204 protein-coding genes and 3 tRNA genes (2 of these 207 only partly in view) are annotated in these 225,815 nt (G+C 65.7%); 128 read left to right on the top strand and 79 right to left on the bottom strand.

What is annotated here, in order from left to right:
- From AB3147_RS05590 to AB3147_RS05615, 6 genes are all read right to left on the bottom strand, one after another.
- A protein-coding gene (locus AB3147_RS05590) for an ABC transporter ATP-binding protein (RefSeq protein WP_175184148.1) crosses the window boundary here: on the bottom strand, nt 1-483 show its beginning. It extends 516 nt beyond the left edge of the window; only the first 483 of its 999 coding nucleotides appear in the window; its start codon is at nt 481-483; its stop codon lies off the left edge, out of view.
- Nucleotides 480-1,487 carry an ABC transporter ATP-binding protein gene (locus tag AB3147_RS05595; protein WP_367351535.1) on the bottom strand — a complete coding sequence of 336 codons (1,008 nt, stop codon included), beginning with the start codon at nt 1,485-1,487 and terminating at the stop codon, nt 480-482. The genes AB3147_RS05590 and AB3147_RS05595 overlap by 4 nt, the downstream gene beginning before the upstream one ends.
- A gap of 2 nt (nt 1,488-1,489) precedes the next feature.
- Nucleotides 1,490-2,359, bottom strand: a complete 870-nt coding sequence (locus AB3147_RS05600) for an ABC transporter permease (protein WP_056568629.1) — start codon at nt 2,357-2,359, stop codon at nt 1,490-1,492.
- A 9-nt stretch (nt 2,360-2,368) separates the two neighbouring features.
- Nucleotides 2,369-3,310 carry an ABC transporter permease gene (locus AB3147_RS05605; protein WP_218344884.1) on the bottom strand — a complete coding sequence of 314 codons (942 nt, stop codon included), beginning with the start codon at nt 3,308-3,310 and terminating at the stop codon, nt 2,369-2,371.
- A gap of 90 nt (nt 3,311-3,400) precedes the next feature.
- Complete coding sequence (locus AB3147_RS05610) at nt 3,401-4,960, bottom strand: ABC transporter substrate-binding protein (RefSeq protein WP_218344883.1); 1,560 nt, start codon at nt 4,958-4,960, stop codon at nt 3,401-3,403.
- Between the two features lie 111 nt (nt 4,961-5,071).
- On the bottom strand, nt 5,072-6,340 hold the full coding sequence (locus AB3147_RS05615; protein ID WP_367351536.1) for an amino acid deaminase: 1,269 nt from the start codon (nt 6,338-6,340) through the stop codon (nt 5,072-5,074).
- A 177-nt stretch (nt 6,341-6,517) separates the two neighbouring features.
- Between AB3147_RS05615 and AB3147_RS05620 the strand changes: the two genes are divergently transcribed.
- The 4 genes from AB3147_RS05620 to AB3147_RS05635 all read left to right on the top strand — a co-directional run bounded on the left by AB3147_RS05620 (nt 6,518) and on the right by AB3147_RS05635 (nt 10,631).
- Complete coding sequence (locus tag AB3147_RS05620; protein ID WP_218344882.1) at nt 6,518-7,309, top strand: deaminated glutathione amidase; 792 nt, start codon at nt 6,518-6,520, stop codon at nt 7,307-7,309.
- Between the two features lie 107 nt (nt 7,310-7,416).
- The gene (locus tag AB3147_RS05625; protein ID WP_056568621.1) at nt 7,417-8,757 is read left to right on the top strand and encodes a replication-associated recombination protein A; all 1,341 of its coding nucleotides are present in this window, start codon (nt 7,417-7,419) and stop codon (nt 8,755-8,757) included.
- Nucleotides 8,758-8,802: 45 nt separating this feature from the next.
- Nucleotides 8,803-10,149: a serine--tRNA ligase gene (gene serS / locus AB3147_RS05630; RefSeq protein ID WP_175137226.1), complete on the top strand. Its 1,347-nt coding sequence runs from the start codon at nt 8,803-8,805 to the stop codon at nt 10,147-10,149.
- Between the two features lie 233 nt (nt 10,150-10,382).
- On the top strand, nt 10,383-10,631 hold the full coding sequence (locus AB3147_RS05635) for a hypothetical protein (protein ID WP_175123125.1): 249 nt from the start codon (nt 10,383-10,385) through the stop codon (nt 10,629-10,631).
- A gap of 231 nt (nt 10,632-10,862) precedes the next feature.
- On the opposite strand, the gene AB3147_RS05640 is transcribed toward AB3147_RS05635, so the two are convergent.
- The gene (locus AB3147_RS05640) at nt 10,863-11,195 is read right to left on the bottom strand and encodes a virulence factor (RefSeq protein ID WP_218344881.1); all 333 of its coding nucleotides are present in this window, start codon (nt 11,193-11,195) and stop codon (nt 10,863-10,865) included.
- 295 nt (nt 11,196-11,490) lie between these two features.
- Nucleotides 11,491-12,003, bottom strand: a complete 513-nt coding sequence (locus AB3147_RS05645) for an ASCH domain-containing protein (protein ID WP_175123123.1) — start codon at nt 12,001-12,003, stop codon at nt 11,491-11,493.
- A 196-nt stretch (nt 12,004-12,199) separates the two neighbouring features.
- Here AB3147_RS05645 and AB3147_RS05650 point away from each other — a divergent pair, with 196 nt between their 5' ends.
- Nucleotides 12,200-12,397 (top strand): hypothetical protein, encoded by a 198-nt coding sequence (locus tag AB3147_RS05650; RefSeq protein WP_056568607.1) that lies wholly within the window; start codon nt 12,200-12,202, stop codon nt 12,395-12,397.
- A gap of 1 nt (nt 12,398) precedes the next feature.
- Nucleotides 12,399-13,589, top strand: a complete 1,191-nt coding sequence (locus AB3147_RS05655) for an amidohydrolase family protein (protein ID WP_367351537.1) — start codon at nt 12,399-12,401, stop codon at nt 13,587-13,589.
- Here AB3147_RS05655 and AB3147_RS05660 read toward each other — a convergent pair.
- A complete protein-coding gene (locus AB3147_RS05660) occupies nt 13,586-14,488 on the bottom strand; it encodes a LysR family transcriptional regulator (RefSeq protein WP_367351538.1) in 903 nt (300 codons plus the stop codon). The genes AB3147_RS05655 and AB3147_RS05660 overlap by 4 nt on opposite strands.
- Nucleotides 14,489-14,648: 160 nt before the next feature.
- On the opposite strand from AB3147_RS05660, the gene AB3147_RS05665 reads away from it, so the two are divergent.
- Nucleotides 14,649-15,776 carry a mandelate racemase/muconate lactonizing enzyme family protein gene (locus tag AB3147_RS05665; protein ID WP_105237620.1) on the top strand — a complete coding sequence of 376 codons (1,128 nt, stop codon included), beginning with the start codon at nt 14,649-14,651 and terminating at the stop codon, nt 15,774-15,776.
- Between the two features lie 214 nt (nt 15,777-15,990).
- The gene (locus tag AB3147_RS05670) at nt 15,991-16,971 is read left to right on the top strand and encodes a Bug family tripartite tricarboxylate transporter substrate binding protein (protein ID WP_175137231.1); all 981 of its coding nucleotides are present in this window, start codon (nt 15,991-15,993) and stop codon (nt 16,969-16,971) included.
- Nucleotides 16,972-16,974: 3 nt separating this feature from the next.
- Here AB3147_RS05670 and AB3147_RS05675 read toward each other — a convergent pair whose 3' ends face one another.
- The gene (locus tag AB3147_RS05675; RefSeq protein ID WP_218344878.1) at nt 16,975-17,823 is read right to left on the bottom strand and encodes an IclR family transcriptional regulator; all 849 of its coding nucleotides are present in this window, start codon (nt 17,821-17,823) and stop codon (nt 16,975-16,977) included.
- Between the two features lie 161 nt (nt 17,824-17,984).
- Here AB3147_RS05675 and AB3147_RS05680 point away from each other — a divergent pair, with 161 nt between their 5' ends.
- The 4 genes from AB3147_RS05680 to AB3147_RS05695 all read left to right on the top strand — a co-directional run bounded on the left by AB3147_RS05680 (nt 17,985) and on the right by AB3147_RS05695 (nt 23,242).
- Nucleotides 17,985-19,637 (top strand): MFS transporter, encoded by a 1,653-nt coding sequence (locus AB3147_RS05680; RefSeq protein ID WP_191577666.1) that lies wholly within the window; start codon nt 17,985-17,987, stop codon nt 19,635-19,637.
- A 33-nt stretch (nt 19,638-19,670) separates the two neighbouring features.
- On the top strand, nt 19,671-20,633 hold the full coding sequence (locus AB3147_RS05685) for a carbon-nitrogen hydrolase family protein (RefSeq protein ID WP_367351539.1): 963 nt from the start codon (nt 19,671-19,673) through the stop codon (nt 20,631-20,633).
- 3 nt (nt 20,634-20,636) lie between these two features.
- Complete coding sequence (locus AB3147_RS05690) at nt 20,637-21,254, top strand: flavin reductase family protein (RefSeq protein ID WP_175123116.1); 618 nt, start codon at nt 20,637-20,639, stop codon at nt 21,252-21,254.
- Nucleotides 21,255-21,625: 371 nt separating this feature from the next.
- Nucleotides 21,626-23,242, top strand: a complete 1,617-nt coding sequence (locus tag AB3147_RS05695) for a methyl-accepting chemotaxis protein (RefSeq protein ID WP_281359591.1) — start codon at nt 21,626-21,628, stop codon at nt 23,240-23,242.
- Nucleotides 23,243-23,317: 75 nt separating this feature from the next.
- Here AB3147_RS05695 and AB3147_RS05700 read toward each other — a convergent pair.
- Nucleotides 23,318-23,408 (bottom strand) — tRNA-Ser (locus AB3147_RS05700).
- A gap of 235 nt (nt 23,409-23,643) precedes the next feature.
- On the opposite strand from AB3147_RS05700, the gene AB3147_RS05705 reads away from it, so the two are divergent.
- The 3 genes from AB3147_RS05705 (at nt 23,644) to yaaA (ending at nt 26,550) form a co-directional block, all read left to right on the top strand.
- On the top strand, nt 23,644-24,879 hold the full coding sequence (locus AB3147_RS05705; RefSeq protein WP_367351540.1) for a cation:proton antiporter domain-containing protein: 1,236 nt from the start codon (nt 23,644-23,646) through the stop codon (nt 24,877-24,879).
- A gap of 99 nt (nt 24,880-24,978) precedes the next feature.
- A complete protein-coding gene (locus AB3147_RS05710; protein ID WP_367351541.1) occupies nt 24,979-25,761 on the top strand; it encodes a 3-hydroxybutyrate dehydrogenase in 783 nt (260 codons plus the stop codon).
- A gap of 15 nt (nt 25,762-25,776) precedes the next feature.
- Nucleotides 25,777-26,550, top strand: a complete 774-nt coding sequence (gene yaaA, locus AB3147_RS05715) for a peroxide stress protein YaaA (protein WP_367351542.1) — start codon at nt 25,777-25,779, stop codon at nt 26,548-26,550.
- Between the two features lie 126 nt (nt 26,551-26,676).
- Here yaaA and AB3147_RS05720 read toward each other — a convergent pair whose 3' ends face one another.
- A complete protein-coding gene (locus tag AB3147_RS05720; RefSeq protein ID WP_175123111.1) occupies nt 26,677-28,902 on the bottom strand; it encodes an FUSC family protein in 2,226 nt (741 codons plus the stop codon).
- A 417-nt stretch (nt 28,903-29,319) separates the two neighbouring features.
- Here AB3147_RS05720 and AB3147_RS05725 point away from each other — a divergent pair, with 417 nt between their 5' ends.
- From AB3147_RS05725 to pssA, 4 genes are all read left to right on the top strand, one after another.
- The gene (locus AB3147_RS05725) at nt 29,320-31,089 is read left to right on the top strand and encodes an acetolactate synthase 3 catalytic subunit (RefSeq protein ID WP_279971975.1); all 1,770 of its coding nucleotides are present in this window, start codon (nt 29,320-29,322) and stop codon (nt 31,087-31,089) included.
- 12 nt (nt 31,090-31,101) lie between these two features.
- Nucleotides 31,102-31,593 carry an acetolactate synthase small subunit gene (ilvN, locus tag AB3147_RS05730; RefSeq protein WP_006223608.1) on the top strand — a complete coding sequence of 164 codons (492 nt, stop codon included), beginning with the start codon at nt 31,102-31,104 and terminating at the stop codon, nt 31,591-31,593.
- Between the two features lie 73 nt (nt 31,594-31,666).
- The gene (ilvC, locus tag AB3147_RS05735) at nt 31,667-32,683 is read left to right on the top strand and encodes a ketol-acid reductoisomerase (RefSeq protein ID WP_056568560.1); all 1,017 of its coding nucleotides are present in this window, start codon (nt 31,667-31,669) and stop codon (nt 32,681-32,683) included.
- A 208-nt stretch (nt 32,684-32,891) separates the two neighbouring features.
- Nucleotides 32,892-33,665, top strand: a complete 774-nt coding sequence (gene pssA / locus AB3147_RS05740) for a CDP-diacylglycerol--serine O-phosphatidyltransferase (protein WP_105237630.1) — start codon at nt 32,892-32,894, stop codon at nt 33,663-33,665.
- Between the two features lie 67 nt (nt 33,666-33,732).
- Here pssA and AB3147_RS05745 read toward each other — a convergent pair whose 3' ends face one another.
- Nucleotides 33,733-34,251, bottom strand: a complete 519-nt coding sequence (locus tag AB3147_RS05745) for a hypothetical protein (RefSeq protein ID WP_175123109.1) — start codon at nt 34,249-34,251, stop codon at nt 33,733-33,735.
- Nucleotides 34,252-34,565: 314 nt separating this feature from the next.
- Here AB3147_RS05745 and rpsO point away from each other — a divergent pair, with 314 nt between their 5' ends.
- From rpsO to AB3147_RS05775, 6 genes are all read left to right on the top strand, one after another.
- Nucleotides 34,566-34,835, top strand: coding sequence for a 30S ribosomal protein S15 (rpsO, locus tag AB3147_RS05750; RefSeq protein ID WP_006223612.1), 270 nt, complete (start codon nt 34,566-34,568; stop codon nt 34,833-34,835).
- A 90-nt stretch (nt 34,836-34,925) separates the two neighbouring features.
- Nucleotides 34,926-37,088 (top strand): polyribonucleotide nucleotidyltransferase, encoded by a 2,163-nt coding sequence (gene pnp, locus AB3147_RS05755; protein ID WP_279971930.1) that lies wholly within the window; start codon nt 34,926-34,928, stop codon nt 37,086-37,088.
- Nucleotides 37,089-37,286: 198 nt separating this feature from the next.
- Nucleotides 37,287-38,012 carry a hypothetical protein gene (locus tag AB3147_RS05760; RefSeq protein WP_175123107.1) on the top strand — a complete coding sequence of 242 codons (726 nt, stop codon included), beginning with the start codon at nt 37,287-37,289 and terminating at the stop codon, nt 38,010-38,012.
- A gap of 13 nt (nt 38,013-38,025) precedes the next feature.
- Complete coding sequence (locus AB3147_RS05765; protein ID WP_218344865.1) at nt 38,026-39,243, top strand: threonine ammonia-lyase; 1,218 nt, start codon at nt 38,026-38,028, stop codon at nt 39,241-39,243.
- A gap of 559 nt (nt 39,244-39,802) precedes the next feature.
- The gene (locus AB3147_RS05770; RefSeq protein ID WP_175184167.1) at nt 39,803-40,225 is read left to right on the top strand and encodes a tripartite tricarboxylate transporter TctB family protein; all 423 of its coding nucleotides are present in this window, start codon (nt 39,803-39,805) and stop codon (nt 40,223-40,225) included.
- Between the two features lie 10 nt (nt 40,226-40,235).
- Nucleotides 40,236-41,741 (top strand): tripartite tricarboxylate transporter permease, encoded by a 1,506-nt coding sequence (locus AB3147_RS05775; RefSeq protein WP_175137244.1) that lies wholly within the window; start codon nt 40,236-40,238, stop codon nt 41,739-41,741.
- A 128-nt stretch (nt 41,742-41,869) separates the two neighbouring features.
- Here AB3147_RS05775 and AB3147_RS05780 read toward each other — a convergent pair whose 3' ends face one another.
- Both AB3147_RS05780 and AB3147_RS05785 read right to left on the bottom strand, forming a co-directional pair.
- Nucleotides 41,870-42,412 (bottom strand): PIN domain-containing protein, encoded by a 543-nt coding sequence (locus AB3147_RS05780; protein ID WP_239216225.1) that lies wholly within the window; start codon nt 42,410-42,412, stop codon nt 41,870-41,872.
- A 175-nt stretch (nt 42,413-42,587) separates the two neighbouring features.
- Entirely contained in the window at nt 42,588-43,328 is a 741-nt protein-coding gene (locus AB3147_RS05785; RefSeq protein ID WP_367351543.1) for an SOS response-associated peptidase, read from the bottom strand.
- A gap of 580 nt (nt 43,329-43,908) precedes the next feature.
- Between AB3147_RS05785 and AB3147_RS05790 the strand changes: the two genes are divergently transcribed.
- From AB3147_RS05790 to AB3147_RS05805, 4 genes are all read left to right on the top strand, one after another.
- Complete coding sequence (locus tag AB3147_RS05790) at nt 43,909-44,823, top strand: LysR family transcriptional regulator (RefSeq protein ID WP_175137245.1); 915 nt, start codon at nt 43,909-43,911, stop codon at nt 44,821-44,823.
- Between the two features lie 171 nt (nt 44,824-44,994).
- Nucleotides 44,995-46,203 carry a CaiB/BaiF CoA transferase family protein gene (locus tag AB3147_RS05795; protein ID WP_175123099.1) on the top strand — a complete coding sequence of 403 codons (1,209 nt, stop codon included), beginning with the start codon at nt 44,995-44,997 and terminating at the stop codon, nt 46,201-46,203.
- A 75-nt stretch (nt 46,204-46,278) separates the two neighbouring features.
- Nucleotides 46,279-47,238, top strand: coding sequence for a Bug family tripartite tricarboxylate transporter substrate binding protein (locus AB3147_RS05800; RefSeq protein ID WP_175184172.1), 960 nt, complete (start codon nt 46,279-46,281; stop codon nt 47,236-47,238).
- A 15-nt stretch (nt 47,239-47,253) separates the two neighbouring features.
- On the top strand, nt 47,254-48,174 hold the full coding sequence (locus AB3147_RS05805) for a hydroxymethylglutaryl-CoA lyase (protein ID WP_367351544.1): 921 nt from the start codon (nt 47,254-47,256) through the stop codon (nt 48,172-48,174).
- A gap of 1 nt (nt 48,175) precedes the next feature.
- Here AB3147_RS05805 and AB3147_RS05810 read toward each other — a convergent pair whose 3' ends face one another.
- Nucleotides 48,176-48,613, bottom strand: a complete 438-nt coding sequence (locus AB3147_RS05810) for a universal stress protein (RefSeq protein WP_175123096.1) — start codon at nt 48,611-48,613, stop codon at nt 48,176-48,178.
- A 118-nt stretch (nt 48,614-48,731) separates the two neighbouring features.
- Nucleotides 48,732-48,819 (bottom strand) — tRNA-Ser (locus tag AB3147_RS05815).
- 155 nt (nt 48,820-48,974) lie between these two features.
- Between AB3147_RS05815 and AB3147_RS05820 the strand changes: the two genes are divergently transcribed.
- The 7 genes from AB3147_RS05820 (at nt 48,975) to AB3147_RS05850 (ending at nt 55,244) form a co-directional block, all read left to right on the top strand.
- The gene (locus AB3147_RS05820) at nt 48,975-49,952 is read left to right on the top strand and encodes an NAD(P)H-quinone oxidoreductase (protein ID WP_175123095.1); all 978 of its coding nucleotides are present in this window, start codon (nt 48,975-48,977) and stop codon (nt 49,950-49,952) included.
- 159 nt (nt 49,953-50,111) lie between these two features.
- Nucleotides 50,112-50,858 (top strand): triose-phosphate isomerase, encoded by a 747-nt coding sequence (tpiA, locus tag AB3147_RS05825; RefSeq protein ID WP_056321524.1) that lies wholly within the window; start codon nt 50,112-50,114, stop codon nt 50,856-50,858.
- 21 nt (nt 50,859-50,879) lie between these two features.
- Complete coding sequence (secG, locus tag AB3147_RS05830; RefSeq protein WP_175123094.1) at nt 50,880-51,362, top strand: preprotein translocase subunit SecG; 483 nt, start codon at nt 50,880-50,882, stop codon at nt 51,360-51,362.
- A 78-nt stretch (nt 51,363-51,440) separates the two neighbouring features.
- A complete protein-coding gene (locus AB3147_RS05835; RefSeq protein ID WP_175123093.1) occupies nt 51,441-52,382 on the top strand; it encodes a LysR substrate-binding domain-containing protein in 942 nt (313 codons plus the stop codon).
- Nucleotides 52,383-52,463: 81 nt separating this feature from the next.
- Nucleotides 52,464-53,852: a 2-oxoadipate dioxygenase/decarboxylase HglS gene (gene hglS / locus AB3147_RS05840; protein ID WP_367351545.1), complete on the top strand. Its 1,389-nt coding sequence runs from the start codon at nt 52,464-52,466 to the stop codon at nt 53,850-53,852.
- A gap of 127 nt (nt 53,853-53,979) precedes the next feature.
- Nucleotides 53,980-54,064: transfer RNA gene (locus AB3147_RS05845), tRNA-Leu, on the top strand.
- A 433-nt stretch (nt 54,065-54,497) separates the two neighbouring features.
- On the top strand, nt 54,498-55,244 hold the full coding sequence (locus AB3147_RS05850) for a YrbL family protein (RefSeq protein ID WP_246282848.1): 747 nt from the start codon (nt 54,498-54,500) through the stop codon (nt 55,242-55,244).
- 13 nt (nt 55,245-55,257) lie between these two features.
- Here the strand turns inward: AB3147_RS05850 and AB3147_RS05855 are convergent, their stop codons facing one another.
- The 12 genes from AB3147_RS05855 to AB3147_RS05910 all read right to left on the bottom strand — a co-directional run bounded on the left by AB3147_RS05855 (nt 55,258) and on the right by AB3147_RS05910 (nt 67,793).
- On the bottom strand, nt 55,258-55,887 hold the full coding sequence (locus AB3147_RS05855; RefSeq protein WP_191576859.1) for a helix-turn-helix domain-containing protein: 630 nt from the start codon (nt 55,885-55,887) through the stop codon (nt 55,258-55,260).
- 85 nt (nt 55,888-55,972) lie between these two features.
- Nucleotides 55,973-56,899, bottom strand: coding sequence for an N-carbamoyl-D-amino-acid hydrolase (locus tag AB3147_RS05860; RefSeq protein ID WP_343736639.1), 927 nt, complete (start codon nt 56,897-56,899; stop codon nt 55,973-55,975).
- Entirely contained in the window at nt 56,896-58,392 is a 1,497-nt protein-coding gene (locus AB3147_RS05865; RefSeq protein ID WP_367351546.1) for an N-acyl-D-amino-acid deacylase family protein, read from the bottom strand. The genes AB3147_RS05860 and AB3147_RS05865 overlap by 4 nt, the downstream gene beginning before the upstream one ends.
- A gap of 54 nt (nt 58,393-58,446) precedes the next feature.
- A complete protein-coding gene (locus AB3147_RS05870) occupies nt 58,447-59,445 on the bottom strand; it encodes an ABC transporter ATP-binding protein (protein ID WP_367351547.1) in 999 nt (332 codons plus the stop codon).
- Nucleotides 59,446-59,462: 17 nt separating this feature from the next.
- Entirely contained in the window at nt 59,463-60,470 is a 1,008-nt protein-coding gene (locus AB3147_RS05875) for an ABC transporter ATP-binding protein (RefSeq protein ID WP_239213123.1), read from the bottom strand.
- Nucleotides 60,471-60,478: 8 nt separating this feature from the next.
- Complete coding sequence (locus tag AB3147_RS05880; protein WP_218344850.1) at nt 60,479-61,354, bottom strand: ABC transporter permease; 876 nt, start codon at nt 61,352-61,354, stop codon at nt 60,479-60,481.
- A 13-nt stretch (nt 61,355-61,367) separates the two neighbouring features.
- The gene (locus AB3147_RS05885; RefSeq protein ID WP_239213122.1) at nt 61,368-62,303 is read right to left on the bottom strand and encodes an ABC transporter permease; all 936 of its coding nucleotides are present in this window, start codon (nt 62,301-62,303) and stop codon (nt 61,368-61,370) included.
- A gap of 52 nt (nt 62,304-62,355) precedes the next feature.
- Nucleotides 62,356-63,927 (bottom strand): ABC transporter substrate-binding protein, encoded by a 1,572-nt coding sequence (locus AB3147_RS05890; RefSeq protein ID WP_239213121.1) that lies wholly within the window; start codon nt 63,925-63,927, stop codon nt 62,356-62,358.
- Nucleotides 63,928-63,996: 69 nt separating this feature from the next.
- Nucleotides 63,997-65,442: a M81 family metallopeptidase gene (locus tag AB3147_RS05895; protein ID WP_218344848.1), complete on the bottom strand. Its 1,446-nt coding sequence runs from the start codon at nt 65,440-65,442 to the stop codon at nt 63,997-63,999.
- Between the two features lie 118 nt (nt 65,443-65,560).
- Nucleotides 65,561-65,959, bottom strand: a complete 399-nt coding sequence (locus AB3147_RS05900; RefSeq protein ID WP_175123074.1) for a RidA family protein — start codon at nt 65,957-65,959, stop codon at nt 65,561-65,563.
- A 28-nt stretch (nt 65,960-65,987) separates the two neighbouring features.
- On the bottom strand, nt 65,988-67,124 hold the full coding sequence (locus AB3147_RS05905) for an NAD(P)/FAD-dependent oxidoreductase (RefSeq protein WP_175123073.1): 1,137 nt from the start codon (nt 67,122-67,124) through the stop codon (nt 65,988-65,990).
- Between the two features lie 177 nt (nt 67,125-67,301).
- Nucleotides 67,302-67,793 (bottom strand): MarR family winged helix-turn-helix transcriptional regulator, encoded by a 492-nt coding sequence (locus AB3147_RS05910; protein ID WP_367351548.1) that lies wholly within the window; start codon nt 67,791-67,793, stop codon nt 67,302-67,304.
- Between the two features lie 135 nt (nt 67,794-67,928).
- Here AB3147_RS05910 and AB3147_RS05915 point away from each other — a divergent pair, with 135 nt between their 5' ends.
- From AB3147_RS05915 to AB3147_RS05960, 10 genes are all read left to right on the top strand, one after another.
- Nucleotides 67,929-69,194, top strand: a complete 1,266-nt coding sequence (locus tag AB3147_RS05915; protein WP_367351549.1) for a flavin-dependent oxidoreductase — start codon at nt 67,929-67,931, stop codon at nt 69,192-69,194.
- Nucleotides 69,191-69,676, top strand: coding sequence for a DUF3237 domain-containing protein (locus AB3147_RS05920; protein WP_239213116.1), 486 nt, complete (start codon nt 69,191-69,193; stop codon nt 69,674-69,676). Before AB3147_RS05915 ends, AB3147_RS05920 begins: the two co-directional genes overlap by 4 nt.
- 44 nt (nt 69,677-69,720) lie before the next feature.
- Complete coding sequence (locus AB3147_RS05925) at nt 69,721-70,686, top strand: Bug family tripartite tricarboxylate transporter substrate binding protein (protein WP_175184184.1); 966 nt, start codon at nt 69,721-69,723, stop codon at nt 70,684-70,686.
- 110 nt (nt 70,687-70,796) lie between these two features.
- Nucleotides 70,797-71,315: a hypothetical protein gene (locus AB3147_RS05930; protein WP_367351550.1), complete on the top strand. Its 519-nt coding sequence runs from the start codon at nt 70,797-70,799 to the stop codon at nt 71,313-71,315.
- 195 nt (nt 71,316-71,510) lie between these two features.
- Nucleotides 71,511-72,110, top strand: coding sequence for a nitroreductase family protein (locus tag AB3147_RS05935; protein WP_175123067.1), 600 nt, complete (start codon nt 71,511-71,513; stop codon nt 72,108-72,110).
- Between the two features lie 210 nt (nt 72,111-72,320).
- Complete coding sequence (locus tag AB3147_RS05940) at nt 72,321-72,749, top strand: VOC family protein (RefSeq protein WP_175184186.1); 429 nt, start codon at nt 72,321-72,323, stop codon at nt 72,747-72,749.
- Nucleotides 72,750-72,762: 13 nt separating this feature from the next.
- Complete coding sequence (locus tag AB3147_RS05945) at nt 72,763-73,689, top strand: LysR substrate-binding domain-containing protein (protein ID WP_239213110.1); 927 nt, start codon at nt 72,763-72,765, stop codon at nt 73,687-73,689.
- A gap of 132 nt (nt 73,690-73,821) precedes the next feature.
- Entirely contained in the window at nt 73,822-75,906 is a 2,085-nt protein-coding gene (locus AB3147_RS05950; RefSeq protein WP_367351551.1) for a DUF4387 family protein, read from the top strand.
- A gap of 127 nt (nt 75,907-76,033) precedes the next feature.
- Nucleotides 76,034-76,861: a lysozyme inhibitor LprI family protein gene (locus tag AB3147_RS05955; protein WP_367351552.1), complete on the top strand. Its 828-nt coding sequence runs from the start codon at nt 76,034-76,036 to the stop codon at nt 76,859-76,861.
- A gap of 362 nt (nt 76,862-77,223) precedes the next feature.
- Entirely contained in the window at nt 77,224-77,952 is a 729-nt protein-coding gene (locus AB3147_RS05960) for a DUF4377 domain-containing protein (protein ID WP_367353518.1), read from the top strand.
- Between the two features lie 91 nt (nt 77,953-78,043).
- Here the strand turns inward: AB3147_RS05960 and AB3147_RS05965 are convergent, their stop codons facing one another.
- Nucleotides 78,044-78,487: a CopD family copper resistance protein gene (locus AB3147_RS05965; RefSeq protein WP_239213104.1), complete on the bottom strand. Its 444-nt coding sequence runs from the start codon at nt 78,485-78,487 to the stop codon at nt 78,044-78,046.
- Between the two features lie 170 nt (nt 78,488-78,657).
- Nucleotides 78,658-81,120, bottom strand: a complete 2,463-nt coding sequence (locus tag AB3147_RS05970) for a penicillin acylase family protein (protein ID WP_367351553.1) — start codon at nt 81,118-81,120, stop codon at nt 78,658-78,660.
- Nucleotides 81,121-81,448: 328 nt separating this feature from the next.
- On the opposite strand from AB3147_RS05970, the gene AB3147_RS05975 reads away from it, so the two are divergent.
- Nucleotides 81,449-82,498, top strand: coding sequence for a hypothetical protein (locus AB3147_RS05975; RefSeq protein WP_367351554.1), 1,050 nt, complete (start codon nt 81,449-81,451; stop codon nt 82,496-82,498).
- Between the two features lie 12 nt (nt 82,499-82,510).
- On the opposite strand, the gene AB3147_RS05980 is transcribed toward AB3147_RS05975, so the two are convergent.
- The 6 genes from AB3147_RS05980 to AB3147_RS06005 all read right to left on the bottom strand — a co-directional run bounded on the left by AB3147_RS05980 (nt 82,511) and on the right by AB3147_RS06005 (nt 88,822).
- The gene (locus AB3147_RS05980; protein ID WP_367351555.1) at nt 82,511-83,344 is read right to left on the bottom strand and encodes a hypothetical protein; all 834 of its coding nucleotides are present in this window, start codon (nt 83,342-83,344) and stop codon (nt 82,511-82,513) included.
- 45 nt (nt 83,345-83,389) lie between these two features.
- Nucleotides 83,390-83,941, bottom strand: coding sequence for an NADAR family protein (locus tag AB3147_RS05985; protein ID WP_367351556.1), 552 nt, complete (start codon nt 83,939-83,941; stop codon nt 83,390-83,392).
- 162 nt (nt 83,942-84,103) lie between these two features.
- Entirely contained in the window at nt 84,104-84,436 is a 333-nt protein-coding gene (locus AB3147_RS05990; protein ID WP_343738693.1) for a DUF4148 domain-containing protein, read from the bottom strand.
- 284 nt (nt 84,437-84,720) lie between these two features.
- Nucleotides 84,721-85,806, bottom strand: coding sequence for a LuxR family transcriptional regulator (locus AB3147_RS05995; RefSeq protein ID WP_279971863.1), 1,086 nt, complete (start codon nt 85,804-85,806; stop codon nt 84,721-84,723).
- A gap of 296 nt (nt 85,807-86,102) precedes the next feature.
- The gene (locus AB3147_RS06000) at nt 86,103-87,791 is read right to left on the bottom strand and encodes a DUF6138 family protein (RefSeq protein ID WP_367351557.1); all 1,689 of its coding nucleotides are present in this window, start codon (nt 87,789-87,791) and stop codon (nt 86,103-86,105) included.
- Between the two features lie 62 nt (nt 87,792-87,853).
- The gene (locus AB3147_RS06005; RefSeq protein ID WP_343738695.1) at nt 87,854-88,822 is read right to left on the bottom strand and encodes an AraC family transcriptional regulator; all 969 of its coding nucleotides are present in this window, start codon (nt 88,820-88,822) and stop codon (nt 87,854-87,856) included.
- A gap of 165 nt (nt 88,823-88,987) precedes the next feature.
- Here AB3147_RS06005 and AB3147_RS06010 point away from each other — a divergent pair, with 165 nt between their 5' ends.
- Entirely contained in the window at nt 88,988-89,731 is a 744-nt protein-coding gene (locus AB3147_RS06010; protein ID WP_367351558.1) for an SDR family oxidoreductase, read from the top strand.
- A gap of 25 nt (nt 89,732-89,756) precedes the next feature.
- Nucleotides 89,757-90,533 carry an SDR family NAD(P)-dependent oxidoreductase gene (locus AB3147_RS06015; RefSeq protein WP_367351559.1) on the top strand — a complete coding sequence of 259 codons (777 nt, stop codon included), beginning with the start codon at nt 89,757-89,759 and terminating at the stop codon, nt 90,531-90,533.
- A 19-nt stretch (nt 90,534-90,552) separates the two neighbouring features.
- Here AB3147_RS06015 and AB3147_RS06020 read toward each other — a convergent pair whose 3' ends face one another.
- Genes AB3147_RS06020 through AB3147_RS06030 form a run of 3 tightly spaced genes read right to left on the bottom strand, consistent with a single transcriptional unit; the run spans nt 90,553 to nt 93,774 of the window.
- Nucleotides 90,553-91,623: an ABC transporter substrate-binding protein gene (locus AB3147_RS06020; RefSeq protein ID WP_367351560.1), complete on the bottom strand. Its 1,071-nt coding sequence runs from the start codon at nt 91,621-91,623 to the stop codon at nt 90,553-90,555.
- On the bottom strand, nt 91,616-93,055 hold the full coding sequence (locus AB3147_RS06025; protein WP_367351561.1) for a sensor histidine kinase: 1,440 nt from the start codon (nt 93,053-93,055) through the stop codon (nt 91,616-91,618). The genes AB3147_RS06020 and AB3147_RS06025 overlap by 8 nt, the downstream gene beginning before the upstream one ends.
- Nucleotides 93,056-93,069: 14 nt before the next feature.
- On the bottom strand, nt 93,070-93,774 hold the full coding sequence (locus tag AB3147_RS06030; RefSeq protein ID WP_367351562.1) for a response regulator transcription factor: 705 nt from the start codon (nt 93,772-93,774) through the stop codon (nt 93,070-93,072).
- 243 nt (nt 93,775-94,017) lie between these two features.
- Between AB3147_RS06030 and AB3147_RS06035 the strand changes: the two genes are divergently transcribed.
- From AB3147_RS06035 to AB3147_RS06045, 3 genes are all read left to right on the top strand, one after another.
- Entirely contained in the window at nt 94,018-95,358 is a 1,341-nt protein-coding gene (locus AB3147_RS06035; RefSeq protein ID WP_175123048.1) for a CitMHS family transporter, read from the top strand.
- 41 nt (nt 95,359-95,399) lie between these two features.
- Nucleotides 95,400-96,140: an SDR family oxidoreductase gene (locus tag AB3147_RS06040; RefSeq protein WP_175123047.1), complete on the top strand. Its 741-nt coding sequence runs from the start codon at nt 95,400-95,402 to the stop codon at nt 96,138-96,140.
- A gap of 137 nt (nt 96,141-96,277) precedes the next feature.
- A complete protein-coding gene (locus AB3147_RS06045) occupies nt 96,278-96,631 on the top strand; it encodes a hypothetical protein (RefSeq protein ID WP_343737586.1) in 354 nt (117 codons plus the stop codon).
- 82 nt (nt 96,632-96,713) lie between these two features.
- Here AB3147_RS06045 and AB3147_RS06050 read toward each other — a convergent pair whose 3' ends face one another.
- Nucleotides 96,714-98,000, bottom strand: a complete 1,287-nt coding sequence (locus tag AB3147_RS06050; RefSeq protein WP_367351563.1) for a serine/threonine-protein kinase — start codon at nt 97,998-98,000, stop codon at nt 96,714-96,716.
- A 281-nt stretch (nt 98,001-98,281) separates the two neighbouring features.
- Here AB3147_RS06050 and AB3147_RS06055 point away from each other — a divergent pair, with 281 nt between their 5' ends.
- Together AB3147_RS06055 and AB3147_RS06060 are read left to right on the top strand one after the other, a co-directional pair.
- Nucleotides 98,282-98,485 (top strand): cold-shock protein, encoded by a 204-nt coding sequence (locus AB3147_RS06055; RefSeq protein WP_367351564.1) that lies wholly within the window; start codon nt 98,282-98,284, stop codon nt 98,483-98,485.
- Nucleotides 98,486-98,526: 41 nt separating this feature from the next.
- A complete protein-coding gene (locus tag AB3147_RS06060; RefSeq protein ID WP_279971847.1) occupies nt 98,527-98,784 on the top strand; it encodes a hypothetical protein in 258 nt (85 codons plus the stop codon).
- A 200-nt stretch (nt 98,785-98,984) separates the two neighbouring features.
- On the opposite strand, the gene norR is transcribed toward AB3147_RS06060, so the two are convergent.
- Nucleotides 98,985-100,514 (bottom strand): nitric oxide reductase transcriptional regulator NorR, encoded by a 1,530-nt coding sequence (gene norR / locus AB3147_RS06065; protein WP_367351565.1) that lies wholly within the window; start codon nt 100,512-100,514, stop codon nt 98,985-98,987.
- Between the two features lie 152 nt (nt 100,515-100,666).
- Here norR and ytfE point away from each other — a divergent pair, with 152 nt between their 5' ends.
- The 3 genes from ytfE (at nt 100,667) to AB3147_RS06080 (ending at nt 102,840) form a co-directional block, all read left to right on the top strand.
- Nucleotides 100,667-101,338, top strand: a complete 672-nt coding sequence (gene ytfE / locus AB3147_RS06070; protein ID WP_367351566.1) for an iron-sulfur cluster repair protein YtfE — start codon at nt 100,667-100,669, stop codon at nt 101,336-101,338.
- Nucleotides 101,339-101,398: 60 nt separating this feature from the next.
- Nucleotides 101,399-101,809, top strand: coding sequence for a hemerythrin domain-containing protein (locus tag AB3147_RS06075; RefSeq protein WP_175123037.1), 411 nt, complete (start codon nt 101,399-101,401; stop codon nt 101,807-101,809).
- A gap of 113 nt (nt 101,810-101,922) precedes the next feature.
- Nucleotides 101,923-102,840: a DUF808 domain-containing protein gene (locus tag AB3147_RS06080; RefSeq protein ID WP_367351567.1), complete on the top strand. Its 918-nt coding sequence runs from the start codon at nt 101,923-101,925 to the stop codon at nt 102,838-102,840.
- 112 nt (nt 102,841-102,952) lie between these two features.
- Here the strand turns inward: AB3147_RS06080 and AB3147_RS06085 are convergent, their stop codons facing one another.
- Genes AB3147_RS06085 through AB3147_RS06095 form a run of 3 tightly spaced genes read right to left on the bottom strand, consistent with a single transcriptional unit; the run spans nt 102,953 to nt 108,689 of the window.
- Nucleotides 102,953-104,413, bottom strand: a complete 1,461-nt coding sequence (locus AB3147_RS06085) for an efflux transporter outer membrane subunit (protein WP_175137291.1) — start codon at nt 104,411-104,413, stop codon at nt 102,953-102,955.
- Between the two features lie 2 nt (nt 104,414-104,415).
- Nucleotides 104,416-107,601: an efflux RND transporter permease subunit gene (locus AB3147_RS06090; protein WP_367351568.1), complete on the bottom strand. Its 3,186-nt coding sequence runs from the start codon at nt 107,599-107,601 to the stop codon at nt 104,416-104,418.
- Nucleotides 107,598-108,689 carry an efflux RND transporter periplasmic adaptor subunit gene (locus AB3147_RS06095; protein ID WP_175137293.1) on the bottom strand — a complete coding sequence of 364 codons (1,092 nt, stop codon included), beginning with the start codon at nt 108,687-108,689 and terminating at the stop codon, nt 107,598-107,600. The genes AB3147_RS06090 and AB3147_RS06095 overlap by 4 nt, the downstream gene beginning before the upstream one ends.
- A gap of 232 nt (nt 108,690-108,921) precedes the next feature.
- Between AB3147_RS06095 and AB3147_RS06100 the strand changes: the two genes are divergently transcribed.
- From AB3147_RS06100 to AB3147_RS06155, 12 genes are all read left to right on the top strand, one after another.
- Complete coding sequence (locus AB3147_RS06100; RefSeq protein ID WP_175137294.1) at nt 108,922-109,545, top strand: TetR/AcrR family transcriptional regulator; 624 nt, start codon at nt 108,922-108,924, stop codon at nt 109,543-109,545.
- A gap of 149 nt (nt 109,546-109,694) precedes the next feature.
- On the top strand, nt 109,695-111,668 hold the full coding sequence (locus AB3147_RS06105; RefSeq protein ID WP_367351569.1) for a BCCT family transporter: 1,974 nt from the start codon (nt 109,695-109,697) through the stop codon (nt 111,666-111,668).
- Between the two features lie 176 nt (nt 111,669-111,844).
- The gene (locus tag AB3147_RS06110) at nt 111,845-112,975 is read left to right on the top strand and encodes an efflux RND transporter periplasmic adaptor subunit (RefSeq protein WP_367351570.1); all 1,131 of its coding nucleotides are present in this window, start codon (nt 111,845-111,847) and stop codon (nt 112,973-112,975) included.
- 15 nt (nt 112,976-112,990) lie between these two features.
- The gene (locus AB3147_RS06115) at nt 112,991-116,092 is read left to right on the top strand and encodes a MexW/MexI family multidrug efflux RND transporter permease subunit (RefSeq protein ID WP_367351571.1); all 3,102 of its coding nucleotides are present in this window, start codon (nt 112,991-112,993) and stop codon (nt 116,090-116,092) included.
- A gap of 10 nt (nt 116,093-116,102) precedes the next feature.
- Nucleotides 116,103-117,560 carry an efflux transporter outer membrane subunit gene (locus AB3147_RS06120; RefSeq protein WP_367351572.1) on the top strand — a complete coding sequence of 486 codons (1,458 nt, stop codon included), beginning with the start codon at nt 116,103-116,105 and terminating at the stop codon, nt 117,558-117,560.
- Between the two features lie 58 nt (nt 117,561-117,618).
- Complete coding sequence (locus tag AB3147_RS06125; RefSeq protein WP_175123027.1) at nt 117,619-118,278, top strand: helix-turn-helix transcriptional regulator; 660 nt, start codon at nt 117,619-117,621, stop codon at nt 118,276-118,278.
- Nucleotides 118,275-119,174 carry a LysR family transcriptional regulator gene (locus AB3147_RS06130; RefSeq protein ID WP_175123026.1) on the top strand — a complete coding sequence of 300 codons (900 nt, stop codon included), beginning with the start codon at nt 118,275-118,277 and terminating at the stop codon, nt 119,172-119,174. The genes AB3147_RS06125 and AB3147_RS06130 overlap by 4 nt, the downstream gene beginning before the upstream one ends.
- Before the next feature lie 224 nt (nt 119,175-119,398).
- Nucleotides 119,399-120,895, top strand: a complete 1,497-nt coding sequence (locus tag AB3147_RS06135) for an ABC transporter substrate-binding protein (RefSeq protein WP_367351573.1) — start codon at nt 119,399-119,401, stop codon at nt 120,893-120,895.
- 70 nt (nt 120,896-120,965) lie between these two features.
- Nucleotides 120,966-122,765, top strand: coding sequence for a gamma-glutamyltransferase family protein (locus AB3147_RS06140; protein ID WP_367351574.1), 1,800 nt, complete (start codon nt 120,966-120,968; stop codon nt 122,763-122,765).
- Nucleotides 122,766-122,846: 81 nt separating this feature from the next.
- Nucleotides 122,847-123,821 (top strand): diacylglycerol/lipid kinase family protein, encoded by a 975-nt coding sequence (locus AB3147_RS06145; RefSeq protein WP_175137301.1) that lies wholly within the window; start codon nt 122,847-122,849, stop codon nt 123,819-123,821.
- Nucleotides 123,818-124,609: a metallophosphoesterase family protein gene (locus AB3147_RS06150; protein WP_175123022.1), complete on the top strand. Its 792-nt coding sequence runs from the start codon at nt 123,818-123,820 to the stop codon at nt 124,607-124,609. Before AB3147_RS06145 ends, AB3147_RS06150 begins: the two co-directional genes overlap by 4 nt.
- Before the next feature lie 45 nt (nt 124,610-124,654).
- The gene (locus tag AB3147_RS06155; RefSeq protein WP_175137303.1) at nt 124,655-125,422 is read left to right on the top strand and encodes a phosphatase PAP2 family protein; all 768 of its coding nucleotides are present in this window, start codon (nt 124,655-124,657) and stop codon (nt 125,420-125,422) included.
- Here the strand turns inward: AB3147_RS06155 and AB3147_RS06160 are convergent.
- The 3 genes from AB3147_RS06160 to AB3147_RS06170 are packed head-to-tail and all read right to left on the bottom strand — an operon-like array spanning nt 125,393 to nt 126,878.
- Complete coding sequence (locus AB3147_RS06160; protein WP_175137304.1) at nt 125,393-125,827, bottom strand: NAD(P)-binding domain-containing protein; 435 nt, start codon at nt 125,825-125,827, stop codon at nt 125,393-125,395. The genes AB3147_RS06155 and AB3147_RS06160 overlap by 30 nt on opposite strands.
- Nucleotides 125,824-126,267 carry a PaaI family thioesterase gene (locus tag AB3147_RS06165; protein ID WP_175123019.1) on the bottom strand — a complete coding sequence of 148 codons (444 nt, stop codon included), beginning with the start codon at nt 126,265-126,267 and terminating at the stop codon, nt 125,824-125,826. The genes AB3147_RS06160 and AB3147_RS06165 overlap by 4 nt, the downstream gene beginning before the upstream one ends.
- Nucleotides 126,264-126,878: a TetR/AcrR family transcriptional regulator gene (locus tag AB3147_RS06170; protein ID WP_175137305.1), complete on the bottom strand. Its 615-nt coding sequence runs from the start codon at nt 126,876-126,878 to the stop codon at nt 126,264-126,266. The genes AB3147_RS06165 and AB3147_RS06170 overlap by 4 nt, the downstream gene beginning before the upstream one ends.
- A gap of 456 nt (nt 126,879-127,334) precedes the next feature.
- Here AB3147_RS06170 and AB3147_RS06175 point away from each other — a divergent pair, with 456 nt between their 5' ends.
- The 17 genes from AB3147_RS06175 to AB3147_RS06255 all read left to right on the top strand — a co-directional run bounded on the left by AB3147_RS06175 (nt 127,335) and on the right by AB3147_RS06255 (nt 146,344).
- Nucleotides 127,335-128,456, top strand: a complete 1,122-nt coding sequence (locus AB3147_RS06175) for a porin (RefSeq protein ID WP_175184214.1) — start codon at nt 127,335-127,337, stop codon at nt 128,454-128,456.
- Between the two features lie 293 nt (nt 128,457-128,749).
- A complete protein-coding gene (locus AB3147_RS06180) occupies nt 128,750-129,109 on the top strand; it encodes an NADH-quinone oxidoreductase subunit A (protein WP_006217959.1) in 360 nt (119 codons plus the stop codon).
- A gap of 39 nt (nt 129,110-129,148) precedes the next feature.
- Entirely contained in the window at nt 129,149-129,625 is a 477-nt protein-coding gene (locus AB3147_RS06185) for a NuoB/complex I 20 kDa subunit family protein (protein ID WP_006217960.1), read from the top strand.
- A gap of 79 nt (nt 129,626-129,704) precedes the next feature.
- On the top strand, nt 129,705-130,331 hold the full coding sequence (locus AB3147_RS06190) for an NADH-quinone oxidoreductase subunit C (protein ID WP_175123016.1): 627 nt from the start codon (nt 129,705-129,707) through the stop codon (nt 130,329-130,331).
- A gap of 3 nt (nt 130,332-130,334) precedes the next feature.
- Nucleotides 130,335-131,591 carry an NADH-quinone oxidoreductase subunit D gene (locus AB3147_RS06195; protein WP_175123015.1) on the top strand — a complete coding sequence of 419 codons (1,257 nt, stop codon included), beginning with the start codon at nt 130,335-130,337 and terminating at the stop codon, nt 131,589-131,591.
- A gap of 47 nt (nt 131,592-131,638) precedes the next feature.
- Nucleotides 131,639-132,133: an NADH-quinone oxidoreductase subunit NuoE gene (gene nuoE / locus AB3147_RS06200; RefSeq protein WP_056321718.1), complete on the top strand. Its 495-nt coding sequence runs from the start codon at nt 131,639-131,641 to the stop codon at nt 132,131-132,133.
- On the top strand, nt 132,130-133,497 hold the full coding sequence (nuoF, locus tag AB3147_RS06205; RefSeq protein WP_175123014.1) for an NADH-quinone oxidoreductase subunit NuoF: 1,368 nt from the start codon (nt 132,130-132,132) through the stop codon (nt 133,495-133,497). The genes nuoE and nuoF overlap by 4 nt, the downstream gene beginning before the upstream one ends.
- 15 nt (nt 133,498-133,512) lie before the next feature.
- The gene (gene nuoG, locus AB3147_RS06210) at nt 133,513-135,840 is read left to right on the top strand and encodes an NADH-quinone oxidoreductase subunit NuoG (RefSeq protein WP_367351575.1); all 2,328 of its coding nucleotides are present in this window, start codon (nt 133,513-133,515) and stop codon (nt 135,838-135,840) included.
- The gene (nuoH, locus tag AB3147_RS06215; protein ID WP_175123012.1) at nt 135,840-136,913 is read left to right on the top strand and encodes an NADH-quinone oxidoreductase subunit NuoH; all 1,074 of its coding nucleotides are present in this window, start codon (nt 135,840-135,842) and stop codon (nt 136,911-136,913) included. Before nuoG ends, nuoH begins: the two co-directional genes overlap by 1 nt.
- 20 nt (nt 136,914-136,933) lie before the next feature.
- Nucleotides 136,934-137,422: an NADH-quinone oxidoreductase subunit NuoI gene (gene nuoI, locus AB3147_RS06220; RefSeq protein ID WP_008161196.1), complete on the top strand. Its 489-nt coding sequence runs from the start codon at nt 136,934-136,936 to the stop codon at nt 137,420-137,422.
- A 17-nt stretch (nt 137,423-137,439) separates the two neighbouring features.
- Nucleotides 137,440-138,090: an NADH-quinone oxidoreductase subunit J gene (locus AB3147_RS06225; protein WP_175123011.1), complete on the top strand. Its 651-nt coding sequence runs from the start codon at nt 137,440-137,442 to the stop codon at nt 138,088-138,090.
- On the top strand, nt 138,087-138,395 hold the full coding sequence (gene nuoK, locus AB3147_RS06230; RefSeq protein WP_006217969.1) for an NADH-quinone oxidoreductase subunit NuoK: 309 nt from the start codon (nt 138,087-138,089) through the stop codon (nt 138,393-138,395). Before AB3147_RS06225 ends, nuoK begins: the two co-directional genes overlap by 4 nt.
- 17 nt (nt 138,396-138,412) lie before the next feature.
- Complete coding sequence (gene nuoL / locus AB3147_RS06235; protein WP_367351576.1) at nt 138,413-140,452, top strand: NADH-quinone oxidoreductase subunit L; 2,040 nt, start codon at nt 138,413-138,415, stop codon at nt 140,450-140,452.
- Nucleotides 140,449-141,951, top strand: coding sequence for an NADH-quinone oxidoreductase subunit M (locus AB3147_RS06240; RefSeq protein WP_062840514.1), 1,503 nt, complete (start codon nt 140,449-140,451; stop codon nt 141,949-141,951). The genes nuoL and AB3147_RS06240 overlap by 4 nt, the downstream gene beginning before the upstream one ends.
- Before the next feature lie 9 nt (nt 141,952-141,960).
- Nucleotides 141,961-143,445, top strand: coding sequence for an NADH-quinone oxidoreductase subunit NuoN (gene nuoN, locus AB3147_RS06245; RefSeq protein ID WP_175123008.1), 1,485 nt, complete (start codon nt 141,961-141,963; stop codon nt 143,443-143,445).
- 16 nt (nt 143,446-143,461) lie between these two features.
- Entirely contained in the window at nt 143,462-143,791 is a 330-nt protein-coding gene (locus tag AB3147_RS06250; RefSeq protein ID WP_105237731.1) for a DUF2818 family protein, read from the top strand.
- Between the two features lie 291 nt (nt 143,792-144,082).
- Entirely contained in the window at nt 144,083-146,344 is a 2,262-nt protein-coding gene (locus AB3147_RS06255; RefSeq protein WP_367351577.1) for a TonB-dependent receptor, read from the top strand.
- 110 nt (nt 146,345-146,454) lie between these two features.
- Here AB3147_RS06255 and serB read toward each other — a convergent pair whose 3' ends face one another.
- Both serB and mfd read right to left on the bottom strand, forming a co-directional pair.
- Entirely contained in the window at nt 146,455-147,312 is an 858-nt protein-coding gene (gene serB, locus AB3147_RS06260; protein WP_367351578.1) for a phosphoserine phosphatase SerB, read from the bottom strand.
- Nucleotides 147,313-147,337: 25 nt separating this feature from the next.
- Nucleotides 147,338-150,820: a transcription-repair coupling factor gene (gene mfd / locus AB3147_RS06265; protein WP_367351579.1), complete on the bottom strand. Its 3,483-nt coding sequence runs from the start codon at nt 150,818-150,820 to the stop codon at nt 147,338-147,340.
- Nucleotides 150,821-150,849: 29 nt separating this feature from the next.
- Between mfd and ispD the strand changes: the two genes are divergently transcribed.
- The 3 genes from ispD to AB3147_RS06280 all read left to right on the top strand — a co-directional run bounded on the left by ispD (nt 150,850) and on the right by AB3147_RS06280 (nt 154,328).
- The gene (gene ispD, locus AB3147_RS06270; protein ID WP_175123004.1) at nt 150,850-151,533 is read left to right on the top strand and encodes a 2-C-methyl-D-erythritol 4-phosphate cytidylyltransferase; all 684 of its coding nucleotides are present in this window, start codon (nt 150,850-150,852) and stop codon (nt 151,531-151,533) included.
- Nucleotides 151,530-152,021, top strand: a complete 492-nt coding sequence (gene ispF / locus AB3147_RS06275) for a 2-C-methyl-D-erythritol 2,4-cyclodiphosphate synthase (RefSeq protein ID WP_175137314.1) — start codon at nt 151,530-151,532, stop codon at nt 152,019-152,021. The genes ispD and ispF overlap by 4 nt, the downstream gene beginning before the upstream one ends.
- 177 nt (nt 152,022-152,198) lie before the next feature.
- Nucleotides 152,199-154,328, top strand: a complete 2,130-nt coding sequence (locus AB3147_RS06280; RefSeq protein WP_255809083.1) for a DUF4344 domain-containing metallopeptidase — start codon at nt 152,199-152,201, stop codon at nt 154,326-154,328.
- 139 nt (nt 154,329-154,467) lie between these two features.
- Here AB3147_RS06280 and AB3147_RS06285 read toward each other — a convergent pair whose 3' ends face one another.
- The 4 genes from AB3147_RS06285 to risA form a co-directional block, all read right to left on the bottom strand.
- Complete coding sequence (locus AB3147_RS06285) at nt 154,468-154,986, bottom strand: carboxymuconolactone decarboxylase family protein (RefSeq protein WP_013392160.1); 519 nt, start codon at nt 154,984-154,986, stop codon at nt 154,468-154,470.
- A gap of 76 nt (nt 154,987-155,062) precedes the next feature.
- Nucleotides 155,063-155,611 (bottom strand): peroxiredoxin, encoded by a 549-nt coding sequence (locus AB3147_RS06290; RefSeq protein ID WP_006217982.1) that lies wholly within the window; start codon nt 155,609-155,611, stop codon nt 155,063-155,065.
- Nucleotides 155,612-155,671: 60 nt separating this feature from the next.
- Entirely contained in the window at nt 155,672-157,069 is a 1,398-nt protein-coding gene (gene risS / locus AB3147_RS06295) for a sensor histidine kinase RisS (RefSeq protein WP_437340380.1), read from the bottom strand.
- A 34-nt stretch (nt 157,070-157,103) separates the two neighbouring features.
- Nucleotides 157,104-157,838 (bottom strand): response regulator transcription factor RisA, encoded by a 735-nt coding sequence (risA, locus tag AB3147_RS06300; protein ID WP_003813882.1) that lies wholly within the window; start codon nt 157,836-157,838, stop codon nt 157,104-157,106.
- Nucleotides 157,839-157,969: 131 nt separating this feature from the next.
- On the opposite strand from risA, the gene tsaB reads away from it, so the two are divergent.
- Together tsaB and AB3147_RS06310 are read left to right on the top strand one after the other, a co-directional pair.
- Nucleotides 157,970-159,226 (top strand): tRNA (adenosine(37)-N6)-threonylcarbamoyltransferase complex dimerization subunit type 1 TsaB, encoded by a 1,257-nt coding sequence (gene tsaB, locus AB3147_RS06305; protein ID WP_367351580.1) that lies wholly within the window; start codon nt 157,970-157,972, stop codon nt 159,224-159,226.
- Complete coding sequence (locus AB3147_RS06310) at nt 159,223-160,242, top strand: uracil-DNA glycosylase (protein WP_367351581.1); 1,020 nt, start codon at nt 159,223-159,225, stop codon at nt 160,240-160,242. Before tsaB ends, AB3147_RS06310 begins: the two co-directional genes overlap by 4 nt.
- Nucleotides 160,243-160,316: 74 nt before the next feature.
- Here AB3147_RS06310 and lplT read toward each other — a convergent pair whose 3' ends face one another.
- On the bottom strand, nt 160,317-161,630 hold the full coding sequence (gene lplT, locus AB3147_RS06315; protein WP_175137318.1) for a lysophospholipid transporter LplT: 1,314 nt from the start codon (nt 161,628-161,630) through the stop codon (nt 160,317-160,319).
- Nucleotides 161,631-161,894: 264 nt separating this feature from the next.
- Here lplT and smc point away from each other — a divergent pair, with 264 nt between their 5' ends.
- From smc to ligA, 3 genes are read left to right on the top strand one after another with little or no spacing between them, the layout of a single operon-like run.
- Nucleotides 161,895-165,428, top strand: coding sequence for a chromosome segregation protein SMC (gene smc, locus AB3147_RS06320; RefSeq protein WP_367351582.1), 3,534 nt, complete (start codon nt 161,895-161,897; stop codon nt 165,426-165,428).
- A 46-nt stretch (nt 165,429-165,474) separates the two neighbouring features.
- Nucleotides 165,475-166,548 (top strand): cell division protein ZipA C-terminal FtsZ-binding domain-containing protein, encoded by a 1,074-nt coding sequence (locus tag AB3147_RS06325; protein WP_343737162.1) that lies wholly within the window; start codon nt 165,475-165,477, stop codon nt 166,546-166,548.
- Nucleotides 166,548-168,647, top strand: a complete 2,100-nt coding sequence (ligA, locus tag AB3147_RS06330) for an NAD-dependent DNA ligase LigA (protein WP_175122996.1) — start codon at nt 166,548-166,550, stop codon at nt 168,645-168,647. The genes AB3147_RS06325 and ligA overlap by 1 nt, the downstream gene beginning before the upstream one ends.
- A gap of 293 nt (nt 168,648-168,940) precedes the next feature.
- Here ligA and AB3147_RS06335 read toward each other — a convergent pair whose 3' ends face one another.
- From AB3147_RS06335 to msrB, 4 genes are read right to left on the bottom strand one after another with little or no spacing between them, the layout of a single operon-like run.
- Nucleotides 168,941-169,717 (bottom strand): peptidylprolyl isomerase, encoded by a 777-nt coding sequence (locus tag AB3147_RS06335; protein WP_175122995.1) that lies wholly within the window; start codon nt 169,715-169,717, stop codon nt 168,941-168,943.
- Between the two features lie 17 nt (nt 169,718-169,734).
- Nucleotides 169,735-170,004, bottom strand: a complete 270-nt coding sequence (locus AB3147_RS06340; protein ID WP_218345250.1) for a BolA family protein — start codon at nt 170,002-170,004, stop codon at nt 169,735-169,737.
- Between the two features lie 4 nt (nt 170,005-170,008).
- Nucleotides 170,009-170,593 (bottom strand): septation protein A, encoded by a 585-nt coding sequence (locus AB3147_RS06345; protein WP_175122993.1) that lies wholly within the window; start codon nt 170,591-170,593, stop codon nt 170,009-170,011.
- Nucleotides 170,593-170,991 carry a peptide-methionine (R)-S-oxide reductase MsrB gene (gene msrB, locus AB3147_RS06350; RefSeq protein WP_056568221.1) on the bottom strand — a complete coding sequence of 133 codons (399 nt, stop codon included), beginning with the start codon at nt 170,989-170,991 and terminating at the stop codon, nt 170,593-170,595. The genes AB3147_RS06345 and msrB overlap by 1 nt, the downstream gene beginning before the upstream one ends.
- A gap of 52 nt (nt 170,992-171,043) precedes the next feature.
- Here msrB and AB3147_RS06355 point away from each other — a divergent pair, with 52 nt between their 5' ends.
- From AB3147_RS06355 to AB3147_RS06385, 7 genes are all read left to right on the top strand, one after another.
- The gene (locus tag AB3147_RS06355) at nt 171,044-171,721 is read left to right on the top strand and encodes an energy-coupling factor ABC transporter ATP-binding protein (RefSeq protein WP_312430469.1); all 678 of its coding nucleotides are present in this window, start codon (nt 171,044-171,046) and stop codon (nt 171,719-171,721) included.
- Entirely contained in the window at nt 171,718-172,314 is a 597-nt protein-coding gene (locus tag AB3147_RS06360) for an energy-coupling factor transporter transmembrane component T family protein (RefSeq protein WP_343737165.1), read from the top strand. The genes AB3147_RS06355 and AB3147_RS06360 overlap by 4 nt, the downstream gene beginning before the upstream one ends.
- Nucleotides 172,315-172,351: 37 nt before the next feature.
- Entirely contained in the window at nt 172,352-172,909 is a 558-nt protein-coding gene (locus AB3147_RS06365; RefSeq protein WP_175122990.1) for a biotin transporter BioY, read from the top strand.
- Nucleotides 172,910-173,180: 271 nt separating this feature from the next.
- Nucleotides 173,181-174,344 (top strand): ABC transporter substrate-binding protein, encoded by a 1,164-nt coding sequence (locus AB3147_RS06370; protein ID WP_175122989.1) that lies wholly within the window; start codon nt 173,181-173,183, stop codon nt 174,342-174,344.
- Between the two features lie 177 nt (nt 174,345-174,521).
- Nucleotides 174,522-175,559, top strand: a complete 1,038-nt coding sequence (locus tag AB3147_RS06375; RefSeq protein WP_367351583.1) for a branched-chain amino acid ABC transporter permease — start codon at nt 174,522-174,524, stop codon at nt 175,557-175,559.
- Nucleotides 175,560-175,562: 3 nt separating this feature from the next.
- Entirely contained in the window at nt 175,563-177,398 is a 1,836-nt protein-coding gene (locus AB3147_RS06380) for a branched-chain amino acid ABC transporter ATP-binding protein/permease (RefSeq protein ID WP_175122988.1), read from the top strand.
- Nucleotides 177,398-178,159 carry an ABC transporter ATP-binding protein gene (locus AB3147_RS06385; RefSeq protein WP_175122987.1) on the top strand — a complete coding sequence of 254 codons (762 nt, stop codon included), beginning with the start codon at nt 177,398-177,400 and terminating at the stop codon, nt 178,157-178,159. Before AB3147_RS06380 ends, AB3147_RS06385 begins: the two co-directional genes overlap by 1 nt.
- 99 nt (nt 178,160-178,258) lie before the next feature.
- Here the strand turns inward: AB3147_RS06385 and AB3147_RS06390 are convergent, their stop codons facing one another.
- From AB3147_RS06390 to fdxA, 12 genes are all read right to left on the bottom strand, one after another.
- Nucleotides 178,259-179,101, bottom strand: a complete 843-nt coding sequence (locus tag AB3147_RS06390; RefSeq protein WP_175122986.1) for a branched-chain amino acid aminotransferase — start codon at nt 179,099-179,101, stop codon at nt 178,259-178,261.
- An 88-nt stretch (nt 179,102-179,189) separates the two neighbouring features.
- Nucleotides 179,190-180,212, bottom strand: a complete 1,023-nt coding sequence (locus AB3147_RS06395; RefSeq protein WP_367351584.1) for an ABC transporter substrate-binding protein — start codon at nt 180,210-180,212, stop codon at nt 179,190-179,192.
- Between the two features lie 112 nt (nt 180,213-180,324).
- Entirely contained in the window at nt 180,325-181,308 is a 984-nt protein-coding gene (locus tag AB3147_RS06400) for a branched-chain amino acid ABC transporter permease (protein WP_175122984.1), read from the bottom strand.
- Nucleotides 181,305-182,192: a branched-chain amino acid ABC transporter permease gene (locus AB3147_RS06405; protein ID WP_175122983.1), complete on the bottom strand. Its 888-nt coding sequence runs from the start codon at nt 182,190-182,192 to the stop codon at nt 181,305-181,307. Before AB3147_RS06405 ends, AB3147_RS06400 begins: the two co-directional genes overlap by 4 nt.
- Before the next feature lie 99 nt (nt 182,193-182,291).
- A complete protein-coding gene (locus AB3147_RS06410; protein WP_056568137.1) occupies nt 182,292-183,506 on the bottom strand; it encodes an ABC transporter substrate-binding protein in 1,215 nt (404 codons plus the stop codon).
- A 64-nt stretch (nt 183,507-183,570) separates the two neighbouring features.
- On the bottom strand, nt 183,571-184,281 hold the full coding sequence (locus AB3147_RS06415; protein WP_062840538.1) for an ABC transporter ATP-binding protein: 711 nt from the start codon (nt 184,279-184,281) through the stop codon (nt 183,571-183,573).
- Nucleotides 184,278-185,051: an ABC transporter ATP-binding protein gene (locus tag AB3147_RS06420; RefSeq protein ID WP_175122982.1), complete on the bottom strand. Its 774-nt coding sequence runs from the start codon at nt 185,049-185,051 to the stop codon at nt 184,278-184,280. The genes AB3147_RS06415 and AB3147_RS06420 overlap by 4 nt, the downstream gene beginning before the upstream one ends.
- A gap of 352 nt (nt 185,052-185,403) precedes the next feature.
- Nucleotides 185,404-186,039: an endonuclease III gene (gene nth, locus AB3147_RS06425; protein ID WP_286894286.1), complete on the bottom strand. Its 636-nt coding sequence runs from the start codon at nt 186,037-186,039 to the stop codon at nt 185,404-185,406.
- Entirely contained in the window at nt 186,036-186,695 is a 660-nt protein-coding gene (gene rsxB, locus AB3147_RS06430) for an electron transport complex subunit RsxB (RefSeq protein WP_367351585.1), read from the bottom strand. The genes nth and rsxB overlap by 4 nt, the downstream gene beginning before the upstream one ends.
- A gap of 78 nt (nt 186,696-186,773) precedes the next feature.
- On the bottom strand, nt 186,774-188,000 hold the full coding sequence (locus AB3147_RS06435) for a polyhydroxyalkanoate depolymerase (protein WP_191576767.1): 1,227 nt from the start codon (nt 187,998-188,000) through the stop codon (nt 186,774-186,776).
- Nucleotides 188,001-188,212: 212 nt separating this feature from the next.
- On the bottom strand, nt 188,213-189,013 hold the full coding sequence (locus AB3147_RS06440; RefSeq protein WP_367351586.1) for a ferredoxin--NADP reductase: 801 nt from the start codon (nt 189,011-189,013) through the stop codon (nt 188,213-188,215).
- Nucleotides 189,014-189,056: 43 nt separating this feature from the next.
- Nucleotides 189,057-189,380 (bottom strand): ferredoxin FdxA, encoded by a 324-nt coding sequence (gene fdxA, locus AB3147_RS06445; protein ID WP_006218015.1) that lies wholly within the window; start codon nt 189,378-189,380, stop codon nt 189,057-189,059.
- A gap of 157 nt (nt 189,381-189,537) precedes the next feature.
- Between fdxA and pncB the strand changes: the two genes are divergently transcribed.
- Nucleotides 189,538-190,713 (top strand): nicotinate phosphoribosyltransferase, encoded by a 1,176-nt coding sequence (gene pncB, locus AB3147_RS06450; protein WP_175122977.1) that lies wholly within the window; start codon nt 189,538-189,540, stop codon nt 190,711-190,713.
- 72 nt (nt 190,714-190,785) lie between these two features.
- The gene (locus AB3147_RS06455) at nt 190,786-191,136 is read left to right on the top strand and encodes a RidA family protein (protein ID WP_056321843.1); all 351 of its coding nucleotides are present in this window, start codon (nt 190,786-190,788) and stop codon (nt 191,134-191,136) included.
- A gap of 106 nt (nt 191,137-191,242) precedes the next feature.
- Here AB3147_RS06455 and AB3147_RS06460 read toward each other — a convergent pair whose 3' ends face one another.
- A complete protein-coding gene (locus AB3147_RS06460; RefSeq protein WP_367351587.1) occupies nt 191,243-191,752 on the bottom strand; it encodes an NAD(P)H-dependent oxidoreductase in 510 nt (169 codons plus the stop codon).
- Nucleotides 191,749-192,582, bottom strand: a complete 834-nt coding sequence (locus AB3147_RS06465) for a M90 family metallopeptidase (protein WP_343737036.1) — start codon at nt 192,580-192,582, stop codon at nt 191,749-191,751. Before AB3147_RS06465 ends, AB3147_RS06460 begins: the two co-directional genes overlap by 4 nt.
- Nucleotides 192,583-192,690: 108 nt before the next feature.
- Here AB3147_RS06465 and AB3147_RS06470 point away from each other — a divergent pair, with 108 nt between their 5' ends.
- On the top strand, nt 192,691-194,970 hold the full coding sequence (locus tag AB3147_RS06470; protein ID WP_218345239.1) for a RelA/SpoT family protein: 2,280 nt from the start codon (nt 192,691-192,693) through the stop codon (nt 194,968-194,970).
- A gap of 96 nt (nt 194,971-195,066) precedes the next feature.
- On the opposite strand, the gene AB3147_RS06475 is transcribed toward AB3147_RS06470, so the two are convergent.
- On the bottom strand, nt 195,067-196,380 hold the full coding sequence (locus tag AB3147_RS06475) for an MFS transporter (RefSeq protein ID WP_175122973.1): 1,314 nt from the start codon (nt 196,378-196,380) through the stop codon (nt 195,067-195,069).
- 190 nt (nt 196,381-196,570) lie between these two features.
- Between AB3147_RS06475 and argE the strand changes: the two genes are divergently transcribed.
- The 7 genes from argE to AB3147_RS06510 all read left to right on the top strand — a co-directional run bounded on the left by argE (nt 196,571) and on the right by AB3147_RS06510 (nt 204,577).
- Nucleotides 196,571-197,722: an acetylornithine deacetylase gene (gene argE, locus AB3147_RS06480; protein ID WP_175122972.1), complete on the top strand. Its 1,152-nt coding sequence runs from the start codon at nt 196,571-196,573 to the stop codon at nt 197,720-197,722.
- Between the two features lie 120 nt (nt 197,723-197,842).
- Nucleotides 197,843-199,042, top strand: a complete 1,200-nt coding sequence (gene trpB, locus AB3147_RS06485) for a tryptophan synthase subunit beta (protein ID WP_175122971.1) — start codon at nt 197,843-197,845, stop codon at nt 199,040-199,042.
- Between the two features lie 2 nt (nt 199,043-199,044).
- Entirely contained in the window at nt 199,045-199,908 is an 864-nt protein-coding gene (gene trpA / locus AB3147_RS06490; protein ID WP_367351588.1) for a tryptophan synthase subunit alpha, read from the top strand.
- 37 nt (nt 199,909-199,945) lie between these two features.
- Nucleotides 199,946-200,821, top strand: coding sequence for an acetyl-CoA carboxylase, carboxyltransferase subunit beta (gene accD / locus AB3147_RS06495; RefSeq protein WP_175122969.1), 876 nt, complete (start codon nt 199,946-199,948; stop codon nt 200,819-200,821).
- Between the two features lie 287 nt (nt 200,822-201,108).
- Nucleotides 201,109-201,657, top strand: a complete 549-nt coding sequence (locus tag AB3147_RS06500; RefSeq protein ID WP_063956455.1) for an acyloxyacyl hydrolase — start codon at nt 201,109-201,111, stop codon at nt 201,655-201,657.
- Nucleotides 201,658-201,959: 302 nt separating this feature from the next.
- Nucleotides 201,960-202,967, top strand: a complete 1,008-nt coding sequence (locus AB3147_RS06505; RefSeq protein ID WP_367351589.1) for a Bug family tripartite tricarboxylate transporter substrate binding protein — start codon at nt 201,960-201,962, stop codon at nt 202,965-202,967.
- Nucleotides 202,968-203,029: 62 nt separating this feature from the next.
- Nucleotides 203,030-204,577 carry a UxaA family hydrolase gene (locus tag AB3147_RS06510; RefSeq protein ID WP_367351590.1) on the top strand — a complete coding sequence of 516 codons (1,548 nt, stop codon included), beginning with the start codon at nt 203,030-203,032 and terminating at the stop codon, nt 204,575-204,577.
- Between the two features lie 67 nt (nt 204,578-204,644).
- Here AB3147_RS06510 and AB3147_RS06515 read toward each other — a convergent pair whose 3' ends face one another.
- The gene (locus tag AB3147_RS06515) at nt 204,645-205,580 is read right to left on the bottom strand and encodes a dihydrodipicolinate synthase family protein (protein ID WP_367351591.1); all 936 of its coding nucleotides are present in this window, start codon (nt 205,578-205,580) and stop codon (nt 204,645-204,647) included.
- Nucleotides 205,581-205,751: 171 nt separating this feature from the next.
- On the opposite strand from AB3147_RS06515, the gene AB3147_RS06520 reads away from it, so the two are divergent.
- The gene (locus AB3147_RS06520; protein ID WP_175184242.1) at nt 205,752-206,648 is read left to right on the top strand and encodes a LysR family transcriptional regulator; all 897 of its coding nucleotides are present in this window, start codon (nt 205,752-205,754) and stop codon (nt 206,646-206,648) included.
- A 118-nt stretch (nt 206,649-206,766) separates the two neighbouring features.
- On the opposite strand, the gene AB3147_RS06525 is transcribed toward AB3147_RS06520, so the two are convergent.
- Nucleotides 206,767-209,865: an Rne/Rng family ribonuclease gene (locus AB3147_RS06525; protein ID WP_218345233.1), complete on the bottom strand. Its 3,099-nt coding sequence runs from the start codon at nt 209,863-209,865 to the stop codon at nt 206,767-206,769.
- 524 nt (nt 209,866-210,389) lie between these two features.
- Between AB3147_RS06525 and AB3147_RS06530 the strand changes: the two genes are divergently transcribed.
- The 4 genes from AB3147_RS06530 (at nt 210,390) to msrQ (ending at nt 213,805) form a co-directional block, all read left to right on the top strand.
- Nucleotides 210,390-211,352 (top strand): RluA family pseudouridine synthase, encoded by a 963-nt coding sequence (locus tag AB3147_RS06530; RefSeq protein ID WP_438860966.1) that lies wholly within the window; start codon nt 210,390-210,392, stop codon nt 211,350-211,352.
- Between the two features lies 1 nt (nt 211,353).
- Nucleotides 211,354-212,016: an HAD family hydrolase gene (locus AB3147_RS06535; RefSeq protein ID WP_367351593.1), complete on the top strand. Its 663-nt coding sequence runs from the start codon at nt 211,354-211,356 to the stop codon at nt 212,014-212,016.
- A gap of 167 nt (nt 212,017-212,183) precedes the next feature.
- Nucleotides 212,184-213,146, top strand: a complete 963-nt coding sequence (gene msrP, locus AB3147_RS06540) for a protein-methionine-sulfoxide reductase catalytic subunit MsrP (protein ID WP_175122961.1) — start codon at nt 212,184-212,186, stop codon at nt 213,144-213,146.
- Between the two features lie 11 nt (nt 213,147-213,157).
- Nucleotides 213,158-213,805 (top strand): protein-methionine-sulfoxide reductase heme-binding subunit MsrQ, encoded by a 648-nt coding sequence (gene msrQ, locus AB3147_RS06545; protein WP_367351594.1) that lies wholly within the window; start codon nt 213,158-213,160, stop codon nt 213,803-213,805.
- A 24-nt stretch (nt 213,806-213,829) separates the two neighbouring features.
- On the opposite strand, the gene AB3147_RS06550 is transcribed toward msrQ, so the two are convergent.
- Genes AB3147_RS06550 through AB3147_RS06560 form a run of 3 tightly spaced genes read right to left on the bottom strand, consistent with a single transcriptional unit; the run spans nt 213,830 to nt 215,927 of the window.
- Nucleotides 213,830-214,615 (bottom strand): N-acetylmuramoyl-L-alanine amidase, encoded by a 786-nt coding sequence (locus AB3147_RS06550; protein WP_367351595.1) that lies wholly within the window; start codon nt 214,613-214,615, stop codon nt 213,830-213,832.
- Between the two features lie 2 nt (nt 214,616-214,617).
- Complete coding sequence (locus tag AB3147_RS06555) at nt 214,618-215,328, bottom strand: SAM-dependent methyltransferase (RefSeq protein ID WP_218345229.1); 711 nt, start codon at nt 215,326-215,328, stop codon at nt 214,618-214,620.
- Nucleotides 215,325-215,927: a Maf-like protein gene (locus AB3147_RS06560; protein ID WP_367351596.1), complete on the bottom strand. Its 603-nt coding sequence runs from the start codon at nt 215,925-215,927 to the stop codon at nt 215,325-215,327. The genes AB3147_RS06555 and AB3147_RS06560 overlap by 4 nt, the downstream gene beginning before the upstream one ends.
- Before the next feature lie 72 nt (nt 215,928-215,999).
- Between AB3147_RS06560 and AB3147_RS06565 the strand changes: the two genes are divergently transcribed.
- From AB3147_RS06565 to AB3147_RS06620, 12 genes are all read left to right on the top strand, one after another.
- A complete protein-coding gene (locus AB3147_RS06565; RefSeq protein WP_367353520.1) occupies nt 216,000-216,674 on the top strand; it encodes a YceD family protein in 675 nt (224 codons plus the stop codon).
- Between the two features lie 52 nt (nt 216,675-216,726).
- Nucleotides 216,727-216,909, top strand: coding sequence for a 50S ribosomal protein L32 (gene rpmF, locus AB3147_RS06570; protein WP_006218037.1), 183 nt, complete (start codon nt 216,727-216,729; stop codon nt 216,907-216,909).
- A 59-nt stretch (nt 216,910-216,968) separates the two neighbouring features.
- A complete protein-coding gene (plsX, locus tag AB3147_RS06575; RefSeq protein WP_175137337.1) occupies nt 216,969-218,036 on the top strand; it encodes a phosphate acyltransferase PlsX in 1,068 nt (355 codons plus the stop codon).
- Nucleotides 218,036-219,022 (top strand): beta-ketoacyl-ACP synthase III, encoded by a 987-nt coding sequence (locus tag AB3147_RS06580; RefSeq protein ID WP_175122955.1) that lies wholly within the window; start codon nt 218,036-218,038, stop codon nt 219,020-219,022. The genes plsX and AB3147_RS06580 overlap by 1 nt, the downstream gene beginning before the upstream one ends.
- Nucleotides 219,023-219,118: 96 nt before the next feature.
- Nucleotides 219,119-220,054: an ACP S-malonyltransferase gene (gene fabD / locus AB3147_RS06585; protein ID WP_367351597.1), complete on the top strand. Its 936-nt coding sequence runs from the start codon at nt 219,119-219,121 to the stop codon at nt 220,052-220,054.
- Nucleotides 220,055-220,057: 3 nt separating this feature from the next.
- Complete coding sequence (fabG, locus tag AB3147_RS06590; protein ID WP_175122953.1) at nt 220,058-220,810, top strand: 3-oxoacyl-ACP reductase FabG; 753 nt, start codon at nt 220,058-220,060, stop codon at nt 220,808-220,810.
- Nucleotides 220,811-221,001: 191 nt separating this feature from the next.
- Nucleotides 221,002-221,241 carry an acyl carrier protein gene (gene acpP / locus AB3147_RS06595; RefSeq protein ID WP_003813816.1) on the top strand — a complete coding sequence of 80 codons (240 nt, stop codon included), beginning with the start codon at nt 221,002-221,004 and terminating at the stop codon, nt 221,239-221,241.
- A gap of 183 nt (nt 221,242-221,424) precedes the next feature.
- Nucleotides 221,425-222,654 carry a beta-ketoacyl-ACP synthase II gene (fabF, locus tag AB3147_RS06600; protein ID WP_175122952.1) on the top strand — a complete coding sequence of 410 codons (1,230 nt, stop codon included), beginning with the start codon at nt 221,425-221,427 and terminating at the stop codon, nt 222,652-222,654.
- A gap of 492 nt (nt 222,655-223,146) precedes the next feature.
- Complete coding sequence (rpoE, locus tag AB3147_RS06605; RefSeq protein ID WP_008161984.1) at nt 223,147-223,746, top strand: RNA polymerase sigma factor RpoE; 600 nt, start codon at nt 223,147-223,149, stop codon at nt 223,744-223,746.
- A 12-nt stretch (nt 223,747-223,758) separates the two neighbouring features.
- Complete coding sequence (locus AB3147_RS06610; protein WP_105237797.1) at nt 223,759-224,265, top strand: sigma-E factor negative regulatory protein; 507 nt, start codon at nt 223,759-223,761, stop codon at nt 224,263-224,265.
- The gene (locus tag AB3147_RS06615) at nt 224,265-225,353 is read left to right on the top strand and encodes a MucB/RseB C-terminal domain-containing protein (protein WP_367351598.1); all 1,089 of its coding nucleotides are present in this window, start codon (nt 224,265-224,267) and stop codon (nt 225,351-225,353) included. The genes AB3147_RS06610 and AB3147_RS06615 overlap by 1 nt, the downstream gene beginning before the upstream one ends.
- A gap of 38 nt (nt 225,354-225,391) precedes the next feature.
- A protein-coding gene (locus AB3147_RS06620; protein ID WP_175122950.1) for a DegQ family serine endoprotease crosses the window boundary here: on the top strand, nt 225,392-225,815 show its 5' end (the start). Its footprint extends 1,061 nt past the window's final position; only the first 424 of its 1,485 coding nucleotides appear in the window; the start codon lies at nt 225,392-225,394; its stop codon lies off the right edge, out of view.

Raw genomic sequence — 225,815 nt, forward strand, 5'->3', positions numbered from 1 at the left:
GGAAAATTCGTGCGGATAGCGGCGGCTGTGGTCCGCATTCAGGCCCACGCGTTCCAGCAGTTCGCCGATCCGCTCGGCGCGGCGGTTCTGCGCCAGCTTGTGCGTGTCCAGCGCCTCTCCCAGGATCTCGGCCACCGTCATGCGCGGATTCAGGCTGGCGTACGGGTCCTGGAACACGATCTGCATGCGGCGGCGCCACGGCAGCATCTGCTTTTCGTTCAGCGTGGTGATGTCCTGTCCGTCGAACACGATGCGTCCGGCAGTGGGGGCAAACAGGCGCAGCAACGCGCGGCCGGTGGTGGTCTTGCCGGAGCCGGATTCGCCGACGAGGCCGACGATGGTGTTGCGCGGCACGTCGAAGCTCACGCCGTCCACGGCGCGCACGACGGGGGCGTTGCGCGCCTGCGAGGTCGGAAAATGGACCTTCAGGTCGTCGATGCGCACCAGCGGCTCGGCGGCGCGGGGAGTCGGAATGCTCGTCATATCGGGTTCACCTTGATGCAGCGGGCGCGGTGTTCGGCCTGCACCGTCACCAGGTCGGGAACGCCCGCGCGGCAGTCGTCCGCGGCCAGCGGGCAACGCGGCGCGAACGTGCAGCCTGCCGGCAGCGACAGCACGCTGGGCACGTTGCCCGGAATGGCGCGAAGACGTTCGCCCGACGCCAGCAGCGCGGCGGTCGGCAGACAGGACAGCAGGCCGCGGGTGTAGGGATGCGTGGGCTTTTCGAACAGGTCGTAGACGCCGGCGTCTTCCACCACGCGACCGGCGTACATGACGGCCACGCGATGCGCGATCTCGGCCACCACGCCCAGGTTGTGCGTGATGAAGAGGATGCTCATGTTCATCTCGGCCTGCAGGCGGCGCAGCAGGTCCAGGATCTGCGCTTGCACCGTCACGTCCAGCGCCGTGGTGGGCTCGTCGGCGATCAGCACCGCGGGATTGCACGCCAGGGCCAGCGCAATCATCACGCGCTGGCGCATGCCGCCCGACATCTGGTGCGGGTATTCGTTTACGCGGCGGTCGGCCGCCGGAATCTCGACGCGCTCCAGCATCTCGCGGGCGCGCTTCAATGCCGCGGCGCGCGAGCCGCCTTCGTGCTGCAGCACCGCTTCGGCAATCTGGTCGCCCACGGTGTACAGCGGGTTCAGGCTGGTCATGGGCTCCTGGAAGATCATCGCGATCTCGGCGCCGCGGATGCGTTGCAGCGTGGCCGGCGTGGCGTGCGCCAGGTCGAGCTGGACGCCCTGGCGGTCGCGGAACAGGATCCTGCCGGCCTCGATGCGGCCGGCCGGTTTGGGCAAGAGGCCCATGATGGACAGGCTGGTCACGGATTTGCCGGAACCGGATTCGCCGACGATGGCCAGCGTTTCGCCGCGGGCCAGGTCAAAGGTGACGCCGTCCACCGACTTGGCGATGCCGTCGCGGCTGTGGAACCAGGTCTTCAGACCTTCCACCGACAGCACGATGTCTCGGGTGCTTGCGGTCATGTTTACAGCTCCTTGCGCAGGCGCGGATCGAGAACGTCGCGCAGGCCGTCGCCCACCAGTTGCAGCGACAGCACGGACAGCACGATGGCGATGCCGGGAAAGATCATGATCCAGTCCGCTGAGCCCATGTACTGCTGGCCGGCGTTGATCATGGTGCCCCAGGTCGGAATGTCGGGCGACACGCCCACGCCCAGGAACGACAGGCCCGCCTCGGCCAGGATCGCGTACGCGAAGATGAAGGTGCCCTGCACCAGGATGGGAGACACCAGGTTGCGCAGCACGTGGACGGTGACGATGCGCCACGTGGGCACGCCCAGCGCGCGGGCCGCTTCCACGAAGGGCAGCTCGCGGATCACCAGCGTCGAGGCCCGCACGATGCGCGCCAGGCGCGGCGTGTACACGATGCCCAGCGCGATCACCACGTTGACCAGCGACGGCCCCAGCGCGGCCACCAGCGAGATCGCCAGCAGGATGTCCGGGAACGCCATCATCGCGTCGATCAGCCGCGACACGAACTTGTCGGCGGTGCGGAAGAACCCGGCGATCAGCCCCAGCGCAATGCCCAGCACGCTGGACAGGATGACAACGGAAAAGCCGACCATCAGCGACAGCCGTCCGCCGTGGATGACGCGGCTGAACACGTCGCGGCCGAAGTCGTCGGTGCCGAACCAGTGCGCGGCGCCCGGCGCCTTCAGGCGGTTCATGATGGACAGCTTGAACGGATCGTAGGGGCTGATCCACGGCGCCAGCAGCGCGGCGGCCGCCAGCACCACGATCACGATGAGGCTGATCAGCACCGTCTTGCGCGACACCAGCAGGCGCAGGACCTGCCAGCGGTCCGAGCCGGGATTCATGGAAGTTGCAGTCGTCATGTCGATGGCTCAGTAACGCACGCGGGGGTCGACCACCAGATACAGCAGGTCGATGAACAGATTGATCAGCACATAGATGGCCGCGATGATCAGCAGCGCGCCCTGGATGACGGGGTAATCCCGCCGCAGCACGGCCGACACCACCAGGCTGCCCACGCCGGGCAGGCCGAACACGGTCTCGGTCACCACCGCGCCGCTGATGAGCAGCGCCGTGGTCAGGCCCAGCACCGTCAGGATCGGGATCAGCGCGTTGCGCACCGCGTGCTTCAGGATGACCTTGCGTTCCGGCAGGCCCTTGGCGCGCGCCGTGCGCACGTAGTCGTCGCGCAGCACGTCCAGCATGCTGGCGCGGATGAAGCGGGTAATCAGCGCAGAATTCACCAGTCCCAGCACGACCGCAGGCAGGATCAGGTGCGACAGGCGCGTGGCCAGCGAGGCGTCCGGTCCGCCATAGCCGGCCACCGGCAGCCAGCCCAGCTTCACGGAGAACACCTGCATCAGCAGCAGCCCCAGCCAGAAGCTGGGCACGCTGGACGTGAACATCGAGAACGACAGCACCGATTGGTCCAGCGTGGTGCCGCGCTTGACCGCCGACAGAATGCCGACCGGCAGCGCGATGGCGCTGGCGATCAATAGCGACATCAGCGTCAGCAGAATCGTCGGTTCGGCGCGGTCGGCCAGCGCCGACAGCACCGGCTTGTTCATGAAGATTGACTGGCCCAGGTCGCCCTGGAGCAACTTGCCCAGCCACGACACGTACTGCATCGCCACGGGCTGGTCCAGCCCCAGCTGCGCGCGCAGGGCGGCGATGTCCTGCTGGCTGGCCTGGGGGCCGAGCATCACGGCGGCCGGGTCGCCAGGCGTGAGGCGGATGATGACGAACACGATGGTCGCGACGATGAACATCACGGCCACCAGCCCGACCAGCCGATTCAAGAGATAACGCAACACGGTGAAGTCCTGGAAATCATTCTCGTGGGCGCGAGCGGATCGCGCGGTCTGCGGTGGCGGGCGGCTGCGGCCGCCCGCCGGGGCAGGGGCTTACTTGGCCGCCTTCCAGGCGTTCCAGAAGTACGGCCACGGCACCGCCTGCGTGCCTTGCAGCGATGGCGAGCGCGCGGCTTGCGCGTTGAAGTCGCCCACCTTGATGAACGGCACTTCGTCGTACACGGCCTGCTGCACGTCGGCCCAGCGCTTGACGCGCTCTTCCTGCGACCCGGCCTGGTTGAAGGCGTCCAGCACCTGATTGCGGCGCGGCGTGTCCCACCAGCCTGGCGCGTCCTTGGACGGGAAGTCGATCAGCGCGGGCTCAGGCAGGAAGGGGCTGTGGGTAATGAAGATGTCCCACACGGCGGGGTCCTGACGGCGTTGCGTCAGCGTGGCCCAATCCACGACCTGCATGTCCACCGTGAAGCCGGCGGCCTTCAGGTATTCGGCAGCGACCAGCGCCATCTTGTAATGGAACTCGTACTGCTGGCTGGTCAGAATGCGGATCTTGCGGTCCTGCACGTTGGCGCTGTCGACAAGCTTCTTGGCCGCCGCGGCGTCGCCCTTGTTGTAGACCTTGCCGCCCAGCGACGTGGCCCACGGGAAGCCTTCCGGATACAGGTCGCCGTTGAGCTTGTAGAAGTTCTTGTCGCCGAACGCGGCGAACAGCATGTCTTCTTCGTTCAGGGCCAGCTGCACCGCCTGGCGCACGGCCTGGTTCGACATGATGCCCTGCTTGGTGTTGAGCACCAGGCGAGGCCAGCCGAAGGGCTTGAGCATGACCGGATCGGAGCGGCCATTCTTCAGCTTGGGCAGCGACTCCACGGGCAGCGAGTCCACGTAGTCGAACTGGCCTGCCACCGCGCTTTCCACGCGGGTATTGGCGTTGCTGACCGGCACGAAGCGGATCTCGTCCAGGTATTGCTTGCGCGCGCCGCCGTAGCCGTTGGGCTCGCCTTCGCGCTGCTTGTAGCCGTCAAAGCGCACCAGCTGCACGTACTGGTCGGGCACGCGGGCCTTGAGCTGATAGGGGCCGGTGCCGACGAATTCGGTCAGGGACGGCGCGATCTTGCCCTTGGGCATGACGACCGCGGCGCTGTTGTTCATGGCCAGCAGCGCGGTCAGCGGCGCGTACGGCTGCTTGAGGGTGATGCGGATCGTGTTGGCGTCCGGCGCCTCGATGCCGCTGATGATCTTGGCGGCCATCTTGCCGCGCGTGGCGGTCTCGGTCCAGCGCTTTAGCGACGCCAGCACGTCCGACGAATCCATCTTCGAACCGTCATGGAACGTGATGCCCTGACGCAGCGGGATCGTATAGACCAGCCCGTCGGCCGACACTTCCGGCATCTTGTCGGCCAGCAGCGGCGTCAGGTTCCACTTGGCGTCAAAGGTGTACAGCGTCTCGAAGAAGTGCTGGGTCAGGATGCCAACCAGGTCGGCCGTGCTGGTCATCGGGTCCAGCGTCGGCGGCTCGCCGATGGTGGCGACAGAGATCGTGCCTCCCTTGACCGGCGTGGCACAGAGGGCGGGGGTCGACAAAGCGGTCAAGCCAATTGCGCCGGCCGCGAGCAGGCTCTTCAGCCCACCGCCTCGCCGGGAGGTACGGAAGTTCATGATTCTCTCTCCAGAGGAACAGAAACAGGTTGTCGCGTGAAATCGGATGCGCGCCGGTGCCCGGATGCTGCGGTCCCCTTGGGGCCTGGCGCGGTGCCGCGGGCAGGGGGACTAGAAGAAGGTTTCGGCTACGCCGGTGACGCCGTAGTGCTCATTCACCAGCAGCACCTGGCGCCACTTGTCGAACGTCAGGCAGGGATGCGAAATGTCGAAGGCGATCATGTCGCCGACCTGGATGTCGTCGCCGTCGCCCACCTGCATGAAGGCGTGCTGGTCCATCATCGCGGACAGCTTCCAGTGCGACGGCGCGGCGCCGGGCTGCACTGAGCCGGGCCGGTACAGCAGGGCGGGAGTGGGCAGGCCCGCGTCGAAGGCGGCGTCGCGCTTGCCCATCGCGATGATGGCGCGGCCGGGTTCGGGCAGCGACTGCACGTAGGCCCAGACCTGCAAGGCGGGCTGCAAGCCGGGCTCCATCTTGCGCGCCACCGGGTTCTGCGCATTGATGCGCTCGGCGGCGGTGCGGTAGATGCCCACGTCGTGCGACAGGTAGCAACCCGGACGCAGCACCACTTCCAGGGCGCCGCCGATGTCCAGTTGCGAAAATTCCTCGGCGACCACATCGAACCAGGCCGAACCGGCGCCGGAGATGATGGCCGGACCGTTCTTGCGCAGCCGGCCCGCGGCGGCCAGGCCGCGCAGCGCATCGGTGGCGCGGCGCAGAAACGCGCGGATGGCGCCTTCTTCCTGCAGTACGCCTTCGTAGACTTCGATGCCGGCCAGCGCCAGGCCGGGCCAGCGGGCGATCTCGTCGGCCACGGCCTGCAACTGTGCGTCATCGCGCACGCCGGTGCGTCCGCCGGCCGGACCCAGTTCGATCAGCACGGACAGCACCTTGCCCTCGTCGCCGAAGAACTTGCCCAGTTGCGCGGCGTTGGCGACCGAATCCACGATGCAGAAGAACGTAAAGGCGGGATCCTGCAGCAAGCGCGCAATGATGGCCATGTTTGCGCGGCCCACGAGCTGGTTGGCCATCAGCACCCGGCGCACGCCGTGCTGGTAGGCCGCCAGCACCTGCGGCGCGGTGGCCAGGGTGATGCCCCAGGCGCCGTTGTCGATCTGGCGCTTGAACAGCGCCGGGCTCATCGTCGTCTTGCCGTGCGGCGCCAGCTTGACGTGATAGGCCTCCATGAATTGCTGCATCCACTGCAGGTTGTGGCGCACGCGCGCTTCGTACAGCACGGCCACCGGCAGGCTCACGTCTTCGTTTAGCAGATTCCAGTTCAGCGCCGCCACGTCGGCGGTGGTACAGGACTCGGGAAACGCGCCCAGGCCTTTGCCGTTCACGTCCAGCGGCGCTGCGGGGGAGGAGGAGTTGGTCATGGCGGCGGTCCGGTATGGAAAATATTTACGTCAAAACTGGTTTTTTTCATTATCGTGAAAGAAATTTACAAGCGGGAGCTAGGAGTTTCCCGTAGCCCCGGCCGCGCCGACGGTGGGAAAATAGGTCCATGCTGCGCGCCCCACAGGGCGCGCCCGTGCTTCGACAAAGGAAAAGCCATGCTGAAAGTCGCCCTGGGCCAGTTCGCCGTCAGCCGCGTCTGGGAAGAAAACGCGCAGGTCTGCATCGACCTGATGGAACGCGCCCGCGCTGGCGGGGCGGGGCTGCTGGTTCTGCCCGAAGGCATCCTGGCCCGCGACATCACCGACCCGCAGATCGTGCTCAAGGCCGCGCAGCCGCTGGATGGCCCGTTCATCACGCGTCTGCTCGACGCCAGCCGCGGTTCGGACCTGGCCACGATGATGTGCGTCCACGTGCCGACGGGCGAGGGCCGCGTCTGGAACACGCTGGTCACCATCCGCGACGGCCAGATCCTGTCGCAGTACCGCAAGCTGCACCTGTACGACGCCTTCACCATGAAGGAGTCCACGAATGTCACCCCCGGCACCGACATCCCGCCGCTGCTGGACATCGCCGGGCTGCGCGTGGGCCTCATGACCTGCTACGACGTGCGCTTTCCCGAACTGGCTCGCCGGCTGGCGCTGGACGGCGCCGACCTGCTCGTGCTCCCGGCCGCCTGGGTGCGCGGTCCGCTCAAGGAAATGCACTGGGAGGTCCTGGTGACCGCGCGGGCGTTGGAAAACACCTGCTACGTCGCCGCTACTGGCGAATGCGGCGAACGCAATATCGGGTGCAGCATGGTCGTGGATCCGCTGGGGGTGGTCACGGCGCGGGCCGGCGAAGCGCCTGCGCTGGTCTTTGCGGACATTGACCCCGAACGGCTGGCCCATGCCCGCAAGGTCTTGCCCGTGCTGGCCAACCGACGGTTCGGTCCGCCCGAACTGGCGTAGGCCTGGCGTGCTGCCGCCGAGCGGGGCGGCTGGCAGGCAAGGGGGCCGAGCCGGACATGGTGTAATGCAGGCTTGAAATCCTTGCTGTATTCCTTCATCTGCTGCCAATGAGCAACGATCTCTTCGCGGCCGATCCTGCGCATCGGCCTTACGTTCCCCTGGCCGAACGCCTGCGTCCCCGCACCCTGGCCGACGTGGTCGGCCAGTCGCATCTGCTGGGACCCGACAAGCCGCTGCGCGTCGCCTTCGAATCCGGCCGTCCGCACTCCATGATCTTCTGGGGGCCACCGGGCGTGGGCAAGACCACGCTGGCGCGTCTGATGGCCGACGGCTTTGACGCGCAGTTCATCGCCATCTCGGCCGTGCTTGGCGGCGTGAAGGACATCCGCGACGCTGTGACGGTGGCGCAGATCGCGCAAGGCCAGGGCCGCCGCACGATCCTTTTCGTTGACGAGGTTCACCGCTTCAACAAGGCGCAGCAGGATGCTTTCCTGCCGTATGTCGAAAGCGGATTGTTCACGTTCATTGGCGCGACCACTGAAAACCCTTCGTTCGAAGTCAATTCGGCATTGCTGTCGCGGGCACGCGTCTACGTGCTGCAGTCGCTGACGGCCGAAGAGCTGCAGCAGCTGGTTGACCGCGCCGTGCAGGCGCTCAACGAAGGACAAGACGACGGCGCGGCGATCCGCATCGAACCCGACGCGCGCGAGCAACTGGCCGCCTGGGCCGATGGCGATGCGCGCCGGCTGATCAGCGCGGTGGAAGTCGTGGCCGAATCGGCGCAGTCCGCCGGACGCGACACGGTGGATGCGGCCTGGCTCGAAATTTCCCTGTCGCAGAATCTGCGCCGCTTCGACAAGGGTGGCGACGCCTTCTACGATCAGATCAGCGCGTTGCACAAGTCGGTCCGCGGCTCCAATCCGGACGCGGCGCTGTACTGGTTCTGCCGCATGATCGACGGCGGCGCCGATCCCAAGTACCTGTCGCGGCGCCTGGTGCGCATGGCGGTCGAAGACATCGGCCTGGCCGACCCCCGCGCCACGGACCTGGCGGTAAACGGCGCCGACATCTACGAGCGCCTCGGTTCCCCCGAAGGCGAGCTCGCGCTGGCGCAGGCCGTGGTCTACATGGCGTGTGCCGCCAAGTCCAACGCCGTCTACAACGCGTACAACCAGGCCCGCAAGTTCGCGGCGGAACACGGCAGCGCGCCGGTGCCCATCCACCTGCGCAACGCGCCGACCAAACTGATGAAACAGCTGGGCCACGGCAAGGCCTATCGCTACGCGCACGACGAGCCCCACGGCTACGCCGCGGGCGAGCAATATTTTCCTGACGGACTCAAGCCTTCCTTCTATCGGCCGACCGATCGCGGCCTGGAGGCTAAAATCCAGCAGAAGCTGGCATTCCTGCGCGAGCTGGACGCGCAGGAACGCGCCAAGAACCGGTGACGGGCAAAGTCCCGCCACCTTTTTTGCAACCTCACCGACCTCACCATGCTAGACCCGATACTGCTGCGTAAAGACCTGCAAACCGTCGTAGACCGCCTCAAGACCCGCGGCGTCGCCTTCGACACGGAACGGTTCAACGACCTGGAGTCTCGCCGCAAGGCCGTCCAGACCGAGACCGAGTCCCTGCAAGCCCGCCGCAATGCGCTGGCCAAGCAGATCGGCCAACTGAAGGCCAAGGGCGAGGACGCCAGCGCCGTCATGGCGGAATCGCAAGCCGTGCCCGAGCGCCTGAAGCAGCTCGAGGAAGAGCTGGCCGCCCTGCAGCAGCCGCTCAACGACCTGCTGATGTCGGTGCCGAACCTGCCGCACGCCAGCGTGCCGCTGGGCGAATCCGCCGACGACAACGTCGAGGTGCGCCGCTGGCTGCCTGGCGAAGCGGGCGCTGACGGCAACCCGCCTGCGCTGGCCTTCGAAGCGCGCGATCACGTGTCGCTGGGCGAACCGCTGGGCCTGGACTTCGACATGGCCGCCAAGCTGTCGGGCGCGCGCTTTTCGTTCATGCGCGGCCCCATCGCCCGCCTGCACCGCGCGCTGGCGCAGTTCATGCTGGACCTGCAAACCGGCACCCACGGCTATACCGAGTGCTACACCCCCTACATCGTCAATGCCTCGACGCTGTACGGCACGGGTCAGTTGCCCAAGTTCAAGGACGACATGTTCGCGGTCTCCAAGGGCGGCGGCGACGACGATCCCAAGGTCGACGACCAGGGCAAGCCGTATGTGCGTGAAGACCAATACCTGATCTCCACGTCGGAAATCACGCTGACCAGCGTGGCCAGCGGCGCGATCCAGGCAGCCGCCGATCTGCCGCTCAAGCTTACTGCCCACACGCCGTGCTTCCGCTCCGAAGCCGGCAGCGGCGGCCGCGACACCCGCGGCATGATCCGTCAGCACCAGTTCGACAAGGTTGAAATGGTGCAGATCACGCAGCCGGACCAGTCGTACGACGCGCTGGAAGAAATGGTCGGCCACGCCGAGCGCGTGCTGCAGTTGCTGAACCTGCCTTACCGCGTCGTGCTGCTGTGCACGGGCGACATGGGCTTTGGTTCGGCCAAGACCTATGACCTGGAAGTCTGGCTGCCGGCGCAAAACACGTGGCGCGAGATCTCTTCGGTGTCCAACTGCGAAACCTTCCAGGCCCGCCGCATGCAGGCGCGTTTCCGCAATGCCCAAGGCAAGCCGGAATACGTGCACACGCTGAACGGTTCGGGATTGGCGGTGGGGCGTGCGTTGGTCGCCGTGCTGGAAAATCACCAGCAGGCCGACGGCAGTGTGCTGATTCCGGAAGCGCTGCAGCCGTACATGGGTGGTATTTCGGTACTCAAGCCCTGATATTGCCGCACGTCCATCGGCCATATGGCTGATAAAAAGACGGAGCCTTCGGGCTCCGTTTTTTTTTATCATTGCCGACATATTCCTGTCGTTTTGGAACGCTATCGTGCTCGCGTGAGTGCTTGATTTTTGATGTGAGCAATTGTGTATTTGGCATAAAAGGGCCGGATAGTTACGGCACAATACACCGGCGTTCTACACGCTTCATTCACTTATATAACAAGGAGTTGTCCATGACTTCAAGAATGATTGGAGATTTTCGTGTGAGATGCTCTGTGGCAAAGGAAGACGAGCAGGGCTATCGGGTGCAAATATGGACCCGCCGAATTGGCGGTACCGCACCCGAAAAATGCTGGACCGTGCCGGGACAGCCGCCCTTCGCTGAATTGCACGAAGCAGAACAGGAAAGCCGTCATCTGTTTCAGGGCATCAATGGTGTGCGTTTCAACGGTGAACCGGAGTTTGCTCATGCGTCCGCATAATGGTTGGTGGCGGGCGTCCAGTGCGCCGCGCCGCTGGATTGATCTCGTTCAGGAATCGCCGCGTTGGGCCGATGAAAAGGCCAAACCGGTATTGCAACAACCGGCCTCGCTGGCCGCAAAACCCGTCCAGGCCCCCGCTGCCTGACAGGTCATCGCGCGGGGCACCGGACATTGCCCCGACGAAAAAAGGCCACTCGCAAGAGTGGCCTTTGCTTTTGCCGCCGGGCATATTCAGTGACGGTCGCGCCCATGTCCATGGCCGTGGCCGCGGTAATGGCCGTGGCGGGGTCCCGGGCCTCGCCATTCGCGGCGGTCGTAATAGCGGCCGCCACCGTAATACACCGGCCCCGGGTAAACGACGGGCGGCGCGACATAAACCGGTGCAGGACGGTAATACACCGGTGGGGGCGGTGCGACGTACACCGGCGCCGGGGCCACGTAGACGGGTGCGGGGTAGACGACGCCTGGAACGCCGATCGAGATACCAACGTCCACGCGGGCCAGGGCGACGCTGGAAATCAGCAGACCCGCGGCACCGACACCTGCAATAAGCCATTTTTTCATCTTGCACCTGCCTGCTGCGAGACGCAGCAAAGTTGAGTATTCGTTGGTGCTATTTTCGGCGGTTTGCGCAAGCTATTCGTAAGCATCCCGGCCGCAATGGCGACAATCCGCAACCGCCCCCGTTTTCAAGTGGGTGCGCCTGCTGCACTGCGGCAGCGGGCGCCCGCTCTGGCGAGTTCGCGATTGAAGTCGATTGAAATAGGATGGAATTAACTGAAGCGGAGGGCTGGTGTTACAGCTGGACACTAACTGCAGGCGTGCAGCCGTACCGGTGTTGTTGCGGCACACCAGCCGGCTAGTAGTCCGACTTGTTGTAAGGCGTCGTCTGGCGGTATTCGACCACCCATACCCAGGGATTGGCCGCCCACGCATGTGCGCCATAACGTTCGCACCACATCAGCGCGAACGCAGTCTGCAGAGGCACGCCCGGCAATAGCGCGGAACTCTGATAAAGCGACTGCGTGCCTTCGGCACGCGCGTCGGCCTCGGTCAGGTTCTGTAGCCGCTGAATGCGTACGCCCACGACGACGGCGCTGGCAAAAGGCGAGCCCGCTTCATCGGCCAGGATGATGGTTTCGCCTGATTTGCCATAGGGGCACCTGACCCAGCTCGAAGTCTTGCGCAATTCGGAAGGCTTATCCGGTGACGGTCCCATGGCCACCCATCTTCCGGAATCCGCGGCGTCCGCATACCAGACCGTGGTGAACTTGGACGGCTGCGGCTTGAGGATGCGCCGGCTTTGCACCTTGGCGCCATCCAGAATGGCTTGCTTGAGCGGTTCGCTGAATTGAAGTAACTGCCGTTTCATGTGCTAGCTGTATCCCTCGCGATGAACGCTTGCGCGCTTATTGCTGTTATGGCCGGGGCCGGCACGTGCCACCTGCTTGAGACTTGCTCAAGCTCCGCATGCGGAGTATGACGTGTCACGACTTACCTGTCAGGTAGGGCGCTTCATATGTGTTGTCTTTTTGAAAACGCCTGGGCGTTATTTGTATACTCGACCAATGACTACCGACCTCCACAATCTCAAGCCCGGTTACTACTGGTACACCATGGCCAACGACCCGCTGGCCGTCATCCATATTCATGAAGACGGCGGCGCCACGCTCATGGGCACGGACTATCGCATCGGCGCCGAAGGCGTCGCCGACATGGTCCGGCAAGGCGAACGCTTCTTCTGGATCGAGCCGCCTCAAGTCTGAGATGGCGGATCTGCTCCTCAAGAACGTCCGCACGGCACAAGGCGAGGGCGTTGACGTCCTGGTGCGCGGCGGCCGCATCCTGCGGATCGGACCGGGTCTCCATGCCGATCCCGGCGTAAACGTCGAAGACGGCGGGGGCGCCTTGCTGCTGCCCGCCCTCATCGAGGGCCACACCCATCTGGACAAGACCACCTGGGGTTCCGCCTGGTACGTGAACAAGGTCGGACCGTCCCTCACCGATCGCATCGACAACGAACGCAACTGGCGCGCCGCCACGGCACATGACGCCGCCAGCCACTCGCACGCATTGGCGCTCGCATTTCTGCGGGCGGGCACGACGCGGATCCGCACCCACGTTGACGTCGACACCGACGCCGGGTTGAAGCATCTGGAAGGCGTGCATGCCACGCGGCAGGCGCTGGCCGGCCGCGTCGAAATCCAGACAGTGGCCTTTCCGCAATCCGGTCTCTTGGCCCGTGCCGGCACGGCCGAGCTGCTGGACCAGGCACTTGCCGGCGGGGCGGACGTGCTGGGCGGACTGGACCCATCCGCCATCGACCGCGACCCCGTGAAATCCCTGGACGTGCTGTTCGGCCTGGCCGACAAGCATGGCAAACCGGTCGACATTCATCTGCACGAACCCGGCGAACTCGGCGCCTTCACGCTGGAGCTGATCCTCGACCGGGTGCAGGCGCTGGACATGAAAGGCAAGGTCGTGATCAGCCACGCGTTCTGTCTGGGCGCCCTCGACGCCGCTCGTTTGAACGGGCTGCTTCGGCGGCTGGCGTTGCTGGACGTGGCCCTGCTGACCACCGCGCCGGCATCGCGGCCGGTGCCCGCAGTGCGCGCCTGCCGCGAGGCGGCCGTGACGCTTTTTGGCGGCAACGACGGCATCCGGGACACCTGGACGCCGTACGGCAGCCCGGACATGCTGGAACGCGCCGCGCTGATCGGGCTGCGCAACGATCTGCGCCGCGACGACGAGATCGAGTGGGCGTTTGAATGCGTGACCCGCGCGGCAGCCCGCGCCTGCGGGTTTGCGGATTACGGCCTGGCCCCCGGCGCGCGTGCCGACCTGGTGTTGGCCGACGCCAGTTGCATTGCCCAAGCCGTGGTGCAGCGCACGCCCCGGCGCCTGGTGGTGTCCAGCGGCGTGGTCGTGGCGCGCAACGGCGAAGACGCCATCGCCTAGCGGGCGCGCTGCGCGGCCGCGGCGCCCAGGCCGAGTTGCGACTCGGCCAATTCCACAAACGCCCGCATCAATTCCGAACGCACGCCGGAGCGCAACCAGATCGCGCCCACCGTCCTGACCGGACAAGGTTCGGGCAGCGGCCAGCGTTTGACGTGCGCGGACGGCGTGCCCGTACTGGCCCAATCGGGCAGCAGCGCGACACCCAACCTTTCGGCGACCAGTTTGGCAATGGACTCGATGCCGTCCAGTTCAAAGCGGACGCGCGGACGCAGGCTGCGCGCGCGCAGGTAGTCGTCCGCCATCTTGCCGCCCACCACGCTGCGGTCGTAGCAGATATACGGCTCCCGGGCGATGACGGCCAAGGGGTCGTCGACCTTCATGTCGGCGGGGGTGACCAGCACCAGGGGCTCGTGCCGCAAGTCGCGCCACGCGCAGGTCTTGGGAATGGGAAACAGCGGGTGCACCAGCAGCGCGCCGTCCAGTTCGCCCGACAGCACCTTGCTGTACAGCAGCGTGGTCGGCGCCGGTTCTATGTAGATCTCGATGCCCGGATGCCGGGTCACCCACGTGCGCAGCACCGGCGGCATGATGCCGGTCAAGGCGGTGGGGGTGGCGCCCAGCCGCAAGGGGCCGGCCGGCAGGTCCGTGTCCGACGCGGCCGAGCGCAGGTCACGCACGTCGCGCAGGATGGCGCGCGCGCGTTCCAGGATGCGAACGCCGGCGGGCGTGGGTTTGACCGTGCGGCCCGAGCGCGCAATCAGTGCGCTGCCCACGTCCGCCTCCAGCGCACGCAACCGCTGCTGCACCGTGGCCGGTGTCAGCCCCTGATGCCGGGCGGCCTGGGCGATGGAGCCGAGTTCCACCACATGCACATAGGTCTGTAGAAAGCGCGAATCCAAAGCCGAGCGCCCTTTTCAGAAAATGGTTTTTCCATATTCTAAAGATGCGTGAAGATAATTGTTGTTTTCTTTGGTCCGGAGAAGAATACGTCCAGGCGATCAGGCAGCGCGCGGCGCGCCGATCGGTCCAGTCGATTTCACTGCTTTCAAGGAGCCACCCGTGCCCATCATTGAATCCATAGACGTATGCGCCGCGGCGGTGCCTCTGGATAAGGTCACCTCGTTTTCCAACCGCACCGTGTCCACCCGCCACTACGGCCTGGTCAAGGTGCGCTCCACCGATGGCGTGGAGGGCATCGGCTTCTGCTACGTCGGCAGCGCCGGCGGCGCGATCTTCGAGGCCGCCGTCCAGAGCCTCTTGGGCCCCGTGCTGCTCGGCAAGGATTCGCACGCGGTCGAAGGGTTGTGGCAATCCATGTATCAGGAAGCGCTGCTGCAAGGCCGCCAAGGCACGGTGATGCGCGCGTTGAGCGCGCTGGACATCGCACTGTGGGACCTGAACGCCAAGACCGCGGGCCTGCCCCTGCACAAGTTCCTGGGCGCGGTCGAACTGGAATCCGTGCCGGCCTACGCCAGCGGCGGCTACTACCTCGATGGCAAGACCCCGCAGCATCTCGGCGAGGAAATGGCCAGCTACGTGGCCAAGGGGTTTGGCGCCGTCAAGATGAAGACCGGCCGCCTGTCGCCGCGCGAGGAAGAAGCGCGCCTGAAGGCCGCGCGCGAAGCCGTGGGTCCGGACGTCGAGCTGATGATGGACTGCAACAACGCCTGGCAGGACGTGACGCAGGCCATGCAATACATCCGCCGCTTCGAACAATACGAGCCGTACTTCATCGAAGAACCGTTCAGTCCGGATGACATCGACAGCCACGCCAAGTTGGCGCGCCTGACGCATCTACCGATAGCCACCGCCGAGATCGGCTACGGCCGCTGGTATCACAAGGAACTGCTGGACAAGGGCGCGGCGGGCATCCTGCAGACGGATGCGGCGGTTTGCGGCGGCATCACCGAATGGAAGCGTATCGCCGCCACCGCAGCCAGCTACGGCGTGGTCGTGTGCCCGCACTGGTTCCACGACGTGCATGCGCCGCTGGTCGCGGCCACGCCCAATGCGCGCTATGTCGAATTCTTCTGGGACGATCAGGTCCTGAATTTCCGCAAGCTGGTCGACCGCCAACTGACCCACAAGCAGGGCCGCGTGATTCTGCATCAGGAGCCGGGTCTGGGGTTCGGCTTTGACGAGCGCATGGTCGAACGCTTCGGCAAGTGGACGCGCGTCGCCCGTTAGGCCCGTCTTCCATTAGGCCCGTCTTCCATCAGGCTCGTCGACCGGCGCCGCGCAAAGGTTGCATGCCGTGCACATGCGGCAGCGGCGCCGGTTCATGCAGGCGTAGTACCCGAAGGTCCGCATCCAGGCCGCGTCAGACGGCCGGATGCAACAGCGGCAGGCAGTTCCACATAACCAGTTGCCGGCCGTCGGACCGGCGCGCGAGGAGACAACGATGCAACGTAGGCAATTCATGACCAGCGCCGCGGCGCTGGGGGCGGCCCTTGTGCTGCCGTCGGCGGCGCGGGCGCAGGACATGCCCTCCGGGCCGGTGAAGATCGTGGTGGGGTTTCCCGCGGGCGGCGGCACGGACGTGCTGGCCCGGCTGCTGGGGCAGAAGCTCGGCGTGCTGTGGAATATGCCCGTCATCGTCGAAAACCGCGCGGGTGCGGCGGGCATCATTGCGGCCGAGCAGGTCGCCCGCCAGCCCGGCGACGGCAACACGCTGCTGATGGCGCACGTGAACAGCCATGGCATCGCGCCCGGCCTGCAGCCCAAGCTGGCGTATTCGGTGGACAAGGACTTCACGCCCATCGCGCTGGTCGGCAAGACGCCCACCATTTTGATCGGCGGCGCCAGCCAGCCGGCCAAGACGTTGCCCGAACTCGTCCAGCTATGCCGCGCGCAGCCCGGCAAGATCGTGTTCGGATCTGCGGGCAGCGGATCCGCGCAGCATCTGGCGCTGGAAATCTTCAAGGCGCGCGCCGGCATCGACGTGCTGCACGTGCCGTACAAGGGATCGGCGCCGCTGATGAACGACCTGCTGGGCGGCCACGTGCAATATTGCTTCGAGGGAATGACCACCGCCACGCCGCTGATCCAGTCCGGCAAGGTCATCGCGCTGGCCCAGACGCTGCAGAAGCGTTCCAAGAGCCAGCCCAATGTGCCGACGGTGGCCGAGCAGGGCTATCCGGGATTCGAGGCCAGCATCTGGTTCGGTATGGTCGGCCCGGGCGGTATGCCTGCCGCCATGGTCCAGCGCATGAACCGCGACATCGACCAGGTGCTGGCGATGCCGGACGTGCAGGAGAAACTGGCGCAGGTGGGCGCGGAAGACGGCGGCGGGGGCGTGCAGCGCTTTGCCGAATTCATGAAGAGCGAACAGCAGAAGTACGCGAAGACAATCCAGGACGCGAAGATCGTGGCGGAGGGGTAGCGCTTACCGCGCCTCAGGATCCACCCAGCCCGCCGTCGCCGAGATCGAGCGGGCTTTTTCGCTGAGCAGGCGCGCGGTTTCGGATTCCAGGTCGTCGTCCACCGCGCCGACCGGTCCCATCAGTGTGATGGCGGCCTTCATTTCGCCCAGCATGTCGAAGATGGGCGCGGACAACGACGTGAAATGCGGCAGCAGCGCGTGGCGGCAGCGGCTGATGTGGTGCTTCTGCACTTCGTCGCGAATGGCCTGCACGTCCGCCATCGTGTAGGCATTGCCGGCGGTGCCGCCGTGGCTTTCGGGCACGGATGAGGCCAGCTCCTGTTCCAGCAGCTCGCGGGTCAGCGCATCGGGCAGGTGCGCCAGGAAATTTCGGCCCAGCGCGGACGACAGCAGCGGCATCACCGTGCCCACGCGCAATTCGAGCAGCGGCCGGCTGCGGCTGCCTTCGACGCGGTAGACAATCGTGGGGCCCTTGTTGCCCCACACGCCCAGGAACACCGTGTGACCCGTGGCCGCGGCCACCTCGGCCATGATCGGGCGCGCCGTCGTGAACACGTCGAATTGCTCCAGCGCGGCCAGCCCCAGCCGCAACGCATACGGACCCAGGCCGTAGTGGCCGGTGTCGGCGTGCTGCTGCACCACGCCCACTTTCTGGAAGCTCACCAGGTAATAGTGGACGTTGGGCACCGTCAGCGCACAGGCGTCAGCGATTTCCTTGAGCGGCATCGGGCGGCCGGTCTTGCGGATGACGTCCAGGATCCGGAACCCCACCTCGATCGACTGGATGCCCCTGCGCGCCGTGGCCGGCGCCTGTTCCGAATTCTTTTCAATCTTGCCGGCGGGCCTTGCCATTGCTGCCTCCACAGTGTGCGTGGCGGCAGTGTAGCAGCGGCCTTTTCCCCGCTTTTCCAGTCCGCGCCGGGTTTCCCCTAGCTTTTTGCCGTCCGGGCTTAGCTTTGATAATAGTTAATGCGTACAGCACTATCAATCTAAAACGACAGGGGAAAGCAAGCATGGAAGCAAATGTCGCAATGCCCAGGCTCGACGCCGGGCCGACGCTGAGCCGCAAGGAAGAACGTCAGGTCGTGGTCGCCTCGACGCTGGGCACGCTGTTCGAGTGGTATGACTTTTTCATCTACGGAACGCTGGCTGTCTTCATGAGCCAGGTCCTCTTTCCGCAGGACAACCCCACCGTCGCGCTCTTGGCCGCCCTGGGCGCACTGGCCGTGGGCTTCATCATCCGGCCGCTGGGCGCGGTGATGTTCGGCTACCTGGGCGACAAGCTGGGCCGCAAATACACCTTCCTGATCACCGTCGTCATGATGGGCGGCGCCACCGTGCTGATCGGCTGCCTGCCGACCTATGAAACGGCGGGCCACCTGTCCTGGATCCTGCTGCTGACGCTGCGGGTCGTGCAGGGCCTGGCGGTGGGCGGCGAATACGGCGGCGCGGTGATCTACGTTGCCGAACACTGCGAACCGCGGCGCCGGGGGCTCCTGACCGGATGGATCCAGATCACCTCGTCGGCCGGCCTGATCCTGTCGCTGGTCGTCATCCTGCTCGTCCAGGCCTCGATGAGCGCCGAGGACTTCCGCCAGTGGGGCTGGCGTCTGCCGTTCATTCTGTCGATCGTGATGCTGGCCATTTCGATCTACGTGCGCGCCAAGCTGCACGAATCGCCCGTCTTCACGCGCATGAAGCAGCAGAACCGCCTGTCGAAGAACCCGGTCAAGGAAACGTTTGGCCAATGGCCCAGCCTGCGCCTCGTGCTGCTGGCGCTGATCGGCGTCACCGCCGGCCAGGGCGCCACCTATTTCACCGGGCAGTTCTACGTGATGATCTTCCTGCAGCAGGCCGTGCAGCTTGATCAGACCACTGTCTACCGGCTGATCCTGATCGGCTTCATCATCGGCGCGCCGACCTTTGTGCTGTTCGGCTGGCTGTCGGATAAGGTGGGCCGCAAGTGGATCATGATGGCCGGCCTGTTCATCGGCGCCGTGGGTTACCACGCGATGTTCAACGTGCTGCTCAATGCCGGCAATCCGGCGCTGGCGCAGGCCATGCAGACCACGCCGGTCCGCGTGCATGCCGACACCAGCGGCGGCGCGTGCGACTTCGGATTGCAGGCCGCCATGATCGGCAGCCATGCCGACCACAAGAAGGTGTGCGTGCAGGCCAAGAAATTCCTGGTCGGCAAGGGCATCAACTTTGAATATGCCGCGCCGATCCCGGGGCAGGAAATTGCGATGAGCGTGGGCGGCGCCACCGTCAACGGCTTTGACCGCGCGGCCTACGCCAAGGCGCTGACGGCGGCCGGCTATCCGGAGAAGGCGGATCCCGCGCGCATCGACCGCGCCACGATCATCCTGATCCTGGTGCTGATGACGGCCGTCGTCGCGATGGTCTATGGCCCGGTCGCGTCCTATCTGGTTGAATTGTTCCCGGCGCGCATCCGCTACACGGCGCTGTCGTTCCCGTATCACATCGGCGCGGGCATTTTTGGCGGTATCGTGCCCTTTACCGCCACGTACCTGGCGCAGGCCAGCGGCAATATCTTCGGCGGCCTGATGTACCCGGTGGCGGTGATGGTGGTCGTGGGCGTCATCGGCAGCCTGCTGCTGCCCAACACGCGTGCGAAGGCCATCGACGAAGATCCGGCCCACTGACAACAACGAGACAAAAAGGAAGCGAGCATAGATATGTCCATGCAAAAGACCTTCAAGGCCGCCGTCATCCAGGCGGCGTCCATTCCCACCGACAGCATGGCTTGCGCCGAAAAGGCCGCCGCGCTGATCCGGCAGGCAGCCGAGCAGGGCGCCCGGGTACAGGTGTTTCCCGAAGCCTTCCTGGGGGGATATCCCAAGGGCAATTCCTTCGGCGCTCCCATCGGGATGCGCAAGCCCGAAGGCCGCGACGCCTTTGCCGCCTATCATCAGCAGGCCATCCGCCTGGACGACGAGGAGGTCGCGCTGGTGGCGCAGGCCGCGGCCGACACCGACAGCTTCGTGGTGATGGGTTGCATCGAGGCCGACGGCGGCACGCTGTACTGCACCGTGCTGTATTTCAACGGCCAGGCCGGCCTGGCGGGCAAGCATCGCAAGCTGATGCCGACCGCTGGGGAACGCCTGATCTGGGGTTTCGGCGACGGGTCCACCATGCCCGTCATCGACACCCCCTACGGCAAGATCGGCGCGGTGATCTGCTGGGAAAACTACATGCCCATGCTGCGCATGTACATGTACAGCCAGGGCGTCGCGCTGTATTGCGCACCCACGGCGGACGATCGCGACACCTGGGTGCCCAGCATGCGCCACATTGCGCTGGAAGGGCGCTGCTACGTGCTGACCGCGTGCCAGCACCTGCGCCGCAGCGCCTACCCCGAGGACTTCGAATGCGCGTTGGGCGACGCGCCGGACACGGTCCTGATGCGCGGCGGCAGCGCCATCATCGGTCCGCTGGGCGAGGTGCTGGCCGGTCCGGATTTCTCGGAAGAGACCATCCTGTACGCCGACATCGAACCCAACCAGATCCTGCGCGGCAAGTACGACTTCGACGTGTCCGGGCACTACGCCCGCCCCGACGTCTTCCAGCTTCAGGTGGACACCCGTGAAAAGCGCGCGGTCTCGGCCACGGGCGCCGCCGCCGGGCAGCAGGAGGCATGATCGATGCATTTTGATTTCAACGCCTTGCCGGCGCAGACGGTCTACAACATCCTCACCTCGACCGTCACGCCGCGTCCGATCGCGTGGGTCACCACCGTGTCGGGCAAAGGCGTCGTCAACGCGGCGCCCTTCAGTTTCTTCAACGTGATGGGGCATCAGCCGCCGACGGTCGCGATCGGCCTGATGCGCCATGCTGGCGGGGAATTCAAGGACACCGGCGCCAACATCATCGAGAACGGTGAGTTCGTAGTGAATCTGGTGCCGGAATCCCTGGTCCGCGAGATGAACCAGACCTGCGCCGACTACCCTGCGGACGTGGACGAAATGGCCGCGGCCGGTTTGACCGCGCTGCCCGCCACCCATGTGCGACCGCCCCGCATCCAGGGCAGTCCGGTGTCGCTGGAGTGTGTCAGCCAGGCAACGGTCGTGACCGGTCCGCGACAGATTGTGGTTATCGGGCGCGTGCTGGGCGCGCATGTCGAAGACGCCTATGTGCGGGACGCCGAACGCGGGCATGTGGATACGCCGGCGCTGGGCCTTATTGCCCGCATGCACGGCGGCGGCTGGTACGCGCGCAGTACGGACACCTTCCAGCTTGCGCGGCCGACGTCGCCGACCTGAGTTTCCGCGGCCTTCGGGCCGTTTTTCTTGCCTGGGTTTTCCCGTTGATTTGGTCAGCAATAGCGGCTTTTTTACAACGCTGCCGACACCTTTCAGGCAATGCGAAGAGGTTGCGTCAATAACGCCTTCATTTCCCCCGATGCCGCCCAAATCCGGACTGCTAGCATCCGTTCGACCGTCGCGAGAACCCTCGAAAATCCGAACTCTCCGCCGGCAATTTCAGACACAACGGACACCATTATTGGGGGCGGATAACCAGGGGCTTGCGAGCATCTGGCTTGAATTGGCGGCGGCGCAATTCCGCCGCCAAGGCATCCGCCCGAGCACGCATTCACACCGCCCTGGAAGTCGCCGGAGGCAGTATGAAAAACATGAAGCTTGGAACCCGCCTTGCGGGTGGTTTCGCCATCTTGCTGGCCATGATCATGGTCATGTGCATTGTCGGGCTGGTCAGCCTGGCCAACATCAACGAATCGGTCGAAACGCTGACGCAGCGATCCCTCACAAAGGAACGCCTGATCAACGACTGGGCGCGCAACATCCAGTCGGGCGTCACCCGGACCACCGCCATCGCCAAGAGTGCTGACGCCAGCCTGGCAGGCTTCTTCGCCGAGGAAGCCGCGGCATCGACCCGCAACTCGTCGGCGTTGCAGCAGAAGATCGAGCCCTTGATCGAAAGCGACGAGGAAAAGGTGCTTTGGCAAGGCATTGGCAAGGCGCGCAGCGAATACCTGCGCACCCGCGACGGCATCTTCAAGGCCAAGCAGGAAGGCAACGTGGACGCCGCCAACAAGATCTTCACGCAGGAGTTCTTGCCCGCGACGCGCCAGTTCATTGACAACATCAATCGCCTGTCCGAATTGCAGCGCGCCGATATCGACGCGCGCGCCGCAGAAATCGAAGCGTCTTACGGCAACGCGAATCTGTGGATGATCGTGATCGGCTCCATTGCGGTGGTGTGTGGCCTGTTGATGTCCGTGCTGCTGACGCGCAGCATCACCCGTCCGCTGTCCGACGCCGTGCGCGTCGCGCGCACGGTTGCGGCAAACGACCTGACCAGCACCATCGTCGTGCGCTCGCGCGACGAGATCGGCCAGTTGATGGCGGCGCTGGAATCCATGAACGCCAACCTGGCCAGCACGGTCGCCCGGATCCGCACCGGCGTGGACAGCATCGCGTCCGCCTCCGGCGAGATCGCGGCAGGCAACACCGATCTGTCCTCGCGCACCGAGCAGCAGGCTGCGTCGCTGGAGGAAACCGCCGCGTCGATGGAGCAGCTGTCGTCTACCGTGAAGCAGAACGCCGACAGCGCCAAGCAGGCCAACCAACTCGCCGCGGCGGCCTCGGAAACCGCGTCGCGCGGCGGCGCCACCGTGTCCGAAGTCGTCAGCACCATGAACGCGATCTCCGCCAGCTCGGTGAAGATCTCGGACATCGTGTCGGTGATCGACGGCATCGCGTTCCAGACCAACATCCTGGCGCTCAACGCCGCGGTGGAAGCCGCGCGCGCCGGCGAGCAGGGCAAGGGCTTTGCGGTCGTGGCCGCCGAGGTGCGAACGCTCGCGCAGCGCAGCGCGCAGGCCGCCAAGGAGATCAAGGTCCTGATCGAAGACACCGTGCAGAAGATCGGTCAGGGCTCGGGCAGCGCCGAACGCGCCGGCGCGACGATGCAGGAGATCGTCAGTTCCGTGCAACGCGTGACCGACATCATGGGCGAAATCGCGGCGGCCTCGGCCGAGCAGGCGGATGGCATTGAACAAGTCAACCGTGCCGTGTCGCAGATGGACGAGGTGACCCAGCAGAACGCGGCGTTGGTGGAAGAGGCTGCGGCGGCTGCGGGCTCGATGCAGGATCAGTCGGCGGATCTGACGCGGGCGGTGAGCGCATTCAGGTTGCCGGGCGGTGCGGAGCGGGTGTTGGCGGTCGAGGCGGTGTCGTCCGTCCAGGCCGGCGGGTCGCAGGCGTCGTTGCGGTTGGCTGCTTATTGAGCATGCAGCACGGCGTGAATACGCCGTGCAAAGAAAAAAGCCCCTGATTTCTCAGGGGCTTCATTCTTCAATACTTGGCGGAGAGGGTGGGATTCGAACCCACGGTACGGGGATACCGTACGCCTGATTTCGAGTCAGGTACATTCGACCACTCTGCCACCTCTCCGTGGCTGGGTTCCGCATCGGTGAAGTTTCGGTTTAACAAGACTTCACTAAAAGATCCCTGGTCGGAAGGATCTTCGTTGTCGGAGCAGCGAAGCCCGCAATTCTACAGGATTTTTTTCTTTTGTGTAAAGGGGTGGAAAAAAGAACGGGTAAAAGGACCACAGCGGGTTTCATCCGGCTTTCAGTCGGCGCAATCTTTGGCCAGAATTCACCCCATTCCGCCCTCTGCGCATTCCATGGACCTCATCCTCATCCTTCTGCTCGCGGCCGTGCTTTGCGTGCCCATCACGCAAAGACTGGGGCTGGGCGCCATTCCGGGCTACCTGATCGCGGGCGTTCTCGTCGGACCGTCGTGCTTCAAGCTGGTCACGAACGTGGACACGATGATCGGCGTGTCGCAGTGGGGCGTCGTGATGATGCTGTTCATCATCGGGCTGGAACTGTCGCCCAAGCGCCTGTGGGCGATGCGCAACGAAGTCTTCATCCTGGGCACCCTGCAGATGCTGATCTGCGGCCTGCTGCTGGGGGTGGTGTTCGGCGCGGCGCTGCGGCATCTGGCGGGCATGGAGTGGCAGGCGGCGGTGTTGTGCGGTCTGTCGCTGGCGCTGTCGTCCACGGCGGTGGCGCTGCGGTTGCTGGACGAGCGTCAGTTGACCCGCACGCCGCTGGGCCGTTCGGCGCTGGGCGTGCTGCTGTTCCAGGACATGGCGGCGATTCCGATGCTGGTCGCGGCCGGATTGCTGGGGTCGGACGGGACCTCCGCGCCGTCCTTCAAAGAAGCGCTGGTGGCCGTGGCGGTCGTGGCGCTGGCCTACCGGCTGCGTCTGCTGGGCTGGGCGGCGAAGGCGGAATTGAACGAACTCTTTACCGCCGCGGCGCTGCTGATGGTGGTGGGCGCAGCTCAATTGTTCGACTACGCGGGCCTGTCGGCGGGCCTGGGCGGATTCCTGGTGGGCGTGTTGATGGCCGAGTCGCGCTACCGGCATGAGCTGGAAAAAGCGATCGACCCGTTCAAGGGTTTGCTGCTGGGCCTGTTCTTCGTGGCCATCGGCATGTCCATCAACCTCAAGGTCGTGGCCCATCACTGGATGTTCATCTGCGCGGGCGTCGCGGCGCTGCTGGCGGTGAAGGCCGTCATCCTTTATGGATTCGCGCGCTTTCTGGGGCTGCCGCGCTATCACCGGCTGCTGTTTGCGCTGGTGCTGGCCCAGGGCGGCGAGTTCAGCTTCGCCATCTTCAACGAAGCCTGGGACAACCATCTGGTGAACCTGGAGCAGCGCGACGTGCTGTCGGTGATCGTCGCGGTGTCGATGGGCGTGGTGCCGGTGCTGATCAAGGTGCTAGAGCGCGTGCCGGAGAAGTACGGCGGCATGGCGGGCCTGCCTGTGACGGACGCGGTGCCGGTCACGGACACTGCGCCGTCTGCCGACGCCGCGCCGTCGTCCTCCTCGGACAAGCCGCCCACCGCTTGACCCCGCAGCGGGTAAGGGCATGGCATGATTGGCGGCTTGCCGGGCAGCTACACTTGAAGCCCGTTTCGTTTCCCCACGCCAGCTCACAGGAGAAAGCTCATGCTCAAAGGAAAAGTAGCGCTTGTCACCGGTTCCACCAGCGGCATCGGCCTGGGTATCGTCACGGCCTTCGCCGAGCAGGGCGCCGATATCGTCCTGAACGGTTTTGGCGACGCGGCCGAAATCGAGAAGCTGCGCGCGGAGCTTGCCGCCAAGCATGGCGTGAAGGTCATCTACGACGGCGCGGATCTTTCCAAGGGCGCCGCCGTGCGCGAGCTGGTCGAAAACACCGTCAGCCAGCTTGGCCGCATCGACATCCTGGTCAACAACGCGGGCATCCAGCACACCGCGTTGATCGAAGACTTTCCGGCCGAAAAGTGGGATGCCATCCTGGCGCTGAATCTGTCCGCCGTGTTCCACGGCACCGCCGCCGCCTTGCCGCACATGAAGAAGCAGGGTTCGGGCCGCATCATCAACATCGCGTCCGCGCATGGCCTGGTGGCATCGGCCAGCAAGTCGGCCTACGTGGCCGCCAAACATGGCGTCGTGGGATTTACCAAGGTCACGGCGCTGGAAACGGCCGGGCAGGGCATCACCGCCAACGCCATCTGCCCGGGCTGGGTGCGCACCCCGCTCGTCGAAAAGCAGATCACCGCGCTGGCTGAAAAGAATGGCGTGGACCAGGAAACCGCTGCCCGCGACCTGCTCAGCGAAAAGCAGCCGTCGCTGCAATTCGTGACGCCGGAACAACTGGGCGGCACCGCCGTGTTCCTGGCCTCGGACGCCGCCGCGCAAATCACCGGCACGACCGTCTCCGTCGATGGCGGCTGGACGGCGCGCTAAACAAGGAAATTCTGAATGCTGTTGTTGCTTTCCCCCGCCAAGAAGCTGGACTACGACTCGCCGCTGCACGTCGAGACGCATAGCCAGCCGATGTTCGTGGATCAGGCCGCCGGCCTGATCAAGGTCCTGAAGACCAAGACCGCCGAGGACATCTCGGACCTGATGAGCCTGAGCCCGGCCCTGTCCGAGCTGAACGTCCAGCGCTACGCGCACTGGAAGCGCAGCTTCACGCAGGCCAACTCGCGCCAGGCCGTGCTGGCCTTCAATGGCGACGTCTACGAAGGCCTGGACGCCGCCACCCTGTCGGCCAAGCAGCTCGACTGGGCGCAGGAGCATGTCGCCATCCTGAGCGGCCTGTACGGCGTGCTTCGCCCGCTCGACCTGATGCAGCCATACCGCCTGGAAATGGGCACGCGGCTGGAGAACCCCAAGGGCAAGAACCTGTACGAGTACTGGGGCAGCACCATCGCGGACTACCTGAACGAGCGCCAGGCCGGCCAGAAGTCGCCGGTCGTCATCAACCTGGCCTCCGAGGAATACTTCAAGTCCGTCGATCAGAAGGTCCTGAAGGCGCGGGTGGTGCAATGCGTGTTCCAGGACTGGAAGAACGGCGCCTGGAAGATCATCAGTTTTCACGCCAAGCGCGCACGCGGCCTGATGGCGCGTTACGCCATCCAGCACAAGGTTGCCAAGCCGGAAGGGCTGCAGGGGTTTGATCTGGAAGGCTACGCGTACGACGCGTCGGCGTCGTCGGCGGACAAGCTGGTGTTTCGCCGCAAGCTGGACTGACGAAGTCGGCGGCGGGGGAAGGTGTCAGACACCTGGTTGGGACCTCGCCCTCTCACAAAAAATGCCAGCCTGGCATCTCCGCCAAGCTGGCATTTTTTTTTGCCCGTCGAATCGACGAACGGCGGCTTACGACGCCGCGGCCGCCACCGGCGGCGCATGCAGCGGATCGGCCAGCGCCTGCAGTTCCTGGCGGATCATGTGCGTGGCCTTGAGCATCTGCTTCACGGGGTAGACCAGCGCAGCCTGATCGCCCGCAGTGTCGAACTGCGTGGGCAGGTCCAGCGGCACGCGCGGGCTGTTTTCATCCAGCAGCACGGTCATGCCGTCCAGCGCTTGCCGGACCGGCTCGGGCGTGGCGGGCAGCGCCGCCAGAATCGGAATTGCCGCGGTAATTTGCGAGGCCAGCACGTGGTTCTGGATCAGCAGATTGTTCAGTTCCGGCACGTCCACTTGATGCGACTTGGGCTCGCTCATCATGCGGTAGAACGCCTCGGCGAAGTTGCTGAAGGCGATGTGCACGTTCTTGCGCGCCAGGCGCCAGGCCAGGTCGGCGTCGGTGACGGCGGGCGTGTCGGTGGCAGCTGCGCCCACGGGGGCGCCGTGCGCCTGCATGGCTTCGACGTAGCGCAGGCCGGCCAGCAGATACTCGCGGTTGGCGCGGGTCGCGGCCGAAGCCAGCGGCTTCAGGTAACGCGCCTCCCACCACGGCAGGATGTAGCTGCAGACCAGCGCCAGCGCGCAGCCCAGCAGCGTGTCGATGGCGCGTTCGCCGATCACCGACATGGACACGGTGCCCGGCGACACGAAATGGAACACCAGCACCACGAACAGCGTATTGAAAATGGCGCTGGCCATGTAGTTGAGCTGCACCATGCTGTTGCCCATGATGCAGGCGCCCAGCAGGACGGCGAACAGGACGCTGGGCTCGTCGGTCACGTTGAACAGCAGCAGCGCGGCGATGCAGCCGATCAGGGTGCCCATCAGCCGCCAGCCATTGCGCTGGCGCGTCAGCGCAAAGCCAGGCTTCATGATGATGACGATGGTCAGCATGATCCAGTAGTTGTGCGCCGAGAACTCGGGCGATAGCCAGCGGCTGGCCAGCGTCATGGCGATCGCGGCAGCGGCCGTCACGCGCAGCGCATAGCGGAAGTGCGGGGAATCCAGCCGCAGGTTGCTGGTCAAGAGGCCAAAGCGGAATTCCTGGCGCGAAATGAACCGCGTCAGCGACTTGTTGATGCGCAGCACGTCGGTGGGCTTGGCATCGGGCGAGGCCGCCGTGTGATCGGCCAGCCGGTCCACGATGCGCGCCGAATTGCGCAGGCGCCGCAGCACCTGCACGATCAGCGCCAGCATCTCCGGATCGCGTTCGCCCAGGCCTTGCTGCTTGAGTTGCTCGATCTCGTACTCGATGGCGCGCAGCTCCGCCTTGGCGCTGCTGCGGTATTGCACCTTGCGTCCGCGCGACACGTCCAGCGCGATGCGGTTCAGTTCCAGCGACATCTTCACCAGCGCGTCGCGCATGAACATCAGGCAGTCGTTGCCGGCCAGCGTGCGGCGCAGCGCGGCGTAGTCGGTGTGCGTGGCGACCAGCGTGTCCAACAACTGCAGCATGTCCACGAACATGTTCCAGATCATCACGCGCTGGCGGTCGCCCAGGCCTTTGCCGCGGGGCAGGGCGCGCAGCACCATGTCGCGGGCCGCCTGGTGCTTTTCGGTCATGACGGACTGGCGTTGGATCAGGTTTCGGTAGGCCTCGTCCAGATCGGCGGTTTCGTCGTAGAAGTTTGCGCGCGCGGCCACGTAGTCGGCGGTGGCAAACAGCGCGACGGACATGGCCTGTTGCTCTTCACGCAGCCAGAACAGGCGCGAAAACCCCAGGCTGAACGCCACATAGAACAGCGCGCCGCCCAGCGTGGCGGCGGCATGGGCCAGCACTTCTTGCGGCGCCAGCGGCGAGTGCATGGTCAGCGTCATCAGCAGAAGGCCCGCAAAGCCGATCAGGCCGCCGCGCTTGCCGAACACGGTGAACATCGAATAGACGAAGCACTGCGCAATGACGGCCAGCCAGATCAGCACCGGATGCGAGGATGCCAGCCCCGTGATGATGACGGTGATCGTGCCCAGCGCCGCGCCGCCCAGCATTTCGTTGGTGCGGTGCCGCTGCGGACCGCCCGGCTGGTCGATGATGGCCAGGCATTGCGCGCCGAAGGTCGCCACCAGCCCGGTCGTGTAATTGCCGAAGAGGCCGCCCAGCACCAGCACGGGCAACAGCATGCCGACCCCCTGGCGCACCCCTCCGAAGAAGTAGTGGCTATAGAGAAAGCGGCGAATGCTGGCAATGCGCAAATCCATGGGCGGCGGCTCGGTTCTGGACGACGCAACAAGTATAGAGAGGGCATCGCGCGTTTTGGGGCCGGATAGTGACCGAACCTTCCGCGCAACGGTCGGCAAAAGCCGATTTGCCACCTTTGACGCAACGCGGTAAATTGCTCCACTTGCTTCGGTCTGCCTATCCGATACCGGAGCGTTGATGCGAACGGCCAGGGTCACATCCCAGCCGTTGTGCAGCAAGTCTCACCTGCCGTTGGCCGCGCCACAAGCGTGTGTTGCCAAGGCTTCCATTTCGACCTCCAGCGTCCCCCAGGGGCGTTTGCACTGCGTTCTGTCGAGCGTGTGCCGGGTCGGCAAGGTGTCCGGGTGGCGTGGCTCCGTGAGCCGCTAAGCGCCGGATCATGTTGTCGTAACCGGTATGGGTTCAGTTGCCGCCGTATCCGGGCGCGCAGCAGTCAGGGTTGCAGGGCCGGTTTTGAAAGGAACTACAACATGGAAATGAATGGCGCCGATATCGTCGTGCGCTGCCTGGCCGATGAAGGCGTGGAACACGTTTTCGGCTACCCTGGCGGCGCGGTGCTCTACATCTACGACGCAATCTTCAAGCAAGACAAATTCCAGCATATCCTGGTTCGTCACGAGCAAGCTGCCGTGCACGCGGCCGATGCCTACTCGCGCTCGTCGCAAAAGGTCGGCGTCTGCATCGTGACCAGCGGTCCGGGCGTGACCAATGCCGTCACCGGCATTGCCACCGCCTACATGGACTCCATCCCGATGGTCATCATCAGCGGGCAGGTGCCCACTGCAGCCATTGGCGAAGACGCTTTCCAGGAATGCGACACCGTCGGCATCACGCGTCCCTGCGTCAAGCACAACTTCCTTGTGCGCGACGTGAAGGACCTGGCCGAAACCATGCGCCGCGCGTTCTACATTGCGCGCACGGGCCGTCCCGGTCCGGTGCTGGTGGATATCCCCAAGGACATCACCGTCGCGCAGTGCAAGTACGTGCCGCCCAAGGGCGAGATCTCGATGCGTTCCTACGCGCCCGTCAACAAGGGCCACCAGGGACAGATCAAGAAGGCCGTGCAGATGCTGCTGGCCGCCGAGCGCCCCATGATCTACACGGGCGGCGGCGTCATCCTGTCGAACGCCGCGCCTGAGCTCAACAAGCTCGTGACGCAGCTGGGCGCGCCCTGCACCAGCACCCTGATGGGTCTGGGCGGCTTCCCGGCCAGCAGCGGCCAGTTCGTGGGCATGCCCGGCATGCACGGCACGTACGAGGCCAACATGGCCATGCAGCACTGCGACGTGCTGCTTGCCATCGGCGCCCGCTTCGATGACCGCGTGATCGGCAATCCCAAGCACTTTGCGCAGAACGCCCGCAAGATCATCCACATCGACATCGATCCCTCGTCGATCTCCAAGCGCGTGCGCGTGGATGTCCCGATCGTGGGCAACGTCAAGGACGTTCTGGCCGATCTCAGCGCGCAGTTCGAGATCGCCGCCGCCGAGCACAAGCCGGCCTCGCTCGCCAAATGGTGGGACCAGGTCGAGACGTGGCGCGGCAAGGAATGCCTGAAGTTCGCCAACTCGGACGAAGTCATCAAGCCGCAGTACGTGGTGGAAAAGCTCTGGGAAGTGACCGGCGGCGACGCCTTCGTCACCTCGGACGTCGGCCAGCACCAGATGTGGGCCGCCCAGTACTACAAGTTCGACAAGCCGCGCCGCTGGATCAACTCCGGCGGCCTGGGCACCATGGGTGTGGGCCTGCCGTACGCCATGGGCGTGCAGATGGCCAATCCGGGCAAGGACATCGCCGTGATCACCGGCGAGGCCTCGATCCAGATGAACATCCAGGAACTGTCGACCTGCCACCAGTACCGCCTGACGCCCAAGATCGTCTGCCTGAACAACCGTTTCCTGGGCATGGTGCGCCAATGGCAGCAGATCGACTACGGCTCGCGCTATTCCGAGTCGTACATGGATTCGCTGCCCGATTTCGTCAAGGTCGCCGAAGCCTATGGCCACGTGGGCCTGCGCATCGAGCGTCCCGCCGACGTCGAACCGGCGCTGCGCGAAGCGTTCGGCAAGCACAAGGAGCGCCTGGTCTTCCTGGACTTCATCACCGACCGCACTGAAAACGTGTGGCCGATGGTCAAGGCCGGCCGCGGGCTGACTGAAATGCTGCTCGGCTCTGAAGACCTGTAAGGAGGCCCCGCAATGAAGCACGTGATTTCCGTCCTCCTCGAAAACGAACCCGGCGCGCTGTCGCGCGTGGTGGGCCTGTTTTCGGCGCGGGGCTACAACATCGAAACCCTGACCGTGGCGCCCACCGAGGATTCCACGCTGTCGCGCATGACCATCGTCACGACCGGTTCGGACGAGGTCATCGAACAGATCACCAAGCATTTGAACCGCCTGGTCGATGTCGTGAAGGTGGTGGACCTGACCGAAGGCGCCCACATCGAGCGCGAGCTGATGCTCGTGAAGGTGCGCGCCGTCGGCAAGGAACGCGAGGAAATGAAGCGCATGGCGGACATCTTCCGCGGCCGCATCATCGACGTCACCGACAAGTCCTACACCATCGAATTGACCGGGGTGCAGGAAAAAGTACAGGCCTTCCTCGAGGCCCTGGACCGCAGTGCCATCCTTGAAACCGTGCGCACCGGCGTGTCCGGCATCGGACGCGGTGAACGGATTTTGAAGATTTGACCGGCCTTCCAGGCCTGCCTCACCCTACATCTGAATCAAACGAATATCCAAATACTGGAATCTGGAGCACAACATGAAAGTTTTCTACGACAAAGACTGCGATCTGTCCCTCATCAAAGGCAAGACCGTTGCCATCATCGGCTACGGTTCGCAAGGTCACGCCCACGCGCTGAACCTGCATGAGTCGGGCGTGAAGGTCATCGTCGGCCTGCGCAAGGGCGGCGCCTCGTGGAACAAGGCCGCCAACGCCGGCCTGGAAGTCAAGGAAGTCGCGGAAGCCGTCAAGTCGGCCGACATCGTCATGATGCTGCTGCCCGACGAGAACATCGCCTCGGTCTACAACAACGAAGTCCACGGCAACATCAAGGCGGGCGCCGCCCTGGCGTTTGCCCACGGTTTCAACGTGCACTACGGCCAGGTCGTGCCGCGCGAAGACATCGACGTCATCATGATCGCCCCGAAGGCCCCCGGCCACACGGTGCGCAACACGTACAAGCAGGGTGGCGGCGTGCCCCACCTGGTGGCCGTGTACCAGGACAAGTCGGGCGCCGCGCGTGACGTGGCCCTGTCGTACGCCAGCGCCAACGGCGGCGGCCGTGCCGGCATCATCGAAACCAACTTCCGCGAAGAAACCGAAACCGACCTGTTCGGCGAACAGGCCGTGCTGTGCGGCGGTACCGTCGAACTGATCAAGGCCGGTTTCGACACGCTGGTGGAAGCCGGCTACGCGCCCGAAATGGCCTACTTCGAGTGCCTGCACGAACTGAAGCTGATCGTCGACCTGATCTACGAAGGCGGCATCGCCAACATGAACTACTCGATTTCGAACAACGCCGAATTCGGCGAGTACGAAACGGGCCCGAAGATCGTCACGGACGAAACCCGCAAGGCCATGCGCCAGTGCCTGACGGACATCCAGACCGGCGAATACGCCAAGAAGTTCATCCTGGAAAACGCCGCCGGCGCCCCGACCCTGACCTCGCGCCGCCGCATCAACGCGGAGTCGCAGATCGAGCAAGTGGGCGGCAAGCTGCGCGCCATGATGCCCTGGATCGCCGCCAACAAGCTGGTGGACAAGTCCAAGAACTGATCCCCACGGCAGGCGGGGCGTTGCCCCGCCGGTCAGGATCGAAGCGGCATGCCTTTCATGGGCATGCCGCTTTTTTCTTATTTTTTGGCCTTTTCGCAGCCATTTGGGCGCTTTGGCGCCAAATGGGGCCGGGCACGATCCTTGCTGTAGCCCGCAAGCAGGGCCAGATAGGTTAACCTTTCAAAGTCCGTCGTAAGTTATTGAGACCATGCCCAATTTTTCCATGCGCGATTCCGAGAACCGCCACCGGAGCATTTACCTGCTCCCCAACGCGTTCACCACCGCCGCTTTGTTCGCCGGGTTCTACGCCGTTGTGCAGGCCATGAACGACCGCTTCGAAGTCGCCGCCATCGCCATTTTTGTCGCCATGGTGCTGGACGGCATGGACGGCCGGGTGGCCCGTCTGACCAACACGCAGTCCGCATTCGGCGAGCAATACGACTCGCTGTCCGACATGACGTCGTTCGGTGTGGCGCCGGCGCTGGTCATGTATGAATGGATCCTGAACGACCTGGGCCGCTGGGGCTGGCTGGCGGCCTTCGTCTATGTGTCCGGCGCGGCATTGCGGCTGGCGCGTTTCAACACCAATATCGCCGTCGTGGACAAACGTTTCTTCCAGGGATTGCCCAGCCCGGCCGCGGCTGCGCTGGTGGCGGGTTTTGTCTGGCTGGCCGTGGACAACAAGCTGCCCATCCATGACAGCCTGATGGCCTGGGTGGCGTTCACGCTGACCATGTACGCCGGCATCACCATGGTGTCGAACGCGCCGTTCTTCAGCGGCAAGAGCTTCGCCCTGGGCCGCAGCGTGCCGTTCTGGGGCATCCTGCTTGTCGTTGCGGTGTTCGTGTTCGTGTCCAGCGATCCTCCCGTTGTCCTGTTTGGCCTGTTCGTGCTGTACGGCCTGTCGGGCTGGGTCACCTGGCTGTGGCGCTGGAACAAGGTGCGCCGCCTGCAGCAGGAGCGCCGCGGTCATTCGTCCTGACGTCCAGACGCCGCCAACAAAAAACCCGCCATCGCAAAGATTGGCGGGTTTTTTGTTCCGGGTGGTGCTACCAGAAGTTGAACCGGTCGTCGTCGTACATGGGGTCTGGTCCGGGGTGGAAGTGGGTGACCTTGCTGCCGTCGCGGCTCATGTACACGTACATCAGGGAATTCCAGACGCTGTTTTCCTTATAGCGATACGACCACACGACCTCGCGCTTTTCGCCCAGGCCAGCCTGTTCGATACGAGCTGGCGGGCCGAACTCGCAGCGCACCCGATCCGGCCCCCAATCTCCGGTCTCCAGCACTTTGAAGTGCGCGTCGGTCAGAAGCGGCATCACCCGGTCGACCCGGCCATCGGGGCCGACGTTCGCGCCCCAGGCGTACTGGCCCATGGGCTGCTGCGTCCAGATCACCCGGCGGCCGCCATTGGCCTGGGGACATTCGAAGTTGGGCGCGCCGAACTGCGCCTGGACTTGCGAAAGCGGGGTGCCGGGCGGCACCTCGGTCATGTTGGCGCAGGCGGCCAGTCCGGCCAGTGCGATCGAGGCTAGGGTCACGCGGGCCGTTCTGTATAAGCTGATCATGTCCATGCTCCTTCGGGTGCGCACTGCGGCTTGGCCGGCCCTCGCGGCGGGCCCGGTCTTCTTGCTGGGGTAATTCTAGCGAATCAGCTATAATCGCCGAGCTTTATCAAATGTATTGATTCTGCAAGATCCTTTGCGCCAGCCGCCGGCGGCTTGTCGCAGTACCCGCAACATGGCGCCAAGCCTCATGTGCCGGTCCTGCCCGATCCCGCCAATGGCAGCAGTGAGAAAGCGAATTCAAGCCTGGCTCGCGCAAAATTTTCCAAACCACGTCAGGGCGCCTCGGCCCTGTCGCATGTCCGAAGAGGTCATCAATGTCTGTAGCTGACATCAAGAAATCCGATATCGTTGCGCAATTCCAACGCGCTCAGGGCGATACCGGCTCCCCCGAAGTTCAGGTGGCTCTGCTCACCGCCCGTATCAACGAGCTGACCGGTCACTTCAAAGAACACATGAAGGATCATCACTCGCGCCGCGGTCTGCTGCGTATGGTCAGCCGTCGCCGCAAGCTGCTCGACTATCTCAAGGGCCGCAATCCCGATTCGTACCGCGCACTGATCGAAAAACTCGGTCTGCGCAAGTGATCGACGGGGCTGGCTCCCCATGACGCAACCGTGGTCGGTGCGACGCATGTCGCAGCGGCCACGGTTTTTCATTTGTAAGGAATAATCGTCATGTTCAACAAAGTGACTAAATCGTTCCAGTACGGCCAGCACACGGTCGTCCTGGAAACTGGCGAAATCGCTCGCCAGGCCTCCGGCGCCGTTGTGGTGTCGATCGAGGACACCGTCGTCCTGGCCACCGTCGTGGCTGCCAAGAAGGCAAAGCCGGGTCAGACGTTCTTCCCGCTGACCGTCGACTACATCGAAAAGACCTACGCCGCCGGCCGCATCCCGGGCGGGTTCTTCAAGCGCGAAGGCAAGCCCTCCGAAAAGGAAACGCTGACGTCGCGCCTGATCGACCGTCCGCTGCGTCCGCTGTTCCCCGAAGACTTCTACAACGAAGTCCAGGTGGTCCTGCACACGCTGTCGGTCAATCCTGAAATCGATCCCGACATCGCCGCCATGATCGGCGCCTCGGCCGCGCTGGCCATCTCGGGCATCCCGTTCAATGGCCCGATCGGCGCCGCGCGCGTGGGTTACATCGATGGTCAATACACCATCAACCCGACCGCATCGGAACTGAAGTCCTCCAAGCTGAACCTGGTTGTCGCCGGTACGGAAAACGCCGTGCTGATGGTCGAATCGGAAGCTGACCAACTGTCCGAAGAAGTCATGTTGGGCGGCGTGGTCTATGGCCACCAGCAAATGCAGACCGTCATCAACGCCATTCACGAACTCGTGAAGGATGCTGGCAAGCCCGATTGGGATTGGCAGGCTCCCGCCAAGGACGAGGCCCTGATCGCCGCGGTCACCGCCGCCGCCCAGGAAGGCCTGAACGCCGCCTACCAGATCCGCGAAAAGCAGGCCCGCACCGCCAAGCTGCGTGAAGTGTCGGCCGAGGTGTCGGCCAAGCTGGCTGCCGCCGCTGCCGAAAAGGGCGAATCGGCTCCCGACGCCGTCACGGTCGACAACATCATGTTCTCGCTGGAATCGGCCATCGTCCGCGGCCAGATCCTGAACGGCGAACCGCGCATCGACGGCCGCGACACCCGCACCGTCCGTCCGATCAGCGTGCGTCTGGGCGTGCTGCCCCGCGCGCACGGCAGCGCCCTGTTCACCCGTGGTGAAACCCAGGCGCTGGTCGTGGCCACGCTGGGCACCAAGCAAGACGAACAGATCATCGACGCGCTCATGGGCGAGTACCGTGACCGCTTCATGATGCACTACAACATGCCTCCGTTCGCCACCGGCGAAACCGGCCGCATCGGTGTGCCGAAGCGCCGCGAAATCGGCCACGGCCGTCTGGCCAAGCGCTCGCTAGTGCCGCTGCTGCCGGCCCCCGAAGACTTCCAGTACACGATCCGCCTCGTGTCGGAAATCACCGAATCCAACGGCTCCTCGTCGATGGCCTCGGTCTGCGGCGGCTCGCTCGCCATGATGGACGCTGGCGTGCCCATCAAGGATCACGTGGCCGGCGTGGCCATGGGCCTGATCCTGGACGGCGGCAAGTTCGCCGTGCTGACGGACATCCTGGGCGACGAAGATCACCTGGGCGACATGGACTTCAAGGTTGCGGGCACCGAAAACGGCGTCACCGCACTGCAGATGGACATCAAGATCCAGGGCATCACCAAGGAAATCATGCAGGTTGCGCTGGACCAGGCCCGCGAAGGCCGTCTGCACATCCTCGGCAAGATGAAGGACGCCCTGGACGGTTCGCGCGGCGAGCTGTCGGCGTTCGCGCCGCGCATGCTGACCATCAAGATCAACCCCGAGAAGATCCGTGACGTGATCGGCAAGGGCGGCGCCACCATCCGCGCGCTGACCGAAGAAACCGGCACGCAGATCGACATCTCCGACGACGGCACGATCGTGATCGCCAGCGTCGACGAAGCGCAGGCCAAAGAAGCCCAGCGCCGCATCGTCGAGCTGACCGCCGACGTCGAAGTGGGCCAGATCTACGAAGGTTCGGTCCTGCGTCTGCTGGACTTCGGCGCCATCGTGCAAGTGCTGCCGGGCCGCGACGGTCTGCTGCACATCTCCGAAATCGCCAACTACCGCATCGCGAACATCAACGATGTGCTGAAGGTCGGCCAGCAAGTCCGCGTCAAGGTCATCGAGGCCGACGACAAGGGCCGTCTGCGCCTGTCCATCAAGGCAATCGGTGGCATCGAGCAGCAGCAAGCCGCTGCCGCTCCCGAAGCTGCTCCCCAATCGGAACCGCAAGCTGAATAAGCCTGCAGCCTCCTGATTGAAAAGCGGCGCCTCATCCGAGGCGCCGTTTTTTTTGCCTGGCGCGGCTGAACGTGAGGGGGATGGGCCGCTGCTCCCCAGTTCGTCCGCCTTCCTGTAAAGTCTTGCGCGAGAGGCGCGCCGCCGGGTGCAATGGCGCGCTTCACGCTTGATCGAAGGGGGCATACGGATGAGCAAGGCATGACGGCGTGGCCGATAACCGCAGTCACCGCAGCGCTGTTGGCTGCGCTGTTGACCGGCTGCATGTCGCCCCCCGGGGCGGGCCAGCGTGGCCCCAAGGGCGAGGACATGACGGCGGACCAGTTCGCGCAGACGGACTTCAACCGGACGGTCACGCTCGAGGTACGCGACAACCTGACCAGCCTGTATTCGTTGCTGGACAAGCTGTACCGCCGCAATCCGCGGGAATGGCGCAAGACCGGTGCGCCGGACCTGGCCACGGCGGTGAACCGCGTCAAGCATTCCATCGAAGTCCGCGTGCCGCCGCGAGATCTGAGCGGGCTGCGCGACATCCAGATCCTGGCAGTCGCCCTGGATCCCAATTATCCGGGCGACCGGGTCGGCGCCTTCATCTACGGGCTTGCGGACACCATCATCGCGGCGCACAACGGCAAGACGCGCCTGTACGCGACAGACGCCCTGGACGGCCAGCGGGTCTACAATGCCGCACGGAATGTCGAGGCCGCGGCCTGGCTGCTGGCCACGCGCCGCAACAACCAGGGCGAATTGCTGTTGCTGGCCAACGAAATTTCCCCGACCGCCACGAATCTCAGCTTCGAGCGCGAGTTCGGCGCCATCATCGGCCGGCTGGACCTGATCGCCAACCTGCTCGGCGAGAACTCCCGGCGGATCGGCATCAACTACGCCCAGGGCCTTTTGCTGTTCAACTTCCTGCCTGTGCGTTAACCGGATTTCCATCGTGATCGATATCGCATCCATCCAGGCCGCCCGCGAAAAGCTGCGCGGCCAGGTCCTGAAGACCCCGTTCACCCTGTCCCGCACGCTGTCCGACATTTTCGGCGCCGAGATCTGGCTGAAATTCGAGAACCTGCAGTTCACCGCGTCCTTCAAGGAGCGCGGGGCGCTGAACCGCATGCTCACGCTGTCGGACGAGGAGCGCGCCAAGGGCGTGATCGCGGTGTCGGCGGGCAACCACGCGCAAGGCGTGGCCTACCATGCGCAGCGCATGGGCGTGCCGGCGGTGATCGTCATGCCGCGCTTCACGCCGACGGTGAAGGTCGCCAACACGCGGCGCTTCGGCGCCGAGGTCGTTCTGGCAGGCGACACCTTTGACGATGCCAAGGCGCGTGGCTACGAGCTGGCTCGCGAACGCGGCCTCATCATGATCCACCCCTACGACGACGAAGCCGTCATGGCGGGGCAGGGGACCGTCGCCCTGGAAATGCTGGAAGACCAGCCCAAGCTGGACACCCTGGTCATCGCCATCGGCGGCGGCGGGCTGATCTCCGGCATCTCCACCGCCGCCAAGGCCGTGAACCCCGGCATCGAGATCGTGGGCGTGCAGACCGAGCGCTTTCCGGCCATGTACGCGGCCGTCAAGGGCGTCACCATGCCGCCGGGGCAGTACACCATCGCCGAGGGCATCGCCGTCAAATCGCCCGGCGATCTGACGCTGGCCGTCGTGCAACGACTGGTCGACCGCATCGAACTGGTCAGCGAAGCGGACATCGAGCACGCCATCGTCGTGCTGCTGGAAATTGAAAAGACCGTCGTGGAAGGCGCAGGCGCCGCGGGCCTGGCCGCCTTGCTGCGCGCGCAGGAAGAGGGCAGCGACCGCTACAAGGGCAAGCGCATCGGGCTGGTGCTGACGGGCGGCAACATCGACCCGCTGATGCTGGGCGAGCTGATCGAGCGCGGCATGGTGCGGGCCGGGCGGCTGGCGCGGATCCGCGTCGACCTGCGTGACCTGCCCGGGGCGCTGGCCCATGCCACCAAACTGATTGCCGACGCGCAGGCCAACATTACAGAAGTGCACCACCAACGCGCGTTCACATCGCTGCCCGTGCGCAATGTCGAGGTGGATTTCGTGTTGCAGACGCGCGGTCCCGAGCACATCCAGGAAGTGATCGACATCCTGAACGCGGCCGGGTTTGCGGCCAGCAATCACGATCATTGACCGCCCGGGCGGCATCGCGATGCGGCCCCATTCTTTCAATCTGCTGTCATAAAACTGTCGCTCTGGCCGAACTTTCGGCCGGAGCGTTCTTGTATGGGCGGCGTGTTCGTGGCCGCCGCGTTGCAAGCATCAGGTGCGAGTCCCGGCAGGACCTCGCCGGTGACGGATTCCCCGCTCCAGAGCCTGCAAAAAATGCATCTGAATATTTCTACGCAGGCTTACAACCATTCTGTACGGAACTTTTCCTCTAATGGCTAACTCACCTGAAAAATCGGCTATTTAAGCCAATTTCGCGGATTTGTGACCCTTCCGGCAGGTGCCAGGATGCCGAATTGCGTCCATTCCACGGTCTAGGGATATCCCCCACAAAGTCATGGTTGATACCCATAGGAGATATGTCGTTCCACGATTTACCATCCCGCGTTCATGTCGTTGCCGCCCGTCAAAGCGGCTGCGTTGAAAGAGAAATGAGCGCGTCTGAAGTCAGGATTTCCGGGACGCGACGGATTAGGGAGAAAGCAGATTGATAAGAAACAGACAGGATTTCTGGTCTGGCGTCATGTTCATCGTGGTGGGGGGAGGCTTTGCGTTGCAGGCGACCCAATATTCCATGGGCAGCGCGGCGCGCATGGGCCCCGGTTACTTTCCGTTCTGGCTCGGCATCGTGCTGGCGCTGATGGGCGCGACGGTGCTGATGAGCGCCTTGTCCCCCCGCGCCGAGAAAACGACGATCGGCCGCTATGACTTCCGCATTCTTTTTCTCGTCGTCGGGTCCGTGTTCCTGTACGGCTTTTCCCTGCGTTATCTCGGCCTGTACCTCTCGGTGTTCCTGCTTGTCCTGATCAGCAGCGTCGCCAGCCACGAATTCAACTGGAAGGTTGCCGTCGCCAACGGCCTGTTCCTCGTGGCGTTCTCCTACCTCGCGTTCATTCGCGGGTTGGGCCTGATCTTTCCGCTGTGGCCCAGCGTGCTGACCAACTGAGGTACCGGATATGGAATTGCTTCAAAACCTGATGCTGGGTTTTTCGGTGGCCTTCACCCCCGAAAACCTGACTTACGCATTCATCGGCTGCCTGCTGGGCACGCTGGTCGGGGTGCTGCCGGGGCTGGGTCCCGTGCCGACCATCGCCATGCTGCTGCCCATCACCTACGTGCTGCCGCCTACCGCCGGCCTCATCATGCTGGCCGGCATCTACTACGGCACGCAGTACGGCGGGTCGACGACAGCCATCCTGGTGAACCTGCCGGGCGAGACCTCGGCGGTGGTGACCGTGCTGGACGGGCACCAGATGGCGAGAAACGGACGGGCGGGCGCCGCACTGTCGCTGGCGGCCATCGGCTCGTTCTTTGCGGGCAGCGTCGCCACCGTGCTGATCGCCGCCTTCGCGCCGCCGCTGGCCGAAGTGGCATTCGCGTTCGGCCCGGCCGAGTACTTTTCGCTGATGGCGCTGGGTCTGATCGGCGCCGTGGTGCTGGCGTCGGGCTCGCTGCCCAAGGCGATCTGCATGATCCTGCTTGGACTGCTGCTGGGCATGGTGGGCACCGACGTGAACTCGGGCGTGGCGCGCTATGACTTCAGCATCCCCGAACTGCAGGACGGCATCGACTTTGCCATCGTCGCCATGGGCGTCTTCGGTCTGTCGGAAATCATGAGCAACCTGGAACTCAAGGAGAACCGGGTCGAGATCACCGACAAGGTCGGTTCGCTGTATCCCAGCCGGCAGGAATTCCGCGAAGCCGCGCCCGCCATCGTGCGCGGCACGGCGCTGGGTTCGGCGCTGGGCATCCTGCCGGGTGGCGGTTCCGTGCTGTCGGCGTTTGCGTCCTACACGCTGGAAAAGAAGCTCTCGAAAGAGCCGCAGCGCTTCGGCAAGGGGCATCCCGCCGGGCTGGCCGGTCCCGAATCCGCCAACAACGCGGGCGCGCAGACCTCCTTCATTCCGCTGCTGACGCTGGGCATCCCGGGCAACGCGGTGATGGCGCTGATGGTGGGCGCGATGACCATCCACAATATCCAGCCGGGACCGCAGGTCATGTCCAGCCACCCCGAGCTGTTCTGGGGCCTGATCGCCTCGATGTGGATCGGCAACCTGATGCTGGTGGTGCTGAACCTGCCGCTGATCGGCATCTGGGTGAAGCTGCTGCGCGTGCCTTACCGCATGCTGTTCCCGGCGATCCTGGTCTTCTGCACGATCGGGGTGTATTCGTTGAACTACAACGCCTTCGACATCTTCATGTTCGCCATCTTCGGCATCATCGGCTACGTGTGGAGCAAGCTTGGCTGCGAAGGCGCCCCGCTGCTGCTCGGCCTGGTGCTGGGGCCCATGATGGAAGAGAACTTCCGCCGGGCGCTCCTTCTGTCGCGCGGCGAGTTCTCCACCTTCGTCACGCGCCCGCTGTCGGCCACGCTGCTGGCGCTTGCCGCGATCCTGCTGGTGCTGGTTGCGATGCCCGCGCTGCGCAAGAAGCGCGAAGAGGCTTTCGTCGAGGTCGATTGACGTAACGGTTACGGTTGGCTCCGGGTCTGGTTCGGCGAAAGCCGGCCAGGCCCCTTTTTTATTGGCGGCTTCTTATTGCCTGCCTTATTTCCGCCGGCTTATTGCCGCCGCTTTCATCGCCGAGCGGTCTATTGACGCGCCACCAGGTTCTTCAGACCGTACAGCCGTTCACGATGCAGCGTTGCAGTCAGCGGCTCCGGCTCGCGGCCCAGCGCGACGTAGTCGGCGGGAATCTGCGCAATCGCGTCCTGCATGTTTTCAGACCCCGCGTGCCACCACTGCACCAGCATCCGGTCCGGGTTGTAGACGTCCAGCCCCTGGCGTCGCAGCTCGGAACGATTGAAATCCTTCAGATTCCACGTCAGCACCTGCACGGTCGGCGTCTGAGGCAGCCCGCAGCGCGCGCGCCGCGCCAACCCGGCCGCGATCACGTGGAAATCCTTCGGATCGCTGTAGCGCAGCGACGCTTCATAGACCTGCGTGTCCGATTCCATGGCCGCCGGAAACCGCGCGTTCATGTCTGCCCAGAATTCCGCCATCACCTCCGGCGGAATGTCCCAGATGCGGCAGGCGTTGCGGCGCCATTCCTCGCCGATGCGCTCGGTCCATACGGGCTGGAACACGCCGGCCTCGGCCAGGCGCAGCAACAGGCGGCGCAGGATGCCGGACATGAGGACGCACGCGTCCAGGACGATGAACGGGGGAGAAGCGGGGAGGGAGGTCAAGATCGGTTCGGTCGCTGGCCCGGGCAACGCGCACGAATGGTGCGGCGATGGTCGCCGGGCGGGCGGGAAATATGAGGCGAGGCAGAAGAATAGTGGTTTTTTCTGTGGCCTGCCGAGCGGGTTATCTGTTCAGGAGGTCGTCCGGCACCTGAAGGTTTCGGTCGTCGGGACCCTGTTGGGTACCGCTGAGGACGGGTCGGGCCATGGGGGTGGCCGTCAGCATGTCTGCCGGAAACGGAACCAGCATCTCGCGGCTGTGGGCGGCCGATGCGGTCAGCCAATCGCCATAGGCGCCTTCCGGCAGGATGACCACCATGCGCTTTTCCGTGTTGGGCTGGTGATAGCGGCTGAACAGGGGATCGTGGTCGGCGTTGATAGTGAGCATGGTGTAGCTCTCCTGCCATTGCCCCGCCGCATCGCGATAGCGATCCCACAAGCCCGCGATGCCCAATGGCTTGCCGTCGGCGCGGGTGAACCGGGTGGCCACGGCCTTGCCGGACGTCCAGTCCGGCTCGAAGATCGCGTCGGCGGGAATGATGCAGTGCTGCGCGCGGCGCCAGGCGTTGCCGAACGTGTACGAGCCCGCGGCGGTCTCCGCGCGGGCATTGAAGGTGGAAAGCTTGCTGGCCCGTTCCAGGCCGCCTGAACGCGTCATGGCGCTGATCAGGCCCCAGCGGCCCGCCGCGGCCTCACGATCAGGAACGGCATCGTCGCCGGTGTCATGCTCAGGCGGACGCCGCACGAACACCCCTTCATAGCGGGGCCACATGTCGTACTTGCCGATGGCGGCGGGTCTGGTGCGCACGCCGAATTTCTGCAGCAGCAGTTCGGCGTCCTTGAGCGTCTGGTAGTGCGAACACATGCACGGGCTCCCGGAATGACGGGGAGGCGCGGTGTGGCGCCTCCGGGGTATCCAAGCTTGCCGTGTGGGCGTGCGATTTGTCCAGCGTGAGGGAATGCGAGGGGTGGTGCCCGAGACCGGAATCGAACCGGTACGGCCGCGAGGCCGAGGGATTTTCTTACCACTTCGGCTTTCGCCGCCAGCACAGGCTTGCTGTTCGTGGTCTGGAGCACGCCTTCACCATAGCCTTTTCGGCCTTAGGTGCCCGCCGTCTGCTCTCTACACCTTCCCCGATATGTCATCGGGGCTTGGCTCGGCGTTAGCGCGGAACGGGTCCAGGGCCTTCGCCGAGTTTGACGGGCTTCACCTTTGGAGTTTCCTCCAGAGGGCTCAAATTTGTTCAAGTCCCTTGTGTCTACCAATTTCACCACTCGGGCGATGCGCGTCCCGCGAGGGGCCGGCAGCGGGCGAGACTATACCACCTTGGCAGCGGGGATATTGGCGGCGCGCGCTGGTAATGGGTAATCGCGGCAGGAACCAGACCGGCGGGCGGGTAAACCCCGATCCCTGCGCGGCGGGACTACGGACGACACTTTGCGCCATGAAGCCCAGTCCGCCCGCCCCGCCGTCCCGCGACATCGACCCCGTTTCCCTGCGCCTGTTCCTGGCCGCGCTGGAGGAAGGCAGCCTTGCGCGCGCCGCCGCCCGCGAGAACATCGTGCCGTCGGCCGTCAGCAAGCGCATGTCGGAAATGGAAGACGCGTTCGGCGTGCCGCTGCTCGAGCGCGGCGTGAAGGGCGTGCAGCCGACGCCGGCCGGCGATGCGCTGGCCGCGCACGTGCGCCGCGTGCTGGAGGATATGGACCGCATGCACCGCGACATGGCGGGATTTGCAACCGGGGTGCGCGGGCATATCCGGCTGGCCGTCAGTTTTGCCGCCTTGTCGGGCGACCTGCCGGCGCAGATCCAGTCCTTCCGGCGCGCGAATCCGCAAATCGACATCTCGCTGGAAGAGGACACCACGCAGACGGCGTTCCGCGCCGTGCTGGAAGGGCGGGCGGACGTGGCGGCCGGTTCCGACTTCGGACACGAAGGCCTGCAGGTGTTCCCGTTTGGCCATTGCGAACTGGCGGCGGTGGTGCCGGGCCGGCATCTGCTGGCTGACCGCGAGAAGCTCGGTTATGCACAGTTGCTGCCGTTCGAGCAGATCGAGCTCAACCGCGATAACGGCATCAGCAGCGTATTCGATCAGGCGGCGCGCGAGGCGGGTATGACGCGCCGCATCAGCGCGCGTGTCAGTTCGCACGAGACCATTTGTCTGCTGGTGTCGCGCGGTATGGGCGTGGCGGTGGTGCCGCATTATCTGAAGCCGCGACTGGCGCACCTGGACATTCGCTTCATTCCGCTGGAAGGGCCGTGGTCAAGCACGCCGCTGTGCATTGCGGTGCGGGATCCGGAAGCGCTGTCGCCGGCTGCGCGCGCGCTGCTCGCGCATCTGGGCGTGCTGGGGGACTGACGCCCTCAGGGCTAACCCGGACGTTCCGAAACGAGAATGCCCCCGTGCTGAAAGACCGCTACCCGCCGGTGCCGCCCGCCCGCGATGATGCAGACATGCTGGCGCGGCGCGGACAAGTTTCCGAGGCTGAGGCCGCGCTCCCATCGAACAGGCTGGCAAGAGGAACCGCAGATGACAGCAGCACCGGCTTCACCCTTCATGGACAGCACCGAACTGCCGCTGCGCGGCATCAAGGTCCTGGAACTGTCTCACATGATCATGGGGCCGGCCGCCGGCCTGTCGCTGGCGGACCTGGGCGCGGACGTCATCAAGGTCGAACCGATCGACGGCGACCGCACGCGGCGCTTGAAGGGATCCGGCAGCGGCTACTTTCCGGTCTTCAACCGCAACAAGCAGAGTCTTGCGATCGACCTGAAGTCGCCGGAAGGCCAGGAGGTGGTGCGCAAGCTGGCGCTGCAGACCGACATGATCGTGGAGAACTTCCGTGATGGCAGCCTGGCGCAGTACGGACTCGATTACGAATCGCTGTCGGCCGAGAACCCGGGGCTGATCTATGTGTCGCTCAAGGGCTTTCTGTCCGGCCCTTACAAGCACCGCACCGCGCTGGACGAGGTGGTGCAGATGATGGGCGGGCTGGCGTACATCAATGGCGGGGCGGACACGCCGCAGCGGGTGGCGGCGTCGGTCAACGACATCCTGGGCGGCACGTTTGGCGTGGTGGGCGCGTTGGCCGCGCTGCACGACCGCCACGCCACCGGCCGCGGGCGCCATGTGCGGTCCGGCCTCTTTGAAAACAATCTGCTGCTGGTTGCACAGTTCATCGCGCAGTTCCAACTGACGGGCACGGCACCCAAGCCGATGGGTGCGGAGCGCAAGCCGCCATGGGGCGTGTATGACGTCTTCGAAACCGCCGATGGCCGCGTGTTCGTCGCAGTGGTGGGCGATGCGCAATGGCGCAACTTCGCGCAGAAATTCCTGCCGCCCGAATGGGCCGCGGATCCGCGCCTGGCGACCGCCATCGACCGCGAGGCCGCACGTTCGTGGCTGGTGCCTGGCGTCGGTGAAATCCTGAAAACCTGGAAGACCGACGAACTGTGCGCCGCGCTGGAGGAAGCCAATCTGTCGTATGGCCCGATCCGCCAGCCGCACGATTTGCTTGATGACGCGCATCTGAACGCGGGCGGCGCGCTGCTGCCGACCCGTCTGCCGGACGGCGGCGAAATCTCGGCCGCCGCGCTGCCCATCGAGTTCGATGGGCGCAAGGCGGGCAAGCGGTTCGATCCGCCCACCCAAGGCGCGCAGACGCACGCCATTCTTCAAGGCCTGGGCCTGGATGCCGCGCGCATCGACGCCTTGCGCACGGCGGGAGTGATTGCATGACGCCAGGGCGTTAGCGCCCGATTTCTGTCGAGGCGGCGTCAGACCGCCAAGACATCCATCAAAGAGGAGACACCCATGATCCGCAAACTCGTTGCGCTGGCTGCACTGGCCGTCGCATGTACCGCCACTGCGCAGGACTATCCGAACAAGCCCATCCGCATCATCATCCCGTCCACGCCGGGCGGCGGCACCGACTACATCGGCCGCCTGATGAGCACCAAGCTGCACGAGCTGAACGGCTGGGCGGTCGTGCCCGAGAACAAGCCCGGCGCCGGCACCGCGCTGGGGCTGGCCGAAGCGGCGCGCTCGCCCGCGCAGGGCTATGACCTGGTGATCGGCCAGTCCGACAACGTCACGCTGATTCCGCTGCTGATGAAAGTGGCCTACGACCCGGTCAAGGATCTGACGCCGGTAGCGCTGGTGGCCACGACGCCGATGGTGCTGCTGGTGGCGGAGGCCTCGCCCTACAAGACGCTGCCTCAGGTGATCGAAGCGGCCAAGAAGGAGCCCAACAAGATTTCGTACGGCACGTCGGGCACCGGCGGGGGCGTGCACATCGCAATGGAAATGCTGCAGCACGAAGCCGGCTTCAAGATGCAGCACGTGCCGTACAAGGGTTCCGCGCCGGCGCTGGCCGACCTGATGGGCGGGCATCTGCAGTTCGCGGGCTCGTCGATTTCGTCGGCGGCCACGCTGATCAAGTCGGGCAAGGTGCGCGCGCTGGCGGTGACCTCGCCCAAGCGCAACCCGGCCTTGCCGGACGTGCCGACCGTGGCGGAGCTGGGATACAAGGACTTCAGCGTGGTGACCTACTACGGCGTGCTGGCCCCGGCCAAGACGCCCGACGCCATCGTCACGCGGCTGAACAGCGACTTCAACAAGCTGCTGGCGCGCCAGGATGTGAAGGACGCGCTGGCGGCGCAGGGACTCGAGACCGACCCCGTATCCAGCGCACAGTTTGCCGCGCTGATCCAGTCGGACATCGGCAAGGCGCAGCAGACCATCAAGAGCGCCGGCATCGTCATTCAGCAATAAGACACGGGAACGCACATGAACCAGGAAGTCAGGCTTTGCGAGGTCGGGCCGCGCGATGGGTTGCAGATGGCCAAGGGCGTGATGCCGGGCGCCGACAAGCTGCGCTGGATCCGGCAACTGGCCGCTGCCGGGCTGCGCGAGATCGAAGTGGGCAGCTTCGTGTCGCCGCGACTCGTGCCGCAGATGGCGGACACGGGCGACATCCTGCCCGAAGTGCTGAAGATCGACGGGCTGACGGTGTGCGCGCTGGCGTGCAATCTGAAGGGCGCCATCGCCGCCTACGAGGCCGGTGCGCACGTGCTGGCGTTTCCCGTGTCGGTCAGCGACACGCACAGCCGCGCCAATGTGGGCAAGGGAACCGACGCGCAGGTCGACATGCTGGCCGCCATCGTCGACTGGGTGCGTTCGCAGGCGCGGCCGATGCGAATCGACGCCGCCGTCGCCACCGCGTTCGGGTGTTCGATGGAAGGCGAGGTGCCGGTGCGGCGGGTGGCCGAGGTCGCGGCCGCGGTGGCGCGCGTGGGCGCCGATGAAATTGCGCTGGCCGATACCGTGGGCTATGCGCATCCCGGGCGCGTGCGCGAGGCGGTGCGTGCCGCGCAGGACGCCGTGGGCGCGCGGCTGACCAAGCTGCATCTGCACGACACGATGGGATTGGGCCTGGCGAATGCGCTGGCCGGGTTGGACGAAGGCATCCGCGCCTTCGATTCCTGCCTGGGCGGGCTGGGCGGTTGCCCGTTTGCGCCGGGGGCGTCGGGCAACATCGTCACCGAGGACCTGGTGTTCATGCTGGAAAGCATGGGGTATCGCACGGGCGTTGATCTGTCCCGATTGCTGGCGGCGCGGCCCCTGCTGGCCAAATCATTGCCGCAGGAAACCCTGCGTAGCGGCGTGGCCGCCGCCGGCATTCCCGGGACCTTCGCGGCCACCGCTTAGGTCAGCGATACACCAGGACGGGCAGGGTGGTGTGCGCCAGCACCTTCTGCGTCTGGCTGCCCAGCAGCAGCGCGGCCATGCCCCCACGGCCGTGCGAAGACATGGCAATCAGGTCGCAGTTGCGCGTCATGGCCACGTCGACGATCACCTGATAAGGCGAGTCGCTCTCGCGCATTTCCGTGACGCAGGCCACGCCGGCGGTGCTGGCCTTGCCGGCGGCTTCGGACAGATACGAGCTGGCCAGCTCGCGCGCCTGGTTTTCGTAGATGCCGCGCATGCCTTCAAGCTGCACGGATTCCATGGAGGGCATCTCGAACGGGCTATATACGGTCAGGACCGTGACGCTGGCGTCCAACGCACGCGCAAGCGCAAGGGCTTGTTCCAGGCCGGAATTGGCCAGGCTGGATCCGTCGATGGGGATGAGTATGTGCTTGTACATGGCAACCTCCAGAGGGAATCTGCGTCCATGGTACGCCCGTTGGGGTCGGCCCGTTGGGGACGGCCCGTTTGGGACAGCCAATGGAGGACGGCCCATTTGGGACGGTTGCCTCTGAATCTGGCGGAAGCGGTGAGATTCGAACTCACGAACGGTTGCCCGTTGCCGGTTTTCAAGACCGGTGCAATCGACCACTCTGCCACGCTTCCGGGGTGTTGCCAGTACTGCCGGCGATTTTGCCTGCCGGATTGCCCGCAGTGCCGCCAGTCTATTGCGGCCGCCAGGCAAACATTCTGCCCGAACGGAATCACGACATGCCGCAAAGGGCGCAATAATAATCCATTTGCTGCAAAGGAGGCACGCGATGCACGCTGTTGAAATCACCCGCCCCGGTGGCCCCGAAGTCCTCGTCCCCGTGGAACGCCCCACGCCCGAGGCCGGCGCCGGCGAAGTTCTGATCAAAGTGACCGCTGCGGGCATCAACCGCCCCGACGTGTTCCAGCGCAAGGGCAACTACGCCCCGCCGCGCGGCGCATCCGACCTGCCGGGCCTGGAAGTGGCCGGTGAAATCGTCGGCGGCGACGTGGCCGGCAGCGGCTTTGCCGTGGGCGACAAGGTCTGCGCCCTGGTCGCGGGCGGCGGCTATGCCGAATACTGTGTCGCGCCCGTGGCCCAATGCCTGCCGATTCCCAAAGGCCTGTCCGACATCGAGGCCGCCGGCCTGCCGGAAACCTATTTCACCGTGTGGAGCAACGTGTTCGACCGCGGCCGCCTGTCCGAAGGCGAGGCGCTGCTGGTCCATGGCGGCGCCAGCGGCATCGGCACCACGGCCATCCAGCTGGCCCGTGCGATGGGTCACAAGGTCTACGCGACGGTCGGTAGCGACGATCGCGCCCGTGCCGTCGAGGCGCTGGGCGCCGACAAGGGGATCAACTACAAGACGCAGGACTTCGTGAAGGAAGTGCTGGACGCCACCGGCGGACGCGGCGTCGACGTGATCCTGGACATGGTGGCCGGCGATTACATCGCCCGCGACATGCAGTGCCTGGCCGATGACGGCCGTATCGTCATCATCGCGCAGCTTGGCGGCTCGCACGCCAATGTGGATACCGCCCAGGTCATGCGCCGTCGCCTGACCATCACCGGCTCCACCCTGCGTCCCCGTCCGGTCGCCTTCAAGGGCGCCATCGCCCGCGCTCTGCGCGAGCAGGCCTGGCCGCTGCTGGAAAAAGGGGCCATCAAGCCCATCGTCCACGCCACGTTCCCGCTGGCCGAGGCCTCCAAGGCGCACGCCATGATGGAAGGCGGGGAAAACATCGGCAAAATCATCCTGACTATGTAAGAAACGCGCGGCGTTCGGCGTATCGCCGCGCAACAGGATACAATCTCGGGTTTCGCCTGGAATTTTTTCCAGGCAGGCCCGTGGGCGGTTGCTGCACAAGTCCCCTGTATCAGGACCTGCAGGCTCACCCCTCACTCCCAATCGTCAGACAAATTCGCCATGACTTCAGTCGAAAACCGCGCCCGCCTCGTGCTGGGCAACTGGAAGATGCACGGCAACCTTGCCGAGAACGCCGCGTTGCTGACCGAGCTTCGTGCCGCGGATGCGGCGGGCCACTGCGAAATCGGCATCTGTGTTCCGTTTCCCTACCTGGCGCAGGCTGCTTCGGCCCTGACCGGCAGCAGCGTGTCCTGGGGCGCGCAAGACGTCAGCGCGCACGACAAGGGCGCGTACACGGGTGAAGTCTCCGGTTCGATGCTGAAGGAATTCGGTTGCCGCTGGGCGCTGGCCGGCCACTCCGAGCGCCGCGTCCTGCACGGCGAAACCGACGAGATCGTGGCCGCCAAGGCCCAGGCCGCGCTGGCCGCCGGCCTGACCCCCGTGGTCTGCGTCGGGGAATCCCTGGCCGACCGCGAAGCCGGCAACACGCTGGCCGTGATCGAACGGCAGCTCAAGCCCGTGCTGGCGTTGGGCGCCGATGCGGTTTCCCGCATGGTTCTCGCCTATGAGCCCGTCTGGGCCATCGGCACGGGCCGCACCGCCTCGCCGGAGCAAGCCCAGGAAGTCCACGGCGCCATCCGCGCCGCCCTGCGCGCGCTCGGCGCCGCGCAAGTTCAGGTGTTGTACGGCGGCAGCGTCAAAGCCGCCAACGCCTCCAGTTTGTTCGCCATGACTGATATCGACGGAGCCCTGGTCGGCGGCGCGTCGCTCGTGGCCGAAGAGTTTTTGCGAATTGCCGCCATCTAAGTTTCCGTTCCGGAGTCTGTAATGCCCCTGATGCTCAAAATTCTGCTGGCCGTCCAAGTGATCTCGGCGCTGGCTATCATCGTCCTGGTCCTGCTTCAGCAGGGCAAAGGCGCCGACATGGGCTCCGCTTTCGGTAGCGGCTCGTCGGGCAGCCTGTTCGGCGCCACCGGTGCGGCCAACTTCCTGTCGCGCGCCACCAAGTGGGCCGCGGTCGTGTTCTTTGCCTCCACCGCTGGTCTGGCCTACTTCAGCCACAAGGGCACCGCTGGCCCCGCTGTGGATTCCGGCGTGATGCAAAGCTTCCCGGCCGACCGTTCGGTCCCGCAAGCGCCGGGTTCCTCGGTGCCGGCCACGCCGGGCGCATCGTCCGTCCCGGGCGCATCGTCCGTGCCCGCCACGCCGGCGCCCGCCCAGCCCGACGCCTCCGTGCCGACGGCTCCGGCTGCCCCGGCCGCCCCGGCTGGCGACAAGCCGGCGGCCGCGCCCGCCGCCCCGGCAAAGTAAGGCACAGCAGCAGAAAGGCCGGCGTAAGCCGGCTTTTTTTATGCTTGCCGCATTGAAGCGACCCTGCCTGGAAAAGCCATGGAAAAGCGATTGATGCCGTCGATGATGGCGCTGCAGTGTTTCGAGGCGGTGGCGCGGCACATGAGCTTCACGCGCGCGGCCGAGGAACTGCACATGACGCAGAGCGCGATCAGCAAGCAGATCGCGCAACTGGAGGCCCTGCTGCGCAACCCGCTGTTCCTGCGCGTGCGCCGCCGGCTGCAACTGACGCCCGCGGGCGCGCTGTACCAGTCCGAGGTCAGGGCAATCCTGAATCAGATCGACGTGGCTTCGCGCGACATCCTGACCTATGGCAGCGAGACTCAGGTGCTCACCATCGGCACCCAGCCCACCTTCGGGTCGCGCTGGCTGATCCCGCGGCTGCAGCGCTTCATGGCTGCGCATCCGGAAATCCAGTTGAAGGTGCGCAGCGAAACCCATCCGTTCGATCTGATGCAGGCCAAGATCGACATATCGCTTTTCTTCGGCCATGGCGCGCTGCCCGGCGCGCAGTGCGTGGAACTCTTCGAGGCTGACGTCGTGCCGGTGTGCTCGCCCGCCATCCTGCACGGCGGCAAGCTGGCCAGCCTTGCCGACCTGAGCCGGCAGACGCTGATCCAGTGCGCCTCCCGTCCGGAGGCCTGGCACGACTACTTTTCCCATCAGCAATTCCAGTCCGACCGCAGCTATCTCGGACCGCGCTTTGACACCTTCTACATGTGCGTGCGCGCGGCCGAGGGGGGGTGCGGCATCGCGCTCACGCCGCGCCTTCTGGCTGAAGAAGAACTGCAGGCCGGCAAGCTGGTCGTTCCCTGGGATTACGTGCAGCCCAGCGATGGCGCGTACTTCGTGGCGTATTCCGAGCACTCGGCCGAGGTGCCGAAGATCAAGCAGTTCGTGGCATGGGTGCGGGACGAAGCCCGCCAGCCGGACGGCCGGGGCGCGCCGCGCGCCCGGTCCATGAAAAAACGGACTGATTAGGCCGAAATTTTTCATTTGATCGGCGCGGGGCGGCGTGATTACATGCGGGCCATCCTTTTCCACCGATGTGCCGAGCCCGTCATGAGTCAGAACTACGTCAATCCCGATCAGATCCGCGCTTGGTTTTCGCGCGCCATGTCCGACATGTACAAGCAGGAAGTCCCGCTGTACGACACGCTGCTGGACCTAGTGGCGCAGGTGAACGCCCGGACGATGGACGAGCAGCCGGAACTGGCCGCGCATCTGGCGCGCACCGGCGAGATCGAGCGCCTGGACATCGAGCGCCATGGCGCCATCCGCGTCGGTACGCCGGAAGAACTGGCCAACATGCGCCGGGTGTTTGCCGTGATGGGCATGCTGCCCGTCGGCTACTACGACCTGTCGCCCGCTGGCGTGCCGGTGCATTCGACGGCTTTCCGCGCCACGCATGAAGCGGCCCTGCAGGCCAGCCCATTCCGCGTCTTCACCTCGCTGCTGCGCCTGGAGCTGATCGACGACGTGGCCCTGCGCGAAAAGGCCGCCCGCATCCTGGCCGCCCGGCAGATCTTCACGGACCGCGTTCTGGCGCTGACCGCCAGCTGTGAGGCGCAAGGCGGCCTGAATGAGGCCGACGCCCGGCAATTCGTGGCCGAGGCGCTGCACACGTTCCGCTGGCACAGCGAGTCCACGGTCAGCCTGGCCGACTACCGCGAATTGCATGGCCAGCATCGCCTGATCGCCGACGTGGTGGCATTCAAGGGGCCGCACATCAACCACCTGACCCCGCGCACGCTGGACATCGACGAAGCGCAGGCCGAGATGCCGCGCCGCGGCGTGTCGGCTAAGGCCGTCATCGAAGGCCCGCCGCCGCGAAAGTGCCCGATCCTGCTGCGCCAGACCAGCTTCAAGGCGCTGGAGGAACCGGTGCGCTTCGCCGGCGCGGATGGCTCCAGCGCGGTGGGCAGCCACACCGCCCGCTTCGGCGAGATCGAGCAGCGCGGCGTGGCGCTGACCCGCAAGGGCCGCGCGCTGTACGACCAGCTGCTGGACCTGGCCCGCAGCCGCATCAGCGGCGCGCCCAACGAGGGCAATGCGGCGGCCTACATGCAGAACCTGCAGGATTGCTTTGCGGCGTTTCCGGACGATTACGCGGCGCTGCACGACCAGGGGCTGGCGTACTTCCGCTATTTCCTGACCGGCAAGCCGGGCACGCCGGAAACCTCGGATCTGTCCGCCCTGATCGATGCGGGCTACATCCAGTTTGAACCGCTGGTGTACGAAGACTTCCTGCCGGTCAGCGCAGCCGGCATCTTTCAGTCGAACCTGGGCGACAAGGCGCAGGCCGAATACGCGCAAAACGCCAGCCAGGCCGCGTTTGAAGCGGCGCTCGGCGCGCCGGTGATGGACGAACTGGCGCTGTACGACGCCACGCAGGCGCGATCGCTCGCGGCGTGCCTGCAGGCGCTGGGCGTGGAGGCGGTGGCGGCCTGAAGTTGTCCGGGCTGAATGGGCTGCAACCCGCCGCCTTGCAGATAAAGCGGGACGGCTTTCCCGCTTTCCAAATTACGTGATAGAATGCTCGACTTTCCAGCAGGGTTCGCCTTGTTGGGTTGGTCAAGCCGACGTGGTGAAATTGGTAGACACGCTATCTTGAGGGGGTAGTGGCGAAAGCTGTGCGAGTTCGAGTCTCGCCGTCGGCACCAAGAAATTCCTCGCAATGAACCCGCATTTCTCTTTTGGAGGATGCGGGTTTTTTGTTTGTCGGTCCCTTCGGTGGACGGTCCCTTCCATGGTGGATCCGTAAGCCAACTGTGGCTATTCGCCCGGATCCGCTGGAAAACAGATTTCCAGATACCGGAACAAAGGACGGATGGGCCTCGGATCCCCCGTGAACCGCGCGATCTCAGGGGAAACCCCATCCGGTCGCGTATCGCCGCTGCGCTTGTGCCGTCGCCGCCTCGCGACTAACATGTCGCAAGCCAACTATCAAGCCAACATTGCAATCTGTCGCTCGTGCCCCGAGATTGCGCAAAATTCTTCAATGCTTTCCTGCACCTTCGAATCCCCGAGCCGACATCGGCATGACCGACCGCATCCTCATGCCGGGGCTTTCCGGCATTTGCCGAGGCCGCGTCCGTGCTGAACGTGTCGGTCCGGCAAAAGACCGCCCATCCGAAGACGACACCCTGGAAGGGCCTGCAAGTCATTCCGCGGCGGGCGCTCGCCCCGTCGGAATCGGCCAGTCCGTTCGAAATCCTGGATTTGAAGCCGCTGAACATCGCCGCGGCGGGCAGCGAGCGGGACGTGTATCTGCATCCGGCCGACAACTCGCTGCTGATCAAGATCGTCAATGGCGTGCGCCGCAGCCAGGCCGACCGCAAACGTCCCTGGTACAAGCGTTTCCGGCGTGATGCCTCGCATCGCGTGTTCATCATGGAAGCCGTCGAATACATCGCCACCACGGCCCAGCAGGGCGCGCGGGGAGGCAATGTGCTGATGGCGCGCATCTTCGGTTTGGTGTTGACCTCGAAGGGCTTGGGCCAGGTGGTCGAGCGCATCGTCGATGCGCATGGCAACCTGGCGCCCACGCTGAAGGAAGTCGTGGCGCGGCACGGGTTCTCGCCGGAACTGCGCTACCGCGTGCACGAATTCATCATGGCGCTGATCGACGCGCATGTGGTGTTCAACGATGTCAGCGCCAGCAACATCGTCGTGGGTTTCAATGCCGAAGGGCGCGAAGGCCTTTATCTGGTGGACGGGTACGGCTCCAAGCAGCTCATTCCCGTCTATTCATGGAGCAAGTCGCTGAACGGCCGGCGCATTCTGCGCCGTTACGACACGATGACCAAGAAGCTCCTGGCCGCTAGCGAACGCCGGCGCTAGGCGTTCTCGACGCTCAGCCCTTCAACCGCTCCGGCACATCCTCCATATCGCTGCACACGGCCAGCACCTCGGCCGGCTTTCTGCTCAGCGACAGATAAACGTGGCCGATGCTGCTGTCGAAGTACGCCGATTCCAGCCGGTTCAGCACGACGCTGTCGCCGTTTTCGAACTGGATGCGAACCTTGCCCGACAGAACCACGACGAACTCCTGGCCCGGGTGGCGGATGTAGTCTTCAAACTCCACGACCTTGCGCGAATCGATCATGGCGACCATCGGCAGCATCTTCTTGCCAGGGTATTCGCCCATCAGCAGGCGGTAGTGGTAGTTCTCGGTGATGTAGTCGCGGGCGTCGCTGAGCCGGTTCTTGACGAAGGTGGGGGCGACCGCGGCCTGCGCGGCGTCGCGCAGCATGAACATGCGGGTCATGTCGATGTCGAGCGCGCGGGCCAGCGCGGCGAATTTTTCGTAACTGAGGGCGATCTGGCCGAGTTCGGCCTTCGATAGCGTCGACACCGCGATGCCGCTGGCCTTGGACAGCGCCTGCAAGGTCATCTTCCTGGCCTTGCGCTCGGCGCGCAGGCGGGCGCCCATTTCTTCCTTGCCCACGATTTCGGGCGGGGATGTGTTGCCGGTTGGGGCCATGTGTGGTCTGGCTTATAGGGTTGAGGGCAGGGGCAGGGCCCGCAAGCCCCGCCGCGTGTAGCCGGATTGTACGGGGTGGGCCGGGTCAGGCGGGGGGCTGGGCGCCTGTGCGTTCGACGATCATCCGGTAGTGCTCGGGCCGGCGGTGGGCGGCGAAGTTGAAGATGTTGGCGCGGTAGTGATCCGACACCGACAGGTCGCAGACGAAGTTGATGACTTCGTCCTCCTCGGAGAACGTGCGCACCATGATTTCGCCGGTGGGCGCGACGATGCAGGATCCGCCGATCATGGGGTTGCCTTCCTCGACGCCGGCCTTGGCGGCGGCGGCCACCCAGCAGGCGTTCTGGTAGGCGCCGGCCTGCAGCGACAGCAGGTGGTGGTGCATGCGCAGGTGGATCGGCTCGTTCCATTGCACGTACCCAGAGGGCGTGTTGTACCCGGCCATGACGACCTCCACGCCTTGCAGTCCCATGACGCGGAACGTCTCGGGCCAGCGTCGGTCGTTGCAGATGCACATGCCGATGGCGGCGTCCGGAGTCTGCCAGACGGGAAACCCCAGGTCGCCGACCGCGAAATACTTCTTCTCAAGATGCTGCAGGGGCGCGCCGTCGACGGCTTGCGCTTCGCCGGGGATATGAATTTTGCGGTACTTGCCCACGATCTGGCCGTCGCGACCGACCAGGATGCTGGTGTTGTATTGCACGCCGTCCGCCAGCTCGGCGTAGCCCAGATAGAAGCCGATGCCCTTGTCGCGGGCTGCGTCGAACAGGGGGCGGGTCAGGGGGCCCGGCATTTCGGTTTCGAAGAACGCCTGCACCTCGGCCGGATCGTCGATGGACCAGCGCGGAAAGAACGTGGTCAGCGCCAGCTCCGGAAACGTCACCCAGGCCGCGCCGCGGCTGTGGGCGTCTTCCAGCAGATCGATCAGCCGGCGAACGACCTGGACCCGGGTGTCGCTGCGCTGGACGGGGCCAAGCTGCGCGACGGAAAGGTGGAGCTTACGGGCGGTCATGCGGCGCTCCCGGCGTTGCCTGGCGCGGCGATCCCAACGGCGCTCCGCGCCAGGACGCGGCCGGCGTGCTGACCGGTGAAGGCCTGCTCCTCCCACACGGGCGCGCCGTTCACGTAGACCGAGTGAATGCCGGCCGCGCGTTCGGTGGGGCGTTCGAAGGTGGCGGCGTCGGCCACCGTGGCCGGATCGAAGACCACGAGGTCGGCAAAGTAGCCTGGCTGCACCTGCCCGCGTTCGGCCAGGCCGAACTTGGCGGCGGTCAGGCCGGTCATTTTCCAGACCGCGGTTTCCAACGGGAAGAGGCCCAGGTCGCGGGAGTAATGGCCCAGCACGCGCGGGAAGGTGCCCCACAGGCGCGGATGCGGACGCTCGTCGTGGGGCAGGCCGTCCGAGCCGATCATGGTGGGGCCGAACTTCAAAATGCGCTGCACGTCGGGCTCGTCCATCATGAAATAGATGGCGCCGGCCGGTTGCAGCTCGGGCACCACGTCGAATTTTGACTTGCCGCGTTCGGCGGCAATTTCGTCCAGGTTGCGGCCGCTGAGTTCGGGAAAGGGCTTGCACCAGGTGATGATGGTGCGGCCTGCCAGCAGCACGCGGTCCTGCTTGAGCATGGTGGAACCGGCCACATAGGGGTATGCGTCCAGCGAGACGTCCTGCTTGGCCATCGCGGCCTCGATCAGCGGCAGGGTCTCGGCGGAGCGGCCGAAGTTGGGCTGGCCCATGACCTTGTGATGCGAGATCACGACCGGCACGTCCAGTTCGCGGCCGATGCGGAAGGTCTCTTCCAGCGCTTGCACGATGTGTTCGCCCTCGTCGCGCATGTGGGTGGCGTAGATGCCGCCGTGCGTGTTGAGCGGGCGGCAGACTTCGATGATTTCCTCGGTGGTGGCCTGGGCGGCTGGCGGGTAGAACGTGCCGGTGGAGATGCCGATGGCGCCGCTGGCCAGCGCGTCGTCGGCCAGCGTCTGCATGGCCTGCACTTCATCCGGCGTGGCGGCGCGCTGCAGGTCGGGCATGACGGCCGCGCGCAGCGTGGAGTGGCCGACCATGCAGGCGGCGTTGACGGCGGCGGGCGTGGCGCGCAGTGCGTCCAGGTAATCGGAGAAACGTTCGAAGCGGTACGAACCGCCTTCGTCCAGCAGGTCCAGCGGCGCGGGCGGGCTGGCGTGGGCATGCGCCAGCGGCGCCAGGCTGATGCCGCAGTTGCCCGTGACGACGGTGGTGACGCCCTGCGAGATCTTGGGCGTCATGTCGCGGCGCTTGAGCAGGTAGTTGTCGTCGTGGGTGTGCGAGTCGATGAAGCCGGGCGCCACCACTTTGCCCGTCACGTCGATGCGGCGTTGCGCGGCGCTGCCGGACAGGTCGCCCACGGCGGCGATGCGGTCGCCGCGCACGCCCACGTCGGCGCGCTGGCCGGGGGCGTTGGTGCCGTCGATGACGGTGCCGCCGGCGAGGATGTAGTCAAACGGGGTGGCGTCAGGCTGGGACATGCGGTTCTCCGGCTGGATGGGATCAGGCAATGGGGCAATCAGGCAATGCGGGGATCAGGCAAAGTGGCAGGCGACCTGCTGTTCGGCGGCGACCTGGCGGGGCTGGGGCGTTTCTTCGGCGCAGCGCGGCTGCGCCATCGGACAGCGCGTGCGGAACGCGCAGCCGGATGGAGGCGACAGCGGGCTGGGGATTTCCCCCTTCAGGACCTCGACCGGATTGCGCTCTCCCTGGCGCGCGGACGGCACGGCGGCCAGCAGCGCGCGCGTGTACGGATGCGCCGGGCGGTCAAAGATCGCGTCGCGCGTGCCGATCTCGACGATCTTGCCCAGGTACATCACGGCCACGCGGTGGCTGATGTGGCGCACGACGCTCAAGTCGTGCGAGATGAACACGTAGGTCAGGCCCAGGTCGCGCTGCAGGTCCATCAGCAGGTTGATGACCTGCGCCTGCACAGACACGTCCAGCGCTGACACCGGCTCGTCGCACACGATGAGGCCCGGGTCCAGCGCCAGGGCGCGCGCGATCACGATGCGCTGGCGCTGGCCGCCCGAGAATTCGTGCGGATACTTGTCGGCCGCGTCGGGCCGCAGGCTGACGCGCACCAGCAGCTGCGCCACGCGCTCGCGGATGGCCTCGCGGCCGTGTCCGAAGTTGCGCAGCGGCTCGCCGATGATGTCGCGCACCCGCATGCGCGGGTTCATCGACGAAAACGGGTCCTGGAAAATGAACTGCATGCGGCGGCGCATGGCGCGCAACTGGCTGCTGTTCATCTTGGCCAGATCCTCGCCTTCCAGCAGGATGCGGCCTTCGGTCGGATCGGTCAGGCGGATAAGGCACTTGCCTGTCGTGGACTTGCCGCAGCCGGACTCGCCGACCAGGCTGAGCGTCTGGCCGCGCGGCACCGATAGCGAGATGCCATCGACGGCGCGCAGCACCTTGGCGCCGCGCCCGCTGTCCACAGGAAAGTGCTTTTTCAAGCCGATGACTTCCAGCATGGGCACCGCGGTGGCCGCGGGCGCGGAAGACGCGAGGGGAATGTCGTGCAGATTCATGGCGGGTCTCATGCGTCTCAGGCAGTCAGGGCGGCGGGCGCGGGGGCGTCCTGGCGCGCCCAGCACCAGACGCGGTGGCGCGCGCCGGCGTCGGTGGCGGACGGCGCTTCCTCGGTGCAGCGCGGCAGGGCCTCGGGGCAACGCGCCGCAAAGGCGCAGCCGCGCGACGCGGGCGTCCTGACCGGGACGATGCCGGGCAGCTCGGCAAGCCGGGCAGTGTGGTCCTGGCCGTCGACGAAGTCGGGCAGCGAACGGATCAGCGCCTGGGTGTACGGATGTTGCGGGCGGTCCAGCACGTCGTCCACGCTGCCTTCCTCGACCTTGCGGCCGGCATACATGACGATGACGCGTTGGCACATCTGCGCGACCACGCCCAGGTCGTGCGTGATCAGCACGATGGCCGTGCCAAGCCGCGCCTGGATGTCTCGCAACAGGTGCAGGATCTGCGCCTGGATGGTGACGTCCAGCGCCGTGGTGGGTTCGTCAGCGATCAGCACCTTCGGCTGACAGGCCAGCGCCATGGCGATCATGGCGCGCTGGCGCATGCCGCCCGAGAGCTGGTAGGGATACTCGCGCACCCGGCGCGCGGGGTCGGAGATCTGCACCAGGTCCAGCAACGCCTCGGCCTGCACCAGCGCCTCTTTGCGCGACAGGCCCTGGTGCAGCATGAGTGATTCACTGATCTGCTTGCCCACCGTGATGACGGGGTTCAGTGACGTCATGGGCTCCTGGAAGATCATCGAGATCTGGTTGCCGCGGATGGCGCGCATCGATTTTTCCGGTAGCGCCAGGAGGTCGCGGCCGTCGAATTCGATGCTGCCGCCCGCGACGCGGCCGGGGGCGCGCAAGAGCCGCATGATGGACAGGGACGTGACGCTCTTGCCGCAGCCCGATTCGCCGACCAGACCCAGCGTTTCGCCGGGCAGGAGGTCGAACGAGAGCTTGTCGACGGCCAGCACGGTGGTGTCGTCGCCGTCGAAACAGGTGGTGAGGTCTTGCACGCGCAGGACGGGTTGGGTTTGCATGTGCGCTCCTACAGCTTCTTGGCCAGACGGGGATCGAGCATGTCGCGCAGCCCGTCGCCGACCAGGTTGACGGCCAGCACGGCCACGCCCAGGAAGAGGCCCGGATACAGGATGATGTGGAACGCCACGGCCACGAAGTTGCGGCCTTCGGCCATGATGTTGCCCCAGCTCGGGATGTGCGGCGGGATGCCCACGCCCAGGAAGCTGAGCACCGCTTCGGTCAGGATGGCCGAGGCCGCGATGAACGTGGCCTGCACCATCAGCGGCGCGAAGAGGTTGGGCAGGATGTGGCGCAGCAGGATCGACGGCACGCGCGTGCCGACCGAGACGGCGGCCTCGATGTACGGCTGTTCGCGGATGGTCAGGACCAGCGCGCGCACCAGGCGCACGACGCGCGGCACTTCGGGCACGACGATGGCGATGATGACGGTACCCAGTCCCCCTTTTAGCGTGGCCATCAGCGCAATCGCCAGCAGCACGCCGGGAATGGCCATCAGGCCGTCCATGATGCGCATGATGACGGCGTCGATGCGGCGGAAGTAACCCGCCATCATGCCCAGCACCACGCCGGCCACGGTGGAGACGACCGCCACCACGATGCCGACCAGCAGCGAGATGCGCGCGCCCCAGACGGTGCGCGAATAGACGTCGCGGCCCAGCGCATCGGTGCCGAACAGATGCTCGGCCGATGGGGGCTTCATGCGCGCCATGGGATTGATCTCTTGCGGATCGACGGTGGCCAGCCACGGCGCGGCCAGCGCGATGGCGGCCAGCACCAGCAGGATGGCGCCGCCGGCATACAGCATGGGATGGCGGCGCACGGATCGGAAGGCGCGACGCAGTCGCGGGCGCGCGGCGGGAAGCGGCAGGGTGGTCGTGTTCATGCGTTGCCTCTTCTCAGTAGCGGATGCGCGGATCGAAGAGCCGGTAGCTCAGGTCGACCAGCAGGTTGATCAGCACGTAGATGCCCGAGGCCACCAGCAGCACGCCCTGGATGACCGGGTAGTCGTGGCGCAGCACGGCGTCGATGGTCAGGCGGCCCAGGCCGGGGATCGCAAACACGGTTTCCGTTACGACCACGCCGCCGATCAGGAGCGCCACGCCCACGCCGATGGTGGTGACGATGGGATTGGCGGCGTTCTTCAGCGCATGCCAGACGATGGGGCCGGACGACAGGCCCTTGGCGCGCGCGGTCCGGATGTAATCTTCGGACAGGGCTTCCAGCATGGTGGCGCGCGTCATCCGCGTGAGCAGGGCCATGTAGACCAGGCCCAGCGACAGACAGGGCAGCACCAGGTGGCGCAGGTAAGGCACAAGGCCATCGGCCAGCGGTTTGTAGCCCTGGACCGGCAGCCAGCCGAGCTTGATGGAAAAGCCGTACACCAGGCTGTAGCCGATCAGGAACACCGGCACCGAGAACGCACAGACCGCGCCCACCATGACCAGCCTGTCCAGCCACTTGCCGGCGTTCCACGCGGCCAGCACGCCCAGCGGAATCGCGGCCACCACGGCAAACAGCATCGTGAAGAGCGCGATCGAGATCGTGGGGCCCATGCGCTGCGCGATGAGCTGCGACACGGGCATCTGCGTGGACATCGAGGTGCCCAGGTCGCCCACGGCGATATGGCTGATCCAGATGACGAACTGCTGCAGGAGCGGCTTGTCCAGCCCCAGGTTCTGCCGGATTTTTTCGACGTCGTCGGCGGTAGCGTTGTCGCCTGCGATGACTGCCGCGGGATCGCCCGGCGACAGGTGTATCAGCAGGAACACCACGACGGCCACGACGGCCATGACGGGTATGACGGCCGCGATGCGGCGCAGGATGAATTTCACGCTGGATTCCCCCCGGCTTGCGGCCGGGCGCGCGCGGCGCCCGGCGTCTGCCTTACGGTTTCTCGATGTTCCACATCACCGGAATGCCGGACTTGATCAGATCGGTCTGCTTCAAGCCGCGCACCGCGAAGACAGGCTTGAACTCGCCCCACATCACGTAAGGCACGGTCTGGTAGGCGCGCGCCTGGATCTGCGCGGCAAGGTCCTTGCGCTTGGCGGCGTCGGTCTCGCGGATCCAGCTGGTGCGCAGGGTGTCCAGTTCCTTGTCGCACGGCCAGCCCGGCAGGCTGTTGCCGCAGGCGGCGGACAGCCACGGGTTGGTGACCGGCGTGCTGGCGTCGAAATAACCGCCCCAGGTCAGGAAGATGTTCCAGCCGCCTTGAGCGGGCGGATCCTTCTTCAGGCGGCGGCCGGCCAGCGAGGCCCAGTCCATCGACTGCAGGTCCACGTTCACGCCGGCCTTCTTCAGGTTCTGCGCCAGCACCATGACGGCCGGGGCGCTCAGGTGATCGGTGGGGTACAGCAGCACCACCTTCTCGCCCTTGTAGCCGGCTTCCTGCAGCAGTTGCTTGGCGCGTGCGGGATCAGTCTTGGCGTAGGGCGCGGCGCCCGCGTCCGTGGCCAGGGGCGAACCGCAGATGTACATGGTGGCGCAGTAGTCCACGCGGTACTTGTCCGGGTAGCCCATCGCGGTCAGCATTTCCTTCTGGCTGACCAGGTAGTACACCGCCTGGCGCGCGAGCGGGTTGTTGAACGGCGGATGCAGCGAATTCAGGATCACCATGCCTTGCGAGGCCACCGACGTGCTCAGCGTGATGTCCGGGTTGGATTCCAGCACCGGCAGGAAGTCGGGCGTGACCTGTTCGATCATGTCGACCTCGCCGTTCATCAGCGCGGCCGTCGAGGTGTTGCCGTCGGGGATGTAGACCCATTCCACGCGGTCCACCTTCACGTTCTTGCCGCCCGCCAGGCCGTCCGGCGCTTCGGAGCGCGGCACGTACGCCGGGTTCTTGACGTACACGACCTTGTTGCCGGGCACCCATTCATCGCGCTTGAAGAGGAACGGACCCGAGCCGACCATCTCGGTGACCTGGGTGTTCGGATCGGTGGCGGCCAGCCGCTTGGGCATGATGAAGGGCGGCATGCCCGAAGGCTTGGACAGCGCGTCCAGCACGAGGCCGAAGGGCTCTTTCAGCGTCAGCGTGAACGTGTTTTCGTTGGTGGCGGCAAATTCTGCGCCGGCCGCCATCATGGCCTGGCCCAGCGTGTCCTTCTTTGCCCAGCGCTGGATCGACGCAATGCAGTCCTCGGCCGTCACCGGCGTGCCGTCGTTGAACTTCAGACCGGGACGCAGGGTGAAGGTCCAGGTCTTGCCGTCTTCGGACGTGGTCCAGGTGTCCACCATCTGCGGCTTGACCTGGCCCTTGCTGTCCTGCGCGAACAGGGTGTCGAACACCATGTAGCCGTGGTTGCGCGTGATGTAGGCGGTGTTGAAGAGCGGGTCCAGCGTCTTCAGGTCGGCGTGCGGCACGAGGCGCAGCGTCTTGGTCTGAGCGAGTGCACCGGTCGCGGCGCTCATGGCCAGGAGCGCGGCGGCTCCCAGCAGGCTGAAACGTCTGATCATGGATTTCCCCTTGTTGGTTCTGGTCTGCCCGTCATGGGCGGCAATGGTGGTTGGTCCTCGGCCCCCGCCTCAGGCCTTGAAGGGCCATTTCGGCAGCTTGCGCTTCACGAACGGCAGCGTGTTGAGGTCATTCGTGATGGCGCCCGGCGTTTCGACGTAGATGACGTGGCGGCCGACCTTCGAATACGAGGCATAGAAATGCTGCGAAGACTTCACGATGATGAGTTTCATCGCGGCCAGGTCCACGCCGAACTGCGTGAAGAGGTCGGTGCCCATGGCCTGGGTGCGTGAGGTGGTCATGACGAGGGTCACGCCGCCGGTGCGCACGACGGCCACGTCGCCCAGCAGCGCGGGCGTGCCGGCCAGACCAGTCATGACGGCGTCGCGCTTGAGCGCCAGGATCTCGCAGTCCAGGTCCAGCGGCTGGCCGGACACCGGCGCCACCTTGCCGCCCACGCGCAGCTTGATCTGCGCGCCTTCGCCGGCCTCGAAGCACAGTTGCACGGCAACCGGATCCCAGAACGGGCCGGTGGCGACATCAGTGATGCCGCGCGCCAGCACGCGTTCCAGGATGAAGGTGGCATCGCTGGGCGCGCCGCCGCCGGCGTTGTCGGCCGAATCGGCCAGCACCACCGGGAATTCCTTGTGCGCCAGCGCCTGGTCCAGCGCTTCGTCCGCGCCGGGGTAGGGCGGCGCCAGCTGATCGCGGAAACCGATGATCTCCTCGCCCAGCGTGCGCGCCAGCGCCTCGGCCTGCGCGGCGTCGCCGTCGGTATAGACCAGCACCTTCGAACCCATGTCCGGCGTGTCGCCCCACGGGAAGCCGTGCGCGATGGACACGGACAGCACGCCTTCCTTGCCTTCCATCGCGAGCAGGCGGTCCACGAAGCTGCGCATCGGCTCGCGGCTGGTGTGCATGATGGAGATCATTTCGCAGTCGTAGACCGCACGCGTGGGGTTGATGCGGCCCTCGGCGCGCGCCACGCACAGGTCGACCAGGTCGAACGCACGTTCCAGGATGTCGGTGTGCGGGTATTCCTTGAAACAGACCAGGAAGTCGGCGCTCTCGACCATCGCGTCCGTCAGGTGGCAGTGCGGATCGAGTTCGGCGCCGATCACAGCGTCCGGGCCGACGATCTCCCGCGCGCGGCGCAGCAGGTCGCCTTCGCAGTCGTCGTAGCCGTCGGCGACCATCGCGCCATGCAGGCCGAAGAGTGCGATATCCACCTTGCCCGCGCGGCGCAGGTCGTCCAGCAGCTCATCGCGCAGCGTCTCGTAGGCGTGGCGGGTGGTGATGCCGGCCGGCGTCGCGCCTGCGGTCAAGCCTTCGATCAGCGTCCAGTCCTTGCCCGCGGCGCGCTGGCGCGCGGCCCACAGCGGACCCGAAAACATCTGCATGCGGTCCGGATGCTGGCCGGCGGGGAAGTAGCCGCGCGCCCGGTAGGAAGCCAGGCCGGTCGGAATGGGGGAGAAGGTGTTCGTCTCGGTCGCCAGGGACCCGGAAAAGATCTTCATGAATGACGCTCCGCGCTAGAGAGGGGCTTTGAGGGCGCGGGCATCGGGGCGCGCGCTGGGGGGTGTCGCCCCGCCAGGCGTGGGCCTGGCGGTGTCATGCAATCGAACGAATACGGCGTCAGGCGGCTGCGGGACCCTTGGGCTGGCTGTCGCCCAGCCAGGCCTGCACTTCGATCTCGACATCCACGTCCATGGCCAGCTTGGCCTCGACGGTGGAGCGCGTGGGGAAATCGGAAGAGAAATGGCTGCGGTAGGCCTCGTTGAACTGCGCGAACAGCGCCAGATCGGTCAACCACACGGTCACGCGAACCACGTCCTTCAGGCTGGCGCCGGCCAGTGCGAGCGTGTCCTTGATGCGCTCGATGGCGGCATTCGTCTGGGCGGTGATATCGCCACGCACGACCTGGCCGTCGGCATCCAGCGGGATCTGCCCGGACAGGAACAAAAAGCCGCCCGCCTGAGTGGCGCGCGAGAAGGGCAGGGGCAGGCTGCTGGGGTATCGGGTGATGGCGGTCATGTCGGGGTCTCGGTTAACGGTGACTGGATCAGCGCAAGCGCTCGGGCCGCACGGCGTCGGCATTGACGCCGTGCGCGTGCAGGTGATCGGGTAGGGGCTGGCGCGTCAGCAGCGCGGCGGCAAGCTCGGACGTGGCCGCGGCGGTCTGAATGCCGTAGCCGCCTTGCGCGGCCAGCCAGAAGAAGGCCGGCGTGGCCGCGTCCCAGCCCACCACGAAATCACCATCGCGCACGAACGAGCGCAGGCCGGCCCAGATGTGCTTCGGGCGGCGGATGGTCAGCGACGTGGCGGTTTCGATGCGGTAGATGCCGGTTGCGACATCCAGCTCTTCGGGCACGACGTCGTGCGCGTCGACCGGATCGGCATTGGCGGGCGAGCCCAGAAGTTGTCCGGCGTCCGGCTTGAAGTAATAGCTTTCGTCTACGCCGACCACGGCGGGCCAGTGCGAGAAATCGACGTCGTCCGGACCGCTGAAGGTGAAGGCGGTGCGGCGGCAGGGTTGCAGGCCGACGGGGGCGGCTCCGCACAGCGTTGCCGTGTGGTCGGCCCACGCGCCCGCGGCGTTGACGACGGCGCGCGCTCGAATCTGGCGCCCGTCGGCCAGGGTCAGCGTCCAGACATCGTTCTCGAACGCGGCGCCGGTCAATTCGGCATTGTTGTGCAGCACCGCGCCCTGGCGGCTCATGCCGCGCAGAAAGCCCTGATGCAGGGCATGCACGTCGATGTCGCGCGCGTCGGGTTCCTCGATCGCGCCGCAGAGCTGGTCTTCGCGCAGGCAGGACACGCGGGCCACCGCTTGCGCGGCGTCGATCAGCGTGACGTTGGGTGACTGGCGGTGGAAGTCTTCGAACACTTCCTGCAGCAGATCCTTCTGGTCCGGCGTTGCGATGTACAGCACGCCGCGCGGGCTAAGCAGCGGATGCTCGCAGAAGCCTTCGGGCGGATGTTCGTAGAACGCGCGGCTGGCGCGCGTAAGCGCCTTGATCTGCGTGGTGCCGTAGGTCTCCATGAACATGGCTGCGGAGCGGCCGGTGGAGTGATAACCGGGTTGGGACTCGCGTTCCAGCACTGCCACGGACGCCGAGGCGCTGAGGCGGTAGGCCACGGAGGCGCCGGCGATCCCGGCGCCGACCACGGCAAAGTCGTATAGGGTTTCAGCAGTCATTTTGTCGGAAGCGAGAATTCTCTTATTTGATAATTCTCGAATACGATAGTTTTTTGACGCGACTGGAGTAATAGGGGAATGCCCGCATGGGCCCAAAAGGCGGGACGATGCGGCGCAGCCCTGCGTGGAGTTGGGAGCCGCGCTGCCTGCCGGCGGGGCGCGCGATGGCGGGCCGCGCTACCCCAGCTTGCCCAGCAGCCCGATCAGTTTTCGCCGATCCGCCGCGCCCAGCTTGCCGCTGATGCGCGCGTCGTGCGCCTGCACGGCCTCGGTGATGGCGGCCAGCGCGGTGTGGCCGGCCGGCGTCATGGCCAGCGCGTAGGCGCGCCGGTCGCGTTCGGCTTCCTGGCGCTCCACGTAGCCCAGGTCCTGCAACTGGTTGACGATCTGCACCGCGCCCGAGCGCGCAATGCCCAGGATGCGCGCCAGGTCGGTGAGCTTGAGGTTTTCATTGGCGGCGATCAGCGTCAGTGCCGAATAACGCTGCGGCGTGATGTCCCACGGCGCCAGCGCGGCCAGGAAGTCCTCGTAGATCAGGATCTGCGCGCGGCGGATGGCGTAGCCGACCAGGTCGTCCAGCGCGCCGTACTGAATGCCGGGCACATGCGGATCGAAGTGTTCGCCGCGGGCAGCAGGGCGGCGAGGGCGTGGGACGGAGGCTCTGGACATCGGGGGCAGATCGTGAAACGGGGCCTCAACACTAATGCACGCGTCGCCGCCGCGCCACCGGATTGCGGGAAATCCCTCGTGCGAAACGCGGGGCGATTTTGTTATGTTGCATAACAAATAAGACCAGGAGTAGACATGCAAATCGTCATTGCCGGGGCCGGGATCGGCGGGCTGACCCTTGCGCTGATGCTGCATCGGCGCGGCATCGGCTGCCGCATCTATGAAAGCGCGCAGGAATTGCGGCCATTGGGCGTCGGCATCAATCTGCTGCCCCATGCGGTCAGCGAGATCGAACAATTGGGCCTCATGCCCCAGTTGGCCGAACGCGCCATCGAGACCTCGCAGCTTCACTACTACAGCAAGCTCGGCCAGCCGATCTGGCGCGAGCCGCGCGGCCTCGAGGCCGGTTATCCGCTGCCGCAGTTTTCGGTGCATCGCGGCGAATTCCAGATGCTGCTCGCGCAGGCCGTGCGCGACCGGCTCGGCCCGGACGCCATCGTGCCGGGCATGGTGCTGGAATCGGCCAGCCAGGATGCGGCGGGCGTGCATGCGCAGTTCCGCCGCCGCGCGGACAACGCGCTGCAGACCGTGCACGGCGACATCCTGGTGGGCGCCGATGGCATCCACTCGGCACTGCGCCGTCAGCTTCATCCCGTCGGGGACGAGCCCCGTTTTTCCGGGCGCATGCTGTGGCGCGCCGTGACCGAGGCGCCGCCATATCTGGACGGGCGCAGCATGTTCATGGCGGGTCACCGGGACCAGAAATTCGTCTGCTATCCGATCTCCGAACCGCTGCGCAAACAAGGCCGTTCGCTCATCAACTGGATCGCCGAGCTGTCGATCCCCGGCGCGGAACTGCCCGCCACCGACTGGAACCGCAAGGTCGACAAGTCCGTCTTCGCGGACCGCTTTGCCGATTGGCGCTGGGACTGGATCGACATCCCTGCCATCATCGATGGCGCCGAAGCAATCTACGAATTCCCGCTGGTGGACCGCGATCCCTTGCCGCGCTGGACGCGCGGGCGCTATACGCTGCTGGGCGACGCGGCGCATCCGATGTATCCGATCGGCTCGAACGGATCGGCCCAGGCGATCCTGGACGCGCGCTCCCTGGCCGACTGGCTGGATCAGGCGGTGCAGGGCAAGGCGCGTTCAGCAGAGATCGCGCTGCTGGAGTACGAAGCCGAACGCCTGCCGCGCACCGCCGGCATCGTGCTGCGCAATCGTTTGAACGGCCCCGAGCAGGTGATGCAGTTGGCCGAAGAGCGCGCGCCGCAAGGCTTTGCGAACATCAACGACGTCATATCGGGCGAGGAGCTGGCGGCGGTATCGCTGCGCTACAAGCAGCTGGCGGGCTTTGACCCCGCCGCGCTGCGCCTTGCCCGCGGAGAAAAGCCATGAGCGGCGCCGATGCCATCAACGAACCCCACGCGCCCCGGCTGGAACACGTGACCACCGTGGTGGTGGACGTGGGCGCGCCGCAGGAAGTGGGCGATACGCCGCAGGGCCGGCGCCGCGTGATCCCGATCACGGGCGGCACGGTCGACGGTCCGCGCCTGTCCGGCAAGGTGCTGCCCGGCGGCGCGGACTTCCAGATCATCCGCTCGGCCACATTCACGGACATCCACGCACGCTATGTGATCGAGACGCCCGCAGGCGAGCGCGTGTATGTCGAGAACACTGGCATCCGCACGGGCAGCGCCGAGGACATCGCGCGGCTGGCGCGCGGCGAAGCCGTCGATCCGGCGCGCATCTACTTTCGCAGCTATCCCCGCTTTGAAACGTCGTCGCCCGCGCTCGGCTGGATGAACGAAAGCCTGTTCATCGGCACCGGCGCGCGCTACCCCGACCGCGTCGAATTGCGTTTCTATCGCATTTGCTGAACCCGCGGCAGCCGCCGCGGCATTAAAAAAACCAGGAGACAACCATGCAAACGATGCTGCGCCGCCTGCTGGGCGGCTTCATGCTGTGCCTGCCGCTTGCGGCAGCCGCCCAGTTCCCCAATGGGCCGGTGCGCCTGAACGTGGGCTTTCCGCCCGGCACGGGGCCGGACATCGTGGCCCGCACGTTGTCCCAGCACATGGGACCGCTGCTGGGCGAAAGCGTGGTGGTGGAGAACAAGGTCGGTGCGGGCGGGCAGATTGCCGCCCAGAACGTCGCGCGCAGTCCGGCGGACGGCCAGACGCTGCTGCTGGGCGAGGTCGGCTCGATCAGCATTTCGCCTGCCACGTACCGCAACCTGAACTACGATCCGCCGCGCGACTTCGCACCGATCTCCGAGGTGGTGCGTGCCGACTTCGTGCTGGTGGTGCCGGCCAGCTCGCCGTACAAGGACCTGCCGGCGTTTATCGACGCCGCGAAGAAGGCGCCGGACCGCGTGAACTTCGCCACCTTCGGCGCGGGTACGCCCGGCCATTTCGGCGCGGAGCTTTTCGCGCGCGAAGCGGGCCTGAAGATCGAAGCCATCCATTACCGGTCGACAGGCGACGCCGTGTCGGGACTGGTGTCCGGCGGCGTGCAGGCAGCCTTCGTGACGACGGCCCTGGCCGCGCCCCAGGTGCAGGGCGGCAAGCTGCGCGCGCTGGCCACCACCGGCGCGAAGCGCTCGTCCGCGTTGGCTGACGTGCCGACCTTCGCGGAGGGCGGCCTGCCGGCGGTCAACTTCGGCGCCTGGTTCGCGTTGTTCGCGCCGGCCGGCACGCCGGAGGCCGTGCTGACTCGCTTGCAGGCTGACAGCGCCGCCGCGCTGCGCCAGCCTGCCGCCGTGAAGACGCTTGGCGAAGCGGGATTTGTCGTCGTGGGCTCGGACCGGCAGGCGCTGCAGGCCTTGCTGACCGCGGAGTCCAAGCGCTGGGCCGACGTGGTGAAGGCGACGGGGTTCCGCGCCGACTGAAGCACCGGGGGATCTGGCCGGCCATACGTCGCCGGCCATACGTCGCCGGCCACAGCGATTGCTATAGTCTCGCGCTCATCAATCTTCGCGCTTCACTGGAGACCCGCTGCATGTCCGATCCCACGTTCGATCACGTTCTGTCCCACCCGCCACGCTGTCTGGATGGCGTGCGCGTGACGCCCGCGCCCTTGATCGTGGAAGACCGTGGCGAGGTTGCGGTCGCATTCCGCCTGCTGGGCGCCGGCGGCGCGCAGACGGGCGAAATCCTGGGCTTTGACCTGCGCGACTACAACGAACACGTCCAGGACTACGAATTCGTGTCGCCGCTGGCCGTGAAATGGGACGACGCATCGGAGGGTGTCGTGGTGTTCGACAGCGACATCCACGGCTATCACGGCGAGCTGGATTGCTCGGCCAAGATCCGCGGCGAGGGGGCGGCGCAGGCCTTTGCCTGCCCCGCCTGCCAGGGCACGCGGTTCAGCGTCTTCGCCCAGTTCGACTACGACGGCACGGACGAACTCTGGGACGAAGATCCGGACACCGTGCAGAACTTCTTCAGCAATCTCATCGTGGCGGGCCAATGCACGTCCTGCGACACGGTGACGCGCGTCCTGGACATGGACCTCTGACCAAATCAAACGTTTGAACGCGGCCGTCTGGAGGCGGCCGATTGCTCGCGCGGATCGCACAGTTCGGCCCCTTTGGCACCATCAGTGGAACAGTATGTTCCAGCCAAAGTGCGTTTGAACGGGTATTCGCGTCATGGTCGAGCCGGTAGAATGCCTCCCATCGTCATCTCTATCTACTGGTCGAAAGGTCAAATAATGAGCAACGCATATCTCGAAGCGCTCAAGCAGCGCCGCACGCAGTATTCGCTGGGCCGCAACCTGTCGGCCTCCAAGGAAGAACTGACCACGCTGATCCAGGAAGCGATCAAGCACAGCCCGTCCTCCTTCAACTCGCAAAGCTCGCGCGCCGTGATCCTGTTTGGCGCCGAAAGCGACAAGCTCTGGAACCTGGCTACGGAAGAAGTGCGCAAGGTTGCGCCCGCCGAAGGTTTCGACAAGACCGAAGCCAAGCTCAAGAGCTTTGCCGCCGGCGTGGGCACCATCCTGTTCTTTGAAGACCAGGACGTCGTGCGCAGCCTGCAGGAAAAGTTTGCGCTGTACGCCGACAACTTCCCGGTCTGGTCCGAGCAATCGGGCGGCATGGCCCAGTTGTCCGTGTGGACCGCGCTGGCCAACGCCGGTGTCGGCGCCAGCCTGCAGCACTACAACCCGCTGATCGACGCCGCCGTCGCGCGCGAATGGAACGTTCCCGCCTACTGGAAGCTGCGCGCGCAGATGCCGTTTGGCTCGAACGAAGCCGGTTTCGGCGACAAGGCTTTCATGGACGACGCCGAGCGCTTCCGCGTGTTTGGCTGATCGAATCCGGGGGCGTGCCGCGCACGCCCCGCATGACCGCGGTATTCAGGCCCGCATTGCCCCACACGGCAATGCGGGCCTTGTCATTGGCGGGCGGGCTGAATGGGCAAGCCGGCAATGCATCCCGGTGGTATCCGTTTGACCGAGCCCCCATATCGCCTGCAGCGGATGGCGCTATAGTCGACCGATCCCCACCAGTAAGGAGATGTCATGCAGACCAACGAGATCCATCGCGGCCGTCTGATCGATCACATCCAGCTTGTCGTGCGCGATCTGCCGGCCAGTCAGCGCTTCTACCAGGCGGTGTTCGATGCCCTGGAGGTGCCGATGGGCGGCACGGCCGACGACTACTTCTGGGCGGACGAGCTCTTTGTCTCGTCGGCGGACAGCCAGGCCGCGCTGGGCCAGTTGACGGGACGCCACCATCTGGCGTTCCAGGCGCGAGATCAGGCGATGGTCGACGCGTTTTACAAAGCGGCGCTGGCTCACGGCGGCAAGGACAACGGCGCGCCGGGATTCCGCGAATACCATCCCGGCTACTACGGCGCCTTCGTGCTGGATCCGGACGGCAACAACATCGAAGCCGTGTTCCATGGCGAGGCCCAGCGCAGCGCGCCGTCAGTCAAGGTGACGTTCTGACCGGAGCGTTTCCGTGCAACTGCGCCATCTCCGGTACTTCGTGAAGATCGTCGAGGCGGGCAGTTTTTCCCGCGCGGCGGCGCTCATTCCGGTGGCGCAGCCGGCGCTCAGCCAGCAGATCGCGGCGCTGGAAGAAGAGCTGGGTGTGACGCTGCTGCATCGCAGCGCGCGGGGCGCGCGTCCCACGGCCGCGGGCGCCGCGCTCTACACGGAAGCCGCGTCCATCCTGAGCCGCATGGAGCGCATTCCGCAGATCGTGCGCTCGCTCAGCGGCGACATCCAGGGCGTCGTGCGCATCGGCATGTCGTCGACGCTGGCGTCGTTTCTGGCGGGCGAACTGATGGAAAAATGCCGGGCGGCGCTGCCCAAGATCAGCCTGCGTTTCAGCAGCGATGCCAGCGGCCAGCTGGGCGCCCGCATCCGCGACAGCTCGCTGGATCTGGCGCTGGTGTTCGAGGACGAACCGACCACGGGTTTTGCGCGCCAAGCGCTGTTCCGGCAACGGCTTTTCGTGATCAGCCCGCGCAAGCCCGGGCGTCGGCCGTCCGCCATGCGCTTCGAGCAACTGGCGGACATGCCGCTCATTCTGCCCGCGCATCCCAACATGACACGCAATCTGCTTGACCGGCTGTTTTCCGAGGCCGGCATCGCGCCGCAGGTGGTGGCGGAAACCGAGGTCTTTTCCGGCATGCTGTCGGCGGTGCAGGCGGGCATCGGCCACACCATCCTGCCGCTGGGCGATTTCTCGGGGCAGCCGGGAAACGCGATGGTGTCCGCCGTGCTGATCGAGCCGCCCGTCTATCTGACGGCGGCAGTCATCGCGTCCAGCGACGTGCCGCTGGCGCCGCCCGCCGAGGCGGTGCGCACGCTGCTCAGCGAGTTCGTGATGCAGCAGGTGCAGGAAAAAGGACTGGCCGGCGCGGAGCCGCTGCCTTCCTGACGCGCCGCTAAAGGCCATATCCGCGGCCGATACCCGCATATCGACATAGTATTTTTCCAGCTTCGCCGGCAGGCGCAATCTTCACGCTCATGCAGCAACCGCAATGTCTGCGGCCTGCAGAACTGGAGAGTGATGATGGCAAAGCTGGTTTATCGCGTGGTGTCCGCGTGCGGCGCGTTGGGATATGGATTTCCTCGTGAATCGCTGCAAAAGGCGCTGGAAGGGCGGATCGACGCCGTGATCTCGGATGCGGGATCGATGGACGCCGGCCCCTATTACCTGGGCACGGGAACCGAATACTTCGAACGCGAGGCCGTGAAGGCGGACTTTCGCCACATGGTCGAGGCGGGCGAACGCATCGAGGGTCCGGTCATCCTGGGAAGCTGCGGCATGGCGGGCGGCAACCGCAACCTGGACTGGATGATCGACGTCGCCAAGGAAGTGTTTGACGAGCTGGGCGTGAAGGACCGCGCCGTGGCCGTCATCCGGTCCGAGCTGGACCCGGCCAGCGTGATCCGCGAATTCCGCGCGGGTGCGCTTCGGCCCACGGGCGCCGGGCCGGAGCTGGATGCAGCGGCGCTCGAAGAGAGCACCATCGTGGGTCAGATGGGCGTGCATCCGCTCATCACTGCGCTGGAAAGCGGCGCGAAGTACGTGCTGGCAGGCCGCTCGTGCGACATTGCACTGTTCGCGTCCGACATGATCCGCCGCGGTATCGATCCGGGTCTGGCGTACCACGTGGGCCACGTGCTGGAATGCGGCGCGCTGGCCTGCGACCCGGGCTCGCCGTCGGATTGCCTGATCGCCGAAATCTACGACGACGGCACGGCGCTTTTCGTGGCGCCGGACTCTGGACGGCGCTGCACGCCGTATTCGATTGCGGCGCATTCGCTGTACGAGGAAAGCCATCCGCAACTGCAGTTCTATCCCGAAGGCATCCTGGCGATGGAACACACGGAATTCTTCGCGCGCGACGCCCGCACCGCCGGTATCCGCAACAGCCAATTCGTGCATGCGGGCAAGCCATGGCCGTGGAGCATCAAGCTGGAAGGCGCGCGGCGGCTGGGCAAGCGCAAGGTGTCGCTGGTTCATCTGGATCCTGCGGACCTGCCGCGTGTGCCTGGCGACGTGCTGGTCTATGGCCGCAACGGGGTCCAGGCCGTGCCGCTGCGCGAGGGCGAAAAGGAGCTGGGTCTGATCGTGGAAACGTGCGCGGCGACGCCGCAGGCAGCCGAAACGCTGGCCAGTCTGCTGACCCACTATCTGATTCATTACGGTTACGCGGGGCGCAAGGCCACCGCCGGCAACATTGCCTATCCGCTGTCGCCCAATCTGGTGAGCTTCCGGCGTGAAGACGGGCAATACGGCGCGGTGGTTCCCAGCGGCACGCGCGATCCGGTGTTCCAGGCGAATTACCCGATGATCAGGGACGCGGTCATCACGCTGGTTCAGGCGGAATTTCCGGACGCGCTGCGCGCCGCTACCTGGAAAATCCATGAGGCCGACGCGAGCCATCCGGTCGCGCTCGTGCGCACCATCGACCGCGATCCCCGTGTGCTCGCCGACCGCCATCACGCCGAGCTGCAACGCCTGCTGTCGCTGGCCGCCGCGCGCGACGGCTCGCGGATGGACATGGATGCCGGCGATGCCTACGAATGGACGCTGTACCACCTGCTGCAGAACGAAGACATCATCAAGAACCGCATGTTCCCGATCACCTACTTCCGCGCCAACGGCAAGGCGTGGACGGAAAGCGGATCCGGCCGGCCGCGGTACTACGACATCGGCATCACGGACTACCAGGGCAATCTGGACGACCGCACGCTGTCCCTGATCGCCGACGTGCCGCCCGATGGCACGCCCCAGCGCGAACAACCGCTGCTCGACATGGCCGTGGTGGTCCGCAGCAAGGACGCGGGCATCAACCGGCTGACGTTCGACATCGTCTTCAACTCGGCCGCCGACTACGAGGCCGCGTTGCGCTCGAATGTGTTCTGCCCGGCCAATGTGGCGCAGGTGCTGGGCGTGGCGCCCGAGCGCGTGGTCGGCACATTCTTCGTGGATAGCTGCAACGCCATCAAGCTGACCATCGACCGTCCGAACATTTCTGCTTCGCCGGATGAGCGCGACGTGTTCGGGGCGCAGCAGCAGGCCGTCATCGAGCGTCTGTCGATACCGCATTACGCGGAGCGGCTGGCGATGGCCTCGGCGCTGTAGCGCGTGTTGAGGCCGCCGCCGATCGCGAACGGGAAGGGCGATCGGCGGCGTGCGTCCGTGGGGTCGTCCCCGGTTTCGTGCCAGAATTGCGGGCTGTCCAACCGCCATCGAACCCGAGAAGAATCCGATGAAACCTGGAATTCCCGCCCTACGGTTGTTGTCCCTGGCTGGCTTGTTCGCCTTGTCCGCGCCCGCGCTTGCCATCGATTGCAAGAAGGCATCCACCGGCGTCGAGAAGCTGATCTGCGCCGACCGCGGCGCCGTGTCCGCCGACGCGGAATTGAATCGCAGCTACAGCGCACTGTTGAAAGCCGCGCCCGATGCCGAGATCCGCACCATGCTGATCGACGGCCAGAAGCGTTGGCTGGCGGCGCGCGACAACGCACTGGAAAGATTGATCGAGTCGCCGGACCTCCTGCCCGACGGCAAGACCCGCGCGCAGGCCGCGCGCAGCCTGATCCAGGCGCGCAGCGCCCAGTTCAAGGAAAAGGCCAAGGGGTCTGATACGCCGGTCCTGATCGCGCGGGCGCTGGATCAGCGCAAATTCCGGGCGCAGTTCACCGGCGGTCCGTTTGCCGGGTTTGCGTCGTCGTGCGACGTGCTGCCGCCCGACTACAACAACTACTCCTGCTTCGCGACCCGCCATTACCAGCACAATGACCGCGTCTGCTCGGTGGACGAGTATTGGGCCTCCGGCGGCGTCTACACAAAGCGGTACGTGGCCGACGTGGTGAACGGCAAGCCCAAGGTCATCGCGTCGTGCTCGTTCAGCAGCGCCGACGAGGCGTGCGATGACGGCAATGGCAAGACCCACTGGAACCGGTCGCCGGTAGCGCCCGATTTCAGTTATGCCGACAAGCCCCTGCCGAAGATCGACGGCGAAATCTTCGATACCGACGACTACGAATGGGCGCAGGCTTGCCTGGCAAGCCCGGTGTATCCCGCTGACAAGTAGCGCGTTCAGGCCTGCGCGGCCGCGCGTGGGCCTGACGGGGAAGGTGTCAGACTGTAATTGCGCCCGCGCTGGCCATGAGGGCCGGACCGCGCCCGCCGGATGACAATTTCCCATGCGGGGCACACGGCGCGCGGACGGTTGGATCACGCCGCCCGGGGCTGGTCGGCCGCAAGATTTGGAAACGGACTGCGCCGCGCAGCGGTAATTTCGTCCACGGCACGGACGTAGAATCCCGCTCTTCGTCAATGCCACGCGGCCGTCAGGAACCAATCATGAAAAAAACCATCCTTCTTGCATCCGTCTGCGCGGCGCTGCTGTCTGCCTGCGCGCCCACGACCTCACCCCGCGAAGGATCGTCCGCCATGCCTGATTCCGCCACCATGTCCGCCGAAACTCAGGCCGGCCTGAGCGCCTACCATTGGCGCCTGACCGCCGCCACCGATGCCGCGGGCAAGGCCATCGCGGCGCTGCAAAAGGGCGTCGAGCATCAGGTGCGCCTGACCTTCAAGGACGACGGCGTGAACATCCGCGGCGGCTGCAATGCGCAATTCGGCGGGTACACGTACAAGAACGGCGTGCTGACCATCGCGAATCTCGCGTCGACGATGAAGGCCTGCGAACAAAGCCTGATGCAACTCGATGCCGAGATCGCCCAGCGCCTGAAGGGCGATCTGCGCGTGACGATGTCGGGCGACAAGGCCGAACCGACGCTGGACCTCACGACGCAGGACGGCAGCGTGCTGAAGTTCGTCGGCGAACCCACGCCGGAAACGCTGTACGGCAGCGCGGGCCAGATCATGTTCCTGGAAGTGGCGGCCAAGCGCGCCGAATGCAGCCATCCGATGATTCCGCACTATCAGTGCCTGATGGTGCGCGAACGCAAGTTCAATGACGCGGGAATCGCGCTGCCGGCGCCGGACAAGTGGCAGCCGCTGTACCAGTCGATCGAAGGGTTTGAGCATCAGGATGGCGTGCGCACCGTGCTGCGCGTCAAGCGCTACGACTGGAAGAACCCGCCCGCTGATGCGCCCTCCAAGGTCTACGTGCTGGACATGGTGGTGGAGCAGGACGCCTCGGGCAAGCGCAAGTAAACGGGGAGGTCCGCGTGTAGGGGCGCGTGGAGGGGCGTTAGCGCGATCCGCGCGGTTATCGCCCTGTTCGCGGTTAGCGCCCTTGGCCCGGTCACCAGGTGACGTAGAACATCGCCTTAGCCAGCACGACGATGGCCAGCATGTGGCAGAACACGCTCAGGTGCAGACGCCCTTGCAGCGCGCCGGTGAGCTTGCGCTGCCTGGCCAGCACCAGCGCGGTCGCCACATGAATCAGCACGCTGATGGCCAGCGCGATCTTGATGGACAGCAGCAGGCCGAACGATGAGGCCAGCGGCGCGGATAGCGCGCCGCGGTGCTGCCACGCCAGCCCCAACCCCGCCAGGTACAACACCACCACCGACCACGGCACCACCGAACGCACGCGCGGCCCGAGCTGGCTGCCCAGCGCCTTGCGCACGTCGGGCGGCAGACGCCGGTGCACCGGTTCAAGAAACAGCACCTCGAACGTGACAGTGCCGACGAACAGGAAGGCGGCAAGCAGGTGCAGGATGAGCAGCACGGGGTAGAGGGTCATGAGGGCATTCTCCGCCCGCGGATCGCGGCGCGAAATGACAAACATCAAGGGTGCAAGGTCCGGGTTGAGTCCAGCGCATCATCGACCCAAGCAAGCAGCCCGATAAAAAAGCCGGGCCGCGCTCCCTCGCAGGAAGTCGCAGCCCGGCTTGTCCATCCCCGGAACTCAGGTCACTTGCCCGCCGGCTGCAGCGTCAGCGTATCCGACCGCTGGCTATCCACCTTGGCCCGGCTGAAGGCCATCGGGAAGTACTCGCCCGTCGCCCAGCCCTTGATCAGGTCTTGGTAATGCGGGCTGCGCGGGTCCGCCGATTGGCCCGGCACGTTCTGCACGCGCGAGTTGTCCCAGTCGGACACGTCGATCACCTGGCGGTACGACGCGCCGCTGGTCACGCGGTAGTCGCTCTTGCGGAACGTCGCGCGATGCACCGTGTCGTTGTCGCCGCCGACCGGATAGCGCGGCGTGCCCCACGCCTTGGCCGTGTCGGGCGGCAGCAGGCTGGCCAGGCTGTGATCGAACTGGATGTGGTGCAGCTTGCCCCACTGCCACTGCTTCGAGTCCGGCCCCATCTTCGCGGTGAGCTGCGTCAGACCATCGGCCAGCGCCTGCAACAGCAGGGCGTCGCGGCCCTGATCCGGGCGAGGTCCAAAGGCGGCGTCGGGCGTGGCCAGCTTTTCCAGTGTCTTGCGGGTGGAAAGCTCGCCGAATGCCGCGCGTCCGTTTGCCGGCACATACAGGTCGGTTACGCGTTTGACGACCTCGGGCAGCCAGAAGGCATAGACGGTGGCGGCCCGGGAGTCCGTGGCCATGCGGTAGTCCCAGTCCTTCAGCAGGCTCAGCGCTTCGCCGACCTTCGCGTCCGCCGAGTTCAACGACTTGGCATAGCCGCCCAGCGTGCGGGCAGGAATCGACAGATTGTCGAACTGCAGGTCCTGCGACTGCTGCACGGTCAGCCCCTTGCCGTCAGCCACCACCTCGCGGATTCGCTGGATGCGGAAGGGCTCGGCCCAGGTGCGCGCCGACATGTCCTTGTACGGATAGTTGGCGGGCAGGTTGTACTCGTTGGCCGTGGCGACATAGCCTTCGGGCGGATTGAAGACGCGGGGCAGGGCGTTGCCGGGCAGCACGCCGCGCCATTCGAAGTCGCCATTGCCCGGCACGGGCAGCATGCCGGACCAGTCGTTGCGCGGACGGATGGGCGCGATGCTGCCGCCGAACCAGCCGATGTTGCCGTCCACGTCCGCGTAGACCATGTTCTCGCTGGGTGTGTAGTGCTTTTCCATGCCGGCCACGAACTCGTTCCAGTTCTGCGCCTGATTCAAGCGCAGGCTGGCCAGATAGGCGGCCGTACCCGGGAATTCCAGGTAGGCGGCGCGCAGGGCGTAGGCCTTGCGCCGCACCGGGTCTTCGTGGATGACGGGACCGTGGCGCGTGAACTTCAGGCTGCGCATGGCAGGCGACGCGCCGCGCACCGGAATGCTCTCGTCGATCTGGCGCATCTTTTCCCAGCGGCCCTGGTAGCGGTATTCGCCGGGGTTCGCGGGGTTGGTGTCGTAGACGTACAGGTCTTCCTCGTCGCCGAACGCGAAGATCGTCAGGCCGAACGCGATGCGGTCGTTGTGGCCCATCGACACCCCGGGCAATGCCGGTTCGCCCGCGCCGATCACGTTCCAGCCCGGCGCATTCAGGTGGACCATGTAGCGCAGCGACGGCATCGTGATGGACCGGTGCGGGTCGCCTGCCAGGATGGGCTTGCCGGTGGCGGTGCGTTCGCCGCTGAGCGTCCAGTTGTTGCTTTCGTAGCGCGGCGCCAGCGGATCGAAGGCCGGGTCCAGCGACGCAAGCCGCCCCTCGGACAACGCGCTCGCCAGCTTGGCGCGTTCATCCGCGGCAAGCGGGCTGCGCGGGAAGTCGCCCGCCTCGAACTTTTGGCCGTCACGCGCCAGCCGGTAGGTGGCCAGGACGGACTTGTTGATCTGGCGCACGTCCAGGCCGGCAGGCACCTGCAGCGCCAAGGGCGGCTCGAAGGTGCTCAGCCCCTGCACGTTGTTCAGGCCCAATGCGGCGATCTGCTCGGACATCCGCACTTCCTCGCTGACGTTGCGCGTCAGGCCGTAGATGCGGATCAGGGACGTCTCCGGACTCCAGTAGCCCGGCTCGGTGCCGGTCAGCTTGAACTCCGGCGGAAGCTGGTCGGGATTGGCCTTGACCCAGTTCACGTAGGCATTGATGCCGTTGGCGAATGCGGTGAGGATGGCCTGACCTTCGGGGTGATAGCTGGCGAATTCCGCCTGCATGTCGCCGCGGTACAGGAAGAGGCGCGCGGCGCGGTCCTGCTCGATGAAGCGCGGGCCGAACTGTTCGGCCATCTTGCCTTCGCCCTGGCGGCGCCACAGGTCCAGTTGCCACAGGCGGTCGCGCGCGGCCGAAAAGCCCTGAGCAAAGAACAGGTCCGCCTGGTTCTTGGCGTAGATGTGAGACACGCCGTGCTTGTCCCTGACGATTTCCACGGGCTGCGAGAGCCCAGGCATGGCAATCGTGTCCTTCTTGCCGCCTGGCGAGGCGCAACCCGCCAGCACTGCGATCAGGCCGCTTGCCAGGAATGCGGCGGCCCTGCGCTTGAACGTACGCATAGACTTCTCCTCCGGTTATTGATCTTTTCTCTGCCGGCAGTACGTCAAACGCTGGAAGCCGCGCCGAACGCAACACCATGCAGCGACTAGAACTAAAGCAGAAGCGTGGGGAGAACTGTTTTATTTGATTAGATCTGGCAGGACTTGTAACGCTTCGTTGAAGTCTGACCAGTATGGGAAAGCGCACCTGGCTGACATCACGTCGTTTAAAGCCGCGATCAGGCATGAAATTTTTGGTCACGACATCGCGCTCCGGCCGGTAAACTCGGGCGCCCTGGATACCGCGGGCGCGCTTGCTGTTCGCCGTCCTCACCCATAGCCGTACCTCATGCCGATCTCCGACCTCGCACGCAGCCTGTCCCGTCCCATCCTTTCCGCCGATGACCTGGAGTCGATGGAGCAGTTCTTCAGGCGGCCCGAGGTTGGCGCCTTCCTGACCCATGCCCGCAACCCGGCGAACACTGCTGCGGCCCTGCGGGATTGCGCCGATCTTCTGCCGCAACTGCATCCTTCCCATGCTGCGGCGCTTGCGCTGATGGGCGGATCGCTGGTGGAGGGCGGCGCCGATCCCGCCATTCTGTTTCCCACGCTGCACGCACTGCTGCGCGACTGGCTGCAACGCCTGCGTCCGTTATGCGCGCAGGAAGTCGAAGAGGACGGCGAGGAGGTCGAGGAGACCGACCGCCAGGCTTGGACGGACGCGCAGGCCAGGTTGGCAGCGGTGCCGCAGGACGCATTCTGGGAGGTCGAAGCCCTGCAAGCGGCCGTGGACGTGCTGGTGCTGCCAATGATGACCATGCTCTTGCGTCACCGTGGCAATCACCAGGCGTTCATCGCCGACGACGCGCTGATGGCCTTGCTGTATGCCATGACCTCGCTCAACGACAGCCTGCCGTTCCACCAGCTGCATTTCCTGTGGCTGGCATCGCGCGTCAGCTACGAAGACGAACTGGTGGTCGTGCTGCCGGCGTCCGGAACGGGCTTCATCGCCGAGGCCCACGCCATCAACAACACCTTTCACGCCCTCACGCTGCTGCAGATCCTGATCGGCGAACACGCGCAGGCGCTGCGCGTGCAGCGGGTAATCGCCTCGCGCACGCCGGACATGGATGGCGACACGGCTGACTTCCAGTGGTTGCAGGCCGGCGCGTATGCCGGAGGCGAGCTGAAGAACATGCTGAAGTGGGCGTGGGGCGAAGCCGCGCTGCGCGACCATCCGTCCCGGCACGGAAAGCGCGTGCTGATCGCGTTGGAAACGGACGAGGGCACCAAGCGCAACTGGTCGGGTTTCAACGGCGCGATCCACGAGGCGCAGCAGCCGTCGATGACGTTCAAGCGCTATCTGACGCCGGAGGAAGTGGCGTCGTACCTGGCGTGAGCCGGCGCAGGTTCAGCTGCGCCCGAACAACCCGTCCACGCTGTCCTGCAGGTCGAAGACGTCCGACACGGCATACAGGCCCACCGGCTTGCCCAGTCGGCTGGTGTCCGGCGGCGTTTCCACGCAGGCCTTGATCAGCACGAACTGGCCGGCCGGATCCGGCATGAACTTCATGCCGGCGACCGACATCCGTTCGATCCGCACGCTGCCGTCGTTGTAGCGGCGGCCGCGCGCGAGCTTGTCGCGTAGTTCGTCGATGGCGGGCACATGGTCGAAGACGGCGTCGTAGAACTCGATGACCGGACTCTGGTTGGTCTGCGCGCAGTGGTGGACATACGCTGCGTGATAGCGGCCTTCGAGCTGGTATGACACCACGTCGCCCGCCCGGTAGAACGTCAGGCTGTCGGGCAGGCCGGGCGCGCGCTTGAGCGGTGCGGGCGGCGTGTGCAGGAAGGCGGCCTTGATCGCGGCGGTCTTGCGATGAAAATCGTCGCTCAGGGCCACGGCCTCGTTCAGGGCGTCGATGGCGGCATCCGCGCGGTCGGCGATGCCGGCGTCGGCGATGCCGTACTTGTGCAGCAGGATGGCCAGCGCCACGGCGGTCTTGTGGCGATACAGCGGCGAGGCCGCGTCGTCGCCCGCCTGCAGCACGCAGTGCCAGCGGCGCAGCAGGCGCGTCAGTACGCTGTCCGATGGGTTGGCTGCAATGGCGGCGTCATGGCGGGCGCGCGCCATGGTGTCCGCCAGCAGGCGCGCAAGGTCTTCGTCCAGCGTCTGGACCAGGATGTCGGCGGCGAGTTTCTTCAGCGCCTGGGCGTGGGTGATGGCGGTCATGGTGTCGGTCATGGCCGCGCCGCCGGAGCCGGCGCGGGCCGAGCGGGCGGCGAAGAATCAGGCCCGCAGCGTGTCCCGCACCTGCATGAGCGCGAAGCCCAGCAGGTTCAGGCCGCGCCACAGGTTGGGATTGGCGATGTGTTCGTCGTCCTGCGCCATGCCCACGCCCCAGATGCGGTCCACGGGGCTGGCTTCGACCAGGACGCGGTTGCCGGTCTGGAGCAGGAACTCGCGCAATTCGGGGTTCTGGCCGAATTTCGCCGCGTTGGCGCGCACGACGATGGCATAGCGGTTTGCCAGCCAGGTCTCGTCGTTAAAGCCCATGACCTGCCGGCCCAGCGCCTTGGCCGCGCCGGGATTGGGCGCCTTGAACACGAGCGCGCGTGTCGCCTCGTCGCCAAAGAGCCGGGCCTTCTCGGCCATCATGTAGTGTTCCGCGGTGGGGTAGCGCTGGCCTTCGATTTCGAAGGGCGCGCCGTACCACTGGCTGAAGCACGAGGCCGTGATGCCGTGCTTGGCGGGCTGGTGGCCCCAGAAATTGACGAACTTGAGTTTGGCGCCCGCGTTGTAGCGGCGGCGCAGGTCTTCGATGTAGCGGGTGTCGGTCATGCCGGAAGGCGGGGTCCGGATAAGGAAGAGGCTGGAGGATAAAGGGGGATGGTATCCCGCTCGTTACCAGATGCAAGCCGATCCGCCGATTATTTGCCAAATGGCGTCGCGCGGCGGGGCAGGGCAGCCCCGTCGCCGCGCGGGGTCATCATGTTGCAGACATCACCACCTGCGCTCCGACCCGCTTGTGGGCTGCGCTGCCGACTGGCCCATGCCGCCGGTCCGGACGGTGGATTCGTATTTCTTGTAGTCCTCGATGTACGTGGGCGAGTTGACGTTCGGGCTTTCCTCGCCAGCCCATTGTTCTTCCAGCCCGGCTTCGCGCCATGCGGCCAGGTCGCGTTCGACGTCGGCCCGGGTGGGCGTGAAGTCCGAGGAAGGCGCCGCGGTGGCCGGCGCCGTTGAGGCGGATTGCGCACCCGCGGGGCTGGACAGCAGGGCAAATGCCGCCAGCGCAGCGGGGATAAGGGCGCGGAATGGCAGGACAGGCTTCATGAAGGGCTCCTTGGGGATGCGTGGGGGCGCAGCGTTGGGACCGGTGCCGTTCGGGGCGCGCGCGATAGCGCTACGCGGCCGAGGGCAGCTGCGGGACCGGATGGGCGGAGTCATGGTCCGGCGGGCTCAGGCGCCGGTTTGCGGGCCTGCAGATCGCGAGCGCAGACGGGGTGGTGACCCGACAGGCGCTTGGAGGCCCGGGTCTCATGCCTTCGTGCTCATCGTAGGGCCGCATGGGTGCAGGCCGCATACCCAAATCTGAGTACACCAAGCGGCGCACAGGCCTACAACAACGACGCCAGGCGGACCAGTTCGGATTGGCGGCTGCACTCCATCTTGGTCAGCAAAGACGCCACCTGCTTGCGCACCGTCAGGACCGAGGCGTGGCGCAGCGTGGCCACTTCCTCGACGCTGTGACCGGCGGCCAGTCCGGCCAGCACCGCGGCTTCGGCATGCGTGATGGAGAACACCGATTGGAGCTTGGTGACGTCCGGCATCGCGAACGCGCTCTTCTTGCGCATTCGCATCAGCAGCATCCGGCCGCCGATGAGGCTGAGCGCGGGCGGCGCGGCGCTGATGTCGACCCAGAACAGTTCGCCCCAACCCGAGGCCGTGGCCATCGACCGCATCTGGCCGTCACGCGCCACGGCGGCACAGTGCGCATCCAACAGCCGCTGCACCTTGGCGTCCGCATGGCGCAGCCGGCGGCCATGCAGCGTCCAGCCGTTGACGTCGTCCAGAAAACCCACGGCCAGCGGCGACAGTTTGTCGACGATGCAATCCACGCTGATCAGCAACACGGCTTCGTTGACATCGGAAAACGCGCTTTCCAGCGACTTCCATCCGATCGCGCGGTTGCGCTCGCGTTGCGACAAGTGGTGGCGCAGCGCGCGGAAATAGCGGGCGTAGTCGCCGGATTGCAGCCGGTCGCTGGCCTTCGCGTCGATGGACGAACGCTGAAAGCCGATCGCGGCGTGCAGCACAGTGTTCGATTCGATGATGAGCGACAGCACCTGCGCCATGCGATGCCGGGCCATGAAGTCCGCATAGAACTCGGTGCGCTGCAACTGCGCGGGTTCGTACATTCGCGTGGTGTCCAGCCAGGTGCCGGCGGGGGCATTGCGCCCCTCCTGCTCAACGATGTCGCAGTTGCAGTAGTGCTCCTGGTAATCCGAGACGCACGCGTCGGCAAAGCCGATGGCGGTCAGGGTCAGCAGCTTGTTCCTGGCGTCGAACACGATAAGCGCGCCGCTGTCGGCCCCGACAAGATCGCGGGCGGTGCCCAGGATGTCGCGCCACGGCGGTTCGGGGTCGGTCAGGTGGTCGACGGCCTCGACGGCGCGGCGCAATGCGATTCGATGATCGGGCATGGCGAGCCTCCAACTCTGGTTCAAACGTAATCGCTGCTACGTGTCACAGATGGTGGTAGGTGGCGCCGGCCGGCAAGACATGGCGGCGCACCGCTGCTGCGGATCAAAGCGGAGAGCGCGTCGCAGGGAGCGTACAGGGATAGCGGCGGGCCCAGCGCAGATTATCGTCGCAAATTTGCAGGCGATGATGATTTTGCTGTGCTTTCCCGCAAGGAAAATGGCGTGTTGATGCGGCGATACCAGGAAAATTCAACTGGCGCGAAACCCCTGCATATCGCCGCGTGACACCGCCGCGTTTATTGCGCCAGCAGTTGCAGCAGCAGCGCCTTTTTCGGTTCGTCCGCCTTGCGCGCCAGTGCCGCCAGCTTCTTGTCGGATCCGAACAGCCGTTCGCGCACATGCGCCCTCAGATGCTCGGGCAGTGCGGCCAGTGCGTCAGCCAGCAGCGCAAGCAATGGCGCATCTTCAATCGTGAACCCCGCGGGCGGTTTGAAGCCGTCGGTGCAGACGCACAGGCATGTCACGACGGTGGCAAGGGTCTGTGGCGTCAGCCCATGCTGTTCGAGGAACACGGTGGTGTAGCGGTCCTGCACTGACTGATGTTCGTCGTCCACCAGATCCATGTAATGGCGCAGCAGCGCAAAGTGGCTGGCGTCGGCCAGACCCAGCGCAAACGCCGCATACGTGCCGGACAGGCAGGCCTTTTCGGCCTCCGCATCCGAATACCATTCGTAGGGCTGGATGGCGGCGTGCGCATAGCGCGCCAGCGCATCGTGCGCCTCGGGATGCTGCGCGGCGTTGGCAAAAAAGCGATGCGTGTCGGACTTGGCCAGGCCCTTGATGGGCAGGTAGTGGCGTGCACGGCTTTTCAGTTCGATGCGGTAGCCGGCCGGAAAGCCCGCGCGCAACAGGCTGGCGAGGAAGTCCAACGCCTGGCAGTAGGCCGCCGGCGACTCCTGCCGGATCGCAATGGACACGGTGGCCAGTACGTCGTTGGCGGCGCAGGTGACGGTGTCGGTCGCCAGGCGTGCGCGATCGGCGGGAATGGCGCCGCTGCCGCTGGCCAGCATGGTTTCGGCGCGCGCGCTGCCGACATCGCGCGCCAGTTCCAGAAAGGTCAGGCCGAGCGGGCGCGCATAGCCGGGTTCAAAGCGCAGGATCAGCGTTGCCGCGTACAGCAGCAGGTCGATGCCGCGGTCGTTGGCGTCCAGTGTTGCGCCGGGCTTGAGCGTGTAGGTGTTCGTGCGGAAGGCGTTCTGCGACACGTCGAAATAACGGGGCAGATACTGTTCCTCGGACCAGCGGCGCAGCGCGTGGATGATGGAGCCCCGCTGCTCGGCCAGCGACTCCTGGCCCGCGTTCAGCGCCAGCACGCGCGTGAAGACGGCAATCAGCCAGGGGTAATCGAACTTGGGAAACAGGCGTTCGTCCAGCAGATGGCGGCACAGCAGGCTGATGTGCAGGCGGCCGGTGGGTTGGGCGCCGTTCAGCACTTCCTGGTCTACGTATTGCGCGACGCGTTCGCGCAGGCCTTGCTGCTTGGCCTCGTCGGTGTGGTCCACCAGCGTCAGGCGCAGCCGGCCCTCGGTGGTGGGGAACTGCGCGCGAAAGCGGAAGTGGTGGTCCAGGTGCGGTTTGCCGGCAAGCCGGGCGATGCGTTCAAGCACGGTCTCGCGCAGCACGGGCGCCAGCGATTCGTGGACGGAATCGGGACTGAGCGGGCCGTTACGGCCCTCGGCGCGCAGGCCGTCTTCGTCGCCGGGCTCCCAGCTGGGCATGACGTCGAACATGATGCGCGAGGGCTCGTACTCCAGCAGGATCTCGCTGTGGATGCCGGCCTGCAGCGGTGTGCGGGCCACGATCGCGTCGATGTCGTCGCGCGCTTCCAGCTTGTCGAACCAGCCATGAATGGCGGCAAGCGTTTCATCCTGGATCTGCTGGGCGGTCTTGTGATGCAGGCCAATGGCGCGGGACTCGTGGGACATCGTGATTCGTGAGGGTGGCAACAGGTGCGCCGAATGCTACACGATGAGGCGCCGCGCCCGCGTCAGTGCCGGGACGCGAAATCGCCGATGGCGGCCGCGGGCGACAGCGCAAACGACGCCTTCATATCGCGCACTTCCTCCACAGGCGTGCGGCCAAAGAATCGCTTGAACTCGCGGCTGAATTGCGATGCGCTTTCGTAGCCGACGCGGGCCGAGGCCGACGCGGCGGTCAGGCCGTCGCGGATCATCATGAGCCTGGCCTGATGCAGCCGCGTGGACTTGATGTACTGAATGGGCGAGGTCTGCGTCACCGCCTTGAAATTGACGTGAAACGCGGGGACGCTCATGCCGGCTTCCTGCGCCAGGTGTGTGACGTCCAGCGGCTGGGAATAGTCGGTATGAATGCGGCGCAGCGCGCGGGCAACGCGGCCGAAGCGGCCCGGATGCGCCAGGGCGGCGCGCAAGGCGCCGCCCTGTTCGCCGCTCAGGACGCGAAAGCAGATTTCGCGCACCAGCGCCGGGCCGAGGATCTCGGCATCGAGCGGATGGCACAGCGCGCGCAAGAGGCGCACGGTGGCGTCGGCCAGTTCATGGGACAGGGGGGTCGAGGCGATGCCGAGCGGCGCGTCGCCGTTGTGGGCGCCCGCTGCGGCTTCGGGACCTTCGCCCGAGCGGTTATCGATCGCCACCACCAGATCGGCCACGGTCGCCAGATCCATCCGGATGGACACCGCGAGCATGGGTTCTTCCTTGCTGGCCTGCGTTTCCGTGGAAAAGGGCAGGGGCACGGACAGCACCAGAAAGTGCTGCGCGTCGTAGACGTAGGTCTCGTCGCCCAGAAAGCCGAGCTTGCGGCCCTGGCACACGATGACGATGCCGGGCTCGTAAAGCACCGGCGTTCGGCCCAGCGGCCGGTCCGAGCGCATGAAGCGCACGCCGTCCAGCGCGGACAGGCTGTAGCCCTCGTTGGGCGCCAGGCGATCGATGAGGGCAATCATTTCGCGCGACAGCGGATTGGACGGCAGCGTCATGGGGCATCCGTGGTTCGGTTCCGGTGGGGGACATTCTACCGGCGCCCATCGGGGCGGAACAGGGCCGACGATAGGAATGGGCAAGGGTGCGATAGACGCAGGTATTCGCGCGCGGCGCCGCAATCCTTAGCATTTCAGTCACGTCAACGACTTGGAGAAATGACCATGACTGCAACACAGAACCGGCAATCCAAAGTGGTGCTGATCACTGGCGCCAGCAGCGGCATCGGCGAGGCCACGGCGCGGCTGCTGGCCGCGCAGGGCCACCGCGTGTACGTCGGGGCGCGCCGCACGGACCGGCTGGAAACACTGGTCCAAGAGATTCGGGCAAACGGCGGTACGGCAGCGTTTCGCGCGCTGGACGTCACGTCGGCCGAGGACATGCGGGACTTCGTGCGCGGCGCCGAGGCGGCCTACGGGCAGGTGGACGTGATCGTCAACAACGCGGGCGTGATGCCGCTGTCGCCGCTGAATTCTCTGAAGGTGAACGAGTGGGACCGGATGATCGACGTGAACATCCGCGGCGTGCTGCACGGCATCGCCGCCGTGTTGCCGGGCATGGAGCGCCAGGGGCACGGACAGGTGATCAACGTGTCTTCCATCGGCGGACTCGCCGTGTCGCCGACGGCGGCGGTGTACTGCGCGACCAAGTTTGCGGTGCGCGCGATCTCGGACGGCTTGCGCCAGGAGACCAACAAGATTCGCGTGACGGTGGTCTGCCCCGGCGTCGTTGAATCGGAGCTGGCCGACACGATTACCGACGACACCGCGCGCGTGGCGATGCAGTCGTTCCGCCGCGTGGCCCTGCACCCGGACGCCATCGCCCGCGCCATTGCCTACGCCATCGATCAGCCTGACGACGTGGACGTCAGCGAAGTGGTGGTGCGCCCGACGGCCAGCCCGCATTGAACCTACAACCATAAGGAATCGAACCATGACGGCAACGACTATTTCTGACCAACCCGTTTCAGACCAACCCTTTTCCGGCCGGACGGCCATCGTGACCGGCGCCGCCAGCGGCATCGGCTTGGCCACCCTGGAACTCCTGCACGCGCAGGGCGCCCGCGTCGTGGCGGTGGACCGGGACGAGGCCGTGCGCGCGCTGGTGCGGCCCGGCGTCGAGCCCCTGGTGGCCGATATCTCGCGGGAAGACAGCGCCGAAAAGGCGGTCAAGACCGCGATGGACTGCTTCGGCAGGCTGGACATCCTGGTGAACAACGCGGGCGTCATCATCAACAAGCCGGTGATCGACATGACGCTGGACGACTGGGAAGGCATTCTTGCCGTGAACGCCACGGGCGCCTTCCTGTTTTCCCGTGAAGCGATGCGCGTGATGGTGCCGGCGCGCCGCGGCGCGATCGTGAACGTCGGCTCGTACGCCTGCTACCAGGCCTTTCCGACCATTGCGGCCTACGCGGCGTCCAAAGGCGCGCTGGCGCAGCTGACGCGCGCGTTGTCGCTGGAGGCCATCGAGCACGGTATCCGTGTGAACGCCGTGGGGTCGGGCGACGTGGTCACCAACATCACCAACCACATCCATGAGGACGGTCCCGGCTTCCTGGCCGAGCACGGCAAGAATGCGCCGATCCGGCGGGCGGCCGAGCCGCGCGAGATCGCGGAGGTGATTGCGTTCCTGGCATCGGACAAAGCCAGCTACATCGTGGGCGCGGTGGTGATGGCCGACGGCGGCATGAGCGTGGCGCTGCGCTAGGCGCAATGCGTGTGCGGGGTCAGCGCGGCGGAAAGATCGCCGCGCGCCACAGGTCCAGGAAGTGGCGCTTTTTCAGCGGGTCCAGATACACCAGCAGGCCGACGCCCAATGCCACGGGCCGCACGCCGGCTGCGGGCACGACCGATGCGCTGACCGGCCGCATGCCGGACTCGCGTGCCAGCGCATCCTGCCCGCGCGCCGACAGCAGATAGTCCAGGAACAGCGCGCCCAGGTCGCCGCGCGGCGCTTGCTTCGGAATGATGGCCGAGCGCGACAGCATCAGCGTGTAGTCCTGCGGGTAGATGATGGCGAGCGGCGCGCCGTTGTCCATGCGGTGCCGGGTATAGGACTCCAGCAGGTTGTAGGCCAACGTGACGTCGCCGCTTTCCAGCTTGTCCAGCGCGTGTTCGGTGGACTCGTGGATGGACACGCCGTTGCGGCCGAAGGCGCCAAGCAGCGCGCCCGCCATGCTGTCCAGCCGCGTGTCCTGCGTAGCCGCCAGATAGCCGATGCCGCTGCCCTGCACGTCGTAGGTGGAGATGCGGCCGGCGAGCGGCTGGTCGGGCGCCTGCAGCAGCGACAGCAGTTCGCGGCGGGTGTGCGGCACGCGCGCGGCATCGAGCTTGCGCGTGTTGTAGACCATCACGATGGGGTCGGTGCCGATGCTGAAGACCTCATCGCGCCAGTTGGCCCAGCCGGGCAGGGCGCGCGTCTGCGGCGATATGTGCACGCGCGCGTAGCCGTCGTTGACCAGCTTGGTTTGCAGGTCCATGGCGCTGCTGATGACGATGTCCGGCCCTGACGGGACGCCGGGCGCCGTGGCAGCGCGGGCCACGGTGTCGCTGTAGAGATCCTGCGTCGACAGCTCGGTGTATTCCAGCCGGACAGATGGGTTCAACCTGCTGAAGTCTTCCAGCACGCCGCGAAACACCTGCACGCTGTTGGACGCGTGCACGACCAGCACGTTGCTGCTGTCGGCCGGTCCCAGCGTGAGGCCGCTGCCGCTCATTTCGGCGGCGTGGCTGATCGCGGACAGCGTCAACGCGGCGATTGCGGCCAGGCCGCGCAGGATGGAGCGGGCGTCATGCATGATCGGCTTTCGCGGGCAAAGCGGTCGCGGGCAACGTGATGACGGCGTCCAGCCCGCCGCCCACGCGGTTGCTCAGGCTGAGCGTGCCGCCGTGGATGTCGACGACGCGCTTGATGATGGACAGACCCAGGCCGGCGCCTGGCGAGCGGGGATTGGGGCCGCGCGCAAACCGTTCGAAGGCCGTGTTGGCCAGGGCCGGCGGAATCCCCGGCCCCTGATCGGACACCGTGACGCGCCAGCCGCCGTCGTGCGGATCCAGCCGCACGTCGATGTGGCCGTCGTCATTGGCGCCGTGCCGCAAGGCGTTGTCGATGAGGTTCTTGAAGGCCTCGCGCAGCATCAGGTTGTCGCCCATGACGCGCGGCGGATTGCCGCCGTTGGCGGACGGCAGATGCAGCCGGACATCAGGCTGCGGGTCCGCCTGCGGGACGGTGTCGTACACGGCCTGGCTCAGCAGCTCGGCCACGTCGACGGGCTGGAACTGCCGGACGTTGCTGCGATGGATGACGCTGGCGTCGCTGAGCAGCTGGTTGACCAGGCGCGACAGCTTTTCGGCGTTGCGCAGCACGGCCAGCAGGCTGCGCCGCTGCTCGGCCGGATCGTCCTCGTCCAGTGCAAGCTCCATCTGCGCGTGCAGCGCGGCCAGCGGGGTGCGCAGCTGGTGCGCGGCCTCGGCGATGAACAGGCGCAGGGTGTCCAGGTTTTCCGACAGCCGGCCCATGAAGCCATCCAGCGAGTGCACCAGCATGTCCAGTTCCTCGGGCACCGGCGCAGCGATGGGATGCAGGTCCGATGCGGTGCGGCCGGCCAGTTCGCGCTCAATCCGCTGGATGGGCGACAGCGACCGCTGCAATCCCCAATACGCCAGCGCCAGCGCGGCGGCGGTAAAACCGATCAACGCCAGCGTGCCTTGCCACAGGATGCGGTCGGCCAGCGCGTTGCGCGCCTCGCGCGTCTGGGCGACCTGGATGATCGCGGTCTCGGTCTCTTGCGGGCCGGCCACCTTGCGTTCCATCCAGGCGACGCGCACCGGTTCGCCCTGGTATTCGGTTGCATAGAGCTGCGGCGTGCTGGCGTCGGCGTTGCCGCGCGCGGGCGGCGCGGGCAGGTCACGGTACCCCGAGATAAGCGTCCCGCGCGCCGAGGCCACCCGGTAGAACACGCGGTCGCGCGGCGCCTGTTCCAGCAGCGCAAGCGCCGCGTAGGGCATGTCCATCTGCCACTCTCCCTGCACGAGCTGCAGGCTGTCGGCCATGGACAGTACGGACGCGCGCAGCAGCTGGTCGTACGTGGTGTCGGCGGTCTGGTGCGCATAGCCGCGCACCAGCAGGTAGATCGCGCCCAGTCCCACCGCGAACAGCGCGCCGAGCACGGTCAGCAGCCGGCGGCGCACGGAAATGCGGCGAGGCTGCTCGGAACGCGGCAGGTTCATGGCGTGGCGGGCCGCTACGGAAGCGGCGGGGCCGAGGACTCGCCGTCCGCGCCGTCGGCCGCCGTCAGCAGGTAGCCGGTGCCGCGCTGCGTCTCGATGCGCAGCGGCGAGCCTTCCAGCTTGCGGCGCAGCCGGGCGATGTAGACCTCGATGGCGTTGGGCGCGGCGTCGTCGTCAAACGCGAACAGCTTGTTTGCGATCTCCGACTTGCTGACGGCGCGGTTCATGCCGGCCAGCAAAATCTCAAGCAGGCTGAATTCACGCTTGGGCAGGTCGACGCGCCGGCCGGCCAGCGTGACCTGCCGCGCCGCGCTGTCGATGACCAGGTCGCCAAACCGCAGGATGCCGGTGGCTTGCGGGCTGGGACGGCGCAGCAGCGCGCGGCAGCGGGCTTCCAGTTCACGGAAATCGAAGGGCTTGGCCAAGTAGTCGTCCGCGCCGGTATCCAGGGCGTGCACGCGGTCTTCGATGTCGATGCGCGCGGTCAGCGCCAGGACGGGCGTCTTGCTGCCGCGATCGCGCAGCCGGTGCAGGATGTCAAAGCCCGACATGCGCGGCAGGCCGATGTCCAGGATGACGAGATCGAAGGTCTCGTACTGCAGCACGCCGTCGGCGTTCAGGCCATCGTTCTGGCTGTCGACGGCATGGCCGAGACGGCGCAACCGGCGCACGAGTGCGTCGGACAAATCCTCATCGTCTTCGATTACCAGGATGCGCATAAAGCCGATTGTCGCATGATGGACAGCCCCCACGCCGCGCGCGCTTCGCACGCTAGCTGCCCCCCGAGGGGGCGCTTTTCCCTTGGGGCGGCCCGGCGGGAAAAGGACTTCCCAAGCGGCGAATGTCTCGCCGCGGCCAACAGAAACGACAGGTTCCAGACAGCTTTTCTTCCTAGTCTTGCGTACCCGCTTCCCCAGCCGGAGGCAGGCACACATAACAACGACTAGCTGGAGATAACCCTCATGCTTCTGACCCTGCTTGGCTTCGGCATGGTGATCACGTTCATGACGCTGATCATGACCAAGCGCCTGTCGCCGCTTGTCGCCCTCATCCTTGTCCCCATTATCTTTGCGCTGCTGGGCGGTTTTGGCGCGGGCATCGACAAGATGATGCTGGACGGCATCCGCAAGATCGCGCCGACCGGCGTGATGCTGATGTTCGCCATCCTGTATTTCGGCGTGATGATCGATGCGGGCCTGTTCGACCCCATCGTCGGCCGCATCCTGCGCGCGGTGAAGGGCGATCCGCTGAAGATCGTGGTGGGCACGACCGTGCTGGCGCTGGTGATCTCGCTGGACGGCGACGGTTCCACTACCTACATGATCGTGGTGGCGTCGATGCTGCCGCTGTACCGCCGCCTGAAGATGAACGCGCTGTCCATGACCTGCCTGGCGATGCTGGCCAGCGGCGTCATGAATCTGACGCCGTGGGGCGGACCCACGGCGCGGGCCGCCAGCGCCCTGCACGTGGACGCGGGCGACATCTTCGTGCCGCTGGTGCCGGTGATGGGCGTGTCCATCGTGGCGATCCTGATCCTGGCGTTCTTCCTGGGCCTGCGCGAGCGCCGCCGCCTGGGCGTGCTGGCGCTGCCGGAGGGCGCGTCGCTGCATGCCGGCTACGACGAAGATGGTCCGAAGAACCTGCCCGAGATCGAGGTCGACCACGACCTGCGCCGTCCCAAGTTGCTGTGGGTGAACGCCGGCCTGACGCTGGCGCTGATGGTGAGCCTGGTGCTGGGCGTGCTGCCGCTGCCCGTGCTGTTCATGATCGCCTTCGCGATTGCGCTGATCATCAATTATCCGAACCTAGCCGAGCAGCGCCGCCGCGTGGCGCAGCATGCCGGCAACGTGCTGTCGGTGGTGTCGCTGATCTTCGCGGCGGGCATCTTCACCGGCATCCTGTCCGGCACCGGCATGGTCGAAGCCATGTCGCGCAGCCTGCTCGCCGTCATTCCCGACGCGCTGGGACCGTATCTGGCGGGCATCACCGCGCTGGTCAGCCTGCCGTTCACATTCTTCATGTCGAACGACGCCTTCTACTTCGGCGTGCTGCCCATCCTGAGCGAAGCCGCGCAAGGCTACGGCATCACGCCCGTCGAGATGGCGCGCGCCTCGCTGATCGGCCAGCCGGTCCATCTGCTCAGCCCGCTCGTGCCGTCCACCTACTTGCTCGTCGGCCTGGCCGGCGTGGAGTTCGGCGACCACCAGCGTTATGCGCTGAAGTGGGCCACGATGGTCTGCATGGTGATGCTGGCGGCCGCCCTGGCGTTCGGCCTGTTCCCCCTGGTGGGCGCGGCCGCCTGATTCCCCGCGGCGCCAGCCGCATGACTTTGAAAGGAAGCATCATGGCTTTGCGCATCGCTTACGTCACCAGCGGCATGGGACACACCGGCACCGCGATCTGCCAGGCGCTGCATCGCGCCGGCCATCGCGTGGTCGCCGGCTGCGGTCCGCGCTCGTCCCGCAAGGACCACTGGCTGAAGGAACAGAAGTCGCTGGGCTACGACTTCATCGCCTCGGAAGGCGACGCCACCGACTGGGCGTCGACCGAGGCGGCCTTTGCCAAGGTCCGGCGCGAGGTCGGCCAGATCGACGTGCTGGTCAACAACGCCGGCTCCATGCTGGACATGCGTTTTCGGCAGATGAGCCACGCCGACTGGTCGGCCGTCCTGCGCAGCAATCTGGATACGCTCTTCAACAGCACCAAGCAGGTCGTCGACAGCATGGCGGACCGCGGCTGGGGGCGCATCATCAACATCGGATCAGTGGCAGCCGAGAAAGGCCAGATCGGCCAGATCAACTTTGCGACCGCCAAGGGTGCAGTCATTGGTTTCACGCGCTCGCTCGCGCAGGAAGTGGCGGCGCGCGGCGTGACGGTGAACCTGGTGTCGCCGGGCTTCATCGCCGACGACACGGTCCGCGCGTTCCCGCCGGCGCTGCTGGACCGCATCGTGGAAAGCGTGCCGGTGGGCAGGCTGGGCACCGCGCAGGACCTGGCCGGGTTGTGCGTATGGCTGGCCTCGGACGAGGCTGCGTTTGTCACCGGCGCCAATTACGCCATCAATGGCGGCGTGTACATGAGCTGATGTGGGGCGTCTGGCCCGCGCAGGCTAGCGGCAATGGCTTTTCAGGAAGTCGGCGATGAAGGTCTCGATACGCTTGCTGTTCGTGGCGCCTGCCGTGCCACAATGTGCCGGTTTCATCGCATGAGGAGCGAGCGTCCATGGCAAGGAAGTCTTTGTATGTCGCGGCCGGTTTGGGGCTGATGTCGCTGGTGGTGCTAGCCGCTTGCGGCAAGAAGGACGCCTATCCGCCCGAAGTTCAGCGCGAGACCTACAGTTCTTGCGTCGCGGGCTTCAAGTCCAAGGTCTCGGTCACGCCCAAGGCTGAATCCGTCGCCGCTAGTTACTGCAACTGCGTGGTCGATGGCTTGCAGAAGTCCGTGCCGTACGAGGAGTTCAAGCAACTGGACCAGCTTCTGTCCACCAAGAGTTCGACGCCGGACATGGAAAGGCTGGGCAAGGGCGTGTCCGACGTGGTCAACGCCTGCCTGAAGCGAGAGATGCCCAAGGGCTGACCCGCGCGGGTGCGTCAACCTGGCGTTCGCCGCACGCTGGCGCGGCCGCTTCAGCGAAATACCGACCCAGCCCAGCGCCGCGTCAGGTGCACTGCCAAAGGTGCCCGCTGACGCGGCAGGCGGCGCACCAGAAGGTGTAGTTGCAGCCTCCGCTGCCCCACAGCCATTCACCGCCGTCCTCTTGCGGCAGGCCTGAGTCCAACTGCATGGCCAGAGGCATGTCCTCGCCGCAGTCGGGACACGCCGGGTAGTCGGCGGATTGCACCCAGCTCGGCGCGCCGCCGACCCGGCTGAGGTTCTGGCGGCCATTGGACTCGCCCCAGTCTTGCCAATGCCAGCGCGCCGGCGCCTTGAACAGCGTCACGTCGGCTTCCAGCAGCGGACTCGCGACGAAGTCCGGCTTCAAGGGGGCGTCGCGCTGCTGGCTGGGGTGCATAAGCGGCGCGCCGTCCTCGGCGTGGCGAAAGAAAAGGGCGCCGTCGGTTTCCCAACCCTGGCACGACAGGCAGGTCGAGAATTCGATGGCGCTGTGACTATCGATACCTGCTGCGGCGGCATCCTGAATCGCCAGCAGCCGGTGCAAAGGGCTGTGGCACAAGCCGCAGCGGCTTGCCGACGTGCCGCCCATGCGCGCTTGCACACAATCCGTTGATTCGGGGTTCCAGGTGGGATGCGCGCGCTGCACCTCGCGCCGCCATGCCGGCTGTTGCGCCAGCATGGATTTTCTTTGCGCAGCGCTAAAGCCGATGTGCAGCGGCTGTTCGCCGTGCAACGCGCGCAAGCCCCCTCCGTGTTCCGCATAGCCCGTTTGCTGCAACCACGATGCGCCACCTGGGGCGTCGGCCTCGGGAAACAGGCGACGCCAGGCTGCGTACACCGTCTGCGGCCGGCGCGACCGCAGCAACGCGACGGCGCGCGCGCGTCCTGGACTGCCTTCGGCGAGGTCGTCGTCCAGCCGGTGCAGCCAGTCGAGCAGCGTGGCGTCGTCAAGAGCGCGCCATGCGAGATCGGCCGCGTATTCCGGCCCGCCGTCGTCGTCTTGCACGGCTGTCAGCAGCCTCTCCCAGTCTTGGGCAAAGGCTTCAGGGTGCTGGACCGCTGCGGAATCCAGGACCGCGCGTGCCAGTTCGGAATCCGCGCCGCGCCGCCAGACTTCGCCAACCGTGGCCACGTAGGCCGCGTCGTCCATCAGGTCGAGCGCGGCGTCAATGAAGGTGGCGTGCTTGATCGGCCGGTCCAGCGCCTGCAGGACCAGATCGGCCAACGCGGCGGGCGCATCCCGCCGCAATTGCAGCATTTGCGCCATGGGGTCGTTGTTCTTCCAGCCCAGGCGCTCATAGGCGTCAAGAATCTCGGTGGCGGTTTTCATCGGCCGGTCCAGTTTTGATTGAGCCGGGAGGATATCCGATGACGTCGCTTGCCGCGGCCCGGTGACGCAGGCCGGAATTCCGATCGAGGTTTAATTGGTTACTCATTAAGCACAAAGCGCGTTGACTTCGCCCCGCGCGCCGCCCATAGTGGCCTGGAGTCTTTTCGAGCATCGTGATTTTCGTCCGGTCTTGCACCCTTCGTGGGGCGCCTCATTGTTCGCGATCCTTTCCTTGACTGGCCTCATGTCGCGGGATTACCCGCATTCAAAGGAAAGCATCAATGGAAACCGAAATCGTGAAGTGGTTCAACGATGCCAAGGGGTTTGGCTTCATCATGCCCGAGGACGGCGGCAAGGACATATTTGCGCACTTCTCCGAGATCGTCAGCGACGGCCACAAGGTGCTTGTTGAAAATCAGCGTGTCAGCTATGTGACCGCGCAAGGCGCCAAGGGCCCTCACGCGACGCAGATCCGCGCATTGTGACCGGCGGCCGCAAGGCTTTTCGGTCAGACATTGGAGGTTCCATGTTTCAGAACAATATGGTCTACAAGGGCTATCGGCTCACCGCGAGCGTCTCCCGGGTTGCAATCGGGAACGCGCGCCGGCCGGCTTTTACGGCAACCGTGGCCGTGGAATTGGCGGGCAATCATGATCGGCTCAGCGAGCCGCATGCCGTGCCGCTTTTCGTCTCCGGCGGGTTCGTCGCCACGCCCGGCATGGCGGTCGATGCGGCGATCACCCATGGCCGCTTGATGGTGGATGCGCATTCCCGGGCAGATTGACGGCGCGATGCGAGCCGCGAGGTAGCGCGGATCGCTGCCCGTGAACGGTGCAATAACCAGTTGGGGCCGCCCTCGTGATGTGGGGCGGCCCCGTTTCATGTAGGGCAGCGCTGGTTAAGTGTGGCGATGGCGGGAAATGGCGTCTGAAGGGGCTTTCTGATCAGCACGCCGGTTGCCGCACAACTTTACGGTAATGCGCCTCACGCCTTCAGGCCCAGCCGCCTTGCAAGCTTGTGCAGGTTGCTCGGATCCACATCCAGCGCCCTCGCGGCCACTGCCCAGTTGCCTTGATTGGCATCCAGCGCCCGCCGGATGACATGACGCTGGCAGGCGTCCACCGCGTCCCGCAGCGATTGCAAGGGTGCGCTTGCATCGGGCGTCTCGGCCGCATCATCCTCCAGCGACGCCGGCATGTCGCCATCGGACAAATCCAGCAGCTTGGCCCCCAGCGTGACGATCTCGTTGCGGCTGGCGCCGTGGCTGACGGCCTTGATGGCCGCGCGGCTGATGACGTGTTCCAGTTCGCGCACGTTGCCCGGCCAGCGGTAGCGGCGCATCATTTCCTCGGCCTCGGGCGACAGCCGCAGGCTGCGCAGACCGAGCCGCGCACGGTTCAGTTCCAGATAGCGTCCGGCCAGCAGCAGGATGTCGTTGCCGCGGTCGCGCAGGGGCGGGATGGGGATGGGATAGACCGACAGCCGATGATAGAGGTCGGCGCGGAAGTCGCCCGCGCGGACCAGGTCGCGCAGGCTGCGGTTGGTGGCCGCCACGATGCGCACGTCCACGGTGCGCGGGCGGTCGTCGCCCAGCCGCTGGATCTCGCCGTTCTGCAGGGTGCGCAGCAGCTTGGCCTGCACCAGCAGCGGCAGTTCGCCGACTTCGTCCAGGAACAGGGTGCCGCCATTGGCGGCTTCGAAGCGGCCGGGGCGGTCAGCGACGGCGCCGGAGAATGCGCCCTTGGCGTGGCCAAACAACTCGCTTTCGGCCAGCGATTCGGGCAGCGCGGCGCAGTTTACGTGCACCAGCGGCCGGTCGCGGCGGCGCGACAACCCGTGCACGCGATGCGCGAACAGCTCCTTGCCCACACCGGTCTCGCCCAGCAGCAGGATGGGCAGCTCTGAATCGGCCACGACTTCGATCTCGTGCAGCAGCCGGCCGATGGATTCGCTTTGGCCCAGGATGTCGCTGCTGGCCGGAGCGGCGCTGTCCGCCGGCGCCTGCCCGCGCGCCACGCGCAGGGCGCGGATCTCGGCCTCCAGGCGGGTGGTGCGCAGCGCGGCTTCGAGCAGCACAATGTAATCGCGCAGGTCGGCCTGCGCCTCCATGTCGAACGTGCCGACCTCCAGCGCGTCCAGCGTCAGCACGCCCCAGGTCTTGCCCTCGATGTGCAGGCTGGTGCCCATGCAGTCGTGCACCGGCAGCGGTTCGCCCGCCATGCCATTGATGAGTCCGTCATAGGGATCCGGCAGCGTGCTGTCGTGGTGAAAGCAGGTGACGCCGCGCCGCCCCAGGATGGCCGCCAGCCGCGGATGCTGCTGCACGGCGAAGCGGCGGCCCAGTGCGTCCTGGGTCAGGCCGTCCACCGCGATGGGGCGCAGATGGTCCTCTTCAAGCTGCAAGAGTGCGACCGCGCCGCATCGGAAATGGGTGCGAAGGCTGGAGACCAGTCGCTGAAGCCGGATGGCGGGCGGCAGGTCGGCGACCAGGTCCGCAAGCAGGAGATTTTGCATGGGGTGAATTCTACCGTTGCAAGGTGAATAGAACCCTCCTGTTGAAGGGTGATATCTACCCTTTAAATCGCAGGTGGTTGATAAATCGCAAGTTTTTCCTGGCACGGATTTCGCAAGTAGAGAAGCACCGCAATGATCTTTGGAGAGACGCGATGAGCATGGTTGAGCAATCCCTGGGCCAGTTGGCCCGCAGCATTCCCGGCGCCACGCAGGTGTTTCACGAGTTCGATCTGGACTTCTGCTGTGGCGGCAAGAAGAGTCTGGCCGAGGCGGCCGCCCAGCGTTCGCTGGACCCTGCGCAAATCGAGGCCCGTCTGGAGGCCCTGGCGCAGAATCCGCAACACGAAACCGACTGGGTGCTGGCTTCGCCGGCAGAACTGGTCGACCACATCCTGGCGCGCTACCACGAGGTGCATCGCCAGCAGTTCCCGGAACTCATCCGCCTGGCGCTGAAGGTGGAGCAGGTGCATGCCGACAGCCCGGACTGCCCGACCGGCCTGGCCGACCACCTGCGCACCATGCAGCAGGAACTGGAAAGCCACATGCAGAAAGAGGAACAGGTGCTGTTCCCCATGCTGGCCCGCGGTCACGGCGCCATGGCGACCATGCCGATCATGGTGATGCGCATGGAACACGACGACCACGGCGTCGCGCTCGAACGCCTGATGGCGCTGACCAACAACGTGACGCTGCCGCGCGCCGCCTGCAATACCTGGCGCGCGCTGTACCTTGGCATCCGGCAGTTCAAGGAAGACTTGATGGCGCACATCCACCTGGAGAACAACATCCTCTTTGAAAACGCAGGCGCGCGCGCGCCTGCCTGACGGGCGCGGCAAGGAAGGGCGGGGCCCGCCGGCCCCGCGGCATCAGCAGGGAAGGGTTGTATGAACATCGACAAATTCAAGCAGCAGCACGTGGATATCCTGGAAGGCATTGCGACGCTGCGCAGGCTGGCCCTGGCGGGCGTGGCGCGCAACGCGGCCGAAATCGCCCAGGGCATCGTGGCCATGAGCGCCACCATCAAGCTGCATCTGGCGGTCGAGGACCGGGCGCTGTATCCGGCCGTGGCGCGCAGCGCCGACGCCGAACTGGCGCGCAAGGGGCGGGAATTCCAGGAAGAGATGGACGCCATCGCCGCCGCCTATGAAGGCTTTGCCAAGCGCTGGAACAACGCGCGCAACCTGGAACTGGACGAGCGCGGTTTCCGGGACGACGCCAACACCGTGCTGCGCCGCGTCCACGAGCGCATGCAGCGCGAAAATCGCGATCTTTACCCGCGCATCGAGGCGATGTAGCAAACCGGCCCGATCCGGACACAAAAGGAATGAAAAGCGCCATCTCCGTTGCATGAAACCGGCGACCGTCGCCTGTACACTCGGAACACCTTACAGGGCGACAGGGGTTCTTGATGGCCGGAAGCAGTTTCTTCGCGTTGTTCGACGATATCGCCACCATCCTGGATGACGTTTCCGTCATGACGAAGGTGGCCGCCAAGAAGACGGCGGGCGTGCTGGGCGACGACCTGGCGCTCAATGCCCAGCAGGTCAGCGGCGTGCCGGTCAACCGCGAGCTTCCCGTGGTCTGGGCGGTGGCCAAGGGTTCCTTCATCAACAAGCTGATCCTGGTGCCCGCGGCGTTGCTCATCAGCGCGTTCGCGCCCTGGGCCATCACGCCGCTCCTGATGCTGGGCGGCGCATTCCTCTGCTACGAGGGCGTCGAGAAACTGGCGCACAAGTACCTGTCGCACGGCGAATCCCCCGAAGGCCACCACGCCGCGCGCGCCGAGGCGCTGCAGAACCAGTCGGTCGACATGGTGGCGTTTGAAAAAGCCAAGATCAAAGGCGCGGTGCGCACCGACTTCATCCTGTCGGCGGAAATCATCGTCATCAGCCTGGGCGCGGTGGCTGGCGCCGACTTCACGCGGCAGGTCGCGGTGCTGTCCATCATTGCCATCGGGATGACGGTGGGCGTCTATGGCCTGGTCGCCGGCATCGTCAAGCTGGATGACCTGGGTTTGTACCTGAGCCAGAAAGCGTCGCGCGGCGTGGCCTGGCTGGGCGAGCGCATCGTGGCCGCCGCGCCTTATCTGATGAAGACGTTGTCCGTGGTGGGCACGGCCGCGATGTTCATGGTCGGCGGCGCCATCCTGACCCACGGCATCCCGCCGGTGCATGCGGCCGTCGAACACGCCGCTGCGGCGGTTGGCGGGGGCGGCGTCGTTCACGCGCTGATGTCCACGCTGCTCAATGCCTTGTTCGGCATCGTCGCCGGCGCGGTGGTGCTGGGCGTGGTCAGTCTCGTCAAGCGCCTGTTCAAAAAGGGCTGACAGGCAGCGGGATCCGGCGCGCCGGGCAGGCGGGCGTGACCGGGCAACGGGGGCGCCCGGAAGACCGCCACGCCGAAAAGGCCGTGGCGTACCGCTACCGCCACCGCGACCGCTACTGCTGCGGCGGGGCGCTGGCCGGCGAGCCCATCGCCTGGAACAACGCCGCCGTTTCCGTCATGCGGGCGTTGGCGTATTCCAGTTCACGCAGGCGCGCCGCCACATAATGCTGTTCCGACGCGTACTGGGTGTAAGGCGCCAGCGCACCCAGCCGAACGCGCTTGGCCGTGTTCTGATAGGACAGCTCCGCCGAGCGCCGTGAGGCTTCGGCTGATGCCAGCGCCTGTCCGCCGGCATCCAGCCGTGACAGCGTGTCGGCCACGTCGCGGAACGCGGTCAGCACGGTTTGCTTGTACTGCAACACGGCAGCCTCGTAACGCGCCTTGGCGGCGCTGCGCTCGGCAAGCAACTGCCCGCCGTGGAAGATCGGCTGCGTCAGCGACGCGCCGATGGCCCAGATGGAACCGGCGCCCGACAAGGCATCCGCCCACGCAAACCCGCCCTTGCCCATGGAAGCCGTCAGCGACAGGCTCGGAAAGAGCTGCGCGGTCGCCAGGCCCACGTCCGCCGCGGCTGCCACCAGCGCCGCCTCGGCAACCAGCACGTCCGGGCGGGAAGCCAGGAGTTCCGACGGCACCACCACCGGCACCGTATCGGGCACGGCGATCGTGCTGAAGGCCAGATCCGGCGGCGCCTGATCGGGGCTGCGGCCCAGCAGCACGGCCAGCGCGTGACGCGTCGCATGCCACCGCGCGCGCAGGCCGGGCAGCGATGCCTCCAGCGTGGCGGCATCCTGATCCGCGTCCAGCGCGTCGTTCTGCGACGCCGCGCCCAGTTCGTACCGGCGCTGCGTATCGCGCGCGACCTGCCGCAACAACACCACCTGCTTTTCCGTCAGCGCCACCTGTTCGGCCAGCGAGGCCGAGGTGATCGCACCCGTGACGATGTTGGCCGCCAGCGAACGCCGCGCGGCTTCCAGCTGATAGGCCTGCTGTTCCACCTGCGCGGCGAGCGACGTGTTGGCAAAGCGCGCCGCGCCAAAGAGGTCCAGGTTGTAGCTGGCCTGCACCTGACCTGTGAAGACATTGAAGAGCGCAGTGGGCTGCGGCAGGTTGGGCATCGTCAGCGCACGGTTGCGCGTGGCGCTGACGCCCGCGTCCACCGTGGGCAGCAGCGACGAATTGACCTGTCCGCGCAATTGCTCGCGCGCACCGGCCAGATTGCGTTCGGCGGCGGCCAGGTCCGGGCTGTTGGCCAGGCCTTCTTCGACCAGCGCATTCAGCGCGTCGGACTGGTAACGCGTCCACCATTGCGGGACGGGGTGCGCGCCGCGTTCGAAGCGCTGCGCCACGCCCTGCGCGGCGGCGCCGGCGGCAGGGGCGGCCTCGACCCCGTATTGCGCGGGTTCGGCCATCGCGGGCGGCCTGCTGTCCGGCGCAAAAGCGCAGGCGCCCAACGCCAGCACCAGCGGCAGCGCGGCAAATCGCAGGCACACGGAAGGGATGGAATGTTGCATCGTCAGGCTCCTCGTTCCACCGTGTCGCCCGCGTTGGCGCCGGGCGGCACGCCTTCAGGTTCGTCGCGCTCGTCGTGCTTCACGCGGAACCACGCGGCATACAGGGCCGGCAGGAAGAACAGCGTCAGCACCGTGGCGCTGGTGATGCCGCCCATCAGGGCCGTCGCCATGGGGCCGAAGAAGTTGCTGCGCAACAGCGGAATCAGCGCCAGCACGGCGGCGGCCGCCGTCAGCGTGATCGGCCGGAAGCGCCGGACCGTGGCGCCCACGATGGCGTCCACGCGTTTGTGGCCCGCGCTGATGTCCTGATCGATCTGGTCCACCAGGATGACCGAGTTGCGCATGATGATGCCGAACATGGCAATCACGCCCAGCATCGCGACAAAGCCGAAGGGCTTGCCGAACAGCAGCAGGGCGGCCACCACGCCGATCAGCCCCAGCGGCGCGGTCAGCACCACCATCAGCACGCGGGCGAAGCTTTGCAACTGCACCATCAGCAGCGTCAGCACGGCCACCGCCATCAGCGGCATCTGCGCGTTGATGGAGGTCTGGCCCTTGGCGCTTTCCTCCACCGGGCCGCCGACTTCGATGCGGAAACCGACCGGCAGCTCGGCGCGCAGCGTGTCCAGCTTCTTGTCGATGGCGCGCGTGACGTCGATGCCTTGCGCGCCGCCAATCACGTCGGCCTGGACGGTGATCGTGGGTTGGCGGTCGCGTTCCCAGATGACGCCGTACTCCAGGTCGTACTTCACCTGGCCGATGCTGCCCAGCGGCACGGGACCGTTCGCCGTGGGCATTGCCAGCGTGGCAAGGCGGGCGGGGTCGACGCGCTCTTCGCGCGCGGCGCGCAGGCTGACGTTGATGAGCTTGTCGCGTTCGCGGTACTGCGTCACGGTGTAGCCGGACAGCGTCATCGCCAGGAAGTCGGAAATGTCGCTGGAGCTGATGCCCAGTTCGCGCGCCTTCTGCTGGTCGACTTCGAAGCGAACCGAGCGCTCGGAAGGCTCGTCCCAGTCGAACTGCACGTTGGCCGAACGTGTGTCGGCGCGGACTTCGGCGGCCACCTTCTCGGCCACCGCTCGCACGTCCGGGATCTTGTCGCCGCTGACGCGGAACTGCACCTGATAGCCGACCGGCGGCCCGTTCTCCAGCCGCGACAGGCGGCTGCGGATGGCAGGGAAGTCGCTGCGCAGCATTGGTTCCATCCACTGCGCGAGCTTTTCGCGATCTTCCACCGAGTGTGTCGTGATGACGAGCTGGGCGAAGTTGGGCGTGGCCAACTGCTGGTCCAGTGGCAGGTAGAAGCGCGGGGCGCCCGTGCCTACGAAGCTGACCGAATGCGCGATTTCGGGCCGGCCCTCGATCGCCTTTTCCAGACGCTCGACCTGGCGCAGCGTCGCCGCAAACGACGCGCCTTCCTGCAGCCGCACGTCGACCAGCAGCTCGCTGCGGTCCGAGCTCGGAAAGAACTGCTGCGGCACGAACTTGAAGCCCGCCATGGCCACGGCAAAAACAATTACCGTGCCGGTCAGCACCAGAAAGCGGCGGTCCACGCACCACGCCACCCAGCCGCGCAGGCGCTGGTAGAAGCGGGTGTTGTAGATGTCGTGTTCGTGGTCGTGCGGCAGATGCGCCTCGCGCTTGCGCTCGGGCAAGAGGCGGTAGCCCAGCAACGGAATCAGCACCACGGCCGCGAACCACGAGGTGATCAGCGCAATGGCGGACACCTGGAAGATCGAGCGCGTGTATTCGCCCGTGGCGGACTTGGCCAGCGCAATCGGCAGAAAGCCCGCCACGGTGACCAGCGTGCCGGTCAGCATCGGAAACGCCGTGCTGGTGTAGGCGAACGCGGCGGCGCGTGTGCGGTTCCAGCCTTGTTCCAGCTTCACCGACATCATCTCCACCGCAATGATGGCGTCGTCCACGAGCAGGCCCAGCGCCAGCACCAGCGTGCCCAGCGACACCTTGTGCAGGCCGATGCCGAACATCTCCATGAACAGCGCCGTGATGGCCAGCACCACGGGGATGGAAATCACCACCACCATGCCCGTGCGCAAGCCCAGCGACACCAGGCTCACGGCCAGCACGATCGCCACGGCTTCCGCGACGGAGCGCAGGAATTCGTCAACCGAATGCGACACCGCCGTGGGCATGCTGGAGACTTCCTTCAGCGTGAGGCCCGCAGGCAGTTGGGCCTGCAATTCCTTGAACTTCGCGTCCAGCGACTTGCCCAGGCGCACCACGTCCTGATTCGGCTGCATGGTGATGCCGATGCCCAGCACGGTTTCTCCGCTGAACCGCATCTGCTGCGCGGGCGGATCGTCATAGCCGCGATGAATGGTGGCAATGTCGCCCAGCCGGATCGACTTGTCGTTCACGCGGATCAGCGTGTCCGCCAGCGCCCGGCTGTTGGGAAACTGCCCCGAAGGCCGCACGAAGATGCGGTCGTCTGCCGTGGTCAGCGTGCCCGCGCCCTGCACGGCGTTCTGGCTGTTGATCGCCTGCGCGATCTGTTGCGGCGAGACGCCCAGCCGGGTGAGCTGCGTGTTCGTGATCTCGATGTAGATGTGTTCGGGCTGATCCCCGAAGTAATCCACCTTGGCCACGCCGGGCACGCGCAGCAGCACCGTGCGCAGCTTGTCCGCGTAGTCGTGCAGCTGCGCCGGCGAAAAGCCGTCGCCCTGCAAGGTGTAGATGTTGGTGTAGACGTCGCCGAACTCGTCATTGAAGAACGGCCCCTGCACGCCTTGCGGCAGCGTGGCCCGCATGTCGCCCACCTTCTTGCGCACCTGGTACCACTGGTCGGCCACCGTGTTGGCGGGGGCCGAGTCCTTCATCGTGTAGAAGATCAGCGATTCGCCGGGCCGCGAGTAGCTGCGCAGAAAGTCCGTATTGGCGGTTTCCTGGAGTTTCTTGGCGATGCGGTCGGTGACCTGCTCCTGCACCTGCTGCGCGGTGGCGCCCGGCCACAGGGTCTGGATCACCATGACACGGAAGGTGAAGGGCGGGTCTTCCGACTGCGCCAGCCGCGAATACGACAGCACGCCGAACAGCGTGACGAGCGTGATGATGAAGATCACCAGCGGTTGATGCCGCAACGCCCAGGCCGACAGGTTGAACCGGCCTTCCTCGTGGCGATGGGCGTCCTGGCTGGCTTGCTTGCCCCCTTCCTGGCCGGGGGCGCTCATGACGCGAAGTCCTCGGGATGCAGCGGCGGCACCGGGCGAACCTTCTCGCCGGCCGACACCGTGTGCACGCCTTGCCACACCACGCGCTCGCCGGCCTGCAGGCCTTGCGACAGCGTGACGGTGCGCGCGTCGTATCGAAGCACCTGCACGCGGCGCAGTTCCAGCGTGTCGGCATCGGGCTTGACGATCCACACCGCGGGCTCCCGGCCTTCATGGAACAGCGCGGTGGCCGGCACGGTAAAGGTGGTCTGCCCGTTGGCCGAGCGGTTGTCGAAGCTGATGTTGGCCGTCATGCCCAGCCGGACGTCGGGCGAGGGCGATTCCAGCGTGAGCTTGGCGCGGTAGGTGCGGCTTTGCGGATCGGCGGCCGGCGCAATCTCTCGCAGCACTGCCGTGAAGGTCTGACCGGGCAACGGACCCAGCGTGACGCTGGCGCGTTGGCCGATCGCCAATCCCGCCAGCACGCTTTCTGGCACGTCGCACAGTGCGTCGATGTCGCCCGACCAGGCCAGTTGGTAGACCGGGGTGCCCGCCGCCACGTTCTGTCCGGTGTCGGCCTGTTCTGCCGTGATCACGCCAGCGTGGTCGGCCGTGAGGGTGGTGTAGTTGAGCTGGTCGGCCGCCAGCGCCGCCTGCTGCGCGGCCTGGTCCCGCTGCGCAAGCGCGGAGGCATAGGCGTTGCGGGTTTGTTCAAGCTGCGTCGCGGCAATCAGGTTTTCACGTGCCTGGGCGCGGTCGCGGTCCAACTGCTGCCGCGCGTAGTCCAGCTGGTGCTGCGCCGCGGACAGCGAGGCGCGCGCCGCCGCGGCGTTCTTGGCCGCGTCGGCCGGATCCAGCTTGGCGAGGACCTGGCCGGGCGCGACGGTGTCGCCCAGCCGCACCTTGCGTTCGATGATCTTGCCGCCCACGCGGAACGACAGCGGCGTGCTGTAGCGGGCCTGGACTTCGCCGGGCAACGTCCAGGCGGGCAGGGCTTCGTCCGCCTGCGCGGGCATGGCGACCACGGGACGCGGCGCCGGGGCGGGCGCCTCCTCGCGGCCGCAGCCGGCCACGGCGGCAGCCAGGGCAAGCACGGCAGACAATGCCATCAGGCGTGTCCGGCGGTGGGGCAGGGAAACGGGAGGTAGCGGCGCTGCATCTGCAGCGGCGTGGCGCGCGGTGGAACGCGCGGCCGGGCCAAGACAATTCACGAAACACCTCGCGGCGCGGAAGAGGGCAGGAAAAGGGCGAGTCGGACTCGATACGGACTGGATTCTAATACAGTCGTGTATCCGGATTCAATGTTGAATCTGAAACCGTCGCCGGTGCTAAACTCCGCCCATGTCAAAAGTGCGCCTAACCCGAGAGCAGAGCCGTGACCAGACGCGTCAGCGCCTGCTCGACGCTGCCCAGTCGATTTTTCTGTCCAAGGGTTTCGTGGCGGCCAGCGTCGAAGACATCGCCGAGCAGGCGGGCTATACGCGCGGGGCGTTCTACAGCAACTTCGGCAGCAAGTCCGAACTGTTTCTGCAACTGCTCAAGCGCGACCATGAAAACGTCATGGCCGACATGCGCGCCATCTTCGAAGCCGGCGAGACCCGGCAACAGATGGAAGCGCGCGTGCTCGATTACTACAGCACGCACTATCGCGAAAACGACTGTTTCCTGCTTTGGATGGAAGGCAAGCTGCAGGCCGCGCGCGATCCGGACTTCCGCGTGGGATTCATCGCCTGTCTGCGCGAACTGCGCGCCGCCACCACCGAATACATCCGCCAGTTTTCGGCTCTCGTCGGCACACCGCTGCCGCTGCCGGCCGAGCAGCTTGCGCTGGGCCTCCTGGCTCTGTCCGACGGCATGCAGTTCAGCTATGCCTTCGATCCCCAGGCCGTCACGCCCGAGATGACCGAGGCCGTGCTGGCCGGGTTCTTCCGCCGTGTGGTCTTCGGCGACGCAACGCCCGAATAAGACCGTGGCGCCGATCTGAAAACTTCCGATTCCTGACTCAGGTGATTGTCAGCTTGGGTGCGCCCGTGATAGTAATACCGGCGGTGCACCGGTCGTGCTGAGGGGGCCAGCGCCATGTTCCGCGACCCTCGGGCACAAGGAGTGCATCCATGACTTCGGAATCCCGATCCGGCACGACGATCCATCGGCCCGTCTTCTTTTCCGCAGCCCTATTCACCGTGCTGCTCGTCGCCTTCGCCATCATTGCGCCCAAGGCGGCGCAGGACCTCTTCGGCGCGATGCAGGCCTGGATCATCAGCAACGCCAGCTGGTTCTACATCCTGGTCGTCGCGATCATTCTGCTCTCGGTCGCGTTCCTGGCGATCAGCCGGTACGGCGACATCAAGCTGGGCCCGGACCACAGCGAGCCCGATTACCGTAATTTCACCTGGTTCGCCATGCTGTTCTCCGCCGGCATGGGCATCGGGCTGATGTTCTTCGGCGTGGCCGAGCCCGTCATGCACTTCGTGTCGCCGCCGGTGGGCGAGGGCGGCACGGTCGAGGCGGCGCGCGAGTCCATGAAGATCACCTTCTTCCATTGGGGCCTGCACGCCTGGGCGATCTACGCGGCGGTGGCGTTGACGCTCGCGTTCTTCAGTTTCCGTCACGGGCTGCCGCTGACCCTGCGGTCCGCGCTGTATCCGCTGATTGGCAACCGCATCCATGGCCCGATCGGCCATGCGGTCGACATCTTCGCCATCATCGGCACCGTGCTGGGCGTGGCGACGTCGCTGGGCCTGGGCGTGGCGCAGATGAACAGCGGGCTGAATCACCTGTTCGGCATTCCGGTCGGCGTGGTGCCGCAGATCATCCTGATCGTCATCACCTGCAGCCTGGCGACGATGTCGGTGGCCAGCGGGCTGGACAAGGGCATCCGCATCCTGTCGGAAGCCAACATGGTGCTGGCCGTGATCCTGCTGCTGTTCGTGCTGATTGCCGGCCCCACTGTGTTCCTGTTCCAGACATTTGTGCAGAACACCGGCGCCTACCTGTCCGACATCGTCAACAAGACCTTCAATCTGTACGCCTACGAGCCGACCGATTGGCTGGGCGGCTGGACCCTGTTCTATTGGGGCTGGTGGATCGCGTGGTCGCCGTTCGTGGGTCTGTTCATTGCCCGCATCTCGCGCGGCCGCACCATCCGCGAGTTCGTCTGCGGCGTGCTGCTGGTGCCCGCCGGCTTCACGCTGTTCTGGATGACGGTGTTTGGCGACACGGCCATCTACTACATCCTCGTTGGCGGCGACCAGGGCCTGGCACAGGCGGTGGATAAGGACAGTTCGCTGGCGCTCTTCGCGTTTCTTGAGTTATTGCCCTGGAGCAGCGTGATATCGGTCTTTGCGATTGCAATGGTGGCCGTGTTCTTCGTCACGTCCGCCGACTCGGGGGCGCTGGTCGTGGACCTGCTGGCCTCGGGCGGCGCGGACCGCACGCCGGTGTGGCAGCGGATCTTCTGGTCGCTATCCATGGGGGCGGTGGCTATTGCGCTGCTACTGGCCGACGGCCTGACCGCGCTGCAGACCGCCACCATCGCCAGCGCGCTGCCGTTCTCGATCATCCTGCTGCTGTCGCTATGGGGGCTGTTCAAGGCGCTCAAGCTTGACGCGACCAAGCGGGGCATCCGCTACCAGTCGCTCACGCTTTCCCGGCCGGCGCGCGGCGGCCAGTCCTGGGAACGCCGCCTGCGCAACATGGTCATGATGCCGCGCCGCGCCCACGTGCTGCGCTTTATTTCTGACGTGGTGCGGCCGGCCCTGGAAGACGTGGCCGATGAATTGCGCAAGCAGGGCTATGCCGTAGAGGTCCGCGAAGACGAAGACGGCGGCGGCGCGATCCTGGAAGTCTCGCACGGCGAACATCTGGACTTTTCCTACGCCGTCCAGCCGCAGGCCTTCGTGCGGCCCAGCCTGACGCCAGACGAGGCGGCCGACGAAGACGAGCGCAAGTATTTCCGCGCCGAGGTCCATCTGCGCGAAGGCGGCCAGGACTACGACATCATGGGCTGGAGCCGCGACGCGGTGATCGGTGACATCCTGGATCAATACGAGCGGCATCGTCATTACCTGCACATGGTGCGCGGGTGAGCCGATTGCGCTGATCCGCCCGTTCCATTTTTCTTCTTAGGCCACGCGCATCGCGTGGCCTTTTTTTCGCCCATAGGCCGCCGCTATCCCCTTCATTGCTTTCGCTGCTTTGACGAACCACCGCAATTCGTGGATTATCCAAGCAAATTCTTGTTTAAATAAAAAGTGAGCGAAAAATGAAGGTGAAGGCAGGAGCATGGGCGGTCGTCGCCCTGGCCGTGGCGGCGGTGGCCGGCGGGGCGATGTACTGGAAATCCAAAGCGGCAACGCAGGGCGGCGGTTGGTCGATGCCGCCCGCCAAGGTCGCCGTGGCCGCCGCGGTGCAGGCGGACTTCCCGGTCGTCCTTGCCGGCATCGGCTCGCTGGAAGCCACGCGCCAGGTGCTGGTGCCCGCAGAGGTGGACGGTCGTGTCGCGCAGATCCTGTTCACGCCGGGCGAGTCCGTGAAGGCCGGGCAGTTGCTCGTGCAGTTGAATGACGCGCCCGAGCAGGGCGAGCTGGCGCGGCTGCAAGCCCAGGCGCGCAACGCGCGGGCCTTGCTGGACCGCACGCGCCGGCTGGTGCCGCTGCAGGCCGCGACGCGCGAACAGCTGGATCAGGCGCAGGCCGACCATGAGCAGGCCGCTGCCGACGTGCGGCGCGTGCAGGCGCTGATCGACCAGAAACGCATCAAGGCGCCGTTCGATGGGGTGCTGGGCGTGCGCCGCGTGAACCTGGGCCAGTTTGCCCGCGCCGGCGATCCGCTGGTGTCGCTGACGGATGCGTCCTCCGTGTACGCCAACCTCACGCTGCCCGAACAGGCGCTGGGCACGCTGCGCGTGGGCCAGCCGGTGGCCGTGACGGTGGTCGCCCACGCCGGCCGTGCCTTCCAGGGCAAGGTCACGACCGTGGAGCCCCAGGTTGACCCTGGCACGCGCACGGTCCGCGTGCAGGCGCTGCTGGCCAATCCGGACGGCGCGCTGTCCGCCGGCATGTATGCGCAGGGCAGGATCAGCCTGCCCGACCGCCCGAATGTCATCACCGTGCCGGAGACGGCCGTGAGCTACAGCGCCTATGGCGATTCGGTCTATGTCGTGGCCGCGCCGGAATCCGGCACGGCCGGCGCGGCACCCACCGTCCGCCAGGCCTATGTGAAGACCGGCGAACGCCTGCGGGGCCGCGTGGTGGTGACCGAAGGGCTCAAGGCCGGCGACCAGGTCGTCACGTCGGGCCAATTGCGCCTGCATAACGGCGCCGCCGTCGAAATCCTGCCGAACGACACCGTCGCGCTGACCGCGCCAGGGCAGACCGTGGCGCAAGCCCGGTAAGGCACGGAGGCTCCCATGAAGTTCACCGATCTTTTCGTGCGCCGCCCCGTGCTGGCGCTGGTGGTCAGCACGCTTATCCTGCTGCTGGGCATCAAGGCGCTGAGCGGGCTGCCCGTCCGGCAGTACCCGCTGACCGAAAGCACCACCATCACCATCACCACGCAGTATCCGGGCGCCTCGCCCGACCTGATGCAGGGCTTCGTGACCCAGCCGATCGCGCAGTCCGTCGCCACGGTCGAAGGCATCGATTACCTGTCGTCGTCGTCCACGCAGGGCCGCAGCGTGATTACCGTGCGGATGAAGCTGAACGCCGATTCCAACAAGGCCATGACCGAGGTGATGGCCAAGGTCAACGAGGTCAAGTACCGCCTGCCGCAGGACGTCTACGATCCGGTGCTGGTCAAGTCCGCGGGCGAGGCGACGGCCGTGGCCTACGTGGGCTTTTCCAGCACGAATCTGTCGCTGGCCGCGCTGACCGACTACCTGTCGCGCGTGGTGCAGCCGCAGCTCTCGTCCATCGACGGCGTCGCAAGTGTCGAGCTGTACGGCGGGCAGAAGCTGGCGATGCGCGTGTGGCTGGACCCGGACCGCATGGCAGCGCGCGGCATTTCCGCCGGCGAATTGGCCGACGCGCTGCGCCAGAACAACGTGCAGGCGGCGCCCGGACAGGCCAAGGGCCTGTACGTGGTGTCCAACATCCAGGTCAACACCGATCTCGTCAATGTGGCCGAATTCCGCGATCTCGTCATCAAGCAGGAGGGCGGCGCCATTGTCCGGCTGGGCGACGTGGCCACGGTGGAACTGGGCGCGGCGTCCACGGATTCAAGCGGTCTGATGGACGGCGAACCGGCCGTGTACTTCGGCCTGAACGCCACGCCCGTCGGCAATCCGCTGGTCATCGTGAAGCGCCTGAACGAGCTGTTGCCCAACATCAAGCAGAACCTGCCGCCCGGCACCAGCGTGCAGGTGCCGTTCGAGCTGGCCCGCTTCATCAGCGCGTCCATCGACGGCGTGACGCAGACGCTGCTGGAGGCCATCGTCATCGTGGTGGCGGTGATCTTCCTGTGCCTGGGCTCGCTGCGCGCGGTGCTGATTCCGGTGGTGACCATACCGCTGTCGATGCTGGGCGGCGCGGCCATCATGGCCCTGTTCGGGTTCAGCGTGAACCTCTTGACGTTGCTGGCGATGGTGCTGGCCATCGGCCTGGTGGTGGACGACGCCATCGTCGTGGTCGAGAACGTGCACCGCCATATTGAAGAGGGCAAGTCGCCCGTGCGCGCGGCGCTGATCGGCGCGCGCGAGGTCGCGGGGCCGGTGATCGCCATGACCATCACGCTGGCGGCGGTCTATGCGCCGATCGGGCTGATGGGCGGACTGACCGGCTCGCTCTTCAAGGAGTTTGCGTTCACGCTGGCGGGGGCGGTGGTGGTGTCGGGCGTGATCGCGCTGACGCTGTCGCCGGTGATGAGCTCGTTTCTCTTGAACGGCCGGGTGGCCGACGGCTGGATGGCCCACAAGGCGGAACACTTCTTCGGCCGCTTGGGCGACGCCTATGGCCGCGTGCTGGACGTGTCGCTGCATCATCGCTGGGTCACCGGCGTGCTGGCCGTGGCCGTATTGGCCAGCCTGCCGTTCCTGTACAACGCCGCGCAGCAGGAACTGGCGCCGGTCGAGGACCAATCCACGGTGCTCACCGCCATCAAGTCGCCGCAGCAGGCCAACATCGACTACGTCGAGAAGTTCGGCAAGAAGTGGGACGACGTCATGAAGACGCTGCCCGAGCAGAACGGACGCTGGCTGATCAATGGTTCCGACGGCGTGTCCAACAGCATCGGCGGCGTGAACTTTGTTGACTGGCAGGACCGCAAGCGCTCGGCCGACGAGATCCAGGCCGACATGCAGGCGATGGCCAATGGCGTGGAAGGCAGCAACATCTTCGCGTTCCAGCTGCCGTCCTTGCCCGGCTCCACCGGCGGGCTGCCCGTGCAGATGGTGCTGATGAGCGCGTCGGACTATGCCGTGGTCTATGACGCCATGGAGAGCCTGAAGAAGGCCGCGCGCGAAAGCGGCCTCTTCATGGTGGTGGACAGCGACCTGGACTACAACAATCCGGTTGTGCAGTTGAAGGTGGACCGCAGCAAGGCGAACAGCCTGGGCGTCACCATGAAGGCCATCGGCGACACGCTGGCGGTGCTGGTGGGCGAAAACTACGTCAACCGCTTCGGCATGGACGGGCGTTCGTATGACGTCATTCCGCAAAGCTTGCGCGAGCAGCGCATCTCGCCGCAGGCGCTGGCGCAGTACCACGTGAAGAGCGCCTCGGGCGCGCTGGTGCCGCTGTCCAATCTGGTGTCGGTGTCGATGGGCGTGGAGCCCAACAAGCTCACGCAGTTCAACCAGTTGAACGCCGCCACGTTCCAGGCCATTCCCATGCCGGGCGTCACCATGGGCGACGCGGTGCGGTTCCTGACGCGTGAGGCGCAATCGCTGCCGGCAGGCTTCAGCTACGACTGGCAGTCCGACGCGCGCCAGTTCACGCAGGAAGGCTCGGCGCTGATGATCACCTTCATCTTCGCCATCATCGTCATCTACCTGGTGCTGGCCGCGCAGTACGAAAGCCTGCGCGATCCGTTCATCATCCTGGTGAGCGTGCCCATGTCGATCTGCGGCGCGCTGATTCCGTTGGCGCTGGGCATGGCCACCGTCAACATCTACACGCAGATCGGGCTGGTGACGCTGATCGGGCTGATCAGCAAACACGGCATCCTGATGGTGGAGTTTGCCAACGAAATGCAGGTCAGCCACGGGCTGGACCGGCGGGCCGCGATGGAGCAGGCCGCCCGCATTCGCCTGCGTCCCATCCTGATGACCACGGCCGCCATGGTCATGGGGCTGATCCCGCTGCTGTTCGCCACCGGCGCCGGCGCGCACAGCCGCTACAGCCTGGGGCTGGTCATCGTGGTGGGCCTGCTGGTCGGCACGCTGTTCACGTTGTTCGTGCTGCCCACCGTCTACACCGTGTTTGCCCGCGATCACCGGGCGGCCAACGACACGCCGCGTGCCCGTGAACTGGCGCAGGCTGACGCCGAGGACGCGCGCGCCGCGGCCTCGCATTGAGGAATCGAACATGAATAAGCTGCACCGCTATCCCCGGCTGAGCCGCAGTGCCGTCGTGCTGCTGGTTGCCCTGGCCTTGGCCGGCTGCGCCGTCGGGCCGGATTACCAACAGCCGAACCCGGCGCCCGTCGTCCTGGCCAGCCCCGAACAGGCGCTCTTTTCCACCGACCAGGTCCAGCGCGACTGGTGGAAGCAATTGCAGGACCCGCAGCTCGATCGCCTGATCGACATGGCGCTCGCCCGCAACCTGGATATCCGCATCGCCCAGGCGCGCCTTGCCGAATCGCGCGCGGTACTGGACGAAAAGGAACTGGACAAACTGCCCGCCGTGACCCTGGGCGGCGGTTACGCGCGCAGCCTGTCGCAGGCGAACCCCGGCGTCGCCGGCCAGCGCAATCTGGCCGAAAGCTATCGCGCGGGCTTCGACGCGACCTGGGAGCTGGACCTGTTTGGCCGGCTGCGCCGCGCGGCCGAGGGCGCGGCTGCCCGCAGCGAGGCGCAGGCGGCCGACCTGGCGCAGGCGCGCATCGTGGTGGCGGCCGAGGTCGCGCGCAACTATTTCGAGCTGCGCGGCGCCGAGCAGCGGCTGGCCGTGGCGCGCGCCAACCTCGCCAGCCAAGAGGACAGCCTGCGCGTGACCCAGGCGATGGTGTCGGCTGGCCGCGGCGACGAGGGCGACCTGGCCAGCGCGCGGGCGGAGCTGGAGACCGTGCAGGCCAGCATCCCTGTGCAGGAGACCGCGCGCCGGCTGGCGCTGTACCGGATCGCGGTGCTGGCGGCCCTGCGCCCGGTGGAACTGGGTGCGCTGGATGCCGCGACGCCGCTCGCGCCGTTGACGGCGCGGCTGCCCATCGGCGATGTGGGCACCTTGCTGTCGCGGCGTCCGGACGTGCTGGCCGCCGAACGCAACCTGGCCGCCGCCAATGCCGACGTGGGCGTGGCCACGGCCGAGCTCTACCCGCGCGTCGACCTGGGCGGATTCCTGGGATTCGTTGCGCTACGCGGCGCGGACTTCGGCTCGGCGGCTAGCCGCGGGTTCAGCGTGGCGGCCGACGCGGGCTGGCCCGCCTTCCATCTGCCTACGGCGCTGGCCCGCAAGCGCGGCGCCCAGGCGCGCCTGGAAGGCGAGGCGGCGCGCTACGAGCAGGCGGTGCTGCGGGCGGTGCAGGAGGTGGAGGAGGCCCTGGCCGAGTACGGGCAGACGCAGCAGCGCCTGGGCAGCCTGGCGCAGGCCGCCGCGCACAGCGGACGGGCCGCGGAACTGGCCCGGCTGCGCTACCGCGAAGGCAGCACGCCTTATTTGACCGTGCTGGACGCGCAGCGTACGCTTTTGCGCGCCCAGGACGCCGTGGCCGTCGCCGAAGCCGAGTCCTACACGCGCCTCATTGCGCTATATAAGGCGCTGGGGGGCGGATGGCAGGCCCAGCCCGCCGACGCCGTGGCGGCAAGCCAGCCCGGCGCCGGCTGACCACCGCAAGCCGTCCGTGGCACCATAGGAACCTTCTTCCGGAGCATCGATACCTCTCATGTCTGACAGCTTGTCCCACCCGGCCGCCGCGACACCGCACCAGCCTGCGGACCGCGTGCTCATGACCCTGAAGACGCGCGGACCGCAATCCATCGCGGTCATCGCGCGCGCCATGGACGTGACGGCCGAGGCGGTGCGCCAGCAGATGACGCGCCTGCATGCCGACGGGCTGGTCGACTTCGAAAGCCAAAGCGCGGGCCGCGGCCGGCCCACCCAGATCTGGTTCCTGACCCAGGCCGGCCATGGGCGCTTCCCGGACACGCACGCCGAGATGACGGTGCAGATGATCGCGGCCGTGCGCCAGGTGTTCGGCGATGACGGCATCGACAAGCTGGTGCAGGTGCGCGAAGGCGCCATGCTCAATGTCTACCAGCAGGCGATGCAGGACGCGCCGGACTTGAAGACGCGGCTCGCGCGCCTGGTCGACGTGCGCAGCGCCGAGGGCTACATGGCGGAACTGCGTGAAGACGGCGCGGATTTCGTCTTCATCGAGAACCATTGCCCCATCTGCTTCGCGGCCAAGGCCTGTATGGGCTTCTGCCGCAGCGAGCTGGAACTCTTCCGCAAGGTGCTGGGCGAGGGCGTGCAGGTCGACCGCGAAGAACACATCCTGGCCGGGGCGCGGCGCTGCGCCTACCGCGTCAGCCAGCGGCCATGACGCTCAAGCAGCTCGAGGCCTTCTACTGGGCCGCCACCTGCGCCAGTTTTGCCGTGGCGGCCGAGCGGCTGCATCTGTCGGTGTCTTCGCTGTCCAAGCGCATCACGGAACTGGAAGAGGGGCTGGGCCAGCCGCTCTTTGACCGCAGCGGCCACAAGGCCGTGCTGACCGACGCGGGCCAGCGCCTGCTGCCGCAAGCGCGCGGGCTGCTTGCCACGGCCGACCAGATCCGCGCCTCCATGACCGAAATGCCGGGTCTGCGCGGCCGTTGCCGCTTCGGCGTCGGCGAGCTGACGGCGCTGACCTGGCTGCCGGGGTTGATACGCGCCGTGCGCGCGGCCTACCCGGAGCTGGTGCTGGAGCCGTACGTGGACATCGGGCAGGTGCTGGAACAGCGCGTCGCGGACGGCGAGCTGGATTTTGCCGTGATCGCCGGCCGGTCTTCCCGCGCCGGCATTGCGTCATCGCCCATCGGCGAGGCGCACTTCTCCTGGGTCGCCGCGCCCTCGGTGCTGCAACCGGCCGACACCGGCATGACGATGGCCTTGCTGGCCCGGCTGCCGCTCGTCACGCTGCCCGAAGGCGCGGGCACCACGCGCATCATCGACGACTGGCTCGGCGGACGCGAATCCGCGGGCGAGCGCCTGTGCTGCAACAACTGGGGCGCCATCGTCGGGCTGCTGATCGAGGGCACGGGCGTGGGGTTGCTGCCCAGTCATTGGGCCGAAAAGCTCCAGGCCGAAGGCAGCCTGCGCGTCCTGCACGGCGAGCCCGAACTGGCCGCCTTGCCCTACGCCTTCCAGTACCGGCGCGACGACGCCCGGCCGCTGGTCGCCATGCTGCGCGACACGGTCGCCGCGTCGGCCGATTTCTCGGCCCCTTGCCGCCTGCCCTGAGCCTTTCGTCCGCAAGGCGGCCGCCACGGGCGTATAGTGGGCGGCGCGTCACCCGCCGGTCTATACAATCGCCGCGCGCCTGGCGCAGAATCCAACAACAAACAGCGTGCGCACAAGGGGGATGGGCCCGGCGATGCGGCGCGTCCCGGGGTCTGTTGCTCCCAGCCAGGCGGTGCCTCCGCGCACGAGACGACAGATCCTGACGGTATCGACGGAGATCATTCATGCGTAAACTTTGCCTCGCCATGGCCATGGCGGGAATGCTGGCCACCGGATTGGCGAACGCCCAGTCCACGCTGCGTATCGGGCTGCAGGACGACCCGGACGTGCTGGACCCGGCGCGCGCCCGCACCTTTGTCGGCCGCATCGTGTTCGCCTCGTTGTGCGACAGGCTGGTCGACATCACCCCCGATCTGAAGATCGTGCCGCAGCTTGCCCAATCCTGGACCGTCGGCCCGGACAACAAGACGCTGACCTTCAAGCTGCGCACGGATGCCGTGTTCCACGATGGCACCCCCATCAACGCCGCCGCCGTCAAGGCCAACCTCGACCGCGCCCGCACGCTGCCCGACAGCAACCGCAAGAGCGAGCTGGCCACCGTTGCCAGCGTGGACGCGCCCGACGAGCACACCGTGGTGCTGAACCTGTCGGAACCGGATGCCTCGCTGCTGTCGCAGCTGTCCGACCGCGCCGGCATGATGATTTCGCCCGCCAGCTTCGACAAGGACCCCGGCGGCAAGCCCGTGTGCTCGGGCCCGTACCAATTCAAGGAGCGCGTGCAGAACGATCGCATCGTGCTCGAGAAATTCCCCAAGTACTGGGATGCGGCCAATTACCACTTCGACCGCCTCGTCTATACGCCGATTCCGGACAACACCGTGCGCCTGAACAACCTGCGCGCCGGCGACCTGGACATCATCGAACGCGTGGCGCCCAGCGACGCCAAGGCCGTCAAGGATGACGCCAGCCTGCGTCTGGCGCCGGTCACGGGCCTGGGCTTTCAGTCCATTTCCGTGAACCTGGCCAACGGCGCGCGCGCCGACCATCCGCTCGCCAAGGACAAGCGCGTGCGCCAGGCGCTGGATCTGGCCATCGATCGCGACGTCCTGAACCAGGTGATCGGCGAAGGCATGTTCCAGCCCGCCCACCAGCCGTTCCCGCCCGCCAGCTTTGCGTACAACAAATCCTTCGATCGCCCAGGCCGCGACCCCAAGAAGGCGCAGGCGCTGCTGAAGGAAGCCGGCTACGACCGCGTGAAGGTCGAAATCACCTTCGGCAATAACACCACCATGCAGCAGGTCTTTGAACTGGTGCAGGCCATGGGTGCGGAAGCGGGCTTCGACATCTCGCTGCGCCCGGTCGAGTTCGCCTCGCTGCAATCCTCGCTGGCCCGCGGCGACTTCCAGATCGGGCAGAGCGGCTGGTCGGGCCGGGTCGATCCCAGCGGCAACATCCACCAGTACCTGAGCTGCAAGGGCAACCTGAACGACGGCAAATTCTGCGACCCCGCCGTCGACAAACTGCTCAACGACGCCCGCGCCGAAGCCGACACGACCAAGCGCCGCGCCATGTACGACCAGGTCCTGGCCGCGATGCAGGACCAGCGTCCGATTATCTATTTGTTCTACCTGCCCTGGACGTTCGGGGTGCAGGCCAAGGTGGACGGCTTCGTCCCGTACCCCGACGGTCTGATCCGTCTAAAAGGTGTACAGAAAAAGTAATGCCTCGGGGCCCGCATATGCGGGCCTCTTCACGGGCGGCGCTGACACCGCCCCAACACCAGGACCCACCATGTTTACGACTCGCCCGGAAATCCTCGGCACCTTCGGTGTCGTGACGTCCACCCATTGGCTGGCCAGCTCGGCCGGCATGTCGCTGCTGGAGCGCGGCGGCAATGCGTTCGATGCCTGCGTCGCCTCGGCGTTCGTGCTGCAGGTGGTCGAACCCCATCTGGTCGGCCCGGCCGGCGAAGTGCCGGCCGTGTTCTATTCGGCCCGCACCGGCAAGGTCCAGGTCTTGTGCGGGCAGGGCGCCACGCCCGCCGCGGCCACGCTGGAACGATATCGCGCCGAAGGCCTGAAGCTCATTCCCGGCAACGGCCTGCTCGCCACCGTGATCCCCGGCGCGTTCGATGCCTGGATGCTGCTGCTGCGCGACCACGGCACGATGCGCGTGCGGGACGTGCTCGAACCCGCCATCTATTACGCGGAACACGGCCATGCGCTGATGCCGCGCATCTCCAACACAATTGCCGGCCTGAAAGACTTCTTCGAAACCCACTGGCCGACGACCGCCCAGGTCTACGTGCCGGGCGGGCAGGTGCCGCAGGCCCGCAAGCTGTTCCGCAATCCGGCATTGGCCCGCACCTGGACCCGCGTGCTGCAAGCCGCCGAGGGCGCCGGCGCCGACCGCGAGCGCCAGATCGAGGCCGCGCGCGACGCGTTCTACCGTGGTTTCATCGCCGACGAAATCGACCGCTTCGCCCGCAACACCGACGTCATGGACGAAAGCGGCGCCACCCACCGCGGCGTCATCACGGCCGACGACCTGGCCGGCTGGTCCGCCAGCTACGACGAACCGCTGACCTACGACTATCACGGCTACACGGTCGCCAAGGCCGGCGCCTGGAGCCAGGGGCCGGTCTTCCTGCAGACACTCGCCATCCTGAAAGACATGGACCTGGCGGGCGTCAGTCCCACCAGCGCCGAATTCATCCACCGGGTGACCGAGGCCATGAAGCTCGCCTTTGCCGACCGCGAAGCCTATTACGGCGACCCGGCCTTCATCGACGTGCCGCTCGCCCATCTGCTTTCCGACGCGTACAACGCCGAACGCCGCCAACTGATCGGGGAGGGCGCGTCGCACGACCTGCTGCCCGGCCAGGTGCCCGGCTTCGAGGCGCAGGTCGCGCGCGTCATGGACACGCTCGAGCGCCTGTCGCCCGTCACCGCGCCCGGCAGCGCCACGAACGAACCGACCCTTGCCGATATGCGCGCGTCGGCCAAGCGCGGCGACACCACACACGTGGACGTGATCGACCGCTGGGGCAACATGATCTCGGCCACGCCGTCCGGCGGCTGGTTCCAGTCCTCGCCGGTCATTCCGGAATTGGGCTTCGGCCTGAACACCCGCGCCCAGATGTTCTGGCTGGAAGAAGGCCTGCCCGGCACGCTGGCGCCGGGCAAGCGCCCGCGCACCACGCTGACCCCGTCGCTCGCGCTGCGCGATGGCAAGCCGTACCTGGCCTTCGGCACGCCGGGCGGCGACCAGCAGGAACAATGGCAACTGCTGTTCTTCCTGCGACACGTGCACCACGGCCTGAATCTGCAGGAAGCCATCGACCTGCCCATGTCGCACACCATGCACTTTCCCACGTCCTTCTACCCGCGCGACCGCAAACCCGGTCATCTGGCGCTGGAGGCCAGCTTCGGCGCCGAGGTCATTGCGGCGCTGCGCCAGCGCGGCCACCAGATCGAAGAACTGCCCGAGTGGTCGGTCGGCCGGCTGACCGCCGCTTCGCGTGACGCGGACGGACTGCTGCATGCGGCCGCCACGCCGCGCCTGATGCAAGCGTACGCCGTCGGCCGTTGAACGGACGGCGCACGCTTTCTTACAAAGCGTGCGCCGTGCGGCGTCTTGCGGCGGTTTACCCGCTTAGGGTATGTTTGTCGCATGACGCCATCCGAGCAGAGCCCGGCAACAGCGGCTCGACCCCTCACGGGAAAAGAACCCTTATTCATCGTCCTCAATAAAGGATCGGGGCGCGGCGACGCGCAGGTCCTGCAGGACACCATCCGGACAATCCTCGACGAGGCCGGGCGGCGCTACGAACTCATGCCGGTCGGCGATCCGTCGCGGCTGACGGACGTGGCGCGCCAGGCGGTCAAGCGCGCCCAGGACGAGCAGGGCGTCGTCATCGCCGCGGGCGGCGACGGCACGCTCAATGCCGTTGCATCCACGGTGCTGGGACAAGGCGTGCCGTTCGGCATCCTGCCGCAAGGCACCTTCAACTACTTCGGCCGCACCTACGGCATTTCGCAGGAAACCGAGGTGGCGCTGCGCGGCTTCCTGCAAGGCACCATCCGGCCCGTTCAGGTCGGCCTGCTGAACGGCCGGCTGTTTCTCGTCAACGCCAGCCTCGGCCTGTATCCGCAACTGCTCGAAGACCGCGAGGCCTACAAGCAACGCTACGGGCGCAGGCGCTGGGTTGCGCTGTGGTCAGGCCTGGTCACGCTCTGGCGCCAACCGCGCCAGCTGGGGTTGCAGCTCGAATTCGAGGGCAAGTCGCGCAGCCTGCGGTCGCCGACGCTGGTCGTGGGCAACAACAAGCTGCAACTGGAACACATCGGCATCGAGAACGACGAGCTCGACCGCAATCGGCTGATCGCCATGGCGGCGCGGCCGGTGGGCACGCTGGCCCTGTACGGCCTGCTGGTGCGCGGTTTGCTCAGCCGGATGGGCGACGCCGAGAACGTCATCAGCTTCGCCTTCGACAAGCTGACGGTCGGTGTGCGCGGGCGCCGCCGGGTCAAGGTGGCGATGGACGGCGAGATCTCCTGGATGGACACGCCGCTTGAATTCAAGGTGGCGAGCGATCGCCTGCCCCTGGTGGTGCCGGCGGACCCTGAGCTTCTGGACCGCTCATGACGCGGATCCTGCATTTGTCGGACACCCATTTCGGCACGGAGCGCAAGGCGGTCGTCGAAGCCGTGCTGGACCTGGCGCGGCAGTTGTCGCCCGATCTGGTGGTGCTCAGCGGCGACATCACCCAGCGTGCGCGCCGCAGCCAGTTCGCCGCCGCGCGCCGGTTCATCGAGCGTCTGGCGCTGCCCGTGCTGGCGGTGCCCGGCAATCACGACATCCCGCTGTACAACGTATTCGCACGCGCCCTCAATCCCTACGGCAACTACAAGCGCGCGCTGGGCCCGATCCTCGAGCCCGTGTTCGAAAACGATGGCGTGCTCGCCATCGGGGTGAACACCACGCGGCCAAAACGCCACAAGGATGGCGAAATCTCCGATGCCCAGATCGCTCGCGTCGCCCAGCGGCTGCGCCAGGCTCGGCCGGGCCAGTTGCGCCTCGTCGTGGCGCACCACCCGGTGCGCGCCAAGGTCGAATCGGACCTGTCCAATCTGCTGATCGGCCGGGAGCGTGCGCTGTCGGCCTGGGCCCAGGCGGGTGTCGACCTGGTGCTGGGCGGTCACATACACTTGCCCTACGTGCTGCCGCTGACCGCGCCCACCGGACCGGCCGGCTGGATCGTCCAGGCCGGGACGACCTGCTCGCACCGGGTGCGGGGCACCGTGCCCAACTCGCTGGGCGTGATCACCCGCTCTGAAGAGGAAGGCCAGCAGGTCTGCCACGTCGAGCGGTGGGATTACGCGGCGGGCGCGCATGCCTTCGCGCCGGTCGACAAGACGCTGGTCTCGTTGTAGCAGGGGGCGCGGCCCCCACGCACCTTTCTTTTTGATGGCGCATACATGACCGATGTCTACGCGGCATGGGCCGCAGCCCATGCCCTCTCTTTGTTTGTCGCGCTGCCGCTGGTCGCGGGCGGCGTGGCGCTGCTCTTCATGCGCTGCCACGGCCGCCTGTCCGGCAACGGCCGTGCCGCGCTCTTCGCCGCGACGGCGGGCATTTCCTTTGCGTTGTTTCTGGCGCTGGCCCTGGCCGTCGAAAGCCGCGGGACGATCGTGGCGTTCGACAGCGCGCTCGCCAATGCGCTCAGCATGTCCATGTCGACGTCCATGCTTTGGTTGCTGTCCTGGATCACGTATCTAGGTGACCGCAACCTGCTCACGGTCGTCGCCGTGTTGATGACGATTGCGCTGCTATGGCGCGGGTCGTGGCAGCTCGCGCTCTTCTGCGCGGTCGCGACAGGCCTGAACGGCGCGCTGAACTGGCTGTTCAAGCACACGTTCGAGCGCGTGCGCCCCGACCACGATCACGGCTACGCCATGGCGACCGGCTGGAGCTTCCCCAGCGGCCACTCGTCGGCGGCAATGGCTGTGTACGGCACGGCCTGCTACCTGATGTGGCGATTCGCGCCACCCGCGTGGCGTCTGCCCTGCGTGGCGTTCATGGCCGCGCTCATCATGGCCATCGGTCTCAGCCGCATCCTGCTGCAGGTGCATTTTGCGAGCGATGTCGTAGCCGGGTTCGCGGTCAGCCTGGGATGGCTGGTCCTGTGCGTGGCGGCCGTCGAACGGCTGCACGTGTCAGGCAGGACGGTTCAGCGCGTCCAGTAGGCGCGCCTCGATGCCGTCCGCGGCGGGCGCCTGCATTGGCGCGCAGGTGTAGCGCCCGCCCGCGCAGGTGATGGCGCGGTCAAGCTGCCGCATCCGGTCGGCGGGTGGCGGGTCCAGATCGATGATCAGCTTGCCGGCAATGGGCGCAGTGACCTGTCCGTCGCTGAAGCGCTCCAGCGTGCGATCGATCTCGCGCTCCCGGGGCAGGGCCAGCACGATGGTGTCTGACTCCGCCAGGGCTTCGCGCGCCGAGGTTGCCAGCGTCGCGTTGCCGCGGAAATCTTCGCACCGCTCCGCCTCGATGTCATAGAGGGTCAGCGCAATGTCGGGCTCGGCGGCCAGCAGCCGCCGCGCGGCCATCGTGCCGATCCTGCCCATGCCGACGATGCTGACGCGCGGGCTCATGGCTTGGGCACCGACCACGTGCTCACGATATGCGCGACCGGCTCGTCCGAGCCTTCGCCGGTCAGCACGACTTCGCCCGCGGAAAGCCTGCCCACCTTGAGCAGCCGGGCATGCGCATGGATGGCGCCTGCCGGACTTTTGCGCAGGAAATTGATGGTCAGGCTGGCCGTGACCGCGTGGGCCTGCCCGGTGGCGCCCACGACTGCCGCATACATGGCCAGGTCGGCCAGTCCCATCAGCATCGGTCCGGCAACAATGCCGCCCAGCCGCTGGTGCGTGTCCCGGGCGGGCAGCACGGCGTGCGCCGTGCCGTGGCCGATGTGCAGCACATCGATCCCCAGCAGCATCGAGAACGGATGCTGGTCGGCAAGCAGCACGTGAAAGTCGGCAAGGCTGATCTGCGGCGCGCGCGCATCGGCGGCGAGGGCGGTTGCGGTCATCGTTGTTCCAGGGCGTGGCAATAGTTGTCCAGCAGCGCATCGGCCTGCTGGCCCAGCGACTTGAGGCGGCGGGTGTGCACCAGCAGCAACAGTCCCATCAAATAGGTGAACACGTTCATCTGCTCGGCCTGAACGGTCTCGTCCCGCCAGCCTTTTGTGCGCGACAGCGCCTGGCCGATCAGATCGATGCATTGCCGCAACCGGCCGTTGAGCTTTTCGTCCATGTCCCGGCCGAGCCCCCGCGGGCCCAGTCCCTGGAACAGATACATCCCCAGCGAAAAATCCGTGCGCCGCTGCGCGTAGTAGGCAAAAAACGCCCCTATTACGCCGCGCGCGGCCGACTGCGGCGTCTCAGCATCGCCCGCCTGCGCCAGATGCGCGTGCAGCCGTTGCAGCGATCCGTCCAGCAGTTCCCCGTAAAGCGCCTCCTTGCCCGCGAACCAGGGATAAATGGCGCCCGTCGTGCAACCAGCCTCTTTGGCGATGGCCCGGATCGTCGTCTTTTCCAGACCATCCCGTTCAAACACGCGCTGCGCGGCGTCCAGGATGATCTGCCTGCGCAGGGCGCTCAGGCGTTCGTTGCGGTCGGCACGAGGGGAAGGGGTGGACATGGCGCTCAGCGGCTATGCGGTGCCAACGATCATATCGACGATTTTTATTAATAACAACGTTATTAGCGCCGCACGTGATTACGATGATCTTCAGTGCCGGCATCATCCCGGCCGCTCCGGTTTAGCGCTGCATGGCAGCCGGAGCCGCGAAGAAAGTAGCGTGACGAATGGGTTTTGGAATTGCCCGGAAAATTGGGGGCAGGGCCGAAAGTCGCATGGTTGCGCGCTCGGGCAGTTCGGTAAGGGAAAGCCCTAGCGTTGCGCGGCAAGCATCAGCGGGATGTTGCAACTTCCCAACAAGCCTGTCGCAAACCTGCACTTTTCTGATGCCGACCATAGCCAGTCCCCCCGATTTTTGATGCAATAGCGTCAACTTCCCTTCGCGGAGTTAGGGGGGCGGCAGGCTGGTTTGCTGGATTGCTGCTCTTGTCACTCAAATCAACGGAGATTTCTTAAATGAAAAAGACTCTGCTCGCTGCCGCCCTGCTCGCCGGTTTCGCCGGTGTCGCCCAGGCAGAAACGTCTGTCACCCTGTACGGTATCATCGACACGGGCCTCGGCTACAACCGTATCAGCGGTGTTAGCGACGCCGTCAACGGCAGCCGCTTCGGCATGATCAACGGCGTCCAAAACGGTTCGCGCTGGGGTCTGCGTGGTTCGGAAGATCTGGGTGACGGCCTGCGCGCTGTTTTCCAACTGGAATCGGGCTTTGATTCGGGCAACGGCCGTTCGGCTCAAGGTGGCCGTCTGTTCGGTCGTCAAGCCACCGTCGGTCTGGCCAGCGACAGCTGGGGCCAACTGGACTTCGGTCGTCAAACCAACATCGCTTCGAAGTACTTCGGTTCGATCGATCCGTTCGGCGCTGGCTTCGGTCAAGCTAACATCGGTACCGGTCTGAGCGCCGCTAACACGCAGCGCTACGACAACATGGTCATGTACCAAACCCCGTCGTTCAGCGGCTTCCAATTCGGCGCCGGCTACTCGTTCAGCGCCGACGACACGAAGACGACCGAAACCGGCTTCAAGACCGCCGACAACACCCGCGCCATCACCGCTGGTCTGCGCTACGTCAACGGCCCGTTGAACGTCGCTCTGTCGTACGACCAACTGAACGCCTCGAACCGTCTGACGACCGAAGCTACCGACGCTACCCCGCGTTCGTACATGATCGGTGGTTCGTATGACTTCGAAGTGGTCAAGCTGGCCCTGGTCTACGGCCGCACCACCGACGGCTGGTTCGCTGGCCCCGGCGTGAACGGCAACTCGATCCTGTCGGCAACCGCCAGCGGCATCAGCAACGTGTTTGCTGACGGCTTCAAGGCCAACTCCTACCTGGTCGGCCTGTCGGCCCCCATCGGTGGCGCTTCGAACGTCTTCGGTTCGTGGCAGCGTGTTGACCCGTCGAACGACAAGCTGACGGGCGACGATGCCAACATGAACATCTACTCGCTGGGCTACACCTACGACCTGTCCAAGCGTACCAACCTGTACGCCTACGGTTCGTACGCCACCAACTACGCCTTCCTGGACGACGTCAAGTCGACCGCCGTCGGCATCGGTGTGCGTCACCGCTTCTAATCCAATGCAGGGCGCAAGCCCTGTGTGGATTTAAAGCAAAAGCGAACGGGCCTCGGCCCGTTCGCATGAACCACCCTTTTGGGGGTGGTTTTTTTTCGTCTGCGGACTGAATTCAGGCATACTACGGCTTCGTGTCGTTCGAGCCGCACATGCTCGACATGCACCGACGAAAGCTGCAATTGTTCCATTTGAGGAATGCAGTCTTTCGCCTGCTATTCAAGCTACAGAGTTCAGCCGGAAGTAACCGCGCGAATGCTACAATCCTAAGGTTTGCGCATTTGACGGACGCCTGAATGAACCTGCAACAGTATTTTCCCGTCCTGCTGTTTATCGTAGTGGCCACCCTTATCGGGTTCGCGCTTCTAACGGCCGGCTCCCTCCTTGGCCCGCGGCGTCCTTACGCTGAGAAGCTCTCGCCTTACGAGTGCGGCTTCGAAGCGTTTGAAGATGCACGCATGAAGTTTGACGTGCGCTACTACCTCGTGGCGATTCTGTTCATTCTTTTCGACCTGGAAATCGCGTTCCTGTTCCCGTGGGCCATTGCCCAGGGCACCGTCGGACTCGTCGGTTTCTGGACGGTCATGGTTTTCCTCGCCGTGTTGACCGTCGGCTTCATCTACGAATGGAAAAAGGGCGCGCTGGATTGGGAGTGACCTTCGGGTTCATTTCACAGCACGTTATCAGAGACGAATATGGCTATAGACGGCATTCTCAAGCAAGGGTTCATCACCACCAGCGCCGACAAGTTCCTGAACTGGGCGAAGACCGGTTCGATGTGGCCCATGACCTTCGGTCTGGCCTGTTGCGCGGTTGAGATGATGCACGCGGGCGCAGCCCGCTATGACCTGGACCAATTCGGCATCATCTTCCGGCCCAGCCCGCGCCAGTCCGATCTTATGATCGTTGCCGGCACGCTGTGCAACAAGATGGCGCCCGCGCTGCGCAAGGTCTACGACCAGATGCCCGAGCCGCGCTGGGTGGTTTCCATGGGCTCCTGTGCCAATGGCGGCGGCTACTACCACTACTCGTATTCGGTGGTGCGTGGCTGTGATCGCATCGTACCGGTAGACGTCTACGTGCCGGGCTGCCCGCCCACGGCCGAGGCGCTGGTCTACGGCTTGCTGCAAATGCAGAACAAGATCCGTCTGACCAACACGATTGCGCGCTGATGCTTCGTCAGGTTCGACGGCAGGCCTCAGCCGCCTCGAACCTGCGAAACCAGCGTATCGGTTCACCTAAGCGTACAAGATGATGACCAGGCTCGAATCCCTGAAAAACAATTTGCAGACCACCCTCGGCGCGGACATTGCGCTGACCGAGGCGCTGGGCGAGCTGACGCTCGAAGTGCCCGCGGAGCAGTGGTTCTCCGTCTGCAACAAGCTGCGCACCGAAGCCGGCCTGCGCTTTGAAACCTGTATCGACCTCTGCGGCGTCGACTACCTGACCTGGGGCAACGGCACGCGCCAGATGCCCGAGGAAACCAACGTCCGCATCCACCGCTCGCGTTATGCCGTGGTGGCGCACCTGCTCTCCCTCGAGAACAACTGGCGGCTGCGCGTGCGCACGTGGGCGCCTGACGACGAGTTCCCGATGGTCGCCTCGCTGATGGAATGCTGGCCCACGGTCGGCTGGTTCGAGCGCGAAGCCTTCGATCTGTACGGCATCGTCTTCGAAGGCCATCCGGACCTGCGCCGCATCCTCACCGACTACGGCTTCATCGGCCATCCGTTCCGCAAGGACTTCCCGCTGTCGGGCACCGTCGAAATGCGCTACGACCCTGAGCAGCGACGCGTCATTTACCAGCCGGTCACGATCGATCCGCGCGAGATCACCCCGCGCGTGGTGCGCGAAGACACCTACGGCATGGGGCGTTGAATCATGGCAGACATCAAGAACTACACCCTGAACTTCGGTCCTCAACACCCGGCCGCGCACGGCGTGCTGCGCCTGGTGCTCGAGCTTGACGGCGAAGTCATCCAGCGCGCCGATCCGCACATCGGCCTGCTGCACCGCGCCACCGAAAAGCTGGCCGAACACAAAACCTACATCCAGGCGCTGCCCTACATGGACCGCCTGGACTACGTGTCCATGATGTGCAATGAGCACGCCTACGTCATGGCCATCGAAAAGCTGCTGGGCGTCGAAGCCCCGCTGCGCGCGCAGTACATCCGCGTGATGTTCGATGAAATCACGCGTCTGCTGAACCACCTGATGTCGCTGGGCTCGCACGCCCTGGACGTGGGCGCGATGGCGGTGTTCCTTTACGCCTTCCGTGAACGCGAAGACCTGATGGACTGCTACGAAGCGGTCTCGGGCGCGCGCATGCACGCGGCCTACTACCGGCCGGGTGGCGTCTATCGCGACCTGCCGGATTCCATGCCGCAGTACGGCGACTCCAGCAAGTTCCGTGGCGACAAGGAAATGCGCGTCATGAACGAGGCGCGTTCGGGCTCGCTGCTGGACTTCATCGAAGACTTCACCAACCGCTTCCCCGGCTGCGTCGACGAGTACGAAACCCTGCTCACCGACAACCGCATCTGGAAGCAGCGTCTGGTCGGCATCGGCGTGGTCGATCCCGAGCGCGCCAAGGCGCTGGGCTTCACCGGTCCGATGCTGCGTGGTTCGGGCGTCGCCTGGGACCTGCGCAAGACGCAGCCCTACGAAGTCTACGATCTGCTTGATTTCGACATCCCCGTGGGTGTCAACGGCGACTGCTACGACCGCTACCTGGTCCGCATCGCCGAGATGCGCCAAAGCAATCGCATCATCCGCCAGTGCGTGGAATGGCTGCGCAACAATCCCGGCCCGGTCATGATCGAGAACCACAAGATCGCCCCGCCGTCGCGTACCGCCATGAAGACCAACATGGAAGAGCTGATCCATCACTTCAAGCTCTTCACTGAAGGTTTCCACGTGCCCCCGGGCGAGGCGTTCGCCTCGGTGGAGCACCCGAAGGGCGAATTCGGCATCTATCTGGTGTCCGACGGCGCCAACAAGCCTTACCGCCTGAAGATTCGGGCGCCTGGCTTTGTCCACCTGCAAGCGCTGGATGAAATGTCGCGTGGCCACATGATCGCCGACGCCGTCACCATCATTGGCACGCAGGACATCGTTTTCGGCGAGATCGATCGCTGATCCGCCCAGACAGTCACGAGCACGCCCGCATAACCCGGATTCAAACTATGCTGCTTTCCGAACAGGCCTACCAGAAAATCGACCGTGAACTGGCCAAGTTCCCGGCCGACCAGCGGCAGTCCGCCATCATGGCCTCGCTTGCCATCGCGCAAGAAGAGAAGGGCTGGTTGGCTACCGAAGTCATCGAAGACGTGGCCAACTACATTGGCGTTCCGCCCATCGCGGTCCAGGAAGTCGCCACGTTCTACAACATGTTCGACGTCAAGCCCGTCGGCAAGAACAAGATCGCCGTCTGCACGAACCTGCCCTGTGCCTTGCGCGACGGCGACCGCGCCGGCGAATACCTCAAGCGCAAGCTGGGCGTCGACTATCGCCAGACCACCGAAGACGGCCAGTTCACGCTGGTCGAAGGCGAGTGCATGGGTGCCTGCGGCGACTCCCCCGTGCTGATCGTGAACAACAAGCATATGTGCGTGCGCATGACCGACGAGAAGCTGGACGCGCTGGTCGCGGCCCTCAAGCAGCAAGGAGAGTCGGCATGAACGCGCCTGACCTGTACAAGCAGTTCGCGCAGGGGCTGGATCCCAACCCCCTGAACGACCTGTCCAACTCGATGGCCCTGCACGGCCGCCACCTGCAGCCGCAGATCATGGCCGACGTCGACGGCGCCAACTGGCGCCTGGCCGACTACGTCAAGCGCGGCGGCTACGAAGCCCTGAAAAAGATCCTGACCACCGGCATGAAGCCGGAAGACGTGATCGCCGAAGTCAAGGCGTCGGGTCTGCGCGGCCGTGGCGGCGCGGGCTTCCCGACCGGCCTGAAGTGGAGCTTCATGCCGCGCGCCTTCCCGGGCCAGAAGTACCTCGTCTGCAACTCCGACGAAGGCGAGCCCGGCACGTTCAAGGACCGCGACATCCTGCGCTTCAATCCGCACATCGTGATTGAAGGCATGGCGATCGCGGCCTACGCCATGGGCATCAGCGTCGGCTACAACTACATCCACGGCGAAATCTTCGAAGTCTACGAGCGCTTCGAAGAAGCGCTGGAAGAGGCGCGTGCCGCCGGCTTCCTGGGTGACCGCCTGTTCGGTTCCGACTTCAGCTTCCAGCTCCACGCTTTCCACGGTTACGGCGCCTACATCTGCGGCGAAGAAACCGCGCTGCTGGAATCGCTGGAAGGCAAGAAGGGCCAGCCGCGCTTCAAGCCGCCGTTCCCGGCCAGCTTCGGCCTGTACGGCAAGCCCACCACCATCAACAACACGGAAACGTTCGCGGCGGTGCCGTGGATCATCCGCAACGGCGGCCAGGCCTACCTGGAAGTCGGCAAGCCGAACAACGGCGGCACCAAGCTGTTCTCGATCACCGGCGACGTCGAGCGTCCCGGCAACTACGAGATCCCGCTGGGCACCCCGTTCTCGACGCTGCTGGAACTGGCTGGCGGCATGCGCGGCGGCAAGAAGCTGAAGGCGGTCATCCCCGGCGGCTCGAGCGCCCCGGTCCTGCCCGCCGACATCATGATGGAATGCACGATGGACTATGACTCCATCGCCAAGGCCGGCTCGATGCTCGGCTCTGGCGCTGTGATCGTCATGGACGAGACGCGCTGCATGGTGAAGTCGCTGCTGCGCCTGTCGTACTTCTATTTCGAGGAAAGCTGCGGCCAGTGCACGCCGTGCCGCGAAGGCACCGGCTGGCTCTACCGCATGGTGCACCGCATCGAAAACGGTCAAGGCCGTCCGGAAGATCTGGAGCTGCTGGACAACGTGGCGCTCAACATCATGGGCCGCACCATCTGCGCTCTCGGTGACGCCGCCGCCATGCCCGTCCGTGGCTTCCTCAAGCATTTTCGCGACGAATTCGCGCACCACATCGAGCACAAGTCTTGTGTGGTCCCGCAATATCTGTAGGTCTCAGGAACAGCAATGGTTGAACTAACCGTCGACGGCAACAAGGTCGAAGTGCCCGAAGGCAGCATGGTCATGCATGCCGCCCAGAAAGTCGGGCTTTACGTGCCGCATTTCTGCTACCACAAGAAACTGTCCATCGCGGCCAACTGCCGGATGTGCCTGGTTGAAGTGGAAAAAGCGCCCAAGGCGCTGCCCGCCTGCGCCACGCCCGTGACCAACGGCATGGTCGTCCACACCTGCTCTGAGAAGGCTCGCGCCGCTCAGAAGTCGGTGATGGAATTCTTGCTCATCAATCACCCCCTCGACTGCCCGATCTGCGATCAGGGCGGCGAATGCCAGCTGCAGGATCTGGCCGTGGGCTACGGCGGCTCTTCCTCGCGTTACCAGGAAGAAAAGCGCGTCGTGTTCCACAAGGACCTGGGCCCGCTGGTTTCCGCCGAGGAAATGTCGCGCTGCATCCACTGCACCCGTTGTGTGCGCTTCGGCCAGGAAATCGCCGGCGTCATGGAGCTGGGCATGCTGGGCCGTGGCGAGCACTCCGAAATCACCACCTTCGTGGGCCGTTCGATCGAGTCCGAACTGTCGGGCAACATGATCGACATCTGTCCGGTGGGCGCGCTGACCTCCAAGCCCTTCCGCTACAGCGCCCGTACCTGGGAACTGGCTCGCCGCCGTTCGGTCAGCCCGCACGACAGCCTCGGCGCCAACCTGGTCGTCCAGGTCAAGGGCGACCGCGTGATGCGCGTGGTCCCGTTCGAAGACGAAGCCGTCAACGAATGCTGGATCAGCGACCGCGACCGTTTCTCGTACGAAGGCCTGAACAGCGACGACCGCCTGTCCGCCCCGATGATCAAGGGCACCGACGGCAAGTGGCAGGAAGCCTCGTGGGCCGACGCCCTGCAAGCCGTGGCCCAAGGCCTGTCGCGCGTGCGTGACAGCTTCGGCGCCGGCCAGATCGGCGCGCTGGCGTCCGAATACGCCACCACCGAGGAATACGCGCTGCTGGGCCGCCTGGTCCGCTCGCTGGGTTCCGAGAACATCGACTTCCGTCTGCGCCAGACCGACCCGGCCTTTGACGCCGCGCTGACCGGCGCGCCGTGGCTGGGCATGCCCATCGCCGAACTCGACAACCTGGACCGCGTCCTGGTCGTCGGCTCGTTCCTGCGCAAGGACCATCCGCTGATGGCCCAGCGTCTGCGCCAAGCCGCCAAGCGTGGCACGCAGATCCTGATGGTCGACAGCGCCGCCGACGATCCCCTGATGCCCGTCACCGCGCGCATCACCGTGGCCCCGTCGGAACTGGCGCGCGCGCTGGCCGAAGTGGCCGTCGCGCTGGCCCAGGCCAAGGAACAGGCCGTGCCGGCCGAGTTCGCCTCGGTCACGCCGGGCGAAAACGCCAAGCTCATCGCCGCCAGCCTTGCGTCGGGCGCCAACACCGCCGTGCTGATGGGCAACCTGGCTGTCGCCAGCGCCCAGGCCACCACGCTGGCCGCCAACGGCCGTGCCGTGGCTGACCTGTCCGGCGGCAAGTTCGGCTTCCTGACCTCGGGCGGCAACACGGTCGGCGGTTATCTCGCCGGCGCCATCCCGGGCAAGGGCGGCAAGACCGCCGCGGCCATGCTCGCCGAACCGCTCAAGGCCTACATCGTCCTGCACGCCGAACCGCTGCTCGACGCCGACAACGGCCAGCAAGCCATCGCCGCGCTGCGTGGCGCGCAGTTCGCCGTCGCGCTCACGCCTTACCGTTCGGCCGCCGCTGAATGGGCCGACGTGATGCTGCCGGTGTCGCCGTTCACGGAAACCTCGGGCACGTTCGTCAACGCCCAAGGCCTGGCCCAGAGCTTCAAGGGCACGGTCACGCCGTTCGGCCAGACCCGTCCGGGCTGGAAGGTCCTGCGCGTGCTGGGCAACGTCCTGCACCTGGCCGGCTTCGATGACGAGACCTCCGAGTCCGTGCGCGACGCCGTGCTGGCCAGCGGCGTCGAAGGCCGTCTGTCCAACGACGTCAAGGCCCCGCTGGGTCTGGGCCAGGCGCTCTCCGGCCTGGAACGCGTCGCCGATGTGCCGATCTACCGCACGGACGCCATGGTGCGCCGTTCGGAACCGCTGCAGGCCGCGCCGGCTTCGAAGAAGCCCGCCGCCGCCATGAACGGCCGCACCCTCACCAGCCTGGGCCTGACGGCCGGGGTCAAGGTGCGCGTGTCGGCCGGGCAGGGCGCCGTCGAACTGGAAACCGTGCAGGATGATGCCGTGGCCGATCGCGCCGTGCGCATTTCCGCCGCCTTCGAAACTACCGCTGCCCTGGGTGGCGCATTTGGTCAAATCAGCGTGGAGCGTGCCTGATGGAATGGCTCAATGTTCTTGAAAGCCACGGTCAGGCATTGCTGGGTCCGACGGTCTGGATGGTCCTCTGGACCCTCGTCAAGATCGTCATCATTGCGGTGCCCATCATCCTGTGCGTGGCCTACCTGACGTACTGGGAACGCAAGATGATCGGCGCCATGCACGTGCGCATGGGCCCGAACCGCGTCGGTTTCAAGGGGCTGCTGCAGCCGTTTGCCGACGTCTTCAAGCTGCTGACCAAGGAAGTCGTGGTCCCCAGCCAGGCCAACAAGGTGCTGTTCATCGTGGCCCCCGTGGTCACGCTGATGCCGGCGCTGGCGGCCTGGGCTGTCGTGCCCTTCGGTCCCGACGTCGTGCTGGCCAACGTCAACGCCGGCCTGCTGTACATCATGGCCATCACGTCCATCGGCGTGTACGGCGTGATCGTCGCCGGCTGGGCATCCAACTCCAAGTACGCGTTCCTGGGCGCGCTGCGCGCCTCGGCCCAGATGCTGTCGTATGAACTGGCCATCGGCTTCGTGCTGGTGACGGTGCTGCTGGTGTCGGGCAGCCTGAACATGTCCGAGATCGTGCACGTGCAGAACCGCGGCTGGTTTGCCGAAAAGGGCCTGACGTTCATGTCGTGGAACTGGCTGCCGCTGCTGCCGCTGTTCGTGATCTACGTGATCTCGGCCGTTGCCGAAACCAACCGTCACCCGTTCGACGTCGTGGAAGGCGAATCCGAAATCGTGGCCGGCCACATGGTCGAATACTCGGGCATGGCATTCGCGCTGTTCTTCCTGGGCGAATACGCCAACATGATCCTGCTGTCGTGCATGGCATCGATCATGTTCCTGGGCGGCTGGGCTTCCCCGATCGATATCGCGCCGCTGACCTGGATTCCGGGTTGGATCTGGCTGGGTCTCAAGACGTTCTTCGTGGTCTCGTTGTTCGTGTGGTTCCGGGCCTCGTTCCCGCGCTACCGCTATGACCAGATCATGCGCTTGGGTTGGAAAATCTTCATCCCGCTGACCGGCGTCTGGCTGGTCGTGGTGGCGATCTGGATGCAGACGCCCTGGAACATTTGGCGCTAAGCGCCAAGCAGAGGCAGGATATGGAAGCGATCAAGGATTTCTTCGGCAGCCTGATGCTGACCGAGTTGCTCAAGGGCATGCGCCTCACGGGCAAGTATTTTTTCAAGCGCAAGGTCACCTTGCGCTACCCCCAGGAAAAGACCCCTGCGTCGCCGCGTTTCCGCGGCCTGCACGCGCTGCGCCGCTACCCCAACGGGGAAGAGCGCTGCATCGCGTGCAAGCTGTGCGAGGCCGTGTGCCCCGCGCTGGCGATCACGATCGAGTCCGACCAGCGCGACGACGGCACCCGCCGCACGACGCGCTACGACATCGATCTGACCAAATGCATTTTCTGCGGCTTCTGTGAGGAAAGCTGCCCCGTGGACTCCATCGTGGAAACGCACATCCACGAATACCACGGCGAAAAGCGCGGCGACCTGTATTTCACCAAAGACATGCTGCTCGCCGTGGGCGACCGCTACGAAGCCGACATCGCCCGCCGCCGGGCCGAAGACGCGCCTTACCGCTGAAGCCCAGGGTCTGATCCATGACTTTTACCACTGTCCTTTTCTACATACTGGCCGCCGTGCTGGTGATCGCGGCGTTCCGCGTGATCACCGCGCGCAGCGCGGTCACCGCCGTTCTGCATCTGATCCTGGCGTTCGCCAACGCGGCCATGCTGTGGATGCTGCTGGGCGCCGAGTTCCTGGCGCTGCTGCTGGTGCTGGTGTACGTGGGCGCCGTGATGGTGCTCTTCCTCTTTGTCGTGATGATGCTCGACATCCGCATGGACACCCTGCGCCAGGGCATGAAGACCTACCTGCCGCTCGGCCTGGTCATCGGCGTCGTGCTCGTGCTGGAGGTGTCCTTCGTGCTGGGCACCATCTGGTACGGTTCCGGTCCCCAGGCGCAACTGCCCGCCGACTACAACAACGCCCGCGCGCTCGGCGAAGCGATGTACACGCAATACATCTACGCCATTGAAGTCGGCGCCGCGCTGCTGCTGGTCGGCATGGTTGCCGCGATTGCGCTGACCCTGCGCCGCCGCCGCGACGTCAAGTACAACGACCCGGTCGCCGCTGTCCGCGTGCGTTCGAAGGACCGCTTCCGCATGGTGAGCATGCCCGCCCAGAGCGAGCGCGCCCAGGCCAAGCGTGACGCCTCGAACGGTGCCGCGCCCCAAGGAGAAAAACAATGACGCTGACGCTGGCCCACTATCTGATCCTTGGCGCGATCCTGTTCGCGATCGGGATCTTCGGCATCTTCCTGAACCGCCGCAACCTGATCATTCTCCTGATGTCCATCGAGCTCGTGCTCCTGGCCGTCAACATGAACTTCGTGGCGTTCTCCAGCTGGTTCGGCGACACCGCCGGCCAGGTGTTCGTGTTCTTCATCCTGACGGTGGCCGCCGCTGAAGCGGCGATCGGCCTGGCCATTTTGGTGCTGCTGTTCCGCAACCTGAACACGATCAACGTTGACGAACTCGATCGCCTGAAGGGCTGACGGGGTATTGGAAGAAAATGTCTAGCTCACCCAATCTCTACCTGCTCATCGCGCTGGCGCCGCTGGCCGGAGCAATTCTCGCGGGCCTCTTCGGCACCGGGTTCCTTGGCCGGCCCATCGGCCGCCGCGCTTCGCACGTCATCACCATCCTGGGCGTGCTCATCTCCGCCATCGGTTCGGTGGTGGTGCTGGGCGACGTGCTGAACGGCCTGCGTTTCGACGGCGCCGTCTACACCTGGAGCCTCATCGGCCAGACCAAGCTGGAAATCGGCTTCCTGATCGATCCGCTGTCGGCCATGATGATGGTCGTGGTGACTTCCGTGTCGCTGATGGTGCACATCTACACCATCGGCTACATGGCTGACGATCCCGGCTACCAGCGCTTCTTCTCGTACATCTCGCTGTTCACGTTCTCCATGCTGATGCTGGTGATGTCGAACAACATGGTGCAGCTGTTCTTCGGCTGGGAAGCGGTGGGTCTGGTGTCCTACCTCCTGATCGGTTTCTGGTACACCCGTCCGACGGCGATCTTCGCCAACATGAAGGCGTTCCTGATCAACCGCGTCGGCGACTTCGGCTTCGTGCTCGGCATCGGCCTGCTGTTCGCCTACGCCGGCACCATGCACTACGGTGAAGTCTTCGCGCAGGCCGACAAGCTGGCCGCCATGACGCTGCCCGGTTCCGACTGGATGCTGCTGACCGTCGCGTGTATCTGCCTGTTCATCGGCGCCATGGGTAAATCGGCCCAGGTTCCGCTGCACGCCTGGCTGCCCGACTCGATGGAAGGCCCGACCCCGATCTCCGCGCTGATCCACGCCGCCACCATGGTGACGGCCGGCATCTTCATGGTCGCGCGTTTCTCGCCGCTGTTCGAACTGTCGGACACCGCGCTGTCGTTCATCATCGTGATCGGCGCCATCGGCGCGCTGTTCCTCGGCATCCTGGGCATCATCCAGAACGACATCAAGCGCGTCGTCGCGTACTCCACGCTGTCGCAGCTGGGTTACATGACCGTGGCGCTGGGTGCGTCGGCCTACTCGGTCGCGATCTTCCACCTGATGACCCACGCGTTCTTCAAGGCGCTGCTGTTCCTGGGCGCGGGTTCGGTCATCATCGGCATGCACCACGACCAGGACATCCGCAACATGGGCGGCCTGCGCAAGTACATGCCCATCACCTGGATCACCTTCCTGCTGGGTACGCTGGCGCTCGTCGGCACGCCGTTCTTCTCGGGTTTCTACTCGAAGGAAAACATCATCGAAGCCGCCGGCCAGGCCAACGTCTGGGGCGCGAGCTTTGCCTACTATGCCGTCCTGATCGGCGTGTTCGTCACCTCGCTGTACTCGTTCCGCGTGTACTTCCTGGTCTTCCACGGCAAGGAACGCTTCGACACCAGCGATCACGGTCATGGTCACGACGCGCATGGCCATGACGACCATGGTCACGACGACCACGGCGACGGCCATCACGGCGGTAAGCCGCACGAGTCGCCCTGGGTGGTTACGCTGCCGCTGATCCTGCTGGCGATTCCGTCGGTGTTCATCGGCGCCTGGGCGGTCGATCCCATGCTGTTCGGCAAGTTCTTCGACGGCGTCATCAAGGTCCTGCCGCAGCAGCATCCCGCGATGCACGTGCTGAGCGAGGAATGGCACGGCTGGGTCGCCTATGGCCTGCATGCCTTCCAGACCCTGCCGTTCTGGCTGGTCGTGGCTGGTTTCGTGATCTCCTGGTACTGCTACCTGATCAACCCGAAGGTGCCGGCCGCCATCAAGGCCAACCTGTCGGGCGTGAACAAGATCCTCGAGAACAAGTATTACGTGGATTGGGTGAACGAGCAGATCATTGCGCGTGGTCTGCGCTGCCTGGGCCGTGGCCTGTGGCAGACCGGTGACCGCGGCATCATCGACGGCATCCTGATCAACGGCAGTGCCCGCGTCGTGGGCTGGGTGGCAGCCATCAGCCGCCACCTGCAGTCCGGCTTCATCTATCACTACGCGTTCGCAATGATCATCGGCGTCATGGCGCTGGTGACTTTCTTTGTGCTGATTCCCCAATGATGGCAAGCGAGATGGCATCCAACACTTTTCCCTGGCTCACGCTTGCGATCTTTGTCCCGATCGTATTCGGCCTGCTGGTGCTGGCGGTGGGCCGTGACGACCGTCCCGGCCTGACGCGCGGCCTGTCGCTCGTCGGCTCGATCGCCGGCTTTCTGGTCACGATTCCGCTCTACACCGGTTTTGATTCCTCCACGGCCGCCATGCAGTTCGTGGAGAAGGCGTCCTGGATCGAAGCCTTCAACGTCAATTACCACCTGGGCATCGACGGCATCTCGATGTGGTTCGTGCTCCTGACCGCGTTCATCACCATCATCGTGGTGCTGGCCGGCTGGGAAGTCATCACGAGCCGCGTCGCGCAATACATGGCCGCCTTCCTGATCCTGTCGGGTCTGATGGTGGGCGTGTTCTGCGCGCTGGACGGCATGCTGTTCTACGTGTTCTTCGAAGCCACGCTGATCCCGATGTACATCATCATCGGCGTCTGGGGCGGCGGGAACCGCGTGTACGCGGCGTTCAAGTTCTTCCTGTACACCCTGATGGGTTCGCTGCTGACGCTGATCGCGTTCGTCTACCTCTGGAATGTCTCGGGCGGTTCGTTCGACATCCTGACCTGGCAGCAGACCAAGCTGGGCTACACGCCGCAGATCCTGATCTTCGTGGCGCTGCTGGCAGCGTTTGCCGTCAAGGTGCCGATGTGGCCGGTCCACACGTGGTTGCCGGACGCCCACGTGGAAGCGCCCACGGGCGGCTCCATCGTGCTGGCCGCGATCATGCTGAAGCTGGGCGCCTACGGTTTCCTGCGCTTCTCGCTGCCGATCGCGCCTGACGCCTCGCACAGCCTGGCCGGCCTGATGATCACGCTGTCGCTGATCGCCGTGATCTACATCGGTCTGGTCGCGATCGTCCAGGAAGACATGAAGAAGCTGGTGGCCTATTCGTCGGTCGCCCACATGGGCTTCGTCACGCTGGGCTTCTTCATCTTCAACACGGCCGGCGTCGAAGGCGCCATCGTGCAGATGATCTCGCACGGCTTCGTGTCGGGCGCCATGTTCATGTGTATTGGCGTGCTCTATGACCGCATGCACTCGCGCCGCATCGCCGACTACGGCGGCGTGGTGAACGTGATGCCGCGTTTTGCCACGTTCTTCATCCTGTTCTCGATGGCCAACAGCGGCCTGCCGGCCACCAGCGGCTTCGTCGGCGAATTCATGGTGATCATGGGCGCGGTCGAGCACAACTTCTGGATCGGCCTGCTGGCAGCCACTGCCCTGATCCTGGGCGCGGCGTACTCGCTGTGGATGGTCAAGCGCGTCGTCCTGGGCGATGTCGCCAACGACCACGTGCGCGAGCTGACCGATATCAATCGCCGCGAATTCGTGATTCTTGGCGTGATGGCGATCGCCGTGTTGTACATGGGGATCTATCCCAAGCCCTTCACCGACGTGATGCACGTGTCGGTCGAGGCCCTGCTGCAACACGTTGCCGTCTCGAAACTGTAAGACAAGACAATGATGCAATCCCAAATCGATTTCGCCCTGGCGACACCGGAAATCCTTCTGCTGATTTTCGGCCTGGCTATTTTGCTCATCGACGCGGTCAGCAATCACCCCGAGCGCAAGCCGACGTTCCTGCTGACCATGCTTGCCCTGGGCGTGCTGACCGTCGTGTCGGCCGTGCAGTGGAAGAACGGCGTGGCTGGCTCGACGTTCAACGGCCTGTACGTCACGGACGAGCTGTCGCACCTGCTCAAGATCGCCTCGTATCTTGCCGTCGGCGTAACGCTGATCTATGGCCGCGTGTATGCGCAGGTCCGCGACATGATGCGCGGCGGTGAACTCTACGTGCTGACGCTGTTCGCGCTGCTGGGTCAGATGGTCATGATTTCCTCCGGGAATCTGATCTCGATCTACCTGGGCCTGGAACTGATGTCGCTGGCGCTGTACGCGCTGATCGCCCTGCGCCGTGACAACGTCGTGGCCACCGAAGCCGCCATGAAATACTTCGTGCTGGGCGCGCTGGCCTCGGGTTTCCTGCTGTACGGCATGTCCATGATCTACGGCGCCACGGGTCACCTCGACCTGACCGAAGTATCCAACGTCATCGCCGCCGGCAAGGCCGAGAAGATGGCGCTGGTGTTCGGCATCGTGTTCCTGGTGTCGGGTCTGGCGTTCAAGCTGGGCGCCGTGCCGTTCCACATGTGGGTGCCGGACGTCTACCAGGGCTCGCCGACCGCGGTCACGCTGATCCTGGGCGGCGCGCCCAAGCTGGCCGCCTTTGCGATCACGCTGCGTCTGCTGGTTGATGGTCTGCACGGCCTGGCCACGGACTGGCAGCCGATGCTGATGATTCTGGCAGTGCTGTCGCTGGCCATCGGCAACCTGACCGCCATCGCACAGACCAACTTCAAGCGCATGCTGGCTTACTCGACCATCTCGCACATGGGCTTCGTGCTCCTGGGCCTGATGTCGGGTTCGGTGGCCGGCAAGCCGGAACTGTCGTCGGCCGCCTACGGCGCCTCGCTGTTCTACATGCTGACCTACGTGCTGACCACGCTTGCCAGCTTCGGCATCGTGCTGCTGCTGTCGCGTCAGGGCTTCGAGTGCGAGCACATCGACGACCTGAAGGGCCTGAACCGCCGCAGCCCGTGGCATGCCGCCATCGTGCTGCTGCTGATGTTCTCGCTGGCCGGCATCCCGCCGCTGGTGGGCTTCTACGCCAAGCTGGCCGTGCTGCAGTCGCTGGTTGCCGCGGGCCATGTCACGCTGGCGGTGGTGGCGGTGCTGTTCTCGCTGATCGGCGCGTTCTACTACCTGCGCGTGGTCAAGGTCGTCTACTTTGACGAGCCGGCGGCCGATGCTGCCCCGATGGTGGCCACGGCCGGCCAACGCGGCGTGCTGTCGATCAACGGCGCCCTGATCCTGGTGCTGGGCCTGTTGCCCGGCGGCTTGATGGCGCTGTGCGTGCAAGCCATCCGCTCGTCGCTGACCCTTTAACGGACGGAGTGCAGCCATGAACCAGACGCTGGCGGTATGGCTGTTGATCGCGCTGGCGCTTGTCAGCGCGAATCTTCCCTTCCTGACCGAGCGCGTCTTTGCCGTGCTGCCCTGGAAGCAGGGCGGGGCGGCGGCGGTCAAGCCGTTCTGGATGCGCCTGATTGAAGTGCTGGTGTTCTACGCCATCGTCGGCGCGCTGGGATTCGCCTTCGAGTCCACGCTGGGCAACCGTTTCGCCCAGACCTGGGAGTTCTACGCGATCACGCTCAGCCTGTTTCTGGTGCTGGCGTATCCCGGGTTTGTGTACCGGTATCTCTTCAAGCGGCATCCGCGTCTGCGGACCTGACGACGCAGTAGCCCGCCTGCACATGGACGCACCAAGACGCCCCGATCGGGGCGTTTTTTTATGTGTGCAGCAACCTCCGCGTCGACTCTGCCTCGCGCAAAATCCGGCCGCAATCCGCCCCTTTTTTGATCTCCGATCCGTTCAGGATTTTGAGCAAGATCAAAGCTGTTGTTTTTTTATCCTTTTGATTTGGAAGGGGCTTTCATTCAGGTTTCATTCAGCGCCTCCGTTCAGAATCGCAAACAACAAAAAAACAAGAATCGTTGTTATTTACGTTCTGGAGAAGTCCGCTTGAAGCCCCAAGATTCGTATTCGCTGAATACGCTCGCCACCTCGCTGGCCGCCGCCATTGCCGCGCCCGCGTTGTTCGTCAGCCCCTATGCCGCAGCCCAGTCCGCCGACACCGGCGTGACGCAGTTGTCGCCTGTCCGCGTCGAGGGCGAAAGCTCGTCCTATCAGACCTCGACCGCGCAGTCGCCGAAGATGACCGCGCCTTTGCTGGACACGCCGCGCACAGTGCAGGTTGTGCCGCAGCAGGTGATCCAGGATCAGGCCGCGTCGACCTTGCAGGACGTGCTGCGCAACTCGCCGGGCATCACGTTCGGCGCCGGCGAAGGCGGCCGTCCGGGCGGCGACTTGCCGATCATCCGCGGCCAGAACTCCGCCGGCAGCATTTTCCTGGACGGCATCCGCGACAGCAGCACCCAGGTGCGCGATACGTTCAATCTGGAGCAGGTCGAAATTATCAAGGGGCCGGACTCGGTGTATTCGGGCCGGGGCGGCGCGGGCGGCAGCATCAACATGGTCAGCAAAGCGCCCAAGACCACGGACTTCACCGAAGCCACGGCGCAGATCGGCACGGACAACAACTACCGCGCCACCATCGACAGCAACTGGCGCCTGGGCGACAAGGCGGCGTTCCGCCTGAACGTGATGGGCAACAAGGGCGACACGCCGGGCCGCGATGATGCCGTGGACTTCGAGCGCTGGGGCGTTGCGCCGTCGCTGATGCTGGGCGTGCGCACGCCGACCCGCATCACGCTGAGCTACTACCACTACCAAGACGACAGCATGCCCGACTACTCCATTCCGTATGACCCGAAGTCGGGTCAGCCGGTGACGGAGACGATGGGCGTGAGCCGCAAGTCGTTCTACGGCCTGACCGGGCGCGACTTCATGAAGACGCGCGATGACGTCGCCACGGTGGACTTCCAGCACGACTTTTCCGACAAGCTGCAACTGCGCAACGTGACGCGCTATGGCCGCGGCACGACCGACTTTGCAGCGACCAATCCCGACGACAGCAAGGGCAACATCCCGAACGGCCTGGTGTACCGTGCGCTCAAGTCCGGCTACTACGTCACCAAGACCTTCGCCAACCAGACGGACCTGACGGGTGAATTCGAGACCGGCAGCCTGAAGCACTCGTTCGACCTGGGATTTGAGTACAGCAACATCAAGCAGGACAAGGACAGCTACACCCAGACGATCGCCCGCGGCCCGATGGACTGCAAGGTCAGCGCAACCGACCTGTCGAACCCGGCGCTGTGCACGTCGCTGTGGGATCCGAATCCCCACGACGACTACACCGGCAAGCTGACGCGCAACAACAATCCCGCCGTCTACAACACGGACACGCTGGCGCTCTACGGCTTTGACACCATCAAGTTCAACGAGCAATGGCAGGCGAGCCTGGGCGCGCGCTGGGACAACTACCGCACCAGCGGCAGCAACATCGCGCGCGGCCGCAGCGATCCGGCCAGCACGCCCGCGTTCTACAGCACGAGCCGCGAGGACAACCTCTTCAACTACCAGGTCGGCCTGGCGTACAAGCCGGTGCCCAACGGCACCATTTACGCCACGTACGGCACCTCGTCCACGCCGTCCGCCATTGCCGGCGGCGCGATCAGCGATGCGACGTCACTGTCGACGTCTTCGCTGGAACCGGAAAAGAGCCGCACGGTGGAGCTGGGCACGAAGTGGCAGGTGTTCGACGACAAGCTGACGCTGTCGGCCGCGGCGTTCCAGGACATCCGCAAGAACACCAGCGTGGCCGTGTCCGCGACCGAAGTGGCGCAGGTGGGCGAAGCCAAGGTGCGCGGCATCGAACTGGGATTCTCGGGCGCCATCACGCCCAAATGGAACGTGTTCGGCGGCTACACGTTCATGGACAGCGAAATGACCAAGGGCGCGTACAACAGCGGCGCCGTCGGCCAGGACCTGCCCAACACGCCGCGCAACGCCTTCAGCCTGTGGACGACCTACAAGGTCCTGCCCAAGCTGACGGTCGGCGGCGGCGCGTATTACGTCGACAAGGTGTACGGCAACTCGGACGCCACGAAGAACGCCGACGGTACGCCCAAGGCGCGCTGGGTGCCTTCGTACTGGCGCTTCGACGCGATGGCCGGCTACGAATTCAACGAGCACTTCTCGGCGCAGTTGAACGTGCTGAACATCTTCGATGAGACGTACTACACCAAGGCCTATGCCGCGCACTATGCGGCGCTGGGCACGGGCCGGGCGGCGCTGCTGTCGCTGCGCGTGCGGTATTGATCAAGGGGCGCCGCGTCCGTGGCGCCGACTTGCATGAAAAAAGCCACCTCATTTATTGAGGTGGCTTTGCTTTGGGGAAGGGGGCCGGTGTCAGACACCCTGTCGCAGGATCAGCTTTCGAACCAGTTCAGCACGCCGTCCAATCCCGAGACATTGAGCGCATAGCGCGTCTGCTGACGCACCAGCGGCTTGGCGTGGTAGGCCACCGGGAAGCCGGCGTTGGCCAGCATCTTGAGGTCGTTGGCGCCGTCGCCCATGGCGATGATCTGGTCCGTCGATGCGCCGTGCGTGCGCGCGAACTCGCGCAGGTGCGTGGCCTTGGCGTCGGCGTCCAGGATGTCGCCCAGCACGCGGCCGGTCAGCACGCCATTTTCGATCTCGAGCGTGTTGGCATGAGCGCTGTCCAGGTTCAGGCGGGCACGCAGGCGCTCGGTGAAGAAGGTGAAGCCGCCCGACACCAGCAGCACCTTGATGCCGGCGGCCTGGGCCGTGGTGATCAGACGCTCGGCGCCCGGATTCAGGCGCAGCTTTTCCTCGTAGACCTCGTCCAGCGCGCCAGCGGGCGCGCCCTTGAGCAGCGCAACCCGGCGGCGCAGGCTTTCCGCGAAATCTTTGATCTCGCCGCGCATGGCGGCTTCGGTGATCTCCGACACCTTGTCCTTCACGCCCACCACGCCCGCGATCTCGTCGATGCACTCGATGTTGATCAGGGTCGAGTCCATGTCCATGGCCAGGATCTTGCAGTTGGCCAGCTTCAGGCCGGCGGGCACGAAGGCAGCGTCGACGCCGCGCGCTTCGGCCCAGGCGCCCACCACGGCGCGCGTCTCGTCGTCGTGTTGCACGTCGAGCAGGCGGGCGGCGGTGTTGGTGATGCGCGCCACGCCCTGGGCCTGGGCCAGGGCGGCAAGCTGCTCCGCATGTTCGATGGCGAGGCCGGGGGATTGGACGACGAGATTGTGGGTAGTCATGGCGGATGGGTAAGGGTGTCGGGAATTACTTCAGGGCGCGCAGAACGGCGCGCACGGCGTCGGCACGGGCCGGGAGTTGAGGCGCCTTGATCTCGACGCGCAACTTGTCCTGCCCGGCCAGCTTGATGTGCCGCTGCCGCTGGACGAGCTCGATGATGCGGGCCGGATCGACCGAGGTCTTGGGGCCGAACTGGATCAGCGCCTGCGCTTCGCTGGCGTCGATCTTGACGATGCCCAGCGGTTGGGCGGCGAGGCGCAGGCGGTGCGTGGCCAGCAGCGTCTGCGCCGCCTCCGGCAGTTTGCCGAAACGGTCGATCAATTCTTCCTGGATGTGGATCAGGTCGTCTTCGTCGGCCGCGTGCGCCAGCCGCTTGTAGATGGCCAGGCGCGCGTGCACGTCGGCGCAGTAGTCGGACGGCAGCAGCGCCGGCGCGTGCAGGTTGACTTCGCACGCCAGGTTGAAGGGCGCGTCCAGGTCGGGCTCTTCGCCCGCGCGCAGGGCGCGCACGGCCTCGTTGAGCATCTCGTTGTACATCGAGAAGCCGACTTCCTGGATGTTGCCCGACTGCGAGTCGCCCAGGACTTCGCCGGTGCCGCGGATTTCGAGGTCGTGCATGGCCAGGTAAAAGCCCGAGCCCAGCTCTTCCATGGCCTGGATGGCTTCCAGCCGCTTCTTGGCGTTGCTGGTGATCGCGTCCTCGCCCGGGGTCAGCAGGTAGGCGTAGGCCTGGTGGTGCGATCGCCCGACGCGGCCGCGCAGCTGGTGCAGCTGCGCCAGACCGAAGCGGTCAGCGCGGTGGATCACGATGGTGTTGGCGCTGGGCACGTCGATGCCGGTTTCGATGATGGTGGTGCACAGCAGGACGTTGTAGCGCTGCTGGTAGAAGCCCTTCATCACCTGTTCGAGTTCGCGCTCGGGCATCTGGCCGTGCGCGACGGCGATCCGGGCCTCGGGCACCAGCTCTTCCAGGCGCGCGCGGCGGTTATGGATGGTTTCGACCTCGTTGTGCAGGAAGTAGCACTGGCCGCCGCGCTTGAGCTCGCGCAGCAGGGCTTCGCGCAGCGTGCTGCCGTCCTCGCGCCGCACGAAGGTCTTGATGGCCAGGCGCTTTTGCGGCGCTGTGGCAATGACGGAGAAGTCGCGGATGCCTTCGAGCGACATGCCGAGCGTGCGCGGGATGGGCGTCGCGGTCAGTGTCAGCACGTCGACTTCGGCGCGCAGCGACTTGAGCGCTTCTTTCTGACGCACGCCGAAACGGTGTTCCTCGTCGATGATGACCAGGCCCAGGCGCTTGAATTTCACGTCCTTAGACAGGATCTTGTGCGTGCCGATGACGATGTCGACCCGGCCGTCGTTGATGCCTTCGATGGCGCTGGAGACTTCCTTGGCCGAGCGGAAGCGCGACAGTTCCACGACGCGCACGGGCCAGTCGGCAAAGCGGTCGGTAAAGGTCTGCGCGTGCTGTTCGGCGAGCAGGGTGGTGGGGCACAGCAACGCCACCTGTTTGCCGTTGGCGACGGCCAGGAAGGCGGCGCGCAGCGCGACTTCGGTCTTGCCGAAACCGACGTCGCCGCAGACGAGCCGGTCCATGGGGCGGCCGGAGGTCATGTCGCTGATCACGGCCTGGATGGCGGCGGCCTGGTCGGCCGTCTCTTCAAAACCGAAGCCCTCGGCAAACGCCTCGTAATCGTTCAGCGGCAGGTTGAACGCAAAGCCTTCGCGCGCGGCGCGCTGCGCATACAGCGCCAGCAATTCGGCGGCGGTGTCGCGGACCTGCTTGGCGGCCTTGCGGCGCGCCTTGTCCCATTGGCCTGAACCCAGCTGGTGCAACGGTGCGGCTTCCGGGTCGGCGCCGCTGTAGCGCGCGATCACGTGCAGTTGCGACACGGGCACGTACAGCGTGCTGCCGTTGGCGTATTCAAGATGGAGGAACTCCATCTCGCCTTCGCCCATGTCCATGTTGACCAGGCCGTGATAGCGGCCGATGCCGTGCTGGGCGTGGACGACGGGGTCGCCCTCGCGCAGCTCGGACAGGTCGCGCACCATGGCTTCGACGTTGCTGGCGCGTTCCTGGTCGCGCTTGCCGCGGCGGCCGGTGGTCGCCAGTCCGGGGTAGAGATCGTTCTCGGTCAGGAAGGCAAGGTTGGCGTCGGGCAGTTCGAACCCGATGCCCAGCGGCGAGGCGACGATGCCGAAATGCGCGTCCGACGCCAGGAAGCTCTCGATGGTGTCAGGCTGCGCATCCGGCGTGACGCCAAATTCGTTCAGCATCTGCACCAGGGTCTCGCGCCGGCCGGCCGAATCGGCGCACAGCAGCACGCGGGTGTGCCGCTTTTCTACCAGCGTGCGCAGCTTGGCGATGGGATCTTCGGCGCGCCGCGCCACGCTGACGTCGGGCGCGGCCCGGAAGTCCGGATGCGGCTGGCCCGCAGTCAGCGACAGGCGGCGGAATGCCTTGAGGCGGCCATAGAGCGATTCGCTGTCCAGGAACAGGGCGGACGGCGGCAGCACGGGGCGTTCGCGGTCGCTTTTCAGGAAGCCGTAGCGGCTGGTCGTGTCCTGGTTGAAGCGCTGGATCGCGTCGTCAATGTCGCCGACGGTGACCATGACCGTGCCGTCGGCCACGTAGTCGAACAGCGTGGCGGTTTCTTCAAAGAAGAGCGGCAGGTAGTACTCGACGCCGGCAAACGGGATGCCGTTGCCGATGTCTTTATAGGGCAGGGCGCGGGAAGGATCGCCTTCGAAGACTTCGCGAAAGCGCGCCCGGAAGCGGTTGCGCGAGTCTTCGTCCATCGGGAATTCGCGGCCCGGCAGAAGCTGCACCTCGCGCACGGGGTACAGGCTGCGCTGGGTGTCGACGTCGAAACTGCGGATGGTTTCGATCTCGTCGTCGAACAGGTCCAGCCGGTACGGCACCACCGAGCCCATCGGGAACAGATCGATCAGGCCACCACGCAGGCAGAATTCGCCCGGCGAGGTTACCTGGGTGACGTGGTTGTAATTGGCCAGTGTCAGTTGGGCGCGCAGCGCCGCTTCATTCAGCCTGTCCTTCTGCTTGAACGAGAACGTGTAGGCGGCCAGGAACGAGGGCGGTGCGACGCGGTACAGCGCCGTGGTGATGGGCACCGTCAGCACGTCCACCGTCTTCATCATCAGCGAGTGCAGCGTGTTCAGGCGCTCGGAGATCAGGTCCTGGTGCGGCGAGAATGCGTCGTAGGGCAGCGTTTCCCAGTCGGGCAGCTGCCGCACGCGCAGGCTGGGCGCAAACAGCTGGATTTCCTCGGCCAGCCGCTGCGCTTCAAGGGGCTCGGCGGTCAGGATGACCAGCGGCGCGCTGGCCTGGCGCGCCAGATCGGCCAGCAGCCAGGCGTCGCCGGAGCCCGGCGGCCGGGGCTGCGCATAGCGCGTGCCGGGCTTCAGCGCGGACAGGGTGGGGACCGTGGCGGGGACGGGCGGTGCGGCCGTGGCGGAGGAGGAAGGGGCGGGCATCAGGCTGGAAGCGGACATCAAGCGAACGATTATAAAATCTCCGCACCATGTCTGACTCAATCATCGCAATCGTGCCCGCCGCCGGCGTCGGCGCCCGCGCCAGCCGGCCCGGGCACGAGGCCGTTCCGAAGCAATACCGTCCATTGGCCGGACAGCCCATGCTGCGGCACGCAGTAAGCGCGCTGTTGGCCGATGAACGCGTGTCGCAGGTGCGCGTGGCGGTCACGCCGGGCGACGGCTGGGTCGACGCCGCGCTGGCGGGCTTGCCGCGCACCGTCTGGCGTGCCTGCGGCGGCGCCACGCGCGCCGATACGGTCGCGGGCGCGCTGGCCGACAGCGAGGTCACGGACGATGCCTGGGTGCTGGTGCATGACGCGGCCCGCCCGGGCTTGCCCGCCGCGGCGCTGGGGCGGCTGATCGACGCGTGCCTGGCCGACCCGGTCGGCGGGCTGCTGGCACTGCCGGTGGCCGACACGGTCAAGGGCGGCCACGATCGCGTGGAACGCACGCTCGACCGCAATGGCCTTTGGCTGGCGCAGACGCCGCAGATGTTCCGCGCGGGCGTGCTGCGCGATGCGCTGACCGCCGCGTCCGTGAACGGCATCACCGTCACCGACGAGGCCTCGGCCATCGAGGCCGCCGGCTATGCGCCGCTGCTGGTCACCGGTTCAATGCGCAACTTCAAGGTGACGTGGCCGGACGATTTTGAACTGATGGAAAAATGGCTATGAGCATTCCTTTTCGCGTTGGGCAGGGCTTTGACGTGCACGCGCTGGTCGAAGGCCGGCCGCTGATCATCGGCGGGGTCACGATTCCCCATACCCACGGCCTCTTGGGCCATTCCGATGCGGACGTGCTGCTGCACGCGATCACCGACGCGCTGCTGGGCGCGGCGGGCCTGGGCGACATCGGCCGGCACTTTCCGGATACCGATCCGGCGTTCAAGGGCGCCGACAGCCGTGTGCTGCTGCGCGAGGCCATGGCGCGCGTGCGCAAAGCGGGGTGGACACCGGTCAATATCGACGCCACGCTGCACGCGCAAGCGCCCAAGATCGGCCCGCACGCGCCTGCCATGGTGAAGAACATCGCCGACGACACCGGCCTGGCCGAATCCGAGGTCAACATCAAGGCCAAGACCAACGAGGGCTTGGGTTATCTGGGCCGCAAGGAAGGCATCGCCGCCACCGTGGTCGCCTTGCTGGCGCGCGCGGACCCCTGACGCACGGGCCGCGCTGCGTGGCGTTCGCGCCACGCTTATCCAATATTCCGAAGCCGCCCGAGCCGCCAGGCCGGGCGGCTTTTACGTTGGCATACATCTTTAACAAATGAATAAGCGGACCGCATTGTTCTGACTTACGCTGCGCGACTTGAAATCTGACTAATCAGGGACACTCAGATGCGATTACGTGGCGCGGGGCTACTTTTTGTGCTGGCCGCTTTTGCTACCTCCGCCCACGCGGCCTACGAGAAGCAGCTCGGTCCACTGGCAGGCACGGTCAAGCAGCAGCTTTTGCAAGGCTGGCATGTCGGCGAGCAGGACGGCTGGTTCACCCTGCGCAACAGCGATGTCCCGGGCGGCGAGCAGACGTTCTACATCAACCCGGGACCCGCCCCGGAAAGCGGACGCATCACCGACGTCAACGTGATGGTCAACTCGAAGAGTCCCAAGGCGTCCATCGGCATTGCGCTGAACAACAACGCGCGCAAGGGCCTGTGCCTGCTGGAGATCCGGGCGGACCGCAACATTCTGCTGTTCTGTCTGGAAGGCCAGAAGCGCCGCGATATCGCGTCCGTGCCCAACGTCGCCAAGCTGGACGGCACCGACCGCATCCGGGTGGTGGAGGTGCCGGGCGCCGCGCGTTTCCTGGTCAATGGCCAGAAGATCGGCGATATCGAGGACGAGGCCGCGCTGGGCAGCGAGATCGGCATCATGGCCTATGACGAAGGCACGTTCGGCATTGCGGATTTCATGATCGTCTCGGACGTGGCCGGCAAGCCGGTCGGGGTGGGAGCGCAAGGGACCGCCGGACAGGGCAGCGCCGGGCGGGGTAGTGCTGGGCAAGGTAATGCCGGACAGGGTAGTGCCGGCGCGCCGCGCGTGCCATCGGCGGCGTCGCCCCCCGCCCAAGCCCCGGCCGACAACAGCCCGGCGCTGGCCGGCGCCGGCCCATATCCCCGTTTCGGCGGGGACACCTTGCGCATCGTCGCTGTCTACATCGGCATCATGCGCAGCATCTTCCTGCACGAGTTCGGACACGCCCTGATCGGCGAGCTGGAACTGCCGTCGACGGGCGCGGAAGAAGACGCGGTCGACATGTATTCGGCCTTGCGGATCGTCGAGCCCACCATCTACCCGTCCGACAACGAGGACGTGAACTTCATGGCCCGCGAGGCTGCCACGTATGCGGCCCTGCAGTGGTACTACAGCGGCATGCTGGCGGAAAAGCGGGGCGCGTCGGCGAACTCGGCCTGGCAGGACGAGCACACCGGCGACCTGAAGCGCTTCCGCAACATGCTCTGCATCATGTATGGCGGCAATCCCGCCGTCTTCGAGAACGTGGTCAAGCACGTCGGGTTCGAGGACCGGACCAAGGCGCGTTGCACCGACGAATTCAACAAGCAGAACCGGGCCTGGCGCCACCTGTTGGCGCCCCATACGCGCGTGGGCACCTGGACGCCGGACGGTCAGCAACCGGCCAACGCGCCCGGCGCGCCGGTCAACGTAGTGCTGGAACCCTCCAAGCGTAAGATCGGCAACCTGTTCGCGACGGCCATGTCCAACGCCGTCACCAACAGCGTCAAGGATCTGGGCAACACCTACGTCCTGCCGCGGCCGATCAATGTGACGTTCAAGGACTGCGGCCAGTTGAACGCCTGGTACAACCCGCGCGAGGGCTCGATCACGATGTGCTACGAGCTGATCGAGAACATCGCGGTGATGATTTCCGACATCGAAATGGGCACGGTCGGTGGCGAGGTCGTCGCCAACAAGGGTGGCGGGTCGCAGACGGCGCCGCGGCAAGCACCTGCGGCGGGGCAGGGCATGCCCGCGCTGCCCGCCGGCGCTTTCGACGAGCTGAAGGACTTCGGCGTGCCGCCGACCAGCCTGCTGTTCTCGTCCCCCTACCGGGGGCCGACGCCTGTCAAGCACACACGCGCCGATGTCATCACCACGGCCGACCTGGTCAAGCTGATCAATAACGAGAAGAACATCCTGATCATCGACACCAGCGCGGGGCGGGACACGCTGCCCATCGCCTATCCGCTGCCCGATGCCGGGTCGGACGGCAGCGTCGCGGACCATCTGCAAGGCGCGCTGGACGACTGGCTGAAGAAGAAGACCGGCGGGCAGCGCAACGCGCCCATCGTGTTCATGGGCGCGGGCATGAATGACCGCTCGGCCTACAACGGCGCGTTGCGCGCCGGGTCGCTCGGCTGGCGCGCCTACTGGTATCGCGGCGGCATGGAGGCGTGGACCGCCAACGGCCTGCCCACTGCGCCGGTGAAACCCGCCGCGGGCAAGTAATCCGGCGGTGACTCGCCGGGCTGCGGCAACGGGCCCGGCGCCGGCCGGAACCGCGTCATCGGAAACGACGCAACGTCGCCGCCAAAAGAAAAGCCCGCCTGCATGATGCAGGCGGGCTTTTTTGCGGTCGGCGAATCGCTTACTTGCCTTGCGCGGCCAGCGCCAGCGCGGCGGCGTTGACGACGGCGGCGATACGGCCGGCATCGCGCAGCTGTTCGGTCGACAGGCCGTCGTTCTTCAGGTTTTCATAATGCGAGGCCACGCAGAAGTGGCACTTGCCGATGATGGAGGCCACCAGGGCGAACAGCTCGAAGCGCTTCTTGTCCACGCCGCCATGGGTGGCGTAGGCATTCATGCGCAGCTGGGCCGGCAGGCTTTTGAGCTGGGCGTCGCCGGTCATCTCCACGTAGGGATACCAGGTGTTGTTCATGCCCATGAGGGCGGAAGCGGTCAGGGCGGCGTTCGCGTCGCCTTCGGACAGGCCGCTCTTGAAGGCTTCAACCAGCACCGGGCTGCGTGCGGCATAGGCGGCGGACAGGGCGGCGCCCACGGCGTCTTCGGGAGCCAGCGTCGAGCGGGCGATCACGGCGTCCAGATTCAGGCGGATGTCCTTGGCCCAATCCGGCAGCTGTTCCTTAATGGTCGTAAGAAATTCCATAGTTTTTACCTATAATCTAGCGCAGTTAAAGCCCGGCGCGGGCCCCTGCAGGGCAGGGTCCGGACCGGGCTGGAAATTACAGAGTGGCGCCGCCAACCGTACGGTTGCACGGGCACAGTTCGTCGGTTTGCAGACCGTCGAGCAGACGCAGAACTTCTTCCGGGTTACGGCCGACGTTCAGGTTGTTCACCGAAACGTGCTGGATCGTGTTGTCCGGGTCAACGATGAAGGTGGCGCGCAGCGCAACGCCAGCACCCTTTTCACGCACGCCCAGTTGGTCGATCAGGGCGCCGGTGGTGTCGCCGAATTGGTAGTGACCCAGCTTGTTCAGGTCCGGGTGCTCACGGCGCCAGGCCAGCTTGACGAATTCGTTGTCGGTCGAACCGCCCAGCAGGACGGCGTCGCGGTCTTCGAAATCCTTGGCCAGCTTGTTGAAGCCGACGATTTCGGTCGGGCACACAAACGTGAAGTCTTTCGGGTAGAAGTAGATCACCTTCCACTTGCCGGGGAACGAGCTTTCGGTGATGTCTTCGAACGCCGACACGCCGTTTTCTTCGTGCTGATTGAAGCCGGGCTTGACGCCGGTGACCTTGAAGGGTTCGAGTTTGTCGCCAACAGTTTTCATGTTTACTCCCGTAGTTGTTGGGTGGAGATGAGGCTAGGCCTCAAAACCATAAATTCTACGCTATGGATTATCGTTGTCTAATTGATAATTCCTAAACTTGGCTTTGGGCAGCTCTATCCTCGCGGTCAGTCCGCCGCCTTCTCGGGGCAGCATCCGGAGCGACCCGCCAACGTGTTTGAGCAGGCGTTCGACGATGGCCAGACCCAGTCCCGCACCGCTGACGCCGGTGCGCGCCGCCTCGCCGCGGGAGAACGGGCGAAGCAGGCGATCCACGTCTTCGGGCGCGATGCCGGGGCCGCGATCGGAGACCTCGATGACGATCATGCTGCCTTCGGCCTGCAGTGTCATGTTCAGGTGCGCCATGCCGTCATCGGGCGAGCGGCCGTAGCGACGCGCGTTCTCGATCAGGTTGCTGACGATACGCTTCAGGTCCAGCGCGGTGATGCGGGCGCGCAGGCCAGGTTCCAGCGCCGCGTCCAGCTCGCCGCCCAGCGAGGCGGTGTGGCTGCGTTCGCGTTCGTACAGTTCGGCCAGCACGGCGGAAATGTCTGTGGCGAGCTGCGGCAGGGTGCCGGCGGGACGGGCGTACTCCATGAGCTGCCCGATGCTGTGGTCGATCTGGCCCAGGTCTTCGTCGATGGCCTGCCGCGCGTCTTCCGACACGCCGCTCAGCTCGATTTCCAGACGCATCCGGGCAAGTGGCGTGCGCAGGTCATGTGAGATGCCCGCCAGCATGAGCTCGCGGTCGGCCTCGGCCTGGCGCAAGTCCTTGGCCATGCGGTTGAACGACGCGTTCAGGTCGCGGATCTCCAGCGGGCCTTGTTCGGGCAAGGCCGCGGGCGTTTCGCCGCGCGACAGCACCTGGGCGGCCCGCGCCAATCTGGACAGCGGCCGGTTGACGAAGCCCACGCTGACGGCCGCGCCGACCAATGACAGCAGCAGCGCCGTGGCGCCCCAGCCCAGCCACTCGATTCCGCCTGTAAGACCGATCTGCTCACGCTCGAACACCAGCCAGTACAGATCTTTTTCTATCTGGAAACTGACCCAGAAGCCAGGTACCTGGTTCACGCCCCAGGCAATCTGCGTCTCCGGGCCGAAGCGCGTGCGGATATGCTGCGCCACACGCTGCCAGTAGTCGTCGTCGGGGAGGGCTTCGGCGAAGTCGGTGACCTCGCGCGGGTAGACCTGGATGCCTTCGTTGGTGGCCAGGTCCAGGAGGAGTTTGCTGCGTTCGCCGTTATGCGAATAGATCAGCGCGGTGCGCGTGATATTGACGGCCGTGATCACCCGCTGCGCCATTTGATTGGCGCGCGGTCCCAGCTCCATGCTGAAAAATACTTGAAGCCACGCGCCCAGGCTGACCAGCATCAGCGCGGCGAGCAAAAGGAACGTGCGGCCGAACAAGCCGAGCCGCAAACGGGATGTCAGGTTCCTGAATGTTCTGCGCAAGCGCGGCACGATGCTGCGCTCCTGCACCGGGCGGGCCAGCCGATCAGCTACCACCGTCCGGAACGAACACGTACCCCAGACCCCAGACGGTCTGGATGAATACGGGCTTGGACGGGTTCGGCTCGATCAGCTTGCGCAGACGCGAGATCTGGACGTCGAGGCTGCGATCGAAGGCTTCGTATTCGCGGCCGCGGGCCAGTTCCATGAGCTTGTCGCGCGACAGGGGAATCTTCGGATGGCGCGCAAAGACCTTGAGCACCGAGAATTCACCCGTGGTGATGGGCACCTGTTCGCCGTTGCGCGTGAGCGTACGGGTGGACAGATTCAGCACGTAGGGGCCGAAGGCGATGGACTCGTTTTCCTGGCTGGGCGCGCCGGGGTGTTCCTCGGTGCCGCGGCGGCGCAGAATCGCATTGATGCGCGCCAGCAGTTCACGAGGATTGAACGGCTTGGACAGGTAGTCGTCCGCGCCCATCTCAAGGCCGACGATGCGGTCGATTTCTTCCGCCTTGGCCGTGAGCATGATGATGGGGGTATTGTCGTGGCCACCGCGCAGCCGGCGGCAGATGGACAGGCCATCTTCGCCGGGCAGCATCAGGTCCAGCACGAGCAGGTCAAAATGCTCTCGTTGCCAGAGTTTGCCCATCTCTTTCGCGTCTTCGGCAACGAAAACGTTGAAACCCTGTTCGGACAAGTACCGGCGAAGCAGATCGCGCAAGCGCGGATCGTCGTCAACGACGAGGATTTTTCGGGTGGGGGTGGTGTTTTGCGTATTCATGGCCGGAAATGTAACAGTGACAAGAACCGGGGGCTAGAGGGCGTTCACAAGATATTACACATTGCGATCCCTGGTTGAAATCCCCCTTACACACGGGGGTAACAGCGGCTTATTTCGTACAATCTGCATCTATGGAACTAAACCTGCTGGCACTGGAAACTTCGTCGTCACGTTGTGGCGTGGCCCTTTTACGGGCGGTCGACGGCCGTCTGGAGATCAGCGTCCGCGAACACGAAGGATCCCAGGAACACGCCGAGCGCCTACTGCCTATGGCCGATGCGCTGCTCGCCGAGGCCGGCATCACGCCGTCCGGGTTGCATGCCGTGGCGTTCGGGCAGGGGCCCGGCGGCTTCACCGGGCTGCGCGTGGCATGCGGCGTCGCACAGGGCATGGCCCTGGGGCTGGGGATCCCGGTGTTGCCTATTGTTTCGCACCAGGCCGTGGCAGCCGACGTCGATGGCACCCCCGCCGACGCTGTCGTCGTGGCCCTGGACGCCCGCATGAACGAGGTCTATCTGGCAGTCTACCGCCGCGGCGACGCCGCGGGCGAGGAATCTGTCTGGGAAGCGCTTCAAGCTCCGATGCTGATTGCCGCCGCCGAGGTCGTACCTTGGACGGCGCACCATCTGCCCAACTGGTCGGCCCGCGCCGGGCAGCCGCTGACGCCGCTACTGGCTGGCGATGCCTGGGAAGCCTATGCCGCCGACATGGCCGTGCCTGCCGAATGGCGCCGGGCCACCGAAGCCCAGCGGCCGCAGGCCGCCAGCGTGGCGCGGCTTGCCCGCCAGGGCTGGCTGCGCGGCGAAACCCTGGCGCCCGAGCTGGCCGCGCCGCTTTATGTGCGCGACAAGGTGGCGTTCACCACCGCCGAGCGCCTGCGCGGCGAGGGCGGAAATCCCAAGGCGCAGCCGTCGCTTGCCGCGCCGGTCCCGCAGCCCATGACGGATGCCGATCTGGACGAGGTCGTGGCGCTGGAGGCGCAAGTGCAGGCCTTCCCCTGGACCCGCGGAAACTTCGCGGACGCGCTGGCGTCGGGTTATGGCGCCTGGACGTTGCGGCGGGAGGGCAAGCTGGCGGGATTCTGCATTCTGATGTTTGCGCCGGACGTGGCGCATCTGCTGGTGATCGCGGTGGCCCAAGACTTGCATCGGCAGGGACTGGGCGGCGTGATGCTCGACTGGTGCGAGCAGCAGGCGCGCGAACGCGGCCTCGAAGGCCTGCTCCTGGAAGTGCGGCCGTCCAACACGTCCGCCATCAGTTTCTATAAGGGCCACGGCTATCTCCAGATCGGCATGCGCCGGGCCTACTACCCAGCCGAGAAGGGCGGTCGCGAGGACGCCATCGTTATGCAGAAACGCTTCGGCGAACCCGACGGAGCACCGGCATGAGCCCGATGGACGCCGCGCCGCGCCCGGCGCCGCCCCGCATCAACCCGTTGCAGCGCATCTGGTTGCGCGAGCTTGGCATGGAGCGGCTATGGCTGCGCACGCCGCCTGCCGTGCCGGTCGCCAAGGCGGGGCCAGTAGCGTCTGGCGCCGCGCCCGGGCAGACGCCGGCTGCCGCGTCTCCTGGCGGTCCGAATACCGCACCCCATTCCCCGATTGTTGCGCCGACTCCCGTCGAAGCGCGGCGCGACGCCCCGGCGGCTGCTCCGGTGGACGCCGCCGAGCCGGTCGCCCCGCCCGCCGTGGCGCGCACTGCCCCGGCAGAGCCGGCTTCTGGCCGCGCATCGGCTATTCCGGCTTCGATCCTGAACCGCACCGGCCCCCCGCCGCGTCCCGCGCCGAAGGTCGAGGTCCAGGAAGAGGCGCCGCCGCCCATTCCGGTGGCCGAGGCCGTCAAGGATGCCAATCTGGAGCAGTTGGCGGCGCAGGTCGTGGCGTGCGCCGCGTGCGGCCTGTGCAAGGGACGCCGTCACGCGGTGGTCGGGCAGGGCGCCCAGCCCACCCGCTGGCTCGTCGTGGGCGAAGCGCCGGGCGAACAGGAAGACCGCCAGGGCCAGCCTTTCGTGGGCCGGTCCGGCCAGTTGCTGGACGCGATGTTGGCAGCGGTGGGCATGAGCCGCGAGCGCGACGTTTTCATCACCAACGTCATCAAGTGCCGTCCCCCGGGCAACCGCAATCCCAAGCCCGAGGAAATCGCGGCCTGCAGCCCGTACCTGATGCGGCAGATTGCGTTGCTGAAACCCGAGCGCATCCTGGTGCTGGGCCGGTTCGCGGCGCAGACGCTGCTGGGCACCGACGCCACCATCGGCAACCTGCGTGGCCGCGTCCATCACCTGAAGACGGACGAAGGCGTGCAGATCCCGGTCATCGTGAGCTACCACCCCGCCTACCTGCTGCGCAGCCCGTCCGAGAAGGCGCGCGCCTGGCAGGACCTGAAGCTGGCCGCCCGCGAGCTATAGGGCGCAGGGGTCAAAGAAAAACCGGGCAATTGCCCGGTTTTTTGTTGCTGCATCAAGCACTTGGCGCGATTGTCCTAGTGCGTCGAATCCAGCGCGCGGCCGTGGCCTTCCTGGCCGATCTGGTCATGCAGGTCGGGGTTGGCCTGCATGTTGCGCTTGCTCCAGCGCATGAACACCACCATCAGCACGGCCACCACGGTGCCGAAGATGACGATGATCACGTTGATCGGCAGTTCCAGCCACAGCAGCAGCGTGTACATCGCCACCATGAGCAGGATGTTGAGCTGTTCGTTGAAGTTCTGCACGGCGATCGAATGGCCGGCCGACAGCAACACGTGACCGCGGTGCTGGAGCAGGGCGTTCATGGGCACCACGAAGAAACCGGCCAGGCCGCCCGTCAGCAGCAGGAGAAGATAGACGCTCCAGGGCTGGTAGACCAGCGGCATCAGCAGCACGACGAGACCCATCATGGCGCCGACCGGCAGCACGGCGAGCGCGCGGCGCAGCGGAATGCGCCCGGCCAGGATCGATCCCACCACCGTGCCCAGCGCGGCCACGCCCATCAGCATCGACGCCTTGTCGAGCTGGTAACCCAGATGGCTGCGGCCCCATTCGATGACGATCAGCTGCAGCGTGGCGCCGGCGCCCCAGAAGAGCGTGGTGACAGCGAGGGAAATCTGGCCCAGCTTGTCCTTCCACAGCACGCAGACGTAGCCCCAGAACGTGCGGATCAGGCGAACGGGGTTCTTCTGCTGCGGCGGATAGCGCACGTGCGTGCGCGGAATCATCAGGTTGCACAGCGCGGCCAGCAGGTAGACAAAGGCGATGACCAGGATGGCTGCTTCGGCCGGCGTGTGGACCAGGCTGCCGATGAAGGAGTGGCTGAGCAGAGCGGTGGACACCGACGAGGAAATCAGGAGGCCGCCCAGGACCGTGCCCAGGATGATGGAGAAGACGGTCAGGCCCTCGATCCAGCTATTGCCCTTGACCAGCATGGTCGGCGGCAGCATTTCCGTCACGATGCCGTACTTGGCGGGGGAGTAGGCGGCGGCGCCGATGCCCACCACGCCGTAGGCGGCGCAGACCAGCCAGGTCTGGTATTCGGGGGCGACGCCAATGCTGGCGTACGAGAACATCAGCAGACAGCCCGCCACCTTCAGGGCATTGGTGGAAAACATCACGCGGCCCTTGGGGTAGGAGTCCGCGATGGCGCCGACGAATGCGGCCAGCACGACATAGGCCAACGCGAACGACCACTTCATCATGGGGGCCAGCCAGTCAGGGCCGTGCAACTCCTGAATCAAGGCGATCGCTGCGATGAACAACGCGTTGTCCGCCAATGACGAGAAGGCCTGCGCCGCCATGACCAGATAGAAACCACGTTTCAAGAATGTCCCCGTTCTTCGGCCAGAGCCTGGCCAGTCCGCGTGAAAATTATGTGTCGTGCCAAAAAGTGTCAGGGAGTATAGCCGGAGCGTTGCGGCCAGCCATTGCGCGTTTGCCCGCGGGTTGTCCGGCCCCAACGTCTGGGTAAAGACCGCCTGCGGTATCATACGACCCATATGAGAGCCGGCCCTTCTTGGGCCGGTTTGCAATCTGTGCGGCAGGTCCGTTAACGCCTTTCGTTCAACCCACCCCGTCGTCATCGTACTGTGCGCCTTACTCAGCTCAAACTCGCCGGCTTCAAGTCCTTCGTCGATCCCACCGTCATCCCCGTGCCCAGCCAGCTGGTCGGCGTGGTGGGGCCCAATGGCTGCGGCAAGTCGAACATCATCGACGCCGTGCGCTGGGTGCTGGGCGAGGCCAAGGCGTCGGAACTGCGCGGCGAGTCCATGCAGGACGTCATTTTCAACGGGTCGGGCAACCGCAAGCCTGCCGCCCGGGCGTCGGTCGAAATGGTGTTCGACAACAGCGAGGGGCGCGCCGCCGGCCAGTGGAGCACCTACGCCGAAATCGCGGTGCGCCGGGTCCTGACCCGGGATGGCACCAGCAGCTATTTCGTCAACAACCAGCAGGTCCGCCGCCGCGACATCCACGACATCTTCCTGGGCACCGGCCTGGGCGCCCGTGGCTACGCCATCATCGGGCAGGGCATGATCAACCGCCTGATCGAAGCCCGCCCCGAAGAACTGCGCGTCTTCCTGGAAGAGGCGGCCGGCGTGTCGCGCTACAAGGAACGCCGCCGCGAGACCGAAAACCGCCTGTCCGACACGCGCGAGAACCTGACCCGCGTCGAAGACATCCTGCGCGAACTGAACAGCCAGCTCGAAAAGCTGGAAGCCCAGGCCGAAGTGGCCACGCGTTACCGCGAGCTTCAGGCCGACGGCGAAAAGAAGCAGCATTCGCTGTGGTTCCTGAAGGAAACCGGGGCGCGCGAAGAACGCGCCAAGAAGACGCAGGAAATGGCGCAGGCCCAGAACGAACTGGAAGCCGCCATTGCCGGACTGCGCGCGGGCGAGGCCGCGCTGGAATCCCGGCGCCAGGCCCACTACGCCGCCAGCGACGCCGTCCACACCGCCCAGGGCGCGCTGTACGAGGCCAATGCCCAGGTCAGCCGCCTGGAAGCCGAGATCCGGCACGTGGTCGATTCCCGCAACCGCCTGCAGGCGCGCCGCGACCAGCTCCAGCAGCAGATCGCGGAATGGACCAGCCAGCGCGAACACTGCACCGAACAGATCGCCCAGGCCGAAGACGACCTGGCCGCCGCCGCCGCCCGCACCGAAGAGGCGCGCGCCACCGCTGAGGATGCGCAGGCCGGCCTGCCCTCGGTCGAGCAGCGCGTGCGCGAAGCCGCCGCCGGCCGCGACGAGATGCGCGCGGCGCTCGCCCGCGTCGAGCAGAACCTGGCGCTGGTCGCGCAGACGCAGCGCGACGCCGACCGGCAGATGCAGACCCTGGACCAGCGCCGCGAGCGCCTACAGCAGGAACTGCGCGAACTGCACAGCCCCGATCCCGAGCGCCTGGAACAGTTGGCCGGCGACCGCGCCGCGGGCGAAGACCAGCTTGAAGCCGCCCAGGAAGAACTGGCCACCCTGGAAGGCCGTGTGCCCGAGGCCGACGCCGAGCGCAGCCGCGCCCAGGGCGCCGCCCAGACCGAAGCCCAGAACCTGGCCCGCCTGGAAGCCCGCCTGTCCGCGCTCGTGAAGCTGCAGGAGGACGTGCAGAAGCAGGGCGCGCTGGAACCGTGGCTGGCCAAGCACGAACTGGCCGGGCTGTCGCGCCTGTGGCAAAAGCTGCACGTCGAGCCGGGCTGGGAAACCGCCCTGGAATCGGCGCTGCGCGAACGCATGGCGTCGATGGAGGTGCGCAACCTGGACTGGGCGCGCGCCTTTGCCGACGACGCACCGCCCGCGCGCCTGGCGTTCTACCAATTGCCCGTCGCGGCGCCCGCGCCGACGGCGCCTGCCGGGTTCACGCCGCTGGCCAGCCTGCTGCGCATCACCGACCCCGACCTGCGCACGCTGCTCAACGAATGGCTGGCCGGCGTCTATACGGCCAATGACCTGACCCAGGCCCTGGCCTTGCGCGCGACCCTGCCCGCCGGCGCCGCCTGCGTGGTCAAGGCCGGTCACCTGATAGACGCGCACAGTGTGCGTTTCTACGCGCCCGATTCCGAACAGGCCGGCCTGCTGGCCCGCCAGCAGGAAATCGAAAACCTGCAACGCGAAATCAAGGCTCAGCAACTGATCGCCGACCAGGCCCGCGCCGCAGTCGCCGGCGCGGAAGCGGCGTGGCAGCAGGTGTCGCAGGCCATCTCCCCGGCGCGCACCCGCGTGGCCGAGGTCACGCGCCGCGTGCACGACATCCAGCTGGAACACTCGCGGCTGCAGCAACAGGCCGAACAGTCCGGCGAGCGCGCCTCGCGCCTGCGCCAGGACCTGGAAGAAATCAAGGCGCACGAGGAAGACCTGCGAGCCACCCGCGAAGAGGCTGAGGCCCGCTTCGAGGCGTTGGACGAAGAGCTGGCCGAGCATCAATCCAAGTTTGCCGACGCTGAAATGGATGGCGAGACGCTGGCGGCGCAAGCCGAGGCGGCCCGCACCCGCCTGCGGGAACTCGAGCGCGCCGCCCAGGAAGCTGAATTCGCCGAACGCGGCATCCAGGTGCGCATCACCGACCTGCAACGCAACCAGCAACTGGCCGCCGACCAGAGCCAGCGAGGCGCGGTGGAACTTGAACAACTGATGGGCGACCTGACCGAGCTGGACGCATCCGCGTCGCAGGCCGGCCTGCAGGATGCCCTGGAAGCGCGCGCCGAACGCGAGGAAGCGCTGTCGCGCGCCCGCCAGGAACTCGAAAACCTGGCCGCGCTGCTGCGCGGCGCCGACGAAGACCGCCAGCAACAGGAGCAGACCCTGGAGCCGCGCCGCGCGCGCATCATGGAACTGCAACTGCAGGAGCAGGCCGCGCGCCTGGCCGAAGAGCAGTTCACCGAACAGCTCAATGCACGCGAAGTCGACCGCGAGGAGCTCGCCCAGTTCCTGGCCAACCAGCCCGACGAATGGCGCCGCGCAAGCTGGCTGCAACAGGAAGTCGGCCGCATCTCGCGCCAGATCGAAGCGCTGGGTTCGGTCAACCTGGCTGCGCTCGACGAACTGAACACCTCGCGCGAACGCAAGGGCTTCCTCGATTCGCAGCACGCGGACCTGATGACCGCCATCGAGACCCTCGAAGACGCCATCCGCAAGATCGACCGCGAGACGCGCGAACTGCTGCAAGAGACGTTCAACATCGTCAACGGCCACTTCGGCGAGCTCTTCCCCAAGCTTTTTGGCGGGGGCGAAGCCAAGCTCAGCATGACGGGCGAGGAAATCCTCGATGCCGGCGTGCAGGTGATGGCGCAGCCGCCGGGCAAGCGCAACAGCACGATCCATCTGCTGTCGGGCGGCGAAAAGGCGCTGACCGCGACTGCGCTGGTGTTCGCGCTGTTCAAGCTGAACCCTGCGCCGTTCTGCCTGCTGGACGAGGTGGACGCGCCGCTGGACGACGCCAACACCGAACGTTACGCGAACCTGGTCGCCAACATGAGCGAGCAGACGCAGTTCCTCTTCATCTCGCACAACAAGATCGCGATGCAGATGGCAAAGCAATTGATCGGCGTAACCATGCAAGAGCAAGGGGTTTCGCGTATCGTTGCGGTAGACATAGATTCGGCCGTCCAGATGATGGCCTCCGAAGCGGCATAAACCCAATATTGAGAAAGGCGCCGCCTTCCAGGCGCGGGATTTACACATGAGTGATTTGCAGATCGGGCTGATTGCCCTGGGCGTCTTGCTGATACTGCTGGTGTTGGGATTCAACTGGTGGCAGGATCGTCGCGTCCGTCGCAAGATGCAGAGCCACTTCCCCACCTCCGAACAGGATCCGCTGCTGGGCGCGGGTGTGGGGGGCGCCAGCGCCGCCACCGCCGGTGCTTCCCGGCGCGAACCCGGCATGGGCGGCGATTCTGCGCGCGTCCAGCCCGGCCAGCCCGCGCCGGTGGATCCCGGCAGCGATGCCGACGACGCCGAAGAACCCGATCCCGCCTGCGAAGTGGTCATCGAAGTCAACTTCGCCGAGCCCGTGCGCGGCGCGGATCTGTTGCCGTATATGCAAAGCCTGCGCAACGTGGGCCGCAAGCCCATGCGTGTGTTCGCCGAAACCGACCAGCGCCGCCACCGCGCGCGCGTCCATGCCGGCGAGTCCTATGCGTCCATGCAGCTTGCCGTGCTGCTGGCCAATCGCAGCGGTCCGCTGACCGCGATCGAATGGTCGCAGGCCTGGGCCCGCGCCCAGGACATGGCCGAACGCTTCGACGCCACCATTGAAGGTCCCGACCAGCAGGCCGTGCTGGAGCAGGGCGCCCGCCTGGACGACACCTGCGCTGCACTGGACACCCAGGTCGGCCTGACCCTGCTGCTGGGCTCGGCCCAGCCGGCGGCCGAAGTCATGGCCGTGGCGCGCGACGTGGGATTCGTCGCCGACGGCAACCGACTGGCTTGGCCTAACGAGAACGGCGTGGCCCGCTTCACGCTGGCCCGTGCGGACGGGGCTGCTTTCGATGCGGGCATGGGCGGCATCGAGCGCCTGTACCTGCTGCTGGACGTGCCTTGCAGCCCGGCCGACACCCGCGCGTTTGGCCGCATGGTCGACGTGGGCCGCGACCTGGCCTCGCGCCTGCGCGCTGAACTCGTCGACGACCAGGGCAAGCCCTTGGCCGACGGCTCCGAGACCGTCATCGACGAGCGCCTGCAGGTCCTGTTCGGCCAGCTTGAACAAGCGGGCCTGCCCGCCGGCAGCGAGCGCGCCCAGCGCGTGTTTGCCTGATGGCCAGCGGGTCCGGCGAGAATCCGGCGCAAGCCGCCGCGCGGCTGCGCGCCGAGATCGAGCAGCACAACGTCCGCTATTACGTCTACGACGAGCCCTCCGTCTCGGATGCCGAGTACGACGGGCTGATGCGGGATTTGCAGGCCCTGGAGGCCGAGCACCCGGAACTGGTGACACCCGAGTCCCCCACGCAACGCGTGGGCGCGGCGCCGGTGTCCGCGTTTGGCAGCGTGCGCCACGTGGTGCCGATGCTGTCGCTGAACAACGCGTTTTCCGAAGAAGAGGTTGCCGCCTTCGACCGCCGTGTCACCGATACGCTGCGCGGTGCCGGCCTGCTGGGTCCGGCGCAGCAGCCGGACTACTTCTGTGAACTCAAGCTCGACGGCCTGGCGATCAGCCTTCGCTACGAGGACGGCCGCCTGGTGCAGGCCGCCACGCGGGGCGACGGCCAGACGGGCGAGGACGTCACGTCCAACATCCGCACGATCAAGGCGATTCCGCTGCAACTGAAGGGCGCGGCCCCGAAGGTGCTGGAGGTGCGCGGCGAGGTGCTGATGAATCGCGCCGACTTCGAAAAACTGAACGCGGCGCAGGCCAAGCGCGACGAGAAGATTTTCGTGAACCCCCGCAATGCGGCGGCGGGCAGCCTGCGCCAGCTCGATCCGCGCATTACCGCCAAGCGGCCGCTGCGTTTCTTTGCCTACGGTTGGGGCGAGGTCCAGGGCCTGCCCGGTTCGCAAAGCGGGCTGTTCGACGAAGCCTCGGCTGGCGCGGACCAGGCCTCGCAACTGCCCGAAAAATCCCACGGCGCCATGCTGGAATGGCTGGCCTCGTTAGGGCTGCCGGTCAATGTCGTGCACAACCACCGGGCAAGCGGCGCCGAAGGCCTGATGGCGTTCTACGCCAAGGTCGGCGCCTTGCGCGCGAACCTGCCCTACGACATAGACGGCGTGGTCTACAAGGTGGACTCGCTGCCGGCGCAGAAGGTGCTGGGTTTCGTGGCGCGCGCGCCGCGCTTTGCATTGGCGCACAAGTTTGCCGCCGAAGAGGCCACCACGACGCTGGTGGACATCGAAGTGCAGGTGGGCCGCACGGGCGCCATCACCCCGGTCGCGCGGCTCAAGCCGGTGTTCGTGGGCGGCGTCACCGTCACCAACGCAACGTTGCACAACGAAGACGAGATCCGCCGCAAGGACGTGCGCATCGGCGACACGGTCATCGTGCGGCGTGCGGGCGACGTGATTCCCGAGGTGCTGGGCCCGGTCCCGGAAAAGCGGCCCGAGGACGCACGCGAATTCGTCATGCCGACGGAATGCCCGGTCTGCGGATCGGCCATTGAACGCCTGGAAGGCGAAACCATCGCGCGCTGCACCGGGGGCCTTTTCTGCGGCGCCCAGCGCAAGCAGACGCTGTGGCACGCCGCCAGCCGGAAGGCGCTGGATATCGAAGGCCTGGGCGAAAAGCTCGTGGACCAGCTGGTGGACAGCGGTCGCGTCAAGACGCTGGCCGACCTGTACAGCCTGCGTCCGCTGGAACTCGTGGGCCTGGACCGCATGGGCCAGAAGTCCGCCGACAATCTGGTGGCCGCCATTGAAAAGGCGCGCTCGCCGAATCTGTCCCGCCTGCTGTTCGCGCTAGGGATCCGGCACGTGGGGGAGACCACGGCCCGCGACGTTGCGCGGCACTTCGGCAGCATCGACGCCATCATGGATGCGGATGAAGACGCCTTGTCGTCGGTGCCCGACGTGGGACCTGTCGTGGCCGCGTCGATCCGCCATTTCTTTGCCGAACAGCACAACCGCGACGTGATCGGGCAGCTCAAGGCGCAGGGCGTGAACCCGGTGGCCGAAGCCGCCCCGCAAGCCGACACGCTGGCCGGCAAGACCTTCGTGCTGACGGGCACGCTGCCGAACTGGACGCGCGAAGAGGCTTCGATGCACATCCAGGCGGCCGGCGGCAAGGTCAGCGGCTCGGTGTCCAAGAAGACCGCCTATCTGGTGGCGGGCGAGGATTCGGGCAGCAAGCTGACCAAGGCGCAGGAACTGGGCGTGCCGGTACTGGATGAAGACGGGCTGAAGGCGCTGTTGGGCGTGTCCTAGCCTGGATGCTGCCGCGGTTGAATGAAGGGCTGCACGCCATCGGCGCGCAGCCCTTTTTTGTTGCTTGCTTGGGGCGGTGTCAGACACCCGCGGAAGATGGTCGTCAACATGCGGCGGCGTCTCATAGGGTGTCTGACACCTGGATCGCGCGTGGGATGGTGTTCTGATACCCCGAGGAGATTGTCGCCAGCTTGAGATGGCATTTCATCGGGTGTCAGACACCTGAGCACCTTGCCGAGCGCGCAAAAAAAACTGCCCGCGTTCGGCGGGCAGTTTTCTGAGCAGAGCGGGCCTTATTGAATCTTGGCCTTTTCGCGCAGTTGCTTCTGGTAGTCGGCCAGGGTTTGCTGGCGCAGCATTTCTTCCAGTTGCGGACGCACTTGATCCATCGGCGGGAATTCGACCGGACGGGTGTCGTCGACCATGATGATGTGCCAGCCGAATTGGGTCTGGACCGGCTTGTCGACCAGTTGGCCCTTCTTCAGTTGCGTCACGGCTTGCGCGAACGGCTGCACGTAGTTGGTCGGGGGAGCCCAACCCAGATCGCCACCCTTTTCGGCGCTGCCGGGATCCTTGGAGTTCTTCTTGGCCAGTTCGTCGAACTTGCCCTTGTTTTTCTGCAACTGTGCCAGCAGGTCGTTCGCCTTCTTCTCGTCTTCGACGAGGATGTGGCGGACCTTGTATTCCATCTTGCCGGCCTGTTCCTTCTTGATCTTTTCGTATTCGGCGGTGACTTGGGCGTCGGTGACCGGGTGCTTGGCCAGGTAGTCGGCCATCAGCGCGCGGACCAGGATGCCTTGGCGGGCCAGCTCGATTTCGGTCTGGACGTCAGCCTGCTTGGCGATGCCGCTGGATTCGGCGGCCTGCACGAAGATCTGACGGTTGATCATTTCCTGCTTGACCTGTTCGCGCAGTTGCGGCGAATCGGTGGCGCCCTGGCCGACCAGGAGCTTGACGAATTGATCCAGGCTCTTTTGCGGGATGGCTTTACCGTTGACGGTAGCCACGTTTTGCGCAAAAGCAGGCACGGCGATGACGCAGGCCGCAGCCAGCATGACGATGCGTTTCATGAATATCCTTTGACTTTCTATTTGGGAGCCTGGGCGTCAAGCGCAAGCGCATGAATCGGATAGGGGATCAAATCTTGCAAATGATGATACACCAGCCGGTGTCGCGCAACGGCGGAGAGCCCCGCAAAGCAAGGCGCTACGATGATTACGCGATAGTGGCCGGCGCCGTTTTTACTGCCTTCGTGGCCGGCATGCAAATGGGAGTCGTCCAGGATGTCCAGACTGACAGGTTCCAGGGCGGCAAGACGTTCCCGGATCAGGGTGATGCGGTCGGTGTTTTCTGACATGAGTTCAGGGCTTGCCGGGCGGCGTGGCGCCCGGATTGGCCGGCGTGTTTTCTTCGGTCTGGATGTGCTTGCCCAGCCACAGCGACTGGCCAATGACGAAGACGATCATCAGTCCCATCAGGCCGAAGGCCTTGAAACTGACCCACTGCGACTCGGTGAAGTGGCCCGAGAACGCGACATACAGATTGAGCGCGCCGGCGATCAGGAAGAAGGCGGCCCAGATCAGGTTGAGCTTGTCCCACGCCGCATCCGGCAGCTGGATCTGCTTTTCCATCAGGCGGCGGATCAGGTTGCGCTTGAACAAAAGGCGGGCAAAGACCAGCGCGCCGCCGAACATCCAGTACAGCACCGTGGGCTTCCATTTGATGAAGACGTCGCTGTGCAGCCAGATGGTCGCGCCGCCAAACACCAGGATGACCGTCAGGTTGATCCAGTGCATGGCTTCGGTGGGGCGGCCGGTGGCCTTGAGCCAGACGATCTGCGCCACGGCAGCCGCCATGGCGACGCCAGTGGCCGTGAAGATGTCCGTGTACCTGTAGGCGATGAAGAACAGGAGCAGCGGAAAGAGGTCGAACAGGAACTTCTTCATCAGTCTTCTAGGGGCTCAAACGTCATCGACAGGGAATTGATGCAGTAGCGCAGGCCGGTAGGCTCGGGGCCGTCGGGAAAGACGTGGCCCAGGTGCGCGTCGCAGACGTTGCACAGGACTTCGGTGCGCACCATGCCGTGCGTGGTGTCGCGTTCTTCGCGGACGAGTTCGGGGTCCAGCGCCTGGAAGTAGCTGGGCCACCCGCAGCCGGCGTCGAATTTGGTGTCGGATGCGAACAGCGCCGTGCCACAGCCGACGCAACGGTAGATGCCAGGGGTGAACGTATCCCAGTAGCGCCCGGTGAATGCGCGTTCGGTACCTTTTTGACGGGTGACCACGTATTCTTCGGGGGAAAGCTGGGCGCGCCATTCGGCGTCGGTTTTGCGTACTTTTTCCATATGAGCTCTTGGAGTCGCGATGCCCGAAATGGTTCGGGCATAATCCCGCCCCATGTTAATCGAGTTTGACCAGGCGGTAGTGTCGACGCCCCAGGCGGAAGTGTTGCGCGGGGTGAGCGTCACCCTGGCCGAACGCCGCATTGGCATCGTGGGCCCCAACGGCGCCGGCAAGAGCACGCTGGCGCGCCTGGTCAACGGCCTGGTGATGCCGTCTTCCGGCAGCGTCCGCGTGGACGGGCTGGATACACGCCAGGATCTCAAAGCCGTGCGTGCGCGCGTCGGCTTCGTGTTCCAGAACCCCGAAAACCAGATCGTCTTTCCCATCGTGCGCGAAGACCTGGCGTTTGGCCTGAAGCGTCTGGCGCCCGACCGCCAGCAGCGCGAGGCGCGCATCGACAGCCAACTGGCCCGCCTGGGCGTGGGCCACCTGGCCGACCGCAGCAGCCACACGCTGTCCGGCGGTGAGCGCCAGCTGGTGGCGCTGGCCGCCGTGCTGGTCATGGAGCCGGCCCTCATCGTCTTTGACGAACCCACCACCCAGCTCGACCTGCGCAACCGCAACCGGGTGCGCGCCGCCATCGATGGGCTGCCCCACGACGCTATCGTCGTCAGCCATGACCTGGAATTGCTCGAAGACTTCGACCGCGTGCTGGTCGTGCGCGACGGCGCGATCGCGGCCGACGACACGCCCGCCGCGGCGTTGCGCTGGTACCGGGAACACTGCGGATGATGGAGCCCCTGTACGTTGCGGGCAACACGCCGCTGCATCGGCTGCCAGCGTGGGTGAAACTGCTGGCGCTGATGGCGGCCGGCGCGGGTCTGTTCATGCTGCGCGATCCGCTCTGGCTGGCGTTCGCCTTTGGCTTCTCGGTGGCGCTGGTCTGGTCCACGGGCGTCGCCGCCGCGGCCGTCTGGCGTCAGGTGCGAGGGCTGCTCTGGGTGCTGCTGGCCATCGCGCTCTTTACCGGCTGGTTTCAGGGGCCGCTTGAGGCGCTGGCGGTCGTGCTGCGCGTGGCGGCGATGGTGGGCCTGGCCCTGGCCGTCACGCTGGCCACCCGCACGTCGGACCTGATTGCCGTCTGCGAGCGGACATTGCGGCCGCTGGAACGCACCGGGCTGGTCGATGCCGAAAAGGTGGCGCTGGCGCTCGCGCTGACGCTGCGCTTCGTGCCCGAGATCTGGCGCAATTTCCAGGAAATCCGCGAGGCGCAGGCCGCGCGCGGGCTGGGGGCGAATCCGGTCGCGCTGATCGTGCCGCTGATCGTGCTGACGTTGAAGCGGGCCCAGGAAGTCTCTGAAGCGATCGACGCGCGCAGCGTCTGAAGGCCGCGCGCCCTGAACTCATTCAAAAGGGGAAACCATGAAATCGAACAATACGGTGCTGGTGGCGCTGTTTGCGGCGCTGATCGTCGTGCTCAGCCTGATGCCGCCCATTCCGATGCCCGGCATTCCGGTGCCCATCACCTTGCAGACGCTCGGCGTCATGCTGGCCGGCGCCATGCTTGGCCCCGTGCGCGGCGCGCTGGCGTGCCTGCTGTATCTGGCGCTCGCGGCGATCGGCCTGCCGGTCCTGCCGGGCGGGCGCGGCGGGCTGGGAGCGTTTTTTGGCCCGACCGGCGGGTTTCTCATTGGCATGGTCGCCGGCGCATTCGTGACGGGCTGGTTGGCGCGCCGCCTGGCCGCGCGCGGAACCGGCACGTGGGTGGGGCTGGCGGGGTATGTGGCGGCCTGCGTCGTTGGCGGCGTTGCGGTGGTGTACGCCTTCGGTGTGCCCTGGCTGTCGGCGGTGACGAAGATGGGCATGGCGAAGGCCGCGGGCGCGGTCGTGGTGTTCCTGCCGGGTGACCTCGTCAAGGCCGTGGTGGCGGCGTGGGTCGCTTCGCGCGTCGAGCGGGTGTGGCCCATGCTTGGCCGTTGATCACGGCGGGCCGCAGACCGTACGGCGAAAGACCCCAATCGCCCCAAGGGAATCCCCCAACATGACGCCTGCGACCCTTTCAAGTACAAGTTCGCCATTAACAAATGCGTTCGCCAAATCACGATTTACGTAGCACATCAGGGAATTACCGTAGTTGCGCTACGTCATCTGATACTGTTTTAACCATATAATATTTTTTTCTGTATAACTTTAAACAGGCTCGCTTCGCCTCGTTCGAGGCACATAAGAGCCAACCACAGGAGACAAAAACATGCGCAAGCACTTCGGCTTGTCCGCGGCCGCCGCCGCTGTAGCCCTGACTCTGCCGCTTCTGGCGAGCGCACAGGTCAAGGTTGGCGTGACGGTGTCCAGCACCGGCCCCGCCGCCTCGCTGGGCATCCCCGAGCGCAACACCGTGGCCTTGCTGCCCAAGGAAGTTGCCGGCCAGAAGATCGAATGGATCGTGCTGGACGACGCCACGGACACCACGCAGGCCGTCAAGAACTCGCGCAAGCTGGCTTCCGACGACAAGGTCGACGTGCTGATCGGCACGTCCATCACGCCGGGCTCGCTGGCAATGGTCGACGTGGCTGCCGAAGCCAAGGTGCCGATGATCAGCGTGGCCGCGAGCGCCAAGATCGTCGAACCCGTGGACGACAAGCGCCGCTGGGTCTTCAAGACCCCGCAGAACGACGCGCTGATGGCTGGCGCCCTGGCCGACGCGATGGCCAAGTCCAAGGTCAAGACGCTGGGCTTCATCGGCTTTGCCGACGCCTACGGCGACGGCTGGCTCGACGTGATGCAGAAGGCCGCCAAGGCCAAGGGCATCGAGATCGTCGCCATCGAAAAGTATGGCCGCACCGACACCAGCGTGACGGGCCAGGTGCTCAAGCTGGTCGGCGCCAAGCCCGACGCCATCCTGATCGCCGGCGCCGGCACTCCGTCCGCGCTGCCGCAAAAGGAACTGAAGGCCCGCAACTACGGCGGAACCATCTATCAAACCCATGGCGCCGCCAACAACGACGTGCTGCGCGTGTGCGGCAAGGACTGCAACGGCATGTACCTGCCGGCCGGCCCGCTGCTGGTCGCGGCGCAACTGCCCGACAGCAATCCGGTCAAGAAGTCGGCGCTGGCCTACGTGGAAACCTACGAGAAGGCCAACGGCGCCGGTTCGACCAACACGTTCGGCGGCCACATGTGGGATGCCGGCCAACTGGTCGTCGCCGCGCTGCCCGTGGCGCTGAAATCGGGCGCAAAGCCCGGCACGCCTGAGTTCCGTGCCGCGATGCGCGATGCGCTGGAAGGCGTGAAGGACCTGGCCGTGTCGCAAGGCGTGTTCAACATGTCGCCCACGGACCACGCCGGCTTTGACGAGCGCTCGCGCGTCATCGTCAAGGTGGAAAACGGCAAGTGGGTCTACCAGCCCGATCTGTAAATCCCCTGGATCGCCCGAGCGCGGGCCGCCCGATGACGGGCGCCCGATCGCGCGGGGGCGGCTCTCCGCCCGCCGCGCCGCGCCCGGCAGGACTTCGCACCGGCCTTTCCGGCCGGTGTGTCGTATCAGTGTTCCGGATGGGGTCGGGACACCAAGAAACCACAAGGTAGTTGTTAGATGGATTCCTCAATTGCGCTGATCCTGCTGCAAGACGGTGTCGTCAACGGCGCCATCTATGCCCTCCTGGGCATGGCTCTGGTGCTGGTTTTCGCCGTCACGCGCGTCATTTTCATTCCCCAGGGCGAGTTTGTGGCGTTCGGCGCCCTGACCCTGGCCATGCTGGTGGACGGCAAAGTGCCGGGCACCGCCTATCTTCTGCCGTTGTTGGGCCTGGTGTGCCTGGCGCTTGAGCTGGTGCGCGCCGTGCGCACGCGCAGCGCCGCGGCCCTGCCCAAGACCATCGCCACCTGCGTCGTGCTGCCGCTGGCGCTGTTCTGGTTGACCAAGAGCTACACCGGTCCCGAGAATTCGCTGTGGCTGAACATGCTGCTGACGCTGTTCCTGGTGATTCCGATGGGTCCGATGGTCTATCGCATCGTCTACCAGCCGCTCGCCGAAGCCACCGTGCTGGTGCTGCTGATCGTATCGGTCGCCGTGCACTTTGCGCTCATGGGCCTGGCGCTCGTGTTCTTTGGCGCCGAAGGCTGGCGCACCCCGGCATTCGTGAGCGGGCAGGTCGACCTGGGCTTCATGACATGGTCCGCGCAGAGCCTGTTCGTGGTCGCCACGTGCGCGCTGCTCATCATTGCCTTGTGGGTTTTCTTCGGCAAGACGCTGTATGGCCGTGCGCTGCGCGCCACCGCCGTTAACCGCCGTGGCGCGCGCCTGGTGGGCATCAGCTCCAACATGTCGGGCTCGCTGACGTTCACGCTGGCCGTGGGCATCGGCGCCATGTCCGGCATGCTGATCGCGCCCATCACCACGGTCTATTACGACACCGGCTTTTTGATCGGCCTGAAGGGCTTCGTCGGCGCCATCATCGGCGGCCTGGCCAGCTATCCCATCGCCGCGGCCGGCTCGCTGCTGGTCGGCGTGCTGGAATCCTTCTCGTCGTTCTGGGCCAGCGCATACAAGGAAGTGATCGTCTTCACCCTGATCATCCCGGTTCTGGTCTGGCGTTCGTTCAGCACCCATCACGCGGACGAAGAGGAATAAGCCATGAACCGCATTCTGCTTGCCGTTTTTCTCGTCGTCCTGGCGGGCCTGCCGATGGTGTCGGCCACGCCCGAGTTCTGGGTGACGCAGCTGAACTACATCGGCCTGGCCAGCCTGGTCGTGCTGGGCCTCGTGCTGCTGACCGGTGTCGGCGGCCTGACGTCCTTCGGCCAGGCGGCGTTCGTCGGCCTGGGCGCCTACACCACCGCCTACCTGACGACGCAGTACGACGTGTCGCCCTGGCTGGCGCTGCCTGCGGGGCTGATCCTGACCGCCGTCGTGGCCTATCTGCTGGGCGCGATCACGCTGCGCCTGTCGGGCCACTACCTGCCGCTGGGCACCATCGCCTGGGGCCTGTCGCTGTATTACCTGTTCGGCAATATCGACTGGCTGGGCAAGCATGACGGCATCGCCGGCATCGAGCCCATCAGCATCTTCGGTATCTCGCTGGCCAACGGCCGCCACATCTATTACCTGATCTGGGTCTGCGTCCTGTTGGCGCTGTGGGCCACGCGCAACCTGCTCAACTCGCGTCCCGGCCGCGCCATCCGCGCGCTCAAGAGCGGGGCGGGCATGGCCGAGTCCATGGGCGTCAACACCGCTGCCTACAAGATCGTCATCTTCGTGTGGGCGGCGTTGCTGGCCTGCGTGTCGGGCTGGCTGTATGCGCACATGCAGCGCGCCGTCAGCCCCAGCCCGTTTGGCCTGAACTACGGCATCGAGTACCTGTTCATGGCGGTCGTCGGCGGCGCGGGTTACGTGTGGGGCGCCTTGCTGGGCTCCAGCGTCATCCTGGTGCTGAAGGATCAGTTGCAGAACCTGCTGCCCAAGCTGCTGGACACCAACGCCAACTTCGAGATGATCGTCTTCGGCGTGCTGCTGATCCTGATGCTGCAATACGCGCGCAACGGCCTGTGGCCGATCCTGGCGGGCTGGTGGGGCAACATCACGGGCGCCAATGGTTCGCGCCGCAACCTGGCGCCGCCTGCCGCGGCCCCGGCCCTGCCGACGCGCGAGCGTCCGCAGCCTGGCCAGGTCGTGCTGGAAGTGGATGCCATCCGCAAGGAATTCGGCGGCCTGGTGGCGGTGAACGACATCACCTTCAAGGTCAGCTCGGGCGAGATCATGGGCCTCATCGGTCCCAACGGCGCGGGCAAGAGCACGACCTTCAACCTGATCAGCGGCGTGCTGCCGGTGACGCGCGGCCAGGTCACGTTCATGGGCCAGCGCATCGACAACCGCTCGGCGCGCGAGATCGCCAAGATGGGCGTGGGCCGCACGTTCCAGCACGTGCAACTGCTGCCGGGCATGACGGTGCTGGAAAACGTGGCGCTGGGGGCGCACCTGCGTTCGGACGTGGGCGTGCTGTCGGGCGCGCTGCATTCGGACCGCGCCCGCGAAGCGCAGCTCCTGCATGAAGCGGCCGAGCAGCTCAAGCGGGTGGGCCTTGGCGAATACCTGTACGAACAGGCCGGTAACCTGGCCCTGGGCCAGCAGCGCATCCTGGAAATCGCCCGCGCGCTGGCGTGCGATCCCGTGCTGCTGCTGCTGGACGAACCGGCCGCCGGCCTGCGCTACAAGGAAAAGCAGGACCTGGCGCGCGTGCTGGAACAGCTGCGCGCGGAAGGCATGAGCATTCTGCTCGTTGAACACGACATGGATTTTGTGATGCGCCTGACCAACCACCTCGTGGTGATGGATTTCGGCACGAAGCTGGCCGAAGGCGTGCCGGCCGACGTGCAAAAGAACCCGGCGGTGCTCGAAGCCTATCTGGGCGGCATCGACGACGACCTGCCCGAAGCGGACCAGGCCAAGCCCGTGTCGGCGGGGGGCGTGTGATGAGCACAACGAATTCCCCCGTTCTTGAAGTCAGCAACCTGTCGGCCCGCTACGGCAAGGTCGGCGCACTTGCCGGCGCCACGCTCAGCGTGCCGGCCGGCAGCATTGTCACCGTGATTGGCGCCAACGGCGCCGGCAAGTCCACGATGCTCAACGCCATCATGGGTTCGCTGCCGCAGACCGGCCACGCCGCCGGCACCGTGCATTACGCCGGGTCGGACGTGTCGGGCTGGATGGTCGAACGCCGCGTGGCGGCGGGCATGTCGCTGGTGCCCGAGCGCCGCGAGCTGTTCGGCACCATGTCCGTCGAAGACAACCTGCTGCTGGGCGGCTTCCGGCGGTATCGTGCCCGCGAAAGCGGCTGGCGCGACACGCTGAATGAAGTGTTCGATCTGTTCCCGCGGCTGCGCGAGCGCCGCGCCCAGCAGGCCGGCACCTTGTCCGGCGGCGAGCGCCAGATGCTGGCCGTGGGCCGCGCGCTCATGGCCAAGCCGACGCTGCTGATGCTGGACGAGCCCAGCCTGGGTCTGGCGCCGCGCATCGTGCGCGAGATCTTCCACATCATCGCGCGCCTGCGCGAGACCGGCGTGGCGATCCTGCTGGTCGAGCAGAACGCCCGCGCGGCCTTGCAGGTGGCCGATTACGGCTATGTGCTGGAAACCGGCGAGGTCATCCTGCACGGCCCGGCGCGCGAATTGGCTGGCGATCCGAAGGTGATTGAGAGCTATCTGGGTCTGGGCAAGGGCGCCGAGGCGGCCTGAATTACCCACCCGATGGGCCAAAAAAACGCCGGCGGCCGATTAGGCCCCGGCGTTTTGCGTTGGCGCAGCTGCTGACGCAAGCTGGCCGGTTCAGGCAGATCAACGACGCGTACTTTCTGCGTATTCCATGTACAGCTGATGCGCACGGCGCGCGATCGGGCCGTATTCCAGCGGGCGGTCTTCAACGCGGTTCACGTGCACCACCTTGCCGTAGTTGCCCGACGAAAACACTTCGTCGGCTGCTTCGACGTCGGCGCGGGTCAGGCTGCGTTCCTGCACCTCGATGCCGTCGGCCTTCAGCAGCGCCAGCACGCGGCGGCGCGTGATGCCGTTCAGGAAGGTGCCGTTGTCCACGGGCGTGGAGACGACGCCGTCCTTGGCCAGCCACAGGTTGCTGGTGGCGAATTCGGCCAGGTTGCCTGCGCCGTCCAGCATGATGGCGTTGTCAAAGCCCTTTTCGGCGGCTTCGCGGATGGCGCGTTGGCCGTTGGGGTACAGGCACGATGCCTTGGCGTCGGTGGGCGCCATGTTCGGCCACGAGCGCGCAAAGCTGGAGAAGCAGGCGGAAAAGCCCTGGTCGCCCGGCATCGGCACCTTGAACACGTGCAGTACGAATTGCGTCTTTTCGGCGTCGGGCAGCAGGAAGCCATCGGCGCAGAAGAACATCGGTTTGATGTAGAGCTCGGAGCCCTCGGGGAAGCGCGCCACGGCCTGCAGGCACAGGTCCTGGATTTCTTCCCAGGCCAGTTGCGGCTTCATCAGCATCTTTTCCGCCGAGCGCACGACGCGCTGGCAATGCAGGTCCAGGTCGGGCGTCAGACCGCGGAATGCGCGTGCGCCGTCGAAGACCATACTGGCCATCCAGAAGGCGTGGTCGGCCGGGCCGAGCAGTTTGGGGTTTTCAGTGGTCCAGTGACCGTTGTGCCAGAACAAGGCATCCATGATTGTTTTCCTTGGCTTGAATCGGGTTGGCGATCGGGCGCGGAGCGGGTCCGGAACGCCGAATCGCCAGAATACATGAGCGGGGCTGTTATTCCTTGGCCAGCGCTGCCTGCACGCGGTCGGCGACATCCGCAGGCACCCACTGCCGCCACACAGGCGCGTACTGCTTGAGGAAGTAACGCGCGGCGTCCTCGGGTTCCTTGCCCTCGTTTTCCAGCCAGCCCAGCGTGGCATCGATGGCGTCGTCCGGCACCGTCAGCTTGGTCAGGAACTCGGTGATGCGCGGCGCCTGTTTGGCGAATTCAGCATTCATGCCGGTGACGACCGGGTTGGGCTTGAACTGCGTAGCCACGGGATTGGCGCACTTGGGGTCGGTCATGCATGTGTAGGCCGCCTGATCGAAGGCGGGCAGTTCCAGCTTGACCAGATCCAGCGCGCCAACCAGCGACGTGGGCGTCCAGTAGTAGAAGACGATATCGCGCTTGCGCTTGTAGGCCGACACGATCGCCGCCTTTTGTGCCGCGCCCGAGCCGGGCGCGAACAGGGAGTAATCCTTGTCCAGCTTCAGGGCGCGCAGCAGGTTGTCGTTCAGCGTGCCGCAGGCCCAACCCGCCGGGCAGCCATAGATGCGGCCGCGGCCCGGGTCTTCGGGGTCGGCAAACACTTCCTTGAAGCGCGCCAGGTCGGCGGCGGACTTGAGCTCGGGGTGGCGCTCCACGGTGTAGCGGGGCACATACCAGCCTTCACCTGCGTCATAGACGTGGCCCACGCCCAGCACCTTGCCGCTGGCCAGCGCCTTCTTCCAGGCGCCTTCGATCTGGCCGGGCCAGACCTCGGGCGTGATGTCGACGTCGCCGCGCTGCAAGGCGGCCAGCATGGGCAGGGTTTCGCCGATTTCGACAGATGTCTTGCAGCCGTAGCCGTGTTCGAGCACGTAGCGCTCGATGCCGGCAAGCACCAGGTTGGATTCCCAGTTCAGGCCGCTGAAACGGATGGGCCGGTCGACTTCGCATACCGGGGTGGCGGTGGCGGCCTGGGCCGCGGCGGGGGACAGCAGGGCGGCGGCCAGCGCGAGCGCGCCGAGGCCGGGAACGAGATGCGTGATGCGCATGGTCGGCACCTGTGTAGTGGGGTGCCTGCCATTGTACGAGGCGATGGCGCGCGCCCCAATGCAACGGGGCCGCGATGCGCGGCCCCGAGGGTCAATCCACCGAAGCGTCAGATCACGCGCGGGCGGTGCGGCGGCGGTTGAAGAGGGCGCCCAGCTCGCCCACGATGCCGCGCCGGAAGGCCAGCACGCAGATCACGAAGATCAGGCCGCTGACGATCGTGACCGATTCGCCCAGACGCAGGAACCATTCGACGCCGGTCAGGTTGGCCATCATCTGGCCGAAGTCGCCCACCTTGTTTTCCAGCAGCACCACGATGAACGCGCCCAGCACGGGGCCGGTCAGGGTGCCCAGGCCGCCGATCAGCGTCATCAGGATCACCAGCCCGGACATCTGCCAGGTGGCGTCCGACAGCGTGGCCGACACGAACACCAGCGTCTTGGTGGCGCCCGCCAGGCCGGCCAGCGCGGCCGACAGCACGAAGGCCACCAGCTTGAAGCGGTCCACGTCGTAACCCAGCGAAATCGCGCGCGGCTCGTTCTCGCGCAGCGCCTGCAGCACCTGGCCGAAGGGCGAGTTCACCGTGCGCCAGATGATGAAGTAGCCAATGATGAAGATGGCCATCACCAGGTAGTACAGGTTGATGTCCTTGGACAGGTCGACCAGTCCCAGCAGGGTGCCGCGCGGCACGCTCTGCAGGCCGTCTTCGCCGCCCGTGAACTTGGCCTGCAGGAAGAAGAAGAACACCATCTGCGACAGCGCCAGCGTGATCATCGAGAAGTAGATGCCGCTGCGGCGGATGGCAAGCGCGCCCATGGCCAGCCCCAGCAGCGCCGCCACGGCCACGCCGAACAGCAGCCCCAGCTCGGTCGGCAGGCCCCAGACCTTCATGCTGTGTCCAGCCGCGTAGGCCGCGCTGCCCAGGAACGCGGCATGGCCGAAGGACAGCAGCCCCGTGAAGCCCAGCAGCAGGTTGAAGGCGCACGCAAAGAGGGCGTAGCACATGACCTTCATGGCGAAGATCGGATACACGCCGGCGAAGGGAAGCAAGGCCACCACGATGGCCAGGACCGCATAGCCCAGGAATTGACGATTCATTTTTCTTTTCCGAACAGCCCGGCCGGGCGGATCAACAGAACAATGGCCATGATGATGAAGACGACCGTGCTGGACGCTTCGGGCCAGAACACCTTGGTCAGGCCCTCGATCACGCCCAGGCCCAGCCCGGTGACGATGGCGCCAAAAATGGACCCCATGCCCCCGATCACGACCACCGCGAACACGACGATGATGAGGTTCGAGCCCATCAGCGGCGAAATCTGCAGCACCGGCGCGGCCAGCACGCCGGCAAAGCCCGCCAGCGCCACGCCGAAGCCATAGGTCAGCGTGATCATGCGCGGCACGTTCACGCCGAAGGATTCCACGAGGCGCGGGTTCTCGGTGCCGGCGCGCAGCAGGGCGCCCAGGCGGGTGCGTTCAATGACGTACCACGTGGCGAAGCAGACGATGATCGACGCCGCCACGACCCAGCCGCGATAGTTCGGCAGGATCATGAAGCCCAGGTTGGTGGCGCCGCGCAGGGCCTCGGGCGTGGGATAGGGTTGGCCCGACACGCCATAGAAGCTGCGGAACAGCCCCTCGATCAGCAGCGTCAGCCCGAAGGTGAGCAGCAGCCCGTACAGGTGGTCGAGCTTGTAGAGATGCTTGAGCAGCAGTTTTTCAATGATGATGCCGAACAGCCCCACGATCAGCGGCGCCAGGATCAGCATGATCCAGTAGTTCAGGCCAAAGTACGAAAGCCCCATCCATGCGACGAAGGCGCCCAGCATGTAGAGGGCGCCGTGGGCGAAGTTGATGACGTTCAGCAGCCCGAAGATGACGGCAAGTCCGAGCGACAGCATTGCATAGAAGGAACCGTTGACCAGGCCCAGTAACAGCTGGCCGAACAAGGCCTGTATGGGGATGCCGAAAATGTCAGTCATCTTGTGAAAGTCCTGCGCGGTACGGAAGGAAGCGAGCTAGTCAGGAGGAATGCGGCCGGGCCATCGGCCCGGACCGCATCCGGGATCACAGGGGCCGGTTTATTTCTTGACCAGCTTGCAGGTGGACTCGGACAACTTGGTGTAGACCTCGTCGCCAGGCAGCGTCGCCACCACCTTGTAGTAGTCCCACGGGCCCTTGGATTCGGCCGGGGTCTTCACTTGCATCAGGTACATGTCGTGGACCATGCGGCCGTCTTCGCGCACGACGCCGCCTTGGGCAAAGAAGTCGTTCACCTTGTTCGACTTCATCCACTTCATCACGTCGTCGCCGTTATCCGAGCCGGTGGCCTTGACGGCGTTCAGGTAGAACATCGCCGACGAGTAATCGCCCGCCTGCAGCATGGACGGCTTGCGGCCGACCTTGGATTCGAACTTCTTGGACCAGGCGCGCGAGGCGTCGGATTGGTCCCAGTACCAGCCGTCGGTCAGGTACATGCCCTTGGTGGCATCCAGGCCGAGCGAGTGCACGTCGTTGATGAACACCAGCAGGCCGGCCAGCTTCATGGTCTGCGTGACGCCGAATTCGTTGGCGGCCTTGACCGTGTTGATGGTGTCGCCGCCGGCATTGGCCATGCCCAGGATCTGCGCCTTGGACGATTGCGCCTGCAGCAGGAAGGACGAGAAGTCCGAGGCGCCCAGCGGTGCGCGCACCTGGCCCTTCACTTCGCCGCCCGCGGCCTTGACGACCGCCATCGTGTCGCGCTCGAGCGCGTGGCCGAAGGCATAGTCGGCAGTCAGGAAGAACCAGCTCTTGCCGCCATCCTTCACCACAGCCGAACCCGTGCCGCGCGCCAGCGCCACGGTGTCGTAGGCGTAATGCACGGTGTAGGGCGAACATTGCGCGTTGGTCAGGTCGGACGAGCCGGCGCCCACCGCGATGAAGGGCTTCTTCTTTTCAGCCGCGACCGCTGCCATGGCCAAACTGGTGGCCGAGTTGGTGCCGGCGATGATGACGTCGACCTTCTGCTGGTCGAACCATTCGCGGGCGCGTGCCGAGGCGACGTCAGCCTTGTTCTGGTGGTCAGCGGAGACGATTTCGATCTTCTTGCCGTTGACCGTGCCGCCGAAGTCCTCGACCGCCATGCGTACGGCTTCCAGGCCCGCCTTGCCGTCGATGTCGGAGTACACGCCCGACATGTCGGTGATGAAGCCGATGCGGATGACATCGTCGGAGATACCTTGAGCGTGGGCGGTTGCCCCCGCGAATCCCAGGCCCGCCATGGCCAGTGCAGCAGTGATGGTGTGCAGCTTCATGGGATGACTCCTCTTCCCTACAGTGTGGTGTTTGCCGGGGTTCCGGCGGATGACACAGGTTGCTTTAGACGCCCAGCAGTTCGTTGAGCGTGTCCTGTTTTTCTGAAAGTTCGGCGGCTTCGAAGTGCTCGACGATCTGCCCGTGCTCCATGACGTAGAAGCGGTCGGCCAGCGGCGCGGCGAAGCGGAAATTCTGTTCCACCATGACGATGGTGTAGCCCCGCTGCTTGAGCGCGGTGATCATGCGGGCCAGCGCCTGCACGATGACGGGCGCGAGGCCTTCGGAGATTTCGTCCAGCAGCAGCAGGTTGGCGCCGGTGCGCAGGATGCGCGCGACGGCAAGCATCTGCTGTTCGCCGCCCGACAGGCGCGTGCCGGGGGAATTGCGGCGCTCCTGCAGGTTGGGGAACATGTCGTAGATCTCGGCCAGCGACATGCCGCCGCCCAGCGAGCCGACGACGGGCGGAAGCAGCAGGTTTTCTTCGCAGGACAGGCTGGCGAAGATGCCGCGTTCCTCGGGGCAATAGCCGACGCCCAGGTGGGCGATCTTGTAGGTAGGCAGGTCGATGGCTTCGGTGCCATGGATGCGCACCGAACCCTTGCGCGAGCCGGTCAGGCCCAGGATGGCGCGCAGCGTCGTGGTGCGGCCGGCGCCGTTGCGGCCCAGCAGCGTGACGACTTCGCCCTGTCCCACGCGCATGTCCACGCCGTGCAGGATATGCGATTCCCCGTACCAGGCGTTGAGGCCCGAAATTTCGAGTGCGGGGGTGCTCATGCGTGCGCTCCTTGAAGTTCGCCGTCGGTCGTGCCCATGTAAGCCTGCATCACGGCCGGATGGCGGGAGACTTCGGCGTAGGAACCTTCGGCCAGCACCGAGCCGCGCGCGAGCACGGTGATGGTGTTGGCGATGGAGGACACGACGTTCATGTTGTGTTCCACCATGAGGATGGTGCGCCCGGCGCTCACGCGCTTGATCAGTTGCGTGACGCGGTCCACGTCTTCGTGGCCCATGCCCTGGGTGGGTTCGTCCAGCAGCATCAGCTCGGGCTCCATTGCCAGCGTGGTGGCGATCTCGAGCGCGCGCTTGCGGCCGTACGGCAGGTTGACCGTGGTTTCGTCGGCAAAGCCGCCCAGGTCCACCTGTTCAAGCAGCGCACGCGCGGGCTCGTTCAGGGCAGCCAGGCGCTTGTCGCTTTGCCAGAAGTGATAGGACAGGCCGGTCTTGCGCTGCAGGCCGATCCGCACGTTCTCGAGCACGGTCAGGTGCGGGAACACCGCCGAGATCTGGAACGACCGGATGATGCCGCGCCGTGCAATCTGCGCGGGGCGCTCGCCGGTGATGTCGATGCCATTGAACTTGATGCTGCCCGACGTGGGCGCCAGGAATTTGGTCAGCAGGTTGAAGCATGTGGTCTTGCCCGCGCCGTTAGGCCCGATCAAGGCATGAATCTCGCCCCGCTTGATACGCAAATCGACCCCGTTGACCGCGACGAAGCCGCGGAACTCCTTGGTGAGGCCTTTTGTCTCCAGGATTGTGTCATCCATGTTCGCTGCACCAGCGTTGTATTTATATGGTCTCTGCCTGGCGTCATTGCGTCAGGCCCCCGCAGGGTTCGAAAACTGTTTCCGTGCGTAGTTTTCTTATGAGTTGCCGGCGAGTATGCGGACGTCGCAATCAAAATTCCATGAGGGTTTGTCATAGGTTTTGCACTGCGGAAAGGGCAATTGTCGGCATGCCGACAATGCTGTCTGCATATGGGGAGAAAGGGAGCCCGATATGCAAATGCATTGCAGCAATTACGCGTTGATCGTCATCAAGATGTCATGCGGGAATAGGCGAGGGAAAACCCGGTTTTCCACTCGCATGATTCGCGGCCGCGTGCGCGCGCCGGATGCTTTATGCAGGGGTTTTCTGCTTGAATTCGCAGAGATCGGAAATGCCGCATTGGGGGCATTTCGGTTTGCGCGCCACACAGACGTAGCGGCCGTGCAGAATCAGCCAGTGATGCGCGTCCAGCAGATATTCCTGCGGCACGAACTTCATCAGTTTCAGCTCGACTTCCAGCACGTTTTTTCCGGGTGCAATACCGGTGCGATTCGAGACACGGAATATGTGCGTGTCCACTGCCATCGCCGCTTGCCCGAACGCGGTGTTGAGCACCACGTTGGCCGTCTTGCGGCCCACGCCGGGCAGGGCTTCAAGCGCCTCGCGCGTCTGCGGCACCTGGCCGCCATGCTGCTCGATCAGGATCTTGCTGGTGGCGATCGCGTTCTTTGCCTTCGTGCGGAAAAGGCCAATGGTCTTGATGTAGTCGGCCAGCCCTTCCTCGCCCAGCGCCGCCAGCGCCTCAGGGGTGCCGTACTGCGGAAAGAACTTGCGCGTGGCGATGTTGACCGACTTGTCCGTGGCTTGCGCCGACAGCAGCACGGCAATCAGCAGCTGGAACGGCGTGTCGTATTCCAGTTCGGTGGTGGGGCTGGGGTTGGCCGCGTGCAGGCGGGCAAAGATCTCTCGGCGTTTGGCGGCGTTCATGACTGCGTGGGATTGCGGCGGGCCCGCGCGCGGGCCAGTGCGGATTCGATGGCGGAGCGCTTGCGGTCTTCTTTTTGCGCGTCCTCCTTTTGCGCGTCCTCGGAAGCGGGCGCGGCGGGGGCGGGCGCCTCCGGGATGTGTGGCGCCATCAGGCGCGCGTTGTCGGCCGCTAGGCGCTCGGCGCGCGCCAGGTGGTTGCGATGGCGCTGGCGGCTGATTGCGGCGTCTTCGCTGGTCCATGCGCGCCTGGCCGGCACCATCTCGATGCAGTCCACCGGACAGGGCGCCACGCACAGGTCACAGCCCGTGCACCAGTCGTCCAGCACGGTGTGCATGTGCTTGTTCGCGCCGACGATGGCGTCGACCGGACAGGCCTGGATGCACAGCGTACAGCCGATGCAATGCGATTCGTCGATGCGCGCGACCAGCAGCGGGCCGGGTGCGCCGCGTGACGGATCCAGCGGCAGGAGAGGCGTGCCGAGCAGCGCGGCCAGTGCGGCGACGCCATCGTCGCCGCCGGGCGGGCAGCGGTTGATCGGCGCGGCGCCCTCGGCGATGGCGTCGGCATACGGCCGGCAGCCGTCGTAACCGCATTTGGTGCATTGCGTCTGAGGCAGCAAGGCGTCAACGCGGTCGGCTAATGAGCGACAGGACATGTAAAGCCAGTAATGAAAAGGGGCCGCTGGGGCCCCGGGGTACGGATCAGGTTGCCGGCGGCCGGCGCGGGGCCGTCGTCAAGCCGATTGCCGGATGAACTCGGCAATTTTAGGACAGATCATTTCGCGCCACCGGCGGCCCGAGAAAATGCCGTAGTGGCCGCAGTTCGGCGCGGTGTAGTGCGACTTGCGGTCGGCCGGGATGTTCTTGCACAGCTTGATCGCGGCGCGCGTCTGGCCCTGGCCGGAAATGTCGTCCAGTTCGCCTTCGATGGTGAACAGCGCGACGCTCTTGATGTCGGCCGGGCGCACCAGCTTGCCGTCGACTTCCCAGGTGCCGTTGGGCAGGTCGAAGTCCTGGAACACCATGCGGATAGTGTCCAGGTAGAACTCGGCCGGCATGTCCAGCACGGCGTTGTATTCGTCGTAGAAGCGGCGGTGCGCTTCGGCGTCGCTGTCGTCGCCACGCAGCAGGTCCAGGTAGAAGTCGTAATGCGACTTCATGTGGCGGTCGGGATTCATGGCCATGAATCCCGCATGCTGCAGGAACCCCGGATACACGCGGCGTCCGGCGCCCGGATAGCGGGGCGGCACGGGGTGGATCACCTGGTTCTCAAACCACGAATAGGGTTTGGTGGTGGCCAGGCGATTGACCTGCGTGGGCGACTGGCGCGGGTCGATGGGGCCGCCCATCATCACCATGCTGCGCGGCTGGCAGGGATCGTTGGCGGACGCCATCAGGGACACGGCGGCCAGCACCGGCACCGTGGGCTGACAGACGGAAATGACGTGCACGTCCGGGCCCAGATGGCGGATGAAGTCCTGCACGTAGCGCACGTAGTCGTTCAGATGGAACGGACCGGCTGCCAGCGGCACCATGCGCGCGTCGACCCAGTCGGTCACATAGACGTCGTGATTGGGCAGCAGGGCGCGCACGGTGTCGCGCAGCAGGGTGGCGTGGTGCCCGGAGAGCGGGGCGACCAGCAGGACCTTCGGATCGTTCTTGCCGGCCAGGCGTACGTCGCGCTGGAAGTGCACCAGGCGGCAGAAGGGCTTGTCCAGGGCAACGGCTTCGATCACGCGGGCGGACTTGCCGCCAATCTGGGTGGTGGGCAGATTCCAGGCGGGCTTCTGGTATTCCTTGCCGATACGGGTCATCAGCTCGTACCCGGCGGCCATCTGGCGGGAGATCGGGGTATAGGCGAGCGGGCTGTAGGGGCTGGAGAACAGCTGAGAACCGGCGTCCGTGAATGCAGCGAACGGAGTCAGGAAAGCGCGCTGCATTTCGTGCAATTGGTACAGCATTTCGGGGAAGTCCTTCTGGGTCGAGCGTGTGCCCCGATTATTGCTCCGGGGCGTAACGATATTTCCAATCAGCCTGAAGAATGTCCGGCAAACTGCCCTGTTTTGTTGCTAAAAAGCGACCCGTCATGTGTTACGCACCAGTTTAGGGCCGCGTTAATGCCTTGCGGTGATACCAAATGGTGGATTTACGGACTACGCCACGCGGTGGCGGATCACCAGTAGTTTTCAACCGCCAGGTTGCCCGGAATGCCGCGGCGCCCGGGCTTGAACCCACGATCACCCAGCAATTTGCGTGCCTCCGCCAGCATGGCGGGGTTGCCGCACAGCATGACCTTGGCGGTCTCGGGATCCAGCGGCTGGCCGGCCAGCTGCTCCAGGCGGCCGTCGGCGATCAGCGTGGTGATGCGCGCTTGCGGCATGCCGGGCACGGGTTCGCGCGTGGCGATGGGCAGGTGGATGAGCTTGCCGGGATTTGCGGCGAAGACGTCGGCCAGGGCCGGATCGCGGCGCCAGCCGTCGATTTCGTCGCGGTAGGCGAGTTCGGCTGCGGTGCGTACGCCATGCACCAGGATGATGCGGTTATACGCGCGCCAGACGGCGGGGTCGCGCAGGATGGACAGGTAGGCCGACAGGCCGGTGCCCGAGGCAAGCAGCCACAGGTCGCCGCCGGGCGCAAAGCGCTCCAGCGTCAGAAACCCGTAGGGGGCTTTTTCGACGTAGAGCGCGTCGCCGGGCTGCAAACGCGCCATGCGCGGGCTGAACAGGCCTTCGGGGACGACGATGGAATAGAACTCCAGGCCCGGCTCATGCGGGGCCGACACCATGGAGTAGGCGCGCCAGATCGTGGGCGGACCATCGGGGTCTTCAGCGCCGGGCAGGCCGACCCGGGCGAACTGGCCCGGCAGGAACGTGAAGGCCTCGTCCCGCGTCACGCGCACGGAGAACAGTTTGTCCGGCACCCAGGTGTGGACGCTGGTGATGGTCTGGCGCGTGTATTTGGAGTCGTCGGTCATCGGGACATCGCACGAAAGCGCCGGCCTGGCCGGCGTCCGTGGATTACTTTTCCAGGTATTGCAGCTTGTCCTGCTTGCCGTTCCAGTCGTCGGCGTCGGGCAGGGGCTTCTTGGCACGGCTGATGCTGGCGAATTCCGGAGAGAGTTCGGCATTCAGCGCGATGAAATTGAGTTGGTCCTGCGGCACGTCTTCTTCGGCGTAGATCGCGTTGGCGGGGCATTCGGGGATGCAGACCGCACAGTCGATGCATTCGTCCGGGTCGATCACGAGGAAGTTCGGACCCTCACGAAAACAGTCCACCGGGCACACGTCGACGCAATCGGTGTACTTGCACTTGATACAGTTTTCGGTGACTACGTGGGTCATTCAGGAACTCCGGGGCTCGGCGGCAGATGTGTCTTAATGGGCGGATTTTACCCAATGCCGCGCGGATGTGTCGGCAATACCCGTATTGACAGCGTGGCACTTCGTGCCGAAGGCCCTGTTCTTCATGCTATGGTGTCGCGAAACGAAACGCGCAATCATGATTATTACTTCGCTGCTCGACACCGACCTGTATAAATTCAGCATGATGCAAGTGGTGCTGCATCATTTCCCCGCTGCCCAGGTCGAGTACCGGTACAAATGCCGCACAAAGGGCGTGGATTTGCGCCCCTATATGGACGAAATCCGCCAGGAAGTGCATCAGCTCTGCCAATTGCGCTTCACGGACGACGAACTTAAATATCTGGGCAACTTGCGCTTTATCAAAAGCGACTTCGTTGATTTCCTTCGTCTGTTCCACATGCCCGAGCGCTGCATCCACATCAGCGAAGGCGAGGGACCCGGTGAAATCAGCATCGAGGTCAAGGGCCCGTGGCTGCACACGATCCTGTTCGAGATCCCTGTGCTGGCCATCGTCAACGAGGTCTATTTCCGCAACACGCGCAAGCATCCGGACTGGGAAGAAGGCCGCAAGCGCCTGCAGTCCAAGATGCACCTCGTGCTGGACGATCCCGCGCTGGCCGACTTCCGCGTGGCTGAATACGGCACGCGGCGCCGCTTCTCCAAGGCCTGGCACGAAGAGATCGTCACCACCCTGAAAGCCGAGATGGGACCGCATTTCGCGGGGTCCAGCAACGTGCTGCTCGCCAAAGAGCACGACGTGCTGCCGCTGGGCACCATGGGCCACGAATACCTGCAGGCCTGCCAGGCGCTCGGTCCGCGCCTGCGCGATTCGCAGGTGTTCGCGCTGGAAGTGTGGGCCAAGGAATACCGCGGCGACCTCGGCATCGCGTTGTCCGACGTCTACGGCATGGATGCATTCCTGCGCGACTTCGATATGTATTTCTGCAAGCTCTTTGACGGCGCGCGCCATGATTCCGGCGATCCCTTCATCTGGGGCGAGCGCCTGCTCGAACACTACCGCAAGAACCGCGTGGATCCGCGCGCCAAGACCCTGGTGTTCTCGGATTCGCTGACCTTCCCGCGCGCCATCGAGCTGGCGCGCCAGTTCTCGGGGCGCTGCAAGGTGTCCTTCGGCATTGGCACCAACCTCACCAACGACCTCGGCCACGAACCGCTGCAGATCGTCATGAAGATGGTCCGCTGCAACGGCCAGCCGGTGGCCAAGGTGTCGGATGCGCCCGAGAAGACGATGTGCGACGATCCCGCCTACCTGGCCTATCTGCGCCAGGTTTTCCAATTGCCGCCCGCCTGACGACGCCCGCGCGCCGCACGCGGGCAGCTTTGCCCAGTTCCACCCAAACCACTCGACTCTAGGGGAATTCTCATGAGCAGCATCAAGCGCTTTCACGTGACCAAGCGCCTGTCGGACATGGCCGTGTACAACGGCGTGGCCTACCTGGCAGGCCAGGTGCCGGACGATGCCACGCTGGACATCACCGGCCAGACCGAGCAAGTGCTCGCCACGATCGACCGCCTGCTGGCCGAAGCCGGCACCGACAAGACCAAGATCCTGATGGCCCAGATCTACGTGGCCAACATGAAGGAATTCGACGGCATGAACAAGGCCTGGGACGCATGGGTCGCCGACGGCAACTCGCCCCCCCGCGCCACCGTTGAAGCCCGCCTTGCCAACCCCGACTACAAGGTCGAGATCGTGGTGACGGCCGCGCTTTGATGAACGGTCGGGGCCGGCTGCGGCTGGTCCTGTGAAAAAGCCCTCTGGCGTGAGCCGAGGGCTTTTTTTGCTCTGATGTCAGACACCGGTGGTGCAGAACGCCGCCTCACGCGCCCATCAGCATCATCCCCGCCAGCAGGCCGCCCAGTTCCTCGCAGCGCACCAGATCCGCAGTCGGCACCGTCTTGGCCGCCAGGATCTGCGCCGCCGTCTGCGCGCCCATGTTTACGATGACGGCCGGCGCCACCGCCGTCAGCCGCCAGCCGGTGCAGATGCGTTCGACCTGCCGGGCCGCGCCCGAGCCGTCGCTGCCCGCGCTGATCAGGGCGGCATAGGGCAGTCCCTGGATGCGGTCCAGCACCGCGTAGTAATTGCGGTCGAAGAACTCCTTCATCTCGCCGCTCAGGCTGGCAAGATTTTCGGGGGCGCAGAAGACAAACCCCTGGCTGGCCAGCAAGGCGTCGGCATCGGCGTCCTGCGCGCGCCGCAGTTCGATGTGCAGATCGTCAGGCTGCTCCAGGGCAGCGGCCGCCGACGCCGCGCCGCGCGCCGCAGCGTGCGCCATCTGCTCGGCCGCGCCCGTGCGCGAATGCCAGACGATCAGCAACTGCTTCATGCGAATCGCTCCAGCGGATCCTGCCGGTAATAGGCCCGCAGCATGGCATACCACTCGGGCAGCGCTTGCTGCATGGGAAGGGGATCCACGAAAAAGTGTTCCGAACTGACCGCGAAGAACTCGCCTTCGTCCGTGGCGGCGTAGGGATCCATCGGCAACTGGCCGTACCAGGCGTCCGCTTCCTCGCTCTCGGGGTCCACGTCGTGCGGAATCGCCGCTTCCACGGCGTCGACCGCCGCGATGAAGCGGTCCAGGCTGTCGTCCAGCACCTGTCGCCACGCGCGCGGCTTGATGTCGGGATGCGCCGACAACGACGGCATGCCGTCCGCAAAGCCCGAGCGCAGGTCCAGCTTGTGGGCGAACTCGTGGATCACCACGTTGAAGCCGCCCTCGGACAGCTGCGTGTCTTCCCACGACAGGACCAGCGGCCCGCCTTCCCAGGCTTCGCCCGCGGCGTCCTCGATGTACTCGTGGACCACCCCGTCCTCGTCCTCGCGCGTCCGGGGGATGCGAAAGCTCGCGGGATACACGATGATCTCGTCCCAGCCCTCGTACAGTTCGGGCGTGAGATTCAGGATGGGCAGGCAGGCCTGCGCGGCGATGGACAGCCGCATGAAGTCCGAGACCTCCAGCCCCTGCGCGCCATTGATCGTCTTGCTGGCAAGCAGCCAGGCGGCGCGCGCCTGCAATTGGGCGGCTTCGCTTTCGGTCAGCGCCGCCAGGAATGGGTAGGTGTCCAGCACCTGCCGCCAGAGTTCTGGCGGGATGCGGGCCTGCATCTCGGCGACCTCGGACGGGCGGGCGCCGCGGCCCTTCAGCCAGCGCAACATAAGCTTTGGTTCCTTCCATATGCCGGGATGCGGCAGTGTGTTCAGGGTGACTGAACCCTAGTGTAGAGTGTCGAAATATTCAACCCGATACCTGCGCTACGCCCCGTCATGTCCGCCCCGCCCGTTCCCGATGCGCCTTCGCCATTTGACGCTTCCTGGCGGCAGGAGGCCGGAGCGGGCCTGGATGCCGAAGGCCTGGCATTGCTGGACCGGGTCGCTTGCTGGGCCGAGCCTCGCTTCCAGGGCCAGAACGCCCTGACGGGCGAGCCGCTGGCCGGCCATGCCGCCGGCGTCGTCCGTATCCTGGCGGCCTTGCACACCGATGCCGCCACGCGCGCCGCCGCCCTCCTGGCCGCGCTGCCCACCGATCTGATGGCGCCCGCGCCCTCGTTGCGCAACGACCCCATCGCCGTCGCCTTCGGCGCGGAAATCGCGCGGCTGGTGCAGGGCGCCTACGCGTTGCTGCGCCTGGGCGTGGTGGCCCGGCAGGCCAGCGATGCGTCGGCCGAAAGCGGTTCGCAGAAGGAAATGCAGCGCAAGATGCTGCTGGCCATGGCCGCCGACCTGCGCATCGTGCTGATGCGCCTGGCGTCCCGGCTGCGCACGCTGCGCTGGCACGCCGAGAGCAAGGCGCCGTGCTCGCCCAGCTTCGCCCGCGAAACGCTGGACCTGTACGCGCCGCTCGCCAACCGGCTGGGCATCTGGCAGATCAAGTGGGAAATGGAAGACCTGTCCTTCCGCTTCCTCGAACCAGACAAGTACAAGCACATCGCCCGCCTGCTCGAAGAAAAGCGAGTCGAGCGCGAGGCCTTCATCGCGGGCGCCATCACGCGCCTGCAGCAGGCGCTGGCCAAGACCGGCATCGACGCCGAGGTCAGCGGCCGGCCCAAGCACATCTACAGCATCTGGAACAAGATGCGCGTCAAGCGTCTGGATTTTTCCCAGATGTACGACCTGCGGGCGCTGCGCGTCATCGTCGACGACGTGCGGGCCTGCTACACGGCGCTGGGCATGGTGCACGAGATGTGGACGCCGCTGTCCGACGAGTTCGACGACTACATCTCGCGGCCCAAGCCCAACGGCTACCGGTCGCTGCATACGGTGGTGGCCGACGACGACGGCCGTCCCTTCGAAGTGCAGATCCGCACGCGCGAGATGCACCAGTTCGCCGAATACGGGATGGCCGCGCATTGGCGCTACAAGGAAGCGGGCGCCAAGGGCGGGCAGGTCGCGGCTTCCAGCGAATACGACCGGCAGCTCGCCTGGATGCGCCAGCTGCTGGCCTGGAACACGGATGTCGAGGGTGGCGAAAACACGCCGCCCGAGCCCGCCAAGCCCGCCACGGGCCGGGCCGCTGCGGGCAAGAGCCGCGGCGCGGTGACGGCGCCGGCGCATACCGACGAACGCATCTACGTGCTGACGCCCCAGGCGCGCGTGATCGAACTGCCCGCCGGCGCCACGCCGGTGGACTTCGCCTATCACCTGCACACCGACCTGGGCCACCGCTGCCGCGGCGCGCGCGTCGATGGGCAGATGGTGCCGCTGCAGACGCACCTGTCCACCGGCCAGACCGTGGAGATCATCTCCGCCAAGTCCGGCGGCCCGTCGCGCGACTGGCTCAATCCCCAGCTTGGCTTTTTGGCCAGCCCGCGCGCCCGCGCCAAGGTGCGGATGTGGTTCAACGCGATTGAACTGCAGCAGCGCATCACGCAGGGGCAGGCGCTTGTCGAAAAGGAATTGCAGCGCCTGGGCAAGACGGCCATCAATCTGGAGCAGCTGGCCCAGAACCTGGGTTTTGCGCGGGCCGACGACCTTTACGTCGCCGCCGCCAAGGAAGAATTCAGCCTGCGCCAGATCGACGCGGTGTTCCAGCAGCCGGCGCCCGCGGTCGAACCCACGCCGGCGGCCTTGCGGCACGCCAGCGCCGGCAGCGCCGAGAAAAGCGGCAAGAGCGGCGTGCTGGTGGTGGGAGTGGGGTCGCTGCTGACGCAGTTGGCCCGATGCTGCCGCCCGGCGCCGCCGGATGCGATCTCCGGCTTCGTGACGCGGGGGCGCGGCGTGTCCATCCATCGCCGCGACTGCCACAGCTATCTGGCGCTGGCTGCGCGCGAGCCCGAGCGCGTCATCGAAGTGGCGTGGGGCGAAACGGCCGACACCTTCTATCCGGTCGACATCAGCGTGCGCGCGCATGACCGCTCGGGCCTGTTGCGTGACCTGTCCGAAGTGTTTGCGCGCCTGCGTCTGAACGTCGTGGGCGTGAACACGCAGAGCAAGCAGTCGCTTGCCCATATGGTGTTCACGGTGGAGGTGCGCGGCGGCGAATCGCTGTCCCGCGCGCTGGATGCGCTGGCCGAAGTGCCGGGCGTGTCGTCGGCGATGCGCCGCTAGGCGCAGTTTCCGGCAGCGAGAACCGCTGCCGGATCATTTCCCGCCGTGCCCGCCGCTGGCGCGAAGGCCAGGCGGCAGCACGCGGCGGTTCAGGCCTCAGTGTTCCAGTTCTTCATGCGCGCGGTCGCGCATGTAGAACGCGGCGACCAGACCCAGCGCCACGCCAAACATCACGTAGTAGGCAGGCGCCATGGGCGAGCCGGTGGTTTTGATCAGCCAGGTCACGATGAACTGTGCGAAGCCGCCGAAGATCATCACGGCCACGTTATAGGCCAGCGACAGGCCAACCGAACGCACGCGCGCCGGGAACAGCTCGGCCATCACCGTGCTGAACACGCCGAAGAACGCCGACACGAAAATGCAGACCACGACCTGCACGGTCAGCAGGCGGCCGATCGACGGCGCGTCCGACAGCCAGAAGTACAGCGGGTACAGCACGATCAGGTAGCCGATCAGCGAGCCGATCACGAGCGGACGGCGGCCGATGCGGTCGGACCAGGCGCCCATGAACGGGGTCAGCACCACCATCAGGGCCGCGCCGGCCATCTGCACCAGGAAGGTCTGGTTCAGCGGCAGCATCAGCACCTTGGTCGAATAGGTGACCAGGTACGTGAACGTGATGTAGATCGACACCGTGGCCGTCACCACAAGACCCACGCCGATCAGCGTCTCGCGGGTGTGGGTGCGCAGCATCTGGCCCAGCGACAGGCGCTTGACTTCACCGCGTTCGGCGGCCTGGCGGTCGGCTTCCTTCATCTGCTTGAAGGCGTCGGTTTCGTCGACGTTGCGGCGGATATAGATGGCGATCGGCACAATTACCAAGCCGAAGGCGAAGGGCAGGCGCCATGCCCAGTCGGCAATCTGCTGCTCGGTGAAGAACTCGGTGATGAGCGTGCCGCAGGCCGCGCCGATCAACAGGGCCAGCATCTGGCCCGCCATCTGCCACGAGCCATAGAAGCCGCGCTTGCCGTTGGGCGCCATTTCGATCAGCAGCGCCGTCGACGTGCCGAATTCGCCGCCGGCCGAGAAGCCTTGCAGGAGGCGCGCGATCAGGATGAAGATCGGGGCCAGGATGCCGGCCGCGTGGTAGGTCGGGGCCACCGTGATCAGCGCGATGGACACGGCCATCAGCGAGGTCACCAGCACCATGGCGGCCTTGCGGCCCTTGCGGTCGCCGTACAGGCCCAGGATGATGCCGCCCACCGGGCGCATGAAGAAGCCCACGCCGAAGATGGCAGTGGTCATCAGGATGGCGTTCAGTTCGCTGCCGGGGACGCTGGGGTCGGTGGGAAAGAACAGTTTGGCGATGATCGGCGTCATGAACGCGAACACCAGGAAGTCATACCATTCGAGCGCGTTGCCTATTACCGCTGCCACGATGTTGCGTGTGGGGACTGCTTTGTGCTGCACGGGATCTCCTTGGGGGCTTTAATTTCCGGGCGACATTCTAGGCGGTGCCGCCCCGGCCGTCTTGCGCGTCGTCCGAAAAGCGGCCGATCGGAAGCATGCCCCTCGGAAACCGGCCATCCAGACGGCGGTCGTCCGGGACGCGGCCGCCGCCTGGCTTTACACTGCGTCTTTTCCCCACGAGAGTAGTGACATGAACGCGCGCACCTGGCTGGAAACGCTGGTTGGCTTTGACACCACCAGCCGCAATTCCAATCTTGCCCTGATCGAAACCGTCCGTGACTGGCTCAAGGGCCAGGGCGTCGAGGCATGGCTGGCGCACAACCCCGAGCGCACCAAGGCCAACCTCTTTGCCACGCTGCCGGCGCAAGACGGCAACCAGCAGGGCGGCATCGTCCTGTCGGGCCACACCGACGTGGTGCCCGTGGATGGTCAGGACTGGAGCACGGACCCGTTCAAGCTCGTCGAAAAAGACGGCCTGCTCTATGGCCGCGGCGCCTGCGACATGAAAGGCTTCATCGCCGGATCGCTGGCCCTGGTGCCCGAATTCCTGGCCATGCCGCGCAAGAAGCCGATCCACCTGGCGTTCTCCTACGACGAGGAAGTGGGCTGCGCCGGCGCGCCGTACATGCTGGCAGACCTGCACGAGCGCGGCATCCGTCCCGAGGGCTGCGTGGTGGGTGAGCCCACCGGCATGCAGGTCGTGGTGGCCCACAAGGGGATCAACCTCTTTCGCTGCAAGGTGCACGGCAAGGCGGCCCACTCGTCGCTCACGCCGCGCGGCTGCAACGCCATCGAATACGCCGCCCGCCTGATCTGCCGCATCCGCGACCTGGCTGACAGCTTCAAGGCGAACGGCCCCTACGACCAGTTCTACGACGTGCCGTTCTCCACGATGACCACCAACCAGATCCGGGGCGGCATCGCGGTCAACACCATCCCCGAGCTGTGCGAATTCACCTACGAATTCCGCAATCTGCCGGGCATGCGTCCGGACGACATCCAGGCGGAAGTCGAAAAATACGTGCGCGAAGAGCTGCTGCCGAAGATGAAGGCCGAATTCGACGGCGCCACCATCGAGATCGAGACCGGCGCCGCCGCGCCCGCGCTGGAAGCCTCGGAAGAAGCCGCCATCACCCAGCTGGTGCGCGCCCTGACCGAAGACCGCGCCACGCGCAAGGTCGCCTACGGCACCGAAGCCGGCCTGTTCCAGGGCATCGGCATCCCCACGGTGGTCTGCGGCCCCGGCCATATCGAACAGGCCCACAAGCCCAACGAATACGTGGCCCTGGACCAGATGGCCGCGTGCGAAACCTTCCTGCGCCGCATGGGCCAGTCCCTCTGACGCGCGGGGCGCCCGGGAGCGGGCGGCACGCCGGTGCCGTCCGCGTCAGGTAAAATGCCGGGTTGCAAACCGGATTTGCGGCTGGCATTGGCCTGCCGCGATCCCGGGGGAGATGCTGTGGTGAAACCTTACGACTTTCCGGATGCCAAGGGCCATTTCGGGCCTTATGGCGGTGTTTTCGTGGCGGAAACGCTGATGCACGCGCTTGACGACCTGCGCGCGTCCTATGACCGTTACCGGGTCGATCCCGCCTTCCTCGAAGAGTTCAACTACGAGCTCAAGCATTTCGTGGGCCGGCCCAGCCCGGTCTACCACGCCCGGCGCTGGTCCGAACTCGTGGGCGGCGCCCAGATCTGGTTCAAGCGCGAAGACCTGAACCACACCGGCGCGCACAAGGTCAACAACTGCATCGGCCAGGCTCTGCTGGCCAAGCGCATGGGCAAGCCGCGCGTCATCGCCGAAACCGGCGCCGGCCAGCACGGCGTGGCCACCGCCACGGTCGCGGCCCGCTACGGCATGGAATGCGTGGTGTACATGGGCAGCGAAGACGTACGCCGCCAAGCCTCCAACGTCTACCGCATGAAGCTTCTGGGCGCCACGGTGGTGCCCGTGAACTCCGGTTCGCGCACCCTGAAGGACGCGCTGAACGAAGCCATGCGCGACTGGGTCACCAACATCGAAAACACGTTCTACATCATCGGCACGGTGGCGGGTCCCGACCCCTATCCCCGCATGGTGCGCGACTTCCAGACCGTCATCGGCAACGAATGCCTGACGCAGATGCCCGAGGCCATCGGCCGCCAGCCCGACTACGTCGTGGCGGCGGTGGGCGGCGGCTCCAATGCCATGGGCATCTTCCATCCCTACATCCCCTACGAAAACGTGCGCCTGATCGGCGTCGAGGCGGCGGGCGAGGGCATGGACAGCGGCAAGCACGCCGCATCGCTGGCCGCGGGCCAGGTGGGCGTGCTGCACGGCAACCGCACCTACGTCATGCAGAACGCCGACGGCCAGGTTCAAGAAACGCATTCGGTCTCGGCCGGCCTGGACTACCCCGGCGTCGGTCCGGAACACGCCTGGCTCAAGGATTCGGCCCGTGCCGAGTACGTCGGCATCACCGACGACGAAGCCCTGAAGGCCTTCCACGACTGCTGCCGCATCGAAGGCATCATGCCCGCGCTGGAGTCGTCGCACGCCATCGCCCAGGCCGTCAAGATGGCCGCCACGCTGCCGCGCGACGCCGTCATCCTGGTCAATCTGTCTGGCCGCGGCGACAAGGACATGCACACCGTCGCCGAACGCGCCGGCATCGAGCTCTGAACATGACAACCCGCACCGATCGCATTGCCGCGGCTTTCGCGCGCACCGCAGAATCCGGCCGCGCAGCGGCCCTGATTCCCTACATCGCCGCCGGCGATCCTTCCCCCGCCGCCACGGTGCCGCTGATGCACGCGCTGGTTGACGCCGGCGCGGACGTCATCGAACTGGGTGTGCCGTTCTCGGATCCCATGGCCGACGGCCCGGTCATCCAGCGCGCCGCAGACCGCGCCATCGCACAAGGCGTGGGCCTGGCCCGCGTACTGGAGATGGTGGCCGACTTCCGCCAGCGCGACACCGAGACGCCCGTGGTCCTGATGGGCTACGCCAATCCCATCGAACGCATGGGCCAGGCCGAATTCGCCAGCCGTGCCGCGCAGGCCGGCGTGGACGGCGTGCTGGTCGTGGACTACCCGCCCGAAGAAGTCATCGAGTTCGCCGCCACCCTGGGCGAACACGGCATTGCGCCGATCTTCCTCTTGGCGCCCACCTCCACTGAAGACCGCATCAAGGCCGTCGCGGCCGTGGCACGCGGCTATGTGTACTACGTGTCGCTCAAGGGCGTGACGGGCGCTGGCTCGCTGAACACCGACGACGTCGCCGATCGCGTGGCCGTGATTCGCCGCCACGTGCGCGACATCCCGGTTGGCGTGGGCTTCGGCATCCGCGACGCCGAAAGCGCCCAGCGCGTGGCGCGCGCCGCCGATGCGGTCGTCATCGGCAGCAAACTGATTGAAACCATGGAGCAGGCGGTCGCCAACGCGCCGGCTGCCCAGCAAACCGACGCCGCAGTCGCCGCCGCCAGCGGCTGGCTGCGCACCATCCGGCAGGCGCTGGATCAAGTAAAACGAGAGAACGCGTCGGCCTGAGCGGCCGGGTCGCGATCTCAAACGGGATGAATACTCAATGAGCTGGATCGATAAACTCCTGCCGCCTCGCATCAACAAAACCAGCGACAGCGGCGCCCGCCGCGTGCCCGAAGGCCTTTGGGTGAAATGCCCGTCGTGCGAATCGGTGCTGTATAGCGAAGACCTGGCAGCCAACCTCCACGTCTGCCCCAAGTGCGACCACCACATGCGGATCGGGGCTCGCGCCCGCATCGATTCGCTGCTGGACATGGAAGGCCGCGTTGAAATCGGCCAGAACACGCGTTCGGTCGACACCCTGAAGTTCAAGGACACGCGCAAGTACCCCGAGCGTCTGCAAGAGGCCGTCAAGGCAACGGGCGAAAGCGACGCGCTGGTCGTCATGAGCGGCTCGATCCGCGGCGTGCCCGCCACGCTGGCCTGCTTCGAATTCGAATTCATGGGGGGCTCGATGGGCTCGGTGGTGGGCGAGCGCTTTGCGCGCGGCGCCCAAGCGGCCCTCGACAACAAGACCCCGTTCATCTGCGTAGCCGCCTCGGGCGGCGCGCGCATGCAGGAAAGCCTGCTGTCGCTCATGCAGATGGCCAAGACCAACGCCATGCTGACCCGCCTGTCGGCCGCCGGCCTGCCGTTCATCAGCGTCCTCACCGATCCCACCATGGGCGGCGTGTCGGCCAGCTTTGCCTTCATGGGCGACGTGGTCATCGCCGAACCCAAGGCCCTGATCGGCTTTGCCGGTCCGCGCGTGATCGAACAGACCGTGCGTGAAAAGCTGCCCGAAGGCTTCCAGCGCGCCGAGTTCCTGCTGCAGAAGGGCGCCATCGACATGGTTGTCGACCGCCGCCAATTGCGCGAGGAAATCGCCCGCCTGCTGGCGCTGCTGACCAACCAGCCGGCGGACGTGGTCACCGCCTGATCGGGCCGACATTGCCGGGCTGCCGCTTGCGGCTGCATCGGCATCCATAGACATGCCGCCGGTCGCTTCTCGCGCCTGGCGGCATTTTGTTTTTCCGCAGCAGGGTGAATCCCTGGGCACGAGACTTGCTCCAGCCGCCTAGCGCAATTTCACCTGCGTGAATCCCGCGATTTTCGGAACAGTCTTTTTCACGGCGCTTTGTTGCCATATTGCGACATGCGCGCAGCGTGTTGGTCCGGATTTTGCTAATGTTCCCCGTTAGTCCAGAAATAGATGGAGTTGATCCCATGCAGTCGACGAAGAAGAAAATGCTGACGCGCCTTGCCGGCCTTGCCCTGGCAGGGGTTGCCACCTTTGCTAGCGCCCAATCGTCCGAGGGCACCCAAGGTGGCGTCAGCCTGCACTATGGCATTGGCGATCACTACAAGCGCCTGACCCTGAACTACGAGACTGCCTCGCTCTGGACCTATCAATTCGGCGGCAACTGGGGGCGTCTGGACCTGACGCCCGAATTCGGCGCGTCGTATTGGCAAGCCGACGGCTCGCGTTCGCCGGGCCACGTCTGGCAGTTCAGCGCCATCCCCATGTTCCGCTGGTGGACCGGCGAACGCTTCTACATCGAAGCGGGTATCGGCGCCACGCTGTTCTCCAGCACGCGCTTTGCCGACGAAAACATCAGCACGGCCTTCCAGTTCGGCGACCACGTTGGCGTGGGCTTCCTGGTCACGCCGAACAACCGTATCGGCGTGCGCTATTCGCACTTCTCGAACGCCAGCATCAAGCGCCCGAACCCGGGCCTGGACGTGGTGCAGCTCACCTACACGTACCAGTTCTGATCGCATGGCGCCGGTGCGGCGCGTGCTCGCGTGATTGCGCGCCCCGCTCGCAGATATTGAAAACCACCCATCTGGGTGGTTTTTTTTGCCCCACCCGTGTGCGTGTCCCTGCCGCTCGTCGTCGCAGAAACGACAAAAAAATTATGTTTTGACTGCGTGTCCACGTACTTGTTGGTGTTGAGTGCAATGGCCAGAATGCCCTGGCAGCACCCAAAACCACAACGAGCCGTCGCTCGGGCTTCCGATCCGCCGCTGCGCGCGCGGGCACGGCCAGATCCGGCAGGCGGCACACGGAGACTCAGATGAAACACCCCTGTACGCAGGCGCGCCGCGTGGTGCGCATGGCCGGCGCCGCTGGCCTGGCCCTTGCCCTGGCCACCGCCTCGTCCGCCGTCCTGGCCGACGACTTCCCGAACAAGCCTTTGCGCATGGTCGTCGGCTTCGCGCCGGGCGGCGGCGCGGATATCGTGGCCAGGCTGGTCGGCGCCAAGATGGCCGAGAGCCTGGGCCAGCAGGTCGTGGTGGAAAACCGCGCGGGCGCCACGGGCACGATTGCGGCCGACAATGTCGCGCGTTCCCCCGCGGACGGCTATTCGTTGTTCCTGGGATCGCAATCCACCATGGTGGTGGCGCCGTCGCTGTTCCCCACGCTGCCGTTCAAGCCCGAGACCGATTTCGAGCCGGTATCGCAGGTCGTGACCATGCCGCTGATCCTTGTGGTCAATCCGGCGCTGATCGACGTCAAGAGCGTCGGTGAACTCACCGAGCACATCCGGAAGGCCGGCAACGGTGCGCTGAGCTACGCGTCCTCCGGGCAGGGCGGCCCGCAGCACATCGCGGGCGAGCTGTACGCGCACCGGGTCGGCACGAAGGTCACGCACGTGCCGTACAAGGGCGAGTCCGCGGCCATTGCCGACGTGTTGGGCGGTCATGTGCCCTACATGTTCGCGAACCTGCCGGTGGCGCTGCCGCACATCGCGTCAGGCAAGGTCCGCCCGCTCGCCATCACCAGCCTCAAACGCGATCCGAAGGCGCCCGAGATTCCGACGCTGGCCGAATCGGGCTTCAAGGACTTCGAGGTGTCGACCTGGTACGGCGTCTTTGCGCCGGCCAAGACGCCCAAGCCCGTGGTCGACAAGCTCTCCGCATCGATCCGCTCTGCATTGGAGCAGCGCGACATGCAGGCCAAGCTGAGCGAGCAGGGCTTCACCGTGGTCGGCAGCGACTCGGCCGACTTCAGCCGCTTCGTCGGCGCCGAACTGCCGCGGTGGTCGGTGCTGATCCGCGATATCGGCATCAAGCCGGAATAGCCTGGACGCTTCGCCTGGGCGCCCTTGAGCCGGGCGCCCCTTCATCCATCCGAGACAACGACATGATCGACTTCACCGAAAAACGCGCCGCCGGCCCCGTCATCCGGCTGCATTCCGCCGATAACGTCGTGGTGGCGCGCGTGCCTATCGGCATCGGCACCGCCGTGCCTGCCGAGGACCTGGTCAGCCGCAGCCAGGTGCCCGCCGGGCACAAGATCGCGGCGCGCGACCTGCGCGCGGGCGAACCCATCCTGAAATACAACGTGTGCATCGGCTTTGCCGCGACGGACATTCCCGCCGGCACCTACGTGCATTCGCACAACATGGACTTCCAGGAGTTCGACCGCGACTACGCACATGCTCGTGACTATGTGCCGACGCCCGTGCTGCCTGAATCGGAGCAGGCGCAATTTCAAGGCATCGTGCGGGCGAACGGTCAGGTGGGCACGCGCAACTACATCGGCATCCTTGCCACGGTGAATTGTTCGGCCACGGTGGTGCACCGCATTGCGTCCGCCTTCACGGACGAGGTGATGGCCGCCTATCCCAACGTGGATGGCGTCGTCGCGCTGAGCCACGGCATGGGCTGCGGCATGGAAATGTCCGGCGAGCCCATGGACCTCCTGCGGCGCACGATGGGCGGGTACGCCTGTCATGCGAACTTCGCGGGCGTGCTGATCGTTGGCCTGGGCTGTGAACGCAATCAGCTTGATGCGCTGCTCAGGGACCAGGGCCTGGAAGCGGGCGCGCGGCTGCAGACATTCATCATGCAAGAGACCGGCGGCACCCGCAAAACGATCGAAGCCGGCGTCGCCGCAGTGAAGTCCATGCTGCCCGCCGCCAACGAGGTGCGCCGCGAGCCGGTGTCCGCGCGTCACCTGAAGATCGGCCTGCAGTGCGGCGGGTCGGATGGCTTCTCGTCGATCACCGCCAACCCTGCGCTGGGCGCGGCCATGGACATCCTGGTGCGTCACGGCGGCACGGCGATCCTGTCCGAGACGCCGGAAATCTACGGCGTCGAACATACGCTGACGTCACGGGCGCGCAGCCGGGAAGTGGGCGAGAAGCTGGTCCAGCGCATCCGCTGGTGGAAGGAAGAGTATTCCCCGGGCCGCGACGTGCAGATCAATGGCAAGGTCAGTCCCGGCAATCAGATGGGCGGTCTGGCCAACATCTTCGAGAAGTCGCTGGGCTCGTCGATGAAGGGCGGCACCACAGCGCTGATGGAGGTCTATCGCTACGCGGAGCCGGTCCGGCAGCCCGGCATGGTGTTCATGGACACGCCGGGATTTGATCCGGTGTCGGCCACGGGGCAGATCGCCGGCGGCGCCAACATGATCTGCTTCACGACAGGCCGCGGGTCGATGTTCGGCGCCAAGCCGGTGCCGTCGATCAAGCTTGCCACCAACACGCCGATGTACGAGCGGCTGACCGAAGACATGGACGTCAATTGCGGCGACATCCTCGACGGCAACGCCACGCTGCAGGAGGTGGCGCATCGCATCTTCGAAGAGATCCTGCGCGTGGCCTCGGGCGCGCGCAGCAAGAGCGAGTTGCTGGGGTTGGGCGATCACGAGTTCGTGCCCTGGAACATCGGCGTCGTGAGCTGACCGCTTCCGCAACGCGTGAAGACCAGCGGACGGTCATGCGTGACCGTCCGCGCACCGGATCGGACGCTCAGACGTCCGACAACGAGTCGGCGCCCGGCATGTCGAAGCCGTTGGCCTGCAATGCGGTCTTCAGTGCGTCCGTCTGCGCGGCATTCAGCTCGACCAGGGGCGGACGCACCGTGGCCCACGCCGCATCGCCCGACTTCCAGGCAATGGCGGCCTTCATCGCGGGAATCATCGGGAATTGCTGGAACACGTTGCGCGTGGCGTTCAGCCCGGCCTGGCGCTCGTCGGCATCCGCCTCCTGCCAGCGCTGCTGCAGCGCCACGATGGGACCCGGATTGACGTTGCCCGTGGCCGTGATGCAGCCCACGCCGCCTGAGCGCAGGGTCTGCAGCAGGAATGCCTCGCTGCCCGCATACACCTGGAATCCGCGCGGCGTGAAACGCTCGATCATCGCCGCCGTGTTGGCCCAGTCGCCGCCACTGTCCTTCACGCCGGCCACGATGCCGGGATAGCGGGTCAGCAGGCGGTCGATCAGGTCCAGGCTGAGCGGCACCTGGCTGACGGGCGGGATGTGATACAGGTACAGACGCAGCTTGTCGTCGCCCACGCCTTCGATCAGCTCGGCAAAGTAGCGGAACAGGCCTTCGTCGCTGACGCCCTTGTAGTAGAAGGGCGGCAGCACCAGCACGCCCATGCTGCCGCTGCGCACGGCATGCTGCGTCAACGCAATGGCGTCGGGCAGCGCGCATGCGCCCGTGCCGGGCATCAGCGCAGACGGCTCCACACCGGCTTCCAGCAGCGCATCGAGCAACGTGTGCTTTTCCGAGAGCGACAGGGAGTTGGCCTCGGAGTTGGTGCCGAAAATGGCCAGTCCGACGGACTGCTCGCGCAGCCAGCGGCAGTGCTTCACGTAGCGCCCCAAGGCCGGGCGGTAGCGTTCATCGAACGGCGTCAGGACCGGCGAAAAGACGCCGGGAATGCGGGCAGGGGTCGTCATGTCTCTACTCGTTATTGGATGGGTGAAAAGGACGCGCCGCGGCCGCGCGGCTGCGATTTCCGATTCTGGCACCGATCCGCCCACCGAACATCTGCTGTTTAATGGGTTCAATCCATAAAATTGTTGTGGTTTGCCGCAGAGCGCGCCACACGTCCAAAAGAAGGGGAGACCGTGGATACGCGATATGTGCAGAGCTTTGTGTCGGTCATTGAAAGCGGCTCGCTGGCCGAGGCGGCGCGGCGGCTGGATCTGACGCCCGCCGCCATCGCCGCGCGCGTGCGCACGCTGGAAGAAGAACTGGGCGCCACGCTGGTCAAGCGCGTCGGCCGCAGCGTCAAGGCGACCGAAGCCGGCCTGAAGGTGCTGGAGCGCGCCCGCAGCGTGCTGCGCGAGGTGCGCGATCTGCGCGCCAGCGCCACGGACGATGCGCCGCTGGGCGAGCTGCGCCTGGGCGTCTCGGCCTCGGCCCTGACCGGCATCATGCCCATCGTGCTGGCCCGCCTGTATCGGCGGATGCCTAAGCTGGCGGTCTTCATGGAACCCGGCACTTCCAACCATCTGTACCACCGCGTCATCAACGGCGACCTGGACGCGGCGTTCATCGTCAAGCCGCAGTTCAACCTGTCCAAGGGCTACGCATGGAAGCTGGTGACCGAGGAGCCACTGGTGGTGCTCGCGCCGCCCGATACGCCGGGCAACGATGCGCACGAACTGATGCGCACCCAGCCCTTCATCCGCTACGACCGCAACGTCTGGGGCGGGCGCCTGGCCGACCAGTACCTGCGCCAGCACGGCATCGCGCCCCGCGAGCGGCTGGAGGTCGATGGGCTGATGGGCATTGCCTGCATGGTCTCCGAAGGCTTGGGTGTGTCGCTGGTGCCCGACTGGGCGCCGGACTCGCTCGACAGCCGCCGCGTCAAGCGGGTGCTTCTGCCCGGGCGTGCGCCGCTGCGCCGGATGGGCATCCTGTGGGCGCGCCACATGCCGCATTCGGCGCTGGCGGAAGCCTTTGTGGAAGAGGCGGGCCGGGCGCTGGATCCGCAATCGCGCCGCTCCGTGGGCGACTGAGGCATCGGTTGCGGCACGCCGCCCGCACATACTGAGGCCACAAAAAAACACCCCGCAAACCGTTTCCGGTGTGCGGGGTGTTTTGCCTGTCAGGGCCAGGCCCTGACGGCCGTGCGGCTTAGTGGCGCGTTTCGACCTGCACCAGCGGCTCGTTCGAGACGGGCGTCACCGGCTTGCGTTCGCGGCCCAGGCGGACCGGCGCGTACGAGGCGGCAATGCGCTGCTGCGTTTGCGCGTGGCGTTCCGGATCGGTTTCCACCCACTTCAGGCCGGCGGCATTGACCACGTCGTGCAAGGCTTGCGCCTTGGCGGCCGGGGCAACGGCAGGGACCACGATGGGCTGTTGCGCGCTGGCCGGCGCGACCGGCGCGGGGGCCGGTGCGACGGGAGCAGCGGCCACTGCCGGCGTCTGGACCACGGGCTCGGCGGCGGGCGCTTCCACCGGCGTCTGCACCGGCGCAGCGGGGACCGAAGCCTCGCTGGCGGGTTGCACGGCGACAGGCGGGGTCGCTTGCGGCGCGGTCTGCACGGGTTGAGCGGCAGGCTCAGCCGTGGGCTGGGCTGCCGGCTCGACCGCGGGCTTCACCGCGGGTTCGGCGGCGGGCGCAACCACGGGCTCGGCAGCGGCCTGGACGGGCTCAGCCTTGGGGGCTTGAACCGGTTCGACCGGCGTTTGCTCAGGCTGGGCGGCGGTCTGCACGGGCTGGGCCGGGGCTTGAACCTGCTGCGCGGCGGCAGGAGCAGTTTGCTCGGCGGCCGATTGAACCGGCTCAGCAGCCTGGGCGGCGACGCCTTCGGCTTGCTGTTCGCCGGCGTCTTCGGCGCCGTCTTCCTGCAGTTCGTCGCTACCGGCCAGACCGGCTTCGTCCTGGCTGCGGCGGCCACGGCGGCTGCGGCGGCGGCGGCGTTTGCGCTCGGGGTCCGCGGCGCCTTCGGCGCCTTCAGCGCCCGGAAACGCGTCGGCGGACTGTTCGTCGGCGTCAGCATTGTCCAGGGCTTCGGCAGCGGGCTTGGTATCCGACTTGGCGTCAGGCAGCGCGGTGGCGACCGTCTGGGCCAGCGCGGCGACCATGCTTTCCTGTTCGCTCATCGGCGCGTCGGATTGGCCTTCCTCGCGGCGGTTACGGCCACGGCCACGGCGGCGATTGCGGCCTGCGCCGGTGTCTTCGCCGTTGAGTTCGGGCGTCTGTTCCGGACGGGCGGATGCCAGGGCTGCCTGGGTGGCCGCCTGGGTGTCGCGCTCGCCGCGGCCTTCGCCACGATTGTTGCGTTCGCCGCGTTCGCCATCCGAGCGGCGGTTGCCGCGGACGTGGTGACGGCCGCCTTCGGTGGCCTCGGCGCCTTCGCCACGGCCTTCGCCGCGGCGGTTGCGGTTGCGGTCGGAGCCGTGGCGTTCGCCGCGGCGTTCCTGGCCGTCATGGCCGCTGCGGCCCTTGCCACGCGACGAGCCCGCGCGCTTGGCGGTTTCTTCGGCGGCTACGGGGGCGGGCTTGGCGGGTTCGGAGCCGCCGGTCAGCCAGCTGACCAGACGCTTGAACAGGCCGCCCAGACCGGCGCCTGCCGCGGGCGCGGCGGGTGCGGCGGCCGGCGCTGCGGGCGTCGAGACGGGGGCGGGCTGCGACGGCGTGATGCCCTTGACCAGGGCTTCCGGACGCGACTTGATTTCGCTTTCGCGCGGCTGCCAGGGCGCATCCGTGGCCGGCGCTTCCACCAGTTCGAAACTGGTCTTCAGCTCTTCCAGGCGGGGATCATCGTGGCGCAGGCGCTCGATGTGATGGTGCGGCGTTTCCAGATGCTTGTTGGGGATCAGCATCAGGTTGACCTTCAGGCGGGCTTCCATCTTGGTGATGTCGGCACGCTTTTCATTCAACAGGTACGTGGCCACGTCGACGGGCACCTGGGCGTGGACTGCCGCGGTGTTTTCCTTCATGGCTTCTTCCTGCAGCAGACGCAGGACGTGCAGGGCGCTGGATTCGGCGTCGCGGATCACGCCGGTGCCGTTGCAGCGCGGGCAGGTGATGTGCGAGCCTTCGTTCAGGGCCGGACGCAGGCGCTGGCGCGACAGTTCCATCAGGCCGAAACGCGAGATCTTGCCCATCTGGACGCGGGCACGGTCGAAATGGAGGGCATCACGCAGGCGCTGTTCGACGGCACGCTGGTTCTTGCTGTCTTCCATGTCGATGAAGTCGATGACGATCAGGCCACCCAGGTCGCGCAGGCGCAACTGGCGGGCCACTTCGTCGGCCGCTTCCGAGTTGGTGCGCAGCGCGGTTTCCTCGATGTCGGCGCCGCGGGTCGAGCGGGCCGAGTTCACGTCCACGGAAACCAGGGCTTCGGTGTGATCGATCACGATGGCGCCGCCCGAGGGCAGTTGCACCGTGCGCGAGTAGGCCGTTTCGATCTGGTGTTCGATCTGGAAGCGCGAAAAGAGGGGGATGTCGTCCCGGTAGCGTTTGACGCGCTGGACGTTGTCCGGCATCACCACGCTCATGAAGGCGGTGGCCTGGTCGGCGATCTCGTCGGTGTCGATCAGGATCTCGCCGATTTCGGGCGAGAAGTAATCGCGGATCGCGCGGATGACCAGGCTGGATTCGAGATAGATCAGGATGGGCGCGGAGTTGTCGCGCGCGGCGCCGTCGATGGCGGTCCAGAGCTGCAGCAGATAGGACAGGTCCCATTGCAGTTCTTCGACGTTGCGGCCGATGCCTGCGGTGCGGGCGATGATGCTCATGCCCTGGGGCAGGTCGAGCTGTTCCATCGTGTCGCGCAGTTCCTGGCGATCCTCGCCCTCGACGCGGCGCGAAACACCACCGCCGCGGGGGTTGTTGGGCATCAGGACCAGGTAGCGGCCAGCCAGCGAGATGAACGTGGTCAGGGCTGCGCCCTTGTTGCCGCGTTCTTCCTTTTCGACCTGGACGATCAGTTCCTGGCCTTCGCGCAGGGCGTCCTGGATGCGGGCGGTACGGACATCGACGCCTTCCTTGAAGAAGCTGCGCGCAACTTCCTTGAAGGGCAGAAAGCCGTGACGGTCTTCGCCGTAGTTGACGAAGCAAGCTTCGAGGCCGGGTTCGATCCGGGTGATGACACCTTTGTAGATATTGCCTTTGCGCTGTTCGCGGCCGGCAGTCTCGATGTCAAGGTCGATGAGTTTTTGCCCATCGACGATAGCGACGCGTAATTCTTCCTGATGCGTCGCATTGAACAGCATGCGCTTCATGAGAGGGTTTCTCCGTTGTCATGACGCGCCGATATCGGCGCGTGACCTCGGGCCACTCGGGCTGCGGCTGAAGCGGGCAAGAAGGTGCGGACCGTACCTGGGCGGCGCCCAGGCGTATCCGCCGCGGGTCAGGCGGGCACGTCGTGCCGTGGGGCACGGGGTTCTGTCAGCAGGAGGGTCAGCTTCACTGAATGTGGTTTGACGGAAAAAATGCTGTGAACGGCAGCTGCGGTCGGATTGGTTGCCCACACGCAGCTGGTGCTTTAAATATGCGACGATTCTTGCAGTGCTTCAGAGCCGCTTGCGGCATGCAACGGACCTGCCGGAACAGCGGGCAAGATGAATGCCACACCACTATTCCGCAGGGCTCGGTTGCGCCGGCGACCAAGAGACCCAGGGGTTGAATGAGCAGGCAGTACAATGGCGGCCCGCGCGCTCGACGGAGTTGCGTGTTGGTTGCATCTCTACGCCAGGCGGCTAGTTCAGCCCCTTAAGGCTGTCCCGATTATATGTCGCTTTCCGCAATGCGCAAAGAAACTTCCTCCCCCGTATCCGCCTCTAAAGCAGCCCCCGCCGTCCGCATGGTTGAAGTGGGCGCCGAGCATGCCGGCCAGCGTCTGGACAACTTCCTCATGCGGCTGTGCAAGGGGGTGCCCAAGACGCACATCTACAAGGCGATCCGCGGCGGCGAAGTCCGCGTCAACAAGGGACGCATCCAGGTGGATTACCGGATAGAGGAAGGCGACGTCGTCCGCATTCCGCCCCTGCGCCTGCCTGACCCCGGCAAGCCCCGACCCGTGCCCGCCGCCGAATTCCCGATCGTCTTTGAAGACGACGCCATGCTCGTGGTGGACAAGCCGGCCGGTGTTGCCGTCCACGGCGGCAGCGGGGTCTCGTTCGGCGTGATCGAACAACTGCGGGCCGCGCGCCCGCAGGCCAAGTTCCTGGAACTGGTGCACCGGCTGGACCGCGAAACCTCGGGGCTGTTGATGGTCGCCAAGAAGCGCAGCGCGCTGCTGGCGCTGCACGCCATGCTGCGCGAGGGCCGGAGCGACAAGCATTATTTCGCGCTGGTCGAGGGCGATTGGGTCAACGACCGCCAGCACATCAAGCTGTCCCTGACCAAATGGACCACGCAGTCCGGCGAGCGCCGCGTCAAGGTGGATCCGGACGGGCAGACGGCGCACACGATTGTCACGCTCAAACAGCGTTTTGGCGGTTACAGTCTGGTCGATGCCGAGCTGCGCACCGGGCGCACCCACCAGATCCGCGTCCATCTGGCATCCAGCGGCTTTCCCATCGTCGGGGACGACAAATACGGCCACGACGACGTGCGTGCGCAATTTGCGCGGCAGGGCTTCAACCGCATGTTCCTGCACGCTTACAGCCTCACCTTGCCTCACCCGCTGACGGGTGAGGTCATGACACTGACCGCCGAGCTGCCGCCAGCTTGCCGGAACATCCTGAAAACACTGGAGTCTGCCTGATATGTCGTATTCGCTGGTCGTCTTTGACTGGGATGGCACCCTGATGGATTCCACGCACAGCATCGTGGCCGCCATTCAGGGCGCTTGCCGCGATCTGGATCTGGCGGTGCCGTCCGCGTCCGAGGCAAGCTGGGTCATCGGCCTTTCGCTCGAAAGCGCGTTGCGCCGTGCCGTCCCCGAATTGACGCAGGCCATGCTGCCTCGCTTCCTTGAGCGCTACCGCACGCACTACCTGCTGCGCGATCCGGAATTGCGCCTGTTCGAGGGCATCAACGAGTTGCTGACCGACCTGGCCAGAAAGAACGTGCGGCTCGCTGTCGCCACGGGCAAGAGCCGCGTCGGCCTGACGCGCGCGCTGGCCGCGACCGGCCTGGGCCCTCTGTTTGACGCAACCCGCACCGCCGACGAGACCTTCAGCAAGCCGCATCCGGCCATGCTGCACGAACTGATGCAGGAACTGGACGTGGATCCGTCGCGGGTCATCATGGTGGGCGATACCTCGCACGATCTGCAGATGGCCTGCAACGCGGGTGTGCACGGCCTGGGGGTCACCTACGGGGCACACACCCTGAAGGAGCTTGAGGGATGTGCCCCGCAAGCAGTGCTGGACACCGTTCCGCTCGTGCGCGAATGGCTTATGCCGCGCGTGAGTGCCGGCGCGTAGGCTCTGGCTGATGAAGGCCGGCAGGAACGTCCGCCGGTCCGGCGGGTCTATCCGCAAGGCGCTGCGCGTGCTTCGCGAGGCCGCTGCGGAATAAGATAGCCCCGTCCAGCGTCCATGGTTGACGCGGGCGCGCGCTCACGGAGCGCGGCGCCATACCGGAGATTACGATGCTGATACGCAAGCCCGACGACTTTTTGCCGTCCGAGATCACTTCCGAGGCCGTGTGGCGATCGCGCCGCGAACTCATGTTGCGCGCCGGCGCTGCCGCTGCCGCCGTCGGGCTGCCCGGCTGGGCTACGCGCGCCGCCCACGCGCAGGACGCCGGCGCGCTGCCGGGCAAGTCCAACCCTGCGTTCAGCATCATGGACAAGCAGACGTCCCTGGCTGACATAACGTCCTACAACAATTACTACGAGTTCGGCGTAGATAAGGGCGAACCGGCCAAAAATGCTGGCAAGTTGCAGACCCGGCCGTGGACCGTGAGCGTCGAGGGCGAGGTCAACAAGCCGCGCACGTTCACCATCGAAGAGTTGCTCAAGCTCGCGCCCATGGAAGACCGCGTCTACCGCCTGCGCTGCGTCGAGGGCTGGTCCATGGTCATTCCGTGGGTTGGATATTCGTTGTCCGAAGTGCTCAAGCAGGTGGAGCCGAATGGCAACGCCAAGTACGTCGAATTTGTCACTGCCGTGCAGCGGGAAAACATGCCGGGCGTGCGTGCTGCCATCCTGGAGTGGCCGTATGTGGAGGGGTTGCGCCTGGACGAAGCCATGCATCCGCTGGCGATGCTGGTCTTTGGCGTCTATGGGCGCGTGCTGCCCAACCAGAACGGCGCGCCGCTGCGGTTGGCCGTGCCGTGGAAGTATGGATTCAAGTCCGGCAAATCGCTGGTGAAGATCCGGCTGGTGGAGAAGCCGCCCGTCACATCCTGGGTCAAGTCGGCCCCGCAAGAATACGGCTTCTACGCCAATGTGAACCCTAACGTCGCGCATCCTCGCTGGAGCCAGGCCACCGAGCGCCGCATCGGCGAGGACGGCCTGTTCACGCCCAAACGCAAGACGCTCATGTTCAACGGCTACGGCGATCAGGTGGCGTCGCTTTATCAGGGCATGGACCTGAAGGCCAATTACTGAGGCGCTGATCCGTGTCCGTTGCTCCTCGCGCTGCCTCGGCTGCGGCACCCAGGAAGGCGCAGCTCTCGGCCCGGACGATCGGGCGCTTCAAGCCGCTGCTCTTTCTGCTGGGCCTGGCGCCGTTCGCGCGCTGGATATGGCTGGGGATGCACGACGGCCTCACGGCCAATCCCGTTGAATTCCTGACACGATCGTCTGGCACCTGGGCTCTGGTATGCCTGCTGGTCACCCTGGCCATCACGCCGCTGCGCCGTCTCACGGGTCAGCCCGCGCTGGTACGCGTTCGGCGCATGTGCGGATTGTTCGCGTTCTTCTACGCGGCGCTGCATTTCATGGCGTGGGTATGGTGGGACCGTGGCTTCGATCCCGCCGAAATGGTGCGTGACATCGTCGAACGTCCCTTCATCATGGTGGGATTTTCGGCCTTCGTGCTGATGACCGCTCTGGCTGCCACGTCGACGCAGTGGGCGATGCGGCGTTTGGGCAAGCGCTGGCAGACGCTGCACCGGGCCATCTATGCCATCGGCCTGCTGGCGATTCTGCATTACTGGTGGCACAAGGCGGGCAAGAATGACCTGTCCGAGCCCGCGATCTACGCCGCGGTGCTGGCGCTGCTGCTGGGTTGGCGCGTCGTTGCCTGGTGGCGCGCGCGGGCGTAGTCCGCTAGCGCTGGGGCGCCGCAGCTACTGCATGGCCAGCATGATGGCCGCGGTTTCCGCGTCGGGCTGGCCATCGTGCAGGGCAGGGCGGTAGTGCATCTGGAACGCGGCCAGCGTGTTGATCGTTGCGCGGTCCAAAGTGCCGTCCTGCGGACTGGCGTAGCCAAGCCGCTGCAGCTGCTTCTGAAACCATGCGACATCCGGCACGCCCTCGATCTGCATGCGAGCCAGATGCTGGGCCGCGCCTGCCTCGTTGTACCAGCGCCCGATACCCGCGTCCGCCAGCGTCTTCCAGGGGAACAGCGGACCCGGATCCACCTTGCGCTGCGGCGCGATGTCGCTGTGGCCCACGACGTTCTCCGGCACGATGTTGTGCCGGTGGATGATGTCGCGCAGCAGGATGGTCAGCGCCCGGACCTGGCGGTCGTCGTAGGGGTGCCAGACGCGCTCCCCGTTGCTGCCTTCGGTCCAGCCCGGATTGACGATCTCGATGCCGATCGAGGTGCTGTTCATTGCGATGTTGCCATACCAGGAACTGGCCCCTGCGTGCCATGCGGCGCGGTTTTCGTCGACCAGCCGATAGGCGCGGCCATCCAGGTCCAGCAGGTAATGCGCGCTGACCTTGCCCTTGGAAAGCAGGCGCAGCGACTCGGCGTCGTCGACCGTGGTGTAGTGCACGACCACGGATCGCACCCGGCTGCTCTGGCTGACGGCGGTGATCGAGGTGTCCAGATCCAGGCCGGCGGGCCCGCGCGCCGCGCAGCCGGCCAGGACCGCCGCGGCCAGCAGCGTGGAAAATAGGCGGGTCATGATCAGCGCGCCAGGTACAGGAACAGCGTCGGCAGCTTGTCCAGCTGGGGCGCCGGCAACTTCTTCCAGTCGGCCACCGAATGGGTGACCACCCATTCGTCTGCCGTCGTCATCGAGCGCGCCACGCACAGCTTGGTGTCGCCCTTCAGGGTGGCGATCAGCGTGGCAAACATCGCCGCGTTGCGGTACGGGGTCTCGATCAACAACTGCGTCTGGTTGTGGCGGGCCGAGTGCTGCTCCCAGGCGCGCAGTTGCTTGGCGCGCTCGCCGGGTTCCACCGGGGCATAACCATGAAAGGCGAAACGCTGCCCGTCCAGGCCGCTGGCCATCAAGCCCAGCAGAATCGAAGAGGGGCCTACCCAGGGTTTGACAGCGATCCCCATGCGGTGCGCTGCGTCCACGATCTTGGCGCCGGGGTCCGCGACGGCGGGGCAGCCTGCCTCGGAAACCAGGCCGATCTCCGCGCCGCGCTTTGCGGGGTCGAGCCATGCCTTGATCTGCGGGGCGTCGGCCTTGTCGGTGAGGGTGTGGATGGTGATTTCCTGCAGCGGCCGGGTGGTGCCGATGAGCTTCAGGAAGGCGCGGGCGGTCTTGGCGTTCTCGGCGATGTAGGTGTCCAGCCGGCCGGCTAACGAGCGCACGTCGGCGGGCAGCCAGCGCTCGGGCGGCGCGTCGCCCAGGCTGACCGGAATCAGGTGCAGGGCGCCGTTCATGCGGATGCTCCCGGGGCGTCGAGCGGATCCAGTCCGAAAGTTGCCAGCATGCGTGTCAACTCGATCAGCGGCAGGCCTATGATGGCGGTGGGGTCGTCGCTTTGAATGCTTTCCATCAGGGCAATGCCCAGGCTTTCCGCCTTGGCGCTGCCTGCGGTATCGTAAGGCTCTTCGGCGCGCAGGTAGGCGTCGATGGCACGGTCGGACAGTTGGCGGAACCGGCAGCGCGTCACAATGTCGGCCTTTTCCACGCGTTGGCCGTCGGTCACGGCCAGCGCGCTGTGAAACTCCACCAGTCTGCCCGACAGCGCGCGCAGTTGCGCCTGGGCCCGCGTGAAGTCGCCCGGCTTGCCGATGTGGGCGCCGTCCACGGTGGCAACCTGGTCAGAGCCGATCACGATGCTGCCCGGATGTTTTTCCGCCACCACCATCGCCTTCGCGACGGACAGGCGCAGCGCCAGCGCCTCGGGGGTTTCGCCAGGTTGTGGCGTTTCGTCTACATCGGGGGAAATCGCCGAAAAGGGCAGCCGCAGGCGCGACAACAGTTCTTTGCGGTATCGCGAGCTGGACGCGAGGATCAAGCTAGGTTTGTGGGGCATGCGGCATTTGACGGTAATACGTAAGTCACAGTATTATCTAACGTTTTGCGGCATTTTTGCAGGAACATCAACATGACACCGAAGGGAAAGCCTGGCGATGCGAGTCGCCGCGCGGACGGATCGGCCGGTGCTGGTGTGAATGCGGCGGACTCTGACGTCAAGCGCATCGACGCCTTCGCCTTTGCCCGTCTGGGTAAAAGCGCGCAGGGCAGCATCGCCTTGGTGCGTCTTGCCCGCGTGGTCGATGGCCTGCCCGAGCAACCGCTGGGCGAAGCCGGACTCGTGACCTGGTCCGTGCAAGGCGAAGAAGGCAAAACTGGCTTGCTGATGGGCCAATCGCTTTTGCGCCTGCATGTGAAGGCGAATCCGGTGGTTGTGTGCCAGCGGTGCAATGCGCCGTTTGCGTATCCGGTCGACAGCGAAGTCGTGCTGCAACTGGTCAAATCCGAAGACGACCTCGACGATGATCATTCCTTTGCCGATCAAGGCGACGATGACGACGACGAGGACGACGAAGGCGTAGGAAGGGATTCTGTGGCCCAGCTACCTGAAAAGGTGGTGGGTTCGCATCATTTTGATCTGTTGGCCCAGATCGAAGATGAGCTCATTCTGAGCATTCCGTATGTGCCCAAGCATGATGTATGCCCGGGCGCGCAGGCCAAGGCCAGCGAAGCTCCTGAAGAGGAGCCCGCTGTCAAGCGTCCGTCGCCGTTTGCGGTGCTGGAACAACTGAAGCACAAAGATTGAGATCAACATCGGGCCGCATCGCGTACAATGCGCCCCGTTTCTAGGAGTCATCATGGCCGTTCAACAAAACAAGAAGTCCCCCTCCAAGCGCGGTATGCACCGTTCGCACGATTTTCTGGTGGCCCCGTCGACCGCCATCGAACCGAACACCGGTGAAACGCACCTGCGTCACCACATCAGCCCCAACGGCTTCTACCGTGGCCGCAAGGTCCTGAAGACCAAGGCCGACGAATAAGGCCCCCGGGCCGAACTCGTACTCGGACCATTTCGGCTGAGCGCTGATACCTGGCACCCGTGATACGCATCGCCATAGACTGTATGGGCGGAGACTTCGGTCTGCCCGTCACGATTCCGGCTGCGATCGAGTTCGCCCGGCAATTTCCGGACACCCGGCTATTGCTGGTCGGGCTTCCCGACGCTATCGAAGCGGCGCTCTCCGAGCACCGCAACGTGGCGCGCGATCGCTTTGAGATCGTGGCGGCTTCCGAAGTCGTCACCATGGACGACCCGGTCGAGGTCGCCCTGCGCCGCAAAAAAGACTCCTCCATGCGCCTCGCTGCCCAGTCCGTCAAGGATGGGCGGGCGGACGCCTGCATTTCCGCGGGCAACACGGGCGCCTGGATGGCCATCTCACGTTATGTGCTCAAGACGCTGGACGGCATCGACCGCCCGGCGATCGCCACGTCCATTCCGAACCAGACGGGCCGCGCCACCACGGTGCTGGACCTGGGCGCGAATGTGGACTGCACGGCCGAGCACCTGCTGCAATTCGCCATCATGGGCGCCGCGCTGTCGCAGGCGGTGGACCATCGCGACAACCCCACCGTGGGCTTGCTGAACATTGGCGAAGAAGTCATCAAGGGCAACGAAGTCGTCAAGGAAGCCGCCGAGCTTCTGCGCGGCAGCCCGCTGAACTTCTACGGCAACGTCGAAGGCAATGACATCTTCAAGGGCACGGTCGACGTCGTCGTCTGCGACGGCTTTGTCGGCAACGTCGTGCTCAAGTCCGTGGAAGGACTGGCGAAGATGCTGTCCAGCATCATTCGCGAAGAGTTCAAGCGCAATCTGATCACGCTGATCGCCGGCGCGGTGGCCAAGCCTGTGCTGAACCGCCTGCGCAACCGCGTGGACAACCGCCGCTACAACGGCGCGGCTTTGCTCGGCTTGCGTGGCGTCGTCATCAAGAGCCACGGATCCGCGGACGTTTACGCCTTCGGTTTTGCCTTGCAACGCGCGCGCGAAGCCGTAGTGAGTAAACTGCTGGAGCGCACCGCGCAGACGGTCGCTCAAATTACCAAGCGCGTTCAATCCGGCGATCGCCCATCGGCGGCGTCGCCCAACGTGGCTGGGGATACCGCTTGATGGATACCGCAATGAAATACTCCGTGATCGCGGGCACCGGCAGCTTCTTGCCGGAACGCGTGGTTTCGAATGACGAACTGGCTGCGGAACTGGCGACGCGCGATATCGCTACCTCCGACGAATGGATTGTCGAGCGCACGGGCATCCGTCAGCGCCATCTGGCCGAGCGTGGCGTGACCACCAGCCAGCTGGCCACCGAGGCCTCGCGCCGCGCGCTGGCCGATGCGGGCGTTGATGCTTCCGAAATCGATCTCGTCATCGTGGCCACGTCCACGCCCGATTTCGTGTTTCCCAGCACGGCCTGCCTGGTGCAGGCCAACCTTGGCGCCAAGGGTTCGGCCGCGTTCGACGTGCAGGCCGTGTGCAGCGGCTTCGTCTACGCGCTCACCACCGCCGACAGCTTCATCCGCGCGGGCCGCGCGCGCTGCGCGCTGGTGATCGGCGCCGAAGTGTTCTCGCGCATCCTCGACTGGAACGACCGCAGCACCTGCGTGCTGTTCGGTGACGGCGCCGGCGCTGTTGTGCTGAAGGCCTCCGACACGCCCGGCATCCTGGCCGCGCAACTGCATGCCGACGGCAGCCAGATGAAGATCCTCAGCGCCGCGGGCAACGTGGCCTACGGCGACGTCACGGGCGATCCGTTCCTGCGCATGGACGGCCAGGCCGTCTTCAAGCAGGCCGTCACCGTCCTGGACCGCTCCGCGCGCGACACCTGCGCCGAAGCCGGCGTCACCGTTGCCGACGTCGATTGGCTGATCCCGCATCAGGCCAACGTGCGCATCCTGAATTTCCTGGCTCGCAAGCTGGACGTGCCCGTCGAGAAGGTCGTCATCACCGTCGACAGTCACGCCAACACGTCCGCGGCCAGCGTGCCGCTTGCGCTCGATGCCGCGCGCCGCGACGGCCGCGTCAAGCCGGGCCAGCTCATCCTGATGCAGGGCGTGGGCGGCGGATTCACCTGGGGCTCGGTACTGGCTCGCATGTAAAGGTGTGCCCTGGCCGCGGCGGCATGTGTGCCGCGGGCGGCCGGAGAGCGCGCCTGGCATTCCACACAGACACTGAATCAATCCACACGCTCAATCATGAAAATCGCTTTTGTCTTTCCTGGCCAGGGTTCGCAAGCTGTCGGCATGCTGGACGCCTGGTCCGGCGTGGCGGCGGTCACCGATACCGTCGCACGGGCCTCGCAGGCGCTGGGTCAGGACCTGGGCGCGCTGATCGCGCAGGGTCCCGTCGAACAGCTCAACCTGACCACCAACACGCAGCCGGCCATGCTGACCGCCGGCGTTGCTTTTTACAACGCCTGGATCGCCGCGGGCGGCCCCAAGCCTGATGTCGTGGCCGGCCACAGCCTGGGCGAATACGCCGCGCTGACCGCCGCCGGTTCGCTGGCGCTGGAAGACGCCGTGCGCCTGGTGCGCGTGCGGGCCGACGCCATGCAGGCCGCCGTGCCGGTCGGCACCGGCGCCATGGCCGCCATCCTGGGTCTGGACGACGACGCCGTGCGCGCCGCGTGTGCGCAAGCCGCAGAAGGCGAAGTGGTCGAAGCCGTCAACTTCAATGCGCCCGCGCAAGTCGTGATCGCCGGCCACAAGGCTGCAGTCGAACGCGCCTGCGAACTGGCCAAGGCAGCCGGCGCCAAGCGCGCCTTGCTGCTGCCCGTATCCGCGCCGTTCCACTCCAGCCTGCTCAAGCCCGCCGCCGACGTGCTGGCTGGCGCGCTCGCTGGCGCCGCTGTGTCCGCGCCGCAAGTGCAGGTCATCAACAACGTCGATGTGGCTTCGCCCACCGACCCCGACGCGATCCGCGATGCGCTGGTTCGTCAGGCGTGGCATCCTGTGCGCTGGGTCGAAACCCTGCGCGCCATGAAGGCGCAAGGCGTCACGCACGTCATCGAATGCGGTCCGGGCAAGGTGCTTGCTGGCCTGACCAAGCGCATCGACCCCGAACTCACCGGCCTGGCCATCACCGATCCTGCTTCGCTGGAAGCGGCGATGGCAGCCGTCAACGGAAACTGATCAATGGACAACACCTCGACCGAACTGCAGGGCAAGATCGCGCTCGTCACGGGCGCGACCCGCGGCATTGGCCGGGCGATCGCCCTGGAACTGGCCGGGCGCGGCGCAACCGTCGTCGGCACCGCCACGTCCGAATCGGGCGCGGCTGGCATCACTGAAGCGCTGGCGCCGTTCGGCGGCCGCGGCGTGGTGCTGGATGTGACCGACGCGGCTGCCTGCGATGCGCTGATCGACGCGCTGGGCAAGGAAGGCGGCGGTCCGCACATCCTCGTCAATAACGCCGGCATCACCCGTGATACGCTGGCGATGCGCATGAAGGACGACGATTGGTCGGCCGTCATCGACACCAACCTGGCTTCCGTCTTCCGCCTGTCGCGCGCTGTGTTGCGCAGCATGATGAAGGCCCGCTGGGGACGCATCATCAACGTGACTTCCGTGGTGGGCTCCAGCGGCAATGCGGGCCAAGCCAATTACGCAGCCGCGAAGGCGGGCGTGGCGGGCATGGCGCGTGCTCTGGCACGTGAACTGGGCAGCCGCAACATCACCGTGAACTGCGTGGCGCCTGGCTTCATCGATACCGACATGACGCGTGCGCTGGGCGAAAACCAGACCGCGGCGCTGCTGCAACAGATTCCGCTGGGCCGTTTGGGCTCGCCGGCTGACATTGCGCATGCCGTGGCCTTTTTGTCCGGGCCGCAGGCGGGTTACATTACCGGCACCACCCTGCACGTCAACGGCGGGATGTACATGCAATAAATCACGAATCACGCGCCGCCGCCGGGCAGCCGGCAAGGCGGCGCGCGATTCTCCGGAAACGCCGCACATGGTCAACCTGCGCCGGTCTCGGCGACAGAACAAATGCGCGGTGTTATTTTTGTCACGGTCAGGCGTTGCATCACTCCGCGCTTGGCTATAATTCGCGGGATTTTTCCCAATTGGAGATCTGCATGGAAAGCATCGAACAGCGCGTCAAGAAGATCGTCGCTGAACAACTTGGCGTCAACGAAGCCGAGATCAAGAACGAGTCCTCCTTCCTTGACGACCTCGGTGCCGATTCGCTCGACATGGTCGAACTGGTCATGGCCCTCGAAGACGAATTCGAGACCGAGATCCCCGACGAAGAGGCCGAAAAGATCACGACCGTGCAACAAGCGATTGACTACATCAATTCGCACGGTAAGCAGTAAGCTCAGCCTATATCGTCCTGGTTGCCCGATTTCGTCGGCCAACCTGGAATCAGGGCGGTTTCAGGAGTGCCGTGTGGTCCACCGGCAGGTCGGGCGTTGTAATGCCTCACCTGCCTTCATGTGGTCCACACGCGCAGCGCATCCCGAAAACCGCCTTTCTTTTGTCTGTTTGAGGAGTCATCCGTGAAGCGACGTGTCGTCATCACCGGCCTGGGTATCGTTTCCCCCGTAGGAAATGATCTGACCACCGCTTGGGACAATATCGTCAACGGACGTTCTGGCATCAGCCGCATCACCCGTTTCGATCCCTCGGCCATCACCACCCACATTGCTGGCGAAGTCAAAGACTTCGACATCAGTACCTATATTTCGGCCAAGGAAGCCCGCCAGATGGATACGTTCATCCATTACGGCCTGGCTGCCGGAATGCAGGCCTGGCGCGATTGCGGCCTGGAAGTCACCGAAGAAAACGCCGAGCGTATCGGCGTGATCGTGGGCTCCGGCATCGGCGGTCTGCCGCGCATCGAAGAAACCCAGGTCGATTACCTTGCCAAGGGACCTCGGCGCATTTCGCCGTTCTTCGTGCCGGGTTCGCTGATCAACCTGATTTCCGGGCATCTGTCGATCGCCTACGGCATGAAGGGTCCCAGCTACGCCGTGGTGTCGGCCTGCACGACCGGCCTGCATTGCATTGGCGATGCCGCACGCCTTATCGAATACGGCGATGCCGACGTCATGGTGGCTGGCGGCGCCGAATCCACCGTGTCGCCGCTGGGCATTGGCGGCTTTGCCGCCATGCGCGCGCTGTCGACCCGCAACGATGATCCTCAGACCGCATCGCGTCCCTGGGACCGCGACCGCGACGGCTTTGTGCTGGGCGAGGGCGCTGGCGTCCTGGTGCTGGAAGAATACGAGCACGCCAAGAAGCGCGGCGCGCGTATCTACGGTGAACTGGCTGGCTACGGCATGAGCTCCGATGCCCACCACATCACCGCACCGGACAAGGACGGCCCGCGCCGCGGCGTGATCAACGCGCTGCGCAACGGCGGCCTGAATGCCGAAGACGTCCAGTACGTCAACGCGCATGGCACGTCCACGCCGCTGGGCGACAAGAACGAAACCGACGCGCTCAAGCTGGCGTTCGGCGACCACGCCAAGAAGCTGGTGGTCAACTCGACCAAGTCGATGACCGGCCACCTGCTGGGCGCGGCCGGCGGCATCGAAGCCGTGTTCACGACGCTGGCTGTGTACAACCAGGTCTCGCCTCCGACGATCAACATCTTCAATCAGGATCCGGAATGCGATCTGGATTACTGCGCGAACGAAGCGCGGCAGATGAAGATCGACGTGGGTCTGTCCAATTCGTTCGGCTTTGGCGGCACCAACGGCTCGATGGCCGTTCGCCGGGTCTGATTTGGACGACTTGGTCGGGGGGCGTTGGTCGTTCCGCCTACCTGTCTCGCAGCCCAGGGGAGCCGTCGCGCTCTTCGGGCTGGCGCTGGCCGCTGCGGCGGCCAGCGTGCTGACAGCGGCAGCCTGGCATGGTTATGCCTGGGCTGCGGCCGCGCTCCTGGCCCTTCTATTCCTCTTGGCCGGGCTGTTACACTCGGCTCGGAACGCCCCGTCCCCGGTAACGGCGCTACGTACCGCGACCGGGACTGGCCACTGGCAGCTACGCCGGCCGCAAGGCTGGCAGGACGCGCTGCTCCTGGACCAGCAACGGGGCCCAGCGTGGCTGACGCTTATCCTGCAGCCTTTGCCCACCGGGAGTACGGCCTTTACCACTAGCAAAATCACCCTCACCGTCTGGAAGCACACGCTGCGACCCGAATCCTGGCGCCGTCTGCGCCTCGTCGCGGGAACGGCGCGGCAGGCACGCCCGACGCGTCCTTTGCGGGAGGCCTCATGAGCGAGCGCGAAGTCGACGCCGAGCTTGTCGCCCGCGTGCAGCGGGGCGACAAGAAGGCATTTGATCTTCTGGTGCTCAAGTACCAGCGCAAGATCCTCCGTCTGCTGGCCCGGATGATCCGCGATCCCGCCGAAATCGAGGATGTGGCGCAGGAGGCCTTCATCAAGGCGTACCGCGCCTTGCCCCAGTTCCGCGGCGAAAGCGCCTTCTACACCTGGCTGTACCGCATCGCCATCAATACGGCGCGCAACTGGCTCGCCTCGCAGGGGCGGCGCCCCAGCGCGCCCAACGCGATTGAAACGGAAGACGGTGAAACTTTTAACGAAACCGACAACCTAACGGATATAAGCACGCCGGAATCCATGGTTGCCAGCCGCGAAATCGCCGAGACGGTGAACGCGGCCATTGAGGAACTACCTGAAGAATTGCGCACCGCAATTGTCCTGCGTGAAATCGAAGGTATGAGTTACGAAGACATCGCCCAGAGCATGGATTGCCCGATCGGTACGGTGCGCTCCCGCATTTTTCGTGCGCGTGAAGCCATTGCGACCAAGTTGCGTCCGTTGCTCGACACCGATGTCGAGCGTCGCTGGTAAGGAGTGGCAGTCATGCAAACAGCAGCCAAATCCGTTGAGATCGCCGAGTCCTCCTGGGAGGAATCGGTTTCCGCCTGGATGGACGGAGAAGATTCCGACGATATTCTTCCCAGTCTGTTGTCCAAAGAGGGACGTCAGACCTGGGACACCTATCATTTGATTGGTGATTCCCTGCGCAATTCCGATCTGGCGCTGACGCCCAGCGCGGCCTTCTCGGCCCGCCTGGCGCGCGCGCTGGACGCGGAACTGCCCATCGTAGCGGCGCCTCGGCGCCGCTCGCCATTGCGCATGGGCCTGTCCGGCCTGGCCGTCGCCGCCGCAGTGGCCACGGTCGCGTGGGTGGCGCAGCCGTACGTCACCGGCTCGCCGGCGACGGATGTGCGCGTGCTGGCCGACGCCAGCTCGCCGGCTTCGGCCTCCGACGACTCGGGCCTGCGCGATTACCTGGAGGCCCATCGCCAGATGGCCGGCCCCAGCGCGGTCCGGCAGGTGTCGTTCGATGTCGGAGCGGGACGTTGATGGCGCTTGTGCTTCCATCACGCTGGCCGGTGCTGGGACGTGCTGCCTCGTGGCAGGCTCATCGCGCCGGCTGGTTCGCCGCCACGCTCCTCACTGCTTTCCTTGCCGCGCACGGTCCCGCGGCCGCCGCTGGCGCCACGCCGGCCGGCCAGACCGAAGACGTCGTGCAGCTGCTCACGCGCATTCAGCAGGCGGCCCGCAAGCAGGACTACGCCGGCGTCTTCATGTATCAGCAGGGCGACGTTATCCAGTCCTCGCGCCTCGTGCACGTCCTGGATGGCACCGGCGAGCGCGAACGCCTCGAGATCCTTGACGGCCAGCCGCGCGAATACCTGCGTCACAACGACGACGTGCAGTGCCTGATCCCCGAACGCAAGACCGTGCTTGTCGAGCGCCGCCGCGGAGATCGCTTCCCCGGCTTGTTGCTGGGCGATCCGGCCAACCTGTCGGAACACTACAAGATCCGCACGGAACCCACGCCGCACCGCGTTGCTGGCCGCGAATGCCGGCTGATCACGATCGAACCGCTGGACAAGCTGCGTTACGGCTATCGCCTGTGCGCGGACGTCGAAACCAATCTGCTGCTGAAGGCCCAGACGCTCAATGCCGCGCGTGGCGTGGTCGAGCAGGTGTCGTTCACCTCGCTGCGATTGGGCTCCGAAGTCGATCCGCAATCGCTGTCCTCGCGCTGGAATACCCGCGACTGGAAGGTGCTCGAGGCCAACATGCAGCCCGTGGACCTGGCGGCTCAGGGTTGGCGCATTCCGGCGCCCGACGGCTTCAAGACGATCATGCAGGTCTCGCGTGCCATGAAGCGCGGATCGCCGGTCAGCCAGATGGTGCTGTCCGACGGCCTGGCGGCAATCTCGGTCTTCATCGAGCCCTATGACAGCCAGCGCAACCACCAGCCGGCGCACGGCGCGTCCCAGCGCGGCGCGATCAATGTATATGGCGCGCGCATTGCGGATTTCTGGCTGACCGCGGTGGGCGAAGTGCCCGCCGCCACGCTGGAACAACTTGCGCAGGCCACTGAGTACGTGCCTCCCGCACCCGCGGCAGCCGCACCCGCGGAGGGCGGGGCCAAATAATTCCCGCCGTTCCGCAAGCAGCAATTTCGGAGTGACATATGAAAGCAATGACGGTCTCGAACGCTTTTTTCCGGCGCTTTCTGGCGGCTGTCGCGGCGGGGGCCATGCTGTCCACCGCCTACGTGCCGGTGACGGTGGCGCAGACGGCGCCTGCCGCGGTCGGATTGCCCGACTTCACGGCTATCGTTGAAAAGGCCGATCCGGCCGTCGTCAACATCCGCACGACCGCCACGGTTCCGGTGCGCGGCGGCGGCAATGGCCCTGGCGGCAGCGATCCCTACGAACTGTTCCGCTGGTTCTTCGGTCCCGAATTCCAGCCGCCCGGACCGCAATCGCCCAATCCGCGCCAGCGTCCGCAACCGACGCCGCCTGAAGAGCGCACCGTGCCGCGCGGCGTGGGTTCGGGCTTCTTTGTGTCGGCCGACGGCTACATCCTGACCAACAACCACGTGGTCGTCGACG

It is taken from the genome of Achromobacter animicus, from assembly GCF_040775605.1.
GTDB classification, from domain to species: Bacteria; Pseudomonadota; Gammaproteobacteria; order Burkholderiales; family Burkholderiaceae_B; genus Achromobacter; species Achromobacter animicus.

Excerpts from the sequence above, each read along its gene's own strand:
- AB3147_RS05595 (WP_367351535.1), bottom strand. The coding sequence starts at position 1,487 with ATGACCGCAAGCACCCGAGACATCGTGCTGTCGGTGGAAGGTCTGAAG.
- AB3147_RS05600 (WP_056568629.1), bottom strand. The coding sequence starts at position 2,359 with ATGACGACTGCAACTTCCATGAATCCCGGCTCGGACCGCTGGCAGGTC.
- AB3147_RS05610 (WP_218344883.1), bottom strand. The coding sequence starts at position 4,960 with ATGAACTTCCGTACCTCCCGGCGAGGCGGTGGGCTGAAGAGCCTGCTC.
- AB3147_RS05615 (WP_367351536.1), bottom strand. The coding sequence starts at position 6,340 with ATGACCAACTCCTCCTCCCCCGCAGCGCCGCTGGACGTGAACGGCAAA.
- AB3147_RS05620 (WP_218344882.1), top strand. The coding sequence starts at position 6,518 with ATGCTGAAAGTCGCCCTGGGCCAGTTCGCCGTCAGCCGCGTCTGGGAA.
- AB3147_RS05625 (WP_056568621.1), top strand. The coding sequence starts at position 7,417 with ATGAGCAACGATCTCTTCGCGGCCGATCCTGCGCATCGGCCTTACGTT.
- serS (WP_175137226.1), top strand. The coding sequence starts at position 8,803 with ATGCTAGACCCGATACTGCTGCGTAAAGACCTGCAAACCGTCGTAGAC.
- AB3147_RS05635 (WP_175123125.1), top strand. The coding sequence starts at position 10,383 with ATGACTTCAAGAATGATTGGAGATTTTCGTGTGAGATGCTCTGTGGCA.
- AB3147_RS05640 (WP_218344881.1), bottom strand. The coding sequence starts at position 11,195 with ATGAAAAAATGGCTTATTGCAGGTGTCGGTGCCGCGGGTCTGCTGATT.
- AB3147_RS05645 (WP_175123123.1), bottom strand. The coding sequence starts at position 12,003 with ATGAAACGGCAGTTACTTCAATTCAGCGAACCGCTCAAGCAAGCCATT.
- AB3147_RS05650 (WP_056568607.1), top strand. The coding sequence starts at position 12,200 with ATGACTACCGACCTCCACAATCTCAAGCCCGGTTACTACTGGTACACC.
- AB3147_RS05655 (WP_367351537.1), top strand. The coding sequence starts at position 12,399 with ATGGCGGATCTGCTCCTCAAGAACGTCCGCACGGCACAAGGCGAGGGC.
- AB3147_RS05670 (WP_175137231.1), top strand. The coding sequence starts at position 15,991 with ATGCAACGTAGGCAATTCATGACCAGCGCCGCGGCGCTGGGGGCGGCC.
- AB3147_RS05675 (WP_218344878.1), bottom strand. The coding sequence starts at position 17,823 with ATGGCAAGGCCCGCCGGCAAGATTGAAAAGAATTCGGAACAGGCGCCG.
- AB3147_RS05680 (WP_191577666.1), top strand. The coding sequence starts at position 17,985 with ATGGAAGCAAATGTCGCAATGCCCAGGCTCGACGCCGGGCCGACGCTG.
- AB3147_RS05685 (WP_367351539.1), top strand. The coding sequence starts at position 19,671 with ATGTCCATGCAAAAGACCTTCAAGGCCGCCGTCATCCAGGCGGCGTCC.
- AB3147_RS05690 (WP_175123116.1), top strand. The coding sequence starts at position 20,637 with ATGCATTTTGATTTCAACGCCTTGCCGGCGCAGACGGTCTACAACATC.
- AB3147_RS05695 (WP_281359591.1), top strand. The coding sequence starts at position 21,626 with ATGAAGCTTGGAACCCGCCTTGCGGGTGGTTTCGCCATCTTGCTGGCC.
- AB3147_RS05705 (WP_367351540.1), top strand. The coding sequence starts at position 23,644 with ATGGACCTCATCCTCATCCTTCTGCTCGCGGCCGTGCTTTGCGTGCCC.
- AB3147_RS05710 (WP_367351541.1), top strand. The coding sequence starts at position 24,979 with ATGCTCAAAGGAAAAGTAGCGCTTGTCACCGGTTCCACCAGCGGCATC.
- yaaA (WP_367351542.1), top strand. The coding sequence starts at position 25,777 with ATGCTGTTGTTGCTTTCCCCCGCCAAGAAGCTGGACTACGACTCGCCG.
- AB3147_RS05720 (WP_175123111.1), bottom strand. The coding sequence starts at position 28,902 with ATGGATTTGCGCATTGCCAGCATTCGCCGCTTTCTCTATAGCCACTAC.
- ilvN (WP_006223608.1), top strand. The coding sequence starts at position 31,102 with ATGAAGCACGTGATTTCCGTCCTCCTCGAAAACGAACCCGGCGCGCTG.
- ilvC (WP_056568560.1), top strand. The coding sequence starts at position 31,667 with ATGAAAGTTTTCTACGACAAAGACTGCGATCTGTCCCTCATCAAAGGC.
- pssA (WP_105237630.1), top strand. The coding sequence starts at position 32,892 with ATGCCCAATTTTTCCATGCGCGATTCCGAGAACCGCCACCGGAGCATT.
- AB3147_RS05745 (WP_175123109.1), bottom strand. The coding sequence starts at position 34,251 with ATGATCAGCTTATACAGAACGGCCCGCGTGACCCTAGCCTCGATCGCA.
- rpsO (WP_006223612.1), top strand. The coding sequence starts at position 34,566 with ATGTCTGTAGCTGACATCAAGAAATCCGATATCGTTGCGCAATTCCAA.
- pnp (WP_279971930.1), top strand. The coding sequence starts at position 34,926 with ATGTTCAACAAAGTGACTAAATCGTTCCAGTACGGCCAGCACACGGTC.
- AB3147_RS05760 (WP_175123107.1), top strand. The coding sequence starts at position 37,287 with ATGACGGCGTGGCCGATAACCGCAGTCACCGCAGCGCTGTTGGCTGCG.
- AB3147_RS05770 (WP_175184167.1), top strand. The coding sequence starts at position 39,803 with ATGTTCATCGTGGTGGGGGGAGGCTTTGCGTTGCAGGCGACCCAATAT.
- AB3147_RS05775 (WP_175137244.1), top strand. The coding sequence starts at position 40,236 with ATGGAATTGCTTCAAAACCTGATGCTGGGTTTTTCGGTGGCCTTCACC.
- AB3147_RS05780 (WP_239216225.1), bottom strand. The coding sequence starts at position 42,412 with ATGTCCGGCATCCTGCGCCGCCTGTTGCTGCGCCTGGCCGAGGCCGGC.
- AB3147_RS05785 (WP_367351543.1), bottom strand. The coding sequence starts at position 43,328 with ATGTGTTCGCACTACCAGACGCTCAAGGACGCCGAACTGCTGCTGCAG.
- AB3147_RS05790 (WP_175137245.1), top strand. The coding sequence starts at position 43,909 with ATGAAGCCCAGTCCGCCCGCCCCGCCGTCCCGCGACATCGACCCCGTT.
- AB3147_RS05795 (WP_175123099.1), top strand. The coding sequence starts at position 44,995 with ATGACAGCAGCACCGGCTTCACCCTTCATGGACAGCACCGAACTGCCG.
- AB3147_RS05800 (WP_175184172.1), top strand. The coding sequence starts at position 46,279 with ATGATCCGCAAACTCGTTGCGCTGGCTGCACTGGCCGTCGCATGTACC.
- AB3147_RS05805 (WP_367351544.1), top strand. The coding sequence starts at position 47,254 with ATGAACCAGGAAGTCAGGCTTTGCGAGGTCGGGCCGCGCGATGGGTTG.
- AB3147_RS05810 (WP_175123096.1), bottom strand. The coding sequence starts at position 48,613 with ATGTACAAGCACATACTCATCCCCATCGACGGATCCAGCCTGGCCAAT.
- AB3147_RS05820 (WP_175123095.1), top strand. The coding sequence starts at position 48,975 with ATGCACGCTGTTGAAATCACCCGCCCCGGTGGCCCCGAAGTCCTCGTC.
- tpiA (WP_056321524.1), top strand. The coding sequence starts at position 50,112 with ATGACTTCAGTCGAAAACCGCGCCCGCCTCGTGCTGGGCAACTGGAAG.
- secG (WP_175123094.1), top strand. The coding sequence starts at position 50,880 with ATGCCCCTGATGCTCAAAATTCTGCTGGCCGTCCAAGTGATCTCGGCG.
- AB3147_RS05835 (WP_175123093.1), top strand. The coding sequence starts at position 51,441 with ATGGAAAAGCGATTGATGCCGTCGATGATGGCGCTGCAGTGTTTCGAG.
- hglS (WP_367351545.1), top strand. The coding sequence starts at position 52,464 with ATGAGTCAGAACTACGTCAATCCCGATCAGATCCGCGCTTGGTTTTCG.
- AB3147_RS05855 (WP_191576859.1), bottom strand. The coding sequence starts at position 55,887 with ATGGCCCCAACCGGCAACACATCCCCGCCCGAAATCGTGGGCAAGGAA.
- AB3147_RS05860 (WP_343736639.1), bottom strand. The coding sequence starts at position 56,899 with ATGACCGCCCGTAAGCTCCACCTTTCCGTCGCGCAGCTTGGCCCCGTC.
- AB3147_RS05865 (WP_367351546.1), bottom strand. The coding sequence starts at position 58,392 with ATGTCCCAGCCTGACGCCACCCCGTTTGACTACATCCTCGCCGGCGGC.
- AB3147_RS05870 (WP_367351547.1), bottom strand. The coding sequence starts at position 59,445 with ATGAATCTGCACGACATTCCCCTCGCGTCTTCCGCGCCCGCGGCCACC.
- AB3147_RS05875 (WP_239213123.1), bottom strand. The coding sequence starts at position 60,470 with ATGCAAACCCAACCCGTCCTGCGCGTGCAAGACCTCACCACCTGTTTC.
- AB3147_RS05880 (WP_218344850.1), bottom strand. The coding sequence starts at position 61,354 with ATGAACACGACCACCCTGCCGCTTCCCGCCGCGCGCCCGCGACTGCGT.
- AB3147_RS05890 (WP_239213121.1), bottom strand. The coding sequence starts at position 63,927 with ATGATCAGACGTTTCAGCCTGCTGGGAGCCGCCGCGCTCCTGGCCATG.
- AB3147_RS05895 (WP_218344848.1), bottom strand. The coding sequence starts at position 65,442 with ATGAAGATCTTTTCCGGGTCCCTGGCGACCGAGACGAACACCTTCTCC.
- AB3147_RS05900 (WP_175123074.1), bottom strand. The coding sequence starts at position 65,959 with ATGACCGCCATCACCCGATACCCCAGCAGCCTGCCCCTGCCCTTCTCG.
- AB3147_RS05905 (WP_175123073.1), bottom strand. The coding sequence starts at position 67,124 with ATGACTGCTGAAACCCTATACGACTTTGCCGTGGTCGGCGCCGGGATC.
- AB3147_RS05910 (WP_367351548.1), bottom strand. The coding sequence starts at position 67,793 with ATGTCCAGAGCCTCCGTCCCACGCCCTCGCCGCCCTGCTGCCCGCGGC.
- AB3147_RS05915 (WP_367351549.1), top strand. The coding sequence starts at position 67,929 with ATGCAAATCGTCATTGCCGGGGCCGGGATCGGCGGGCTGACCCTTGCG.
- AB3147_RS05920 (WP_239213116.1), top strand. The coding sequence starts at position 69,191 with ATGAGCGGCGCCGATGCCATCAACGAACCCCACGCGCCCCGGCTGGAA.
- AB3147_RS05925 (WP_175184184.1), top strand. The coding sequence starts at position 69,721 with ATGCAAACGATGCTGCGCCGCCTGCTGGGCGGCTTCATGCTGTGCCTG.
- AB3147_RS05930 (WP_367351550.1), top strand. The coding sequence starts at position 70,797 with ATGTCCGATCCCACGTTCGATCACGTTCTGTCCCACCCGCCACGCTGT.
- AB3147_RS05935 (WP_175123067.1), top strand. The coding sequence starts at position 71,511 with ATGAGCAACGCATATCTCGAAGCGCTCAAGCAGCGCCGCACGCAGTAT.
- AB3147_RS05940 (WP_175184186.1), top strand. The coding sequence starts at position 72,321 with ATGCAGACCAACGAGATCCATCGCGGCCGTCTGATCGATCACATCCAG.
- AB3147_RS05950 (WP_367351551.1), top strand. The coding sequence starts at position 73,822 with ATGATGGCAAAGCTGGTTTATCGCGTGGTGTCCGCGTGCGGCGCGTTG.
- AB3147_RS05955 (WP_367351552.1), top strand. The coding sequence starts at position 76,034 with ATGAAACCTGGAATTCCCGCCCTACGGTTGTTGTCCCTGGCTGGCTTG.
- AB3147_RS05960 (WP_367353518.1), top strand. The coding sequence starts at position 77,224 with ATGCCTGATTCCGCCACCATGTCCGCCGAAACTCAGGCCGGCCTGAGC.
- AB3147_RS05965 (WP_239213104.1), bottom strand. The coding sequence starts at position 78,487 with ATGACCCTCTACCCCGTGCTGCTCATCCTGCACCTGCTTGCCGCCTTC.
- AB3147_RS05970 (WP_367351553.1), bottom strand. The coding sequence starts at position 81,120 with ATGCGTACGTTCAAGCGCAGGGCCGCCGCATTCCTGGCAAGCGGCCTG.
- AB3147_RS05975 (WP_367351554.1), top strand. The coding sequence starts at position 81,449 with ATGCCGATCTCCGACCTCGCACGCAGCCTGTCCCGTCCCATCCTTTCC.
- AB3147_RS05980 (WP_367351555.1), bottom strand. The coding sequence starts at position 83,344 with ATGACCGACACCATGACCGCCATCACCCACGCCCAGGCGCTGAAGAAA.
- AB3147_RS05985 (WP_367351556.1), bottom strand. The coding sequence starts at position 83,941 with ATGACCGACACCCGCTACATCGAAGACCTGCGCCGCCGCTACAACGCG.
- AB3147_RS05990 (WP_343738693.1), bottom strand. The coding sequence starts at position 84,436 with ATGAAGCCTGTCCTGCCATTCCGCGCCCTTATCCCCGCTGCGCTGGCG.
- AB3147_RS05995 (WP_279971863.1), bottom strand. The coding sequence starts at position 85,806 with ATGCCCGATCATCGAATCGCATTGCGCCGCGCCGTCGAGGCCGTCGAC.
- AB3147_RS06000 (WP_367351557.1), bottom strand. The coding sequence starts at position 87,791 with ATGTCCCACGAGTCCCGCGCCATTGGCCTGCATCACAAGACCGCCCAG.
- AB3147_RS06005 (WP_343738695.1), bottom strand. The coding sequence starts at position 88,822 with ATGACGCTGCCGTCCAATCCGCTGTCGCGCGAAATGATTGCCCTCATC.
- AB3147_RS06010 (WP_367351558.1), top strand. The coding sequence starts at position 88,988 with ATGACTGCAACACAGAACCGGCAATCCAAAGTGGTGCTGATCACTGGC.
- AB3147_RS06015 (WP_367351559.1), top strand. The coding sequence starts at position 89,757 with ATGACGGCAACGACTATTTCTGACCAACCCGTTTCAGACCAACCCTTT.
- AB3147_RS06020 (WP_367351560.1), bottom strand. The coding sequence starts at position 91,623 with ATGCATGACGCCCGCTCCATCCTGCGCGGCCTGGCCGCAATCGCCGCG.
- AB3147_RS06025 (WP_367351561.1), bottom strand. The coding sequence starts at position 93,055 with ATGAACCTGCCGCGTTCCGAGCAGCCTCGCCGCATTTCCGTGCGCCGC.
- AB3147_RS06030 (WP_367351562.1), bottom strand. The coding sequence starts at position 93,774 with ATGCGCATCCTGGTAATCGAAGACGATGAGGATTTGTCCGACGCACTC.
- AB3147_RS06035 (WP_175123048.1), top strand. The coding sequence starts at position 94,018 with ATGCTTCTGACCCTGCTTGGCTTCGGCATGGTGATCACGTTCATGACG.
- AB3147_RS06040 (WP_175123047.1), top strand. The coding sequence starts at position 95,400 with ATGGCTTTGCGCATCGCTTACGTCACCAGCGGCATGGGACACACCGGC.
- AB3147_RS06045 (WP_343737586.1), top strand. The coding sequence starts at position 96,278 with ATGGCAAGGAAGTCTTTGTATGTCGCGGCCGGTTTGGGGCTGATGTCG.
- AB3147_RS06050 (WP_367351563.1), bottom strand. The coding sequence starts at position 98,000 with ATGAAAACCGCCACCGAGATTCTTGACGCCTATGAGCGCCTGGGCTGG.
- AB3147_RS06055 (WP_367351564.1), top strand. The coding sequence starts at position 98,282 with ATGGAAACCGAAATCGTGAAGTGGTTCAACGATGCCAAGGGGTTTGGC.
- AB3147_RS06060 (WP_279971847.1), top strand. The coding sequence starts at position 98,527 with ATGTTTCAGAACAATATGGTCTACAAGGGCTATCGGCTCACCGCGAGC.
- norR (WP_367351565.1), bottom strand. The coding sequence starts at position 100,514 with ATGCAAAATCTCCTGCTTGCGGACCTGGTCGCCGACCTGCCGCCCGCC.
- ytfE (WP_367351566.1), top strand. The coding sequence starts at position 100,667 with ATGAGCATGGTTGAGCAATCCCTGGGCCAGTTGGCCCGCAGCATTCCC.
- AB3147_RS06075 (WP_175123037.1), top strand. The coding sequence starts at position 101,399 with ATGAACATCGACAAATTCAAGCAGCAGCACGTGGATATCCTGGAAGGC.
- AB3147_RS06080 (WP_367351567.1), top strand. The coding sequence starts at position 101,923 with ATGGCCGGAAGCAGTTTCTTCGCGTTGTTCGACGATATCGCCACCATC.
- AB3147_RS06085 (WP_175137291.1), bottom strand. The coding sequence starts at position 104,413 with ATGCAACATTCCATCCCTTCCGTGTGCCTGCGATTTGCCGCGCTGCCG.
- AB3147_RS06090 (WP_367351568.1), bottom strand. The coding sequence starts at position 107,601 with ATGAGCGCCCCCGGCCAGGAAGGGGGCAAGCAAGCCAGCCAGGACGCC.
- AB3147_RS06095 (WP_175137293.1), bottom strand. The coding sequence starts at position 108,689 with ATGGCATTGTCTGCCGTGCTTGCCCTGGCTGCCGCCGTGGCCGGCTGC.
- AB3147_RS06100 (WP_175137294.1), top strand. The coding sequence starts at position 108,922 with ATGTCAAAAGTGCGCCTAACCCGAGAGCAGAGCCGTGACCAGACGCGT.
- AB3147_RS06105 (WP_367351569.1), top strand. The coding sequence starts at position 109,695 with ATGACTTCGGAATCCCGATCCGGCACGACGATCCATCGGCCCGTCTTC.
- AB3147_RS06110 (WP_367351570.1), top strand. The coding sequence starts at position 111,845 with ATGAAGGTGAAGGCAGGAGCATGGGCGGTCGTCGCCCTGGCCGTGGCG.
- AB3147_RS06115 (WP_367351571.1), top strand. The coding sequence starts at position 112,991 with ATGAAGTTCACCGATCTTTTCGTGCGCCGCCCCGTGCTGGCGCTGGTG.
- AB3147_RS06120 (WP_367351572.1), top strand. The coding sequence starts at position 116,103 with ATGAATAAGCTGCACCGCTATCCCCGGCTGAGCCGCAGTGCCGTCGTG.
- AB3147_RS06125 (WP_175123027.1), top strand. The coding sequence starts at position 117,619 with ATGTCTGACAGCTTGTCCCACCCGGCCGCCGCGACACCGCACCAGCCT.
- AB3147_RS06130 (WP_175123026.1), top strand. The coding sequence starts at position 118,275 with ATGACGCTCAAGCAGCTCGAGGCCTTCTACTGGGCCGCCACCTGCGCC.
- AB3147_RS06135 (WP_367351573.1), top strand. The coding sequence starts at position 119,399 with ATGCGTAAACTTTGCCTCGCCATGGCCATGGCGGGAATGCTGGCCACC.
- AB3147_RS06140 (WP_367351574.1), top strand. The coding sequence starts at position 120,966 with ATGTTTACGACTCGCCCGGAAATCCTCGGCACCTTCGGTGTCGTGACG.
- AB3147_RS06145 (WP_175137301.1), top strand. The coding sequence starts at position 122,847 with ATGACGCCATCCGAGCAGAGCCCGGCAACAGCGGCTCGACCCCTCACG.
- AB3147_RS06150 (WP_175123022.1), top strand. The coding sequence starts at position 123,818 with ATGACGCGGATCCTGCATTTGTCGGACACCCATTTCGGCACGGAGCGC.
- AB3147_RS06155 (WP_175137303.1), top strand. The coding sequence starts at position 124,655 with ATGACCGATGTCTACGCGGCATGGGCCGCAGCCCATGCCCTCTCTTTG.
- AB3147_RS06160 (WP_175137304.1), bottom strand. The coding sequence starts at position 125,827 with ATGAGCCCGCGCGTCAGCATCGTCGGCATGGGCAGGATCGGCACGATG.
- AB3147_RS06165 (WP_175123019.1), bottom strand. The coding sequence starts at position 126,267 with ATGACCGCAACCGCCCTCGCCGCCGATGCGCGCGCGCCGCAGATCAGC.
- AB3147_RS06170 (WP_175137305.1), bottom strand. The coding sequence starts at position 126,878 with ATGTCCACCCCTTCCCCTCGTGCCGACCGCAACGAACGCCTGAGCGCC.
- AB3147_RS06175 (WP_175184214.1), top strand. The coding sequence starts at position 127,335 with ATGAAAAAGACTCTGCTCGCTGCCGCCCTGCTCGCCGGTTTCGCCGGT.
- AB3147_RS06180 (WP_006217959.1), top strand. The coding sequence starts at position 128,750 with ATGAACCTGCAACAGTATTTTCCCGTCCTGCTGTTTATCGTAGTGGCC.
- AB3147_RS06185 (WP_006217960.1), top strand. The coding sequence starts at position 129,149 with ATGGCTATAGACGGCATTCTCAAGCAAGGGTTCATCACCACCAGCGCC.
- AB3147_RS06190 (WP_175123016.1), top strand. The coding sequence starts at position 129,705 with ATGATGACCAGGCTCGAATCCCTGAAAAACAATTTGCAGACCACCCTC.
- AB3147_RS06195 (WP_175123015.1), top strand. The coding sequence starts at position 130,335 with ATGGCAGACATCAAGAACTACACCCTGAACTTCGGTCCTCAACACCCG.
- nuoE (WP_056321718.1), top strand. The coding sequence starts at position 131,639 with ATGCTGCTTTCCGAACAGGCCTACCAGAAAATCGACCGTGAACTGGCC.
- nuoF (WP_175123014.1), top strand. The coding sequence starts at position 132,130 with ATGAACGCGCCTGACCTGTACAAGCAGTTCGCGCAGGGGCTGGATCCC.
- nuoG (WP_367351575.1), top strand. The coding sequence starts at position 133,513 with ATGGTTGAACTAACCGTCGACGGCAACAAGGTCGAAGTGCCCGAAGGC.
- nuoH (WP_175123012.1), top strand. The coding sequence starts at position 135,840 with ATGGAATGGCTCAATGTTCTTGAAAGCCACGGTCAGGCATTGCTGGGT.
- nuoI (WP_008161196.1), top strand. The coding sequence starts at position 136,934 with ATGGAAGCGATCAAGGATTTCTTCGGCAGCCTGATGCTGACCGAGTTG.
- AB3147_RS06225 (WP_175123011.1), top strand. The coding sequence starts at position 137,440 with ATGACTTTTACCACTGTCCTTTTCTACATACTGGCCGCCGTGCTGGTG.
- nuoK (WP_006217969.1), top strand. The coding sequence starts at position 138,087 with ATGACGCTGACGCTGGCCCACTATCTGATCCTTGGCGCGATCCTGTTC.
- nuoL (WP_367351576.1), top strand. The coding sequence starts at position 138,413 with ATGTCTAGCTCACCCAATCTCTACCTGCTCATCGCGCTGGCGCCGCTG.
- AB3147_RS06240 (WP_062840514.1), top strand. The coding sequence starts at position 140,449 with ATGATGGCAAGCGAGATGGCATCCAACACTTTTCCCTGGCTCACGCTT.
- nuoN (WP_175123008.1), top strand. The coding sequence starts at position 141,961 with ATGATGCAATCCCAAATCGATTTCGCCCTGGCGACACCGGAAATCCTT.
- AB3147_RS06250 (WP_105237731.1), top strand. The coding sequence starts at position 143,462 with ATGAACCAGACGCTGGCGGTATGGCTGTTGATCGCGCTGGCGCTTGTC.
- serB (WP_367351578.1), bottom strand. The coding sequence starts at position 147,312 with ATGACTACCCACAATCTCGTCGTCCAATCCCCCGGCCTCGCCATCGAA.
- mfd (WP_367351579.1), bottom strand. The coding sequence starts at position 150,820 with ATGTCCGCTTCCAGCCTGATGCCCGCCCCTTCCTCCTCCGCCACGGCC.
- ispD (WP_175123004.1), top strand. The coding sequence starts at position 150,850 with ATGTCTGACTCAATCATCGCAATCGTGCCCGCCGCCGGCGTCGGCGCC.
- ispF (WP_175137314.1), top strand. The coding sequence starts at position 151,530 with ATGAGCATTCCTTTTCGCGTTGGGCAGGGCTTTGACGTGCACGCGCTG.
- AB3147_RS06280 (WP_255809083.1), top strand. The coding sequence starts at position 152,199 with ATGCGATTACGTGGCGCGGGGCTACTTTTTGTGCTGGCCGCTTTTGCT.
- AB3147_RS06285 (WP_013392160.1), bottom strand. The coding sequence starts at position 154,986 with ATGGAATTTCTTACGACCATTAAGGAACAGCTGCCGGATTGGGCCAAG.
- AB3147_RS06290 (WP_006217982.1), bottom strand. The coding sequence starts at position 155,611 with ATGAAAACTGTTGGCGACAAACTCGAACCCTTCAAGGTCACCGGCGTC.
- risA (WP_003813882.1), bottom strand. The coding sequence starts at position 157,838 with ATGAATACGCAAAACACCACCCCCACCCGAAAAATCCTCGTCGTTGAC.
- tsaB (WP_367351580.1), top strand. The coding sequence starts at position 157,970 with ATGGAACTAAACCTGCTGGCACTGGAAACTTCGTCGTCACGTTGTGGC.
- AB3147_RS06310 (WP_367351581.1), top strand. The coding sequence starts at position 159,223 with ATGAGCCCGATGGACGCCGCGCCGCGCCCGGCGCCGCCCCGCATCAAC.
- AB3147_RS06325 (WP_343737162.1), top strand. The coding sequence starts at position 165,475 with ATGAGTGATTTGCAGATCGGGCTGATTGCCCTGGGCGTCTTGCTGATA.
- ligA (WP_175122996.1), top strand. The coding sequence starts at position 166,548 with ATGGCCAGCGGGTCCGGCGAGAATCCGGCGCAAGCCGCCGCGCGGCTG.
- AB3147_RS06335 (WP_175122995.1), bottom strand. The coding sequence starts at position 169,717 with ATGAAACGCATCGTCATGCTGGCTGCGGCCTGCGTCATCGCCGTGCCT.
- AB3147_RS06340 (WP_218345250.1), bottom strand. The coding sequence starts at position 170,004 with ATGTCAGAAAACACCGACCGCATCACCCTGATCCGGGAACGTCTTGCC.
- AB3147_RS06345 (WP_175122993.1), bottom strand. The coding sequence starts at position 170,593 with ATGAAGAAGTTCCTGTTCGACCTCTTTCCGCTGCTCCTGTTCTTCATC.
- msrB (WP_056568221.1), bottom strand. The coding sequence starts at position 170,991 with ATGGAAAAAGTACGCAAAACCGACGCCGAATGGCGCGCCCAGCTTTCC.
- AB3147_RS06355 (WP_312430469.1), top strand. The coding sequence starts at position 171,044 with ATGTTAATCGAGTTTGACCAGGCGGTAGTGTCGACGCCCCAGGCGGAA.
- AB3147_RS06360 (WP_343737165.1), top strand. The coding sequence starts at position 171,718 with ATGATGGAGCCCCTGTACGTTGCGGGCAACACGCCGCTGCATCGGCTG.
- AB3147_RS06365 (WP_175122990.1), top strand. The coding sequence starts at position 172,352 with ATGAAATCGAACAATACGGTGCTGGTGGCGCTGTTTGCGGCGCTGATC.
- AB3147_RS06370 (WP_175122989.1), top strand. The coding sequence starts at position 173,181 with ATGCGCAAGCACTTCGGCTTGTCCGCGGCCGCCGCCGCTGTAGCCCTG.
- AB3147_RS06375 (WP_367351583.1), top strand. The coding sequence starts at position 174,522 with ATGGATTCCTCAATTGCGCTGATCCTGCTGCAAGACGGTGTCGTCAAC.
- AB3147_RS06380 (WP_175122988.1), top strand. The coding sequence starts at position 175,563 with ATGAACCGCATTCTGCTTGCCGTTTTTCTCGTCGTCCTGGCGGGCCTG.
- AB3147_RS06385 (WP_175122987.1), top strand. The coding sequence starts at position 177,398 with ATGAGCACAACGAATTCCCCCGTTCTTGAAGTCAGCAACCTGTCGGCC.
- AB3147_RS06390 (WP_175122986.1), bottom strand. The coding sequence starts at position 179,101 with ATGGATGCCTTGTTCTGGCACAACGGTCACTGGACCACTGAAAACCCC.
- AB3147_RS06395 (WP_367351584.1), bottom strand. The coding sequence starts at position 180,212 with ATGCGCATCACGCATCTCGTTCCCGGCCTCGGCGCGCTCGCGCTGGCC.
- AB3147_RS06400 (WP_175122984.1), bottom strand. The coding sequence starts at position 181,308 with ATGAATCGTCAATTCCTGGGCTATGCGGTCCTGGCCATCGTGGTGGCC.
- AB3147_RS06405 (WP_175122983.1), bottom strand. The coding sequence starts at position 182,192 with ATGACTGACATTTTCGGCATCCCCATACAGGCCTTGTTCGGCCAGCTG.
- AB3147_RS06410 (WP_056568137.1), bottom strand. The coding sequence starts at position 183,506 with ATGAAGCTGCACACCATCACTGCTGCACTGGCCATGGCGGGCCTGGGA.
- AB3147_RS06415 (WP_062840538.1), bottom strand. The coding sequence starts at position 184,281 with ATGAGCACCCCCGCACTCGAAATTTCGGGCCTCAACGCCTGGTACGGG.
- AB3147_RS06420 (WP_175122982.1), bottom strand. The coding sequence starts at position 185,051 with ATGGATGACACAATCCTGGAGACAAAAGGCCTCACCAAGGAGTTCCGC.
- nth (WP_286894286.1), bottom strand. The coding sequence starts at position 186,039 with ATGAACGCCGCCAAACGCCGAGAGATCTTTGCCCGCCTGCACGCGGCC.
- rsxB (WP_367351585.1), bottom strand. The coding sequence starts at position 186,695 with ATGTCCTGTCGCTCATTAGCCGACCGCGTTGACGCCTTGCTGCCTCAG.
- AB3147_RS06435 (WP_191576767.1), bottom strand. The coding sequence starts at position 188,000 with ATGCTGTACCAATTGCACGAAATGCAGCGCGCTTTCCTGACTCCGTTC.
- AB3147_RS06440 (WP_367351586.1), bottom strand. The coding sequence starts at position 189,013 with ATGACCGACGACTCCAAATACACGCGCCAGACCATCACCAGCGTCCAC.
- fdxA (WP_006218015.1), bottom strand. The coding sequence starts at position 189,380 with ATGACCCACGTAGTCACCGAAAACTGTATCAAGTGCAAGTACACCGAT.
- pncB (WP_175122977.1), top strand. The coding sequence starts at position 189,538 with ATGATTATTACTTCGCTGCTCGACACCGACCTGTATAAATTCAGCATG.
- AB3147_RS06455 (WP_056321843.1), top strand. The coding sequence starts at position 190,786 with ATGAGCAGCATCAAGCGCTTTCACGTGACCAAGCGCCTGTCGGACATG.
- AB3147_RS06460 (WP_367351587.1), bottom strand. The coding sequence starts at position 191,752 with ATGAAGCAGTTGCTGATCGTCTGGCATTCGCGCACGGGCGCGGCCGAG.
- AB3147_RS06465 (WP_343737036.1), bottom strand. The coding sequence starts at position 192,582 with ATGTTGCGCTGGCTGAAGGGCCGCGGCGCCCGCCCGTCCGAGGTCGCC.
- AB3147_RS06470 (WP_218345239.1), top strand. The coding sequence starts at position 192,691 with ATGTCCGCCCCGCCCGTTCCCGATGCGCCTTCGCCATTTGACGCTTCC.
- argE (WP_175122972.1), top strand. The coding sequence starts at position 196,571 with ATGAACGCGCGCACCTGGCTGGAAACGCTGGTTGGCTTTGACACCACC.
- trpA (WP_367351588.1), top strand. The coding sequence starts at position 199,045 with ATGACAACCCGCACCGATCGCATTGCCGCGGCTTTCGCGCGCACCGCA.
- accD (WP_175122969.1), top strand. The coding sequence starts at position 199,946 with ATGAGCTGGATCGATAAACTCCTGCCGCCTCGCATCAACAAAACCAGC.
- AB3147_RS06500 (WP_063956455.1), top strand. The coding sequence starts at position 201,109 with ATGCAGTCGACGAAGAAGAAAATGCTGACGCGCCTTGCCGGCCTTGCC.
- AB3147_RS06505 (WP_367351589.1), top strand. The coding sequence starts at position 201,960 with ATGAAACACCCCTGTACGCAGGCGCGCCGCGTGGTGCGCATGGCCGGC.
- AB3147_RS06510 (WP_367351590.1), top strand. The coding sequence starts at position 203,030 with ATGATCGACTTCACCGAAAAACGCGCCGCCGGCCCCGTCATCCGGCTG.
- AB3147_RS06515 (WP_367351591.1), bottom strand. The coding sequence starts at position 205,580 with ATGACGACCCCTGCCCGCATTCCCGGCGTCTTTTCGCCGGTCCTGACG.
- AB3147_RS06525 (WP_218345233.1), bottom strand. The coding sequence starts at position 209,865 with ATGAAGCGCATGCTGTTCAATGCGACGCATCAGGAAGAATTACGCGTC.
- AB3147_RS06530 (WP_438860966.1), top strand. The coding sequence starts at position 210,390 with ATGCGCAAAGAAACTTCCTCCCCCGTATCCGCCTCTAAAGCAGCCCCC.
- AB3147_RS06535 (WP_367351593.1), top strand. The coding sequence starts at position 211,354 with ATGTCGTATTCGCTGGTCGTCTTTGACTGGGATGGCACCCTGATGGAT.
- msrP (WP_175122961.1), top strand. The coding sequence starts at position 212,184 with ATGCTGATACGCAAGCCCGACGACTTTTTGCCGTCCGAGATCACTTCC.
- AB3147_RS06550 (WP_367351595.1), bottom strand. The coding sequence starts at position 214,615 with ATGACCCGCCTATTTTCCACGCTGCTGGCCGCGGCGGTCCTGGCCGGC.
- AB3147_RS06555 (WP_218345229.1), bottom strand. The coding sequence starts at position 215,328 with ATGAACGGCGCCCTGCACCTGATTCCGGTCAGCCTGGGCGACGCGCCG.
- AB3147_RS06560 (WP_367351596.1), bottom strand. The coding sequence starts at position 215,927 with ATGCCCCACAAACCTAGCTTGATCCTCGCGTCCAGCTCGCGATACCGC.
- AB3147_RS06565 (WP_367353520.1), top strand. The coding sequence starts at position 216,000 with ATGACACCGAAGGGAAAGCCTGGCGATGCGAGTCGCCGCGCGGACGGA.
- rpmF (WP_006218037.1), top strand. The coding sequence starts at position 216,727 with ATGGCCGTTCAACAAAACAAGAAGTCCCCCTCCAAGCGCGGTATGCAC.
- AB3147_RS06580 (WP_175122955.1), top strand. The coding sequence starts at position 218,036 with ATGGATACCGCAATGAAATACTCCGTGATCGCGGGCACCGGCAGCTTC.
- fabD (WP_367351597.1), top strand. The coding sequence starts at position 219,119 with ATGAAAATCGCTTTTGTCTTTCCTGGCCAGGGTTCGCAAGCTGTCGGC.
- fabG (WP_175122953.1), top strand. The coding sequence starts at position 220,058 with ATGGACAACACCTCGACCGAACTGCAGGGCAAGATCGCGCTCGTCACG.
- acpP (WP_003813816.1), top strand. The coding sequence starts at position 221,002 with ATGGAAAGCATCGAACAGCGCGTCAAGAAGATCGTCGCTGAACAACTT.
- rpoE (WP_008161984.1), top strand. The coding sequence starts at position 223,147 with ATGAGCGAGCGCGAAGTCGACGCCGAGCTTGTCGCCCGCGTGCAGCGG.
- AB3147_RS06610 (WP_105237797.1), top strand. The coding sequence starts at position 223,759 with ATGCAAACAGCAGCCAAATCCGTTGAGATCGCCGAGTCCTCCTGGGAG.
- AB3147_RS06615 (WP_367351598.1), top strand. The coding sequence starts at position 224,265 with ATGGCGCTTGTGCTTCCATCACGCTGGCCGGTGCTGGGACGTGCTGCC.